Source organism: Nitrospira sp. (genome assembly GCA_029194665.1).
Lineage (GTDB): Bacteria > Nitrospirota > Nitrospiria > Nitrospirales > Nitrospiraceae > Nitrospira_D.
This window is the reverse complement of sequence record JARFXO010000002.1, coordinates 346,029-547,500: the sequence shown is the minus strand read 5'-3', so window position 1 is coordinate 547,500 and position 201,472 is coordinate 346,029. Positions and strand designations below refer to the sequence as shown.

At 56.8% G+C, this 201,472-nt stretch carries 172 protein-coding genes, 1 tRNA gene, 1 rRNA gene, 4 pseudogenes and 1 riboswitch (1 of these 179 running past the window's edge); of the genes and pseudogenes, 93 read left to right on the top strand and 85 right to left on the bottom strand.

All coding sequences use genetic code 11. The features are described from left to right. Positions 1–133: 133 nt before the first annotated feature. The 6 genes from rrf (at position 134) to tnpA (ending at position 3,068) form a co-directional block, all read left to right on the top strand. A 5S ribosomal RNA gene (gene rrf, locus P0119_08175) occupies positions 134–250 on the top strand. Between the two features lie 432 nt (positions 251–682). Then, positions 683–976, top strand: coding sequence for a BrnA antitoxin family protein (locus tag P0119_08170; GenBank protein MDF0666038.1), 294 nt, complete (start codon positions 683–685; stop codon positions 974–976). A 2-nt stretch (positions 977–978) separates the two neighbouring features. Beyond that, a complete protein-coding gene (locus P0119_08165) occupies positions 979–1,233 on the top strand; it encodes a DUF2442 domain-containing protein (protein MDF0666037.1) in 255 nt (84 codons plus the stop codon). A gap of 555 nt (positions 1,234–1,788) precedes the next feature. Continuing rightward, positions 1,789–2,019, top strand: coding sequence for a hypothetical protein (locus P0119_08160; GenBank protein ID MDF0666036.1), 231 nt, complete (start codon positions 1,789–1,791; stop codon positions 2,017–2,019). A 97-nt stretch (positions 2,020–2,116) separates the two neighbouring features. After that, positions 2,117–2,371, top strand: a complete 255-nt coding sequence (locus P0119_08155) for a hypothetical protein (protein MDF0666035.1) — start codon at positions 2,117–2,119, stop codon at positions 2,369–2,371. Between the two features lie 307 nt (positions 2,372–2,678). Beyond that, positions 2,679–3,068 carry an IS200/IS605 family transposase gene (gene tnpA, locus P0119_08150; protein ID MDF0666034.1) on the top strand — a complete coding sequence of 130 codons (390 nt, stop codon included), beginning with the start codon at positions 2,679–2,681 and terminating at the stop codon, positions 3,066–3,068. A gap of 285 nt (positions 3,069–3,353) precedes the next feature. Here the strand turns inward: tnpA and P0119_08145 are convergent, their stop codons facing one another. From P0119_08145 to P0119_08080, 14 genes are all read right to left on the bottom strand, one after another. Continuing rightward, positions 3,354–4,223, bottom strand: coding sequence for a hypothetical protein (locus P0119_08145; protein MDF0666033.1), 870 nt, complete (start codon positions 4,221–4,223; stop codon positions 3,354–3,356). Between the two features lie 502 nt (positions 4,224–4,725). Next, positions 4,726–5,253, bottom strand: a complete 528-nt coding sequence (locus P0119_08140) for a hypothetical protein (GenBank protein MDF0666032.1) — start codon at positions 5,251–5,253, stop codon at positions 4,726–4,728. Positions 5,254–5,740: 487 nt separating this feature from the next. Further along, on the bottom strand, positions 5,741–6,082 hold the full coding sequence (locus P0119_08135) for a hypothetical protein (protein MDF0666031.1): 342 nt from the start codon (positions 6,080–6,082) through the stop codon (positions 5,741–5,743). Positions 6,083–6,191: 109 nt separating this feature from the next. Then, positions 6,192–6,614 carry a hypothetical protein gene (locus tag P0119_08130; protein ID MDF0666030.1) on the bottom strand — a complete coding sequence of 141 codons (423 nt, stop codon included), beginning with the start codon at positions 6,612–6,614 and terminating at the stop codon, positions 6,192–6,194. 97 nt (positions 6,615–6,711) lie between these two features. Continuing rightward, positions 6,712–7,469, bottom strand: a protein-coding gene (locus P0119_08125; GenBank protein ID MDF0666029.1) for an IS5 family transposase whose coding sequence is annotated in 2 segments (ribosomal slippage) — positions 6,712–7,134 and positions 7,137–7,469 — 756 coding nt in all. Because the reading frame shifts where the segments join, the coding sequence is not laid out codon by codon here. A gap of 87 nt (positions 7,470–7,556) precedes the next feature. Beyond that, on the bottom strand, positions 7,557–7,706 hold the full coding sequence (locus P0119_08120) for a hypothetical protein (GenBank protein ID MDF0666028.1): 150 nt from the start codon (positions 7,704–7,706) through the stop codon (positions 7,557–7,559). Positions 7,707–7,980: 274 nt separating this feature from the next. Next, the gene (locus tag P0119_08115) at positions 7,981–10,560 is read right to left on the bottom strand and encodes a sigma 54-interacting transcriptional regulator (protein MDF0666027.1); all 2,580 of its coding nucleotides are present in this window, start codon (positions 10,558–10,560) and stop codon (positions 7,981–7,983) included. Positions 10,561–11,021: 461 nt separating this feature from the next. Beyond that, the gene (locus P0119_08110; protein MDF0666026.1) at positions 11,022–12,206 is read right to left on the bottom strand and encodes a sialidase family protein; all 1,185 of its coding nucleotides are present in this window, start codon (positions 12,204–12,206) and stop codon (positions 11,022–11,024) included. 177 nt (positions 12,207–12,383) lie between these two features. After that, entirely contained in the window at positions 12,384–12,815 is a 432-nt protein-coding gene (locus P0119_08105) for a VOC family protein (GenBank protein MDF0666025.1), read from the bottom strand. Positions 12,816–12,857: 42 nt separating this feature from the next. After that, a complete protein-coding gene (locus P0119_08100) occupies positions 12,858–13,061 on the bottom strand; it encodes a hypothetical protein (GenBank protein MDF0666024.1) in 204 nt (67 codons plus the stop codon). Between the two features lie 616 nt (positions 13,062–13,677). Then, complete coding sequence (locus P0119_08095; GenBank protein MDF0666023.1) at positions 13,678–14,889, bottom strand: sulfotransferase; 1,212 nt, start codon at positions 14,887–14,889, stop codon at positions 13,678–13,680. A 279-nt stretch (positions 14,890–15,168) separates the two neighbouring features. Next, positions 15,169–17,808, bottom strand: coding sequence for an MMPL family transporter (locus P0119_08090; GenBank protein MDF0666022.1), 2,640 nt, complete (start codon positions 17,806–17,808; stop codon positions 15,169–15,171). An 81-nt stretch (positions 17,809–17,889) separates the two neighbouring features. Continuing rightward, positions 17,890–18,513, bottom strand: a complete 624-nt coding sequence (locus tag P0119_08085) for an ABC transporter substrate-binding protein (GenBank protein ID MDF0666021.1) — start codon at positions 18,511–18,513, stop codon at positions 17,890–17,892. A 68-nt stretch (positions 18,514–18,581) separates the two neighbouring features. Continuing rightward, positions 18,582–19,004 (bottom strand): hypothetical protein, encoded by a 423-nt coding sequence (locus P0119_08080; GenBank protein MDF0666020.1) that lies wholly within the window; start codon positions 19,002–19,004, stop codon positions 18,582–18,584. A 648-nt stretch (positions 19,005–19,652) separates the two neighbouring features. Between P0119_08080 and P0119_08075 the strand changes: the two genes are divergently transcribed. The 5 genes from P0119_08075 (at position 19,653) to P0119_08055 (ending at position 25,360) form a co-directional block, all read left to right on the top strand. Further along, complete coding sequence (locus P0119_08075; protein ID MDF0666019.1) at positions 19,653–20,675, top strand: tyrosinase family protein; 1,023 nt, start codon at positions 19,653–19,655, stop codon at positions 20,673–20,675. A 27-nt stretch (positions 20,676–20,702) separates the two neighbouring features. Further along, positions 20,703–21,557: a hypothetical protein gene (locus P0119_08070; GenBank protein ID MDF0666018.1), complete on the top strand. Its 855-nt coding sequence runs from the start codon at positions 20,703–20,705 to the stop codon at positions 21,555–21,557. A gap of 42 nt (positions 21,558–21,599) precedes the next feature. After that, positions 21,600–22,748, top strand: coding sequence for an SCO family protein (locus tag P0119_08065; protein ID MDF0666017.1), 1,149 nt, complete (start codon positions 21,600–21,602; stop codon positions 22,746–22,748). Positions 22,749–23,206: 458 nt separating this feature from the next. After that, positions 23,207–24,439: a tyrosinase family protein gene (locus P0119_08060; GenBank protein ID MDF0666016.1), complete on the top strand. Its 1,233-nt coding sequence runs from the start codon at positions 23,207–23,209 to the stop codon at positions 24,437–24,439. 27 nt (positions 24,440–24,466) lie between these two features. After that, positions 24,467–25,360, top strand: coding sequence for a hypothetical protein (locus P0119_08055; GenBank protein MDF0666015.1), 894 nt, complete (start codon positions 24,467–24,469; stop codon positions 25,358–25,360). A gap of 118 nt (positions 25,361–25,478) precedes the next feature. Here the strand turns inward: P0119_08055 and P0119_08050 are convergent, their stop codons facing one another. Beyond that, positions 25,479–25,856, bottom strand: coding sequence for a YciI family protein (locus P0119_08050; protein ID MDF0666014.1), 378 nt, complete (start codon positions 25,854–25,856; stop codon positions 25,479–25,481). 95 nt (positions 25,857–25,951) lie between these two features. Here P0119_08050 and P0119_08045 point away from each other — a divergent pair, with 95 nt between their 5' ends. The 14 genes from P0119_08045 to glgB all read left to right on the top strand — a co-directional run bounded on the left by P0119_08045 (position 25,952) and on the right by glgB (position 43,490). Next, entirely contained in the window at positions 25,952–26,317 is a 366-nt protein-coding gene (locus P0119_08045) for a glyoxalase superfamily protein (protein MDF0666013.1), read from the top strand. Between the two features lie 75 nt (positions 26,318–26,392). Then, complete coding sequence (gene nhaA, locus P0119_08040; protein MDF0666012.1) at positions 26,393–27,574, top strand: Na+/H+ antiporter NhaA; 1,182 nt, start codon at positions 26,393–26,395, stop codon at positions 27,572–27,574. Positions 27,575–27,645: 71 nt separating this feature from the next. Then, positions 27,646–29,091 (top strand): AlkA N-terminal domain-containing protein, encoded by a 1,446-nt coding sequence (locus P0119_08035; protein MDF0666011.1) that lies wholly within the window; start codon positions 27,646–27,648, stop codon positions 29,089–29,091. Positions 29,092–29,093: 2 nt separating this feature from the next. Then, on the top strand, positions 29,094–29,573 hold the full coding sequence (locus P0119_08030; GenBank protein ID MDF0666010.1) for a methylated-DNA--[protein]-cysteine S-methyltransferase: 480 nt from the start codon (positions 29,094–29,096) through the stop codon (positions 29,571–29,573). A 160-nt stretch (positions 29,574–29,733) separates the two neighbouring features. Beyond that, positions 29,734–30,909 carry an NADH:flavin oxidoreductase/NADH oxidase gene (locus P0119_08025; GenBank protein MDF0666009.1) on the top strand — a complete coding sequence of 392 codons (1,176 nt, stop codon included), beginning with the start codon at positions 29,734–29,736 and terminating at the stop codon, positions 30,907–30,909. 154 nt (positions 30,910–31,063) lie between these two features. Continuing rightward, positions 31,064–31,432 carry a VOC family protein gene (locus tag P0119_08020; GenBank protein ID MDF0666008.1) on the top strand — a complete coding sequence of 123 codons (369 nt, stop codon included), beginning with the start codon at positions 31,064–31,066 and terminating at the stop codon, positions 31,430–31,432. Between the two features lie 558 nt (positions 31,433–31,990). Beyond that, complete coding sequence (locus P0119_08015) at positions 31,991–32,632, top strand: DUF5752 family protein (protein MDF0666007.1); 642 nt, start codon at positions 31,991–31,993, stop codon at positions 32,630–32,632. A gap of 90 nt (positions 32,633–32,722) precedes the next feature. Further along, positions 32,723–34,402 carry a maltose alpha-D-glucosyltransferase gene (gene treS, locus P0119_08010; GenBank protein MDF0666006.1) on the top strand — a complete coding sequence of 560 codons (1,680 nt, stop codon included), beginning with the start codon at positions 32,723–32,725 and terminating at the stop codon, positions 34,400–34,402. Then, on the top strand, positions 34,399–35,643 hold the full coding sequence (locus P0119_08005; GenBank protein MDF0666005.1) for a glycosyltransferase: 1,245 nt from the start codon (positions 34,399–34,401) through the stop codon (positions 35,641–35,643). Before treS ends, P0119_08005 begins: the two co-directional genes overlap by 4 nt. A gap of 109 nt (positions 35,644–35,752) precedes the next feature. After that, positions 35,753–37,021, top strand: coding sequence for a glycosyl transferase family 2 (locus P0119_08000; GenBank protein ID MDF0666004.1), 1,269 nt, complete (start codon positions 35,753–35,755; stop codon positions 37,019–37,021). Beyond that, entirely contained in the window at positions 37,014–37,724 is a 711-nt protein-coding gene (locus P0119_07995; protein MDF0666003.1) for a hypothetical protein, read from the top strand. The genes P0119_08000 and P0119_07995 overlap by 8 nt, the downstream gene beginning before the upstream one ends. A gap of 49 nt (positions 37,725–37,773) precedes the next feature. Continuing rightward, complete coding sequence (locus tag P0119_07990; GenBank protein ID MDF0666002.1) at positions 37,774–39,825, top strand: alpha-1,4-glucan--maltose-1-phosphate maltosyltransferase; 2,052 nt, start codon at positions 37,774–37,776, stop codon at positions 39,823–39,825. 86 nt (positions 39,826–39,911) lie between these two features. Further along, a complete protein-coding gene (locus P0119_07985; GenBank protein MDF0666001.1) occupies positions 39,912–41,480 on the top strand; it encodes a putative maltokinase in 1,569 nt (522 codons plus the stop codon). Positions 41,481–41,564: 84 nt separating this feature from the next. After that, positions 41,565–43,490: a 1,4-alpha-glucan branching protein GlgB gene (glgB, locus tag P0119_07980; protein MDF0666000.1), complete on the top strand. Its 1,926-nt coding sequence runs from the start codon at positions 41,565–41,567 to the stop codon at positions 43,488–43,490. A gap of 190 nt (positions 43,491–43,680) precedes the next feature. On the opposite strand, the gene P0119_07975 is transcribed toward glgB, so the two are convergent. After that, the gene (locus P0119_07975; GenBank protein ID MDF0665999.1) at positions 43,681–44,322 is read right to left on the bottom strand and encodes a hypothetical protein; all 642 of its coding nucleotides are present in this window, start codon (positions 44,320–44,322) and stop codon (positions 43,681–43,683) included. An 86-nt stretch (positions 44,323–44,408) separates the two neighbouring features. Next, positions 44,409–44,966: a hypothetical protein gene (locus P0119_07970; protein ID MDF0665998.1), complete on the bottom strand. Its 558-nt coding sequence runs from the start codon at positions 44,964–44,966 to the stop codon at positions 44,409–44,411. Between the two features lie 613 nt (positions 44,967–45,579). Here P0119_07970 and P0119_07965 point away from each other — a divergent pair. The 5 genes and pseudogenes from P0119_07965 to P0119_07945 all read left to right on the top strand — a co-directional run bounded on the left by P0119_07965 (position 45,580) and on the right by P0119_07945 (position 48,164). Beyond that, complete coding sequence (locus P0119_07965) at positions 45,580–45,789, top strand: hypothetical protein (protein MDF0665997.1); 210 nt, start codon at positions 45,580–45,582, stop codon at positions 45,787–45,789. Between the two features lie 339 nt (positions 45,790–46,128). Then, positions 46,129–46,410 (top strand): type II toxin-antitoxin system RelE/ParE family toxin, encoded by a 282-nt coding sequence (locus tag P0119_07960; GenBank protein ID MDF0665996.1) that lies wholly within the window; start codon positions 46,129–46,131, stop codon positions 46,408–46,410. Positions 46,411–46,418: 8 nt separating this feature from the next. Next, entirely contained in the window at positions 46,419–46,733 is a 315-nt protein-coding gene (locus tag P0119_07955; protein ID MDF0665995.1) for a HigA family addiction module antitoxin, read from the top strand. A 128-nt stretch (positions 46,734–46,861) separates the two neighbouring features. Further along, positions 46,862–47,818 (top strand): IS5 family transposase, encoded by a 957-nt coding sequence (locus tag P0119_07950; protein ID MDF0665994.1) that lies wholly within the window; start codon positions 46,862–46,864, stop codon positions 47,816–47,818. A gap of 196 nt (positions 47,819–48,014) precedes the next feature. Next, positions 48,015–48,164, top strand: a pseudogene (locus P0119_07945) (IS110 family transposase). 99 nt (positions 48,165–48,263) lie between these two features. Here P0119_07945 and P0119_07940 read toward each other — a convergent pair. The 3 genes from P0119_07940 to P0119_07930 are packed head-to-tail and all read right to left on the bottom strand — an operon-like array spanning position 48,264 to position 51,170. Further along, positions 48,264–49,862 carry a protein kinase gene (locus P0119_07940; GenBank protein ID MDF0665993.1) on the bottom strand — a complete coding sequence of 533 codons (1,599 nt, stop codon included), beginning with the start codon at positions 49,860–49,862 and terminating at the stop codon, positions 48,264–48,266. A gap of 7 nt (positions 49,863–49,869) precedes the next feature. Then, on the bottom strand, positions 49,870–50,745 hold the full coding sequence (locus P0119_07935) for a hypothetical protein (GenBank protein ID MDF0665992.1): 876 nt from the start codon (positions 50,743–50,745) through the stop codon (positions 49,870–49,872). A 23-nt stretch (positions 50,746–50,768) separates the two neighbouring features. Further along, complete coding sequence (locus tag P0119_07930; protein MDF0665991.1) at positions 50,769–51,170, bottom strand: hypothetical protein; 402 nt, start codon at positions 51,168–51,170, stop codon at positions 50,769–50,771. Between the two features lie 586 nt (positions 51,171–51,756). Between P0119_07930 and P0119_07925 the strand changes: the two genes are divergently transcribed. After that, on the top strand, positions 51,757–52,233 hold the full coding sequence (locus tag P0119_07925; protein ID MDF0665990.1) for a DUF1284 domain-containing protein: 477 nt from the start codon (positions 51,757–51,759) through the stop codon (positions 52,231–52,233). 395 nt (positions 52,234–52,628) lie between these two features. Here P0119_07925 and P0119_07920 read toward each other — a convergent pair whose 3' ends face one another. Then, on the bottom strand, positions 52,629–55,313 hold the full coding sequence (locus tag P0119_07920; protein ID MDF0665989.1) for an FG-GAP-like repeat-containing protein: 2,685 nt from the start codon (positions 55,311–55,313) through the stop codon (positions 52,629–52,631). Between the two features lie 1,398 nt (positions 55,314–56,711). Here P0119_07920 and P0119_07915 point away from each other — a divergent pair. The 8 genes from P0119_07915 to P0119_07880 all read left to right on the top strand — a co-directional run bounded on the left by P0119_07915 (position 56,712) and on the right by P0119_07880 (position 65,589). After that, complete coding sequence (locus P0119_07915) at positions 56,712–58,010, top strand: cytochrome P450 (GenBank protein ID MDF0665988.1); 1,299 nt, start codon at positions 56,712–56,714, stop codon at positions 58,008–58,010. 151 nt (positions 58,011–58,161) lie between these two features. After that, positions 58,162–59,715 (top strand): hypothetical protein, encoded by a 1,554-nt coding sequence (locus P0119_07910; GenBank protein MDF0665987.1) that lies wholly within the window; start codon positions 58,162–58,164, stop codon positions 59,713–59,715. A gap of 27 nt (positions 59,716–59,742) precedes the next feature. Further along, positions 59,743–61,236 carry a hypothetical protein gene (locus P0119_07905; GenBank protein ID MDF0665986.1) on the top strand — a complete coding sequence of 498 codons (1,494 nt, stop codon included), beginning with the start codon at positions 59,743–59,745 and terminating at the stop codon, positions 61,234–61,236. Positions 61,237–61,333: 97 nt separating this feature from the next. Continuing rightward, the gene (locus tag P0119_07900) at positions 61,334–63,286 is read left to right on the top strand and encodes a tyrosinase family protein (GenBank protein MDF0665985.1); all 1,953 of its coding nucleotides are present in this window, start codon (positions 61,334–61,336) and stop codon (positions 63,284–63,286) included. A gap of 474 nt (positions 63,287–63,760) precedes the next feature. Continuing rightward, complete coding sequence (locus tag P0119_07895) at positions 63,761–64,315, top strand: hypothetical protein (protein MDF0665984.1); 555 nt, start codon at positions 63,761–63,763, stop codon at positions 64,313–64,315. Positions 64,316–64,703: 388 nt separating this feature from the next. Continuing rightward, positions 64,704–64,889: a hypothetical protein gene (locus tag P0119_07890; GenBank protein MDF0665983.1), complete on the top strand. Its 186-nt coding sequence runs from the start codon at positions 64,704–64,706 to the stop codon at positions 64,887–64,889. A 32-nt stretch (positions 64,890–64,921) separates the two neighbouring features. After that, positions 64,922–65,164, top strand: a complete 243-nt coding sequence (locus P0119_07885) for a ribbon-helix-helix domain-containing protein (GenBank protein ID MDF0665982.1) — start codon at positions 64,922–64,924, stop codon at positions 65,162–65,164. Beyond that, entirely contained in the window at positions 65,161–65,589 is a 429-nt protein-coding gene (locus P0119_07880) for a type II toxin-antitoxin system VapC family toxin (GenBank protein MDF0665981.1), read from the top strand. Before P0119_07885 ends, P0119_07880 begins: the two co-directional genes overlap by 4 nt. 70 nt (positions 65,590–65,659) lie before the next feature. On the opposite strand, the pseudogene P0119_07875 reads toward P0119_07880, so the two are convergent. Continuing rightward, positions 65,660–66,229: pseudogene (locus tag P0119_07875) on the bottom strand (IS3 family transposase). Between the two features lie 152 nt (positions 66,230–66,381). Here P0119_07875 and istA point away from each other — a divergent pair. Together istA and istB are read left to right on the top strand one after the other, a co-directional pair. After that, on the top strand, positions 66,382–67,650 hold the full coding sequence (istA, locus tag P0119_07870) for an IS21 family transposase (GenBank protein ID MDF0665980.1): 1,269 nt from the start codon (positions 66,382–66,384) through the stop codon (positions 67,648–67,650). Beyond that, positions 67,647–68,429: an IS21-like element helper ATPase IstB gene (gene istB / locus P0119_07865; protein ID MDF0665979.1), complete on the top strand. Its 783-nt coding sequence runs from the start codon at positions 67,647–67,649 to the stop codon at positions 68,427–68,429. Before istA ends, istB begins: the two co-directional genes overlap by 4 nt. Here the strand turns inward: istB and P0119_07860 are convergent. Beyond that, the gene (locus P0119_07860) at positions 68,383–68,772 is read right to left on the bottom strand and encodes an IS3 family transposase (protein ID MDF0665978.1); all 390 of its coding nucleotides are present in this window, start codon (positions 68,770–68,772) and stop codon (positions 68,383–68,385) included. The two genes, istB and P0119_07860, sit on opposite strands and share 47 nt — an antisense overlap. Next, positions 68,769–69,086 (bottom strand): transposase, encoded by a 318-nt coding sequence (locus tag P0119_07855; protein MDF0665977.1) that lies wholly within the window; start codon positions 69,084–69,086, stop codon positions 68,769–68,771. The genes P0119_07860 and P0119_07855 overlap by 4 nt, the downstream gene beginning before the upstream one ends. A gap of 673 nt (positions 69,087–69,759) precedes the next feature. Between P0119_07855 and P0119_07850 the strand changes: the two genes are divergently transcribed. From P0119_07850 to P0119_07840, 3 genes are all read left to right on the top strand, one after another. Further along, on the top strand, positions 69,760–69,957 hold the full coding sequence (locus P0119_07850) for a type II toxin-antitoxin system HicB family antitoxin (GenBank protein MDF0665976.1): 198 nt from the start codon (positions 69,760–69,762) through the stop codon (positions 69,955–69,957). 30 nt (positions 69,958–69,987) lie between these two features. After that, the gene (locus P0119_07845; protein MDF0665975.1) at positions 69,988–70,170 is read left to right on the top strand and encodes a type II toxin-antitoxin system HicA family toxin; all 183 of its coding nucleotides are present in this window, start codon (positions 69,988–69,990) and stop codon (positions 70,168–70,170) included. A gap of 259 nt (positions 70,171–70,429) precedes the next feature. Continuing rightward, on the top strand, positions 70,430–71,869 hold the full coding sequence (locus tag P0119_07840; GenBank protein MDF0665974.1) for a glutamine synthetase family protein: 1,440 nt from the start codon (positions 70,430–70,432) through the stop codon (positions 71,867–71,869). 235 nt (positions 71,870–72,104) lie between these two features. Here the strand turns inward: P0119_07840 and P0119_07835 are convergent, their stop codons facing one another. From P0119_07835 to P0119_07820, 4 genes are all read right to left on the bottom strand, one after another. Then, a complete protein-coding gene (locus tag P0119_07835) occupies positions 72,105–73,394 on the bottom strand; it encodes a nitrate oxidoreductase subunit beta (GenBank protein MDF0665973.1) in 1,290 nt (429 codons plus the stop codon). Between the two features lie 120 nt (positions 73,395–73,514). After that, positions 73,515–76,952, bottom strand: coding sequence for a molybdopterin-dependent oxidoreductase (locus P0119_07830; GenBank protein ID MDF0665972.1), 3,438 nt, complete (start codon positions 76,950–76,952; stop codon positions 73,515–73,517). A gap of 469 nt (positions 76,953–77,421) precedes the next feature. Further along, positions 77,422–78,066, bottom strand: a complete 645-nt coding sequence (locus P0119_07825; protein ID MDF0665971.1) for a response regulator transcription factor — start codon at positions 78,064–78,066, stop codon at positions 77,422–77,424. Then, positions 78,038–79,558: a PAS domain S-box protein gene (locus tag P0119_07820; protein ID MDF0665970.1), complete on the bottom strand. Its 1,521-nt coding sequence runs from the start codon at positions 79,556–79,558 to the stop codon at positions 78,038–78,040. The genes P0119_07825 and P0119_07820 overlap by 29 nt, the downstream gene beginning before the upstream one ends. Before the next feature lie 306 nt (positions 79,559–79,864). Here P0119_07820 and P0119_07815 point away from each other — a divergent pair, with 306 nt between their 5' ends. Then, a complete protein-coding gene (locus P0119_07815; protein MDF0665969.1) occupies positions 79,865–80,635 on the top strand; it encodes a CBS domain-containing protein in 771 nt (256 codons plus the stop codon). Between the two features lie 99 nt (positions 80,636–80,734). Then, a complete protein-coding gene (locus P0119_07810; GenBank protein ID MDF0665968.1) occupies positions 80,735–81,094 on the top strand; it encodes a hypothetical protein in 360 nt (119 codons plus the stop codon). Between the two features lie 54 nt (positions 81,095–81,148). On the opposite strand, the gene P0119_07805 is transcribed toward P0119_07810, so the two are convergent. From P0119_07805 to P0119_07785, 5 genes are all read right to left on the bottom strand, one after another. Then, positions 81,149–81,778: a class I SAM-dependent methyltransferase gene (locus P0119_07805; protein MDF0665967.1), complete on the bottom strand. Its 630-nt coding sequence runs from the start codon at positions 81,776–81,778 to the stop codon at positions 81,149–81,151. Positions 81,779–81,918: 140 nt separating this feature from the next. Then, positions 81,919–83,046: an efflux RND transporter periplasmic adaptor subunit gene (locus P0119_07800; protein MDF0665966.1), complete on the bottom strand. Its 1,128-nt coding sequence runs from the start codon at positions 83,044–83,046 to the stop codon at positions 81,919–81,921. 164 nt (positions 83,047–83,210) lie between these two features. Continuing rightward, a complete protein-coding gene (locus tag P0119_07795) occupies positions 83,211–84,464 on the bottom strand; it encodes an RNA polymerase sigma factor (protein MDF0665965.1) in 1,254 nt (417 codons plus the stop codon). Positions 84,465–84,475: 11 nt separating this feature from the next. Next, a complete protein-coding gene (locus P0119_07790; protein ID MDF0665964.1) occupies positions 84,476–84,883 on the bottom strand; it encodes a YciI family protein in 408 nt (135 codons plus the stop codon). A 219-nt stretch (positions 84,884–85,102) separates the two neighbouring features. Further along, the gene (locus P0119_07785) at positions 85,103–85,507 is read right to left on the bottom strand and encodes a hypothetical protein (protein ID MDF0665963.1); all 405 of its coding nucleotides are present in this window, start codon (positions 85,505–85,507) and stop codon (positions 85,103–85,105) included. Between the two features lie 125 nt (positions 85,508–85,632). Here P0119_07785 and P0119_07780 point away from each other — a divergent pair, with 125 nt between their 5' ends. The 3 genes from P0119_07780 to P0119_07770 all read left to right on the top strand — a co-directional run bounded on the left by P0119_07780 (position 85,633) and on the right by P0119_07770 (position 88,076). After that, positions 85,633–86,544 carry a DMT family transporter gene (locus tag P0119_07780; GenBank protein MDF0665962.1) on the top strand — a complete coding sequence of 304 codons (912 nt, stop codon included), beginning with the start codon at positions 85,633–85,635 and terminating at the stop codon, positions 86,542–86,544. A 70-nt stretch (positions 86,545–86,614) separates the two neighbouring features. Next, positions 86,615–87,007, top strand: coding sequence for a nuclear transport factor 2 family protein (locus P0119_07775; protein MDF0665961.1), 393 nt, complete (start codon positions 86,615–86,617; stop codon positions 87,005–87,007). A gap of 319 nt (positions 87,008–87,326) precedes the next feature. After that, positions 87,327–88,076 (top strand): alpha/beta fold hydrolase, encoded by a 750-nt coding sequence (locus tag P0119_07770; GenBank protein ID MDF0665960.1) that lies wholly within the window; start codon positions 87,327–87,329, stop codon positions 88,074–88,076. A gap of 365 nt (positions 88,077–88,441) precedes the next feature. Here the strand turns inward: P0119_07770 and P0119_07765 are convergent, their stop codons facing one another. Then, positions 88,442–88,639: a hypothetical protein gene (locus tag P0119_07765; GenBank protein ID MDF0665959.1), complete on the bottom strand. Its 198-nt coding sequence runs from the start codon at positions 88,637–88,639 to the stop codon at positions 88,442–88,444. A gap of 365 nt (positions 88,640–89,004) precedes the next feature. Next, a complete protein-coding gene (locus P0119_07760; protein MDF0665958.1) occupies positions 89,005–91,116 on the bottom strand; it encodes a multicopper oxidase domain-containing protein in 2,112 nt (703 codons plus the stop codon). 952 nt (positions 91,117–92,068) lie between these two features. Between P0119_07760 and P0119_07755 the strand changes: the two genes are divergently transcribed. From P0119_07755 to P0119_07705, 11 genes are all read left to right on the top strand, one after another. Continuing rightward, positions 92,069–92,710, top strand: coding sequence for an IS1595 family transposase (locus P0119_07755; protein ID MDF0665957.1), 642 nt, complete (start codon positions 92,069–92,071; stop codon positions 92,708–92,710). A gap of 308 nt (positions 92,711–93,018) precedes the next feature. Then, positions 93,019–101,994 carry a peroxidase family protein gene (locus P0119_07750; protein MDF0665956.1) on the top strand — a complete coding sequence of 2,992 codons (8,976 nt, stop codon included), beginning with the start codon at positions 93,019–93,021 and terminating at the stop codon, positions 101,992–101,994. A gap of 320 nt (positions 101,995–102,314) precedes the next feature. Further along, positions 102,315–102,644, top strand: a complete 330-nt coding sequence (locus P0119_07745; GenBank protein ID MDF0665955.1) for a hypothetical protein — start codon at positions 102,315–102,317, stop codon at positions 102,642–102,644. Positions 102,645–102,709: 65 nt separating this feature from the next. Further along, the gene (locus P0119_07740) at positions 102,710–104,488 is read left to right on the top strand and encodes a type I secretion system permease/ATPase (protein ID MDF0665954.1); all 1,779 of its coding nucleotides are present in this window, start codon (positions 102,710–102,712) and stop codon (positions 104,486–104,488) included. A 24-nt stretch (positions 104,489–104,512) separates the two neighbouring features. Further along, a complete protein-coding gene (locus tag P0119_07735) occupies positions 104,513–105,853 on the top strand; it encodes an HlyD family type I secretion periplasmic adaptor subunit (GenBank protein MDF0665953.1) in 1,341 nt (446 codons plus the stop codon). Between the two features lie 10 nt (positions 105,854–105,863). Continuing rightward, on the top strand, positions 105,864–107,255 hold the full coding sequence (locus P0119_07730) for a TolC family protein (protein ID MDF0665952.1): 1,392 nt from the start codon (positions 105,864–105,866) through the stop codon (positions 107,253–107,255). A gap of 465 nt (positions 107,256–107,720) precedes the next feature. Further along, the gene (locus P0119_07725) at positions 107,721–109,169 is read left to right on the top strand and encodes a DUF5666 domain-containing protein (GenBank protein MDF0665951.1); all 1,449 of its coding nucleotides are present in this window, start codon (positions 107,721–107,723) and stop codon (positions 109,167–109,169) included. 54 nt (positions 109,170–109,223) lie between these two features. Continuing rightward, positions 109,224–109,469, top strand: coding sequence for a hypothetical protein (locus tag P0119_07720; GenBank protein MDF0665950.1), 246 nt, complete (start codon positions 109,224–109,226; stop codon positions 109,467–109,469). Between the two features lie 97 nt (positions 109,470–109,566). Then, positions 109,567–109,791, top strand: a complete 225-nt coding sequence (locus tag P0119_07715) for an addiction module protein (GenBank protein ID MDF0665949.1) — start codon at positions 109,567–109,569, stop codon at positions 109,789–109,791. Further along, positions 109,792–110,181 (top strand): type II toxin-antitoxin system RelE/ParE family toxin, encoded by a 390-nt coding sequence (locus P0119_07710; GenBank protein ID MDF0665948.1) that lies wholly within the window; start codon positions 109,792–109,794, stop codon positions 110,179–110,181. Between the two features lie 20 nt (positions 110,182–110,201). Continuing rightward, a complete protein-coding gene (locus P0119_07705; GenBank protein MDF0665947.1) occupies positions 110,202–110,648 on the top strand; it encodes a GNAT family N-acetyltransferase in 447 nt (148 codons plus the stop codon). 16 nt (positions 110,649–110,664) lie between these two features. On the opposite strand, the gene P0119_07700 is transcribed toward P0119_07705, so the two are convergent. After that, positions 110,665–110,901: a hypothetical protein gene (locus tag P0119_07700; GenBank protein MDF0665946.1), complete on the bottom strand. Its 237-nt coding sequence runs from the start codon at positions 110,899–110,901 to the stop codon at positions 110,665–110,667. 112 nt (positions 110,902–111,013) lie between these two features. On the opposite strand from P0119_07700, the gene P0119_07695 reads away from it, so the two are divergent. Both P0119_07695 and P0119_07690 read left to right on the top strand, forming a co-directional pair. After that, on the top strand, positions 111,014–112,492 hold the full coding sequence (locus tag P0119_07695) for an alkaline phosphatase D family protein (protein ID MDF0665945.1): 1,479 nt from the start codon (positions 111,014–111,016) through the stop codon (positions 112,490–112,492). A gap of 110 nt (positions 112,493–112,602) precedes the next feature. Then, on the top strand, positions 112,603–113,085 hold the full coding sequence (locus P0119_07690; protein ID MDF0665944.1) for a hypothetical protein: 483 nt from the start codon (positions 112,603–112,605) through the stop codon (positions 113,083–113,085). A gap of 28 nt (positions 113,086–113,113) precedes the next feature. Here P0119_07690 and P0119_07685 read toward each other — a convergent pair whose 3' ends face one another. Together P0119_07685 and P0119_07680 are read right to left on the bottom strand one after the other, a co-directional pair. Further along, entirely contained in the window at positions 113,114–113,725 is a 612-nt protein-coding gene (locus tag P0119_07685) for a hypothetical protein (GenBank protein ID MDF0665943.1), read from the bottom strand. Positions 113,726–113,784: 59 nt separating this feature from the next. Further along, positions 113,785–114,852 carry a hypothetical protein gene (locus tag P0119_07680; GenBank protein ID MDF0665942.1) on the bottom strand — a complete coding sequence of 356 codons (1,068 nt, stop codon included), beginning with the start codon at positions 114,850–114,852 and terminating at the stop codon, positions 113,785–113,787. Between the two features lie 370 nt (positions 114,853–115,222). On the opposite strand from P0119_07680, the gene P0119_07675 reads away from it, so the two are divergent. From P0119_07675 to P0119_07660, 4 genes are all read left to right on the top strand, one after another. Beyond that, the gene (locus P0119_07675; protein MDF0665941.1) at positions 115,223–116,434 is read left to right on the top strand and encodes an efflux RND transporter periplasmic adaptor subunit; all 1,212 of its coding nucleotides are present in this window, start codon (positions 115,223–115,225) and stop codon (positions 116,432–116,434) included. 702 nt (positions 116,435–117,136) lie between these two features. Next, positions 117,137–117,892: a hypothetical protein gene (locus P0119_07670; protein MDF0665940.1), complete on the top strand. Its 756-nt coding sequence runs from the start codon at positions 117,137–117,139 to the stop codon at positions 117,890–117,892. Positions 117,893–117,916: 24 nt separating this feature from the next. Then, entirely contained in the window at positions 117,917–118,687 is a 771-nt protein-coding gene (locus tag P0119_07665; GenBank protein ID MDF0665939.1) for a DUF799 family lipoprotein, read from the top strand. 95 nt (positions 118,688–118,782) lie between these two features. Beyond that, positions 118,783–119,730: a hypothetical protein gene (locus tag P0119_07660; protein MDF0665938.1), complete on the top strand. Its 948-nt coding sequence runs from the start codon at positions 118,783–118,785 to the stop codon at positions 119,728–119,730. 309 nt (positions 119,731–120,039) lie between these two features. Here P0119_07660 and P0119_07655 read toward each other — a convergent pair whose 3' ends face one another. Beyond that, positions 120,040–120,924 carry a hypothetical protein gene (locus P0119_07655; protein ID MDF0665937.1) on the bottom strand — a complete coding sequence of 295 codons (885 nt, stop codon included), beginning with the start codon at positions 120,922–120,924 and terminating at the stop codon, positions 120,040–120,042. Between the two features lie 355 nt (positions 120,925–121,279). Here P0119_07655 and P0119_07650 point away from each other — a divergent pair, with 355 nt between their 5' ends. From P0119_07650 to P0119_07640, 3 genes are all read left to right on the top strand, one after another. Then, positions 121,280–124,465 carry an efflux RND transporter permease subunit gene (locus P0119_07650; protein ID MDF0665936.1) on the top strand — a complete coding sequence of 1,062 codons (3,186 nt, stop codon included), beginning with the start codon at positions 121,280–121,282 and terminating at the stop codon, positions 124,463–124,465. Continuing rightward, positions 124,462–125,661: an efflux RND transporter periplasmic adaptor subunit gene (locus tag P0119_07645; GenBank protein ID MDF0665935.1), complete on the top strand. Its 1,200-nt coding sequence runs from the start codon at positions 124,462–124,464 to the stop codon at positions 125,659–125,661. The genes P0119_07650 and P0119_07645 overlap by 4 nt, the downstream gene beginning before the upstream one ends. A gap of 319 nt (positions 125,662–125,980) precedes the next feature. Beyond that, positions 125,981–127,261 carry an efflux RND transporter periplasmic adaptor subunit gene (locus P0119_07640; protein ID MDF0665934.1) on the top strand — a complete coding sequence of 427 codons (1,281 nt, stop codon included), beginning with the start codon at positions 125,981–125,983 and terminating at the stop codon, positions 127,259–127,261. Positions 127,262–127,309: 48 nt separating this feature from the next. Here the strand turns inward: P0119_07640 and P0119_07635 are convergent. Beyond that, a pseudogene (locus P0119_07635) lies at positions 127,310–127,648 on the bottom strand (IS481 family transposase). Between the two features lie 61 nt (positions 127,649–127,709). Further along, positions 127,710–128,744 (bottom strand): hypothetical protein, encoded by a 1,035-nt coding sequence (locus P0119_07630; GenBank protein ID MDF0665933.1) that lies wholly within the window; start codon positions 128,742–128,744, stop codon positions 127,710–127,712. Positions 128,745–129,430: 686 nt separating this feature from the next. On the opposite strand from P0119_07630, the gene P0119_07625 reads away from it, so the two are divergent. The 4 genes from P0119_07625 to P0119_07610 all read left to right on the top strand — a co-directional run bounded on the left by P0119_07625 (position 129,431) and on the right by P0119_07610 (position 138,307). After that, positions 129,431–129,931: a hypothetical protein gene (locus P0119_07625; GenBank protein ID MDF0665932.1), complete on the top strand. Its 501-nt coding sequence runs from the start codon at positions 129,431–129,433 to the stop codon at positions 129,929–129,931. Positions 129,932–130,603: 672 nt separating this feature from the next. Next, positions 130,604–133,798 carry an efflux RND transporter permease subunit gene (locus P0119_07620; GenBank protein MDF0665931.1) on the top strand — a complete coding sequence of 1,065 codons (3,195 nt, stop codon included), beginning with the start codon at positions 130,604–130,606 and terminating at the stop codon, positions 133,796–133,798. After that, complete coding sequence (locus P0119_07615) at positions 133,795–135,036, top strand: efflux RND transporter periplasmic adaptor subunit (protein MDF0665930.1); 1,242 nt, start codon at positions 133,795–133,797, stop codon at positions 135,034–135,036. The genes P0119_07620 and P0119_07615 overlap by 4 nt, the downstream gene beginning before the upstream one ends. Before the next feature lie 76 nt (positions 135,037–135,112). Then, positions 135,113–138,307 carry an efflux RND transporter permease subunit gene (locus tag P0119_07610; GenBank protein MDF0665929.1) on the top strand — a complete coding sequence of 1,065 codons (3,195 nt, stop codon included), beginning with the start codon at positions 135,113–135,115 and terminating at the stop codon, positions 138,305–138,307. 102 nt (positions 138,308–138,409) lie between these two features. Here P0119_07610 and P0119_07605 read toward each other — a convergent pair whose 3' ends face one another. The 7 genes from P0119_07605 to thiC all read right to left on the bottom strand — a co-directional run bounded on the left by P0119_07605 (position 138,410) and on the right by thiC (position 145,416). After that, complete coding sequence (locus P0119_07605; protein MDF0665928.1) at positions 138,410–139,234, bottom strand: class I SAM-dependent methyltransferase; 825 nt, start codon at positions 139,232–139,234, stop codon at positions 138,410–138,412. Between the two features lie 778 nt (positions 139,235–140,012). Then, on the bottom strand, positions 140,013–140,432 hold the full coding sequence (locus P0119_07600) for a group II truncated hemoglobin (GenBank protein ID MDF0665927.1): 420 nt from the start codon (positions 140,430–140,432) through the stop codon (positions 140,013–140,015). Positions 140,433–140,453: 21 nt separating this feature from the next. Further along, entirely contained in the window at positions 140,454–141,545 is a 1,092-nt protein-coding gene (locus P0119_07595) for an aminomethyltransferase family protein (GenBank protein ID MDF0665926.1), read from the bottom strand. A gap of 17 nt (positions 141,546–141,562) precedes the next feature. After that, positions 141,563–141,955, bottom strand: coding sequence for a histidine kinase (locus P0119_07590; GenBank protein MDF0665925.1), 393 nt, complete (start codon positions 141,953–141,955; stop codon positions 141,563–141,565). Positions 141,956–142,023: 68 nt separating this feature from the next. Continuing rightward, positions 142,024–142,539 (bottom strand): tetratricopeptide repeat protein, encoded by a 516-nt coding sequence (locus tag P0119_07585; protein MDF0665924.1) that lies wholly within the window; start codon positions 142,537–142,539, stop codon positions 142,024–142,026. Positions 142,540–142,629: 90 nt separating this feature from the next. Next, positions 142,630–143,430 carry a sulfide-dependent adenosine diphosphate thiazole synthase gene (locus tag P0119_07580; GenBank protein ID MDF0665923.1) on the bottom strand — a complete coding sequence of 267 codons (801 nt, stop codon included), beginning with the start codon at positions 143,428–143,430 and terminating at the stop codon, positions 142,630–142,632. Positions 143,431–143,511: 81 nt separating this feature from the next. Further along, the gene (thiC, locus tag P0119_07575) at positions 143,512–145,416 is read right to left on the bottom strand and encodes a phosphomethylpyrimidine synthase ThiC (protein MDF0665922.1); all 1,905 of its coding nucleotides are present in this window, start codon (positions 145,414–145,416) and stop codon (positions 143,512–143,514) included. 249 nt (positions 145,417–145,665) lie between these two features. Then, positions 145,666–145,768: riboswitch (TPP riboswitch) on the bottom strand. Between the two features lie 161 nt (positions 145,769–145,929). Between thiC and nadA the strand changes: the two genes are divergently transcribed. The 3 genes from nadA (at position 145,930) to lspA (ending at position 150,458) form a co-directional block, all read left to right on the top strand. Continuing rightward, positions 145,930–147,033, top strand: a complete 1,104-nt coding sequence (gene nadA / locus P0119_07570; protein ID MDF0665921.1) for a quinolinate synthase NadA — start codon at positions 145,930–145,932, stop codon at positions 147,031–147,033. An 81-nt stretch (positions 147,034–147,114) separates the two neighbouring features. After that, positions 147,115–149,928 carry an isoleucine--tRNA ligase gene (ileS, locus tag P0119_07565; GenBank protein ID MDF0665920.1) on the top strand — a complete coding sequence of 938 codons (2,814 nt, stop codon included), beginning with the start codon at positions 147,115–147,117 and terminating at the stop codon, positions 149,926–149,928. Then, positions 149,925–150,458: a signal peptidase II gene (lspA, locus tag P0119_07560; GenBank protein ID MDF0665919.1), complete on the top strand. Its 534-nt coding sequence runs from the start codon at positions 149,925–149,927 to the stop codon at positions 150,456–150,458. The genes ileS and lspA overlap by 4 nt, the downstream gene beginning before the upstream one ends. Before the next feature lie 82 nt (positions 150,459–150,540). Here the strand turns inward: lspA and P0119_07555 are convergent, their stop codons facing one another. Further along, positions 150,541–150,801, bottom strand: a complete 261-nt coding sequence (locus P0119_07555; GenBank protein MDF0665918.1) for a DUF2024 family protein — start codon at positions 150,799–150,801, stop codon at positions 150,541–150,543. Between the two features lie 12 nt (positions 150,802–150,813). After that, entirely contained in the window at positions 150,814–151,689 is an 876-nt protein-coding gene (locus P0119_07550) for an undecaprenyl-diphosphate phosphatase (protein MDF0665917.1), read from the bottom strand. A gap of 286 nt (positions 151,690–151,975) precedes the next feature. Between P0119_07550 and P0119_07545 the strand changes: the two genes are divergently transcribed. Continuing rightward, on the top strand, positions 151,976–152,641 hold the full coding sequence (locus P0119_07545; protein MDF0665916.1) for a hypothetical protein: 666 nt from the start codon (positions 151,976–151,978) through the stop codon (positions 152,639–152,641). 140 nt (positions 152,642–152,781) lie between these two features. On the opposite strand, the gene P0119_07540 is transcribed toward P0119_07545, so the two are convergent. From P0119_07540 to P0119_07530, 3 genes are read right to left on the bottom strand one after another with little or no spacing between them, the layout of a single operon-like run. Continuing rightward, positions 152,782–153,759, bottom strand: a complete 978-nt coding sequence (locus tag P0119_07540; GenBank protein ID MDF0665915.1) for an amidohydrolase family protein — start codon at positions 153,757–153,759, stop codon at positions 152,782–152,784. A gap of 55 nt (positions 153,760–153,814) precedes the next feature. After that, positions 153,815–157,261, bottom strand: coding sequence for an acyl-[ACP]--phospholipid O-acyltransferase (locus tag P0119_07535; GenBank protein MDF0665914.1), 3,447 nt, complete (start codon positions 157,259–157,261; stop codon positions 153,815–153,817). Continuing rightward, a complete protein-coding gene (locus P0119_07530) occupies positions 157,258–159,117 on the bottom strand; it encodes a MutS family DNA mismatch repair protein (protein ID MDF0665913.1) in 1,860 nt (619 codons plus the stop codon). The genes P0119_07535 and P0119_07530 overlap by 4 nt, the downstream gene beginning before the upstream one ends. Before the next feature lie 92 nt (positions 159,118–159,209). On the opposite strand from P0119_07530, the gene P0119_07525 reads away from it, so the two are divergent. From P0119_07525 to P0119_07510, 4 genes are all read left to right on the top strand, one after another. Beyond that, positions 159,210–160,085, top strand: coding sequence for a 50S ribosomal protein L11 methyltransferase (locus P0119_07525; GenBank protein ID MDF0665912.1), 876 nt, complete (start codon positions 159,210–159,212; stop codon positions 160,083–160,085). Positions 160,086–160,174: 89 nt separating this feature from the next. Then, entirely contained in the window at positions 160,175–160,567 is a 393-nt protein-coding gene (locus P0119_07520; GenBank protein MDF0665911.1) for an MOSC domain-containing protein, read from the top strand. Between the two features lie 52 nt (positions 160,568–160,619). Beyond that, positions 160,620–161,279, top strand: coding sequence for a class I SAM-dependent methyltransferase (locus P0119_07515; protein ID MDF0665910.1), 660 nt, complete (start codon positions 160,620–160,622; stop codon positions 161,277–161,279). After that, the gene (locus P0119_07510) at positions 161,242–161,643 is read left to right on the top strand and encodes a hypothetical protein (protein ID MDF0665909.1); all 402 of its coding nucleotides are present in this window, start codon (positions 161,242–161,244) and stop codon (positions 161,641–161,643) included. The genes P0119_07515 and P0119_07510 overlap by 38 nt, the downstream gene beginning before the upstream one ends. A 199-nt stretch (positions 161,644–161,842) precedes the next feature. On the opposite strand, the gene P0119_07505 is transcribed toward P0119_07510, so the two are convergent. Next, positions 161,843–162,181, bottom strand: coding sequence for a type II toxin-antitoxin system PemK/MazF family toxin (locus P0119_07505; protein ID MDF0665908.1), 339 nt, complete (start codon positions 162,179–162,181; stop codon positions 161,843–161,845). Continuing rightward, entirely contained in the window at positions 162,168–162,374 is a 207-nt protein-coding gene (locus P0119_07500; GenBank protein MDF0665907.1) for a hypothetical protein, read from the bottom strand. The genes P0119_07505 and P0119_07500 overlap by 14 nt, the downstream gene beginning before the upstream one ends. A gap of 548 nt (positions 162,375–162,922) precedes the next feature. On the opposite strand from P0119_07500, the gene P0119_07495 reads away from it, so the two are divergent. Then, the gene (locus P0119_07495) at positions 162,923–163,195 is read left to right on the top strand and encodes a hypothetical protein (GenBank protein ID MDF0665906.1); all 273 of its coding nucleotides are present in this window, start codon (positions 162,923–162,925) and stop codon (positions 163,193–163,195) included. A 190-nt stretch (positions 163,196–163,385) separates the two neighbouring features. Continuing rightward, a complete protein-coding gene (locus P0119_07490) occupies positions 163,386–164,261 on the top strand; it encodes a hypothetical protein (protein ID MDF0665905.1) in 876 nt (291 codons plus the stop codon). An 88-nt stretch (positions 164,262–164,349) separates the two neighbouring features. Here P0119_07490 and P0119_07485 read toward each other — a convergent pair. Beyond that, positions 164,350–164,838: pseudogene (locus P0119_07485) on the bottom strand (ATPase, T2SS/T4P/T4SS family). Between the two features lie 311 nt (positions 164,839–165,149). Then, positions 165,150–165,341: an XRE family transcriptional regulator gene (locus tag P0119_07480; GenBank protein MDF0665904.1), complete on the bottom strand. Its 192-nt coding sequence runs from the start codon at positions 165,339–165,341 to the stop codon at positions 165,150–165,152. Between P0119_07480 and P0119_07475 the strand changes: the two genes are divergently transcribed. Next, the gene (locus P0119_07475; protein ID MDF0665903.1) at positions 165,342–165,539 is read left to right on the top strand and encodes a hypothetical protein; all 198 of its coding nucleotides are present in this window, start codon (positions 165,342–165,344) and stop codon (positions 165,537–165,539) included. Here the strand turns inward: P0119_07475 and P0119_07470 are convergent. The 3 genes from P0119_07470 to thiD all read right to left on the bottom strand — a co-directional run bounded on the left by P0119_07470 (position 165,536) and on the right by thiD (position 168,505). Next, on the bottom strand, positions 165,536–166,306 hold the full coding sequence (locus tag P0119_07470; GenBank protein ID MDF0665902.1) for an alpha/beta hydrolase: 771 nt from the start codon (positions 166,304–166,306) through the stop codon (positions 165,536–165,538). The genes P0119_07475 and P0119_07470 overlap by 4 nt on opposite strands. Positions 166,307–166,368: 62 nt before the next feature. Next, the gene (locus P0119_07465; protein ID MDF0665901.1) at positions 166,369–167,766 is read right to left on the bottom strand and encodes a hypothetical protein; all 1,398 of its coding nucleotides are present in this window, start codon (positions 167,764–167,766) and stop codon (positions 166,369–166,371) included. Continuing rightward, positions 167,705–168,505: a bifunctional hydroxymethylpyrimidine kinase/phosphomethylpyrimidine kinase gene (gene thiD, locus P0119_07460; protein MDF0665900.1), complete on the bottom strand. Its 801-nt coding sequence runs from the start codon at positions 168,503–168,505 to the stop codon at positions 167,705–167,707. Before thiD ends, P0119_07465 begins: the two co-directional genes overlap by 62 nt. 488 nt (positions 168,506–168,993) lie before the next feature. Between thiD and P0119_07455 the strand changes: the two genes are divergently transcribed. Further along, positions 168,994–170,301 (top strand): hypothetical protein, encoded by a 1,308-nt coding sequence (locus tag P0119_07455; GenBank protein MDF0665899.1) that lies wholly within the window; start codon positions 168,994–168,996, stop codon positions 170,299–170,301. A gap of 331 nt (positions 170,302–170,632) precedes the next feature. Continuing rightward, the gene (locus tag P0119_07450) at positions 170,633–171,274 is read left to right on the top strand and encodes a response regulator transcription factor (protein MDF0665898.1); all 642 of its coding nucleotides are present in this window, start codon (positions 170,633–170,635) and stop codon (positions 171,272–171,274) included. Between the two features lie 28 nt (positions 171,275–171,302). Here P0119_07450 and P0119_07445 read toward each other — a convergent pair whose 3' ends face one another. The 5 genes from P0119_07445 to P0119_07425 all read right to left on the bottom strand — a co-directional run bounded on the left by P0119_07445 (position 171,303) and on the right by P0119_07425 (position 176,538). Next, a complete protein-coding gene (locus P0119_07445; GenBank protein MDF0665897.1) occupies positions 171,303–171,959 on the bottom strand; it encodes a response regulator transcription factor in 657 nt (218 codons plus the stop codon). Positions 171,960–172,434: 475 nt separating this feature from the next. Beyond that, a complete protein-coding gene (locus tag P0119_07440) occupies positions 172,435–172,962 on the bottom strand; it encodes a hypothetical protein (GenBank protein MDF0665896.1) in 528 nt (175 codons plus the stop codon). A 431-nt stretch (positions 172,963–173,393) separates the two neighbouring features. Continuing rightward, on the bottom strand, positions 173,394–173,786 hold the full coding sequence (locus tag P0119_07435) for a response regulator transcription factor (protein MDF0665895.1): 393 nt from the start codon (positions 173,784–173,786) through the stop codon (positions 173,394–173,396). A gap of 31 nt (positions 173,787–173,817) precedes the next feature. Then, on the bottom strand, positions 173,818–175,827 hold the full coding sequence (locus P0119_07430) for a PAS domain-containing protein (GenBank protein MDF0665894.1): 2,010 nt from the start codon (positions 175,825–175,827) through the stop codon (positions 173,818–173,820). 489 nt (positions 175,828–176,316) lie between these two features. Further along, positions 176,317–176,538 (bottom strand): hypothetical protein, encoded by a 222-nt coding sequence (locus tag P0119_07425; protein MDF0665893.1) that lies wholly within the window; start codon positions 176,536–176,538, stop codon positions 176,317–176,319. Between the two features lie 521 nt (positions 176,539–177,059). Between P0119_07425 and P0119_07420 the strand changes: the two genes are divergently transcribed. The 3 genes from P0119_07420 to P0119_07410 all read left to right on the top strand — a co-directional run bounded on the left by P0119_07420 (position 177,060) and on the right by P0119_07410 (position 178,868). Continuing rightward, a complete protein-coding gene (locus tag P0119_07420) occupies positions 177,060–177,269 on the top strand; it encodes a hypothetical protein (GenBank protein MDF0665892.1) in 210 nt (69 codons plus the stop codon). A 139-nt stretch (positions 177,270–177,408) separates the two neighbouring features. Further along, positions 177,409–177,837 carry a hypothetical protein gene (locus P0119_07415; protein MDF0665891.1) on the top strand — a complete coding sequence of 143 codons (429 nt, stop codon included), beginning with the start codon at positions 177,409–177,411 and terminating at the stop codon, positions 177,835–177,837. Between the two features lie 191 nt (positions 177,838–178,028). Beyond that, entirely contained in the window at positions 178,029–178,868 is an 840-nt protein-coding gene (locus P0119_07410) for a dihydrofolate reductase family protein (GenBank protein ID MDF0665890.1), read from the top strand. A gap of 111 nt (positions 178,869–178,979) precedes the next feature. Here the strand turns inward: P0119_07410 and P0119_07405 are convergent, their stop codons facing one another. The 16 genes from P0119_07405 to P0119_07330 all read right to left on the bottom strand — a co-directional run bounded on the left by P0119_07405 (position 178,980) and on the right by P0119_07330 (position 192,146). Further along, positions 178,980–180,125 (bottom strand): sorbosone dehydrogenase family protein, encoded by a 1,146-nt coding sequence (locus tag P0119_07405; GenBank protein MDF0665889.1) that lies wholly within the window; start codon positions 180,123–180,125, stop codon positions 178,980–178,982. After that, positions 180,122–180,643 carry a permease gene (locus P0119_07400; GenBank protein ID MDF0665888.1) on the bottom strand — a complete coding sequence of 174 codons (522 nt, stop codon included), beginning with the start codon at positions 180,641–180,643 and terminating at the stop codon, positions 180,122–180,124. Before P0119_07400 ends, P0119_07405 begins: the two co-directional genes overlap by 4 nt. After that, positions 180,640–181,743, bottom strand: a complete 1,104-nt coding sequence (pqqE, locus tag P0119_07395) for a pyrroloquinoline quinone biosynthesis protein PqqE (GenBank protein MDF0665887.1) — start codon at positions 181,741–181,743, stop codon at positions 180,640–180,642. Before pqqE ends, P0119_07400 begins: the two co-directional genes overlap by 4 nt. Then, complete coding sequence (pqqD, locus tag P0119_07390) at positions 181,740–182,021, bottom strand: pyrroloquinoline quinone biosynthesis peptide chaperone PqqD (protein ID MDF0665886.1); 282 nt, start codon at positions 182,019–182,021, stop codon at positions 181,740–181,742. Before pqqD ends, pqqE begins: the two co-directional genes overlap by 4 nt. Further along, complete coding sequence (gene pqqC, locus P0119_07385; GenBank protein MDF0665885.1) at positions 181,990–182,760, bottom strand: pyrroloquinoline-quinone synthase PqqC; 771 nt, start codon at positions 182,758–182,760, stop codon at positions 181,990–181,992. Before pqqC ends, pqqD begins: the two co-directional genes overlap by 32 nt. Next, positions 182,757–183,680 (bottom strand): pyrroloquinoline quinone biosynthesis protein PqqB, encoded by a 924-nt coding sequence (pqqB, locus tag P0119_07380; protein ID MDF0665884.1) that lies wholly within the window; start codon positions 183,678–183,680, stop codon positions 182,757–182,759. The genes pqqC and pqqB overlap by 4 nt, the downstream gene beginning before the upstream one ends. A 15-nt stretch (positions 183,681–183,695) precedes the next feature. After that, positions 183,696–183,833 (bottom strand): hypothetical protein, encoded by a 138-nt coding sequence (locus P0119_07375; protein MDF0665883.1) that lies wholly within the window; start codon positions 183,831–183,833, stop codon positions 183,696–183,698. Between the two features lie 488 nt (positions 183,834–184,321). Further along, entirely contained in the window at positions 184,322–184,651 is a 330-nt protein-coding gene (locus P0119_07370; protein ID MDF0665882.1) for a hypothetical protein, read from the bottom strand. Between the two features lie 67 nt (positions 184,652–184,718). Next, positions 184,719–184,937 carry a response regulator gene (locus P0119_07365; GenBank protein MDF0665881.1) on the bottom strand — a complete coding sequence of 73 codons (219 nt, stop codon included), beginning with the start codon at positions 184,935–184,937 and terminating at the stop codon, positions 184,719–184,721. 131 nt (positions 184,938–185,068) lie between these two features. Beyond that, a complete protein-coding gene (locus P0119_07360; protein ID MDF0665880.1) occupies positions 185,069–185,203 on the bottom strand; it encodes a hypothetical protein in 135 nt (44 codons plus the stop codon). A gap of 265 nt (positions 185,204–185,468) precedes the next feature. After that, positions 185,469–185,544, bottom strand: a tRNA-Arg gene (locus P0119_07355). Positions 185,545–186,352: 808 nt separating this feature from the next. Continuing rightward, positions 186,353–186,565 (bottom strand): hypothetical protein, encoded by a 213-nt coding sequence (locus P0119_07350; protein MDF0665879.1) that lies wholly within the window; start codon positions 186,563–186,565, stop codon positions 186,353–186,355. Between the two features lie 503 nt (positions 186,566–187,068). After that, the gene (locus P0119_07345; GenBank protein ID MDF0665878.1) at positions 187,069–187,257 is read right to left on the bottom strand and encodes a MoaD/ThiS family protein; all 189 of its coding nucleotides are present in this window, start codon (positions 187,255–187,257) and stop codon (positions 187,069–187,071) included. Between the two features lie 93 nt (positions 187,258–187,350). Continuing rightward, on the bottom strand, positions 187,351–188,733 hold the full coding sequence (locus P0119_07340) for a hypothetical protein (protein MDF0665877.1): 1,383 nt from the start codon (positions 188,731–188,733) through the stop codon (positions 187,351–187,353). Beyond that, positions 188,734–189,738 carry a galactose-1-phosphate uridylyltransferase gene (gene galT, locus P0119_07335; GenBank protein MDF0665876.1) on the bottom strand — a complete coding sequence of 335 codons (1,005 nt, stop codon included), beginning with the start codon at positions 189,736–189,738 and terminating at the stop codon, positions 188,734–188,736. It abuts the gene before it with no gap. Positions 189,739–189,854: 116 nt separating this feature from the next. Next, positions 189,855–192,146 carry a glycoside hydrolase family 57 protein gene (locus P0119_07330; protein ID MDF0665875.1) on the bottom strand — a complete coding sequence of 764 codons (2,292 nt, stop codon included), beginning with the start codon at positions 192,144–192,146 and terminating at the stop codon, positions 189,855–189,857. 13 nt (positions 192,147–192,159) lie between these two features. On the opposite strand from P0119_07330, the gene P0119_07325 reads away from it, so the two are divergent. The 3 genes from P0119_07325 to P0119_07315 all read left to right on the top strand — a co-directional run bounded on the left by P0119_07325 (position 192,160) and on the right by P0119_07315 (position 194,586). Next, positions 192,160–192,561 carry a VanZ family protein gene (locus P0119_07325; protein MDF0665874.1) on the top strand — a complete coding sequence of 134 codons (402 nt, stop codon included), beginning with the start codon at positions 192,160–192,162 and terminating at the stop codon, positions 192,559–192,561. 61 nt (positions 192,562–192,622) lie between these two features. Beyond that, on the top strand, positions 192,623–193,726 hold the full coding sequence (locus P0119_07320) for a phosphotransferase (GenBank protein MDF0665873.1): 1,104 nt from the start codon (positions 192,623–192,625) through the stop codon (positions 193,724–193,726). Positions 193,727–193,827: 101 nt separating this feature from the next. Continuing rightward, positions 193,828–194,586 (top strand): nucleotidyltransferase family protein, encoded by a 759-nt coding sequence (locus P0119_07315; protein ID MDF0665872.1) that lies wholly within the window; start codon positions 193,828–193,830, stop codon positions 194,584–194,586. A gap of 57 nt (positions 194,587–194,643) precedes the next feature. Here P0119_07315 and P0119_07310 read toward each other — a convergent pair whose 3' ends face one another. From P0119_07310 to P0119_07295, 4 genes are all read right to left on the bottom strand, one after another. Next, positions 194,644–196,008: a sigma-54 dependent transcriptional regulator gene (locus P0119_07310; protein MDF0665871.1), complete on the bottom strand. Its 1,365-nt coding sequence runs from the start codon at positions 196,006–196,008 to the stop codon at positions 194,644–194,646. A gap of 102 nt (positions 196,009–196,110) precedes the next feature. Beyond that, complete coding sequence (locus P0119_07305; GenBank protein MDF0665870.1) at positions 196,111–197,433, bottom strand: DUF1015 domain-containing protein; 1,323 nt, start codon at positions 197,431–197,433, stop codon at positions 196,111–196,113. 125 nt (positions 197,434–197,558) lie between these two features. Further along, entirely contained in the window at positions 197,559–198,563 is a 1,005-nt protein-coding gene (locus P0119_07300; protein ID MDF0665869.1) for a polyprenyl synthetase family protein, read from the bottom strand. Between the two features lie 1,369 nt (positions 198,564–199,932). Further along, complete coding sequence (locus P0119_07295) at positions 199,933–200,196, bottom strand: hypothetical protein (protein ID MDF0665868.1); 264 nt, start codon at positions 200,194–200,196, stop codon at positions 199,933–199,935. Between the two features lie 716 nt (positions 200,197–200,912). Here P0119_07295 and P0119_07290 point away from each other — a divergent pair. Next, a protein-coding gene (locus P0119_07290) for a secretin N-terminal domain-containing protein (protein ID MDF0665867.1) crosses the window boundary here: on the top strand, positions 200,913–201,472 show its start. 1,786 nt of this gene lie beyond the right edge of the window; the window shows 560 of its 2,346 coding nt (coding positions 1–560); it begins with the start codon at positions 200,913–200,915; its stop codon lies off the right edge, out of view.

Here is a 201,472-nt window from a genome sequence, read left to right as displayed (position 1 = left end):
GTTCGCTTGGCGAACCACACGAACCGGAAATTCCAATATCCAAGTATCGAAATTCAAAACTTTAATTTTTGGATTTGGCACTGTCGATTTGTTATTTTGAATTTAGTGTTTGAGATTTGCGCTTCGCGCTGTTCCCGGTGGCCATACCGGAGGGGCCCCACCCGTTCCCATACCGAACACGGAAGTTAAGCCCTCCAAGGCCGATGCTACTGCTGCCGCGAGGCAGTGGGAAAGTAGGACGCTGCCGGGTTACAAACAGAAAGCCTGCTGGTGAAAGCCAGCAGGCTTTCTTATTTTGTGTAACCCGTAGCAGCGTCCGGAAGAAAGTCGATGGGGTTTATCCGGCGACATCAATCACGATAGAACGATAAAGAGTCGCCGGTATGCACGAAGTGCGGTTTGGACCTCTGCCGGGTTACAAGCACGTGGAGTAACCTCGTTGAGGACAAGCCTATTGTAGTATATACATAATGGGTGTTTGAGTGGGATGAGAAGAAAGCAGCGAGCAATGAGGCAAGACATGGTGTCTCGTTTGAGGAAGGTGCGACGGCCTTCTTTGATCGTGCAGGGATCGACGGCGAGGATCTTGAGCATTCGATCACCGAGGCACGGCGATATCGGCTCGCTCGATCGGCAACAGGAAGGCCCCTCGTCATCGTGTATACGGTAAGGAGCCATGGCCATGAAAAGAATATCCGAATCATCAGTGCGCGATTGGCGAATCGGAAAGAAAAAAAGCGTTACCGGGAAGCGCAAGATTGACTATTCAGACATTCCCCCGTTGTCTGACGAGCAATTGGCCACTATGCGCCGTATTGGACGACCGCCGCTGGGCGATGAACCGAGGCAACTGATCGCGATTCGGCTCGACCCCAAAGTGCTTCGCTGGCTCAAGGCGATTGCAGCCAAGCGGCAGGTGCCCTACCAGTCGCTCATTAATGACATGTTGGCGAGTGAGATGAAGAGGGCAGGTTAGGAATGTACTGGGATGTGGTCGAGGTGAAATCCTTGGAGGATGTGAGCCTATTCGTCCGATTTGCCGATGGGCTAACTGGCGAAGTCCGTTTTACTCCAGAGAATCTCACCGGTGTCTTTACGCCGTTGAACGACCCAGCTTTCTTCAAACAAGTGTACCTAGACCACGGCGCTGTTGCCTGGCCGGGGCAGATTGATCTAGCACCGGATGCGATGTATCAAGAGCTCAAAGAAAAGGGGGTAGCGGTTTTGGCATAGTCAGTAACATGAAGAAGGCATGACGGCAAAGAGTAGTCCTGTCGCTATTGCCGGGTTACATCAATGGCTCGTTGATTGAAAGATCAGCGGGCCTTTTCATTTGAAATGCGCCGGTAACGACTACTTTTCACGAAGAAAGTCAGGGGTCCTATCCGGTGATGTTAATCACGATAAAGCGATGGATAGCCGGCGATGTAGATGCTGTAGACATTGGTACGGAACAAGTCTGTTGGCGAGAGAGGAGCAGAGGAGAGGTTCCGGGCGCTGTCTGAGAAATTGCTTCCTGATCTGATTGAACCTACAATAGACTCGTGTATTTCAGGATCGTTGGCGAGATTGAGGATATTGAAACGATTGCCGTCGGTGGTAGAATCAGGGACATCATGCGGCTCCGGCGGCGGTTTGGCCCCGCGCGGTGGAGGAAGCTGAAAGGCAGAGCGCGAATTCGACTAGCAGACGGAATGACCAGACTGGCCGAAGTACACTGGTACGAGGCACACGGTATCGGACGGAAGAAGATGAAGATCAAGCGATTCTTGGATTGAGGGAACTATCTTGCGACGAAAACAAACCGAACGCCGATTTGTCCTCTGTGTGAAGAACGACGATTGTGATGATCTTGAGAAGCGCAAGGTGTATCGCGTGCTTGTGGACCCCAAAGCGGAAAAAGACGGATACCTGCGCGTGATCGATGAATCAGGTGACGATTACCTCTATCCCGCTTCCTACTTTGTCAAACTGGAATTGCCCCACGAAGCAGAACAAGCCATCGCTGCTGCCGGATAGCCCGCGAATCCAGATGGGTCACGCCTGTCAGATTCACAACATCCCGAATTTCGATTGTATCGATTGCAGGAAGACGGCATGTACCTGCCAGGCGTCGATGGGTGGACGCATCGAGCTTGCGCCCACGGTGTTGGTGGAGACATTGGAGCCGTACGTCGAGCGTGTACTGACTGCGCTTGGCCATCCAGAAGCCCTGGTTACCGATCTCAGTACGATCGGTGACTTTGCTGTGGATGACGACGAACGCTCCGCCGCAAGTGTCATGTTAGGGGTGGCGTTGTCCGATGCTGACTACATTCATGAAGTCGCGCAACGCCTTCGCGCTCAGGCGCAAGCGAAATGCGCTCAATGAGTGGACCGACTGGCTGGTGGCCAAGCTCAAGTTCATTTGGTCGGCGGATAAAATGCGCGCTCTACTGGCAGCCGTCCGATCTGAAATGGCACGAGTATCCCGGACAATCGTCGAGCGCTCGTCTCAGTGACCTCGTACAGCAAATCGACGCCTATCCGCTGGCCTGCTTCTTCGTATGAACGGGCTGCTGCCGAGGTCTCTTAAAAAAGACTCCCGATAATCATCTCGAAGGCTCCTCTTGTGGAGTATAGAGTTGGCGGCATGCATGAGTCGCCGGCTCTTCTCCACCTACATCAAGGAGGTTGCCATGGGATGTATTGTGTGGGTGACCAGATACCGCCGCAAGATCCTTGTCGAGGGCGTTGCCAAGTACTTGCGGGTCAAGCTGCTGGAGGTACGGAAGTACTATCTCGACTGGCAGTTCACGGAGATCGGGATCGACAAGGATCATGTGCATGTGCACATGGTGATCCCGCCGAAATACAGCGTGAGTTTTGCGGTGGAAACGATCAAGAAGAACACCAGCCGGGCGTTGCGGGAGAAGTTTCAGTTCTTGGACAAGGTGTACTGGGATCGCGGCGGTATCTGGTCAACCGGCTACTTTGTGTCCACGGTCGGGATTACCGAAGAGATCATCAGGCGGTACGTAGCCCGACAAGGGAAGGAAGACGCGGGACAAGCGCAGCTTGAATTCTGAGAGAACCCCGCCTGTAAAGGCGGGGGAATCTATATTCGTTGCGACTCTCCCAGAGCTCACGCCCAATCCCCAAATGACCTTCTGCAACTTGGCGGATGTCGCTGCGGAGGGATTCGGCGACCACTCAAAAATATCGCTTGATCTCCTCAACCTGCGGGTCGTTCATGGGATGCTGGTATAGCCTGATCGAACAGAAAATGCAATCTGCCGTTCGAACACACGAAAAGAGGAATCTTTGTTCTTGATTGATCAAACTTCAGCTTCCCCTTCTCCAACTGATTGCCGTCATTCCTGATCCTCGACTGTTGGAGGCCACCCGTCGGGGTCGCGGCCGTGCACCCGCTGGTACGCGCGCACCGTGGCGGGTGGTGGCCCATCACAGGCGTTCTGAATGGAGGCGTGGTACGCTTCATCCAGCCTCTGCCGAAACTCGGCTAGCTCCGTCTGGCGTTCCGCAAGCTGCCGTTCACGCCAGAAACTCTCTGTGGGATCGTAGCGGAGGGCTTCGGGAGCATCATCTTCTGCTAGGTCAGGCAGGGAGCTGAGATCGATGGCATACAGACGCGGGTGCGTATACCGCCAGCTCAGTCCGATTTGGCGCATACGCCGGAAAATCAGTTCATACACCGGTGTTAGGTCCGCACGATGTCGGACCATCGTGGTGCCCATATAGAACTCGATGTAATCACCGCGAGTGCCAAAGCCTTCTTGAGTGGAGTTGCGACGGTGACGGAAGTTCGCGATGAAACCGGCGGCGGAGCGAAATGAGCCCAAATCAACGAGCATTCCATCAGCAGTCACAACGTCATGGTTGTCGGCGAACACATCCCACAGACAGCATCCCAGTAAGTCGGCACATTCCTCCACGGGATTGGGCGCACAGTGGATCATATCGCGCCTGACTGCATCCAGGGTGAGCGGCGGTTCCTCTTTGGACGATACAGGTTCCTTCTTGAGAAGGCTCCTGAGATTCTCCCGGATCTTCAACGTTTCCTCATAGACCTGCTCCGCTGTAGGATGGTAGACGAGCAGCAATGGAGACCGATCCCACCCCTCGGGCGCCAGCTCTTCAACTAAGGTGCGATCGGCGAGGCCATTTGGAAACAGGCGCTCGAACAGAGCCCAACAGTGGGCTTCCGTCAGTCTTTCCGCCATAGCTCACCTCCCCGATCAACAAACAAGCGAGCTATGCTACCAATGGTCAGCTTAAGGTCTCAACCAATGCCACGGTTCTTACGTTGGTGGCTGAGAGAAGAAATCCGACCAAGACCCGCCAATCTGGTAGAACCTATTTACCAGTAGAGCAAGTTGCGGATGGAACAATGTCGGATTTTTAGAGCCCTCCGGCTCGGTAGCACGATGGGGTTGTCTTGGTCCCCACTGCGTATATCACGGCGCTGGCCACTACGACTCAGGAAAGACATATCCTGCGGCTCATCGCTGCTTCGGCTGGTGCGTCGCAATTCGAGAATCCGCCGAAGTCCAGCCGGCATCGAACGGATGACTGGACTGTCGATGACCAAGCCATGACTCTGCACTGCGCGCTGCACCAACACCCTGATGGCCAGCGCCCATCCGAGTGGTTCTAAGGTAGAACGTGAGAATTGAACCATTCGTTGGTGGGAACTCAGAAGTGAAGCGGTTTCCTTCGTATTGTTTACCGAAACGATTGGTGGAGATGCACGATCGCGACGGACAACGCATGGTCGAGAGCCGTGCGCATCGCTGGTTGCAATTCGTAGTCGCTGGCGTAATCGCCCCACTCGCCGGATTGGGGAACCGCCATGGCAGAGACGATGTCGTGGTACAGCACTTCGCCGCTTTCCACTGAGATGATCTTACTCGATACCACGAACGGCGGCATCCTCCCGTAAAAGCGCGCGAGCATCCGCTCTCTCATGGTGGGTCCTTCGATCCGGAAGAGCACCAGGCTATCTGCACCAAGCCACTTGCCGATTCGCACCACACTGTCATCTTCGACGCGTCCTGAGAGTTGCCAGCGCTGCTCGTTCGTCAATCGGTCGATGTCGCGCCGTTCGACGATCTTGATCCACGACCGCTGTTTTTTGAGTTGAAATGTCGCTTGCTCGAGCCTGCTGTACCCGTACGTCATCTCTTGCTCGGACGCGCGAGGATACCAGACGGCTAAGCGCCGAACACCCTGCGGCACCCGTTCGCTCATCATGGCCGTATCGATCGGAGTTTGATCGATAACTGCACGAGGCGTAGGACGACATCCTGTTTGTGACCAAATACTGATCACCGCGACGGTGGCAGCGAGGGATACCAACCGCTGTGTGCGAGGTCCGGCAGGCATGGAATCAGAGTATGAAAGAATAGAGGTCAGGAGGCTATGCTACGAATAGGGGAAGATGGCTACTAAGGAATAGAAAGACGTGAGTTGATTTCCCACCGACACAAGAATGAGTTCGCAGCGATTGATGGTCAGCCATCTGGTAGACATCCCGTCTTCCGACCGGCATGCGGGAATCCCGCAGGTCCGGATCCGTGGGGGGCCTGGGTGGGCGACCATCCGGGTCTACCCGGCCTTCACCGGCAAGCTCGATTTCGTCCCATCTGTTGTTGATCTGACCGAACAAGGGTTTCCTGTCGTCGGAGGTAGACTCGATGGCGTGAACGAGAGGACGGTTGCCGGATTGGTGTACGACCGGTCATCCCTGTTCTTTCGGCCAATGATCCCGTTGAAATCCCGTCAAGATCCCGTCAGGGCCGAACGTGAGGTCCTGATTCCAGCTCAGGACGTCGTCGTAGTCACGAAATTCCCATGTCGCGATCCCTCCGCCATCGGGGGTCTGTCGCTTCTGCACCGGTTTTCCCCATTCGCGCACATAGTAGTCCTCCGTCTTCACGCCGATCTCTTGCCGCATCCGGGCGTCAAACGCCTCCCAACGTTGTTCCCCCTCCCAGCGTTGTTCCATGATCATGGAACAGCCGGAAACGAATAGTGTAGCGGCAGCTACCGGAATGGAGAACAGCAAGTTCGCAGTCTTCATGACACACCTCCGTCATCTCATCGCGGGCCTGTCCAGAAATCTGATGCAGAAGTTGTCATGTGATGGACAAGGTGACCGCTGTTTGTCTCACTGAGCTGCCTATCCATTCTCACGCGACTTTCATGTGACTGTCGACTTCGTTCCGATCCTCACACTTCCGGGATGACCGGCCAGGACCGACCTGAATCTCGCCTTGCTGAAGTATGTGAAGAGGCGTTTCCAACTCGGATTTCTCGAAGTGGCTGCTCGTCGATTCAGTGGACGATAACCGGTTCATGTCGAGACTGTTTATCCGCATACGTTTCCACTCGCCCCACCACCGCACGGTGAGGAACAGAAAGCCGATCGTGCACAGGGCAAATGTCCAGAAACCCAAATAGAGCGCCCAGAGCAAAGTGCCCACATCCGTCTGCCCGAACACTTGATGCGCGAGCAACTCCAACCCGACACTGATGAGGAGCAGCCCGCCGATGATGCCGGCAGGCCATCCGATATGTGGTATCCTTCGATCTCTTTGAATCTTGGTCTTCATAAGATCACCGGTTCGGTGATTATTGGGCGAGCTTCCGGTTAGTGAACCATCCTCTCAATGTACTTATTTAGATGATAAAAGATACTAGGGCGTGTCATCAATTAAGCCATGTCATTGAAGCAGCGAGATAGATGGCACCGAGGAAATTGGCGGCGCGTTTGTCGTAGCGGGTGGCGATGGCGCGGAATTGCTTGAGTCTGGCGAAGAAGTTCTCAATCAGATGCCGGGCTCGGTAGAGGTCTTGATCGTATTCGCGGGGGGTGGTTCTGTTGGCTTTGGGGGGAATGACCACGACCTTGCCCGCTCGTTGCAGCGGCTGGATCACCCGTTCATCGGCATCAAAGGCCTTATCGGCAATGATGGTATCCGCGTCAATGCCGGGTAGCAAGACATCGGCGCCCTCCAGGTCATGCGCCTGCCCTGGGGTGAGATGAAACCCCGTTGGGTTACCCAACGCATCACAGGTGGCGTGGATTTTGGTGGTCAGGCCACCCTTGCTGCGTCCGATGGCTTCCTGCGCGTGGTGCCCCCTTTTGCACCAGCGCTGTGCTGGTGGGCACGAACGATGGTGGAATCGATCATCGCGTATTCGTTGTCAGGATCGTCAGCAAGACGTTCAAACACCCGCTTCCAGACGCCGCGTCGACTCCAGCGCGTATGGCGTGTGTGGATCACTCGGAAATCTCCGAACCGCTCCGGCAGATCCCGCCACGGGATCCCCGCGCGATACCGGTACAACACCGCTTCCACAAACAGCCGGTTGTCCTTCGCCGTCACGCCCACCGTCTCTTCACGACCAGGCAGCAGATGCTCGATCTTCTCCCATTGGTCATCACGCAATCCATACCGTCTCACCATCCGCAGACCCCTCCTTTGGTCTGGGACGGAGTAAATCACAACACGATGGCTCTGTGAATCGAGAAAATTAATTGATGACACGCCCTAGCCAAGCCCCTTGACAAACCCCTGCCTGCAGGTCTGATACGTTGGTTCCCATCCCAACTCACGTTTCGCCTTGACGTTCGATTCGCCACGGATCTGCGTCATCATCGACAGGCCGCCCTCTCGAAATGGCGGCGACCGTTCGGCCATCAGACAGTCCAATGAACTCTCTCTGCTGAGTCACGAAATGAGCAGTTACATCCATACCGGCCTCTCAAGATCGCCCAACTGCGTTGCGAGTGTTCTGTGATGTTCTTAAGTCATGGCAATGATTGTTCCAAGGAACAAGCGTTGAGGTCGTGTTTCTCTAAGTGCGGAACAAATATGTGAGTTCAGATAAATTAGGGTGAAGCAGTTGGAGGGAGCGAGCCGCTTGTGACGAAAGACATCTGTCGATATCTCGGCGTTTGCCGAAAGGTCAGCATCAGCGAGGGCGGGCAATCCCGAGCTTCTGCATCCTGGATTGGAGCGTGGTCCGTTTCATGCCGAGCTTGGTGGCTGCGCCTGCAGAACCGCCGATGACCCAGTTGGCCTCGCGCAGGGATCTCAGAATATGCTCGCGCTCGGCCTGTTCGAGAGTGATCGCCACGGAATTCTCCAGGTGGCTCGGTGTCGGTTTCAATTCGGCCAGCGACACGTAGAGATCCGGCCCATGCGTCAGGATGACGGCGCGCTCGACAAAGTTTTCCAGCTCACGTACGTTACCCGGCCAGGAATAATTCTGTAGCGCCTTCATGGCCTCGGTTGGAATCGTCTCGACGCGTTTCTTCATCCGTTGGGCGAATTTCTGCGCGAAGTGTCGGACCAACAACGGAATGTCATCCCGACGCTCCCGAAGCGGCGGGACGGTGACCGGGAAGACTTTGAGTCGGTAGTAGAGATCGCTGCGAAACTTCTGTTCTTCTACCATTTGGGCGAGGTCGCGATTCGTGGCTGCGACGACCCGCACATTCGTGCGAATCGTGCGAGTGCCACCCAGCCGTTCGAATTCCTGCTCCTGGAGTACCCGAAGGAGCTTGACCTGGAGTTCCAGGGGAATTTCTCCCACCTCGTCGAGAAAAAGCGTTCCCCGGTCAGCCAATTCAAACCGGCCGACCTTGGTCGCAATCGCACCGGTAAAGGCCCCTTTTTCATGTCCGAACAATTCGCTTTCGAGCAGGCCCGTCGGGATCGCGGCGCAATTCAGTTTCACGAACGTGCGTTCCCGCCTGGTGCTCAGATTGTGGAGCGCGCGGGCAACGAGCTCTTTCCCGCAGCCTGTTTCACCCAGAATCAAGACCGTGGAATCCGTGGGAGCGACCGTTTGGACTTGCCTGAGAACCTGCTTGAGGGCACGGCTCTCGCCGACAATTTCCTCAAAGTTGTAGTCCGTCTGAATTTCTTCTTCAAGGTACAGTTTTTCTTCCGTCAACTTGTCCTTCAACTGGGCGATTTGTTTATAAGCCAAGGCGTTTTCGACCGCGATGGAAACTTGCTGCGCGACTTGGCTCAGCAATTCGACGTCCTCCGATGTAAAGCCGTCATCCCTTCGTCGCCCCACGTTCAATGCGCCGAGCGTGCGTTTGTGCGCAAGGAGCGGCAGGGAGCAGAACGATTTCACTCCGCGATCGAGCAGGTCTTGCGCGCAAGGTGAAGAGGTCGCCATTTCTTTCAGGTCCGGTTCTCTAAACAACGCGGCTTTGCCCGTGTTAATCGCGAGGCAGGACGGGGATTCCGGACTCTCCTCGATGGTTCCTTCCTCGACGAAACTTTCATTCTTCTGAAAATCCAATACATGAATACGCCATTCGCCGGTCTCCTCGTCGCAAAGCAGCAGGCTGGACCCGTCGTGCTGAATCACTTTTCTCAAGCAGGTACTGACGGCCACGAAGAGGGCGTCGAGGTCCAGATGCGCGACCACGGCATTGTTCACTTCCAACAGCAGGCGTTGCCGGTCGCGTTCATGCTCCAATTGTTGCTGCGAGGACAGGGCACTTTCCTCGTGCAGCACATTGTCTACGGCGACAGCTACCTGGTTTGCCACCTGCTGCATAAAGGTGATCTCGGGTTCTTGGTAGGCTTTCTTCTGCAAGCTTCCAAATCCCATGGCGCCTAGACGCCGCTGTGCCGTCGTGAGTGGTATCACACAAAAGGACTGGACGCCGTTCTCTCGGAACATTGCCATCAACTTCGGGAAACGGTGCTCTTGCGCGATGTCGTCCACTGTTAACGGCTGTTGGGTTTTCCACACCAATCCGCCGGGAGATTCATCGACAGGAATTTCGATCCCGGGGCTGATCGAGCTCGGTATCGAGGTCACCAGAAGCCAGAGGCGCATGATATCGCGCGCGGATTCGTGCAAGACAGCGTTGATAAAATCGAATGGAACGACCTGGGGGAGCCGCTGGGCGAGATCGTGGAACAGTTCTCCGAGGTCGCGATGTGACGCAATGGATTTCGTCACCTCCAGGAGAAGCCGCAACCGGTCTCGTTCCTGGGCCAGTTGCTGCTGAGACGTCTGCGCTTCTTGATAGTTCAAGACATCGTCAACTGCAACCGCGACCAGTTTGGCCACCTGGTTCAAGAATTCAAGTTCTGAGTCCCCGAAGGCGTGCGGGGCCATACTTCCGAATCCGATCGCTCCTAATCTGCGCACCGCCGTCGTCAGCGGCAGAAAACAACCGGATTGTACGTTCAGCCCTTGCAGGAACGCGACGACTTTGGGGAAACGGGTTTCTTCCTCTAGACATGGCATCACCAGATGCTGCTGGTGTTTGAGTACCCAGGCTGAGGCGGATTCTTCCACCGGCAGCTCAAGGCCATCCTGGACCGGCTCGGGCTGGTTCGTTTCGAGAATGTGACTTCTCATCACATTACGCAACGGGTCATGCAGAATGAGTCCAATATATTCGAATGACACCACACGAGGTAGTCGCTGAGCCAGGTCGCGAAAGAGTTCCTTAAGGTCGCGATGCACGGAAATCGCTTCCGCCACCTCAAGCAAGGTGCGATAGCGTTCTTCCATCGTTTCGCATGGCGATACAAATGATGCACCCATGGTTATCTAGTATGGCGTATTGACTAGGACGGCTCAAGGGGGTGGTGCGACGTCACTCTTCACCCGTCAACCATCGCGCCGACGTTTAACAAATGGTGCTGCCTCTGCCACGACCGCCTCGGGGAGGGGAGTATCCGGTAGTTCATGTGATCGGTCTTGTTCACATGCGAAAAAGCGGAGGAATGGTCATCGCCACTTTGTTACGTGGTTGAGGATGGTTCCGCGCAACACCGGATAGCGAGCTTCAAGCGCATCGAGCACCGACCGTTGCGTCACAGGACCGTCGACCTCAAGAGTCACTTCGCCGCTGACACGCGCGAGAGTTGCAAATGTTGAGGAAGGACGATGCGGATCATGTCTTCTCCCGTCTCTCGCAACGCTGTATCGCGGGATTGTCTTGCCACTCAGCACTCAGTCCTCAGTACTTCTTATTCGAGTGTCTGCACTTCTACCGATAGCACCGCCGGCAAGTCGCGCACAATCGGCGCCCAACTGTCGCCGCCGTTGGATGAACCGTAGACTTGCCCCCCGGTCGTCCCAAAATAGATGCCGCAGGGATCGAGCTCATCGACGGCCATCGCGTCCCGGAGAATATTGACATAGCAATGCGCTTGCGGCAGCCCTTTCGTCAGCGCCTCCCACTCATTGCCTCCTGCCCGGCTACGGTACACCCGTAACTTCCCCTCCGGCGGATAATGTTCGGAATCGCTCGTGATCGGCACGACATAGACCGTATCGGGCTCGTGCGCATGGACGGCGATGGGAAACCCGAAATCGCTCGGCAGGTCGCCGCTGATCTCCTGCCACGACTCGCCGGCGTCGTCGCTGCGTAGTACCCCCCAATGTTTTTGCATGAACAGGACCTGTGGCCGCTCAGGATGGAGCGCGATGCTGTGGACACAATGGCCCACCTCCGCATCCGGATCGGGCAGCTCGTACTTCGACCGCAATCCTTTGTTGGTGGGCCGCCACGCCTGCCCCGCGTCGTCGCTGCGGAACGTGCCCGCGGCCGAGATCGCCACAAACATGCGGTCCGGCTGTCCGGTATTCAGCAAGATGGTATGCAGACACATGCCGCCGGCGCCCGGCTGCCAGAGCTGCCCCTTGGCGCTGCGCAGTCCGGCCAGTTCCACCCAGGTCTTGCCGCCGTCCGTGGACTTGAAGAGCGCTGCGTCCTCCACACCGGCATAGACTGTGTCGGGGTCGGTCATGGACGGTTCCAGGTGCCAGACTCGCTTGAATTCCCAGGGACGCTGCGTGCCGTCGTACCATTGGTGCGTGGTGAGCGGCTGCCCGGTTTCTGGAGAGCCGTCATAAAGAAACATATTGCTCTCGCCCTTCGACGTGCCGTCCGCTCCCATGAGGTCCTCTGGTTTGGTGCCGGGCGGGGTCCAGGTCTTGCCGCCGTCGTCCGAGCGTTGAATCACCTGGCCAAACCAACTGCTGGTTTGGGAGGCATAGAGGCGATCCGGATCGGCCGGCGAGGCCTTCAGATGGTACAGCTCCCAGCCGCCGAAGCGGGGGCCGTCAACAGTCCACTGTTTCCGCTTCCCGTCCGATGTCAGAATGAATGCACCCTTGCGGGTGCCGACCAATAGTCGAACCGCGCTCATTGCCTGGCTCCTTTCGTTCGATAACCGTCTTTCGGCGGGCAGCCGTCGGCCGCTTCGTCGTGGGCGCCGATGCCGGCGCCCGCGAACGCCCGGCCCATGTGGTGACTGCCAATTGTTTCAACTGCGTGGTGGCCTTCCGTTGATTTGCTCCCAGTTATCGATTGTGATGATAAACAATTATGTAGTCTTTGTCTTGTCGTCGAATACGCCGATCATCCAGGCTACGCCAAAACGATCCGTGAGCATACCGAATCGAGGGGACCAGAATGTTTCGCTGAGCCGCATATCCACCTTGCCTCCGTCGGCCAAAGCCCTGAAGCATTTCTCAGCCTCCGCGACCGTGCGGACGGATAGAGAGAGCGAAAACCCGTGAAAGCCCAACGGCTCCTGGCTACAACCATCCGAAGCCATCACCTGCGTATCACCGATGCGAACATTGGCATGCATCACTTTGTCGTTCCAGCTTTTCGGAGTCATGTTGGTGGAGGAGCCTTCAGGACTATCCTTGAAGCGCATCAGCGTGGTGACTTCGGTGCCGACCGCCTGGGTATAGAAATGGAGCGCCTCCTCCGCCCGTCCGTTGAAAAACAGATAAGGTTGAATGTGCATGATGTTCTCCTTTATCACGTTGTGCATGCGTCTCTTTTGCCGTCAGGTTGATTCCGGGCGCAAGCGGTTTTCTGGGGAACACACGTGCGCGCACTTCGAACTCGATTGAAGCCCTTCGCCGACGAGCATCGTGCTCGCGTTCACTAATTCTTCGTTGTATTCGCCCATCTCTGTCAAGAACCGCTCACTTGGCATCACCCCGGCTCCCGACTTCTTCGTGGCTTTGACAATGATCATGCATCGCATGGCAGTGTCTCGTCTTGAGCTTATGTAGGTAAGAACCTTAAAAGTGGTCTCTCTATCCGGTAGTCGAACCAGTGGGCCTCAAATCGACAGCGATTCATGAATTGCTCGGCTGATTTGGCGGCAGCCTCAAACAGGCCCAGCACTTGACCGTTCGAGGTTGAGGCTTGACGCTGCCGAAGATGCGGATCTCTTTGACGTCGACCGAACTGGAGTATCCACATAGCATGTTCGTGACGCGATCGTAGATCTGCGATTTCAGTTGGGAGTGGAGGGCGAAATATGAATATGAAAAACCGTCCGGTGATTCGACCTTTACAAACGGTGACCTCGCCTTCCTTGCCGCCGAGCGCGCTCGGCTTTCCCCCCTTTGTCGCTTTCATTCCCCCACGCCGCTCGCCTACCCAGCGGGTTCAAACCACGGGGAACTGCCACTGCGGTCTGAGCGGTATGTGCCGTCGTCGATTGAAGCGATGTGTCGGATTCAATCTCGATCGATGCTCTGGTCTCTGTCCTGTGTCTCGTGCAGCCTAGGCAGATCACCCACGATAGTTTGATGACGCAGTAGTACTAGACGGTCAGCAAAAGCAAACGGCTTCCTAGACAACGCGTGCCGACATCACAAGCGAAAACGTTCCCGGTAGGCGGCATACCTCTTCTCCTCCTCCTGAAGATCCAAACCAAAGTCATGGAGGTTATACCGGTGTGTCCCGAAACGATTCTTCGGGTTCCTGTTGACAGATTCCCGAACCTTGTCCCGAAGTCCGTCGGGCAAGGGCAGGTCAAAATGTCTATAGACTCGTTCCACAGCTGCCACCGGGTCAGCGACTAGGTCGGTGTAGTAGAGATCGAGGAAGCGGTCTGAGGGAACGCAGCCGCGGTCGCGCGAACGCAGAGCCCTGCGGAGACCTTCAGACCACCTTCGAGTACACTCTCGTCCTACTTCAACAGGATCAACCTCGTCGCTGAAGGCAGATTTGAGAGTTGCCGTCAGACTGGCATTGGAGGCGATCACCTCTATGGGGTTGCGGTGTGTCATCACGACACAGGCATCAGGGTAGGTCTCGAACATCGCCTCGAAATCGAACATGTGAGCCGGCGTCTTCAACACCCACCGCTCACCCGGACAACGCCACTGCAAGTGCTGCAAGAATCTACGGTGCGTCTCGTATGAGGGGCGGAGGTCCTGAGATTCAAGCCAGTCAAGATAGGACGGCAGGCGGTGGCTCGCCACGAACAGGTAGCTCATGAACGAATGGCCAAGGAGCACGAGACACTCCTCGGGAAGCCTTGCACCGATGGGATGTACACGGTTGACGTCCTGAACCATTCGATGGAACCAGCGGAGCTGACGATCAACCAGAGCAATGCGCGGGTCAACATGGTACGTCTCCGCCTCTGGCGGCGGGCTGGGATACAGGGTTTCCCAGGTGCGTGGAACCCGGTTGGCTGGGTCAAGGGCAAGCAGGCCATGGAGAAACGTCGTCCCGGTGCGGGGCAGGCCCGTGATGATGATCGGTCGTCGAATTTGCTGCTCGACGATACCAGGATGACGCCTGCGATTTTCCTGCAGCCGCAAGCGGTTGACCAGGAGCATGGTCAGTTCGCGACGAGCGGCCAGTCGCCCCAGAGGGTGAAGATGTGCTTCCGTCTGAAAGGACGAAAGGAGGCGACGGAGGGGTTCTCGAAAGGATGCGTCACCAAAGTCGTCATGGCCGGCCCGGCGGCTTGCCGCCTTTATGAGTTCCTCTTCCTCAAGGCTTGCCCATGTTGCCTGACCGACAGTGCCGCTCAGCGCGTTGATGGCGTGGACGAGGAAGGAGCGTCCCACCCTCCAGCGCTGTCGAGGGGGGGCTGGCCAACCGCCGCCTGTGGGAGGGATGTCGGTGTGTCCCAGAGGATGAACGGTAACTTCTGTTCCCTGAGTTTTATCCATCAATGAGAACTGTTGAGACACCGGACGTTGATCACGGCCCTTTTGTAACACCTTCCCTAGGGAGTTCGCTAGGGCCGGTGTTCCCTAGCGGACAGCTCGGTGAATCAGACCACACAGCTCTTGTGCCCGTTCCTCACCTGCCGGTCCTCGGCTGATCCAGGCGGCTCATGCCAGTTACCCAACCCGGACTTTGAGAAGCACGATCAATGACGGGAGGAACAGCAGCGTCGAAAGAATGAGAAACGCAAGACAGATGCTCAAGAGTATACCGATGCTCGCAATCCCCTGGTGTGGAGAGAAGGCGAGGCTTGCAGTACTGATCATCGTGGCCAAATTGCTGAACAGTGTGGCGCGGGCCATACTGGACTTCAGAAGGTTGTCCTCCCGCTTTGGGTCTTTCCAGTCGCGGACGATGAATATGACGCCGCTGTGGACCCCGATCCCGAGAATGAGAGGCACAACGATGACGTTGGCGAAATTGAGCGGGACTGCGAGCCACACCGATGCGGCGGCCGTGAGAAGGAAGGCGAGCGCCATGGGGGTGAGTATCAGAAGGGTCTTGGACCTGCTTCTGAGACCGACGAGCACAAAGCTGCAGATGATGATCACCGCGTAAAGCGAGGCCTCCCTGAAAGAGGCTGCTATGGCCATGCCTGCTTCGTACACCGCCACAGGTGTATCGGTCGCGGTCGGCGCCACCGACCGGACCGCACGGACAAATCCTTCCAGACTTGCCAAATTTGTGATGTTGTCCCGCGGGAACACCTGAACTCGGAAGCGGTCGTCCCCGGATACGTACTGGCTCCGCAATTCTCGAGGAAGGGAGGATGGTCCCTCTATCAGGCTTGGCTGCAGCGATGACCCAAGTCTTTCGAGGAGCATGGAAAGCCCGGGCGTCAAACTCTCGTCGAGCAGGGCAAGGGCGGACAAGCCGCGCCGGCTGTCTTCAAGAAGGGCCCTAAATCTTTTGATGCTATCGTAAAGCTTCTGGGCCGACTCTCTGGTGGAATGCCCTAGTCCGTTGAGATGGCTCTCGAGAGACCGCTCTAGGCGTGCAAGCGCTTGAATGTTCTGCTCATAGGTGGGGTCCGTGACATGAGGCCGCTCGAGCTCGGGTGACATGAAAAGAGCGATATCGGAAATAAGAAGGATCTTGTCCTGCTGATTGTCCGGGATGAAATCATGTATCGTGACGGCCGTTCTGACTTCTGGAAGGCGCTTCAGCTGCTCGGCGAGACGAAGGGCTTTGTCCTCACTGTCCGCAAGCACCGAAATGGTCCATGGCTGACCTTTAGGGTCATTGAAGAGTTCCTTCATAGTTGCCACAGACTCTGATGACTGGTCGTGGAGGTTGAGGGTGTTGTAGTCGAAGAAGACTCGTGGAACGGCCAAGAGAGAGGCCAACGCCCCCAATGCACCGACGGCGACGATGCCGCGCGGGTACTTGTACGGCAGGTCGACGAGCCACGGCCAGGAGGGCTCCCACTGCCGACACTCCTTCACGGGGAGGACGGTCAGCAAAGCGGGCAAAAGGGTTATGTTTCCGAAGAAGCTGATAAACATACTCGACCCTGAGATGAAGCCCAGTTCAGCCACTCCTGCATAGGCAGTGGGAACGAAGGAGTAGAAGCCGAGTGCCGTGGTGGCAGCGCTGAAGAAGAGACTTCTGCCGACACTGGTGGCTGTCGAAATGATGCTATTCTGCTGATGGCCGCTTTGCAGAAGCAGTTCCCGATATCTGAGACAGAACTGTATGCTGTAGTCGATGCCCAGTCCGATGAAAAGGACGGCGAAGGTGACGGAGATCATGTTGAGACTGCCCACGGTGGCAAGGGCGAATGCCGTGGACCAGATGAGCCCCGTGATCAATGTGACAAGACTGCAAAAGATGAGGCGCCATGAGAAGTAGAGGCCCACAGAAAGGACCAGCGCCACAAGAAGGAGCGACGCGACAGTGGCAATTCCTGTGCTATTGCGGACTTCCAGGAGGTTCTCGTAAGCAAGTGCAAAATCTCCCGTGATCCGCACTCGCGCGGTTCCGGTCTGATTGTAGCCGAACTGCCCGGCAACCCGGCGAACGGTCTCGATGTGGACGCTTCCCGCAGACAGGGATGCATCCGCGACTCGTGGCTTCAGTATGAGGAACTGGCGGCGTTGCCTCGCGGTCTGCTCTGCGCCGAACACCAGGCCCTCCCACGACATCGGGTAGACTGTTCCGTGAACCGCGCTGGCGAAGGCGTTGTTCATCCCATCGAGTAGTAGGGCAAGAGTACGGTCTTGGGCCTCACCGAGATCTCCTTGCTCCAAGGCCTTTTCAGCGACCTGGAAAAGCCCGCGGATGCTGAGGTCCTTGGAGAGAAGCGCCAGAAAAGGTTGGGCTGCCGAGAGTCGGTCTCCGAGTCTCTCCAGTTCTTCGGTGTTCAGGTACAGGAGGCCGTTCTGTTGAAAGAACCCCCCGGCCCCTGGTTCATAGACGTCGGAAAAAAGCGCCTGGTCTTTTCTCAGTTGCTCGGCGATAGCTTTCCGTGCTGCCTCTGCCTGTTCCGAGGTGATGCCATCGATGACAACGACGACGGTGTCGCTCTGTTGTGGAAAGGCCTTGGAGAACTTCTTGTACAATCCGCGGTAGGACAGCTTGTCGGACATCATGGCATGGATGTCGGCGTTCATCTTGAAATTGGCGGCGGAGTAATAGAGAGTCCCAAGCGTCAGCAGGACCGTGCTCACGAGAACGGCGACGGCATGCCGCTGAACGAGGAGAACCCATGCGCTCAGCAGGCGCTGTGTGCGAGTAAGGGTAGGCTCGGTGGACATGGTTGATTCGGGTGGGTGTAAGTCTTGGCCCTTCAGACTGTCTGAGTTATTCAGCTCAACCGTGACGTGGGCCTTGGTTCATTAGCCATCGCTCCGGGAGAACTCCCGAATCTTTCGCTTGAGCGAGGCGACGAGCTCGTCAAAACCATTTTTATCGAGGACGCTCACAAATTGAGCACGCGTATTGGCAAGCTGACTGATGCCCGAAATGCGTATGTCCACAATGTGCCAGGCATCCTCCGTCAGTCGCAGACGGTAATCGAACTCGGTTTCTTTGCCTTGAGAGTTCAGAAGTTTGCTCAGGACTGCAGCGCCGCCCGCCGTCTGGGACTGTTTCGTGATCTCGAAGCGTTCTCCTGCGTATGTGTGAAAGTTCTTCGCGTAGTTCGCAATCAACCATTGAGCATAGATTTCTTCAAACTGCCGCTGCTGCTCCTCCGTGAGGGTTTTCCAGTGTCCGCCCACAGAGACGCTCGCCATGTATGGAGACAAGAAGGCCCCAGTCACGACTGGCTCAAGCAGTCGGTAGCGGCCGCTGAACCCCAATTCCTTGCCGCCCCTCATGGCTTCGATCAGTGCCGCGTTGAAGCGTGATATGACTTGGGCGGGCCCTGGCGTCTCACCCCTGATGTGCATAGGGAGAACCATAACCGTGCAGAACACCAGAAGAGAGAAGCCGGTGATGCCAGGCGACTTGAGCCACATGAACAGACCTCCTTGCGAGACATGCCTCGATACACTCAGTGGACGGGATGTCCCGCTGCTCCATGATATTATCCTGAACCCGCACGGTTGTTGTAAAAGCGCCGGAGGCTGAGCGGACGCAATGGCAGATTCGGGACCAGGATGTGATGGTGATACCTGCCACCCTTGAAGAGCGTCAACTGGGGGGTTGGCACTTCGGACTGCGTCGGGTATGGGAGCGCCGGCATCAGCTGGCCGATACTGTAGCCATTGTTCGGTTGAGTCGCTTGAATCTGAGTAACCAGCGCGGCTTTGAAGCCGATCCGCAATAAGAATCGATGAAGAAGATAGAGGCCCCCGGAATGTGTCGGAGTGGCGGTGCCAAACTTGATCGCAAGCTTCCGAGGTCCGTGAGGCATCGCAGCCAACGCTACCGTATCGGTAACCTTGGCTGCAAGGGTTCGCACTCCCTGGCGCAGGCCCATAGAATTGGCCGTGCGACCATGTTTCATCGCTTACTCACGCAGGATTCAGGCGAGGAGGTATCGGTCTTTGATTTGCGGCCTCCTTGATACGCAAGCGAGAGGTCCTCGTCCCTCTCGTACAGCCGGGTGACTCACGGATTCCGCAGCACTCAGTGAAAAAACGTAGCTCGCAAAATGTATTAATATTCAACGTCTTAAATTGCCGGTCATTCATATTGATTCCTAATTAAGTATTTCGACGGAATATATGTTGACAGGCCCGGGCGATTGGGAGTATTTAAAAAAATAGATCATTCTCCACGCGCGACATCAAGGGTAGCGCAATGTTCCCCATCGGCACGTCAGCAACCTCGTCATGCTTCGCGAAGCGAGATTTTACACGAGATTTTACCGAGATTTTACAATGGGACGACGTTCCACCGTGCTCTGCGGGATTTTGCCGACTGAGGAGAGGAGACGCAGACGATGATCGTTGAGTTCGAGATTAACGATAGCGTGAGTCCTGGAGCGAGATTTGTTTCATGGGCCCCATCTCCCTGCCGAATCCGCGTGACTGATCCGTCGGGTGGCACTACGCCCACTGTCACCGTGCAAATCACCGGAAACTCGGCCCCCGGCGGTGGGGCGGTCGTGTTTCGCAGAGGTACAACGGGATCATTCTCCAGCAGTCTGACGATGGTGGTTCCTATCAACGGAATTTCCGTGGGGTTTTTCACCGCCGGCCGCTTCGGACAACCCAGCGTCAACAACGAAGACGTGACGATCGAAGCTCGCATCGGCACCACCCTGATCGGCTCGGTTCCGGTGATGGTGCGCATCCGAAAGAATGCCAACCGGTTGACGCAGGAAGAGCGCGACCGCTTCGTGGCTGCGTTCGCGCAGCTCAATAACCAGGGACTGGGGCGATTCGCGGACTTCCGCGACATGCACACGGCCGTCAGTGATCCGGAGGCTCACCGAAGACCAGGGTTTCTGCCCTGGCACCGCGCCTATCTGCTCGATCTCGAACGTGAGCTGCAAGCCATCGACCCGAGCGTCGCACTGCCGTACTGGCGCTTCGACCAGCCCGCGCCGAATATCTTTGCGCTCGACTTCCTCGGCGTGTCCGATCCACTCGGCACCGTCCAATTCAGTGCCACCAACCCGCTGCAGTTCTGGACGACCGATGGCGTCCAGGGGATCAATCGTCGCCCCCTCAACGGCTGGAACCCCGCTACTCAACCGGGGCCAGGCGTTCGCACCGAGGCGCAAACACTAGCCCTTGGTACTCAATATCCGGCCTTCCGCACGATGGAAGGCAACCCGCACGGACAAACTCATACGAGGTTCGGCGGTTCTATCTCCAGCATCCCGACCGCGGCGCGCGATCCGTTGTTCTTCCTGCTCCACTGCAATGTCGATCGGCTCTGGGCGAAGTGGCAACGACAGAACAATCGCTTTGATCCGGCGCAGGCGGCCTCCTATGACAGCGCCGCTGCAACCCGCATCGGCCATCGCCTGCCCGACACCATGTGGCCGTGGAATGGGATCACAAGCCCCCCACGTCCTCCGACGGCCTCCGGTGGCGCAATGGCCGCGTCGTCCAGTGTCAGTGCGCCGGGTCCCCAGCCGCGCGTGCAGGATACCCTTGATTACCAAGGCCGCGTCAACTCTGTCGCCCGCATGGGATTCGACTATGATGATGTGCCATTTGTCTGACATGCCTTGTACGAGAAGGTCGGAATCATGACGAAAAAACCTACAGCAAAAAAGAAATCGAAGGCGGCGCGGAAGTCGGTGGGCAGGGCGGGGCAGGCCATCGACGAGCGGGTCGCAGCCCTGGCGGAGGCGCCTGAGAGCCTGGGCCAGAGCGATACGAAGTTGCAGTTGATCCTGAACCTCCTCCGGGATGAAGAGGAAAGCGTGGAGGTGCGGCTTGAGGCGTTGCAAATCCTCCAGGCGGCGACGTTCAGCGCCCCCTCCTTCGAATCGTGGCGCGGTGACTACATTGCAGCATTGCGCAAGGTCGCAGCGGATCAGGACGCGGAGCTGCGGGAGCGTGTGCTTGGCATCCTCGCGCGGGAGAAGGACGGCTTTGCCCAGAAGAAACTCTTGGAAGGGTTGCAGCACCCAGCAAAAGCGTTGGTGGAGCCTGAAAAGGCATTACAACTGCTCAGTTACGACGTGCATGCGGAGGCCTATCCGGTCGCGCGGAGGATCGTCAAACATCCTCCTAACCCCGCCGCCAAGCGAGAGGCCTTGCGCCTGCTCGCCGCGGATGCCGCCGCCGTCCCGATGTTGGAGAAGGTTCTGCGCGACAAAAGCGAAACACCTGAGCTCCGGCAGGTCTCGGCCGCTGCGTTGCAGGCGCTCAAACCGGAGAAACTGCAGGCCTACGCGCGCAAGGCACTGCTTGACCCGTCGGAGCAGGACGACATTCAAACCACCTGCCTCACTGCGCTCACCCAGTTCGGCAAGGCCGAAACAGTTTCTAAAGATAAGGCGCTGCTGAAGCGGGTCGACCGGCTGAGCGGCGCGAGGTCACCGATGCTCAAGCAGAGTGCGCGGCAGTTCCTCAAGAAATATAAGCCGGCTTCGTAAGAACATGAATCGGTAAAGGGGCATTCGATGCAGCAGGGCACGATGACGCGCACGCTGTCCGAATCGCAGTTTGCGGCCCACGTCGACGCGCTCGCCGCCGATCCAGAGAGACACGCGCAGTTGACGGAGCTGCTGCGCGAAGATCATCCGGTCTACAACCAACGTGGGACGGCGACCATCGTCCGCATGCGCGGGTGGATCCTGCTCGCCCTCGGGCGCACCCGCCTGTCGGATTCCGCGCTCCACTTCGTGCTCGAAGAACTCGACACCGGGCTGGATGCCTATCTGGTGGCCGCCGCCGCGCGCGCGTTGCGGTCCTACCCCAGCCCAACCGCGGCGTTGGCCCCCTTCATCCTGTGCGCGATCACCAACATTCGTTATCACGACGAGCCCGTGTCCTTTGAGCAGTACGGTGAGTACGCGGTCTCACCAACCGGCACGAGTCCGGTGCGTGAATTGCTCGCGACGTTGGTGTGGCTCGGCTCGCACGCGCGCAGCGTTCTGCACGAGGTGGAGGCGCTGCGCACGCCACAGGGTGGGCTCCCCAGCAAATTGTGGAGTGAGGTGGGCCAGGCCGTGGAGGCGATCCGCGGCGAGGGACAGGTCGAGCAGCTCGGCCCCAAGACCTGTTGCTCGGGGCAGAGGGACTTCGGCAACGAGGTGTCGTGGCTGCTCGATTCCCGTCGAGGCAGCGAGCCAGTTGAGTCCATCGTCTTTGAAGACCATGCGGGCGTTTCGCTCACGTTCAAGGACTTCTTCCGGGGGCACCCCTCCATCGTCGTCTTTTTCTACACACGTTGCGACAACCCGTTGAAGTGCTCGCTCACGGTCACGAAACTCGCGCGGGTCCAGAAGCTGTTGGAGGAACGGGGGCTCGCCGATCACATCCATACGGCGGCGATTACCTACGATCCCGCGTTTGATCTCCCCCACCGGCTGCGTGGCTATGGGCAGAACCGTGGGGTGCGCCTGGATGCCCGCCATCGCATGTTGCGGACGCCCGACGGGCTCGACGCCCTCCGTGCCCACTTCCAGCTCGGGGTCAACTTCGTGCAGTCGCTGGTGAACCGGCACCGCGTCGAAGCGTACATCCTTGACGCCGAAGGCCGGATCGCTGCTTCCTTCGAACGCACCCGCTGGGATGAGCGGCAAGTGGTGGATCGCACACTCCAGGTCCTGAAGGAGAAGTGAGGAAGCGAAAATCTGAGCTGTCGCTGAATTCAACCGGTCCGGCGAGCCACCCTCCCCGCCGGTATCGATAGCCAGGAATCGACGATAGCAGCCGGCCGTTCAGCGAACATCCAGCCGGACAATGAGCCAAAAGCTGGTGGCTCATTTCTCCAAAAGCTTAGTCAAGTACCAGACCTTCCATCTCATCTCCATAAGGTCCTTCCCGGCGGCAGGCGAAGTGAGGCGATTGACTACCCTGTTCCTACCTTCGTGTCAGACGTTAGCGCTCAGTGGAAAATCCTGGCCTAAGAAACACATTAATATTCAATGTGTTAAATTGCTGGTCATTCATATTGAGTCCTAATTACGTATTTCGACCGAATATGAGTTGACAACAGCGGGCAACTAGGAGTATCAGAAAATTGGTCTGAGTAGATCTAAGTATATGAGTATATCTGAGTATATGGGAGACTCAGAATATGGTTGTTGAATTGCAGATCAACAATAGCCTGGATCCTCGCGCGCGATTCGTTTCATGGGCCCCATCCCCCTGCCGGGTCGGCATGACTGATCCATCGGGCGCCACTACGCCCACCGTCAACGTGCAAATCACGGGGAGATCGATATCCGGTGGTGGTCAAGTCCTGTTCCGCCGGGACACAACAGGATCGTTCTCCAGCAGTCTGACGTTGCCGGTTCCTCGCAACGGCACTCCCGTGCCGTTTTTCACCGCCGGCAGGTTTGGGAGACCCAGTATCAACAACGGAGACGTGACGATCGAAGCCCGTGCCGGCACCACCCTGATTGGTTCGGTTCCGGTGATGGTGCGGATCCGAAAGAACGCCAATAGGTTGACACCGGGAGAGCGCGATCGCCTCGTGGCGGCGTTCGCGGAGCTCAATGATCGGGGAATGGGGCGTTTTGCGGACTTCCGTGACATGCACACAGCGAGAAGTGATGGTGAGGCTCACGAAGGACCAGGGTTTCTGCCCTGGCATCGGACGTACGTGCTCGATCTCGAGCGCGAGTTGCAAGCCATCGACCCTGGCGTCGCACTGCCGTACTGGCGCTTCGACCAGCCCGCGCCGAATATCTTTAGACGCGAGTTCATGGGCCTGTCCGATTCAATCGGCACCGTCTTGTTCAGCCCAACCAACCCGCTACAGTTCTGGGTGACCGACGGCCGCCCGGGGATCGTCCGTCGCCCCAGCTTCAACACCGCCACGCAGCCGGCCCTCGTGATAAGTGAAGCGGCTACACTGGCCTTGGGTCCTCGATACCGGGACTTCCGCGGGAGGATGCAAGACAATCCGCATGGACGGGCGCACACCAGCTTTGGGGGATCCTCAGTAATCAGGGTTATAGGGACAGCGGCGCGAGATCCGCTGTTCTTCTTGCTCCACTGCAATGTCGACCGGCTCTGGGCAAGGTGGCAACGACAGAACAATCGCTTCGATCCCGCCCAGGCGGCTTCGTACGACAGTACCGGCGCAACCAGGGTCGGCCATCGCCTACCCGACACCATGTGGCCATGGAATGGAATCACCGGAGACCCGCGGCCTCCGACGGCTCCTGGCGGCGGGCTGGCCAGCTCGCGGACGGCCGGCGCGCCAGGTCCGCAGCCACGCGTGCGCGACACACTAGACTATCAGGGGCGTCTCAACGTGGCCTCCCGCATGGGGTTCGACTACGACGATGTGCCATTTGCCTGAGGTGCCTTGCACGAGAAGGGCGGAATCATGACGAAGAAAACTACAGCCGCAAGGAAATCGACATCAGCGCGGAAGCCACGGGGCAGGGTGCGGAGGTCGGCGCGCGCCGCCTTGTCAATCGCGACCAACGCACGGAGGGACGTCGAAAAACGAATCGCAGCCCTGGCGGAGGTGCCTCTGGCCGCGAGCGAGATTGAGGATCGGGTATCGGCGGTGCTGAAACTCCTCCGCGATGAGGACGAGCTCGTCGACGTGCGGCTGGCGGCGTTACACACGCTCCAGGCGGCGACGTTCTCCCCCCCCACGGAGTCGTGGCGCGGCGACTACCTTGCGGCCTTGCGCCAGGTCGCGGAAGATGAGGACGCGGAGCTCCGTGAACAGGCGCTCGGCATCCTCGCGCTGGAAAAGGACGGCTTCGCCCAGAAGAAACTCTTGGACGGGTTGCAGCATCCAGAAAAAGCGTTGATTGAGCCTGAAAAGGCATTACAACTCCTCAGTTATGATGTGCATGCCGAGGCCTATCCGGTCGCGCGGAGGATCGTCAAACATCCCCCAAATCCCACCGCCAAGCGAGAGGCCTTGCGCCTGCTCGCCGCGGACGCCGGTGCTGCCCCGATCTTCGAAAAGGTCCTGCGCGACAAACGCGAACCGCCGGAGCTCCGACAGATCTCGGCCGCCGCACTACAGGCGCTCAAGCCAGAGAAGGTGCAGGCTTACGCGCGCAAGGTGCTGCTCGACCCGGGTGAGCAGGAGGAGATGCAAGCCACCAGCCTCACCGCGCTCACCCAGTTCGGCAAGGCGGACAGGGTTTCGAAAGACAAGGCGTTGCTGCAACGTGTCGACCGCCTGAGCGGCGTGAGGTCACCGATGCTCAAGCAGAGTGCACGGCAGTTCCTCAAGAAATATAAGCCGGCGCCTTAAAAATAGACATCGGGAAAGGCCGCGCCGATGCAGCGACCCTTGCGTTCTATGCGGGCTCTCTTGTCGAGCCTGATGAGTCGGGTAGGCGACGTGCAGCTCATGACTAAAGGAAGCCGGCTCATGGTCGTTTCTCTTCTCCCGGCAAGCCGGTGACTTCTCTCAACGGTCGAACCTCCACTGTCCCAATACGAGCTCCAGGCACCAGCTTGGCGATACGAACGGCATCATCACGATCCTGAGCTTCGATGAGAAAGTAGCCGGCGAGCTGCTCCTTAGTCTCGGCGAACGGCCCATCGGTTACCGCTGCCTTTCCGTTGCGTACCCGAACGACAATTCCCGTCGCCTCAGGTTGCAGAGGCGAGGCATGGACGTATTGCCCTTTCCCATCCAGCTGGTGGCAGAGCTGAATTGATTCCGCGAGCATTTCCTTCCGCTCGGCTTCTGGGATCTTGTTAAACGTGTCCTCGTTGTGATGAACCAGCAATAGATATTTCATGAATTACCTCCCGTGACATAAGATAGTCGCTCGGATGAGCTAGATCGACAGCTGATTCCTCAGCTTGATGAGCCTGCTGAATGGAGGTTATCAGTATGAGTTTTGGAAAAACGACACCGATCCTTCGAATATTCGACGAGGGCAAAGCTAAGGAGTTCTATGTCGATTTCTTGGGCTTCCAGGTCGATTGGGAACATCGTTTTGAAGAAGGCCTCCCGCTCTATATGCAAATCTCACAGGATGACTGCGTCCTCCATTTAACAGCGCATCACGGAGACTGTTGTCCAGGCGCCGCGATGAGGATTGAAACGAACGAACTGGAGGCATTCCAAAAGGCTCTCCTCGCAAAGAGCCACCAGTACGCCAGACCCAGAATAGAAGAGATGCCGTGGGGCAGGGATATGGCGGTGACTGATCCCTTCGGGAACAGATTGACGTTTACCAGTGGTGTCAGTGCTTAACGGAACTGCGACAGTTATCGTACATACTGCATCAACAGAATTTTATCACTCCTGATGACAACCTTTGGCTGAGCCTTGATCGATCACCAGCAACACGCAACACGCACGTTCCAACGGTTTTTTGATTCGGAGAAATCCGGCGGAATTCTGCTGATGATCTGCACGGCGATCTCGCTTTTGGCGGCGAATTCTTCAATCGGCGCAGGTTATGTGAATCTGTGGCAGACGGAGCTTGGAGGCCTGAGCCTTGAACATTGGGTGAACGACGCGCTGATGGCGATTTTCTTTTTGCTCATTGGATTGGAGCTCGAACGGGAACTCTACAGCGGGGAACTGTCGAACTTTCAGAACGCCCTTCTTCCGATTGTTGCGGCCGTCGGTGGGATGGCCGCGCCTGCCCTGATTCATTTCTCCCTTAACTGGGGAACGCCGATGCAAGCCGGTATCGGGATCCCGATGGCAACAGACATCGCCTTCGCGCTCGGCGTGCTGGCCATGCTCGGAGACCGCATTTCTCCGTCGCTGAAGGTCTTGGTCGTGGCCTTTGCCGTCATAGACGATCTGGGTGCGATCGTCATCATTGCGACCTTCTACACGACGGAACTTTCCGTTTGGTTTTTGGTGGGCGCTGTCGCCGTGTGGATTCTGCTTTTGATGTTGAATCGTTTCTTCCGGGTCATGTCCCTCGCTCCGTATGTGTGCGGCGGAGTAGTGATGTGGTTTCTCATGCTGAAGTCAGGGATTCACGCGACGATGGCCGGAGTGATGCTGGCCTTTGCCGTCCCATTCTCCGCACAAGACGACGACGAAGTCTCGCCCTCGCACAGGCTTGAAAATATATTGCACAAACCCGTTGCATTCATCATCTTGCCGATTTTCGCGCTCGCCAATACAGGCGTGCTTATGGGCGCGGATTGGATACAAGGCTTGACCAGCCTTAACAGCATCGGCATCGCAACCGGTTTGATTGTAGGAAAACCTTTAGGTGTGACGTTTCTGTGTGTTCTGGCCGTGACAACCGGCCTATGCCGCTTGCCGCTCGGCTTGCATTGGCGGCATATTGTCGGCGCCGGGATGCTTGGCGGTATCGGATTTACCATGTCCATCTTCATTGCCAATCTTGCCTTCGCTGGAAACGCTGAGATCATCAGGGCTTCGAAAATGGCCATTCTTTTGGCTTCGTTGACGGCTGGAGTAATAGGATTTCTGTGGCTGAAGATCTTGAGCAATCCGGAAGTAACGGATACGCCAGCCTAGATGTGTACCTCGAATTATCATGTCCGAAAATGGCGAGCAGGAGTTCATCGACTGTAGCTATAATGGCACCCATGATGCTCGATTCCGCCACCTGCTACCGGGCGCTACGAGCGCGCGATGCTCGCTTCGACGGACGCTTTTTTGTCGCGGTGTCGTCGACGCGTATCTATTGTCGGCCGGTCTGCACAGTGAGGCAGCCCAAGATCGAGAATTGCCGCTTCTACCGGAGCGCCGCTGCGGCCGAAGTATCAGGCTACCGGCCTTGTCTTCGCTGTCGTCCCGAACTTGCGCCGGGCAATGCAAGCGTGAATGCGACCACGCGCGTGGCGCAGGCAGCGGCGGGCCTGATCGAGGATCGTGCGATCGATTCCGACGGATTGGTAGGCGTCGCATCGAGCCTGGGTATCACCGACCGGCATTTGCGCCGGGTGTTTGGCGCCGAATTCGGTGTCTCGCCCGTTGAGTTTGCTCAGACGCAACGCTTGCTTCTCGCTAAACGCCTGCTCACCGATACCAGTTTGCCGATTACTGAAGTGGCGTTCACCAGCGGTTTTGGGAGTCTGCGACGCTTCAACGCACTCTTCAAGCAGCGATATCGCTTGCAACCGGGACAGTTGCGCCGGCTTGTGAATGGCAAGGCAACGCCTGTCACCGATACGCTGAGCTTCGAACTGAGTTTCCGCCCGCCCTACGACTGGCCGGCGATGAGAACGTTTCTCGGCGCACGGACAATTGTCGGTGTCGAGATGCTCGATGACTCTCGTTATCGCCGCACGGTGCGTGTGACAGCAGAAGGCAAGGACTATTTGGGATGGGTCGAGATCGGATTGTCGCTGAAAAATCCGGCGCTCCATCTCCTTGTCTCTTCATCGCTCGCCCGGGTTCTGCCTCCATTGCTTGGACGTATCAAGACGCTCATGGATCTGTCCTGCAATCCGACCGAAGTAGCAGGTGTGTTGGGTGAATTGGCTCAGCGTCGTCCCGGCATTCGCGTTCCCGGCGCCTTTGACGGATTCGAAGTTGCGGTACGTGCGGTTATTGGGCAACAAGTGACTGTTGCAGCGGCACGGACCATCGTCGGCCGCCTTGCCGCCGCTCTCGGAGATCCGATTGAGACTCCGTTTGAGACACTGACGACGATATTCCCATCTGCGGCATGTATGGCCGGCATGGGCGTCGACCGCATCGCACGACTGGGCATGCCGACGGCACGCGCACGCACGGTGATCACGCTTGCGCGTGCCGTAGCCGACGGCGACTTGGTCCTGGCGCCTCACTCAGATCTAGACGCAACGCTGGAGCGACTGCGTACGCTGCCCGGCGTAGGGGAGTGGACAGCGCAGTATATCGCCATGCGGGCGCTGGCATGGCCGGATGCATTTCCTCATACCGATCTCGGCGTCATGAAGGCGCTGAAGGAGAAGAATGCGCGTCGCGTGCTCGAAGCCGGTGAAGCCTGGCGGCCGTGGCGCGCTTACGCCGTGATGCAGCTTTGGCATTCACTGACCAAGGAGTAATCATGCTGTACTACGACTACTATCAAAGTCCTCGTGGGCGCATATTGTTGGTTGCCGATGACCGGGCGTTGACGGGCGTCTATTTCGCCGGGCAGAAATATCACCCTCGCATCGGCAAGCAGTGGAAGCGATCTGACAAGCATGAGCCGCTATGCCGGGCCAAGCGCGAGCTCTCGGAATATTTCGACGGCAAGCGGACCAGGTTTACAATCGAGATCGCGCCGCAGGGCACGCTTTTCCAGTGCGCGGTGTGGAAGGCAATTGCAGGCGTCCGGTTCGGTCAAACCATTGCCTATGGCGAACTGGCAGAGCGTGCCGGTTATCCCGGTAGCGCGCGAGCGGCCGGTGCAGCCACCGGCCGCAACCCGATCAGCATCATCGTGCCCTGCCATCGCATCGTCGGCTCGAACGGTTCGCTCACCGGCTACGCCGGGGGCTTGGCGAAAAAGCGCGCACTTCTGGCGTTGGAAGGGTGTGTCTAGACTTTGTTGCGGATATCTGATTGTCAAGAAACATCGAGCTGACATCGTGAAAATGACTGGAATCCCTCGATGCGACACAGGACATAATCTGTTCGATGACTTCGATGAGGCTGAATAGAGACGCCGCATCCATCCACATTCTTTTCATGGAGATCAGACGATGAATAAGCCCATGTCCGAACGACCCGATCAGCAAGTTTCGCATGTGGCAGCCCATGGCTGTCCAGCCAGCACGGATCATGACCGAGAAGTCCCGGAGATCGATTTGCTCAGCATGCTGACAATCCGGGGGATTACGCTTCGAAACCGGATCGTGATGTCTCCCATGTGTCAGTATGTGGCTAAGGATGGATTAGCAAGCGATTGGCATCTGGTCCACCTCGGCAGCCGTGCCGTCGGCGGGGCGGCGTTGGTGATGGTCGAGGCCACGGCCGTCACCCCGAATGGCAGGATTTCACCGGGAGATGTGGGGATCTGGGGTGATCAGCATATCGAGCCGCTCGCGCGCATTGCGCGATTTGTGCACTCCCAAGGGGCGGTTGCCGGCATTCAGCTGGCCCATGCCGGGCGAAAGGCCAGTTGTGAACCGCCTTGGAAAGGAGGAGCGAGTCTCAAGACGTCTGCGGCTGGTGGCTGGACCGTTCTCGGTCCTAGCCCGATTCCGTTCAATGACGGCGACCCCAAGCCGATGGTCCTCGATGAAGCAGGCATCGATGAAATTGTCGCCGCGTTCGAGGCCGCTGCCCGCCGGGCCGTTATGGCCGGATTCCGGGTGATCGAGATCCACGCGGCCCACGGGTATCTGTTGCACGAGTTCTTGTCACCCTTGAGTAATCACCGAACGGACCGTTACGGTGGAAGCCTGGAAAACCGGATGCGGTTTCTGCTCCGAATCGCCGAGCACCTGCGTCGACTGTTGCCGGCGGAACTTCCTCTCTTTGTACGGATTTCAGCCACTGATTGGGTAGAGGGCGGCTGGGATGCCGAGCAATCGGTGGTGCTCGCCAGACATTTGAAAAACCTCGGTGTTGATCTGATCGACGTCTCTTCCGGGGGGTTGGTTCCCAAGGCACGTATCCCGGTAGCTAAGGGATATCAAGTTTCGTTCGCTCGGAAGATCCGAGACGAGGCCGTAATCATGACCGGTGCGGTTGGGATGATCACCGAGTCTCACTATGCCGATGAGATCGTGACCGGCGGAGATGCCGACGTGGTGTTTATCGCTCGAGAACTGCTCCGGGAGCCCTATTGGGCGCTCAAGGCGCAGCAAGAACTCGGCTCAGAACCGTCATGGCCTACGCCCTATGGGTATGCCGTCAAACGGCGAGCAAAGTAGCAATCGAGACCGACGATGTTCTTGGCGAGCAGGTTGTCTGAGCGATGTCGAGTGCGTTTGCGCCGGACACGGAATAAATAGCTTTGGTATTCGTACGTTGCGCGATCATGTCTGTTGATGGGAGAGTAGAGCAAAACAATAGGAGAAGACCGACATGAACGTTACGGACATCGCATTTACCGTCTATCCCGTCACTGACTTGAAACGTGCCCGCCAATTCTATGAGACGATCTTGGGACTGAAGGAGTCGCGGTTCTTCGGGAACGAAAAGCAAGGCTTTGTCGAATACGATATCGGGCCGGGAACGCTCGCGATCGGTATTGGAGCGCCGGAGTGGAAGCCCTCACGTGGCGGAGGGTCTGTGGCTCTCGAAGTAGACGATTTCGATGGAGCGATGAACCGTCTTCGAGAGGGCGGCTGCACATTTACCCTTGAGCCGATCGAGACTCCCGTCTGTCACATGGCGGTTGTCCTAGATCCCGATGGGAATTCTGTGATGATTCACCGGAGAAAAACGGAATGAACGCCTTGCTTTGTGTGGAGCCAATCACAGGGGAGGAAGTGCTCCAGCTGGAATCGTGAGGCGAAAGATGTAACCTTCTATTCTCGCCGGTGTCATGTAGAGCTTTCCCGAGCTGCACCAATAGAGGTAGAGAGGTAGGTTGATCCGGTCGTCCTCCCGGGAGTGAAGGCGGACCCCAAGCAGATTGTCCTTGTGCTGTATCCAGGAATGATCGCGCTTCCGCAACCACAGCACGCAGTTTCGGGCCGCTTGACAAACGGGGAGCACTACAGGACATTGAGTGGGAACAGGCTAAGAAACACAGCCTAACTGCGCCTCATAGCGCAAACTGTGGAACCGAGATTAAACAGCTTTCCAGCGAGTGAGGGACAACTTGCTGGGAGAATCGCAGCAGCCGTGTTCATGAACAATGCGGGTTAGGGTTGACACATACCGCAGCGTTCCGGTTAGAGTCACTGCGACCAGCTGTGAATCATCAGAACGTGTCTTCAAATCGGCATCGATAACGATTTAGACCTCATTATGAGTCCACAGGCTGCGCATAACATCGCCGATTCCATGTTTGCATTCATTGGATGCAGTGAGGTGCAGGAAATCCTTGGCCGACAGGCGGAGGACGAGAAGGAACTTGCCGAACTCGTCGAAGAGGTCCCGCTCGATTCCATCCATTTCCATACCCATAGCTATTTTCTCAGGCATCGCTTCATCGAACGGGCCTATCCGAATGATTTTTCTCAATGGGTCGTGATGCAGATCGGAGATCATGTGCTGGGCGAACGGCTCGCCGTGGTCGATCCATTCGACTATCCGAACCTGGAGGATCTGCGGGAAGAGATCATTTCGATTATCGACGATCATCTGTCACGAATGTCCATTATTCCCCGCGTGGTGTTCGGCGAACCGTTCCATTTCAAGCGCTCTCGGATTCTGGAAGTGCCGATCGGCCTGGAAGCGAGGTCCTTGGCGGAATTTCGACGGGTGGTGGCCGAAGTCGATGTCAGCGCGATCTACTTCCACATGTTCGAAGCGCATTTCCGGCTGGGGCGAGAGGAAAGCGACTTCTCAGCCTGGATCCGAACGGGCCTCGGCTTACATGAATTGGCTGATCGTATTCGCTCCATCAACCCTTACTTGGGAAGCCTCGAGCGTCTACGGTCGAGTCTCATCACGGTGTGCGATGAGTTTCTGGGGAAATCGTAGTGAAGAATCTCTTGATCTGATGATCTGTCGATCTGTCGAATTGAAGAACGAATTATCTCTCAGGAGATCGACAGATTCGGGAATGTTGCCATGCTGAACCAAGATCCACTCTGGTACAAGGACGCCGTGTTCTATGAGCTGCACGTGCGGGCCTTCTACGACAGCAATGACGACGGCATCGGGGATTTCGCCGGCCTGATCGAGAAGCTCGATTACCTCGAGTGGCTGGGAGTGGACTGTCTCTGGCTACTGCCGTTTTATCCGTCGCCGTTGCGGGACGATGGCTATGATGTGGCGGACTTCACCACCATTGCGCCTTCGTACGGCTCCACCGAGGTGTTCCGGAAGCTGCTGGATGCGGCCCATCAGCGCGGCATGCGCGTCATCGTCGATTTGGTGTTGAATCACACGTCCGATCAGCATGCGTGGTTTCAGGAGGCCCGTCGGTCGCCGCAGGCTCCGAGGCGGGATTACTATGTCTGGAGCGAAACGGATCAGAAATATACAAAGGCGCGCATTATCTTCGTGGATACGGAAAAATCCAATTGGACTTGGGACCCCGAGGCGCAAGCGTACTATTGGCACCGGTTCTTCAGCCATCAACCGGACCTGAACTACGACAATCCCGCGGTCAAGCAAGCCATGCTGGAAGTCATGGAGTTTTGGCTGGATCAGGGGCTTGACGGATTTCGTTGCGACGCAGTGCCTTACCTGTTCGAGCGCGAAGGCACGATCTGCGAGAACTTGCCGGAGACCCATGCGTATCTGAAGGAGATTCGGAAACGGATCGACGACCGGTACAGCACCAGAATTCTCCTGGCGGAGGCCAATCAGTGGCCGAGCGACGTGCGTCCGTACTTCGGGAACGGAGATGAATTTCACATGGCCTTTCATTTCCCGCTCATGCCTCGCCTGTTCATGGGACTGCGCAGCGAGGACCGCCGGCCTATCCTCGATATGTTCAAACACACGCCGCCGATTCCATCGAATTGCCAGTGGTGTCTCTTCCTCAGGAATCACGACGAGTTGACGTTGGAAATGTGCACCGGCGAAGAGCGGGACTATATGTATTATGCCTATGCCCGTGATCCCCAGGCGCGCCGTAACATCGGCATCGCGCGCCGTCTCGCGCCGTTGCTCGAGAACGACCGGCGTAAAATCGAGCTGCTCAATAGTATTGTGTTCACCTTGCCGGGCACACCGATCATCTACTACGGCGATGAGATCGGCATGGGCGACAATATTCATCTGGGAGACCGCAACGGCGTACGGACACCGATGCATTGGACCGCGGATCGGAATGCGGGATTTTCAAAAGCGGATCCCGCGAAGTTGTTCCTCCCGCTCGTCACCGATCCCGTCTACGGCTATCAATCAATCAATGTGGATACGCAAAAACAGACGCCGCATTCACTGCTCCACTGGATGCGCCGCATGATCGCGATCCGCAAACGACACAAGGTCCTCGGACGGGGCACGTTGGAATTCTTGACACCGTCGAACGAGAAGATCCTGGCTTATCTGCGGACTTACGAAGGAGCGACCGTGCTCCTTGTCCATAATTTGGCGGAATCGGCGCAGGCCGTGGAACTGAACCTGACGCGGTTCAAGGGTATCGTTCCGATCGAACTGTTTGGAGATTCGCGATTTCCGCAGATCGGGGACCGTCCCTATGTGCTCAGTCTCGGTCCCTACGGTTCCTATTGGTTCAGCCTTCCAACTGTGCGAGCCTGGGAGAGCACCTATAACCTCGAATGGAGCGCGATTTGACAACAGCGGAACAGCATAAGCCGGAGAAGGAAGACGGCGCTATGACGACGGCGCTCGATGACTATCGGGAAGTGTCGCCGAAGGGAACGGTCGATTTCCTCTACCGGCTGAGTGACTTGGTCAAGGGGCGAAGCGTCGTGCATGTGAGCGCAGTCCGATATGGTGGAGGGGCGGCGGAGCTCTTACGTCGCGTGGTACCGATGCTGACGGCGTTGGGCGTGGAGGCGCGTTGGGAAGTCATTGCGGGGACGCAGGAGTTTTTTGGGGTCGTCAAACGGCTCACCGATGCCTTGCAAGGACGGGACGAGAAGATCACCGAGGACATGTATCAGACCTTCCGAGAGATCAACGAGCGAAACGCGAAAGCGCTGAACCTTGAAGCGGACATGGTCATGATCCACGACCATCAGCCGGCCGGCATGGTTGAGTATCGGCCGAGCGGGGCCTGGCTGTGGCGCTGCCACCTGGATCTGTCCCAACCGCAACGGCGCGCCTGGACGTTTTTGCGGCGGTATGCAGTGAAGTACGACGCGGCCATTTTTTCATTGTCCGGCTTTGCGCAACGGCTCCCGATCCCGAAGTTTCTCATGTATCCCTCGATCGATCCGCTGAGCCCGAAGAATCGAGAGATGAGCAGATCCGAAATCAATCAGGTCGTGGATCGGCTGGGTATTCCCCGAACCAAACCGATCATCCTGCAGGTGGCAAAGTTCGAGCGGTTCAAGGATCCGCTCGGCGCGATCCAGGCCTATCGCATCGTGAAGAAGCACCATGATTGCCGATTGGTCCTTGCGGGGTCCGGGATCATGCACGACCCGGAGGGCGAAGCGGTGTTGGCCGAAGCGCGTGATGCGGCGGGACGGGATCCTGATATTCATCTGGTGCAGCTACCGCCCGAGGCGGATCTGGAGATCAATGCGCTGCAACGGACTGCTACCATCGTGCTCCAGAAGCCGCTTAGGGAAGGGTTCGGGGTGACCGTTTCGGAGGCCATGTGGAAGGGAAAGCCGGTGGTCGGAGGAAACGCCGAAGGAATCGCGGCGCAAATCATCGACGAGGTGACGGGATATGTCGTCCATTCCGCCGAAGGGGCGGGATTCCGCTTGCGGCATTTATTGAATAATCCTGGATTGATCGCTCGCATGGGAGCAGCGGGGCGGGAACACGTGCGCCGAAATTTCTTCATCACCAGGCAATTGGGCGATTTCCTTACGTTGTTGAAGATCATGCCGCTGCAGTGACGAAGGAAATTCTGAGTCATGAGTGCTGAGTGTCGAGGGGCACAGATGCCCGATCAGCGCTACACGCTCGTCTCGCTGAGTCGGCGAAGCGGGCTTCACGGTTATACCGATGACCGACCAGCCAGTCGTGAATGAACCAGCCGAGGATCTCTCCAACCAAGCCGTGACTGCAGATATCGTCGTGGGCCTGTTGACCTTGAACAACGCCGGGACGATCGAACAGGTGGTGAAGAGCATCATCGAAGGGCTGCAGCGATTTTTCGGTGGCACCTCGGCGATGATCGTGAACTATGACGGCGGGTCTCAAGACGGTACGCCGGAGATCGTCGAACGGCTTGCCGCAGGGCAGGTCGCCGCCCGCATTGTTCCCGGTGCGGCGGGACATTATGCAAGTCTTGGGACGGATTCCGGTCTCTCGGGACGAGCCGACGATGTCCGCCGCCTGTGTGAGACGGCGCAGTCGCTCGAAGCAAAAGCGTGTCTCATCATCGAGGGCAATCTGCGCTCGTTGTCTCCCCAGTGGATTGAGCTCCTGGGTCGTCCCGTCCATGACGACGGCATGGATTTCGTCGTTCCGTTGTTCCGGCGGCACCGGTATGAAGGAACATTGGTGAACAATCTACTCTATCCGTTGATGCGGGCGTTGTATGGAAAGCGGGTGCGGTATCCCAGCGGCGGCGGCTACGGCCTTTCCGGCCGCCTCGCGAGGGAGTTGATCAAGAACCCGTTCTGGTCACAGGATGCGCCCCGCATCAGTTTCGACGGATGGATGACCACCGTCGCGCTCGCCGAGGGCTATCAAGTGTGCCATGCGTTTCTCGGCGTCAAGGACCAGGATTCCAAATTGGGAACAGCCGATCTGGCCCATGTGTTGGCGGCCGCCGTCGGAGCGATCTTTCATTCGATGGAGGATTACGAACCGGAATGGGAACGCACCCATGAGTCGACCGATGTGCCGCTGTATGGAGTGGTCGACTATGCGCCGCTCACCGGCCCGATCAATATCGCCCGCATGGTCAGTGGGATGCGACAGGGGGTGCGCGATCTGTTGCCGCTGTGGGAAGTCATCCTCTCGCCGGAGACACTGGGCCAAATCCTCACGCTTGGAATCCAGGAGTCCGACGAATTTCATTTTCCCGAGAACCTCTGGGTGCAGGTCGTCTATGAGTTTGCACTGGCCTATCATGACCAAGTGCTGCACCGGGAACATGTGCTGAAATCGCTGACCCCATTGTATCTCGGGCAGACCGCTTCCTTTGTCCTCGACACGCAGCGGGGCGGCACCGAGCAGGTGGAGGCGTCCGTAGAGTCACTCTGCCGGCGGTTCGAGGCGATGAAGCCTTATCTTACGGATCGATGGAGGTGGCGGGATGAGTGACCTGTGGCGCGACACAATGGTAGCAGGATTTCGTGACGCCGTGATGCAGATCCTGTTGGTATTGCCGAGACTTCTGGCGCTCGTCACGTTCCTTTTAGTGGGATTGGCCATGGCGTGGCTTGTCAGAGCGCTGGCAGTACGAGTCCTCACGGCCTTTCGGTTCGATCGTCTCTGCGAGCGATTCGGGCTCAATCAGCCGCTGGCCCAAGCGGGCATCAAACATCCGGCGTCGGTCGTCCTGAGTCGCATCCTATTTTGGACGGTGTTTCTGCTCTTTGCATTCATGGGCGTAGACGCGGTGAATCTGCCGGCCACAGCCAATCTCATCAGCCAGATCGTGGGCTTTCTGCCCAATGTGCTTGCGGCCGGGTTGGTCTTGCTGATCGGCGTCCTGTCGGCCAATTTCTTCGCGGAGGCGGCGCTGATCGCGGCGGTGAATGCGCAACTGCATGAGGCACGCATCGTGGCGAGCTTGGTTCGGTGGGGGATTCTGTTATTCACATGTGCCATGGTGCTGACACAGCTGGGCATCGCCAAAGAGATCGTCATCTCGGCGTTTTCTATCACGTTCGGCGGCGTCGTCTTCTCGCTCGCACTTGGCGTGGGGCTCGGAATCCGGCATCTGATGCGCGAGGCTATCGAACGGCGCCTGGGAAAGGGAAAGGAAAAGGAGGAGAAGATAGACGAGCTGTCGCATCTGTGAACATGAAGAGCGTAGGGCGCATATGCCATCAGCTCTTGGATTTGAAGAAATGAAACAATCAAAGAAAAAGTCCAACCCTCCGGCGGATGCGACGTCGGAGAAATTGTTGACCAAAGTGCGGCCATCCGGTGACGGCGATGATCTGAATGGCGATGGGCGTCGCCGTGTCGTGATCGAAGGGCTTCGGCCGGAAATCGACGGTGGCCGGTTCCCCATCAAGCGGGTGGTGGGGCAGTCGGTGGTGGTGGAGGCGGACGTCTTCACCGATGGCCATGACGAGCTTGCCTGCGTGCTCCGGTATCGGCATGAGCGAGAGGATGCTTGGACTGAGGTGCCGCTGATCTTTGTGGAGAACGATCGGTGGCGCGCCTCCTTCGAGGTCCGTGAGCAAGGCTTCTACTATTACACTGTCACCGCCTGGATCGATCACTTTCGGTCCTGGCAGCGGGATATGCGTAAACGTGTCATCGCTGATCAAGATGTGACGGTTGAACTCTTGATCGGACGGGATCTGATCAAAGCGGCTGCCATCCGCGCAAACGGGGCGGACGCGGAGCGGCTCAACGAGATCGCAGCAGCGATGGGACATGTCGAGGAGCGTGAGTGTGCGCTGAAGACTATTCTGGAACGAGAGCTGACCGATCTCATGGCACGGTATGTGGACCATCGTTGGCCGACCACCTATGACAAGGAATTGGCGGTCATCGTCGATCGCGACAGGGCGGGATTCGGCGCCTGGTACGAGGCGTTTCCGCGGTCCTGCGCGAAGGAACCTGGCCGCCATGGGACGTTTCAAGATTGCGAAGCTCGCCTTCGTTACATTGCCGGGATGGGGTTCGATGTCTTGTACCTTCCTCCGATTCACCCGATCGGCCGAACTTTCCGAAAGGGCAAGAACAACGATCCGAACGGAAACTCCGATTCGGTGGGAAGTCCTTGGGCCATCGGGGCAGGTGATGGGGGCCACACAGCGATTCACTCAGATCTCGGTACGCCCGAGGATTTCAGGCAACTCATTGGTAAGGCGCGAGAGCAGGGCATGGAGGTCGCGCTCGATCTGGCCTTTCAGTGTTCACCCGACCATCCTTACGTCAAGCACCATCCCGAATGGTTCGTGCAGCGTCCGGACGGCACCATTCAATATGCCGAAAATCCCCCGAAAAAATATCAGGACATCTATCCGCTGAATTTCGAAAGCGACCAGTGGGCTCCGTTATGGCGGGAACTCAAAGAGATCGTGGTTCATTGGATCGATCAGGGAGTCAGAATTTTCCGGGTCGATAATCCTCACACCAAGCCGTTTGTATTCTGGCATTGGCTGATCGCAGAGGTGAAGCGCGAGCACCCCGACGTGCTGTTTCTCTCGGAAGCCTTCACTCGACCAAAAATTATGTACCGGCTGGCGAAGTTGGGCTTCACGCAGTCCTATACCTACTTTGCGTGGCGACAGACCAGGTCGGAATTGACCCAGTATTTCACGGAATTGACCAAGACAGATGTGCGGGAATACTTTCGGCCCAATCTCTGGCCCAACACGCCGGATATTCTGACCGAACAACTCCAGCACGGCGGACGAGCGTCGTTCATGTCCAGGTTTATTTTGGCCGCTACGTTGGGAGCGAATTACGGCATCTATGGGCCGGCCTTCGAGCTGATGGAGCAGCGCCCGCACAAGCAGGGCAGTGAGGAATATCTCGATTCGGAAAAGTATGAAATCCGCGTATGGGATTTGGATCGACGCGACAGCTTGAAAGAATTGATCCGCCTGGTCAATCGCATTCGGCACGAAAATGTCGCATTCCACAACGATCAGAGTCTGATGTTTCATCACGTGGACAACGAGGAGTTGATTGCGTACAGCAAGCGTTCAGCTGATGGTGAGAATGTGACACTGACGGTGGTGAACCTGAGCCCTCACGATGTCCATTCCGGATGGGTGCATCTGGATCTCCAGGGGCTCGGGGTGCGGGCGGATAGGCCGTTCCAGGTTGTGGATCTCCTCACCAAGGCCTCTTACACCTGGGAGGGACCACGGAATTATGTGCAGCTCGATCCGCACTCGATGCCGGCTCATATATTTCTCGTCCGGCGCGAGCTTTGAGCGGAGCACGACTTCGATTACTTCATGTAGACAGACGAGAGCTGATGACAAGAGCCAAAAGCTGACAGCCATCGACGCTTCATTTCATGATGTTGACCGTCAAACACAATTGGGAGCGGCTGTTCGACAAGGACACCGTCGACGAACTTGAAGCTCTGCTGCCGTCGGTCCTCTTGTCCGCTCGATGGTACGGAGGCAAGGCAAGGACGATTGCGACTGTTTGCATCAACGAAACCATTCCTCTTCGCACAGAGACCAATTCAATGGTAATTGTCTTTATCGACGTCTTCTATGAGGACAGTGGCCACGAAATCTATACGATGCTGCTCACCGCTTCGATGGGCGAACGAGCATTGCAAATGCGGCAAGCCCATCCGGGGGCTGTATTGGCGGAGCTGACAATTGTCGGCCGCAGCGGGGACCGTCGCGGATTGTTGCACGACGCCCTTTGGGACCACGACTGCGCCGGCGCGCTGTTGCGCGCTATCTGCCAAGGAAATGGATTTCGGGGTGAGGGCGGAAGGCTTCTTGCTTCATCCACCCCTGCCTTTTCAACGGCTTTGGTGGAGGCGGCATCGGCGGAATCGTCCGTCATGAAGGGAGAGCAAAGCAACACCTCTGTGAGGTTCAGTCGGCATGCAATGCTGAAGCTCTATCGGCGTTTCGAAGCGGGAATCAACCCTGATCTGGAGATCGGACGAGTCCTAACGGCGCGGGGATATGCTCACAGTCCTGCAGTGCTTGGTTCATTGGAATATATAGGACCCAACCAACAGCCCGGCACTGTTGCGATTGTACAGGCGTTTGTCGAAAATCAAGGCGATGCTTGGCAGTACACACTAAGCGAATTGAAATCGGAATTGGCGGACAGCTCAGGCTCAGCCATGTCTGCAAGCGGTACCTATACCGATGCCGCAGCTCTGCTTGGACGCAGGACCGCTGAACTTCACGTTGCCTTGGCGCAAGACAGCGTCGATCCGGCGTTCGCGCCGGAGCCCTGCGATCCAGGCTATTGGCAATCGTTGCGTGATCGAATGGTAGGTTCCGTCGAAGGCTCGTTGGTATTGCTTGGGCGCAGCCTCCAGGCGCTTGATGAGCCGAACCGGCGACTGGCGACTTTCGTGCTCGAATCGAAAGCCAAGTTGCTGTCTCGTCTTGAAGCTCCGGCCAAGCGGAATCCTCAGGCTGCCAGAATTCGATGCCACGGTGATTTTCATTTGGGCCAGGTCTTGTATACCGGGCGAGATTTCGTAATCATTGATTTTGAAGGCGAGCCGGCCAGGCCATTGGCCGAGCGGCGTGCGAAACATGTCCCCATCGTCGATGTGGCGGGGATGATCCGGTCATTCCACTATGCCGCTTCTGCGGTGCTCGATCGGATGGGAAGCCGGCCGGATGCCGATGAACGGCGATCGGAGCTGGAACAGCGGACGAGGCAATGGTATCGGTCGGCGGCGGCGGCATTCTTATCAAGCTATACCGAGACAGCGGGCAAGGCTTCATTCCTCCCGGAGCAGGCCGAAGACCGCGCCCTGCTGCTGGATGCCCATTTGATCGAGAAGGCCAGCTATGAATTGAGTTACGAGTTGAATAACCGGCCTTCGTGGGCAGGGATTCCACTGAGTGGACTCCTTCAGCTCGTCCACCCTCATTGAGTTCTGGTTTGTCGATTGATGCGGAGTAGTACGAGATGTTCATCATGATTCAGGTTTCAGAATTCAGAACTATGGAGCGAACGGATGACACAGGGAGCAATTATGACTGTGGATGAACCGACGAGGCTGACGCGTGACGATCTCTATCTGTTCAATGAAGGGTCATTGGTCAATCTCTACGAGAAACTGGGAGCGCATCCGGGGCGCGTGAACGGGCAGGATGGAACGTTCTTCGCGGTCTGGGCCCCGGATGCCGAGCGGGTGTCCGTGATCGGCTCGTTTAATGACTGGAAGCAGAACAGGCACCCTCTGTCTCCCCGCGGACACAGCGGAATTTGGGAAGGATTCGTGCCCGGCATCGGGAGCGGGATTCTGTACAAGTATCACATCCAGTCCCGCTTTCATGGGTATCACGTGGACAAGACCGATCCGCTCTCGTTTTTCAACGAGATTCCCCCGAAGACGGCGTCGATCGTCTGGGACTTGAGCTACGAGTGGAACGATGGGGATTGGATGAAGCAACGGCGGGACAGGAATGCACTGACGGCGCCGATGGCGATCTACGAAATGCATGTCGGGTCGTGGAGACGGGTGGCCGCGGAAGGCCATCGCTCCCTCAGTTATCGAGAGATGGCCGTTCCGCTGGCGGAATATCTCAAGCAATTGGGTTTCACCCATGTGGAGTTTCTTCCGCTGATGGACCATCCCTTCTTCGGTTCATGGGGCTACCAAACCACCGGGTATTTTGCGCCGTCCGGCAACTACGGCACTCCTCAAGACCTCATGTATTTGATCGACATCCTGCACCAGCACGGCATCGGGGTCATCCTGGACTGGGTGCCGTCGCATTTTCCCACCGATGAACATGGGCTCGGCTACTTCGACGGGACGCACCTGTATGAGCATGCGCACCCGAAGCAAGGCTTTCATCCGGAATGGAATACCTTCATCTTCAACTACGGCCGTAATGAGGTGCGCAGCTTCTTGATCAGCAGCGCGCTGTTCTGGCTCGAGAAGTATCACATCGATGGACTGCGGGTCGATGCGGTCGCGTCGATGTTGTATTTGGATTATTCGCGCAAGGAAGGGGAATGGATTCCAAACCAGTATGGCGGGCGGGAGAACCTGGATGCAATCGCTTTCCTGCGCCGATTCAACGAAGAAGTCTACAAGCGCCATCCGGACGTGCAGACTTCGGCGGAGGAGTCTACGGCCTGGCCGGCTGTCTCGCGCCCAAGCTACGTGGGGGGGCTGGGCTTCGGCCTGAAGTGGGATATGGGCTGGATGCATGACACCTTGAAATATATGCAGACCGATCCAATCTACCGGCATTATCACCATCAGAATCTGACGTTTCGCATGCTCTATGCGTTTCACGAGAATTTCATCTTGCCGCTGTCTCATGACGAAGTGGTGTATGGGAAGCGCTCGCTGCTCGAAAAGATGCCGGGAGACGACTGGCAGAAGTTTGCGAATCTCCGCGTTCTGTTCGGCTACATGTACGCGCAGGCAGCCAAGAAGCTCCTCTTCATGGGTGCAGAGATTGCCCAGCGCGCGGAATGGGCGCACGACGGCCAATTGGAATGGGAGCAACTCCAGCACGCGAGCCATCTGGGTATTCAGCGATGGGTCGCGGATCTCAACCGTGTCTATCGGGCAGAACGGGCCTTGCACGAGGATGATGTGACGCCACATGGATTTGAGTGGATCGACTGCAACGATGCGGAGTCGAGCGTCATCAGCCTGATCCGCAAGGGCCACACGACACAGGACATCATCTTGGTCGTGTGCAATTTCACGCCGGTGCCGCGGCCGAATTATCGGGTGGGGGTACCGCGCGGAGGATGGTGGCAGGAAATTCTCAACAGTGATTCTTCCTGGTATGGAGGAAGCGATTGGGGCAACGGAGGCGGCGTCGAGGCCGTACCGGTGCCGCTGCACGCGAGATCCCATTCATTGACCGTGACCGTCCCCGCCCTGGCGGCGGTGTTCTTCAAGAGCCAGGGATAGTCTTGAACACTGAATATTGAATGGATGCCCTGTTCTTGTTCTGGGCGGAGCAGTGGAAGCGGGTGGGAAGAAGCAGACAGAGGGGTCGGGGTCTTGCCGTACGACAGCGAGGCATAGCCGGCGCATGGCCCGTCAAGGGGCATGATCGAAAGACAATCCCGCTCGATCAAAGCCTCATGATTGGTCGCATCTACGGGACAGGCGGTACCAGATCCGACGATGTCGTCGAAAAGACGAACAGGAATATGTATTCGGTAGAGGAGGCATCGCCCTCGTATGTTGGTGTCGAACTCACAAGCTGCCCGGTTTTCTTATCCAGAAAATCCATCGACAAACGGGCATGCCCTCGCTGCCTGGTCGCCTGGTAGAGAGTCAATTGGGGCAAGGCAAATGGGATCAGCATGCTGGTGAACGCCGGCATACCGAGGAACGTCTGATTATGAACCGTGCCGAACGCGTCCAACGTCACCCTAACCACCAGCGTTTCTTTTCCGTCTTTGTCTTTCGGCACATAAAACCCTTCCCGGCTCAACCATCTCTCAACTAACGCGTTCGCGTACCCCTGATCAGCCGTAAGGCCGATCGTTTCAACCGCGATGGATTGTCCCGAAGGAACGGGAATCACCGCATCGATCAGACTTCTTTGGAACGCCTGGGCCAAGAGCAATTGTTCGGTGGTGGTTCTGGGCGTGTTGGTCGTGCCGTAGGAGACCGAACACCCCGCGATTCCCAGCATCAGGCTCGCTGAACAGAGTATGACCCAGCTCCGCGGTCCGGCAAGCAGCCGCCGCTCTGCGACATTGCACCTCATGTTTCGATCGGTCGCGTTCATGCGAAGACCTCTCACGCGGTTTATCGGAAGATTGATCGACGATCCGCCTCTCTTGCTCCTGCCTCTTATGAATCGTCCGAGCCTACTCATGGCGAGACCGTCGGGAGAGCTCCCTCAACCGCGCACATCTTCTCAGAAGAGAGGAACCACTTTGTTCCTGCGGGACGGAACCCCCATACCGTCGCGAGCGCCTCACATGTCAGCAGAGCAAGGGCATCCTTCGTGGGACGGGCCTCGAACGTTGCGTACCGGGCGCTGCCGCTCCAAGAGATTCGTCCGGCCTGGACATCTACGCCCCGGACACTGATCATCGGAGCCCGAGCGTCGCCTCCGCGATTGATAAATACCACTTCCTGCACTCCCATCTTCTTCGCGGTCTGAAGGATGACCGCTTCATCCTTGAGCGTGTGCATCAGTTCAACGTTCTCCGTCTCCAGGTTTGTGTACAACAGGCTCCGGTCGAGAACAGACAGGCCTCGTTTTTGCAGCCAGGTCGTCGCCATGCCCACAGCGCTCACATCTTCTCCCCAAACGATCGTGAGCGCGTCTTTAGCCGGTAGATCCTGTCGAAACCCGTCGGTCACCGGCACGCATCCGGCGAAGAATACCATCATCAAGCCACAGGCGATTGTGAATGTCCTCATGAAGCCCTCCGTACAACTCTCAGGATCCGGTTGCTCAATTTCTTCAGTTGCCTCGAAAAAAGACCAGACTTCCGATTCCAAGAAAATCGACGTCTCTCTGGCCGATCCTACACATGGCGATGACTAGGTTCAATCAGAATGTGGTGCAGCTGGGGCATGAGGACTAGGATGGGGATTTTGGTTGATAAAACGGGGTCGGGAGTCGTTGATTGGGAAATCCTTTTCTGCCCTTGCTGCCTCAGGCTCAACGTCTGTTGGAGGACTCGCGCACTTCATTTGTTCGCCCGAACTGCCGACAGAAGTCCGCTCGCACGGTATGGATCGAATTGATACTCCACTCACTCTTTGCTCGGAGGCGTACGGTAAATGACTGATCTCTGTATGCGTGGATGAACCGCTTGCTTATTCTCCGCGCATCTCCACACGACTCTCCATCATGGTCCTCACGGTGCACGGTATGACGGTAGGTCCCCAGTTAAACAGGGTCAAGCTCAATGTGTGACGGCAAGCCCGACCCACGTATTGCCTTTTGCGTGATGCTACCGTGAGTCGGTGATTGAAGCGAGCGAAGCAGAAACCCTGTCAATGTTCACCGGTATGTACAGAACAGGACTTGACCACAATTCTCGTTTCGTGTGACTCGCCGGCGCAGATCGCGTTCGCGCGACGCCTCTCCTACGATCCGTGGCACTGCATCGCCGAGCACCGCCCGCTCGGCAATCAAAGCCGGGCCCGGCGCCGCATGTATTTCGAGTTATCGAAGTTGCGACACGACATGAGCGCTGAGCCGCATTACGAGCCGACCGGGGATGAAACGTTGTGATTAGCCCCCATTGTTCATCACGGTTCGGGACGACACCGCCTGTCTGCGTGTCCGCACAGGCAGGCCAAGACGCCAAGCGAGACACCGCGATTGTCCGGACGGTTCATCGTGACGGGTACAGCCAGAAAGAGGTTGCGGATTTTCTAGGATTGCACTGTGCGACAGTGAGCCGAATAGCAAATAGGCCTTGATGCAACAGACAAGACTTGACCCCATCTCTGTGGTATGCACAGCAACAGACTTGACCCTAATTCTCACGGACGTGTTTATAGAACGGCCAGGGCCATCTATTCATTACCATGATTGAAAAGTGTCACGTGGTAGTTTACACTCTTGTCTGTGATCAGGACGTTTGCGGATCGACACACGGCGGAACTGTATGAGACGGGCAGGGCGAAACGGTTTCCGGCTGAGATCTGGAGTAGAGCCTTACGGAGGCTGCAGTATCTCGATTCAGCTGCCTGTACGGATGATTTGAAGATTCCTCCGAGTAATCGGCTGCACAAACTGGACCGAGATCGGGCAGGCCAGTATTCTATTTCAGTGAATATGCAGTGGAGAGTTTGCTTCCGATTTGTTGATGGCGATGTCTATGATGTTGAATTGACCGACTACCATTGAGGTGAGGTATGGCTATTCCCAACAAGGGAGTTCGGAAGGTGCGCCCCATACATCCGGGGGAGATGCTACGAGAAGATTTCCTTCCGGATTACGGGTTGACTGTGTCGGGTTTTGCCAAAGCCATCGAGGTCTCTCGCCAGACGGTGAATGAGGTACTGCGGGAACGACGGGCTGTCAGCCCGGAAATGGCGCTGCGGCTCTCTCGATTGTTCGGCAATACCCCGGAGTTTTGGTTGAACGCCCAGCGAGCGGTTGATTTGTGGGAGGCGGCGAAGCAAGCAAAGCACAGAATCAATCGTATCTCGCCGCTGTCGGCTGCGTGATGGTTTTGTGATAGGCTTTCGGTACCTTCCGAAAGAAGAAATGGCCCTTCCGGATTTAGGGAAGGTCTGATTTATTCTTCTCTCGGAATGTGCTACGGGTAGCGCGGCACTGAACGGGAGGCGCGCCCATGCACCAGCAGACATGTGCCGAGGTTGCGTTTGAACAGTATCGCAAACCCACCCACCGCGAGCAGTTCCTCGACGAAATGAACCGTGTCGTGCCGTGGGCGGACCTGGTGGCTGTGATCGAGCCGGTCTATCCCAAGGCCGAAGGCCCCGGGCGTCCGCCGGTGGGTGTCGAACGTATGCTGCGCCTCCACTGTCTGCAACAGTGGTTCAACCTCTCGGATCCGGCCGTGGAAGAGGCGCTGTACGACTCGCGTGCCATGCTGCAATTCGTGGGCATTGATCTGGGGCGTGAGCCCGTGCCCGATGAGACGACGATCTGCAAGTTTCGGCATCTCGTGGAGGCCCACCAGCTGGGAGAGCCGCTCTTTGCGCGGATCGGCGCGTATCTGGCGACGCAGGGCCTGCAGGTGAGTCGAGGCACCATTGTGGATGCCACCATCATCAGTGCGCCAAGTTCGACGAAGAATCGGACGAAGGAACGGGATCCGGAGATGCATCAGACAAAAAAAGGCAATCAGTGGTATTTCGGCATGAAGGCCCATATCGGGGTGGACAGCCAGACGAAACTGATTCATTCGGTGGCGGCCACGGCGGCAAATGTGCATGACAGCCAGGTGTTACCGGAATTGTTGCATGGCCAGGAGACGCGGGTGTGGGGCGACTCGGCCTATAGTGGACACCGCGAGGTGATCCGGCAGCACGCGCCCCAGGCCCAGAGTTTCGTCCAGGCGAAAGCGCATCGCCATCGGCCGCTGAGTGAGGCGGAGCGGGCCAAGAACCGGACGAAATCGAAAGTGCGGGCCAAAGTCGAGCATGCGTTCTTGGTGATCAAGCAGATCTTTGGGTGGGCCAAAGTCCGCTATCGCGGGCTGGCGAAGAATACCCACTCGCTTCAGATCAGCTGCGGGTTGGCAAATCTGTACATGGCGCGGCGGCGGCTCTTGGTGGGGACGTAGGGAACGTGTGTCCGAGGGCGGGCACCGGGTCATCGAACGGTGGGAGCGCCCCGCAAACAGGCTCCCAGACCAGCCGATGCCCACCAAATTCGCCCGGGTGACCAGCCCAGAATCCGGTTTCTGCGTGAAACCGTGGATTAGTCAGGCCTTCCCTAAATGATCACCTCATGTCAAGAAAAGGTTCCTGACACCTTTTGTATGTCGCGCCTTCTATCAGCGCTTGTGCGCGGCAGGCAAAGGGAAGAAGGTCGCCCTGGTGGCCTGCATGCACAAGCTGTTGACGATTGTGAATGCCATCCTCAAACATCGGGCGCACTGGAACCCCACGCTGGTTTACCATGCTTGATTTTCAAGACAGTTGCTGTCCCCTTTTCCCTCTCGGCAATGGCACGGTGGATCACCTGCAACAGCGGGATCAGGTGTTTGGAAAGACCGTCTTCGCGGATTAAGCCCGATGCAAGGCTTCAAGGCAGAACTTTATTCCTTCTTGAGCGGCGTGGCTGTCGGAATCTAGTTTAAGAGCCGATTGATACGCCTTGCTCGCGGCTTCGTATAGCCCTTGCTCCTTGTAGCAGTAGCCAAGCTCACAGTAGATGTAGGCTCGCTCATCTCCGATGTCTCTTTGCAGACAAGCGCGGAGCTCATCAACTGCATCATCATAGCGATCGGTATCGACGTAGATGCGAGCCAGCATGATGGGCACTTTCACACCATAATCTCGATCGTCTCGACCTATTGCGGTAAATTCCTCTACGGCTTGGTCAATTAGGCCAGCCTCCCTTAACAGGCTCGCTAGCGCGTAGCGCAGATCGCTGCCACCGCTGCAGCGCACCGCTTCCCGATAGGCATCGATCGCACCACTAATATCGCCTCGGCGATCAGCAATACGGGCCCGTACTTGCCATGTCCGCGGCGACACACCTTGCGTCTTCTCAAAATCGTTAAGCATCTGATTGGCTTGCGCAAACTGTTTTGCCTCAGCAAAAAGTCCCGCGATATTGAGAATCCGTCCGGAGTCGTTGGTGCAGAGTTTTGCCGCGAGCAAATGAGAAATGGCGGAGTCGGTTTCATTGCGATGAATGAGAATCTCTGCCAGAAGAATGCGGGCATCCACCATCTTGGGATTGCCGGCGACAATTGCGCGCAATTCTTCAATCGCCGCTTCCTGCAAGCCTGCCGTATATTTTGTCAAAGCGCTATTGAAACGCTGGCGATCGGGAAGTGCATCAGCAATCACCTTTTCGCTCCAGCTCCGACGATCGCCGGTATGAAGCGGAATGGCTGGTGGCATTGGGCTGGTGGAAAGGATGTCCGACAGCTCCGCACCAATTTCACTGAAGGCTATTGGCCGATCCCCTGGGTCGGCGCTACACATGCGATCGGCGAGTTTTCGCGCGCGTTCAACCCCAAATTCACCTGCGGCAAAATCGGTGAGAACTTTACGAAACATGACTCCCGCCGCGTATATATCGGTCAACTCGTTCGGAGACGTGTCTGCAAGCTCAGGAGCCATGTAACCGCGGGTGCCTCCCGCAATACGATTGTCTGCGCTACTGGCAATTCTCGCAAAACCGAAATCGGAGATCTGTGGACTTCTTTGCCATAGCAAAATGTTGCTAGGCTTGAGATCGCCGTGAACGAGATCGAGATTATGAATGTGCGTCATCCCATCTGTAATCTGCCGCAGCACTTCAATAGCGTCGGTTGCCCCTACAAGGGCCGCTAGTTCGGGCTGTTTCGGCCTGAACGTTCCGAGAGCTTGTGCGAGGGTTCCACCGCTCACCCATTCCATCAATACGTATGGCCTGCCTCCGTGTTCGAAGGCTTTTATCGCGCGCACAATATTGGGATAGGTCGGAATCTGAATCCACAGAGCAACTTCGCGACGAAAGGCTTGAAGCACGGCCGAGCCTGGCAAGAATGAATCTTTGAGCGTCTTGAGTGCGAATTCGTCGCCCGAATCGGTGTCAAAGACCTTGTAAACTACGCCGAAGCCGCCAGCGAAGGGGCCTGCGATGATCTTGTATGGGCCGATACGATCCATTGATTGATTATTGAACAACCGGATCAACGATGGCGCGAACAACAATGCACGAGCCATCGGGCATCAGCACCGAATCGCCAATCTGTAAAATCGGATGGCCGTGCCGGTTAGTGCCGGCGTCCTTGGTCCGTCGCTCGATTTGTGAGTCGCCGGCAATGTCGATGTACGAGACATCGCCATTTTCCCAAGCGAAAAGACCTTGCTCGCGATGAACTCGGTTGTCGGGAAGGACGATTTGGTTCTGCTCTGGGTTTCTTCCGACAGCAACGACTAGCCGTTCAAATTTGAGAGTCCGCCGGGTATCTTCCCCGCCTTTGAAGATTTGAAACAGGAGCGTCGGGACTTCCGCGGTCATGCGCGATCCAGTGACTTTCGTGGTGGAATGTCCAGGCGCACGGAAATCGCTGGCTAGATACCGGGTGAGGTGCTCGCAGACGAGCTTTGCTAAATGCTGCGGGTTATCAAAATTCTGGTAAAAGCCTCCGTGTCCAGTGATCTCATTTTTCACATCTATGAAATCAGTCGGGCTGTGCCTCCAGAAATAGCAGAGTATCCATGGCCGCCGGCTACGCTGATAGCGCGCGAAAGCATTGCGCAGCTCCTCCAGTGTTCCTGACGGCGCCACTGGCGTCGCAGTGCCTTTTTTTTCGCGCCAGATACCGACGTAAATATCGTAATCTTCCAGCTGTCGATTGGCGACTGCCTGACCGTAATCAGCGACACCGGGATAGAGGTGTTCCGGACCAAAGGCTTTAACTTCAATCTGCTCCTTGGCCCGCCAAAGCCTGTTTCCATCGGCAATGGCTTGGTTGAGGGTCACGCGTTCCTCCGCGCAATCTCCCGGTGATGAAATAAATAGATGCACAACCGTCAGGCTTTGCACGATATTTTTCCCAGGCGCTGGAGCTAAAAATCAATCCGAAGCTCAGCGGGACGGATCTTGCGCTTCTGTTGCTTCATGGAATCAAAAAATTTCTTGCTGCTTGCTTTTAACGAATTGACGTCGCCGGCCGGTACAGTCCCACCCTTCCCATCCAGCGAGAATGCGTACTGTTGAATGACATTTTCCTCTACGGAGTCGAATGCTCCGATCTGGATCTCACCGTCTTTTTGAATAGTAAATGCGCGGTAGAATGTATTGTCCTGATGGCGATGATATAGCGCATCCTCGTCCGGAAAAAAATACAACTCATCACTAACCGATGAGAACGTCTTTTCACACCGATGGCAGATAAAACTATGTTGAAGAAAATCGCCCCAATCCTGTGGAGGACTTTGGAGGTTGAGCGCATAGTCGACGTACCGCATAAATCGACCTCCTTAACGTGCGCTAAGTCAGTAACTCGGGGTCAGACCTTGTATCATGCATGTTGGTTTCAGATCTCCTCGCTGATCCCTGAGATGAAATGGGATCACATCTTGTTCTGTGTGTACCAATGCTCTCTCCTTCATCTGGATGTTGACCGAATCACGCTGATGCCCGACGCGGTTTTGAGGGGCCTCCCCTAATGCACCCGCCCTACCAATTCGTTGAACAGCAAACGAGATGCCAGCATGGACTTGGAATGCCGATCCATCTGGCAATACGCATTATTAACAATTTCAATGTTCTACGTATGTCGGATCTATCTCCATAAGGGGACGCTTCTCACACAATCCCCCGCGATGTATCGAAATGGATGCAAGAGGTGAATCAAAATAGATTCAAGTTAGGTATAGGATCAGTGGAAATGGAACGAATCCCAATCGGGTCAAGTCTTGTTTCGTGCATCTCTGCGAGCTACACCACAGGCCATGGCACGCCCAATTCCCGTTCCCTCCTGCTGTTCTCGCTGGCATCCTGTATTTGCATCGTCTGGCTAGGTGGTGACACAATGGCGATGGAACTTCCGCGATGGCCGATCTAAAAATATACGCCGGGTCCTCCACTCCAATCCATCTTCGAGGCCATACCCTCCTCTGTCTGCAAGGGTTTCGTGGGCAAGGCTACAGCCCGGGTTTTGTCGCCAATATGGCGGCGATTCATCAGACTCTGTGTCATCAGCCCGAAGTCACTGTCCAAGTCGTGGCATCTCCCGATGCAGTGTGTGCCGCCTGCCCGCATCAACAAGGGTCCTCCGGTTGTACGCTCAACGGCGACCCGTCGGAATCGGACATGATTAATCAGGATCGGGTCGTCCTTGGGAGGCTTGGTCTGAAAGCAGGGGATCATCTTGCTTGGCAAGAGATTCTCGGGCGGATCAGCAGGTCGATGAGCGGCGACGACCTGCCTTCCATCTGCGGCCGTTGCCGGTGGTTGCCGCTCGGCTATTGCCGTGAGGGGATCGATCGGCTGCGCAGTTCCATCCGAGAACGAAAAACCACAGCATAGAACCCAGGTGAGCCGTGGCGGTGTGACTCACATCCGACGGAATCCTGTCTTGCCAAAAGAACCCTTCAGATCTATCCAGCACACATCTCTAGGCGAGCGATGCTGTATCGCAATGGATAGCGGAGTGTATCGTTTTCGATACCTGGTGCAGTGATAAGAGTGCGGTGGGAGAAATAGAACGGGGTCAGAGCCAAGCTCAATGGGGGCTGGCAAGACCGACTCCCTATATTCTCTTTTGGTTTACACTCACCCTGAGTTGCTACTTGAGGCGGTGAAGAAGAAATCCTGTCAATGCTCACCGGTATGCACAGACAAGACTTGATCTCGATTCCTTGACTCCGATCCTTAGAACGATGCCTTGAGCGGCAGGCCGAAGTCTGCCGCTCAAGGCTAGTTTAGACACCGTGGCCGAAGTCGTTATCAATCGTGTTCAACAGCCAACCACCAAAACGCGTGCCATTGGGCGCCATGGTGGGGGCGGCCATTGTTGCTCCAGCCTGCTCGAGGATGCCGACGCCCCACGGACTCGTGACGAGGATCTCGGCGCGAAGATCTGCGTCGTAATCAGCGCAGGTTGCGAGCCGGTTATCCCCAGTGTTCAGCAGCCATCCGCCGAAACGTGTGCCATTTGCCGCCATCATGGGCGCCGTCAGGTTGTTGCCCATCAACTTGAGGATGCCAACGCCCCACGGACTCGTGACCAGGATCTCAGCATGGTGATCACCATCGAAGTCGCCGGCGCGGCCGAATGAGTTGTCTGCTGTGTTGAGTAACCATCCGCCGAACCGCGTACCGTTGGGAGCCATCATCGGAACCGAGAAACTGCCGCCTGACAATTTCAAAATGCCGATACCCCAAGGGCTGGTGACCACGATCTCGATGCGCCCGTCGCCGTCAAAATCGCCGACGGGGCCGAAAGAATTGTCTCCCGTATTGAGCAACCAGCCGCCGAAGCGCGTGCCGTTGGGGGCCATCATTGCCATTGTCATTGTGCTTCCGGATAGCTTCATGACTCCGATCCCCCACGGACTGGTTGCGAGGATCTCGGCCTGGCCGTCGCCGTCAAAATCGCCGACAGGGCCGAAAGAATTATCTCCCGTATTGAGCAACCAGCCGCCGAAGCGCGTGCCGTTGGGGGCCATCATCGGCGCGTTGAGCGTGGTTCCGGCTAGCTTCAGTACTCCAAGGCCCCAGGGACTCGCAATCAGGAGTTCAGCCTTGCCGTCTCCGTCGAAATCCCCTGCTGGACCAAAAGAGTTATCTCCCGTATTGAGCAACCAACCGCCGAAGCGTGTGCCGTTGGGGGCCATCATCGGCGCAGCCATGGTCGCACCAGACTGCTTCAGCACACCAATACCCCAGGGACTCGCCACAAGGATTTCCGCCTGTCCGTCGCCATCATAGTCTCCAGCAGGCCCGAAATGGTTGTCGGCTGTGTTGAGCAGCCAGCCACCGAAGCGCGTCCCATTAGGGGCCATGGTCGGCGCGTTCATCGAAGAGCCTGCCTGTTCCAGGATTCCCATTCCCCATGGACTGGTGATCAGGATCTCGGCCCGACGATCACCATTGTAATCCGCGCTGCGGGACTGATATCGCGCCGCTTCGGGGATCAGTTCACGTAAGTTCGGTCGCATGCCGATGCGCTGGCTCGCCGGCCGGCCGGGCGCATCCTGCTGCGGCGAACCGCATGCACGGACCAGCAACCTGGCACTTGGTGAGTTCAGACGCCGATGCCCTCGTGCCCGAAGTACGCCTTGTGTGGCGGCAAGAGCCCCGACTACCACCGGTGACGCACTGGATGTGCCGTTAAACTGGTTTGTGTACCAAAGATCCTGGTTCGAGCCGCCCTGGAGATCACCATACCCGGTCGTCGTAACCTCCCGGCCCCAGCCCTGGACATCCACGCGAGCGCCGTAATTCGAGAAGTCGAGGCGAGAACGGTCCGGTCCGTGATCACGGCCGTGTGTTCCCGTCGGCGGCGCTCCCGCTCCCACGATAACCGCACCCGACGATGGATTGTTTGTGTTAAATGGGTTTGTCCAACTCGTCGGGAAGCCAGTGGGTCGGGTGTTGTAGATCGGATCGTCGAGATCCTGGAAACCGTTGCCCGCAGCCTCCACGACGATGATGCCCTTCAACACCGCATAACGAATGGCCGCGAAATCGTCCGGCCACCACTCGATGGCGATATATCCCAGTTGCCCCTGCTCGGGGTTCGGCGTTCTGGGGCCGGCGCGGTGGATTTCCAGCAAAATGATGTCGCCTGCTCCCAGCTTGTCGGCGGCGGCCTTAATCGCTTGCGCGCTTGATTGATCGCTGAAAGAGGATGCGCTGATTGTTGCATCCGGGGTAATACCGGTTATCCCGATTGAGTTGCGATCGCCGCTGATGACACCGAGGACGGCGGTCCCGTGGTCGGTATTCCCCATGCTGGTGCCCGCCACTACGCCACCCTGATTCTGCAAGAGATCCTCGTGAGTGAATCGCCATGCCCATTCACAGTCGATTATCTTGACTCCTGAACCGCCTCCACCAGGGATGGTCCCGGCGAATGTCGCATCAATGCCACCTGGCGCAACCGCGAGATAACCCTGGTTGGCAACAAAATCGGGCGTGGCCGGCGGTGCATCGGCCGCATCCGGTTGCATGTCATTCAAACTTTGAATTCGTTGCGCTTCCGCGACAGTCGGCGGCGCCCCGGCCGGTTTTACATATGCGGCTTCAACCAAGTCATGAGCCAGAAGTTGGTCAGCGAGGCGGTCTAGTTTGTCCTCCGCTGCCGCAATTCGGTAGAACATCGGAAGATCGAGAACAGGTTGGGTGTCCGGCGTGGCATCTCCTTGGAGAGATTCCACCAGGGTCTCGACATGAGCACGGGTGCGATCCTCACTGAGGCCGAACATGGGATGCATTACCGCGTCATGGGACGAAAGCAGGGATGAGAGCGCGGTGGTGTCCGCCCCGGTTACCGAAGCGACATCCGCTCCACCCGCACGTAGACCTGCCTCACGCTTGACGAGTACGACCAACTCGGGACTGTCGCCTCTTCCTTGGGACGAGATGCGGATGACTTGTGGCATGTTCGATTCCTCCTTTCGGCTGTTTTATCCAGGTGGTTTACCACGAGGCTTTGCGTAGGCACTGTCAACGCCTTCGCAGGCAAGCAATTGTTCGACAATATTTTCGATCTTTGCCGGATCAACGTGGGCTATGAAATATGTGGCTAATTCTGATTCCGAGGTTGACTGGTGAAGAGGCTTTATCGAAACACCAGCCCGAGTCACGCAGGCTTGAACTGCACGATGTCCAGGGCTTCCCGGCTCCACTGCAGCCGGAGCGAGCTTGACGATAAGTTCGACCGGAGCGTTCATATTGGACACTGAATTGCCCCACGGCAGGTTGTTTGAACAGCCGCTTAGTACAAATGCATAAAATGGAACAATGAGCGGCAGAGCGTCTAGCACAGCGCACTCAGCCGGTTCAGCCCTTGTATCCTGCAAGTCGGTTCAGCACTCTACTCTAATCCCCGGGATGAATTGAGGCCACGGGATGAAATGGGATGACATATTCCTCTGTGCGTACCAATGCTCTCTCCTTCATCTGGATGTTGAAGGAATCAAGCTGATGGCCGACGAATTTTTGAGGGCCCTCCCTTGATGCACCCCGCTGGCAATTGATTGGGCAGCAAACAAGATGCCAGGAGGGACGCGGAATGCCGATTCCATCAGGCAATACGTATTATTAACAATTTCAATGTTCTACATATGTCGGACCTATCTCCATAAAGAGGACGCTTCTCTCACGATCCCCGTGCGATGTATCGAAATGGATTCAAGAGGTGAATCCAAATAGATTCAAATCTATCCGAAAACGAAAAACCAACCCATAGTCCGCATTATTCATGATGGTTCGTGACGAAACCGACAAGACGCCTGGCGAGACGGGCACGCGGAGCCCCGAGAGGCCGAGGCATACTTGAAACAGTATGTTGAGGCCTTGAGGGGCGAGCCTGCCCGCTAGGCCGCAGACAAACCGCGGCCAGGCTCGTCGCAGCCGCGTATCGGCGGTTGCAGTAGAAACACTCATGAATATTGCGGGCTAGAACCCCGGTGAGCGCTGGAGCTGTGACTCAAATCCCACGGAACCCCGTCCTGCCAGAAGATTCCTTCAGCTCTACCCAGTCTACATTTTTAGTCGAGCGACACTGTATCGCAATGGATACGGCACTGTATCGCTTTCGATACCTGTGGGTGTAGGAATAAGAGTGCAGTGGCTCACTACGAAGAACTGCCAATGCGCATCGTCCGCATTCTCCAAGGGTATTGGAACGCCGGCTACTTGTGCAGTCCCTCATCTCGTAACGGTGGCATTCTTGCATAAGTAGAAGGCAACTGCTCGCATTGACCAGGACAGTAAGTTTGTTCCATGGCCTGGTGAGGTCGATCTATCGAGACCTGAAGTCCTGCGGAGTGAATGCTATGACAGAGAGTCCTCTTGTCCGCATGAATCAGAAGCCCCGGCTACCCTCCACCTGGCGCTCCTGCCTCATCCCCCGCAGTGACACCATTCGATCGTGGCTGACCGCGCCGTGGGTGTTTCGCCTGTTCAACGCGATCTTGAGACGATGGGCGCCGGTGCTGGAGCTGGGCAAACTGGTGATTGTCAGTCGGCACGCCGATGTGGTGGACGGGCTGGCGCATGACACAGAGTTCACGATTGCCGAGATCAACGCGGAGCGCACGAATCGCGACAACGGCCCCTTTGTCTTGAGCATGGACCGTTCCCCACAACATGACCGTGAAAAGGACCTCTTGAACGACGTCATGTATCGCACGGATCTCGAGCGCATCCGCGCCATTGTCTCGACCAGGGCCGAGGAATGCATGGAACGCGCGCGCCGACAGGGGTGGCTGGACGTGGTCGGCGGACTGACCCGCATCGTGCCGCTGCGCGTGCTCGGTGAGTATTTTGGCGTGCCCGGGCCGGATGATGCAGTGATGCTGCGCTGGATGCGGACCCTGTTCAACGATTTGTTCCTGAATCCCCTCGACTGTCCAGAGACCGCGCGCCAGGCTGAGGAATCGTTCGAACAACTCCGGCCCTATCTCCTCGGATGGATCGCTCGGCGCAAGGACGAGATCGCCTCCGGCCGTCAGGACGTGCCTGATGACGTGCTCACCCGCATGCTGCGTCGACAGCGCGAACCAGGCATGGAATGGCTGGACGACGACGCGGTGCGCCGGAATATCTCCGGCCTGATTATCGGGGCACTCGACACGACCAGCGCGTCCGCGGTTCGGGCCATCGACGAACTGTTGCGACGTCCCGCCTCATGGGCCGCTGCTCGTGAGGCAGCATTAGCCGGCGACGAGGCGACTGTGGCGCGGTATGTGTTCGAAGCCTTGCGATTCAATCCGCATAATCCGTTCGTGACCCGATACAGCCAGGAAGGAGCCACCGTCGGTCGCGACAGCCCGCGCGAGCGCCGACTACCGAAGGGCAAGATCGTCGTCTTCGGTACGTTCTCCGGGATGTTCGACCCAGCGGTGTTTCACGAACCCGGGGAATTTCGGACCGACAGGAATCCGACAGAGTATCTGCACTTTAGTTCAGGCCTCCATGCCTGCCAGGGTCGCTACATCAACGGCGTGCAGATCCCACTGCTGGCGGCTGCCGTGCTGCGACTTGGCAAGGTATCCCGAGCCTGCGGATGGGACGGACGCATCGCCTGGGATGGCCCATTTCCGGATCGGTTGCTTCTCACGGTGGCGAATTGATCGAGCGTGGCAGGATGCGGAAAAAGCCCGCCAGCGGCGTTCTCGCGTCGCTCAGAGGCTCAACGTACCGAAGCGTACGCCTCGCCGCTTCGCTCGCTGCGGCCTTGCTGGACGGCCTTTTTGCGCATCCTGCTGGAAATTGGTGAATGACATGGTTGAACAACACGCGTTGACGGTGATCGTGCCGGTACCGGATGAGAAGATTGAAGGGCTTCGAGCGCTGTTGAATGCCGTCGGCCAGAACATTATCAATCCGGGTGAGCCAGGAGCCGGCAGCGTCAAACTGGAAAAAGTTCGCGACGATCTCCCTCCATCGCGAGCCATTCAATCTGGCCCCAATTTCATCGAGTTTGGCCGGCTGACGACGGTGCATTTCCTTCGTTGGGTGCTCCTTGAGCCGGCACGCGATGCAGCGGGCGGACCCATTGCGGCCAGCCTGGTCTTCTCGACCGACTATGACGGCCCATTCGAGGAGCACCTGAATGAACTGGTCCTGGTTGCCGAGCCGGCCCTGCGCACGATCTACTCCTTTTGCGACCCTCCGCCTGGGAGTGAGTCGCTGCAAGTCTACTTATCGACGCATATACGACAGGAGGCGGCTTTTTATCGAGGACATCCCGGGCGGTCGACTCAACAGATCCTAACGGTCGACGATCAGAGCGAAGAGGAACTCCGTCTGTGGTTGGAACTGGAGCTCGATCGGATTCATGCCACTGGGTCGGCAGCTCCGGCCACCATCGTTGAGCGATTACGTGAGGCGACAGGCCGAAGCGGGTGGAGATCGGCGCCTTCAAGCGGACTGCCGCCTGATATCGCGACAAGAACGCTTCTCCTGGTTCCCCTCGCAGGACTGATTCTGTTGGGGATTCTGTATGGAATCGGGACGCACTTCTTCGATCAGATTCCGGCTCGCGTGCTCTTCACGTTGTCGACCCCAATCGCGGCATTCGCGCTCTTCGCCGCCCTGGTGAACCTGCTCGATCGGATCGAGCATGGGCGTGAGCAACGAATATTGCAACGGGAAGGGCCTCCGAAGCAGGTGGATGGGTCGATCGACCCCTATGTGGCCGACCGGAGCGACGTCCGTCTCCGGATCGTGACGGAACTCGAAGACCGTGGCCCCTTGGTGCAAAACCAAATGACGCATGTGGCGAACATCAAGCCCGGCATGGTCAGGCTTGCGCTCTTGCGCGGCCTGTTGGCGATCACCAACTTTCTGGCCCGCGCGCTGTTCGTGCGTGGCACCTTGACAGGGCTCTCAACGATCCATTTTGCCCGCTGGGTCTTGATCGACAATAATCGGAGGCTGCTCTTCTTCAGTAATTACGATTTCAGTTGGGAAAGTTATCTGGGCGATTTCATCGACCAGGCGTCGGACGGACTCACCGGTATCTGGTGCAATACGACCTTTTTCCCGCGGGTCCGGTTCCACACGGTGACTGGACTGGTGCGCCTCACGATGCTCGTCCTCCGATTCTTGCCTTGGTTTTCCCGGCTGCCGACGGTGCGGGTATCTGAAGGCGGCGCGCGACGAGAGCAGGAGTTCAAGCGGTGGACCAGAGACCATCAAGTTCCGACTCAGGTGTGGTATAGCGCCTATCCCCGGCTCAGTGTCACCAACGTGAACGGCAATACCGACATTGCGCAGGGGTTGTTCCTGCCGCTGACCGGCGAAGCGCAAGCGGCTTGGTTGCGGTGTCTGTAACGGTGCACATGTGATGAGAGGTCGAAGATGATTCCGTCCAACGAACCTCGGCTGGAGTATCACGACATTCAAGGATTGGTACAGCACGACTATGTGGAGCTGCCGTCGGCGATCTTCGTCCTGTGCCAGGTGACGGACCATGAACGTGCCCGCGCATGGCTCGCCGGTTTGGTCGAACAGATCGAGCAGGTCAGTCGGCCCGACCTCGATCATCCCAGGCGCATGAGCGCGGTGCATGTGGCCTTCACCAGCCAGGGGTTGAGCGTGTTGGGCCTGGCGGCGGAGGTGCTGAATCAATTTCCCCGTGAATTCCGAGAGGGGATGGCCACCCTGCAGCGGGAACGATTGTTGGGTGACCGTGGCGAGAGCCGCGCCGTCAACTGGGAATGGGGGGCCGGACGCGATTCGATGCGGACCGACGACCATCCGCGGCCGGACCCGAGGCTGCACGTGATGCTGATGGTATACGCGCAGGATGCGCACATGCTGCGCGAGCGGATCGAGCAGCTGTTACCTCGTGGAACGGATCAGGGGCTCCGTGAACTCAAACGGCTCGACACGGTATTTCTTGCCGGCCCTGAGCGTGAGGCCGACGGACGAGCAGTCGGGCCGAAGGAACATTTCGGTTTCAGGGACGGAATCGGCCAGCCGCATGTGGCGGGGATGCCTCCGCGCGATCCGCATGTGACTCCGGCGGAGGGGAACCGCATTGCGCCAGGAGAAGTGCTGCTCGGGTACGCCAACTCATACGGCGAAATGCCGGAGGGGCCTACTGATGCCCAGGGCCTGGGTTTCGGGAGGAACGGCACGTTTCTCGTGTTCCGGCAGATGCGGCAGGACGTCAAGCAATTCTGGAACTATGTCGCTGCATGCTCAGACAGTGAAGCAGACGCAGCGATCAAGCTGGCGGCGAAAATGGTCGGGCGCTGGCCTGATGGCACCCCCCTGGTCCTGTCCCCGGATCATCCCAATCCTGAGGCACGGACGCACGATCGATTTCTCTACGCGAGCGACCGAGATCATCCCGATCCCCATGGCATACGTTGTCCCATCGGGGCGCACATCCGCCGAACCAATCCGCGCGACTCACTGGGTGATGATCCAGCACGGGCTTTGGGACTGGCTAATCAGCATCGCATCATCCGGCGTTCCAGGGCCTATGGACCGCCGCTGGTCGAGAATATGGATCCCAAGGGCATCATGCGCGCCGTCGACAATGGGGTGGAGCGCGGACTTCATTTTCTCTGTCTGAACGCCTCCATCGGCCGCCAGTTTGAATTTGTGCAGAGCCTCTGGGCCAACAATCCAAAGTTCGGGAATTTGTACGAAGATCCCGATCCCTTGATCGGCGTCCAGGATGGTCGAACAGGACAGTTCACCGTCCAAGGCGAACCGATCCGCTGCCGCTATGCCGGCATGCACCGGTTCGTACAGGTGCGCGGCGGTGCCTACTTCTTCTTACCCGGCATCGAAGCCATTCGAACGCTCGCGCGGAATTCGACGACAGCGGTGAACCGATGAAACCCTCAGAACATTTCATCCTGCTGAGGAAAGGACAACTATGAGCACACATAACATGAGGTCTAGTTCTTGGACTATGATCGTCTTTCTTCTATTGATGTGCGTGCTAGGAATTTTGAGTGATCCAACGAGTGCGAGAGCCCAATGGGGTGGATGGGAGAATTTGGGAGGAACTATACCGGAAGAACCGAATTGTGTCAGTTGGAGCTCAGACCGCATTGATTGCTTCGCCCGGGGAACGGACAGCGCCATGTACCACCGCTGGTGGGACGGGAGCCAATGGGGCGGCTGGGAAAGCCTGGGCGGTGTCATTTTGGAGGCGCCGGACTGTGTTAGTTGGGGTGCGAATCGTATCGATTGTTTCGCGCGCGGGACCGATCTTGCCATGTACCATCGGTGGTGGGATGGGAGCCAATGGGGCGGCTGGGAAAGCCTGGGCGGTGTCATTCTGGAGGCGCCCGAGTGTGTCAGTTGGGGTGCGAATCGCATCGATTGCTTCGCGCGCGGGACCGATCTTGCCATGCACCATCGCTGGTGGGATGGGAGCCAGTGGGGCGGCTGGGAAAGTCTCGGAGGCACTATTCTGGAGGCACCTGACTGCGTTAGTTGGGGTGCGAATCGCATCGATTGTTTCGCCGGCGGGACCGATCTGGCCATGTACCATCGCTGGTGGCCATGTCCTTCCTGTGGGGTAGCGACCCGACGTAATATCAAGACTTTCACGGATACGGACCTCAACGCTCTGCGCCACGGCATTGAAGTGATGCAGAGCCGGCCGGAGACAGATCCAACCAGCTGGATCTATCAGGCCAACATTCATGGAACCTTCGACGCTCAGACGCTAGAGGCATGGAACTCCTGCCAGCATGGAAGCTGGTATTTCCTCGCGTGGCACCGCATGTATCTCTATTATTTCGAGCGTATCCTGCGGAAGGCCTCTGGTAATCCAGAATTGGCGCTTCCCTACTGGGACTACAGTGACGCAGGCGATCCCAATGCACGCCAAATTCCACTGCCCTATCGAGAGCCGGCAAACTCTTCGAGCAACCATCTGTTCGTGACGGACAGAAGTTCCGTGATGAATGCCGGAGGACTCCTCCCCTCATCAGCGGTGCAACTCTCTGCCTTGTCCCGTATCAACTTCAGCTCTCCGGCCGGTAGTAGTCTGAGTTTTGGCGGCCAGCGATCCGGTCCCGGTCATGGTCTGGGTCCCCATAGTCAATTCGAGAGTACCCCGCACGACGCTGTGCACGTCAACATCGGCGGCTGGATGGGCAGCTTCGAGTTTGCAGCCCGTGATCCGGTGTTCTGGCTCCATCACACCAACATTGATCGTCTATGGGAAGTCTGGCTCGCCCAAGGGAATGGGCGGAGCAATCCCACCCCAGGGCAGGGCGATCCATGGCTGACTGCCTCCTTTACCTTTTTCGATGAAAATGGAACTCAGGTGACATTGACAGGCGCCGACATACTCAATACGGTGACCCAATTGAATTACCGCTATAACGACCCTCCAGAACAACACAAGATTCGTGGGCAGGAGAAAGCATCCAGTCAGGTCGGCCAACCAAGGCTCCTTACCGAAAAGGACACGAGTCATCTCATGCTCAAGGATGAGCCTGTATCGGTCCAATTGAAACTTCCAGAGGAAAAACGGGAGGTGGTCAAGGGCGGACTCGTGCTCCACCTTGAAGACGTCGAGATCGAGGATATCCCTATCGGACATTATGAGGTGTACGTCAACTTGCCTGAAGGTGAAGCGCCTAATTATCAGAGCGCCTACTATGTGGGAAATATCTCCTTCTTTGGCCTGTCACCAAAGAGCGAGACGGAGCGGGCAGGGAAACCAACGCAAGGGTCCTATGCCTTTGACTTGTCCGACGTCGAAGCGAAACTGAAAAATGCCGGGAGATGGACTGGGGACGTGAAGGTGACGTTCGTGAAAACGGGTCCACAAGCACCTCCAGGAAGGGAGAGGAGGGAGATGATTGAGAAGGCCGGCAAACCGGCCAAAGTGAAAATTGGACGTATTAAAGTCACGAGGGAGTAACTGCCCATTGTGGTGGCAAGCGGAGTTGAGCTTCAGCTATGAAGACTCCGTTAGCTGGGAAGCGTGAAGGAATCGGGGTCATTAATGAATTGAGGTCACATCTTGCTGTGTGCATGCCAATAAGCAGAGGGAGACGAGGAATGCACATGGCAAGGTCTGATCCTCGCATAGTGACCACACGGCACGAGAGGTGGAACCGCACTATGGAACAATGGACTTATTCCCTTTTACTTCCTCCGCCTTTGGGGCGTTGATCCCTGGATATACCCAGGAACAATATCTGGATAGACGGCCGTGCTTCGCCGTCTATCTCGGCCCACGACATCCTGACGCAGGCGAACAAGGGACAGAGATTGCGGATGTTTCTGGTAGGTTGCAGAGACGATTCAGCACGAGATATGCCGTGTGCTCATCCCAGGCGGATGAGCGGTTCACTTGATAGTTAGGGCATCAAACTGAAAAAGGAGAACCTCTATGAAAACAATCACAAACTTCGCTGGTCAGAATTGGCTCATCACCCCGGCCGCTCTCGCAGTGGGAGAACGTTCGCCCGCGAGCATACATGATCAGAAATGGTTGCTGGTCCTATCCGGCGTTGTATTGGCCGACCTCAAAGGAAACAGCACTGGGCAGTGGCTCGGAGAAACCCTGTCCTTTCAGCCGGACATGGCGGGACCCAATAATTCGGGCCCCTTGAATTGGGCGATCAGCCGCTTTGGAATCCCGAGACCGCCGGCCTCGATAAACCATTATGTTGGGTTTTCGCTGGAAGAGTGGGCACCGTTTGCCTCCCTCAGTTCGATCTTCAACCAGGGTCACTCGGTAAACTCCGGCTTCGCTGTGGACACGTGGCGTCCTGCCCCGTTCGGGAGTGGGACAGATGCCCTGTCTAACCAACCAGTCACCCAAATTTTCAGCGGTATCCGCGTCGATGTGGCCGTTCGTGACACGGACGCCTGGATCTACCGTGTCAGTTACAACATCACCCTCCTCGGCAAGATTGTTTTCCCGGTCATCGTCATCGAGTGAGCACGGTAGTCGGGTAGGTTGGGCAGCGGCTTTATCGCTGCCCAACCTTTCCACTGAACCCGGACTCCGCAGTAGCAACCGAATCCAAAAAGCCGGTTCCAGAACCATACTGATAATTAATGTCTTGAGTTGCCAGTTCTGAACTGCGCCGCAGTTGAACATAGTGAATGCTGTCTTGGTGGTAGTACAAGAATTCATTTGGATTGACCGTAACTTGTGAATGCGTCTTGGTTTTTAACTGCGGAATCAGGGCTGAATGAAACCACAAAATGAGATCGGGAGTCAGTGTGCTACGAACGTCACCATCACGGACATGATGGTGACGGTGCTTCATCCACGATGAGGGGCTGCCCCTCGAGTGAGATAAAATGAGGTCGGGAGTCATTGTTTGGCAAAGCCAATTCTCAGTCTTTGTCGGTCAGGCTCAACGCCTGTTGGAGGACTCGCGGGCTTTCGGTTGTTTGTCCGAGCCACTGTCAAAGAAGTTCTTGCGGGTGGGACAAGCGGCGGGTATCGGCTCGCGCGGGAACGCCAAGAGCAATATGAGGGTGAATCCATCCTGCCTATCGATTGACATCAATATGCTTGGTCAGTATGATTTGATGCATGCGGACGACGATCAATTTGCCCGATGACCTCATGATCCAGATCAAGAAGCTTGCGACTGCGACCCACTCGACAGTGACCGCTTTCATCGAGGAAACGCTACGCGAGGGACTGGCAAGGCGGCGCCACCACCGCCGCGCATCGCACGCGACGCTGCCTACGTATGGAAAGCAAGGACCGCTTCCCGGAGTGGATCTCGACGATACCGCCTCTCTGCTTGACGTGATGGAATCAAGCCGTTGATCCTGCCCGATGTCAATGTGCTGGTCTATGCGCACCGGCAAGACTCAACCCGCCATTCGGATTACCGCGATTGGTTGAACCAGATCCTCAGATCGGATGCGGCTTTCGGAATTTCCGATCTGGTGCTGAGCGGGTTCCTGCGAGTTGTGACCCATCCGCGAATCTTCGGCGATCCGACTCCGCTTGCCATTGCGATGGAGTTTGTCGCGTCAGTACGTGACCATCCCAACGCGGTGACATTGGCGCCAGGCGAACGGCATTGGGACATCTTCCAACGCTTATGCCGTGAGGTGAACGCGAAGGGCAACCTCGTCGCTGATGCGTACTTGGCTGCTCTTGCCATTGAGACCGGCGCGGAGTGGATTACGACAGACCGCGACTACGCGCGGTTTTCAGCCCTGCGATGGAGACATCCGCTCAACTAATCCGCCGCGGTGGCGCCCTGCATCGCTAAGTGACCCCGGTTGTCAAGAGTGGACGCCATGAGTCGCAGCCTCACGCCGCCGACTGCTGACGGGCCCACTGCTGGGCAAATGCCGCGGGCGAGCAATTCCCGAGTCGAGAATGTCGCCGCTGCCGGTTAGAGAATAGCTCGATATACTCCGTGATCTCGCGCCGAGCCTGCTCACGGGTTTCGTAGCGACGATGATGCACCAGTTCATTCTTCAGCGTCCCCCAGAAACTCTCCATCGGGGCGTTGTCATAGCAGTTCCCCTTCCGACTCATGGACGGGATCAGGCCGAACTGCCGCAGCTGATCCTGATAGTCCTGGGCACAATACTGCGAGCCACGATCGGAGTGGTGGATCAGTCCCGGGCGCGGACGTTTCGCCCCCAGTGCCATGACCAGCGCCTGCCTTACCAAGTCCGTCGTCATGCGGCCCTCCATCGCATGCCCGACTACCTCACAGGTATACAGATCTTTGATCCCCGCCACATACAACCACCCTTCTGCCGTGGGGATATATGTGATATCGGTGACCCAGGTCTCGTTCGGGCGCGTGGCGACAAACGTTTGGGCCAAGACATTCTCCGCCACCGGCAGCGCGTGCTCCGAATCCGTCGTGGTCGTGAATGTCAGCGGTCATGCAATAATCCCCAGATGTGGTCAATGAATTCTCCCCACCCTCTCACCGAAGGAGGGATGTGATGGAACTTGACGATAGCAAGGAGACAACGATCATACCGTCCCAGGTAGACCACACTCGGGAGGTATGTATGGTGGATCAAGAGCGGTGGGCGGAGATTCGACGGTTGCGTCATGAAGAGCGGGGATCCATTTCAGGGATTGCGCGGCGGTTGGACCTGGATCGGAAGACCGTGCGGCGCAGTCTGCAGCAGACGACGTGGCAACCCTATCGCCGAGCGGCGATGACGGAGACGCTGCTGACCGCCCATGCCGACTTTGTGCGGACCCGTGCGTCGCAGGTTAATTATTCGGCGCGGATTCTCTATCAGGAACTGCGAGCGAGCCACGAGTACATCGGCAGTTATGAGACGGTGAAGCGAGGGGTGGCGCCGCTGCGTGAGGGTCAGCTGCAGGCGGAGCGGGCCCTCCTCCGCTTTGAGACACCGCCGGGCCAGCAGAGTCAGATTGATTGGGGCCAAGCCACCGTGCCCTTCCGCGCCGGCCCGACGGTGGTGCACGTGTTCGTGTTGACGTTGGGGTTCAGCCGACGTGGGTTCTATTACGCCTGTGCCGATGAGCGGCTGGCGCAGTTTCTCGAGGCCCATGAACGGGCTTTTGCGCATTTCGGTGGCCACACGCGAGAGCATCTGTATGACCGACCGCGAACCGTCTGTTATGCGGATGAGACGGGGCGGCGGCTCTGGAATCCCACCTTCAAAGCCTTCGCCGACTATTGGGGCTTTGAGCCGCGCGTGTGTCGGCCCTATCGGGCCCAGACCAAGGGTAAGGTCGAATCCGGCGTGAAATATCTGAAACGGAACTTTCTGCCGGGACGAACGTTTGTCGATCTGGTGGACTTTCAAACCCAACTTGACGAATGGACCGCGACAATTGCCGACCGCCGCATCCATGGCACGACGCATGAGGAGCCACTCGTCCGGTTTGCGCGAGAACGCAACCACCTGGTCCCGCTGGCGGACCAGCGCGCCTTCCAGCAGGAGGCGCGCGTCTCACGGATCGTGGCCGAGGACTATTTGGTCAGCCTGGCGACGAACCGCTACTCCGTGCCCTTCCGGCTCATTGGTCAGCGGGTTGAAGTGCAACGACGGGGGGACACGGTCCACATCTTTCACCGTGACCAAGAGATCGCGACGCACCCGGTGCTCCCGGGCCAGCACCAATTCCGAATCCAGCCCGAGCACGGCCCTGGAGCCAGTGCGCGTCTCGCCCGCCACCGTCGGTCCACGGTGAGCGATCGGTCCCCTCGCCCCGATGCCTTGCCGGAGGTCGAAGTGCGGGATCTGGCCTGGTACGAGGCGGTGTGTGAGCGCACGGCGTCGCAGGAGGGGCGGCCATGAACGCGGCGCAACTGGAACGGCTCCGTGACCAACTCACGCGCCTACGGCTCTTGAAGAGTCGGGAGCGGCTGGAGGCCCTCTTACAAGAAGCGGCCGTCAAGGAGCTGCCCTATGCCGACTTCCTCGACCAGGTGCTCGGCGAAGAAGTCGCGTCCAAGACCGCGAAGAACATTGCGATGCGGACGAGTTTGGCGCGATTTCCATTCGTCAAGAGTCTGGAGGTCTTCGACTTCAGCTACCAGCCTTCGTTGGATAAGAAGCAGATTCAGCAGGTGGCGACCTGCCACTTCATCGAGCACGGCGAGAATGTCGTGATCTTGGGGCCGCCCGGTGTGGGCAAAAGCCACCTGGCCATCGGGCTAGGGCTGCAAGCCATTGCCCAGGGCTATCGGGTGTTGTTCACGACAGCCGCCGCCATGATCGCTACGCTGACTCGGGCGCTCACGGAGAATCGGCTGGAGGACAAGCTGAAGCTCTATACCATTCCCCGGTTGCTGATCATTGATGAGATCGGCTATCTGCCCATTGACCGCACCGGGGCCAACTTGTTCTTTCAGCTCATCTCACGCCGCTATGAGAAGGGGCCGATGATTTTGACCAGTAACCAGAGTTTCGGGGCTTGGGGCGAGGTGTTTGGCGACCGGGTGCTGGCGACTGCGATCCTGGATCGGGTGCTCCACCACGCGATCACCATCAACATCCGGGGCCATTCCTACCGGCTGAAGGAGAAACTCAAAGCCGGACTTGTGCGGGTCGAAGAAGCGTCAACGACAACCTAACGGGGTGGGGAATTTTCGATGACCATAACTGGGGCAATTTGGATGACCCTTGACACGTGAACCGGCGCACCTGCTTGCAACGGAGGCTCAGTTTCTTGCGTAGCCGCTTGATGCGCCCAATCCCGGCGGGGAAGCCGTCCGCACGCAATTCCGCCTGGAGGCGCTCCGGGCCATACGTGTGCCGGGTGCGCACATGGGCAGCTTGGATCGCCACTTCTAGCCGCACATTCTCCTGGGCGCGTTTCGACGGCCGCCGATGCTGCCAGGCATAGTAGCCGCTTCGGGATACCTCCAGCACTCGACACAACAGACTCAGCGGGTAGTGGAGACGCAGCGTCCTCATGAGCGCGTACCGGGCAGCTGCGCCTTCGCAACGTACGCGGTGGCTTTTTTTAGGATGTCCCGCTCCATCCGCGCTTCAGCGAGATCGCGCTTGAGCCGAGACACCTCGGCCTCCAGCTCCGTCACGGGCCGTCGGCTCTCGCCCAGCGTCGCGAGCTGGCCCTGCCGAGCTCGACACACCCAGCCCTCGAGCGTCCTGCCCGACATGCTCAGGCGTCTGGCGGCCTCCGGAATCGTCAACGGCTGTTCCAGGACCAGCCGCACTGCCTGCTCCCTGAATTCCTTTGTATACTGCTGTCGCGGCACCTGTTCCATCTCACACCTCCAGACCTCTCATTGTAGGTTGAAGGCGTCCACTTTTTCGAGCCTAGCACAAAGAGCTCGCACCGTCCACCTCACTCAGACAGCTCGGCTAGACACTTCTACGAAAACCGTTCTGGCCCCTGCTGGTTCAGGCGCAACGCCTGTTGGAGGACGCGCGGCCTTCGGTTGTTCGCCCCAGCCGCCGGCAGAGATCGGCTCGCGGGATGGATCGAATGATACTCGGCTCACTCGCCTACGTAGGGAGCCACGGCTGCCTGTCTCTCTGCAGTAGGCTGATATGGAGGATGGATCAAGCCGTGGGGCCCCGCTCGCTGTGCGGAGGCGCTCGGTGGAGGGGTGTGTCCAGGTGCTATGACTCGTTGACATAGCTTGAAAAGCACCGGTACGGTCTGTGGCACTAGGCACGACATGGGGCGCAACAAGAAGCTGCGAATCCGCCTGAATAGTTTGAGGCAGCGGATTACGGATCATCAAATCAAAATTGCGCTCGAACTCCAGCACACAACTCCCAATGTGAGCCTCATTCGCCAAGGAAAGTTCTAGTCTGGACTTTCAATGCTTGGCTACCTACACTGTTTCGAAATGAGCGACAAGCTTGGAACGGTCTGGCCAGACAGAGGGGGGCCAGATACAGAGAGGGGCCAGATACAGTAAAGAGGCAGCAATGAAATATCGAATTGCTTTACACAAATCAGAAGAAGGATTCGCCGTCTCTGTTCCTGGCCTTCCCGGCTGTTGGTCACAGGGCGAGACCGAGCAAGAAGCCATTCAAAATATCCAGGATGCCATCCGCGAGTACTTGGCCGCCGTCGAAGACGAAATCAAGGGACAAGACGTGCGTGAGATAGAAGTCGCGGTGTAGCGTTGCCTAAGCTCCCGGGAGTTCATCACCTTGACGCCAAGCGCGCTCGAGAAAGCCGGCTTTCGGGTCGTCCGTCAGAGCAAGCACCTGGTGATGAGCAATGGCCAGCGAATTCTCACTATCCCTCGGCACAATCCTGTCAACGCCATTACAATGGGCGGCATTATTCGTGATGCTGGTCTGACCATTGATGAGTCCAGGGCCTTGCTATAAGAGATCAACGGTTCAGCGAGAAGCGGCCGCGTCATGGTCCAGTTCGAAAGAACATCGATCCTGCTCATTCCTCAAAATCCACATGTCCTCAAATCCACATTGCATACCTAAGCAAGGTGTGCCAGACTCGTTCCCGTCCGGATGGTCGCTTCGTGGTCTTCTCGGTAGAGATGATCGTGAAGCCAAGGAGCATCCGGACGATGTAAGCTGTGTGCGTATATGTCAACTATTTAAATACTACGAACTGGTGAGGTGAACCATGACTTCAAAGACAGCGGCCGAGCTGAAGAGTTTTCTCGAGATTCCGTATGAGGAACTCGAAGAGATGAATGTCCAGGCGGCGGAGCGCGCCGAGAAGACCGGGGCAAAGGATCTTGAACAGGAATATACGGTCTGGCTAGAAAAGGAAAAGCACATCAAAGCCGTCACCTTGTGCTTCTCAGATATCGAGGGGCGCCTTCACATGCTCGATTACGACAAGAAGTTCCTGCTGGGCTCGTTGGGAAATCTGACGTTCGATGGATCGTCCATCAGGGGATTCACGCCGCAACATGAGTCGGACCTGCGCCTTGCCGTCGACTGGTCGTCTATCCGCTACTTTCCCGCCGATGTGATCGGAGCAGGGAAAGTGATTTTCTTCGCGTCGGTTTTGAACAGCGATCGGACGCCATATCACAGCGACTTTCGTGGCATGTTGAAATCATTCACGGAGCACCTCAAGAAAAAGGAAGGCATGACGGCCTATGCCGCCTGTGAAATCGAAGGCTTTCTGGTGGAAGGGCCGAACGCCGAGCAACGGTACCGCGAACAGGGGTTGAAGCTCATCTCAACCGGCGGGTACTACCACTCGCTCCCGATGGATCCGCTTCGCCAGTTCATCGACAAGTCGGCGGAAGCCCAGCGGGCGTTGGGCTTCAAGAACGAGAAAGATCATCCGGAAGTCGCGCCCTCGCAGTTTGAAATGAACTTTTCCTATGCTGATGCGGTGCGCGCAGCCGATCAGGTGCAACTGTACAAGCTGATCTGTCGTCAAGTGGCCCGCTCCATGGGACACACCGCGACGTTCCTCCCGAAGCCGTTCGTCGGGATCAACGGGTCCGGCATGCACACCAACTTCTCCTTGAGCAAGAACGGCAAGAATATGTTCTACGATGCGAAGGGGAAAGACGGCCTCTCCGATCTGGCGTGGGACTTCATCCTCAAGCTGCTGAATCATGCGCCTGAGATCTGTCTTGTGTTCAATCCCTCGGTAAATGCCTATCGCCGGCTCGATCCGCACTTTGAAGCACCGAACCAGATCAAGGTCTCGGCGATCGATCGCGGCTCCATGATCCGCATCCCGATGGCCAACGAGAAAACGGCGCGCATCGAATTGCGTTCGGTCGCTCCCGATGCGAACCCGTACCTCGTGCTGTACACCATGCTCAAGACCGGTTTGGAAGGGGAGCGTTTGGAACAGGACCAGACAACCGGCGTGCGCGGTGGATTCCTTCCAGGCAACATCAATGATGCGATTGCGCTGTTCAACGAGTCGAAATTTATCGCCACAATTCTCGGCGACGACAGTAAGAAGAAGTATGCGAGCTTCAAGCAATTGGTGGCGGATCGAACTTCGAAGGAGCTCGGGACGATCGTGAAGGCTTCGGAAGTCCTCTTCCATCACGAAGTCACAAATCAGATGCTCTGGAATCAGTTCTAGCAGGCTGCGGAAAACCCCTCCGTTCATCCTTCGAGAGCCTCAGGACGAACGGAGCGGTCATTGAATATGCTGAGGGTTTCCGTTCGCGCTGAGCTCGTCGAAGCACACGAACCGACTTTTCCCAGAGCCGGATGGAAGCCCAGGCGACTACAAGCAAGTGAAGTCAGTTAGGAACAGCAGGGGGCGACGCCCTTGACGGACGTCGCCCCCTGTGAGCCTTGCGCCTGAGGTCGCGCTACAGCCAGGTCACCCGTTCGGCCGGCCGGATATAGATGGGCTCTTCGACTTGAATGCGGGCCACTTCTTTCCCCGACTTATTGAAGCCCAACACCGTATCGTTGTACATCTCGAACCGCTTCCCGTGAATCTGGGTTTCGAAGACTTTCGGCCCCGGAATGACATCGTACCGGAAGATGATCTGCTGGCTGGCGCGCCAGAGCTGGAGTACAGCCAACAGTTCCCGACTCGGCACCAGATACTTTTCAATGGCATTGTCCACACCAGGCCCAAACATCTGCCGGGCATAGCCACGGGGGGAATGCCGGGGCGGGATGTAGTACCCATTGGGCTCGGTCCCCCACTGCGGATACAGCGGCAAAGCCACTTGCTCGACCCGGATGGCATAGTAGAGCGGATGCCACCGGTCTTCGGCCCAGAGCCCATCCTCGCCGATCCGCACCAGGCTCTGCATCCGGATCTTGCCCACGCAGGCCGCCATGCAGCGCGTTTCCATCGGTTCGCCGCCGGTGAGCGGATCCTTCCCTTCGATTCGAGGATAACAGGCGATACACTTCTCGCTGACCCGCGTCGTCCCCCGATACATAGGTTTTTTATAGGGACATTGCTCGACACATTTCTTATATCCCCGGCAGCGATTCTGGTCGATCAGGACGATCCCGTCTTCCGGCCGCTTGTAGATCGCCTTGCGCGGGCAGGCCGCCAAGCAACCGGGATAGGTGCAGTGATTGCAAATGCGTTGGAGATAGAAGAAGAAGGTCTCATGTTCCGGGAGGCTGCTGCCGGTCATTTTCCAGGGTTCATCCCGAGAGAAGCCGGTCTTGTCGATGCCCTCGACCAGGGCGCGCATCGAGGTGGCCGTGTCTTCATAGATATTGACGAACCGCCATTCCTGGTCCGTCGGAATATAGCCGATCGCGGCCTGGCCCACCTTGGCCCCGGCATCGAAAATCGTCATCCCTTCGAACACGCCGTAGGGGGCATGGTGTTTCCGTCCGACCCGGACGTTCCAGACCTGCCCACCCGGATTGACCTGTTCGATCAGCTGCGTGATCTTCACGTCGTAGAACTGGGGATACCCGCCGTAGGGTTTGGTCTCCACGTTGTTCCACCACATGTATTCCTGGCCTTTGGAGAAGAGCCAGGTCGATTTATCGGCCATGCTACAGGTTTGACAGGCCAAACAGCGATTGATGTTGAACACAAAGGCAAACTGCCACTTCGGATGCCGTTCCTCGTAGGGATACAACATCTTGCGTCCCAGCTGCCAATTATAGACTTCAGGCATGGTTTCCTCCGTTGGACGTCATGAGGTCAATAATCATCACTCATTCCTGAGAGCAACCGTCAATGGCCAACCAGACTCTTTCTCCGATTGACCATTGACGATTGGACCATTGGCCTCCGGTTACACCTTGATTTTAATATGCTCGCCTTTGAGCCACTTGAGCATAAACTCGTTTTCTTGACCCGGCGTGAAGCCGGTCCGCACCGGTTCCCACGGCCCCCGACCCCCGATGCCGCCGTCTTCCGCCTTGGTGATGCGGATGAGACATTCCTTCGGCACGGTATTGACCGCATGGTGGTCGATTTCGAACCCCCATTTCATCCGGAGCCCGTTCGAATATTTGCCGGGGAGCGAGTCGGTTTGATGCATCGGCATGAGCCAACTGCGCGTAAAGGACTGTTGCGCGCCGTACCGGAAGTTGGACTGGTAGCCGGTATCGATCGCGATGGCACGCCCGTCCGGTCTCGTTTCATGACCCTTGACCGACTTCGGCGTCGAGACGAAGGGTGCATGCTTGGCCATCGTGACATGGTACGGATAGGACGGATTGTATTTCGCGCGAATCATCAACCGCGCGACCTTGTAGTAGGGATCGCTCGGCTTCCAGCCGCGGTAGGGACGGTCGACAGGATTACCGTCGATGTACACATAGTCGCCGTCGTTGATGCCGCGGTCTTTGGCCGCTTGCGGATTGATGTGCACTTGATGTTCGCCGACACCCGGCGTCCGCTTGTCCATGCGGTAGGGATCGCCGAAGTTCGACTCGTAAATCTGTACCCAGTCGTTCACCGACCACTGACTGTGGACCCGATGCCTGGTCTTGGGGGTCACGCAGTAGAACTGGTACCCCTTCTCCCACAGGGGGTTGCTATGACGCTTGATCTCAGCCCAGGACAGCTTAATGTTCCGAATTGTCTTGTCGTCGTGGTGCTGGGCCGTGATGGGAATGCCATAGTCGTCCGGCCGCACATAGGGGTTCGTCGTGAAGATGGCGTTCGGCAAGTAGGGGGTCGCCTCCGGCCCTTCGCGATGCACGACGAAGTTTTCGCCGTACTCGATGGCTTCCGGTTCGACACGATAGGTCTCGATGCGCCCGGACCTGGTCCACATCGGTTTCGACTCGTTGGTCTCTTCCCAGAGAGGATGTCGCGGATAGGTGCGAGTCATCACCATCCAGCCCTTTTCCGACTTCAACAGCACATCGGCACTGTAGCCGTAGAAGGTGCTGGACGCATCGAGGAGCCGTTGCGCATACACATCCACGCGATTCAGATAGACGAAATGGAAGACGTCGCGCATGCGGCCGTCCCCCGTCATCTCGGCCAACTTGGCCGCCACGCCGGCAAACGTATCCGCATCGTTCCGCGTGTCGTACAATGGTCGGATGCCTCCCTTCCAAATCTGAATCCAGGGATTCGATACCGTGGCCGTCATCTCCGGGTAGGTGAACTCCATCCAGGAGTTGGCGGCGAAGGCGATATCGTTGTGGTTGACGTCGGACGTCATTTCGATGTCCTGCGTCATCAGACATTCGATGTTCGGATCGACGTTCCGCACCATGTCGTAATGGTGCTTGGCGTTGTTTAAGATGTTGACGTTCACGACCCACCGGATCTTACTGGGGGTCGGCATATGGGTCTTGCCGGTAAACACCTTGCGCCCATACTTTGGGGTATTGACGATCAAGGCGGTGTCGCCGTGGTTCCAGTACCCCGGCTCCTCGCCATAATAGTAATTCCGGTATTTGATTTCCTTCCCATGGGCATTGGCATCCAGATTGAGCCGCCAGGGATCTTCCGAGAGATGCACACCGGAGCCGACCCCGGACCAGGGCGTGGCATTCCAAATCCCCACTTTGTAATTGCCGGACCAGGTATGGCAGCCCGTGCCGAATTTGCCGATATTGCCGGTCAAGGTCGTGACGAGGGCCGCCGCCCGGCCCGTTTCCGTCATATGGAAATAGTGACAGACGCCCTCGCCGTTGTGGATGGCCATCGGCTTAATCGTGCCGGAGTCGCGCGCCCAGCGAACAATGAGGTCCTTGGGCGAGCGGGTGATCTGATGGACGGTATCCAGATCGTAGTCTTGGAGGTGGATCAGATACATCTGGTAGATCGGCAGGGCGTCGATTTCGCGGCCGTTCAGCAACTTGACCCGATAGGTGCCGGTCAGGGCCGGATCGATCCCGCTCTTGTCGAAATGCCAGCCGACCTGCTCCCGATGGAGCGGCACCGCCTGTTTCTTGGCCAAGTCCCACACCATGAAGCCCCCGAGCCGCTCGATCTGATCCGATTTCAACGATTGGATCCGGCCCGAATAGCTGTGGGAAAAGTCGGGAAATTTGTAGTTGGGCACGACATCCCGCGGATCCAAATACTGCAAAGTATCCGTACGGACTAACAGCGGCATATCGGTAAACTGCTTGATGTAGTCGATGTCCTGCATGTTCTCATCGAGAATGATCTTGCAGGCCCCGAGGAACAGAGCCCCGTCCGATTGCGGTCGCAGAGGAATCCAGTAGTCGGCGCGCGTCGCCGTCGGATTGTACTCCGGGGTGATGACCACGATGCGGCAGCCGCGCTCGATCGATTCGAGCTTCCAGTGCGCTTCCGGCATCTTATTTTCCACGAAGTTCTTGCCCCAGCTCGTGTTCATCTTGGAGAACCGCATGTCGCTCAAATCGACATCGCAGTTTTGGGTGCCGTTCCACCAGGGCTGCGAGGGGTCCTGGTCTCCGTGCCAGGTGTAATTGTTCCAATAGCGCCCCCCTTGCGCCTGATCCGGACCGACCTTCCGGATCCAGGTGTCCAGCAACGGCAGGACGCTGTTGTTCATACGGGTATTGGAGTGTTTGCCAAGAAATCCGAGAATGGGCATGCCGGCGCGGTGTTTGAAACAACGCACCCCCGCCCCCTTCATCATCTCGATCATCTCCGGCGCATAGCCCTGCTCGCGCAGCCGCCGGGCCCCGGCTTCCCCGCTGTACCGTGTGCCGATGACGATCATCGCCTTCGCCGCATAGGTAAAGGCGGTGTCCCACGAGACCCGCAGCATGTCGTCCAAGAAACGGCTGTCGAACTTGTACTTGCGTTTGGATTCCGGGGTCAGCTCCGGCGAGCCGTCATCCATCCACTGTTTCCACCCCTTTCGCATCAAGGGCCCCTTCAAGCGATAGGGCCCATAGACCCGGCGATGGAAGGTGAACCCCTTCAGGCACATCCGTGGGTTATGGGCAAACGTCCCACGATTGCCGTACAGGTCTTCATACGTTTGGTGGTCGTAGTTCTGTTCCACCCGCATGACGACGCCGTTCCGCACAAAGGCCCGGATGCGGCAAGCATGGGTGTCGTTCGGGGAGCAGACCCACGTAAAGGAGGAATCATACCGGTATTGGTCATGATAGACCCGCTCCCACGAGCGGTCCGGATAATCCCCCAAGGGATTGCCCACTTCGATTACGGGCTGCAGGGCCGTCAGGGCCAGGACCTTGTCCGCCACGGCGGCAGCCGCGACGGTGCCTGCTGAGGCTTTCAAGAACTGTCTACGCGAGATAATCATGTGCGCTACCTCCCTTCAGTTCGGTAAAGATCAGCATTCTTGTCTTTTGGTGACGTAATTTCATTATCCTGAGTTCAACGCTGGATCAATGAACATGCATTGAACATGCATTCACGCTTCTAACTGTCGCCTGTGCGATGAAGAGTTGGGGACGGGCATAAGCCTTGAGCGTATTCAGACACCATGTCTTCTCCGGCGATCATTAACGGACCCGGCCATCGTACCCTCTCCGGTCTCACACGGGCACCAGGCAAAACCCCAGTCATCTTGTCGTAACTCAGGAAATTCGTAGACCGAAAAATAGGTCAAAAAACCATCCGCCTAATTCATCAGAGTTGTTACGATGCGACTTTCGCGATGATGTAGTTTAGCGGAGTGGTAGTGGGAGGAGAGAGGGAAAGATTACCGGCCGTGCTTACAGAAACTACGAGGTTTCAGCGAGACAACTACCGTATTGCAAACAGAGGAATCACGCTGTTGTGACTAAGCCATGCGCCATGGCGAATTTGACCAACTCCGTCGTTGTGTGGACGTTGAGTTGTTCCATGATCTTGGTCTTGTGGAATTCCACGGTACGGTGAGAAATCTTCAACTGATCGGCGATTTCTTTCGCGGACAACCCTTCGGCGACCAACTGCAGAATCTCGTGCTGCCTTGTCGTCAAGTCCTCAATCGTGGCTGAACGGGGCTGTGTCGGTTTCAGGAAAGACGCCATGACTTCTTTCGTAATGAGCGGAGTCACATAGAACTTGTCGTTCATCGCAGACTGAACCGCCTGCATCAACTCAGTGGCCGCCGATCGTTTCAGTAAGTAACCTGATGCTCCTGCTCTGAACGCTGCGTTGATATAAGCCAGGTCAGCATGCATCGTGACGAAAATCAGTTTCACTTCGGGGATCTGCTTCTTGAGCTTCTTTGCCGCCTCGATGCCGTTCAACCGGGGCATTGAAATGTCCAGTACCACGATGTCGGGCCGGAGATTGAGAGTATCTTCGATCAAGGCGCGACCGTCTTCTACGGCGCCTACCACGTCGCAATGGTCTTCCAGCAATTTCTTGAATCCCTCGAGCACAAAGGTATGGTCGTCAGCTATAAGAACCCGTGGTTTCTTCATGGAGCGCTCCAGAAAATGGAATATGCACGATGATGTGTGTGCCTCGGCCTAGTTGGGACTGGATGTCTAATCGGCCTCGCACGGACCGCACCCGCTCTCGCATATTGACGAGACCCAACCCGGGATGGCGGGCCCGAATGTCCTTGAGATCGAAGCCGACACCGGTATCATAAATCGACAGCGTAATCTCTTGGTCGTCACAGGTCAATTCGAGCTCCACGCGTGCGGCGCGGGCATGTTTCATGATGTTGGTAAGACTCTCCTGCGCCACTCGATAGAGACAACTGGCAATATCCCGCGGCAAAGGATCGGTTACCTCTTGCTGCACGATGACGATTTTAATCCCCGTCTTCTCCGACCATTCATCGGCCATGTGTTTGAGCGCCGCAGTCAGACCAAGGTCGTCCAGGATGGAGGGATGAAATTGATAGGCCATGCGGCGGACATCATCGGAAATCCTCACCAATCGTTGATTGAGGGATTGGATCGTCTCCTTCGCTTGGACGGTCAGCGTCGATGGGGCGGACAACATATTTGTCATCTCGATTGCCAGCAGAGCCAGCCGCTGATTCACATCGTCGTGAAGTTCGCGTGCGATGCGCCGACGTTCCTCTTCTTGCACCGCCATCAGTTCGGTGGTGAGCGACTGGAGCTGCCGTTCAGTTCTCAATCGGTCCGTGATGTCTCGCACGATCACTGTAAACGTCGTCCGCTCGCCGAGGCTCAATTTTGAGATGCTCGCTTCCGCAGGAAACTCACTTCCATCCTTCTTCAAGCCGACCATTTCACGCCGCTGTGCCATCCGATGCGCCGATTCAGAGTCATGGGCGAGCGCGTTGATGTAGGAAGGATGATCAATCCGAAACCGTTCGGGTAGCAGCAGGTCGATCCGGTTCCCCAGCACCTCCTCCGGGTCGTAGCCGAACAGTTTTACCGCCCCTTGATTAAAGAGCGTGATCGATCGATCGTCTGCGGTGACGATGATGGCGTCTTCGGCGATATCTAGGATGTCGGCAAGCCGCCCTTGCGAGAGACGCAGCGCCTGTTCAGTCTGAGCACGTTCAGTGATTTGCGTGACCAAGGTCCGATTCACGGTGGCGAGTTCCTGAGTCCTTTCTGTGACCTTTTGTTCGAGATCTTCCTTTGCCTTCTGCAGTGCCGTTTCCGCTTGGCGCCGTTTCCAGGCAAACCAGACCAGGACCCACAAAGCCACAATCGTGATGGCTCGGTTTCCTATCTGGACCCATCGCGGCAAATCGACAAACCACGGAGTCCCAAGTCCTCCCACCATAGTGAGGATCGTTCCGGTTCCGGCGGCTAGGGACGGAAGCCATGAAAAACGTGACGCCGTAGCGATCAAAACAACAATGACATAAAGCGCATGGTCGGCGAAGGCCGTCGGCGTGTAGATGTCGAAGATGAATAACCCAATGAAGAGCAGGATCGTGGAGGCGATCAGGAGAGTTTCTCTGAATTGAATAAGGATGCGCATGCTATCGCCATGAGCGATTGAAACGATGGCTTGTTCGGTTCTCAGGTGGGTTGCGGTTGTCGCTAAGGTTATCGAGGATGGTTGCCTCGCGTCAATATGGGTTGGGTCGATAGGCTGGACAGTCACAATCGCGACAGTCCAAGAGCCGTGAGCGGCCCTCAGTCGCCAGACTTCGCAAAACCTGGAAATGCCTGCGGGCGATGAGATCGTAATCGGCTACAGTTCGGTCGGCTTGCTTCGCATATTCCGATGGAGGTATCATCCACCTGTATCTCGCCTTTACCCCGCCTGTCTAGAGGAGGTGTTATGTCCACGCGCACCGCTTCCGCAAAACAACGGATTTCACTCGATCGTAGTATCGAACGCATGCGCAAACAGCTGGCTGAACTGGCTACGTTCCTGGGCAAGGGCACACCGACCCGTAACTTGGAAGAGTTCGATCTGGACACGGAGCGATTGATCGGCGATCTCCTTGGGCAGACCTCCGATCTCCTCCATGCCTATGAATATGCTGAACTGGGTGAAGCGTCCGGCCTTGTGAACATGACGGACGAAGCGCCGGAAAGCGCCGGTATGGACGGTCAACGGTACAGCTTGCTCCAGCGAAGCCGGGTGTTGGAAAGCTGCATCTCGGAGTTGGAAGCCCGCCGCGCGACCGAACCCAAAGGAGGGAAGGCCAGTCGGCAGACCCTGATCGGTCCTCAAGTGGCGGAGCACATGACTCCCGAGATTCAGAGTGTCTCGCAAGAAACCAGCCTGCGGGAGGCGGGGCAGATGATGCAGAAATGGAAACTAGGCTCGCTGCTTCTGACCGACAATCAATCGTACGTGGGGTTCATCACGGATTCGATTCTGGCGCGAGCCGTGGTCGCCAACGGCGTCGACGCGAATACTACGCCGGCCAAAGCCTGCATGCGCAAACCGGTGGTGGCCATTGCAGGTGATCGTCCGATTATCGACGCCGTGCGGCTCATGAAGGAGCAGGCCACCCGACACGTCGCCGTCACGCAAGACGGACAGATTATCGGCGTCATCTCGGTCTCCAATATTCTGCGGTATTACTCCGGCGTCGTCTAGCGATGGAACTTGCTGTGGCTGAAATGTCATGAGCTCGGAAAACGCAGGGGGTTGTTGGTGCCTCTGTACAGGTGATGATTTTTGCGAGGAGGTGAACCGATGGGGCCGACCAAAGTGATCGTAAAAGACGGCGGGCTGTACCATGCTGTATCCGACAAACTGGTCAAAGACGGTTTTGCGACTCGCCGCGAGATGGAGGACTATGTGAACCATCATTACCTCGTCTTGCCGGTCATCGACAATGCAGGACGACCATGGCAGCTTGACGGAAAACCGGTGTACTGTCTTCACGGTGTGCAATACGAGACGGTGGATGATCAGAAAGTTCACCTTGCCCGCTGCCCGGATTGCGGCGGGATGGGGATACGTTCCGATGAATTTACGGTGGAGTCGGACTGTATCCGATGCACAGTCTGCGGAAACGAGTTCGATACCCGGCTCGAAATGATGGAGACGTGAGCAAGAATTGCTTGGCTCCAATCTCTGTTCTTGAAACCCAAGAATGACCGGATCTCAACTCTCCGCCCTCGCGAAAATCTGGAAATGTTGGCGATCGATGAGATCGTAGTCACCGACCAGAAGATAGCCGGCGTCCTTCATTTCTCGCCGGACCGCTTCTTTCTTGATTTTGTGACCGAATAGGCCAGAAACCAATCCACGAGGATGAGCATCGAGAATCGCGATGCGACCGCCGGGCCGTAGCGATGAGGCAAGAGACCGAAAATAGGCGACGCGGTCATTTATCAGGTGGTAGGTATTGCAACTGAACACCAGGTCGACGGGTTCTGGAAGTCTTGGATCGTGCCGCTCGGCCAGGATGGGTCGGACATTCGGAGTCCCTCGGGCGACCATTTCTTTGAAGATCATATCAATGGCTTTCTCCTCGATATCAACCGCATAGACCGTTCCTCTCGGCCCGACCGCCTTGGCTAGATGCCAGGTAAAGTACCCTCCACCGGCACCCAAGTCTGCAACGCGCGATCCCGGCACGATGGCCAGCTTTTCAACGACTCCTTGTGGTTTCTGCCAGACGTCCCGCGAGGGATCGTTCATACGCTGATAGGTCAGCTCGGCACAACCGGTGAGAGAGAGCACGATAACCAAAAGTGTGCTATGAAACTTGCGTGGCAACCTGTAGTGCATAGTCTTTTCCGTTCTCGATACCGTTGTTTCTGGTCGGTCAAATAGAATGACCGGGATGACGACGACCTCCAAATAAGGGATATTTGGTGAACCGGTCGCCGAACGCTGTTCGTGCGCTGTCCTGTGGCATCAGGATCGGTTCAGGGTTTCCCGGTCTCGTGAGACCCTTTCGAGTTATTCTCGGCAGCCTCCGCGACCGCGACGAGGACACCGTCGCGGAGCTTAAAGGAACCCACCGCGGCGATCTGCTCGCCGGCCTTCAGGCCGGTATGGATCACGATCTCATCGCCGACCATGGCGCCGCTTTCAACCTGGCGGGTATGGACTCGGTTGCGTCCGTCTTTGTCCGGCAGGATGACGAATACTTGGTCGCCTCCCGGCCCCTTACGGAGCGCGCTGACCGGAATCGCGACGACTGTACGTTGAGGGCCGACCGGGACCCGGACGCGAACTGAAGCTCCGGGTGCCGGTACATTGTGGGTACCTTCGATTCTGGCACGTATCATGGCATTCCGGGTCGTCGGATCGATGCGGGCGTCGAGAGCCACGATCCTGGCCATGACAGCAGGGGAATCACCGGCCGCGAGCACTTCGACGGCTTCGCCGCCCTGCAAGCCGGCGGCGATCTGCTGCGCGACCGTGAAGTCCACATGCACAGCTTCGCCGACGCCCTGGAGCGTCGTGAGCAACGTTCCCTCTTCCAGGTACTGGCCTGGATGGACATCGGCAATGCCGACGCGTGCACGGAACGGGGCCCGGATGGTCTTCTTGGCGATGATGGCCTTCGTGCGGGCGATCTGAGCTCGTACCACATCCAAGTCGGCGCGGGCGCGATCCACTTCTTCCTGCGTGGTCGCCAACTCTTGATTCAGGCTCCTCCTGCGATTGAGGACGGTTGTAGCCAGGGCGGCCTGGGCTTCTTGGGCCTTGAGCTCCGCTTCTTCCACCGACACATCAAGCGCAACCAGTAATGTTCCCGGTTCCACGATCTGCCCCGGGATGAGCCGGACGTCCCGGACCGTCCCGGCGAGTTCGTTCTTCAGCGTGATGGAACGTAAGGCCAACACGGTGCCGATAGAGGTAGTCGTCTGGCGGTGGTCGATTGCTCGTGCGACGGCAAGGGTGACCGACTCCATCGGCTCCGGCTGATTGGCCGAAGCGGCCTGCTCGCTCTGGAACGATTCGTACTTCCATGACGCGAGGCCGATGCCCAGCAGGAGGACAAACAAGACAAGTAAGGTCGATCCGATCCAATTCTCACGCTTCATGGGTAGGCTCGCCGGACCATGTTACCAAATTCTGAGCCTTCATGGCTCTGGGTCTCTGTTTGTCATGGTCTGCCGTTGCGGAGCCATGGATGGGTCAGTCAGGGGGTTGCAGGGAAGGATAGCGGACAATTATCAGGGAGGATGGCTGATCATCAAGGCCACACTCAGTCCGCCAACTCCGCCAGGCGCTTTTCCAGAAACCGCCGTTCCGGTTCTTGCTTGGTGAGAGCAAGTGCCTTCTTGTATGAAGCGCGGGCCTCTGCGTGCTTTCCAAGTCGTCGGCAGAGATCAGCCTGTGCAGCGTGCGCGAGGTGATAGTTCGTCAACTCACCGTTTGCCAGGAGTGCATCGACCAATTCCAGCCCTTTGGCCGGTCCATCACGCATGGCAACCGCCACTGCCCGGTTGAGCGCGATGATCGGTGATGGATCGGCTCGCAAGAGCAGATCGTACCATGCGACGATTTGGGACCAATCGGTCTCAAGGGTGCTTGAAGCCTCGGCGTGGACTGCGGCGATGGCCGCCTGCAAGGTGTAGGGACCGAAACGTCGTGAAGCCAGCGCTCGTTCGATCAACCCCACGCCTTCCCTGATGAGGGTCTGATTCCACAGCGAGCGGTCTTGATGTTCCAACAATACGAGTTCCTTCGTTTCAGACGTGCGTGCTCCACGCCGTGATTCGTGGAGCAACATCAAGGCAAGAAGCCCCATGACCTCCGGTTCAGGCAAGAGCTGTAAGAGGAGTCGGCCGAGGCGAATCGCTTCGCCGGAAAGATCGGCCCTGGTGAGCGAGGTGCCGAACGAAGCCGAATAGCCCTCGTTGAACAGAAGATAGACGACGTGCAACACCGTATCCAATCGGTCCGGCAACTCGCTTGGAGGCGGCACTTCGTAAGGGATCCGCGCATCGCGGATCTTCGATTTCGCACGCACAATCCGTTGTGCAATCGTGGCAGGTTTGGTGAGAAACGCATGTGCGATTTCTTCCGTGGTGAGATTGCAGACCTCTCGCAGAGTCATGGGCACTTGTGCCTCCGGTGAAAGGGCCGGATGGCAACAGGTGAAAATCAGTCGCAATCGATCATCCTCGATGGACTGATCCTCCTGCTCCGCCGGATCGCTCGTCGCTGTTTCGATCTCCTTGGCGAACTCTCCCAAGGACGCATCGTAACGGGCACGTCGTCTCATGCCGTCGATGGCTTTGAAACGGCCGGTGGAGACAAGCCAGGCGAGCGGGTTGCCCGGTACGCCGTCGCGTGGCCATTGCTCCGTCGCCGCGACGAAAGCTTCGTGCAACGCTTCTTCGGCTGCGTCGAAATCGCCAAGCAGACGAATCAACGTGGCCAGCACGTGACGCGACTCGGAACGATAGACTTCTTCCACCCTCTCGCGCGCCTGTGTCGGCGAGTCGTCGCTCATGGTGCATTCCGTCACGCGCAACCGTGCTCCTTCAAGGGGCGGACTTCCACCGCGCCGAAGCGGGCGGCGGGAAAATGAGCCGCCACACGGATGGCGTCGTTCAGGTCCGGCACGTCGATCATGAGAAACCCGCCGAGTTGCTCCTTGGTCTCGGCGAATGGTCCATCGGTGGTCGACGTCTTGCCCGCTCGGACCCGCACCGTGGTCGCGGTTTCCACCGGATGGAGAGGGGAGGCGGCGAGCAATCGGCCGGCTTTCTGCAATGTGTCACAGTAGGCCATCGCTTCATCGGAGATCGCGAGACGTTCGTGACTTGGAAAAGCATTGAGCACTTTTTCTTCGACATAGACCAGGCAGAGATATTTCATGGTGTACTCCTCGTTATGGTGATGGCTAATCCATGCAGCGTATTCGGTCATTCGTTGTCACCTCCTCATAGGTCCTCCTTTTCCCCTGGGGAGATGAATGCCTACTTGCTAGTCGTCGGAGTAGCCTGAAATCGACAACGGCCTTCCGCCGAAGCAGGATGAGTCTCAATTGGTGATAGAGGCGGTTCAGGTATTCATCGACATGCGATAGGGGGGCCGTGGGGATTGGTCTTGAATGGCATGCGCATAGTCTCGAACACGACCGTGCGCCTATCTCTCTATCCATGACAGCTTGACATCCGCTTCCCACGACACGCTGGCGGGGCACCATTGCCAGATCCCGAGGGTGATGATGCGAGTCAATCCGGCTGGAATACAAGCGGTGCGGTTGACCTCGACCTTCCGGTTGATCAAGGTGGTCGGATTGCCGCAGCGCTTCAGATAGTCATCGGCCTTGATCTCGTGAAGGTTCGCGTGAGGAACGACGAAGGCGACCACTGGGACCGGCAGTACCGCGATGGAGGAATCGTCGACCGCCTCGGAGCCTGAGCAATGGGCGCCGGTGTTCGTGTACTTGACGTCATCACGGACAAGAGCCGTGGTGCAGCCTCCTAAGAGGACAGACGCACCCATTACCATTGCCACACACACTCGGAGACGCAGCTGCTGGATCATGAAATGCCTCCCTTTTTGACCGGCGTTATCTCTTAGACGGAGGTTACCCACAAAGGCAAATACCGTCAACAAAATGCATTGAGCGAGGAATACTGCTTGACGGCGAGCCGGAACGACGGTATCCAATGACAATGAGTCAATCGGACAATACGCTGGCCTACGGATCTGTCGTGTTCGCGGCGGTCCTGTGGGGCGGTTCCATTGTGGCGCAGAAGATGGCCCTCGGCTCGTTTTCCGCCGTCGAAGCGTCGGTCCTGCGCGATCTGGGAGGACTGGCGATCCTCCTCGCAACCTGGTGGTCGCAAGAAGCCGGCACGATCAAAATCAGTCGCGCCGACGTGGGGTTGCTGGGGCTACTTGGGCTCGGCGTGCTGGGGAACCACCTGCTCATCCTTATGGGACTCAACTATGTGAGCGGAGCGGTCGGCGGGGTGATCATCGGATCGAGCCCGGTCGTCACGGCCCTGCTCTCGGCCATGTTGATTCGAGATGTGCCGTTGCGCGCAGTGTGGGCCGGAGCAGTACTTTCCTTCGCGGGCGTCGGGCTGGTCTCCGTAGGGGGCTTTCAAGCGGCCGGCGAGCAGCCGCTACTGGGAAGCACGTTGGTCTTTCTCGGCGTCGTGAGTTGGGCGCTCTACAGTATCGGCAGCCGCACCATCATGGAGCGAGTTTCGGCGCTAACCGTGAACTGGACAACAGTGATGGTCGCGACGGTCCTACAGATTCCGCTCCTATGGACAGATCAAAAAATGATGGCCGCCGGTGTCGCCTCGGTGACCACCTCTGATTGGCTCGCACTGGGCTATCTCATCATCTTTGCCACGGCTGTGGCCCAACAGGCATGGCTTTTTGGCGTGAAAGGTATCGGACCATCACGGGCCTCAGTCTTGGGGAACCTGACACCGGTTGCGGCGATCGGGTTATCCGCCTTGATTTTGGGGGAATCTGTCGGGGTGATCGAACTCATCGGCATCGGGCTCATCCTGGCCGGAGTTTGGGCCGTCAATCGTCAAACGGCTAAGCTCGATCAAGGCTAGCCTGATTCCCTGCTCGCCTGTTCCTGATGATTCCAGTATGATACGGCTCCGCTGACTGGGAGGCGCAGCCTTGTTGAAACAGCGTATCGAAGCCGTTACAAAAGCCAACCAGAAATTCTACGATGCCTTTGAGAGTCTCGACATCGCCAAAATGGACGAGATCTGGGTCCATCAGGAATTCGTCACCTGCATTCATCCGGGATGGACGATTCGTTCCGGGTGGCCCGCAGTCCGCGATTCCTGGGTGTTGATCTTCAATAACACCTTCTCGATGAAGTTCGAACTCACCGACGTGATGGTCCAGGTGGCGGGCGATCTGGCCTGGATCATTTGTGTCGAAAATCTCACTACCCAACAGTCCGACGAACCGCAACAAGCCAAGGTCCTCGCCACGAATCTCTACGAACTCATCGGCGACGAGTGGTTGATGATTCACCATCACGGCTCGCCTGTGATGGGGTGAGAGCGGGGGCAGCCGAGTGGTCTCCCGTGCTCGCCCAACGCGCGGCCTGGGAAGGCCCTCGTTGGATGCGCGCAGTTAGGAGACCACTCGACTGCCCCCTTAAAGAGTAAGAGAGGGTTAGGCAAAGAGGATTGACGGTGCTCGCTCAATGCGCGCAGGAGAAAACCACACAACCCCTGCCTCGCTCTTGGCAATGAGGGTCAGGTCGGAGTAACGTATGTCCCATGTTCGCTACACTCCATAGCGGCACGGCGAACATCACCATGCATCTAGTGAGCATTTCAATCACCTTGTTGTCCTTCAAGCCAATCGCCAGAAAATGAGCGACCTTTTTGTAGACTCCTGGGGAACCGGCACGCCTGTGGTGCTCGTGCATGGCTCGCTCGCGACCGGTGCCGAGGAGTGGCAGGCGCAGCGGCCGCTCGCCGATGAGGGTTTTCGACTGTTGGTGCTGGACCGGCGCGGCTACGGACAAAGCCCTGTGGCGAAAGGCGAGGATTTCTTACGCGATGCCGACGACATCGTCGAGCTCATGGGTGATGGCGCGCACCTCGTCGGGCACTCTTATGGGGGCCTCGGAGTCCTGTTTGCAGCCGCCCGCCGTCCTGATGCGACCCTATCCCTGACGCTGCTGGAGCCACCTGCATTCGCTTTGGGTGGCCACGATCCAGCCGCGCGGGCCCTTGTGGACAAGGTTCGAGCCCTCTGGGATCAGGATCTCTCTGATGAAGACTGGGTCAACCGCTTTCTGCAAGCAGTGGGGAGTGACACCGACAAGCTGCCGCCCGAAGTGATTGCCGCCGTCGTGCCGCTGACTCCCGTGCTCCGCCGCGGGCGACCGGTCTGGTACAGCGAGCTGCCGATGATGGAGCTGGCTGCGGTCACCTTTCCGAAGCTTGTCGTATCAGGTGGACATAGCGCGGGGTTCGACGCGATATGCGACGACCTCGCTGAACGCATCGGCGCGTCTCGAGCGGTGGCCGCCGGCGCCGGCCATGAGCTCCAGTTCACCGGACAGCCTCTAAACGAGCTGCTGCTCGCGCTGTGGCGCGGAACAAATCCACGTTGATCTGAACAAGCAGACCTCCGAGTTCTTCTGCCGAATAACCATCATCTGCATGAAGACATTCCCACGAGCTCCGGTTCGTGAATCCACAGCTCCGGATGTTGAGGTTTGGCCTTCGATTCTGTCCTACGGTGACCGTGGTCACCGTAGGACAGCCAGAACGGTGCAGAATCGATTCGTCTAGCCGGCTTCAGCAGACGCGGGCGATCGTGCAGTCTTCGTTGCTGAACGCGCAATGAAGCGCACAGCAGATGCGCTGGGCTCACCACCGTGCATCGCTGTGATCATTGGTATGCTTCAGGCCTTCGGCTTGTTGAATCGCGGCGGTGTTGGCCAAGTGCACCGAGTAGCCGGCTTCCATGAGCCCATCAATCAGCCGATACCAATTTATAGGTGGATTCCACGAGGAGGCCGTGAATGCGTGGTTGAAAAGGACAGAGTTGAGAAAGAATGTTCGACAAGTCATTGGGCGTTCGCTTTTCGTACACGACCTGCTCCTGATCATCATCCAGGATGATCCCGCTGTTGTTGGCATGGAGGTCAATCCCGCCGTACGATTTCGTCATGGCTCCTCTTTGGGTTGGAAAGGCTGAAAGCTTCTTGACCGGTCTCCCAACTGGATTGCCCAGGTGAGGAGCCTTCTAGATGATTATCAGATCTTGATTCGTGCGCCGCCGCAGCCTTCTGAGTGCCGATCGCGTTTATGACAGCATTGCCGTCAGTGATTACCGATGCCCGGAAGTCTCTAAAATGGGGATCTTCCGAAGTTTCCTTCGCGTCCTGCTGATTATTCTCCATGTGCCGGCTCTACCGAAGGCTTTTTCCAGGACGTGCGCTGATTGTGAGACTCGCACAGAATTTAGTTACGGCCGGTGTAGTTGCCAGTCCCCGGCACTTCCGTGCCGGGGACTGGAGCTCGCCGCAATGACGGTTACGGCTTGATCTCCCAGCCGAACATCATGGCATGGTCTTCGTGGGACAGGTTATGGCAATGGACCACATACTTGCCGGTAAAGGTCCGGAAGTTTCGGTAGATCGTCACGGACTCACCGCCTTCCAGTGCGACGACGTCCTCCCGGGAGCGATCATCCGGATGGGCTGTATCAGGCACCGGCTTCCCATTGCGGGAGACGACCTGGTGTTCCTCCTGGTGGTTATGGATCGGATGGGTCCAGCCGCCGCCCTCGTTCACAAAGGTCCAGAGTTCAGGTTGGCCTCGTTTGACAGAGGCTTCCATTCGAGTGTGATCAAACGCTCTTCCATTGATCGTCCACAGCATCTCCCCGCCCAACTCCAGTTTATCGAACCTGAAGACTCTTTTGGGGAGTTTCGTGAGGTCCGGCAGCGGCGGTAACGGGCGCAACCGTTGAGTCACGGCCGGCATGACACTGTTATCCTGCGCGTCCCCGTCAATGACGAACTTGAGGACCGGCACGCAGTAGTTCGGATCGAACTCTTTTTCATCCTTCTCGGTGCGTTTCCGCCCGTCCAGCATTTGGGCAATGTTCGCCAGGTAGATCGCCTCTCCGTTGGCAGTCGGACTTCCGTCCATGTATCGGCTGAAGTCGATGATCACCTCCCGGCGCTTGGCCGGCCAGATCTCGATGGAGTTGCGGTCGATGGGGAAGGGAAGCAGTCCGCCATCGGCGGCGATCTGCCGAAATTTCATGACCTGCTCGCCGAGGGTGTTCTTGCCGTTGCCGTCGATGAAATTATATTGCCCTTGTTGACCGGGACGGGCTCCCACGTTTCCTTGCATCAGCTTGAACTCATATTGCCGTGCGATCGACGTATCCAGGAATCGGAATCGATACTTCCGCCGCTTGACATGCAATACCGGACAGGCCACCCCGTTGACCGTGAAGACGTCTCCGTTGAAACCCTTATTCGGGAAATGTTTGAAGAAGGTCTTTCCCCACCATTCCGGGTGGGTTTCGTCACAGCCGGCATGGAAATCCCGATGGCGCGTGACGCCATCGTCTAACCGGCAGTCGTAAAATGCCAGCGGAATATCGTACTGGACATTGAACGAGCCATCTCCATTCTCGCTCCGGACGCCCGGCAGCCGAAGCCCGTCTAGTTCGTTGCCGTTGTCTTTGATGGGATCATAGATAGGATAGAGGCCGACCAGGCCCTTGTAGACATTGGCTCCCGTGTGGTCCATGCGGTGGTCGTGGAACCACAAGAAGGACTGTTTTTCCGCATCCTCGCCGATCGCCCAGTTCAGGTACAGATTCTCCACCCATTGCCCTGGCCCATAGGGGCAAGGCTTATGGAAGGGGTTGCCGTCGCTCTCCGGCGCCGTATGGGCATTATGGAGATGGGTCAAGAACGCCCGGTCAGGGGCGCCGAAGTTCTGGGAATCGAGGCCGTGATCATTGTTCAGCCAGTTCTCAAAGCGCACCAGACAGGGCTTGCCGTACTCGGCGTTGATCATCGGCCCGGGGAATTGCCCGTTGAATCCCCAGATCGTGCTGCCCGGCAAGGACAGACGGCCGACCTTGCTTTGCTTGGGGGCTCGGACCACCTTCCCTGCGGCATTGATGGGGACGACTTTTTCCTCGGTAAAATTATGGGAGGCCACCTCCAAGTTGATCCTGTAATACCGACAGTCAGCAATCGCGGCATCGTAGTTGGGCACAGAGCTATCGTCCGCTCTTTTGCCGTTCACTCCAACCTGATGGACCTCTCCATCGCAGTCCTGTGTGGTTCCTGCGTACGGGCTTGCATACGGCTGCACGGGCCTTAAGGCGGTGGGAATCGGCAGCTCTTGCGAAAACGCATCAAAATCTCCGACTGCCAGTGACACAGAATTCACCGTCTTGCCGTTGACTGTGGTTTGTACGATCTTTCCGCCGATCAGCGGACTGGTCGGAAAGTCCTCCCTCGCGTCTCCGCACGAGGTGTTCATCGAACTGTCGTAACAGGACATGGCAAAGGCGTCCAAGATCCGGCCTGGGCCGATGATGGCCGCGCCTCCGGTCACGAGGCCCAATTTCAGCATGGCTCTCCGGCTCACATCATGTGTGTTGTCGTCACTCATGGTTGTTCAAACTCCTTCTTCCTGAAGATGAACAGGGTCATGGATAAGCAAGTCCGCAAGCCTCAGGCTCTCACCTAGTACTGGTCGAAATCCTTTGTTTGACAACGCACCTCCTCCTTCAAAGAAAGTTGGCCATCTCGGCTCATAAACCATGCACGGCTGGTTGGATTCGGTCTATCTGATCTTCCAGGGCGGCACCAAAATGGTTCTTCAATCGTTTCCATGCGCATGGGTTGAGGGCTGCTCGAGAACAGCATGCGGAATTCATGAGGCGGGAGTGTATGCTCATCCCTGAGGCAGACTACAATCCCACTTAAGTGTTATTAGTAGAATAATGCAAGCGTTGATAACGGCTGTCGGCCTTGGGTTTGTCGCGCGAGGACGTCTGTGGTATCGGTATTCGAGAATACTTGCATATGCTAACTGTTCGTAGCTGTATGTATTCGGAGGATCGGCGCCCGTAGGGGCATGATAACTTAGCTATTATGAATTACGTTATGCCTACATTATATATCCTAGTGAATTATGTGGTGTATTCTTCTCTTGGAATGTGCTGCTGGTTGGTCAATCTGTCGGCGTCTGTTGGCGGGGCTGTAGGAAACGTGTGTCCGGAGGCTGGCATCGAGCCATCGGATGGCGGCTATCCATCACGAAAACGCTCACGGATCAGCGGATGCACGCCGAATGGTCCCCGGCGATTACCCCAGGAACAGATTCCAAATGGAAACGCGAATGAATCAAACTATCCCTAGCCCTCCGGGTTCCTGCTGCTCTCCTAATCTAGCGCCGCCGTCGCAACAAGACCTTTTTAAACCCATTCCTTGCAGCCAATAGAAAATACGGCCTAGTAAACATCCCCAACCTTCGTGTGGTTGTCTGTACTTCGGCTGAATAGCGAAGCGAGCTTGGCAGGCAATACATCTAGCGAATGATCTTTCCCAGAAAGAGCCGGATGCCTGTCCGAGTCCAGCAGCAGTTGCTGAACCATTTCGTGGCTGGCACGACGGCGCGCGCCGCTGCAAAGGCGGTTGGGGTGCAGGGACGAACTGCGGTGGTCTTTTTTCAGCGGCTCCGTCAATTAATCGCCAGTAAGCGAGAAAGTGTTGTTCTCCCCAGCGAGATAGAATCTCATGAAAGCTGTTGGGGGAGGGGACGAAAAGAACGTCGCGGGCGAGAGGCAGCAAGAGAAGTATTTGTCGTTGGATTGGTAATGCGAGGCGACAAGGTATATACGGCAATCATCCCGGATGCCAAGACCAAGCCCGTAGTCCCCGTCATTCAAGAGAACGTGACCCCGCACAGCATCATCTACGTGAATAGCTCTCAGGTGTGTGATGTGCTGGATGTCTCTGAGTTCCAGTACAAGTGTGTCAAACCCAGCAAGACCGTGTTATCGAGACGCGGCTACCATATCGATGGGATTGAGAACTTTTGGAACGAATCGAAGCGATATCTGCGACGCTTCAACGGCATCCCGAAAAAAAGTTTTCACTGTTTCCTAAAAGAATGTGAGTGGCGGTTCAATGAATCCGATCATCACGCATTGTCTGAGCAGTTGAAATACTGGTATCAGGAAAGAATCAACAAGTCGTAGCTACATCAGTCCCTAATGCTTCAGTGGGGCCGTTCAATCGATCCGATCGTTCCATTGTCTAAGCAGCTGAAATACTGGCCTTAGTCAGGACTCCACAAGCCGTAGCTACATCAGCCTCTAATGCTTCAGTAGCATTGGAAGAATGCTGGTGTTGCATCTATACATACCCCACTACGCCTGAGAACCTTTAGCACGTGCCTTCATATGAAGCAGCTTTCAAAGTGCATCTATTCCTTTCCCTCAATAGGCCACCCACATCATCCTGAAATGTATTGAGTATCACCTTAACCAATATTCGGAGATGCCAGATGTCCACCAGTTTTAACGTGAACAAAGCCGACCTGGAATTCATCCTGAAGCAAATCCAACTCGCCGAGTCGACGTCGAAGGCGTATACCGCCACGCCGCTGACCATCCTGCAGGCGATTCAGAATGCCTTCAACGTGTCGGCGTCCGACGCGGCGATACTGCCCTTTGGCCTACGCACCGTCGACGGTTCGGACAACAACTTGCTGCCGGGCGGGAGCGAATTCGGCGCGGCCGATACGCTGTTCCCGCGGCTGACCGATCCGGTGTTCCGCAACGACCAGGACGGGGATCAGATGCCGCTCGGCCCTCCCGGATCGGGCGCACCGACCATCACTAACAACGACTATGGCTTGCAGACCAGCGTCGCCGACGCCGACCCGCGCATCATTTCCAACTTAGTCGTGGATATGACGCCGGCGAACCCTGCAGCGGTCGAAGCGGCACTGCGTGGGGCGGGCTATAGCGGCAATATCGCCGCGGCACGCACCGCGATCGTCAACGCCTACAACAATATCGCCCTGACGGCCCAGGCCGCCCACGCCGCACAGCTCGCGGAAAATGCCGGACAAGCCACGCTCGACACCGAGACCTTGGAGCAGGCCGCCGCCGCCGCCGCGAACACCGCCGCGCAGGGGACGTTAGCCGCCTACAACGCGGCGCTGGCGCAAGACGTGGAGGTTAAATTGGCCGCGGCGCAGGACTCCGTCGACGCCATGGTGACGGAACTCGGCGCGGTTGGCAGCACCGTGACCGCGGCTGATGTCGCGGCCATCGACGCCGCAGTCCTTGCCGCGTCAACTGCTGCCAACGCCGCACTGGCTGCCTACAATGCGCTGCTGGCGGATCCGGGTGTCGCGCCGGCCGATGTCGCTGCCGCGCTGGCCGTTTCGGACCATGCCGCGCTGCTGCTCACGCAAGTGACGGCGCTGCAACTGTCTCTGGATGCCAGCACCCCGAACTTGGACGTAGCTGAATTCAACGCGGCTGCCGATGCCAATACCGCCGCCGCCGCCAACGTCACTGCCGCCAACGCGCACACGGCTCAGCTAGAAGCTTCGCAAGTTACAGCGGCCGCTAATGCTGTCGCAACTCTGGCGGCACTTACCGCCGCAAACGCGGCGGTCGCACAAGACAGTGCCGACCTCGCCGCCGCAACTGCGGCTAGTGACGCTGCGGATACCGCCCTTGCCAGCGCCATAGCCGCCGAAGCGGCCGCGCAAACGAACGTCGACAATGCGCAAATTATCTACGACTTCTTCCTGGCCGCCAATCAGCCGTTCGCGCAAGCGCTCGCCGCGTACAACAACACGCTTGCGGAGAACTTGGACATCCATACCGCCGCCGCAAATACGGCGGTGGCCGATCTGGTGACGTCACTGGGCCCTGACGGTTCCCTTCTCGACGTAGGCGATCTCGTTGCCGCCGATGCTGCTGTTGCAGCCGCGCAGACTGCCTCTGATGCCGCGGCCGATGCCGTCGCGGCGCTGCAGGGCGGCGGCGCGAATGTCGTCGCCGATGATTTGGCGGATGCCCAAGCGCTTGCAGCCGACGCGCTGGCACTCCTGACACAGCTACAGGGCCTGCGGACTAACTTGGATACCGACCTGACAAGCAGCGATCAGTTGTTAGATACAGCTGATTTCAACACCGCGGGTTCGGCAAGTACGGCAGCGGGGGACAATGCGACGGCGGCAACCACACTGGTGTCGCAGCTCACTGCTTCGCAAATCGCCGCAGAGGCCACCAACGCACCCAGCGCGGCTAACCTCGCTGCCGCTCTCACCATCCTCAACACATTCACTGGCATTCACGACGCAGCAGTACAAGCCGTGAGCGATGCAACAACCCACGCAGACAACATGCAACTGGCGGAAAATAACGCCATTGCCGATCTCGCTGCCTCCGAGCTCGCGCAAGACGCTGCCGAGACAGCGAATACGGCTGCTCAGGCGATCCTGACCGCCTACGACGCGGCGCTGGCACTCGATGTGGAAGTCGCCGTCGCCGCCACACAATCCGAAGCAGCCGACCTCGTCGCGTCACTCGGCGCGGTGGGATCGATCGTCAACGCCGCCGATCATACGGCCGCCACTGATGCGGTCGCCGCGGCCAATGCGGCCGCCACCGCCGCACAGAATGCCGCTGATGCGCTGCTTGCAGCGCTCGGCGCCGCGCACGCCGACGTGATCGCCGCGCAGGACGTCGCCGTCAACGCCGTGGCACTGCGAGACGACCTCACGGCGCTGCAATCCGCGTTGCTGTCAGCCAGTCCGCTATTAGATCAAAGCGAATACGACGCGGCGCAAGCTGCGTTGACGCAAGCTAACACCACCGAGTCGGCGGCCAATAGCGCCGACACGCAGTTGGACGCGGCGCAAGCCGCTGCCGACAGCGCCGCAACCACGGCCTTCAACGCGCTGCAGACAGCGAACCAGGAACTGGCGGATGCGACGACTGCGTACAACAATGCCGTAGGCGCCAGCGATTTGGCCGACGCCGCGCGCGACGCCGCCCGACCGAACTTCGAAGCCGTCTTCGCTGAGCCGCAGCCCGGCATCGAGTCCGGCCTCGAGATCGAGCCGCTCGACAGCTTGGTCATCCCCAACGTCGCGCCGGACGCCGGACTGACGGCGCCGTTCAACTCGTGGATGACGTTCTTCGGCCAGTTCTTCGACCACGGTCTCGATTTGGTCACCAAGGGCAACGCGGGTACCGTCTACATCCCGCTGGCTGCCGACGATCCGCTGATTGCCGGCGCCGACGGCGTATTCGGTACCGAGGACGATTTGCCCGAACACTTGCGCTTCATGGCGCTCACGCGCGCCACCGTCACGCTCGATGCCAACGGCGTGCCGCAGCATGAGAACACCACCACGTCCTTCGTCGACCAGAACCAGACCTACACGTCGCACCCGTCGCACCAAGTGTTCTTGCGCGAGTACGTGCGCGAGGGCAACCAAACGTTCGCCACCGGCCGCTTGATCGACGGCTCCATCGCGAGCGGCTCGTTCGACGGTGCGCCCGGCAACTGGGCCGAGGTCAAGGCCCAGGCGCTCGAAATGCTGGGTATCAAGCTCAGTGACTTCGATGTCCACAATGTGCCGCTGTTATTGACCGATCAGTATGGCAAATTCATTCCCGGTGCGAATGGCTATGCGCAGATGGTCATGGCGCCGGACGCCACCCACTCCACCAATTGGCTGAAGGAAGGCACGGCGGCCGGTATCACCACCGAGGGTTCCATCGGCACCAACCACGCATTCCTCAACGACATCGCGCACCATGCCGCGCCGAGCCTGGTCGATCATGACCACGATGGTGGAGTCGTCACGCCGAAGATCCAGCAGGTCGCCGACGCAGACATCGACGCCAATGGCAACGGCATCTATGACGCCGGCGATACCCTCACCGACGTCAACGGCGACGGTTCAATCACCACGGCGGATTTCTTCGCAGCTGACAAGAATCCGGACGGCTCGCTGAATGAGATCACCTATGACGATGAAATGCTCAACGCGCACTTCGCCACCGGCGACGGGCGCGGCAACGAGAACATCGCGCTGTCCGCCGTACACTCGGTGTTCCACTCCGAACACAACCGCATCGTCGATGTCAACAAGGCGACAATCCTGAACACCGGCGATCTTGCGTTCATCAACGAGTGGCTGCGTACGGACATCGCGAGTCTCGCCGACATCGACACTCAGGCGCAAAAGGATGCGCTGATCGGCAACGACGCCGCGTGGGACGGTGAGCGCCTGTTCCAGGCCGCGCGCTTCTCCACTGAAATGCAGTACCAGCACCTGGTGTTCGAAGAGTTCGCGCGACGCATCCAGCCGGATGTAGACGCGTTTGTCTTCAACACGGACTCGACCATCGATCCATCGATCCTCGCCGAGTTCGCCCATACCGTGTACCGCTTCGGCCACTCGATGCTGACCGGCACCGTCGATCGCCTCGAAAACGATCTGACGACCGTCAATGGCGAAGCCGACCAGGCGACGCTGCTCGCGGCCTTCTTGAATCCGACGATGTACCTCGCGAGCGGCGCCTCGCAGGAGGAGGTGCTGGCCAACTTGGTGCGCGGCACGACACGCGACGTCGGCAACCAGATCGACGAGTTCATCGTGCAGGACGTGCGCAGCAACCTGCTCGGCTTGCCGCTCGACTTGGCCGTACTCAATATCTCACGCGGCCGCGACACCGGCATTCCGTCGTTGAACGAAACGCGCCAGCAATTGCACGACGCCGGCCTGTTGAGCCTCACCCCGTACACGAACTGGCTCGACTTCGAGAACAACATCAACAACAAGCTGTCGGTCATCAACTTCATGGCGGCGTACGGCACGCACACGGCCATCACGTCGGCTGCCACCGCCGCGGAAGCGCGCGACGCCGCGTTCCTGCTCAGGTTCGATGACGGCGGCGCTGCCAACGAGGTCACGATTCGGGGCGTCAGCTACACCGATCGCCAAGCGTTCTTGAACGGCACCGGTGCCTACGGCGCCGCCAACGGCAGGGGCGGCGTGGACGCGATCGATCTGTGGATCGGCGGCTTGGCCGAGAAGCGGCCGGAGTTCGGCAGCGCGATGCTCGGCTCGACGTTCAACTACGTGTTCGAGTTCCAGATGGAGCAGTTGCAGTTCGGCGACCGCTTCTATTACCTGTCGCGCACGCAGGGTACGAACTTCCTCAACCAGTTGGAGCCCAACACCTTCTCCGATTTGGTGATGCGCAACAGCGAGTTGAGCGGCCAGTACGCGACGCACTTGAGCAGCGCGCTGTTCCTGACGCCGGACATTATCCTGGAGCTCGATCGGGGCATCGCGCAGGAAGACTACAACGGCAGCGAGGACGGCCTTGACCCGGACTGGGAAACGCCGCCGAGCGTGCCGGTCGAGAAGGTCTCGCGCGACTACAGCAACAGCACGACCGTCGATGGGACTCACGATTTCGGCGGCTCGATCACCTTCAGAGGTACCGAACACGCCGTGATCGGCGGCACCGAGGGCGACGACTTTATCCGCAGCGATGAAGGCGACGATACCCTTTGGGGTGACGGCGGCAACGACCACCTCATCTCCGGCGAGGGCGTCGATAACGTGTTCGGCGGCGACGGCGACGATATCATCGAAGACAACGAAGGCGTCGGCGACTTCCTGCGCGGCGAGCGCGGCAACGACGTCATCGTCTCGGCGCGCGGGCTCGACGTGTTGTTCGGCGGCGAGGGCCAAGACTTCGTCCAAGTCGGGCTGGATGCGATGGAGGTGTTCGCCGGGGAAGGCAACGACTTCGTGATCGGCGGCGTGGGCATCGACTTTCTGCTCGGCAACGAGGGCGACGACTGGATGGAAGGCGGCGGCAGTTTAGACACCCTCGCCGGCGACAACTCCGAACTCTTCTTCAACTCGCCGCTCATCGGCCACGACGTGCTCTTCGGCCAGGGCGACGAAAACGACATCGACGCGGAATCCGGCGATGACATCATGGGCTCGGCCCCGAGCGCGTTCCGCAACGAAGGCATGTTCGGTTTCGACTGGGGCATCGCCAAATACGATCCGTCGCAGATCGACTTCGACCTGAAGGTTCCGATCTTCACGACCGACCAGGCCGACATCCTCCGCGACCGCTGGGACCAGGTGGAAGCGCTGTCTGGTTGGAACGGCAACGACGAGTTGAAGGGTGACGACCGCGGCGCCGTCGCGGGTGCGACCGCTCCGAGCGCAACCACAACAGGCCTGTTCCTTAACAACGAGCTGACCCAGGAAGGCGTGAACCGCATCGACGGCTTCAGCGAGCTGCTGGACGGCGCGCGCGCCACCTTCGGTCTCGGCACGACGTTCCGAGAGGGCAACATCTTGATCGGAGGCGACGGCAGCGACGAGATCCAGGGACGCGGCGGCTACGATATTCTCGATGGCGATGCGTGGTTGAACGTGCGCATCAAGATCGACATGGGCGGCGGCGTGGTCTATTCGGCTGAGTCACTCAGCACCAACACCGCTCTGTCCGGCCCGTTCGCCGGCAAGGTGTACGCGACCGACGCCAACGGCGATCCGGTGTTCACGGATGTGCAATTCGGCGGACGTTCGCTGCAATCGCTGCTGCTCGACCGGACCATCAATCCGGGCCAAATGAGCATCGTGCGCGAGATCAAATACGACGACACCCCGAACGACAACAACGATACGGCGGTGTTCCAAGGCACCTCAGCGGAGTACGACATCGAAGGCGCCGGCATTGAGGTCGAGGGCGTCATCCAGCGTGCTTTCGACTTAAACGGCGACGGTTTTATCTCCGTCACCGACCGTGACAACGGAGCGGTCGGCGCCACCGTCAACGGTGTGGTGCTGCAAACGCGCGGAATACTGACCGACGACACCGACCTCTTGAAGAACATCGAGCTGTTGCGTTTCGCGGACGCCACCATCGCGATCGCCGGCAACAACTCGGCTGCGACCGGCACCGTGACACTGAACGATCCGACGCCGTTCGCCGGTGTGGTGACGCCGTTTGTCGGCCAGGTGCTGACGCCCACACTGTCGGCCTTCGCCGATGCCGACGGCATCCCGCTCGACGCCAACAATCTGCCTGTCGGCCTGAGCTATGAGTGGCAAATCCAACAACTCGGCGAAACCTCTTGGACGACGGTGCAGGAGAGCAGCAGCTATACGGTGCGCGAAGAGGACATCGGTCACGTGATCCGCGCGGTCGCGATGTTCAAAGACAGCACCGGCGTGACCGAGCGTGTCTACTCCGCGCCGACCGCGGAGCCGACCGTCGCGTTTACGCTCGACGAGAACAGCCCGGCCGGCACGGTCGTCGGTCTCATTCCGTTGCCGGAAGCGGAGAACGAGGGTGTGACGTTCGCGATCAATGCCGCCTCGGTGCCGGGCCTCTTCAGCTTGAACGTGACGGGTCTGGATGCCAACGGCAGCGAGATCGCGGAGTTGGTGGTCGCCAACAGCGCGCCCCTCGACTACGAGGCGGTGCAGGCTCCCGCCGACAATCAGTTCCAGGTCGTTATCGACAGCTTTGATGTCGATGGCCTACTGATCGATCAGCGTGAGTTCACCATCCTGCTGAGGGACGTGGTGAACGAAGGGATGCCGACCAATATCAATTGGAGCGGCACCACGCCGAACGGCAACACATTGCCGACCGGCGTGATCGCGCAGCTTTCCACCGTGGATCCGAACGTCGGCGCGACCCACCAGTACCAGCTGCTCGCGGGTAGCGCTGCCGGCTTCGCGGTGAGTCCCGAGGGTGTAGTCACGCGAACCGGTGCGATGGCGCCGAACTCGACCTATCTGCTGAACGTGCGCACTACGGACAACACCGGGTTGACGTTCGACGAGACCTTCACCATTCGCACGCAGGCGAACAACGTGGCGAACGTCTTTGCCGGCACAGCCGGCGACGAGATCGTCTACGGCCTCAGCGGCGGGGACAGGGCTGCGCTCAACCCAGACAGTGGTCTGAACGGCGGTGCAGGCGATGACAACCTGTTCGGCCAAAACGGCGCCGACACGCTCGTGGGCGAAGCGGGCAACGATACCTTGGTCGGCGGCCCGGGTGTTGACAGAGTCTTCGGCGGTCTCGGCAATGACACGATTCGCTGGGTGTTCGGCGACGGTGTCGACGCGGTGATCGATGGCGGCGCTGACACCGACACGGTAGAAATACTCGCCAATGGCGGCAATCAAGCATTGGACGTCACCTATAACGGCACCGCTATTACCAACTTCGAGGGCAACGGCGCGCTCAACTCCATCGAGCGCTTCACTGCGAACCTCGGCGCCGGTACCGACACCTTGGTCTACACCAGTGCCGCGAGCGTCGCGGTGGATCTCAGCGCCGGAACCGCTTCGGGCTTTGCCTCTCTCGCGGGAGTGGAAAACGTCACCGGTGGTGCAGGTAGCGACGTGCTCACCGGCGGCGCCAACGCCAACACCTTGTCTGGCGGCGGTGGCAACGACCAAATATTCGGCGATGCCGGCGACGACATTATCAACTACGTTATCGGCGGCGGCGCCGACACAGTGGATGGTGGCGCCGACAACGACACGCTGAACATTACCGATGGCGGTGCCAACAACCAGCTCGATGTCCTCTACGATGGCACGGTCATCACTTTGATCGAGGGCGGCGCCATCACCAACATCGAGCTCGTGAACACCAATATGGGCGGCGCGGCCGACACGCTGTCCTATGCCGGGTCGAGTGCCCGCGTGACCGTCGATCTGGCAGACGGGGCCGGCATCGGCAATGCCTCGGGCTTTAACCAGGTGATCAGTGTTTTGCACGTGACGGGTACCGCCCATGACGACAACCTGTCCGGCAACAGCGGCGCCAACATTCTCACCGGCGGCGATGGCATCGATACGCTGAATGGCGAGGCGGGTGGCGATACTTTGATCGGTGGAGACGGCGCTGACACGATCGATACGGGTGCGGCCAACGACAACGTGGCGGATCTGATTCGGTTCAGCGGGACGGGCGACTTTGGCGACACGATCAACAACTTCGACGCCAACGGCACTGTCGACCGGCTTGAATTTGGTGGGGCGCTCAACGCGGCGTACGATGACGGCAACAACAACAACAACTTCCTGTTCGCCACCGGCAACGGCGGTGCAGGCACCGTTACTGTCACAGTAGGGCAGGCGAACGCCAATGCCGAGGCATTGTACCTCTCCGGAGCAAACGGAGAAGGTGTCACCAACGCAGACCTCACCAACGCGGCATTAGTCGCGGCGGCGTTCAATGCGGAGTTCAATATTACCGCGGCGAACAACGAGGACGCGCTGCTGGTCATCAACGACACCAACGGTAACAGTGCCTCCGCCTGGCAGTGGATTCAGAACACGGCCGGTGTCGGCAACACCGCGGAAGTCGATGCGAGCGAGTTGACGTTGATCGGCGCTCTCAACGCTAATGCTACAGTAGGCACGGCCAGCTTCGATTTCTTCTAGGCTGCGAACGGAGAACAGGGGAGGGGTACTGTCGGCGACGCCAGTGCCCCCCTTCGCCGTTCTTACGGCGCGTAGCTACTCTGGTTCACATCAAGGTACATTCGATGGTTTTTCGCGATCCGGCAGTGGCTGGAATGAGATCAATACGTACATAGTCGACAGGCTGGTCGTGCTTCACCATGCCGTACAGCCTGCAGGGTACGTGGTCGAGCACTCACACGATCAAACTTCTGCAAAAGCTGGCGTTGTACGCGAGATCGTTAGACAATGTCCCGTCAAGCAACGGCTTTTGCTTATCCATCACAAAGGAGTGTCGGCACATGAGCGAACCCAACGATCCCGCCATCGCGTTGCATGTCCGGTTGAACCCATCTGATTCCTCAGCGCACCCGCGTGTGACGAACTACAGCAATGCTGGCATGGCGCAAGGGATTGCCTATCTCGATTTCGGCTTCATCGAACCGGCGTTGCTTGCCTCTGTCGCAAAAACGGCCAAGGGCGGCCAAGCGGCCCCGAAGCGTTTGACCGGTCACCTGGTTACCCGTGTCGCGATGGACGTCATTGCGCTCGCGCGTCTGCACCAGCAGATTCAGCAGGTGCTCGTCGGTGTGCGAGACGCACGGAAACCGAAGGCGAAAGAATCGGAATAGGGGCGTGGGCGGGGAGGGATAGCGGCATAACGAAGACGCCACGGTCCAATCCCACCATATCCAGGATGTCCACTCCAACAACCAATTTCACGAACGAGCCGTCCGATCTTCGCCAAGCCCTGGGTGCCTGTCGCCGCTCCTTTCTGAGCACCGCGTTCTTTAGCCTCTTTGTGAATGTGCTGATGCTCGTGCCGGCGATCTACATGATGGCCGTCTATGATCGAGTGTTGATGAGCGGGAGCGAATCGACACTGATGATGCTCTCTCTCATTACCGTATTTCTGTTTTTCGTGCTCGGGGGGCTTGAATGGGTCCGGGCCCGGGTGTTGGTGGCAACGAGTGCGCGGCTCGACGAACAGCTGGGCGACCGGGTATTCGATGCCATCTTTGCCAAGTCTCTCACGAGCAGCGGGGCAGCCGCGACGGCCCAGCCGTTGAATGACCTAGTGCAGATCCGGCAATTTCTGACTGGGCAGGGGTTACTGGCCTTTTTTGATGCGCCGTGGATCCCGATCTATGTCGGGCTCATGTTTCTCTTTCATCTGTATTTCGGGGCTGTGGCCGTCCTATCGATGTTGCTGTTGGCGGGGCTCGCGATCTGGAACGAGGTGGCGACACGCACCGACCTGGCGGAGGCCAACCGAGAGTCGATCGAGGCCACCCAGTTCGCGCAGCGTAATTTGCGCAATGCCGAGGTGGTCGAGGCCATGGGCATGTTGCCCCGCCTGCGTGCGCGCTGGCAGGTTCGGCAAATGAAGGTGTTGGTGCTACAAAGTCAAGCCAGCACCAAAGCGAGTTTGATCAACGCATTGTCGCGGACATTCCGTCTCACGGTTCAATCGGCCGTGTTGGGCCTTGGGGCCTATCTGGCCATCCATAAGGAGATCACGCCAGGGCTGGTCATCTCCGGATCGATTCTCTTGGGGCGGGCGTTGGCCCCGCTCGATCAAATGATCGGCGGGTGGCGCGGGTTTCTCGGGGCGCGGGAGGCCTATCGGCGGCTCGATCACCTCCTCCGCACCATCCCGGTCCGCGAGTCCCGGATGGCGCTGCCGGCGCTCCGGGGGAAAATCACATTGGAGGGGCTCGTGATTGCGGTTCCAGGGCGGACGGAACCGATTCTAAACGGGATTACTCTCACCATCGAGCCAGGGACCGCGGTGGCGCTCATTGGGCCGAGCGCTGCGGGAAAATCTACGTTGGCCCGGGCGATGCTCGGGCTGTATCCACCGACGCACGGACGGGCGTGCCTCGATGGAGCGGACATCCTCAATTGGGATCGGATCCAGCTCGGGGAGTCCATCGGGTACCTTCCCCAAGACGTCGAATTGCTCGATGGCACTGTGGCGGAGAATATCGCCCGCTTTGGCGCAGTCGATGCCAAACGAGTTGTGGAGGCCGCGCAGTGGACGGGGATCCATGAAATGGTGCTGACCTTGCCGCAGGCCTACGATACGCCGCTGATCGGCGGGGGCGTTGCCCTCTCGGCCGGACAACAGCAACGCATTGGAATTGCCAGAGCGATCTATGGGCGCCCGCGCGTCGTGGTCCTCGATGAACCCAATGCGAACCTCGACATGGCGGGGGAGACCGCCCTCATGGCGACGGTCCAACACCTCCAACGGGACGGCTGTACCGTCGTGGTGGTTACCCATCGCACGAATGTGCTCCAGGTAGTTCATAAGGTCGCGTTGATCATCGGCGGCAAAGTCGCCCACTACGGGCCGCGTGTCGAGGTCCTGGCGGCGATGGCCAAACCGCCGCAGCCCCCAGGTCCGGCAAGGCCGACCGGGTTGGGTTCGAGAGGACCCGGCATGCCGGAACCACAAGAAGTCACCTCGTGAGAAGGCGCAGGGACATGGTGTGCGGTGGCTGACCAGTTGCTCGAAGGCCCACGTCCGGTGTTGAGCGACGATCGTGCGATCCGCCGACAGGGGCTGGCGCTCGTGCTGGTGGTCTTCGGGGGATTCGGAGCCTGGGCCTCGCTGGCCCCCCTGACGAGTGCCGCCTTAGCTCCTGGCATCATCACCGTCGAGCACTATCGCAAAACCGTCCAGCATCTTGAGGGCGGCATCATTCGCACGCTGGATGTGCATGACGGGGACTCCGTGCAGCAAGACCAGGTGCTCGCCACCCTGGACGATACCCAATCCCGTGCCCAGCTCGAAGTCTTTCGGGGTCAGCTCTATTTTCGGATCGCACAGGAAGCTCGCCTGGCTGCGCAGCGCGACGGACTCCGATCCGTGAACTATCCCGAGGAATTACTTAGGCACCATAGCGATTCGCGGGTGCAGGAAGCCATCCAGTTGCAGAATCAAACGTTCCGGGTGCGCCAGGCGGCGTACGACGGCGAGAGTGCCGTGTATCGCCGACAGATCGAGCAACTGGGTGCCAAAGTGGAGGGGCTTCGGGCGCAAAAGCATAGTAAAGATCGCCTCGTGGACTCCTACCGCGGCGACGTGGCCGACTTCAAGAGTCTGCTGCAGGAAGGGTACACCGAAAAGCAAAAGGTCCAGGAACTGGACCGGGCCTTGGCCCAGAGCGAGGGGCAGCGTGGAGAGTTGGTGTCCGATATTGCGGCGAGCGAGTTGCAAATCGCCGAGATTGAACTGAAGATTCTGCAGCTGCAGAAAGATTTACAACGGGAAGTGGCCAAGGAACTGAGCGAAGTCCAAGCTGAATCGTTCGAACTCCGAGAGAAAGTGCAGTCGCTTGAAAGTACGGTGAACCGCACCGTGATCAAGGCCCCGGTCGCCGGAATGGTGCTGGGGCTGTCTGTGCATACCATCGGGGCGGTTATTCCCCCGGGAGGCCGCCTGCTCGACGTCGTGCCCAAGGATCAGAAGCTGATCATCGAAGCCCAAGTTGCTCCCATCGACATTGATCGGGTCAAGGTGGGGCAGGTGGCTGAGGTGCGGTTCAGCGCGTTCAAGACCCGCGATGTGCCCACGATCGAAGGGACACTGATCAGTGTCTCGGCGGATCGGATTGTCGGGGACAACAAAGAGAGCACAAGCGGCGAGGTCGCTTACTATTTGGCCCGGGTCGCAGTCTCTGCAGACGGACTCGAAGCCCTAAGCGCGGCCGACCTCGCACTGGTGCCGGGGATGCCTGCGGAGGTGCTCATCAACACCGGGGCACGGACCCTGGTCCAGTATTTGATGAAGCCTCTCACCGACACCTTCAAACGCGCCTTCATCGAGGATTGAGCGAACACCCATGGCTACCACGGACAACACGATACTGCACTCCCGAGCCCTCTTGCTGTTCTTGCTCACCCTCCTCAGCCCGGCGATGCCGGTGGCGGCCGCCGCTGAGGGCCAACCCGCTCTCCAAGGGGCCTCGGCCAATTTGCTCCAGCTCTACGATCTCGCCCTAGCCACCAATCCGGTCGTGGAGGGCCGGAAGTATTCCGTCGTGCAGGCGGAAGCCCAGCATGATCAGGCTCGCAGCAAGCTCTTGCCCCAAGTGTCGGCCACCGGCAACATCACATGGAACGAACTCACTCAAGAAACCAGCAACCTCTTCACTCTGCAGACAACGGATGTCACCTCACGATATCAGGGGTTGCGCGGTGTTGTGCAGGCCCGGCAGGCGCTGTTTGACCTGGCCTCCTATCGCGCCTATGAAGGAGCCGGCTTTACCGTCAAGCAGGCTGAGCAGGACTTGGAGGATGCGCGCATGGGGCTTGCCACCGAGTTAGTCGATCGCTACTTGGAGTTCTTGGAAGCACAGGATGAGGCCAGTTACTTGCAGGGCGAGCTCGAATTGACCGACGGGGATATGCAGCGGATACGCCGTATGCACGAGCGCGCCATGGCGAAGGTCACCGATCTCTACGAGGTGGAGGCCTACTACCAGACGCTCAAAACGCGCGAACTCGAAATCCACAATGCGAAGGCGGTTGCACTGGAAAAGGTGCGCGAGGTGGTCGGGGTGCCGGTGGCCGATCTGGCTCGGCTCACGAAAGAGGAGTTGCCGCCTGTGCCCGGGCAGTCCGATCAGTGGGTCGTCGACGCGGTCGAGCATCATCCGGCGATCCGTGCGTTGCAACACGCGATGGACGCGGCCGCCAAGGTCATTGCCAGTCGGTGGGCCAACCATCTCCCACAGTTGTCCCTGCAGATGTCAGGCCTTTACGCCAAGAATGCCGGGTTCGACAACCTCCCGCTTGACTACACGGTCGGTAGCTTGGGCTTGCAGCTCAATGTGCCCTTGTTTTCCGGTGGAAGCACGAAAGCCGAGGAACACGAAGCCGTTGCCCGCTTCGCAATCGTGAAACACAAGCGCGTGGAAAAGCAACGTGAGGTCGAGCGGGAGACGAGGACGGCGTATCTGAGTGCCCAAACCGGCCACTCGCGTATTGCCTCGACCGCGCGCGAGGTGGAGGCCCGGGTCAAGGCCCGGGATGGACAGCAACGGGGCTACGAGTTGGGAGTCTCCACGATTGTGGCCCTACTGGAAGCAAAAAAGAATCTCTTGAAATCCCGGTTTGGCTACGCCAAGGCCCGCTATGACTATATCCGATCGCTCGTGGCCCTGCGGGTATGGGGCGGGACCCTCACGCGGACGGATATGCAGGAACTCAACAGTTGGTTAGCGCGGAACTGACCACTCTCGAAAGAAGCCAACTGATACGAACGATCTCATTAACACCTGATCTACCTATAGAGCCTCTTAGCACGTCACTCACCTAGCACCCTCCAATGCCTCTATGTGGACACATCTTTCTCTGTGAAAGTACTAGCTGACTCCGTCACAGCGCAATCCGATCCAGTAATAACATATATTGACCAGTCCAGCCTGAGTTTCGCTCAGGCAGGCTTGCCATCCCCCTCCTTCGCAGGATTGAAGCTTCCCTAAACCTCCGTTTACCTTTCCCTCCACCCTCTGTCTAACCGATCAGACAAGGCCGGAAGGAGGATTATCAGGTTGGGTGTCTGGCAATGGTCTCCGGGACGCGTCACGTGGTCAGCGAATGTCCGGGCCGATATGCCACGACCTACAAGTGTTTCACTCGATGACCAGTGAAACCGGAAATCGCAACAACAACTTGTATCTACCAAGGAACACACCATGAATACTTCACGATGGCTCTTCAGACTGGTTGGCATGATGAGCATAACAGGAGTCCTTACTGCTTGCGGCAGCGACGGAGCTCCGTCTGTGTCGGCAAGTGCATCCGGAAGCGGTTCCGCGTCGGCATCCGGAACAGCCACGGATTTCGGGAGCCTGTTCGTCAACGGCAAGAAGTTCGAGACGGAAAATGTAGAGATACGGCGTGACGGCGTCACGGAGCGGTGCACGATCAGTCCTGTTACGACGTGCGGGCTTAAGAAGGGAATGATCGTCACAGTGAACGGCTCGTTCAGCGGCAATCAACATACGGCCAGTTCGGTTCAGCAGAAGGACGCGGTAGAAGGATTGGTGCAATCGATAGCGGCGGATGGCTTGAGCCTCGTGGTGATGGGACAGACTGTGTTGGTGGATAACACCACCATCATCGACAACAACATTCCTGGGAAAAACATCCTGAATCTTGTGGCTGGGACAGACAACGTTGAAGTCAACGGTCATATTCGTCCTAATGGGATCATCCAGGCGACATTCATCGAAAAGAAGTTGGCCAATGTCACCCTGGAGGTGCGCGGATTCGTGAACAGTCATGCGTCTGGATCTGCAACATTTCGGATCGGCAATCTCACGGTGACCTACAGTGGGGCGGATATCAGCGACATGCCGACACCCAATGGCAACAACTGGGACGGTCGATTCGTTGAGGTCAAAGGGACGAACTTTGTCAGTGTGACGACGACCCTCAGCGCAACGAAGGTCGAGCTAGAGCGCCAGGGCAGAAATGTGATTGATGAATTCGAGGTCGAGGGGTTTGTGACGCAGGCTGGTACGCCGAACGGCAATGTCGTCGATTTCACCATTGGGACTACTCCGGTGAGGACGACGGCGACCACGGAATTCAGGGGTGGGACCGTCGATGAGATCGTGGTTGGGGCCAAGATGTCCGCCGAAGGCCGGTTCGACGGCAGCACACTCATTTCGAAGCATGTGAAGTTCCATGAGAGTGTACGGTTGGAGGGAAATGCAACGGTCGCCGGCAACACGCTGACACTTGCAGGCCTGCCTGGCGTGACGATAGCCGTGAATAGTCAGACCGAGCTGAAGGACGGTGGGAATACAATAGCCGTGAATGATCTGCAGGGCGATCATGTCACGGTGCGGGGGCGGGTGACGGGTCCGAATACCGTGGTTGCGACCCGTATCCAGCTGCGGTCACCGGATGATGATGTGGATCTCCAGGGACCGGTGCAGTCGATCAACGGCGACGTCATCGTGATCTTGGGTGTGTCAGTCGATACAGACGGCATAAATCAGTTCGAGAGTGTGAGCGGCGCATCAATGAGTCGTGCAGGATTTTTAGCTGAAGTGAGAGTCAACTCACTGGTGAAAGTGAATGGTAAGTTGACCGGTACGACGGTGACATGGGAAGAGGCAGAATTGGAAGATTGATTAGGCGTATACAAGTAGGTTATTATGCTGGAACAGTGTGGCGTAGAAAAGGAGATGACTGATGAACCGTATCAGTTGGAAAGGAATCATCGTGGGGACTCTTGCGGACTCTCAGCCATGACCCCACCGGCTGTGGGGCAGATGAGCAGCTCTACTGAAGAGTCAACGGTGCGCGTGGACGTGGACTTCTTCTCCAATCCCGATGGTCCGACAGGCACCTACTACGAGCCGTCAGTGGCTCTCCGCGCTGCCAAGGAGCACTTCGGTTCGAGCCCTCGCGCCCGCTGGTTCGGGCTGTAGCGATGAAAGCGGCAAACCAGACCACGAGAGCGGGAGCGGACGGCCACCCGCTGCAGTATTGGTTGGTTCAAGAATCTGGTTGGTGTAGAATGCTTCCATGAGTATTAATGAACTTGAAGCTGAGGTATTGAGACTCGATCCAAAGGCGCGAGCGCGTTTGGCGGGGAAACTTTTGGAGAGTTTGGAGAATCTTTCCGAAGCGGAAAATGCCAGGATTTGGGCTGAGGAAGCTCAGCGCAGAGATGCGGAGATGGATACCGATCCTGGTGTTGACATGCCGGCCGAGAAGGTGTTCCGCGATGCACGGGCCAAGCTGAAATGAATGGAGCAAGTTTCCTATGATCGGTTGGCCCGCCGTGAATTGAACGAAGCCGCACAGTACTACGAGTCAGAAAATCCCGGGCTGGGAGCGGCGCTCCTTGACGAGGTTGAGCGCTGTACTCAAGCCATCCTGAACTTCCCCGAAGCTGGTTCGTTGATCACGAAGACGATCCATCGGCGACTCGTTTTCCGATTTCCCTACGCGCTTTTCTATTTCCATGAAGCCGGACAAGGTCCGAGTGTTGGCGGTCATGAACCTGAAACGCCGACCGATGTATTGGGTCGGTCGGGAGTGAATAGCGAAGACCAAGCTATCCGAAGCCGTTCGTTAGGGCTCTGGCGCAGTGGAGGGATCTCGATCCTGATTTTTCTGATCCATCCGACGGTGTAATCGCTACACGCGGCCCTATCATGACCGACACCGTACGCCAAGCCAGCATTCATGACCTTGAGCAACTCGTTCCACTCTTCGATGCCTACCGCCAGTTCTACAGGCAACAGCCGGATCTAGTTGTTGCCAGGCAGTTTTTGAGTGATCGTATTGTCCGTAATGAATCGGTGGTGCTGATGGCTGAAGATCGTGCTGGGAGTGCGGTCGGCTTTGTGCAACTCTTTCCGACGTTCTCCTCGATCCTTGCCGCACCACTGTATCTGCTCAGCGACTTGTTTGTCCTACCTGAAGCCAGGCGGCGCGGTGTTGGAACTCGATTGCTCGCTTCTGCGGCCGAGACCGCCCGTGCAGCTGGTGCTGCTCGTTTGGAATTAGCGACGGCGATTACGAACAGGTCGGCACAACGGCTCTATAAAGCGATGGAGTGGCAGCGGGACGAGTTCTATCTGTATGGCTTGTCGTTGTAGCGCAGACGATGGTTGGTCAGATTTTCGATGGGGTAGCTGGTACTTCGTCGAGTCGCATTGATTTCATCCATTCACCGACGACGGCATCGCGCCGCTCCATCGTCATGCCGGCATAGGCATGGAACATCTGAATGCCACGGCGGCGGCGCCAGGTGAGAAAGTTGAGGAAATGGTCTTTGCAAACGGATCGAGTCCCGGCCGGGGCATAGGGGCTCGCCAGGCAATCAGGCACACAGCAATTTGCATCCAACATCTGGGTTCTCCTACGGACTTGTTCAGTATGCCGGTCCTCCGTGCCGACTTTCAACCCCGAGGCCTCGCGGAGCTGCTTGACCTCAACCGCCGCATAGGGTAGGGATGTTCTGATGCAAGTGCCCGCTCTCGTCGCCTTATCCCTCGTCCTCGCAGCGCTCCCCACCAGTTGCAGCTCTTGGGCGGAAAGGGACCCAGGAGGCAGTTCACCGGGAAATTCATCTGCCTTGAGAACGGACTTCTTACCGCAAGGTGTCGCCGTCGGTGATATCAGTTCAGACAGCGCATTGCTCTGGCTGCGCACCGAGGGGCCGGCCATCGTCCAGGTCGAATGGGCATCGCTTTCGGCTTGGGAACAGGCATCGAAGCTGGCGACGGTCAGGGAACCGGTGTCTCGCACGGCGAAATTGACGACGACGGCAGAGACGGATTATACGGTGACGATCCCTCTTGAAAGGCTCAGTCCCGCGACAAGCTATCGCTACCACATTCTGATTGAGCAGAGAGAGCAGGGCAAGCAACAGGCTCCAACGAAGGTTGCGGCAAGGGGAGAGTTCACCACCCTGCCGGATCACACAACGTCCGCACCGGTGACATTTGCTTGGAGCGGAGATCTCGGAGGTGGGGGACAATGCCGCCAGGCGATCAACGGCTATCCCATCTTTGATGTGATGCAGCAACATCATCCCGACTTCTTCTTGTTTCTCGGCGATACGATCTATAGCGATCATATTTGCCCCTCGCCGCCGAACGAACCTGGTGCCGATTTCAAAGCATCCACGCTGGAACTGTATCGGCTACGTCACCGCTATCAGCGTGGTGCGGAAGGTCTGCGTCGATTTTTGGAGACAACGCCGGTCTATGTGATATGGGATGATCACGACGTGAGGAACAATTTTGCCGGACCGTATGACGAACAGATGCCGACAGGCCGACAGGCATTGCGAGAGTACTGGCCCATCGCTTCTCCCGAGCAGGATCTACATCGTCTCTATCGGCTGGTACGGTATGGTGCCGACCTCGAACTCTTCATTCTGGATACGAGGCAATATCGGAGTCGTAATGCTGATCCAGATGGTCCTGCCAAGACTATGCTCGGCGCAACACAATTGGCTTGGTTGCTCGATGGGCTGCGCGCTTCAACCGCGACATGGAAAGTGATCGTGACCTCCGTTCCCCTCTCGATTCCAAAAGGTGGCAATGTCAATGTTCCCGGCTATGATGGCTGGGCAGGAGGGCCGGACGGCACTGGTTTCGAGCGCGAGCGACAGGTGGTTGTAGACGCGGTTCTCAATCACAAAATCAAGAACGTCGTGTTCATTGCCGGTGACGTGCATTGGGCACAGGCAAACGCCTATGATCCCGATCAGGACGGCGTCATCGATTTTCACGAATACATCGCAGGGCCGCTCTCTGCACCCCCGGGAAGGTTCGCGCCGACTCGCGAGGAACTGCATCCGAGGCAGATCTTTTACGAGTCCGGATACCATAATTTCGGTCTGGTTCGGGTCACCAGAGATGCGTTCGAGGTGACGGTGATGGACGAGGCCGGTACGAAGCGATTTTCTCATGTTGTGTCGGCGAGGCGATAGGCCGGTCTTGCCTGCTCAAGCCCCTTGCAATTACGTCGGATGGCCGGTTACGGTACGGGTCCCGAGGTCATTGCTAGATCTACTTCAACGATAACAAGGGAGCATACGTCATGTCAGGATTGATGTCCGCCGATGATATTTTCTCGAAAGCGGAAGCGGCGGCCGTAGTGGCGACCGGGCCGGATGAAAAGGCCCTGCAAATCGATTATGACGCATTGAAAGAAAATGTTCGCAAGGCGCTAGGCGACCGCAAGGTTGCGCTCTGCCACATCAATAAATTCTTGCCGGAAGGGTACGAGGATCAAGGCCGGTTCAACATGATACTCATGACGGTGGGCAATGTGGTATTCGACATTGTCATCGGCGATTCCTATTTCCGGTACGATGTCGTATCGGTCGGTCAATTGGACAAAGTGCAGCTGATCGACGCGATGTGGGAGAACCGAGAAAAGCGTCGAGAAGAGCCCTTCTTAAGCCTGCGCTTAATGCATGGTGAGGAAGCCCATCTCCTGTTGGCGCTTGACGACAGCGAACGGGCGAGCCTGCTGAAGTTTGCCTCGGCGGTCACCGCGGCACGCAATCCGGAACGCTGAGCGTACACACGAAGTCAATGCTGGTGTATTAATTTGCCTCATTCCATTGCTCGCAGCGGCTCAGGTGTTGAGTAGTGGTATCTCGCCAGATGAGGCATAGTTTCGTTTCGTGCGGGTTGCGGAACAGATCATCGTACGACACGACTCCAAGTATTACGATGAACCAATCCTTACGCTCCAGATGCATGCCCTGCACGTCGGTGAGCGGCGCTATCAAAGAGACGGTCTGAGGCACGACAGATCCAGGAACGATCTTTCCAATGGGTTCGGCATCGGTCGTCAGTTTTAGCGGCATCTCCCAGTCGGGAAATGTGTTTGAGGTCCAGACGGTCATCACGAGGCGAGCTTGAGTCGCCAGTGCAGGGGAATGCCCGGTATTTTTGAGGAGGACCTTGGCTGTTGGGATGTTGTGTTGGACGAGTGGGCCGACAATCGTCGCTTCCTGAACTGTCACCGTTGGACGGTCAGCCGGCTGAGGCGGCTTCCCTCGTATCGACACGATGCTGGAAACCGTGACTAGGACTATAGCTGAACCGACCAAAAGGTACCGGTGCTTTTTCAGGAAGCCCTTCGATCTCAATCGCTCGAAGGGTGCTTTTTCAGGATCGGCGCCGGACTCCGGCCCAAAAGAGCTGGTCATTCAGTCTGGACAAGCCTCTGAGTGAAAAAACCGTCCTTCCTTAGAGGGTCACACCGCGATCACTTTGTTGCCCCATCCTTGACCCTGCTGGTAACGAGTAAATTGGGTGGTGGCCCGATCGGCTCGAAGTTCTTCAGCAAGGGAACACTGTCTTTATGAACCCACATGATGTCGTGATTGTACGAGTCTCGTGGTCCAGAACCACCTGAGAATATCTTGCCGTCCGGTGTAAAGGTCCAGCACATGTCTTCGCCGGCTGTGTTGATGGTGTCTCCAAGGTTCAATGGCTCTTGCCACTCGCCTTTCGGATTCTGGTAGGAGATCCACTCGTCATGTCCGCCACGCGAGCCCATGTCCGGACGTGTGCTGGTGAGAATGAGGCTCTTGCCATCCTTTGAAAGCCCGGTCCAGTGCATATGGTCACGGTAGGGTGAATTGATGCGTGGCCCCAGGCTCTCAGGTTTCTGCCAGATACCGTCTTTCTTCTCAACTTTCCAGATGTCGCTGTCTTGAGTAATCCCCGGCTGCTGATAGTTGAAATAAATCAGGCTGTCGGAGGCAATGATCGGGCAGTGCTCCTCGCCGGTGGGTGTATTGATGTGGGGAAGTTCCGGAACATCGTTCCAATTTCTGGCCGGTTGCCAAACACCGTTGATTTTCTGGGTCACGTAGAGATCCCCGGTCGAGAGATTGCCGGGCTCGTACCTCGTGAAATAGATGACGCTGCCGTCATCCGAGAGGCTCGGTTCCAGTTCCCATGCCGACGTATTGATATTGGGTCCCATCGTCGGATCGATGTCCGGCCCCAGATGAATCGGGGCTTGCCACTCGCCGTTCACCTTGTGGGACATCCAGATGTCGAAATTGTAGGGAACCCCAGGGGAGGGGATGCTCCCGTGCCGCCCTGAGACGAAGACGACGGTCTTCCCGTCGGCGCTGTAGGTCATCTCGATCTCTGATTCAGCGGAGTTAATCGGCTCTCCCATACTTTTCGAAAGTGAGGAAGTTGTGTTCGCGTGGCCACTGTGTGGCATCTCCATGCCCGACATCGCGAACGTCACGGTAGGTGTTATGAGGAGGGCGAGCACTGCTAAACCGTACTGAGGATGAAAGACCTGTGCGTTCATACAATTCCTTCCTGTTTCTGGATGTGCATCAATTATATGCGATCGCATCTCATAAGGTACAGGTCTGGCTCCCCAACATGTTGGTTTCTATTGGTCCGTGGGAAGCTCGGCTTGGAGTCGCCTTGTCATGTTCAAGCCCATCGCGGAGGCTGTCATGATGATGTTCCTTCACCGCGCTTTATTCTGTCGCGTATGTGATGCCGAGCATGGCAAAATATAAGAGAAAAATATTGAAGAAGCCTCTTTCATGTCGCAAGAGGCGCATAAGCATGACGAGCAGGCCGGAGCGATACCATCGTGGAACATGCTCGTCCGATTTCAGCGCCACCTCCGTGAGTGCTGGAGGTCCTGCACTGTACCGCTCGAACCGATGATCGCCAGTCGCCGTGGAAAAGTCATTGTCTCTCTAGCGATTCTGCTGTGCTTGCTGTATCTCGGCTACCGCCTTTATGGCAGCAAAAACGACGCCGCGGAGCCTCACCCCGAGACACTTGAAGAAACCGCCCCTGCCGTGACCGTCACCCTTCCCACGGCGGTGCCGCCGACCGAGACGATTACTCTTCCCGGCAACATTGTGGGATGGTACGAAGCGCCGATCTACGCGCGCGTTACGGGTTATGTGAACATGTGGTACAAGGACTACGGAGACCACGTGAAGCCCGGTGACATTCTCGCCGAAATCAGCACGCCGGATCTCGATGCCGACTATCGGCGGGCGAAGGCCGATCTGAAATCGGTGCGCGCCAAGTATAAACTCGCCGAAGTGACGGCGAAACGCTTGATCGCGCTGCGCTCAACCTATGCAGTCTCCGAACAGTCGATCACGGTGGAAGAACAACACATGAAAACCCAGGCGGCTCTGGTCAAGGCAGCCGAGCAAAAGGTCAAGAACATCGAAGCGTTCATCGGGTTCAAGAAGATCCTAGCCCCCTTTGACGGCGTGGTCGTGCAGCGCAACATCAACGTCGGGGATTTGGTCAGTAAGGAAGGCAATCTCAGCTCCCCCAACGGGATCACCAACCTCTATACAGTAGCCGTCGTCGATAAATTGCGCCTCTTTGTCAATGTGCCGTCGCGGTTCGGCCCGTTCCTTCATCCGGGCCTGACGGTCGACGTGACGGTGCCGCAATTGCCCGATCGCCGTTTCACCTTCAACTTCCTGACCATCGCCCGTCACTTCGAGCCGGGCACACGCACCGCGATCACGATCTTCACGATCGACAATGAAGACCGCACGCTTTGGCCCGGCTCTTACGCGCAGGTCCACATTACGGCGCCGGTCAATCGGCAAGCCTTCACGATGCCGTACACCGCCCTGGTGTTTCAGGAGCGCAACGCGCAGGTGGCCGTCGTGACCGAGGACGACCGCGTCCACTTCAAACGCATCACGATCAGCAAGCTCACGAACCAAATTATCGAAGTGGAAGAGGGGCTTTCCGCAAGCGACCGCATTATCAACAATCCGAGCAACGCATTGCTCGAAGGCGACAAGGTGCGTGTCGTCACGCCGGCACCCGGTGAAGACCTTCTCAACACACAAGGGTCTGCGCCATCTCCAACAGAGCAATCATCTACACAGTGATGACGGCTTTCAAAAGATCCTGCGCTCCTGGCCGAGTCTTAGTCCATAGTATTTATTCATGACGATTCGAGACGAAGCCGCCAAGCAGGCAGGCGAGCCTGCCCGGCCGCGACCAAGTAGTCGCGTCATGCCGAGAGCGTGGCCGTCGTGATGTGACATCTCGAGAAATCAGGCCCAGATCCTCATCTCGTAGCACCCACAGGACCGCATTGCTCTTCTTATGTGAGAAGAGCCGGCTGGGCTTCATTATTTGTTTCGCCCTGGACACCTCGGTGATGGAGAACCCTTGTGTCTCAAATTACTATCCCAAGAAATTGTGGGGTTGGGAACTGGTCGTATAAGTTAGCACGCCGTCTTCGCACGCCGTATGCGGATGGTGTACAGCAGTGAGTCATTACTCGACAGGCGGTCGACTTCTGATTCCATTTCCCACTTACTTCCTAAGATCGTGAGCACGCGCATCTACGTATCTAATTGACACGTGCTGTGTCTTTTTGACCTAGTTCTGCTCTCCGAGCTTCCGATCGAACTACGACGAAGCGATCGAGGATTTAAGAGATTCCTTGAAAAATCTTTGTTTCTGAATTTGTCTCCGAATAGGTGTGTGGGGCACGCACTTTGCTTGCCCGCATGCAACACCCGCGCACCAGGAGGACAAGAGAGCCCTCAATGTGCGGTACAGGCTGGAGAAAGACCAAGACTATGCGCAAACGGGTAAGCGCATTCAGCGTCCTCGTCATCGTTTTTCTCTGTCTCGGAGTACCGGCTCGAGGTAATGAAATCGTGGAGAAGGACAGCCGTCCTGGGGAATCAGAAAACCAGGCCTTTCCCAGCGTCCTATTTATGATATCGGAACAAAATATCGGGCAGGAGTTGGCCATGTTTTGGTGGAGCTGGTTTGGCCAGGGCGGTTCTCAATTTGTGGGGCAAACGGTCGACATGGCGGTCAGTGAATCGGTGCTGAAGGATGCGTTCTTGGGTCAGGGATTTAAGGTCATCGATATTTCGACCAAGACGGGCACGATAGAAATCTCCAACGCTTACCGCGTCGCTGACCTGACGAATGCGGCCGTCCGATCTTATGGCAACAAGTTTGAGGCGGACATTGTGATCACAGGGAAAGCCTTAGCGAAAGAAGGTCCTCGAACGCCAGGAAGCAGTGTGGGGTCGTATCTTGCGGACATCACACTGTCGGCCGTCCGTGTGGACACCGGCCAGGTGATGGCTTCCGCTCGTGGGCATGGGGTTGCTCGTCATGTGGCACAACATAGTGGTGGTAATGAAGCGCTTGCTCGTGCCGCCCAGAGCGTGACCGACAAGTTCACGACTCAGATATTGTCGAGATGGTCCGCTCCCTCCGCCCAAAAGGCGGTGAAAAGCGTGCCGTCGGGTCAGAAGGAAAAAGTGCCTATGGGAGACAATGCATCTCCGCAAGATGTACCACCTGTCCCTCGTTGATGACTCTCATAGGGAGGTTGGCTGATGCGTGTTCGAACGTGGATTGGTGAGATGAGGTTGATGTCAACGCCCGGAGTTCTTTTCGTGTGTCTGGCACTGACTGCCTGCATGAGTGTTCCGACAACCGTGACCCCCAACACGTCGAACCCGATCCGGCATGTGGCAATTTTACCGCTTCTCAACAATACCAACGATGTTGAGGGCGCAAGTTATGTGCGAACTCGGCTAGCGGAGGAGGTCGGGCGACTTGCCTACGACGTCAAGCCCATCCCTGATACAGATGAGCTCCTCAGAGATCAAATGGGCATTACCATAGGCACCCAGCTGGACATGCCTACGGCCCAGCAACTGGGTGAAGTGTTGGGCGTGGATGGCGTGATGTATTCGTCACTCGAAGACTTCAGTCACGATGTGTACGGTGTCACTAATATTAAGACCGTACGGGTTCGGGCGAAGCTCGTGAATTGTAAGAATGGTGAAGTGGTCTGGTCTGACGGATTCGGCGTGAAGAGCTCATCGGGCGCCGTCGGAGGCAGTGCGAGTGCGCTTGGCGGTGAGGAAGACGATCTCCCGCCGCTCTTCGGCACGGCAGTCCGCACGAAATGGGAGCGACAGGATGGTTTCTCTACGGGCCTTAGTGAAGGAGGCATCATTGCCGGTGCCGTTATGGGATTAACGGAGAAGGTGGTCACGAAGGCCGCCAAAGCGCCTCTTTCTAGGGAAACCACTGTTGCGGTGAGAGGTGTGCTTCGTGACATTCCCGTCGGTCCAGGCTCTGGTGGATCGTTCAATTGAGGGCCCATTCTAGTACTCAACAACCACACAGCCCCGTGATTCGTTCGCAAGGCAGAATTCATAATAAACTCTATCTTCGCTGAAGGAGATACGCTGTGAAAAGTTCAAGGTTATCACCGCTTACTCTGGGAGTCGTTGCCGCCCTTGTCGGATGCCAGGCTCAGATGACCGGTCAAGTCAAGGATGATGTTAGTGTGACCGGACAGACACAAAAACTCGAAGCCGCCGGACAAAACTACACCGGCCCCCAATACACAATCGGTCTTGTGAGTTTCGCGAATAAGACTCCCTCGAAAGTGTTGGGCGTTGGCGAAGCCGCAACGGACATTCTGCGGACAATGCTGAAGAGCGCGGGGTTGGAACCTATCGATGTTAGTACCTCAGCCATGCAGCAACAGGAGGAATTGATAAAGCTGCAGCAGACGGGGGCTGTGAAAATGGGGAAGAAAGACGCGGCGGAAGGATTTGATTCTATCGACTACAGGATTCAAGGGGCCATTACCGGCTATTCAGAAGCCCAAGAAGGAACGGATTTGCTCCTTTATCAGAAAAAAGCTCAGATCGCCAGGGTGCAGGTTGACTATTCTCTCATCGACGTGGCCACAGGGCGAAGTCTGGTTGCGGAATCGGGTATGGGTGAATATCGAAAGGAGACCGGTGGTGCGCTGGGCATGGGGTCAAGATCCTCCGCTGACGCCGGTCTCCGTGATGGTGCCCTGAGAGACGCCTTCTCCAAGGCCATGGAGAAGATGATTGCAAAACTCAGCGCCCAACCCTTCCAGACCCGGATTATGTCTGTGGAAGGTTCCGAGGTGCTCATCCGTGCCGGTGAAAAATCGAAACTTTCTCCAGGGGCCAAATTGGCCGTTTATCGGGCCGGAAAGGATTTGATTGATCCGGAAACGGGGCATTCGCTGGGTAAGAGAGAAAAACAGATCGGGGAGATTGTCCTGGTGAATCACCAAAATGAACGCGTCTCAGAAGCCAAAGGTGACCCGACCGTGGGTTTCCAAGTCGGGGATGTCGTTCGTGTGACGAAATAGACTGTTGCGTATGATTCCATCAAGAGCAGGTAATAAAGAGTCGAACGTTATGGCGGTCAATAGTTGCCCCTTTGAGAGAGTTCTGAGTCGGGACAGACGACGACATTCAACTGCGACGCAGTTCAGAATTGATAACTCAAGGCGTTGATGATCAAGATGTTCCGTGACCTGATTTGTGGGATGCATTGGCTACTGCGGAATCCGAGATGAAGAAGATGGGTTGGGTCGAGTCGGCAGCAAGTTAATGTCGATCGGAATCCGCTCAGGAATAAGGGTGACCATGATAACCGTGCTTCAGCATGCTCGGGCTTACCCCTTGTCTTCAAGGAGAAATCGCCGCTTTGGCTCACGGTTCAACGGCCTCGGTAGCAGCTCAACAAACGTATAACCCCAGACTTCGCGCATCGCCGATCTGAGGACGAGCCACCGTTCAGTCGATCGTCCCGCGAACAGTTCCATGATGCCGGAGATCGGGCCGACAGGTTCCAAAGACCCGCTGTTCTGTAGCCCATACGCATCACTGGTGTTGGACGCCAGGACGCGACAGGAGTCTTCAGACTCGACCATGCCGACGATCTCTTTCATCGATATCCCGGAATGTTCGTCTTCGTCGATCATCATGTCGGATGAGGATTGCCGGATCTCTTCCTGCAGATAATAGACCTTCGCGTTCAACTCTTCAGAAATGAGGACCTGAAGCCCCGTGATGACGAAGCCCTTATCCGGGGTCATACAAGAACTGGCCGACTGATGGCTGCTCATCGCGTCGGACGCTTTCCACTTGAGGAGTGAGGTGATGTCCTTCCCCACGGCCACCAGAAACTGCGCTTGTGGATCCGATAGTCGGCCCTCCGTGAGACCGTACACATAGTGAGGCAGCGGGTGGGCCATTGACTTCGGCATGATCGTCTCGTTTTGAAGACGGTTGAGGTGAAAGAGATCGGTCTGATGATGGAGCAGGAGAACCTCTTCGTTGTGCGCAGGCGGCTGAGAAAATGGAATGAGAATGCGATCACCCTCCCGCTGAGCCGGATAGAACCGGATTCGGCCGTCGAGAAAGCTCAAAGTTTCTGCATCTGCCGTTGGCACAGCTAGAAGCAACGAGATCGTCCAGAGGAGTAGGATCGAAACCACCTGTCTGAGATTGCCCGTAGGATCCGTTCCGTCATCATGAGAGTCCCGTTTGGCTTGCATTGATTTTGTCGGTTCAGTCAGATTGCTCGAAATCGTAACGCAGACTCTTTTGTTCTGCCTCGGTTGTGTCGAGGTCACGATCCGCGTCGAAGGGCATGATTGTACTGTTCACCGTCATACTTCGTCACATCACTGTGACTTGCAGAAGTCAGCGCTTCACGAGGAATACTCCTAGTCAAATAGCTAGTTTCCGACCGAAGGTGAAGGCTGTATACTGCCGCAGGGATCGCTCTGACCTTCTCTCGTAATATTGCTTGAAAACGTTTGGTCGGACAAGACCATTCTGCGCGATCAAAGAATTCGTCGTCGGTGAGGGGGCGACACCCCTCACGCCCTCGGTCGGTGGACTTTATCTATGAACCAGCTTGTCCTCATAGCCCTCCGACGGCCGTACACATTCGTCGTGCTCGCCATTCTGATCCTGCTGTTCGGGACTCTGACGATCCAAGACATGCCGACCGATGTCTTCCCATACATCAATATTCCCGTCACATCCGTGGTCTGGATCTACAGCGGAATGTTGCCGCAGCAGGTGGAAGGGCGCATCACATATATGTTCGAGCGCTTCGTGACCTCGACGGTGGAAGGGATCAAATATCTTCATAGTCACTCCTACTATGGTATCAGCATCACCAATATTTTTCTCCAGGACGGCGTGGATGTGGGTCGGGCTGAAGCGGATATCACGGCGATCGCACAGAACGTGGTCAAAGCGCTCCCGCCCGATATTTCCCCTCCCATGATCATGCGTCTGGCTCCATCCTCGATTCCGGTGGCGATGCTGCAAGTAGGCTCTGATACGATGACGCCGGCGGAGCTCTATAACCTCGCCTACATGCGAATCCGCCCCCTGCTCGTGACGGTACCCGGCGTGATCGTGCCGCATCCATACGGGGGCCAGCCCATGCAGGTCATGGTCAACCTCGATCAGCAACAATTGCTCGCTCGTCATATCGCTCCGGCCGATGTCCACGAGGTGCTCCGGCAACAATACCTCATCCTGCCGTCCGGAGACGTCAAGATTAAGGAGACAGACTGGATCGTCCAGACCAATGCCTCACCGATGAAAATCGAGGACTTCGAGAATATTCCGATCAAACGCGAAGGCAACGCGTTTGTCTACCTGCGCGACCTCGGCACAGTCCGTCTCATGGGACAGGTGCAACAGAACGCGGTGCTGGTGGAGGGTAAACAGACGGTCATCATCGTCGTGATGAAGAGCACGGAGGCGTCCACCTTGGACGTGGTGGACGGGATCAAAAAGATGATCCCGCGCATCCAGAAGATCGTCCCAAAAGGCGTGAAGATCAGACTCCTCGATGACGCGTCGGAGTTCGTCAAGGATGCGATCAGGGACGTGCTCCACGAAATGTTGTCCGCCGGCGCGCTGGTCGGCTTCATCGTGTTGGTGCTCTTGGGCTCCTGGAGACCAACGGTCATCATTGCCACGTCGATTCCGCTCTCCATCCTGACCTCCATCATCGGCCTCCATTGGCTCGGTGAGACGATCAATGTGATGACCTTGGGAGGCCTGGCGCTGGCCGTCGGCATCCTGGTCGATGATGCCACCGTGATGATCGAGAATATCGATCGCCATATGGAAATGGAGAAGCCCCTGGAGCAGGCGATCGTCGATGCCGCCAATGAGATCGTCGTCCCGACGCTCGTCGCCACCCTGGCCATCGCGATTGTCTGGTTGCCGCTCTTCAGGCTCAGCGGCGTGTCCGGCTGGCTGTTCATGCCTATGGCAGAGGCGGTCATCATTGCCATGCTCGCTTCCTTCATCCTGTCACGCACGCTTGTGCCGACCATGGCGAAATACTTGCTCGTCAAGGGTCACCAGGCTCCACTGGAGCATCCGGTCGGCCGGCATACCAACGTGGCGGGACTGATCAGCTTCTTCACCAACTTTCAAGCCGGCTTCGACCGCCGCTTTAATCGATTTCGCGAAGGCTACGGAAAGCTGCTCGAAGGGGCCGTGGCTCGCCGTCGCATCTTTGTCGCCATTTCGCTGGCCATCGCGGTGGGCTCCTTTTCTCTCTTTCATTTCCTGGGACGCGACTACTTCCCCGAGATTCGGTCGGGGGTCATTCAGATGCATCTGCGCGCGCCACTCGGCACGCGTATCGAAGTCTCGGCACGTATCGCCTCGCTTGTCTCCAAAGATATCTCGTCGTTGCTGCCCGGTCAGGTGGAAAAGGTCGTCAGTAATTGCGGGCTGCCGGCCGGACCGCATAATCTCGCCTTCATTCCGACACCCACGATCGGCTCTCAGGATTGCGATCTGACGATCCTCTTGAAGGACGGCAAGTCGCCGGTGTGGGAGTACCGGCGTATTCTCCGCAAGGGCTTGAAAGAGCTCTATCCGGGGACTGCATTCACCTTTCAGCCTTCCGATCTGACGGCAAAAATCCTCAACTTCGGCGAGCCCGCGCCGATCGATGTCCAGATCAACGGTCCGGATTACTATCCGAACTACGAGTTCGCCCGCAAATTGGTGGGCCGGCTGCGCCAGATCCCCGGCTCTGCGGATGTGGTGATCCAGCAGACGATGCGCACGCCGACCATCATGGTCGAAGGCCATCGAACGTTCGGACTCGACGTGAAGAAGACCGAGAAGGACATTGCCGACAATCTGCTTATGACGACCGCCGGGAGCCAACAGGTCGACCAGCTCTATTGGCTCGATCCCGCAACCGGGTTTTCGTATCAGATCAACGTCTACATCCCACAGCCGCAGATCAATAGCATCGATAGTCTCAAGACCATCCCGGTCGGTTCCGCCAGCCATCAGTCAGATACAAGGGTGGAGCTGCTCGGCAATTTGGCTAGCTTGTCTCCGATGGGAACCCCGGGCGTGGTGACCCACGGGAACATTATGCCGTTGTTCGACGTCTACATTTCCGCAGAAGGGCGTGACCTCGGCGCGGTGCTGGAGGACGTCGAGCAGATCACTCATGACATGGAGAACGAGTTGCCCGACAGCGCGGAGATCCAAATCCATGGCCAAGCCTCCCTCATGCAGGATGCCTATGCTGAACTTGTCTTCGGCCTGCTCGCCGCGATCGTGCTGGTCTATCTGCTCATCGTCGTCAACTTCCAGTCCTGGCTCGATCCCTTCATCATCATCACGGCTTTGCCCGGCGCACTGGCGGGCATTGCCTGGTCGTTGTTCCTGACCCATACGCGGCTGTCGGAACCGGCCCTCACGGGCGCCATCATGTGCATGGGCACGGCGACCGCCAATTCCATCCTGGTCGTCTCCTATGCGCGTGACCAGCTCAAAGAGCACGGCGACGCATTGCGGGCCGCGATCGAAGCAGGGAAAACGCGCTTTCGTCCCGTGCTCATGACAGCTTCGGCCATGATCCTGGGCATGGTTCCCATGGCGACCGGGTATTCGCAGAATGCGCCGCTGGGTCGGGCCGTCATCGGTGGCTTGCTCATGGCGACTGTCTTCACCCTGTTCTTCGTGCCCTGCGTGTACGCGATTATCTACAGCCGTCGAATGGCTCGACAAAAGGCATCGACCCTGCGATGAAGAGACGTAGCAGAATACACGTTGTCGTGTTGGCAATTTTGTTCTGCCTGCTCTATCTCGGCCATCGGATTCATGAGAGCAGCAACTATGACGCCGAACTCCGCGAAGCAACGCTCGAAGGCGCCATTGCCACGGTGGCCGTTATCTCTCCCAAACCGATGTCGGCGACCGAGAGCATCACGCTTCCCAGCACGATTGAGGGCTGGTATGAAGCGCCGATCTACGCGCGAGTCACCGGTTATGTGAAGATGTGGCATAAGCGCTATGGAGACTGGGTGAAGAAGGGCGACGTCCTCGCCGACATCAGCACACCGGATCTCGACGCCGAATATCGGCAGGCCATCAAGGATTTGGATGCGGAACGCGCCAAGTTTCGGCTCGCCTCTGTGACTGCGAAACGGTGGGTTGCCCTCCGCCCAAATCATGCGGTCTCTGAACAGTCGATTACGGTGAAGGAGCAAGAACTGAGAGCCCAGGCTGCGGTCGTCGAGGCCGCAGAGCACCAGGTCAAGAACATCGAGGCGTTCATTGGGTTCAAAACAATCATCGCCCCCTTTGACGGGGTGGTGATCCAGCGCAACATCAACGTCGGTGATTTGGTCAGTAAGGAAGGCAATCTCAGCACCCCCAATGCAAAAAGTAACCTGTTTACGGTGGCCGTTGTCGATAAATTGCGTCTCTTTGTCAATGTGCCGGAGTTCTTCGGGCCATTCCTTCACCCAGGCTTGACCGCCGATGTCACCGTGCCGCAATTGCCCAATCGCCGTTGGACCGCCAAGTTCCTCACGGTCGCCCGTGGATTCGAGGTTTCGACGCGGACAGCGACGACGGTCTTCACGATCGACAATGAAGACCATGCGCTCTGGCCCGGTTCCTACGCTGAAGTCCACCTCACGGCCTCAGTTGATCGGCCGGCCTTAGTCATTCCGACCAGTGCCTTGGTATACCAGGAGCAGGGCATGCAAGTGGTCGTGGTGACGGAGGACAACCACGTGCATTTCAAACCGATCACGGTGACCCAACTCATGGACAACGCGATCGAGGTGGCAGAGGGGCTTTCCTCGAGCGACCGCGTCATCAACAATCCCACCGCCACGTTGCTCGAAGGGGACGTCGTGCGCATCGTCACGCCGAGGCCGGGGTATGACATCGGCACGACCGCAGAGTCCAAGGCAAAGCCACCATCGTCGCTGTGACCACGGCCGACTGACGGCGTTCAGCACGCTGGAGCCGAGGAAACGACAGTGTCTTGATGTGTTTGGTTTGATGGTGGACTCTTTCCAGATCGTGCGCCGGTCCGGCTACCGATTCACACCCATCGCACATCGCAGAGGCCATCATGATGGCGCTGCTCCTTCGCCTGCTTCATCCTGTCGTGGGTACTGGTAAAGTGTGAATGTTTTCTGCATCACAGTTCACAACGAGTAAGACAAATTTTACCAGTGCCCTGTCGTGCGCTTGATATCGAACAGGGTAGGAGAGTAAGGGAAGATATAAACGAAGGACGCCTTGTTCATGACGCTACAGCAGATGGATGATCACAACGAACAAGGGGGTGGGGCATCGTCAGGTGACGACCCCGTTCGAGGCTACAGACTGTTGCTCGAGCAGATCGCCCGGTACCGAAGAGTACTCACTGCTGCTTCCATAGTGATTCTGTCGTGCGCGTTCTATCTTGCCTACCACATTCATGGCAGTGGAAACGACGCAGCGGCGCTGCATCCCGGCCCGCCTGAAGCAACCCTCCACACCGTATCCGTTGTTCCAGCCGTCGCGACGCCGCTGACCGAGACGGTTACCTTCCCCGGCAATATTATGGGCTGGTACGAAGCGTCGATCTACGCACGGGTCACGGGCTATGTGAAAATGTGGTACAAGCGCTACGGAGACGCAGTGAAAACAGGCGAGGTCCTTGCCGAAATCAGCACGCCGGATCTCGATGCCGAATATGAACAGGCGAAGGCCGCTCTGAAATCGCAACGTGCGTGGTATAAACTCACCGACGTCACGGCGAAACGTTTGATCGGGTTACGCCCAACCTATGCCGTCTCCGAACAGTCGGTCACCGTGCAAGCACAGCATATGAAAACCCAGGCGGCCGTGGTCAGGGCAGCCGAGCAAAAGGTTAAGAACATCGAGGCGTTCATTGGGTTCAAAACGCTCCGCGCCCCCTTTGACGGCGTGGTCATTCAACGCAACATCAACGTCGGTGATTTGGTCAGCAAGGAGGGTAATCTCAGCAACCCCAATGGGATCACCAACCTCTATACAGTGGCCGTTATCGATAAATTGCGCCTCTTTGTCAATGTGCCGGAACGGTTCGCCCCGTTCCTCCATCCGGGCCTGACGGTCGATGTGACGGTGCCGCAATTGCCCGATCGCCATTTTACCTTCAACTTTCTCACCATCGCCCGTCACTTCCAGGCAGGGACGCGTACTGTGACCTCGGTTTTCACGATCGACAATAAAGACCATGCGCTCTGGCCAGGCTCTTACGCCCAGGTCCGGATCACTGCCCCGGTCAATCGACAAGCCTTCACAATGCCGCTCACCGCGCTGGTGTTTCAGGAGGCGGGCGCGCAGGTCGCCGTGCTGACGCAGGATGATCGCGTCCACTACAAGCGCATCGCTATCGGCCGACTCACGGCCCATACGATCGATGTGGCAGAGGGGCTTTCCGCAAACGATCGCATCATCAACAATCCAAGCAACGCGTTACTCGAAGGCGAGAAGGTGCGCGTCGTCACGGCAGCGTCCGGCGAAGACCAAGAACCTGCGTCACCTCCATCAGGGTAATCCTCTGCACAGTGACGATGCTTCGCATCTAAAATTATCCTGCTCGCCATCATGTCGCAGCCGGATGCAGCGGACACCGGCTGGTGACACGGTCAGGGTTGCTTGCGCAGCTCGTTCGCTACCCGGGCTTGCTCCTCTGCCGGTTGGTCGAGCGCCATCCGCACGATGGGCTGCTCCCTCTCTGAGGACACTCGATTATTAAGGAGAGGTTTCTGTCGGGAGATCTCTTGCCGCGCAGCCTCGCCCCCGGTCTCGACAGCCCTTGAAGCGAGAAAAGCTATCTTGACTCTAGCCCATCAGCCGACATGTTTTGGAGACGCGGTCCAGTTGCTTGACGAGTTCCAAGACCCCCACCTTGGTCCTGATGATCTTCTGTTTTGTCGTCACCGTCCTCACTCCTTTCGTGGAGGAGAGGACGCTACCTGACTGTCAGATGAAGTTCTCGCTTCTACACCTTATCTTCACGGAGAAATCGTCGTTTAGGTTCACGGTTCAACGGCATCGACAGATCAATAAATGTATAACCCCAGACTGCAGCCATCGATGACTTGAGGACGAGCCATTTTGCAATAGATCGTCCCGTAGAGAGTGCAATGATGCCGGAGATCGGGCCAACAGGCATCAAAGACCCGTTGGTATATAGCCCATAGCCGTCACTGGTGGCAGACGCCAGTATGCGACATGAGCCTCCAGGCTCGACTATGCCGACAACCTCTTTCATTGATGGCCCGCCATAGTTGTTTCCGCCGAATATCTTGTCGGGTGTAGATTGCAGAAGCGCTCCCTGCAGAAGCAGCTCTTGCTGCAGGTAAAAGACCGTCGCCATCGAGTCTTGCGCAGTCAGGATTTGACGCCCTGTGATTTCGAAACCTTTGTCCGGTTTCACGCAGGAGCTGGCGGCCAGCTGTTTGGCGCTGTCAGACGACATCAGGCCAGTCGAGATTGCGATGTCTTCCAAAGAAAGAGAGGTGTCTGCGTTGTCCTGCATCGAGGACATCGGTCCACTTGAGAGCCTGGCCAACAGTTGATCGGTCACCTCGCGGTCCATACTCCCTTGGCGTTTACCGCTCATCGAGTCGTCCGCATTCCATTTGAGGAGCGGGGTGATCTCCTTTCCCACAGCCACTAAGAACTGCTCTCTTGTACTCAATAGGCGACCTGTCGCGAGACCGTACACATAGTGCGGCCGAGGGTGAGTCATTGACTGCGGCTTAATCGGCTCTTGTTGAAGGCGTTTGAGGGGAATGAGATCCGTATGGTGTCCGAGAAGGAGAACCTCCTCGTTGTCCGCAGGCGGCTGATCAAATGGAATGAGAATACGGTCACCCTCTCGTTGAGCAGGGTAGAACCGGATTTGGTCATCAAGGAAGCTCAAGGATTCTGCGGCTGCAATTGCGACCGCGAGGGTCAACGAGAACGCCCAAAGGAGCAGGATAGCAACAATCCGTCCGAGTCTATTCGTATGGTGCATTCCTCCATGCATAATGAAAGTCTCCTTTTGGTTTGCAGTGATATCACCGGTCTAGAATTGTGGTCAGATTGCTCTGAGTCGCAGCACAAGCATGGTTGCGTCTTGCCTAGGTAGCGCAGAGTCCTCAGGTCCCGCGCCATTAGCCAGCCGGCGATGCATTCGTCACCATTTGTTGTCTGTCATGGCGACCGCCCTGCGAGAGGTCACCTGAGTATCGGATATGCGATGCCAGACACATACACGGTCCTCATGATCTCCGATTCCGCAGTCGCCATGGCCGCCAAACAGCCGGCACCGGACACAATCGTATATGCAATACTTGAAGTGCCAAGATTCAACTGCCCAGCAGTTGAATCTTGTGGAACCTGCCCGTGCCGGCTGCGGGAGAAGTCTTTCGGAGGGACCATAGTATTTAGCATTTGGACATGCCCTACCATGGTAACTGTGGAATGCTGACTCGATGTGGAAATCCTATTGCTCGATCATGAAGTTTTGATGAAGATTTCATGAAGAAAGCGTCATGGTTCATCGACCTGGCTTCTATATTGTTGTCGACTGTGGGAGAATTTTTTCGATTGATCCATAAGTATTTAACATTTCGGCATCCCCTACCATGTGCAACTATAGGAATTCGAGGTCATATCAACTGCATACACCTGAGGCGCACGGCAAGACGTAGGTGAAAGGAGATGGCACCCATGACTCAAGTCATAATCTTTCTCGGTCTCCTGACTCTGGCCGCCTATCCCGGAGAGGTCCAAGCCTGGCCTCATTACAACGGCGACAAGTACCAAGGTCAATTTCGTGAACCAGACTCCTGTGAACTTCCATTGAATTCCTACGATCGTCAGCGAGGGATAGAGGGACGGTATTGGACTGTCGGTGGCGGAAACGACCCTTTGCCCACAACCCTGATGGACCAGCTACAGATGGAAGGCATGGCCGGTGAACATGTCGGACCACGGTCCGGAGGTAACTCCGGGGGGTACGGCGAGGGATACGCCGGAGGTTACACCGAGGGTTACGGTTACGACGAGGGGTATGGCGGGGGATACTCGGATGGTTACGTCGAGGGGTATGGAGGAGGTTCCAGCAGGGGGGCCGGCAGGGGGTCCCGTGCGGGGTACGACAGTGAAATCACGCAATCACCGAACGCGGACGCGGTCATTCGACTCGGACTGCCAGGAGTGGGGCGGTAGATCAATGGCGATGGTCTCCGGAGGGGTCGTCCGGGCGATATCAGACCGATGGTTGTCTCCGGAGATGGGCGCGGGGTACCAGGCCGTTTTCTAATCTTCCTTCAGAACCGACCGTCCTAAGTCCCCATCTTTCTTCACGCCGCCGCAGGCTAATCTCTACGTAGGAATAGAAAAGCAGAGCGCAGGCCAAACCTCAGCCGTCGACAAGAGAATTGGGCCGCTCAACCTATCGCAAGCCCAATCAACGGCGGGATCCTTGATAATATATTACTGGTATTCCTCGTTCTGCATGATCAGGCAGATTGAGTCGAGCCACCGGAAAACGAGTGGCCTATCCTTGGAGTGCGCATGAAGGCTCACGCTTGTACAGCGACACCACCGTAACCGGAAGTTCTCTGTAGACGCTCTTGCCTTCGGGCGTGGCATTCAACGAATTCATGCTGCGCTGGCCCAACAACGAGGGTTGCACCCTGCTCTCGACCCTCATCCTATCAGCTTCTACCAGCCAAAGATCCTCTCGCGTGTTTCGCTGCCTCATGCGATGAAGACGCATATGTTGAGCACTGGGATTTATTCGAGGCTCCTGCACCCGACAATATTCCGAGTTCCCTGCGCACGACCATATATGCCAGTATATGAGCCAGAAAAGATGACGACCAACGGACTTCACGTATGAAGCAACTTGTCAGCATAGCCCTTCGCCGGCCGTACACCTTCGTTGTGCTGGCGATCTTGCTCGTGCTGTTCGGGACGCTGACCATCCAAGAGATGCCGACCGACGTGTTTCCCTCCATCCGGATTCCCGTTACGTCCATCGTCTGGCCCTACCTCGGCATGTTGCCGCCGAGGCTGGACGGACGCATCACGTATATGTTCGAGCGCTTCGTCACCTCGACTGTCGAAGGGATCAAGTACCTGCACAGTCATTCCTACTACGGCATCAGCATCACCAATATTTTTCTTCAAGACGGCATCGACGTCGGCCGGGCGGAAGCGGATATCACCGCCATTGCACAGACCGTCATCAAAGTCTTGCCGCCCGATATTTCGCCGGCCATGATCATGCGGCTCGCGCCGTCCTCGCTGCCGGTCGCGATGCTGGAAGTCAGCTCCGACACCATGACGCCGGCCGAGCTCTTTAACATCTCCTACATGCAAATCCGCCCCTTGCTGGTCACCGTCAACGGCGTGATCGTCCCATTTCCCTACGGCGGGTCTCCGCTACAAGTGATGATCAACCTCGACCAGCAAGCCTTGCTCGCTCGTCACATCACAGTGGCGGATGTCCACGCCGTGCTCCGGCAACAGTACCTCATCCTGCCGGCCGGGGACGTCAAGATCAAGCAGACTGACTGGATGCTCCTGACCAATGCCTCCCCGATGCAGATCAAGGACTTTGAAAACATTCCGATCAAGCGCGAAGGGAACGCGTTCGTCTACCTGCACGACATCGGTACGGCCGAACTCATGGGACGGGTGCAACAGAATGCAGTAATCGTGAATGGGAAACAATCCGTCATCATCGTCGCGATGAAGAGCACGGAGGCGTCCACCTTGGACGTGGTGGACGGGATCAAAGAGATGGTCCCGCGCATTCAGAAGATTGTCCCGAAGGGTATGCAAATCAGGCTCCTCAACGACACGTCGACGTTCGTCAAGGAGTCGATCGTGGACGTGCTGCATGAAATGCTCACCGCCGGTCTGCTGGTCGGCTTCATCGTGCTGGTGCTCTTGGGGTCTTGGCGACCGACGGTGATTATCGCCACCTCGATCCCGCTCTCCATTCTAAGCGCCATCATCGGGCTCCATTGGCTCGGGGAGACGATCAATGTGATGACCTTGGGCGGGTTGGCGCTGGCCGTCGGCATCCTGGTCGATAATGCAATCGTGATGATCGAGAATATCGATCGCCATCTCGAAATGAGCAAGCCGCTGGAGACCGCGATCATCGATGCCGCCAATGAGATCGTCGTCCCGACGGTAGTCTCCACGTTAGCCATCGCGATCGTCTGGTTGCCGCTCTTCAAGCTCACCGGCACCTCCGGCTATCTGTTTAAGCCCATGGCGGAGGCGGTCGTCATTGCCATGATTGCCTCCTTTATCCTGTCGTTCACGCTGGTGCCGACCATGGCGAAATACATGCTCGTCGTGGAGCACCACGAGGCGGCATCCGGACATCAGGAACATCGGGTCGGCTGGCGCGCCAACCTAGCGGGCCTGCTGGGCCTCTTCACCCGCTTTCAAGCCGGCTTTGAGCGCCGCTTTAATCGATTTCGCCAAGGCTATGGTGCGTTGCTCGAACAGGCGGTGGCTCGTCGTCGCAGCTTCGTCATCATGGCGCTGACCCTCGCGGTGAGCTCGCTCTCCCTCTATTACTTCCTGGGACGCGACTACTTCCCCGAGATTCGGTCGGATGTCATTCAGATGCATTTTCGCGCGCCGCTCGGCACGCGCATCGAGGTGTCCGCGCGCATCGTGTCGCTGGTCGCCGAAGACATCGAGACGTTGTTGCCGGGGCAGGTGGAGAACGTCATCGGTAATTGCGGGCTCCCGATCGGACCGCATAACCTCGCCTTCATTCCGACACCCACGATCGGTTCTCAGGATTGTGATGTGACGGTCCTCTTGAAGGATGAAAAGTCGCCGGTGTGGGAGTACCGGCGCATTCTCCGCAAGGGCTTGACGGAGCGCTATCCCGGGACCGAATTCACCTTTCAACCGTCCGATCTGACGGCCAAGATCCTCAACTTCGGCGCGCCTGCGCCGATCGATGTGCAGGTCAACGGACCGGACCAGGACGAGAACTATGAGTTCGCCCGCAAATTGATCGGCCGGCTGCGCCAGATTCCCGGCGCCTCGGACGTGGTGCTCCAGCAACCGATGCGCCAGCCGACCCTCCTGGCCGAAGGCCGCCGCACGTACGGACTTGACGCGAACAAGACCGAGGGCGACATCACCGTCAATCTTCAAATGGTGGCGGCGGGGAGCCAACAGGTCGACCAGATCTTTTGGCTCGATCCCGCCACCGGATTTTCGTATCAGATCAATGTCTATATTCCGCAACCGCAGGTCAACGGCATGACGGCGCTCAAGACCGTCCCGGTCGGGTCCCTTGACCGCAATGCGGCGAGTGAGATGGAGTTGCTCGGCAATATGGCCGGCTTCAAACCAGTGGGCACACCGAGCATCGTCACGCACGGGAATATCATGCCGCTCTTCGACCTCTATGTCTCCCCCGAAGGGCGCGACCTGGGCGGGTTACTGGAGGACGTCGAGGAGGCGGTGCATGAGCTGAAGGATGAGTTGCCCGACAGCGCGGAGATCCAAATCCATGGGCAAGCCGCCCTGATGCACGACGCGTACGCGGAACTGATTTTCGGCTTATTCGCCGCGATGGTGCTGGTCTATCTGCTGATCGTCGTCAACTTCCAGTCCTGGCTCGATCCCTTCATCATCGTCACCGCCTTGCCGGGCGCCCTGGCGGGCATTGCCTGGGCGTTGTTCGTGACCCGGACGCCGCTGTCGGAACCAGCCTTGACGGGCGCGATCATGTGCATGGGCACGGCGACCGCCAATTCGATCCTCGTCGTCTCCTTTGCACGCGACCGGCTCCGAGAGCACGGCGACGCGGTGCGGGCCGCGATCGAAGCCGGCACCGCCCGCTTTCGCGCGGTGCTCATGACCGCGTCGGCCATGGTCCTCGGGATGGTCCCCATGGCGACCGGGTATTCGCAGAATGCGCCGCTGGGGCGAGCCGTCATCGGCGGCTTGCTCGTGGCGACCGTCTTTACCCTGTCCTTCGTGCCCTGTGTCTATGCGATGATTTACAGCCGGCGGACGGCTGAGCAAAAAGGACTTGCCTCATGATGAAGAAAGTCAGCGGACGATCTATGGCGTGGTTCGCGTTCCTGCTCGTGCTGCTCTATCTCGGCTATCGGATGTATGACAGCCGAAACTACGCCGCCATGCTTCGCGAGACGACGCTCAACGCCATCGCTCCCCCCGTAGCCATCATCTCTCCCAAGCCGGTGTCCGCGACCGAGAGCATCACGCTTCCCGGTACGTTTCAAGGCTGGTATGAGGCGACAAGCTACGCGCGGGTCACGGGCTACGTGAAGATGTGGCATAAGAAATACGGAGACTGGGTGAAAAAAGGCGACATTCTGGCCGATATCAGCACGCCGGACCTCGACGCTCAATATCAGCAGGCCATCAAGGATCTGGATGCGGAACGCGCCAAATATCGGCTCGCCGCGGTGACCGCGCAGCGTTGGATTGCCCTCCGCCACAATCATGCGGTCACTGAGCAGTCGATCACGGTGAAGGAACAAGAACTGAGAGCTCAGGCGGCAGTCGTCGAGGCCGCGCATCAACAGGTCAGGAACATCGAGGCGTTCATCGGGTTCAAAAAGATCATTGCTCCCTTTGACGGCGTGGTCCTCCAGCGCAACATCAACGTCGGGGATTTGGTCAGTAAGCAGGGGACGCTCCACAGCCCCAATGCGAAAACCAATCTCTATACAGTGGCCGTCATCGATCGATTGCGTCTTTTTATTAAGGTGCCGGCGTACTTCGGGCCCTTCCTGCGCCCCAGCTTGACGGCCGACGTCACCGTGCCGCAATTGCCCAATCGACATTGGACCGCCAAGTTCCTCACGGTCTCCCGTGGATTCGACGTCGCGACGCGGACCGCGACCGTGGTCTTCACGATCGAGAATGAAGATCACGCGCTCTGGCCCGGTTCCTACGCCATTGTCCACCTTACGGCACCGGTGGATCGGCCCACCTTTGTCATCCCGACCAGCGCACTGGTCTACGAAAAAGATGATGCCGTACAAGCAGCTGTGCTGACGGAGGACAACCGCGTGCACCTGAAGCCGATCACCGTGAACAATCTCATGGACAGCGCGGTCGAGGTGTCGGCGGGGCTTTCCGCGAGCGACCGCCTCATCAACAATCCCCTCCACACGTTACTCGAAGGCGATGCGGTACGCATCGTCACGCCGAGACCAGGGTATGATCTCGTCACGCCAGAAGAGCCCGAGGTGAGGCCGGGACATGATCTCGCTACGACGGAAGCACCTGAGTCAAAGCCATCATCATAACGGTGACCATGGCACACCAACGACCCTCAGCACGCCGGAGCCGACGAAGTGACAGGGGCCCTGTCGAGCTTCGCCTATGAACCAACTTGTCATCATAGCCCTTCGCCGGCCATACACCTTCGTTGTGCTGGCGATCTTGCTCGTGCTGTTCGGGACGCTGACCATCCAAGAGATGCCGACCGACGTGTTTCCCTCCATCCGGATTCCCGTTACGTCCATCGTCTGGCCCTACCTCGGCATGTTGCCGCCGAGGCTGGACGGACGCATCACGTATATGTTCGAGCGCTTCGTCACCTCGACTGTCGAAGGGATCAAGTACCTGCACAGTCATTCCTACTACGGCATCAGCATCACCAATATTTTTCTTCAGGACGGCATCGACGTCGGCCGGGCGGAAGCGGATATCACCGCCATCGCACAGACCGTCATCAAAGTCTTGCCGCCCGATATTTCGCCGGCCATGATCATGCGGCTCGCGCCGTCCTCGCTGCCGGTCGCGATGCTGGAAGTCAGCTCCGACACCATGACGCCGGCCGAGCTCTTTAACATCTCCTACATGCAAATCCGCCCCCTGCTGGTCACCGTCAACGGCGTGATCGTCCCATTTCCCTACGGCGGGTCTCCGCTACAAGTGATGATCAACCTCGACCAGCAAGCCTTGCTCGCTCGTCACATCACAGTGGCGGATGTCCACGCCGTGTTCCGGCAACAGTACCTCATCCTGCCGGCCGGGGACGTCAAGATCGAGCAGAGCGACTGGATGCTCCTGACCAATGCCTCCCCGATGCAGATCAAGGACTTTGAAAACATTCCGATCAAGCGCGAAGGGAACGCGTTCGTCTACCTGCACGACATCGGTACGGCCGAACTCATGGGACGGGTGCAACAGAATGCAGTAATCGTGAATGGGAAACAATCCGTCATCATCGTCGCGATGAAGAGCACGGAGGCGTCCACCTTGGACGTGGTGGACGGGATCAAAGAGATGGTCCCGCGCATTCAGAAGATTGTCCCGAAGGGTATGCAAATCAGGCTCCTCAACGACACGTCGACGTTCGTCAAGGAGTCGATCGTGGACGTGCTGCATGAAATGCTCACCGCCGGTCTGCTGGTCGGCTTCATCGTGCTGGTGCTCTTGGGGTCTTGGCGACCGACGGTGATTATCGCCACCTCGATCCCGCTCTCCATTCTAAGCGCCATCATCGGGCTCCATTGGCTCGGGGAGACGATCAATGTGATGACCTTGGGCGGGTTGGCGCTGGCCGTCGGCATCCTGGTCGATGATGCGACCGTGATGATCGAGAATATCGATCGCCATCTCGAAATGAGCAAGCCGCTGGAGACCGCGATCATCGATGCCGCCAATGAGATCGTCGTCCCGACGTTGGTCTCCACGTTAGCCATCGCGATCGTCTGGTTGCCGCTCTTCAAGCTCACCGGCACCTCCGGCTATCTGTTTAAGCCCATGGCGGAGGCGGTCGTCATTGCCATGATTGCCTCCTTTATCCTGTCGCGGACGCTGGTGCCGACCATGGCGAAATACATGCTCGTCGTGGAGCACCACGAGGCGGCATCCGGACATCAGGAACATCGGGTCGGCTGGCGCGCCAACCTAGCGGGCCTGCTGGGCCTCTTCACCCGCTTTCAAGCCGGCTTTGAGCGCCGCTTTAATCGATTTCGCCAAGGCTATGGTGCGTTGCTCGAACAGGCGGTGGCTCGTCGTCGCAGCTTCGTCATCATGGCGCTGACCCTCGCGGTGAGCTCGCTCTCCCTCTATTACTTCCTGGGACGCGACTACTTCCCCGAGATTCGGTCGGATGTCATTCAGATGCATTTTCGCGCGCCGCTCGGCACGCGCGTCGAGGTGTCCGCGCGCATCGTGTCGCTGGTCGCCGAAGACATCGAGACGTTGTTGCCGGGGCAGGTGGAGAACGTCGTCGGTAATTGCGGGCTCCCGATCGGACCGCATAACCTCGCCTTCATTCCGACACCCACGATCGGTTCTCAGGATTGTGATGTGACGGTCCTCTTGAAGGATGAAAAGTCGCCGGTGTGGGAGTACCGGCGCATTCTCCGCAAGGGCTTGACGGAGCGCTATCCCGGGACCGAATTCACCTTTCAACCGTCCGATCTGACGGCCAAGATCCTCAACTTCGGCGCGCCTGCGCCGATCGATGTGCAGGTCAACGGACCGGACCAGGACGAGAACTATGAGTTCGCCCGCAAATTGATCGGCCGGCTGCGCCAGATTCCCGGCGCCTCGGACGTGGTGCTCCAGCAACCGATGCGCCAGCCGACCCTCCTGGCCGAAGGCCGCCGCACGTACGGACTTGACGCGAACAAGACCGAGGGCGACATCGCCGTCAATCTTCAAATGGTGGCGGCGGGGAGCCAACAGGTCGACCAGATCTTTTGGCTCGATCCCGCCACCGGATTTTCGTATCAGATCAATGTCTATATTCCGCAACCGCAGGTCAACGGCATGACGGCGCTCAAGACCGTCCCGGTCGGGTCCCTTGACCGCAATGCGGCGAGTGAGATGGAGTTGCTCGGCAATATGGCCGGCTTCAAACCAGTGGGCACACCGAGCATCGTCACGCACGGGAATATCATGCCGCTCTTCGACCTCTATGTCTCCCCCGAAGGGCGCGACCTGGGCGGGTTACTGGAGGACGTCGAGGAGGCGGTGCATGAGCTGAAGGATGAGTTGCCCGACAGCGCGGAGATCCAAATCCATGGGCAAGCCGCCCTGATGCACGACGCGTACGCGGAACTGATTTTCGGCTTATTCGCCGCGATGGTGCTGGTCTATCTGCTGATCGTCGTCAACTTCCAGTCCTGGCTCGATCCCTTCATCATCGTCACCGCCTTGCCGGGCGCCCTGGCGGGCATTGCCTGGGCGTTGTTCGTGACCCGGACGCCGCTGTCGGAACCAGCCTTGACGGGCGCGATCATGTGCATGGGCACGGCGACCGCCAATTCGATCCTCGTCGTCTCCTTTGCACGCGACCGGCTCCGAGAGCACGGCGACGCGGTGCGGGCCGCGATCGAAGCCGGCACCGCCCGCTTTCGCGCGGTGCTCATGACCGCGTCGGCCATGGTCCTCGGGATGGTCCCCATGGCGACCGGGTATTCGCAGAATGCGCCGCTGGGGCGAGCCGTCATCGGCGGCTTGCTCGTGGCGACCGTCTTTACCCTGTCCTTCGTGCCCTGTGTCTATGCGATGATTTACAGCCGGCGAACGGCTGAGCAAAAAGGACTCCCCTCATGATGAAGAGAGTCAGCGGAAGATACAAGGCGTTGTTCGCGCTCCTGCTCTGCTTGCTCTATCTCGGCTATCGGATGTATGACAGCCGAAACTACGCCGCCATGTCTATAGGTTCACGTGATCCTTCACTCGCGCCGTTACCACAATGGCTTGCATCGTTGAGCGGCATGGGTTGGCTCCCCCAACTCGGGCTAAGGCTGTCGCCACTGCATCGACGATCGGTTCGGACGAACCACCACGTTCTTGAATTTCGGCGAGGACCGGCGCGCCTTCGATCAGCCCGATCGCCAGTGATTGAGCTGTGCCACTGTAGCATTCCTTCCGGACTGTTTGAATGTTGATGCGATCAAATCCGCTCGCCGTCAACAAACTGCGCATGACGTCGACATCATAAAAACTACAAGGCGCTTTGAAAAACTGCGGTGGATTTTCAGGGAAAAATCCTCCGACGGTCTCGTGGGCAATGATGCCCCAGGAGTTATTCTCCATCCGATCCCACACACTGAAGGTGAGCAAACCATCTGGAACCAGGACTCGGCACATTTCGCGAAACGCGCGGTCTTTATCCGGCACGAACATCAGTCCGAACTGACACACGGCCACATTGAACGAAGCGTCGGGAAAAGGCAGGTCCGCGATGTCCGCCTGTTTCCAGGCGATTCCCTCCAAGGCGTTCAGCTTCTTTTGCGAGTAGTCAAGCATGCCGAGATTGATATCGGTTGCAGTAAGGGCCACGGCCGGCGTCAGATAGGTACGGAGTTGTCGAGTGACAATACCGGTCCCGCAGGCCATTTCAAGAACGGAGCCCTTTGCACAGTCACCAGCTACGTGACGCGCAAGATCGATCGCATAGGGCTCAAACAAAGCCGATCCGAGATGTCGCTCATACAGGTCGCAGATCGGAGCATAGTCATGTTCGATGGTGCTCATCGCGATTCTCCATAGCGTCTGATAATTGGCAGAGCGGGGTCATCGAATACTACTCTCCTGGTAGCTGTATGTGCAATTGAACGGACCAATATCCATGGTTGGGCCACAATACTGACATATGATGGGCCATTCGAATCCGGCGTTACTTTTTTTAACTTGTCCGATTACGTGCGACTAACGACTGCGGTTTGCATGGCCTAAGATGGGCAGGCCACGCCTTTGAAACTGCCCAGCTCGTCGCTCTACCAATGAACCGGATGATGTTGCGGGAGTAGTTAGTCGAGACCTTCGTTGGAACCACGCCGAAACTTCCTACATAGGAGGGCAAACGATTTCGTCAGAGAACTGTCGGCAAGATCTGAACGCGGATGGTCTGCAGGCACTTTGAGATCTCTAACAGCCTGAGGCTCGAACTTCTCTCCGGGAGAAAACCGGCTCACGTCGATCCAAGCTTCGCATCCGATCGGGATCGGTTCAGTCTGGAGTGAACGGGAGAGGTGACGATCTTGAGAGTGATTGAAGAGAGAAGCCATTTTGTTGTTCATGAATTTCGGTCCACCGCGACTCCTTCCCATTTCCGACGAGCAAGGAGAATGCCACACAATTGGTTGAATGGAGTCGGGCGAGTTGTTCGTTCATCACGTTGATTTTGAAGGGTACCGGTTCATCGAGAGAATCTTGAAAGATGGAGGTTCTGTATCCTCGAGGATGCAGAGATGTACCCAACGTGCGAGTCTGTACTTCAATCGGAACTGATCAGTCTGTGCAGGGGAGGGGGCTAGAATTCTCCTGCGTTCACTTCTCGCACTCGTTCCGCTGGGATGCTGAGTGCCGCTAGGAGGTAGTCTTTGAATTGGCCGCTGTAGGGTTGGACAGCGATGGCTCGTTGCATGCAGAGCAACCAGGCATCGCGCTCTTCGTATCCGATAGGAAACTTCTTGTGGAATCCCGGAATGCTGATCGGCCCATACTGTTGCTGAAACAGCTTGGGACCACCAAGCCAGCCGCACAGGAAATAGGTCAGTTTCTTGCGTGATTCGGTCAGATCAGATGGATGCATGCTTCTAATGGTTTCAGCCTCAGGCAGCGTATCCATATTGACGTAGAACTCGTCCACCAAGCGAGTGATTCCCGCAAGTTCACCGGCTTCCTGATACGGAGTGGTTTGTGTATTGTCTTCCTGGTCATCAAGAGACATAGGTCATCGTGGGGGCTGTGATTATTGCTTGGTGTAGAAGGGCAGGGTCTGAACGGTGGCCGGATGTCTGCCACTCTCAAATTCCACGGCCAGTTCCGTGCCGGGCTTACTGAAGTCGCGCAGAGGAAATCCGAAGGCAATGACCTTATTGAGCTGGGGTGAATGGACGGCGCTGCTGATCCAGCCTACTTCGCGATCACCACTGTATAGTTTGGCTCCATGCGACGGGACGACTGTATCTTTTAGGACCAGGCCGACGAGCTTGCGGCGTACGTTACCGTAGGTATCCATGCGTGCCACGACTTCTTGTCCCGGATAACACCCTTTGTTCAGGCTGAAAGCCTTTTCCTCAAGATTAGCTTCTGGCGGCACAATCTCTTCGTTCAAATCAGCTCCGGCCTTCGGGAGGCCTGCTTCCAGGCGCAAGGCTTCTCGCGCGTGGCTTCCGATTGCCCTCATGCCGAACTTGTCTCCGGCCTGCATGGCGCTGGTCCAAGCGGCTGGGAGGCCGTCAGTAGGGAGCAGCACTTCTATATCAATTTCTCCGGTTTCTTCGGTGCGTAACACCAGGGCGTGATGTCCGCCGATCTGTGCCGCGACAAAATCGACCGGCTTTAAGTCCGTGACGTCCACACCGAACGCGGATTGCACCACATGCAAGGCCTTCGGTCCGCTGATCAACAGCAGCCCCCAGCTCTCGGCACAGTTTTCCAACTTGGCTTTGGTCCCGTAGAGAAGGAATTTGCGGAGGGCCTGGAACGTGGCGTCCCCGATCTCGCCGATGTCCTCCAGCATGACGGCTTCTGTCTGCATGTACAGGCGGAAGTATGTGAGCATCTTGCCCTTGTGGGTCAAAAAACTGGAATAGCGGCCTTGCCCTGGTTGAAGGGGAAGGATGTCGTTGCTGATGACGCTTTGCAGCCACTTCACGCGATCCTCACCCGTGACCCGGAGCTTGCCGCGATGAGAGAGATCGGCTATCCCCACTGTCCGGCGGACGGCACGATGTTCGGCCGCAACATCGCCATAGTGAGCCGGTATTTCCCAGCCGGTGATGTTCTCAAACGTCGCTCCGAGTTGAGCATGTTGCTGGTGGATGCGCGATTGTCTCATCGAAAATCTTTCACCCCTTACCCCTTCACGTCTGACGTGAACAATTCTTCCACTAGTTCTCTCGTACGGGCAGAGAACTCATTGCGGGAGACAACCTTCGTCACTCCCAGCGCTTTGGCGCGGTTCCAGGTATCCACTTCTTCATGATTGGCAAAGGCCAGCGTCGGAATGCTCTTCAACCGTGGATCCGCTTTCAGTTTCTCCAACGCTTGAAAAGCATCAAGAGTGAGGTCGTTCATATTGAAGAGGATTACCCTTGGGTTGGCCGATACGGCTTTCTCGACAATATCCTGTTGCGTGCGTGCTTTTTCAAGCCGGTATTCCGGTTGACGCAATGCGTCTCTGACTTTGGTGTAGAAGAAAAGATCTGTAATGGCGACCAAGATGGTGGTGTGGTTTGTCTGGTTCATGCTGTTTTTTTGTTTACAGATTAGGGTTCGGCATCACGAGATGAATCGAAGAAACCAACCCAACCGTTTCAGTTCAGCGAGCTGACCAACCGTCCGAGCGCCTTCCTGGCTAAGACGTAGTTTGGATCCAGGGTAAGCGCTTTCTTATACGAATCGATGGCTTCGGTCCAGTCGCCTTTGCGCTCATACACGCGGCCAAGATTGAGGTGCGGATAGGCCGGACTTTCGTAACGCTTGGCCTGAATCGCCCTCTGAAACCAGGGAATGGCCTCGTCAAATTCACCCTTTTCGATCAGGTAGGCGCCGATGTCATTGTAAGGGTTGCCGAAGTCAGGGTCCTGCACGATGGCCTTGTGACATTCTTCAATGGCCTCGTCAATCCGTCCCATCCAGCTATAGGTCCATCCCAAGAACGTGTAGGCTTCGGCAGTGGGATGAGTCGCAAGCGATTTTTTGTACAGGTTGACGGCCTCCTCCAGTTCACGCTTCATCTGTTGCTCATAAGCCTGCTGGAAGAGATCCCATGCCTGGCGCTTGTCTTCTTCGCGGCCTTCGCCTTGGACCAAAAAGTCTTGAATATCCATGTGAATCACTGAACGGTCGATAGTTGATGGTTAACGAGCATCGGCTCCTCATCATCCACCAAGAGCCCATCATCCATCAACCACATTTCCTCACTCCTGTTTCAGCTTCTTCTTAATTAACTCCGCTCCATATCGCCCGGACAGCAGCATCGAGCCGAAGGCTGGGCCCATTCTTGGGGTGCCATACACGGCGGCGACGGCCAATCCGATGACGAAGCAATTTGGAGACACTTCTCCGGTACGATCCATGATTTCTTCTTCGGATCGTGCGACCCACATGGCGCCGTTTCCCGGGACCTCATGATACAGGTTCCGCTTGTGAAGGAGTTCGACCAGAACGGCATCGTGACCGGTGGCATCAACCACGATCTTGCTTTCAAGGGCGATGGGATCGACGTGGATGGTATCATGACCGGCCATCTCAGCGGTGGTGCTGTTGACGACGACTCCTTCCAATAGGCCGTCATTGCGCAGGATCAAATCCACCACTCGCGTCAGATTCATGATCTTGGCGCCGGCATTGTACGCCGCGGCAATCAAGGCTCCTGTGGCGTGCGGTGGGTCGACGATATACATCCCCTCGCACTCTTTGATCTTCTTGCAAGGCACGCCGATTTCTTCAAGGATTTCATTCGCCGGCTCGCAGATGGTGGCCTTGTTCATGAGATACCCGCCGGACCAGAATCCACCACCGAGAGCCAGGCTTTGCTCGATGAGGAGCGTGCGAAATCCCATCGCGGCCAAGTCGTGCGCGCAAATAAGCCCGGATGGTCCCGCGCCGACGATAATGACGTCACTCTCGATGAGCTGATCAAACTCTTTATAGTATTCCCGGGCGATCTGCCGGGTGATGTCTCTTTCCCGTAACGGGGCGGGTTTAGGTTTAGCCATTGCAACCTCGTTAATCGTGAACCGTGAATCGTTAATCGATGCGCTGGGAGTCCGATATTGAATGCGTCTAACCAATAACGGTTAACGGTAGATTTCAGAGCCAGTCTTTTTGAACTCTTCTGCTTTTTCCTTCATGCCGATCTGAATCGCTTGTTGTTCGTCGACGTGGAGCTGCGCGGCGTACTCTCGAACGTCTTGCGTGATTTTCATGGAGCAGAAGTGTGGCCCGCACATCGAGCAGAAATGCGAGACCTTGGCGGCATTGTCGGGAAGCGTTTCGTCGTGGAACTGCTGGGCAGTCTCCGGATCGAGAGAGAGGTTGAATTGGTCTTCCCAGCGGAACTCGAATCGAGCCTTCGACAGAGCGTTATCACGCGCTTGGGCGCCAGGGTGGCCTTTGGCCAGATCGGCCGCATGGGCGGCAATCTTATACGTGATGACGCCGGTCTTGACGTCCTCGCGAGTCGGCAAGCCCAAATGTTCCTTAGGAGTCACGTAGCACAACATGGCGCAGCCGTACCAGCCGATCATGGCGGCGCCGATACCTGATGTAATGTGGTCGTAGCCGGGCGCAATATCGGTCGTCAGCGGTCCTAAAGTATAAAATGGAGCCTCATGGCAGGCTTCGAGCTGCTTTTCCATGTTGGTCTGGATCATGTGCATGGGCACATGGCCTGGGCCTTCGATCATGACCTGTACATCATGCCGCCATGCGATCTTGGTCAGCTCACCCAAAGTCTCGAGCTCGGCAAACTGCGCCTCGTCGTTGGCATCGGCGATCGATCCAGGTCGGAGTCCGTCACCGAGACTGAAAGCGACGTCGTAGGCCTTCATGATTTCGCAGATTTCTTCGAAGTGCGTATAGGCGAAGTTTTCTTGGTGGTGGGCCAGACACCATTTCGCGTGGATCGATCCGCCGCGCGAAACAATCCCCGTCATGCGCGTTGCGGTCATCGGCACATAGGCCAGGCGCACGCCCGCGTGAATGGTGAAGTAGTCGACGCCCTGTTCCGCCTGTTCGATCAGGGTGTCGCGAAAAACCTCCCATGTGAGGTCTTCCGCCTTGCCGTTCACTTTTTCGAGCGCTTGATAGATCGGCACCGTTCCGATCGGCACCGGGGAATTGCGGATGATCCACTCGCGTGTTTCGTGAATGTTTTTGCCCGTCGACAGGTCCATCACGGTATCGGCACCCCAACGGGTGGACCAAATCATCTTCTCGACTTCTTCTTCGATCGAGGAGGCGACGGCGGAATTGCCGATGTTGGAATTGATCTTCACGAGAAAGTTCCGTCCGATGATCATGGGTTCGCTTTCCGGATGGTTGATGTTCGATGGGATGATCGCGCGGCCACGGGCAACCTCGTCGCGCACGAACTCCGGCGTGATGACTCGCGGAATGGCGGCACCCCAGGCAAATCCGGGATGCTGCGTCACCCCACCACCATGGCCGTTCTTGGATGCAACCTCGGGTTCGGTTGGGTGCGATTGGTTCTCACGGATGGCGATAAATTCCATCTCCGGTGTGATGATGCCTTTTCGCGCATAGTGCAGCTGGGTTACGTTGCGACCAGGTTTGGCCCGCAACGATCTACGGATATGCTGAAAACGAAGTTCTGCCAAGTTTGGATCGACCGCACGGATGCGACCGTAGTTCGAGCTTACTTGTGGAAGCTCTTCAACATCCTGTCGGCTGAGTACCCAGGGCCGCCGCAACGGCGTAAGTCCCTTGCGGACGTCGATCGTGACGGCGGGATCAGTATAAGGGCCAGAGGTATCATAGAGGATCACGGGAGCATTGTTGGATCTCGTCCCATTCGTCTCTTTCGTCTGGGTCAAACTGATTTCTCGCATCGGGACACGGACCCCTGGCTGCGTTCCGTCCACATAAACTTTGCCCGATGCCGGAAAGGGCGTCGTGGTCAATGAGGAAGTCGGGATCCCATTCCCGTTAACGGATCCGTTTGTATTCGCCTGGATGCTCATAAAGAGATCCTTTCATGGTTGATCGACGTGCAGGGTCCACATCTGCCAGCGGCCTTCGTGCAACGAAGCTCTCCGCAGCAAGCTGCGGAGCATCTTGCGAAGTTCTCCGAAGCCACGACCCTCCTTCGCCAAGGCTATGGAGGGTTCTCCACGCCTTCATCCCCGTAGCGGGCTACGGGGTATTCGGCGAAGGAGAATAAAAAAGCCGCCTTCCCACAAGCCGGGAATGCGGCTGAATTCCTCACAAGCTCCGATGTCGTCCGGCTTCCCTACGCTGGTATTATCCAGGTCAGGTTGTGAGGGTCGTCCGATCATTCGGACTCTCAGCCTCTAGGCTCCCCTAGCTATAGCGGCTAATCGTATTCTTCCGAGACGACGAAGTCAATCGGCCATTAGGCCCATTCCACGTCTTCTCCTTTGGGCGGGTGACTAGTGCTTTTCCTCGATGGGCGATTCGTTGATTGTGGAGGGGGGCTATCGTAGAATAAATTCCCTTACGTTTGGAGGAATATTGTGACGGCTGCTGCAACGCTACCGAGGCCAATCACCGAGTACCAGACGCAGTCGACGGAGGAATTATATCGCCGGACGACAGCGGCGAAGAGTGCGCTAGGTGAACGGGTCATGATCCTGGGCCATAATTACCAGCGGGACGAAGTCATTCAGCATGCCGATTTTCGCGGCGACTCGCTTATGTTGTCGAAATTAGCTGCCGAACGATCCGAGCGCCCCTACATCGTCTTCTGTGGTGTGCACTTTATGGCCGAGACGGCGGACATTCTCAGCCGTTCTCAACAAACAGTGATCCTGCCGGACATGGCTGCTGGTTGCTCGATGGCCGATATGGCGGCGATCGAACAGGTTGATCAGTGCTGGGAAGAATTGGGACGAGTGGTTCCCGTGGAAGACAGGGTGATTCCGGCGGTCTATGTAAACTCCGCGGCGGTACTCAAAGCCTTTTGCGGAGAACATGGAGGCATCACCTGCACCTCTTCCAATGCCAAAGCGGTGATTGAATGGTGCTGGGCCAGGCGAGAAAAAATCCTCTTCTTTCCTGATGAACACTTGGGCCGTAATACGGCGAACCAAATGGGCATTCCCCGTGAACAGATGATCGTGTGGGACCCCTACCAACCGCACGGCGGGAATACGAAGGAAGCCATCAAGCGAGCCAGATTGATCTTATGGAAAGGTCATTGCAGCGTCCATCAAATGTTTCAACCGGTTCATGTGGATCACTTCCGCAAGCAGTATCCGAACGGCAACGTCATCGTGCATCCAGAATGCCACGAAAATGTAGTCAATAAGGCTGATCTCATCGGATCGACCGAGTTCATCATTCGCACGGTGACCGCCGCCCCGGCCGGCACGACCTGGGCGGTTGGGACGGAATTGAATCTTGTCAATCGATTGAAACACGAACTCGCCGACAAAAAGGTGTTTTTCCTGTCATCTACAGTCTGTCAGTGTGCCACCATGTTTCGAATCGATGCGGCACACCTCTGCTGGGCGATGGAGAATCTGGCCGAGGGGCATGTCGTGAACCACATCATGGTGTCCGAGGACGACAAGCGTTGGGCGAAGGTTGCGCTGGACCGCATGATGGCAATCAGTTAGGGCTGGTGCCTCCCCCCTTCCTTCCGGTATAGTCCATCGATTCCACATGTTCATGCGGTGAATGCGCGGATCCCATTGTTTATGGATTACAAGTCAACACTCAACCTTCCGAAAACCGAGTTCCCGATGAAGGCCAATCTGCCGCAGCGCGAGCCTGAAATGTTGGCCTGGTGGGAACAGGAGAAACTCTACGAGCAGATCCAGGCAATGGGGCAGGGACGGCCTCGGTATGTGCTCCACGATGGCCCTCCCTATGCCAATGGCCGTATCCACATCGGTCATGCTCTGAATAAGATTTTGAAAGACATCATCGTCAAGTCGAAAACCATGGCAGGCTTTCATGCGCCCTATGTGCCGGGGTGGGATTGTCATGGGTTGCCGATCGAACACCAAGTCATGAAGGAGCTTGGCGAGAAGAACAAAGACTTGGATGTCTCAGGGATCCGCAAACTCTGTCGTGCCTATGCTGAGAAATATGTCGATATTCAGCGTGACGAATTCAAACGACTCGGAGTATTGGGAGAGTGGGAACATCCGTACCTCACCATGACGCCGAGCTTTGAATCCACGATCATTCGTGAGTTTGGAAAATTTGTCGAGCGTGGCGGAGTCTACAAGGGTCTCAAGCCGGTACTCTGGTGTACACACGATCAAACGGCGCTGGCGGAAGCAGAAGTCGAATATGATGACCACACGTCGCCATCGATCTATGTGAAGTTCCCGGTCGTCACCTCACCGCCGGTTTTCGGTCAGACCTTCCCCGGCATTTCCTTTCCCGAAGGCCTGAAGCTGGTCTCCGTCATCATCTGGACGACGACACCTTGGACCTTGCCGGCCAATCAAGCGGTCTGTCTTCATCGCGACATCGACTACGCATTTGTGCAGATGGGAGATGAACTTCTCGTTATGGCCGAGAAGTTGATCGAGAGCGTGGCCAAGGCTTGCAAGTTCGAAGACTATCGGGTGTTGGGGGTGAAGAAGGGCGGAGAGGGGTTCGAGGGGTTGGAGACGCAACGTCCATTGTCCACCGGGTTGTCGCCGATTCTGCTCGGTGATTTTGTGACGCTTGACCAAGGGACCGGCTGCGTGCATATCGCACCGGGTCACGGGATGGAAGACTACATCCTCGTGCTTGAGCACAATGCCAAGGCTTCACCAGGTGAACGACTTGAAATCCTGGCACCGGTCGACAATGCCGGGCGGTTCACATCGGTCGTGCCGGAGTTCGCCGGCCAACATGTCTTGAAGGCGAATCCGAAAATCGTCGATTATCTCCAGGCGAATGGACGCTTGCTGGGGCATGGCTCGCTGAGCCATTCGTATCCTCACTGCTGGCGGTGCAAGAGCCCGGTAATCTTTCGTGCAACCGAACAGTGGTTTGTGTCCATGGAGACAAACGATTTGCGCAGAGAGGCGCTTGCGGAGATCGAACGGGTCCGATGGATTCCCAGCTATGGCCGCGATCGAATCAATGGCATGATCGAAAACCGTCCGGATTGGTGTCTGTCGCGTCAGCGTGTGTGGGGTGTGCCAATCCCAGGCTTTACTTGTAGTACCTGTCATCATGTCCTTGCTGACCCTGTCGTGATCGAGCATATCGCGGCCTTGATGGGATCCAACGGTGCTGATATCTGGTTTGAACAATCCGCCGGCGAACTGCTGCCTGCGGGAACAACCTGTCCCAAATGTGGTGGAACACAGTTCGAGAAAGAGCGTGACATTCTCGACGTCTGGTTTGAATCAGGTGTGAGCTATGCGGCTGTGCTCAAACCACGGAAGTGGTGGCCGTCTGACTTGTACCTTGAAGGATCAGACCAACATCGCGGCTGGTTCCACAGTGCTCTGCTGGCCGGTGTCACAACCGATCATAGGGCGCCCTATCAGGCGGTATTGACCCATGGCTTTGTCGTGGACGGGCAGGGCAAGAAGATGTCCAAGTCCGCTGGAAATGTGGTGGCGCCGCAAGATGTCATCAAACAGTCGGGGGCGGAAATCCTTCGTCTGTGGGTAGCGTCGCAAGATTATAAAGACGACCTTAGAGTCTCACCGGCTATTCTGAACCAACAAGTCGAGGTTTACCGCAAAGTCAGAAATACCTGCCGCTTTATCCTAAGTAACCTCTACGATTTTGATCCGGCGCTCAATCGTGTGAGTTTCGACCAGTTGTCGGAACTGGATCGTTGGGCGTTGTTCAAGCTTCATAATCTCGTCGATGTAGTAAGGAAGAATTATGAGAAGTTTGATTTTCGCCAAATCATCCACGAGCTAGATTACTTCTGCACGGTGAATATGAGTGCCATCTATTTAGACATCCTGAAAGATCGGTTGTATACCTTTCATAAGGATTCTCGAGCTCGTCGAAGTTCTCAGACGGTATTGTGTGATGTTCTTGTGACGTTCGCTAAGCTCATTGCGCCGATTCTAAGCTTCACCGCTGATGAAATCTGGCGCATGTTGCCGGAGGGGGTACGGAAAGAAGCTGCCACGACGAGCGTGCATCTCGCCTCCTTTCCCGAGTTCGATCCGGCTTGGGCCGATGGGAAGCTGGCCGAGCGGTGGGAGCGATTGTTGAAGTATCGTACGCAGGTGCAAGGGGTGCTGGAAGAGAGCCGCCGGGAGAAGACGATCGGCTCTTCTTTGGAAGCTCATGTGCACATCGAAGCCAATACCGATAATTTCCATTTTTTGAAACCGTACGAACAGGACCTCAGTGCCCTATTCATCGTCTCGAAAGTGACGGTAACACAAAGTCCGGAGGGTGGAGAACCACTTCGTGTGATGGTGTCGAAATCGCAAGCGGGGAAGTGCGAACGTTGCTGGAATTACCGGGAAGCGGTCGGCAAGGATACCGCCCATCCGACATTGTGCGATCGATGTGTGGAGGCGATCCGTTGAGTGTATCAAGCCTTCGCAATCTGGCCCTCGCATCAGTGACAGGCAGCATCATTTTTCTGGATCAGCTGACCAAGCAGCAGATCATGCAAACTATGCGGCTCCATGAATCGATCTCCGTCATCCCCAATCTCTTCAGTCTGACCTATATCAGAAATCCCGGGGCGGCATTCGGTCTACTGGCGGGGAGCAGCAACGCGTTTCGGATGGTCTTCTTTGGGTTGACGTCGATTTTTGCCCTTGGGCTGCTGGGCACGATTCTGTTGCGGATGCCGGAACAGGATTGGATGGGGCGTGTCAGTGTTGCGGGAATTCTCGGCGGCGCAATCGGGAATCTCATCGATCGGTTGCGGTTCGGAGAAGTGATCGACTTTTTGGATGTCTATGTCGAAAACTATCACTGGCCGGCGTTCAATGTCGCGGATTCTGCGATCACCGTCGGAGTGATCTTCCTGATCATTCACTTTGCCTTTGAAAAACGCACCGATCCTCCTCCTGCTTCGGAAACTTCTTCCGTCCCGTCAGACCAGTAGCATGCTCCCTGTGTGAGGAGCCGGTATTTCTAAATAGCTCGTGTTGAACTCTCATTCAACACGAACTATTACCCCCTCATGGTTATGCCGGCATTCGGACGATAAATCCGCCGGTTTCCTTGGCTTGCTTCTGCTGCTCCGCAGAGAACATGAAGAGCGGTTCGCTGTGACAGAATTGACATTCTTTCGTCGTCACTGTCGCAGTCGGCTCCCCGATGCTGACGAGGTATTCCTTGGCGAGCTTGAGGGCGGTGGCTTCATCCGTCGTCATCACATCGAAGTGAATGCGACCGCTCTTACCGTTGACCCACGTATCATAGACATGAATCGTATCCGAAGCCATGAACAACTCCTTTCAGCGGACGATCAATATGACCAACAGTCCGAGAATAATACGATAGTAGGCAAAGACGCGCAAGGTGTGCCGTTGGACATAGGTCAAGAAGACGGCGATGACGGCCCAGGCCACCAAGAATGAGACGAGCATGCCGAGGCCGAGGGCCAGAAAATCCTGGTCGGTAAACGTCCCTCGTGCCTTCCACGTTTCATACACCGTGGCCGCGATGATGGTTGGGAGGGCGAGGAAAAATGAATATTCCGTAGCAACTTTTCGATCCAATCCCGCGAGCAGACCTCCGATGATGGTTGAGCCGGAGCGAGACATACCGGGAATCAGGGAGACGCATTGTGCCAGCCCGATCCAGAAGGCATGCAGTACCGACACCTGATCCAGATTCTTGGCAGAGCTGGTCCGTTCCGTGGCTTCAACAATGAGGATGATGATACCCCCGAGGATCGATGTTGCCGCCACGGTTTGGGGAGTGAATAAATACGACTTGATCCATCCGTGAGCCAACAGACCGAGTGTGGCTGCCGGCAGGAAGGCGATTCCCAGTCCCAGCAAGAACCATAAGTTGGGGTGACTGCACATGGAGACCTTGATGCGGTTGGACCATGGTGCTGAAAATTGGTTTGCCGAGGCAGCACGCACGGTCTTCTGTTCCTGCCAGGCACCGGACAGCAATCGTCCGATTTTGTGCCGTTCAAAGACGATGACAGCCAGAATTGCGCCCAACTGAATAGAGATTTCAGCGTTGGCAGCTACGTCTCCGGTGAAGCCGAGGGCATGGCCGACCAGAATAAGATGTCCCGTGGATGAGACAGGCAGAAACTCCGTGAGTCCTTCGACGACTCCGAGAATCACGGCGAGCGCTGGACCCCATTCGTTCATGCGTGCACTGCTTGGAATAGTGCGAGGGAGGTTTCAATCCCCATGACCATGTCTGATAGAATGTGAGCGATAATCACAGAGTGACCCTGATCCGTCAAGCGCCGGATGGTTTACCGGCAATCTCTGTCGGTGGGAGGCTCTCAGGCGAAACCAATTATGTTGACAATGCCAGAATGTTGGCATACACACAAAGAACGTATCCGGAAGGGCGACTGTAACAGCCGGTGGAAGCGAACATCCACATGAAGGATGGTTAAGCCCTGAAATTCGATGGAGGGAGGATCGCATGAGAGGTGAGTGGACGGCGATAGTGTTGGTTGGAGCGGTGTTGACCACGGGTTGCGTATCCAACAAGAAATACCAGGAGGCGCTGACGGAAGCAGACACTGTCAAGATGGAACTGGAGAAGACCCGTCAACAGAAAAACGCCATGGAGCAACAGGTCCGAACCCTCAAAGAACTGAACGTGAAGTTCAGCAATGAGGGACAAGCGGCTCGCGATGAACTGCAGCGCATTGAGCATGCACGTGATGCGGAGCGAGGCACGATCGAAGGACGAACCAAGGAGCTTGAGGACAAAGTCAAAGCGTTAACGGCTCAGAATAAGAATGTGCGACAGGAATATCAGGATGTCAAACGCCATAACGACACCCTGAAAGCGCTGGTTGCCCGTTACCAAAAGGAGCTCAAGGATCGTTCCAATCCTCAAACAGCGATACTGACCCCGAGCCAGGCTCCATCCGGAACCGCTCCGGCAGCTGCTTCGGCGGCGATGAACATTAATAAGGTTTCAGCGAACGACATGGTTCTCTTTTTAGGCCTGAAGCAGGACGAGGCAGATCGGATCGTGAGCAACCGCCCGTATCGCGTGAAGGGCGAATTGGTGGCGAGAAACGTCGTTCCGAAAGAGACGTTCGACTTGATCAAGGATCGGATCTCAGTCAGTCCCTAGATAATCTCGGTCAGATTTAGGGCGATAGGAAGGGCCGTTCTCCCTACAGGAGTGCGGCTCTTTTGTTTGGATCGACAAACCGCATTCCAGCCTCCCGATTGACCCTGAGGAATAACGATCCAGCGCAGAGCCGTGGGACATCAGGTGTACGAGGTCCGGCCAGAAACAAGTTCGCCGAAGGATCGAAAATTCAGATTCAAACCTTTACAGACCTCGACTTGTCGATCGAAGCGGTTCTTTGTACGAATCATGTTCCACAACCTGCCAAAGCCCACGCGGCCCCAAGCGGCGAGATGGAACACCGACAGGGGATAATCGGTGCCGAAGAGGAGATGGTCCTGCAACTCCGGATGCTTCCGCAGATGAAGCAGCATGCGAAACCGGTTGGGTAGCGTGAGTGCGGAGATGTCGGCGTAAAAGTTCGGATAGCTCCGCGCAAAATCATGCAGCGTGGGTATGAATTTTTCGTACAGGATGAGGCCGTAGCTGCAGGCATGGGCGGCAATGACGGTCACGCCTTCATCCAGCGCCAGGCGGAGCCGATCGGGGTCTCCAACTGATTGGTCCTTGCCGATCAGGCTGAATTCATAGCCGACATGGCTGAGGAACGGCAGTTTCCGATCGACGAGGGTGCGGTAGAACGGTTTGTACCTGGGATCTGCCGGATTGAACTGCTGCGCATTCGGCAAGACCTTCACAAGGGTTGCCCCGGCCTCGGCGCAGCGGTGGATTTCCTCGACGGCGTCCTGCCGTTGCGGATTGATCGAGACGCCGGACAGCAGTTCATCGGGATAGGCTTTTGTCGTGTTCAAGACGTAGTCGTTGTTGATAAGGAAGTCCGTATGTTCTTTGAGCAACCGACCATTCCCGTCATAGACGCCGTCCATGCCGAGGATAACGGCTTTCTGTATATATCGGGACGCGCGCAATTCCTCCAGAAGGTCGTTGAGATACTTGTGATTGGCCTCGCGCGGCTTGTCAGGGGACAGTCGATGTTTCCAGAGTAAGAAGCGGAACAGCGGGCTCTTGAGCATCTTTGGCGAGATATAGCAGCCGTTGTCACCGTCAGGCAATGCGGCTAGATGCACGTGGCAATCGATCAATGATTTTTCGGTCATTCGTCACTGGTCATTGGCCATGCTTGCTGAACCATTAGCGCTAAGCACTCAGGAATCATGACTCAGCAGTTCCTTGCAGTCGTTCCATGGCGATTCGCTTTAGACCCCGCAAATCGAGCTTACCGGTCCCAAGGACCGGTAACGTCTCGACCTTGATGAACTGGTGCTTTCCCGGAATAAATAAATTTGGTAGGCCGGTCGCCGAGAGCTTTTCCAGGATGGAAGGAATGCGGGATTCCTCCAACGTATGGAGGACTGCGAGACGCTCTCCCTTTTTTTCATCCGGTAAGCCGGTCACGGCAAAGACTTGCGTATCGGTTTCAGCAGCCAGTTGCAGGGCTTCTTCGACTTTGCCGTGAGGGACCATCTCCCCACCGATTTTTGAGAAACGTGACAGCCGATCGGTAATCGTCAAAAACCCGTCCTCATCAAGGGAGGCGATGTCACCGGTGATGTACCAGCCGCCCCGCATGACCTGGGCCGTGAGGTCTTCGCGACCCAGATACCCTTTCATCACGTTCGGCCCCTTCACAAGCAACATTCCCGGTGCGCCGGCCTGCAGTGGTGTGTAACTATCAGGATCGACAATCTGCACGGATACACCGGGGAGCGGTTGGCCGACGGTCCCACGGCGCGAGGCCGGTTGATAGTAGCCCGCCGCGCGGAAGTCAGGGCAATTAACGGCGATGACAGGGGCGCATTCCGTGACTCCATAGCCCTCGATCGGACCCACTCCGAACTTATCCTCGATCGCCTGGGCGAGTCGTGGTTGCAGTTTTTCTGCACCGGTGAGGATGACCCGCACCGAGCTGAATTGTTCCGGCGTGCAGCGGCGGGAATAGAGTTGCAAGAATGTCGGTGTGGTGACGAGGAAGGTGATGCGATAGTTTCGGATGAGCTCGCCGATCGCCGCCGCGTCAAGCGGCGACGGATGAAAGATCATGGGGGCGTTATTGGACATCACGAACCAGAACACCATGTATCCGAAGGAGTGAAAGAACGGGAGGATACCGAGGACCCGTTCGTCCTGATAGAGGTGCAGTACCTGCGTGGCGCCTTGACTGTTCGTGTCGATGTTGAAGTGCGTGAGCATGACGCCTTTGGGCTCTCCGGTGCTACCGCTGCTGAAGATGATCGTGGCCAGGCTGTCTGGGGTAAGAGGGGTCTTCTGTCCGCAGGCTCGTTCGATGAAGCGGCAGGGAGCGAACAGGGCTAGCAGGGCAGCCATCACCTTTTGACCGAAATCGATTGTCTTGGCCACATCTTCGAGCCAGATCACCAACGGTCCGTCGGGTAGTTCGAGCTTGGCTTTCTCGACGAAGGTATGACTGGTCACGATCGTGCGCAGACCGGCAAGATGCACTGCGGCCTCTAAACCAGATTTCCCGACCGTGTAGTTCAAGTTCACGATGGTCTTCCCACAGAGGGGCGCCGCGACATTTACCAAGGCGGTGGCGACTGTAGGCGGCAACAAGACGCCCACTCGTTGTTGGTCCTTCCAATACGGCTGAAGCGCCCTCGCAAGGACGATTGATCCGATCAGGGCTTGTAGGGATGTGACGTGAGGGCGATTCTGGTCGGCCATGGCTAAACGCAAAGGAGCACGACGCATCGACGAAATAAATTGACGATGGAGCGGCCGACGAGTCGATTTCCTGAGCTGCCAGGCAGCCTCACCGAGCTCTCGAATCTTCCTGCGCAGCTCGTGCGCCGAGGTATCCGTCGGCAGCGGTGCGCCGAACGAAACCGTCACAGGATAGGGAAGCCGCTCCGGCACTTTCCAGAGAAAGCGGCCCCGATTGAAGCTGAAGATGCTGCCCCACACACGGTCCAGGTGGACTGGGATGATGGGGGCTGTCCGTTCTTTTACGATCCGTTCAAATCCCCTGCGGAACGGCAAGAGCGTTCCGGTACGAGTGATCTGGCCTTCAGGAAAAATGCACACGAGATTTCCATCGTCGATGGCAGAACCGGCTTCGCGGAGTGCCCGCAGAATCACTCGCAAACCTTCATGCGAGGAAATGGGAATGACTCTGAGCGCCTTCATGAAGGGCTTGAAGATCGGCTGCTCAGCATATTGCGAGTCAACGACAAACCGGACGGGACGATCCAGACTGGCGATCAGCAGAAACCCGTCGATAAAAGAGACGTGATTTGGAATGACGAGCGCGCCGCCGGATTGTGGAACATGAGACTGGCCGACGATGCGGAGGCGATAGAGTGTGTTTGTGAGAATGACCAGCATCAGCCGAATAAACGTATCCGGCAAAAACCACAGTGCCCAACCGATGCCGCCTAGAGTCATGACAGCTGCAGCCAAGAAAATGCCGGTTGTCGAGATACCGACATTGGCCAGAGAGCCACCCGCGAGCGATCCCAGCAAAATACCGGTGAAGACGCACGTGTTGGAGAACGAAATGACTGCACCGCGCCGATCGGACGGGGATTTCCATTGCAGGATGGCGTTCAACGGAACAAAGATGAATGAACTACAAATTCCCAGTGCTCCCATCATGAGGAACGTTCCTGTCAACGGGGGTGCTAGGATGCCGAGCAACAGCAATGTTAAGAACACGCCGATGGCGCCCAAAGGAATCAATCCGTATTCCACACGGTTCTTCGAAATTCGCCCGACCAGCATTGCGCCGATTCCGATGCCTACAGACAGAATGGTGAGTGGAAGGCCCGACATCGCGTCGGACAGATGCAAGACAGCTTTGGCATAGACGATGATGTTCTGTCCGAACAGGCTCGCAATCGTCCAGAACATGATTTCCATGGGAATGGCCATGCGCAATATCCGTTCGGATTGAATCGCCGCCCATGCGCCTTGGACTGTGGACCCCACCCCTCCGGCAGCACGGGCGGGCGATACTCGTGGAATCCCAAAGGCGGTTGTGAGACCGACGACCGACAGTCCGGTCAATACAAGCGGAGCCAGCCAGGTGTGGGCTCCGGACATCTGTAATAGAAAACCTCCGGCAGCGGTGCCGGTCAGAATGGCTGCAAAGGTCCACATCTCCAACAGACCGTTACCGGCGGCAAGTCGCTCATGCGGGATCAATTCAGGAAGAATGCCATACTTCGATGGACTGAAGAGGGCGCTATGCACGCCCATGCCGCATAAGACGATCAAGGGGAGAATGCCACCGGCGGGATTAAGCCAGAGCGCGACGGTGCCGGCGGACATCAGACACACCTCGACAATCTTGATGGCGATGATCACCGTCCGCTTGCTCACGCGATCGGCCAATGTGCCTCCGACGAGAGAGAGGAACACCAACGGCAGCGTAAAAATGACAAATGCCATCGCCGTCTGGGTCTGGGCGACTGTCTCCAGTTGGGGGCCCGGTGCCATACCTGCCGTGGCCTGCCGAATGGCGAGTAAGGCGACCATCAGTTTCCACGCGTTATCGTTGAATGCGCCGCAGAATTGGGCGATCAAGAGACCGCGGAGGGAATGCAATAGAGGTTGAGTTTCAGAACCGGCCGAGGTGGTCATCCGTGCGGGTTATTGTGCCTGATTTGAGAGGTTGGGGAAATAGGCAGACCTTCCAGTTCCATGATTCTCAGCGCATTCGTCGTGGGGCAAGGGCCTGGTCTGAGCCTATAGTCGAATTCCAGGGCGCCGGCCGAGACAGTTTCTTGAAAGTGCGCGTTGGTCAAACCCGGTACTGCTGATTCCAGATCCGCCAACTCCAAATCGTGGGTGCTCACGAGGCCGAAGCCCTGTCCTTGCGACAACGCGGTGATGTAGGCACGGCTGCCGATAAGCCTCTCTCGATTGTTGGTGCCCTTGAAGATCTCATCGATCAGGAACAGTATGGGCGGTAAGGTACGTTCCTGAGTCGCATCGAGGATCGTTTTGAGTCGTTTGACCTCCGCATAGAAGAAGGACAGACCGGCATCGAGAGAATCGTCGACACGGATGCAACAGGCCAACCTGCTCCATGTCCATTCAAATGAATCGGCGCAGACAGGGGCCCCGGCTTGCGCTAGGCAGAGATTGATACCGATCGTCCGTAGGAAGGTGCTCTTGCCGGACATGTTGGAACCGGTAATCAGGTGAATGGAGCCGAGTCCCTTCAGATGAACGTCGTTGGTCATACGGGTCTTGGCCGGCAGTAGCGGATGGCCGAGTCGGTCGGCGTTGAGAGCAGGAGGGGTGCCGTTTTGTTCGCCGGCTGCGATGAAGGGAGTCGGCCATGTGTAATCAGGATGGAGATAGGCAAAGGTAGCCAGAGCCGATGCCGCTTCGACTTCTGCCAAACAGTCCAACCACAGAGGGAGTGCATGCTTGATGTCGCGCTGGGTGTGAATGAGTTGTCGAGTGAACCACAGATCCCAGGGGCACAACGCGTTGACGGCAAGATGGACGAGTGGATGGGCTTTGATGCTGATCGCATGAAGCGTCCGTGCAGCGCGGTTAAGGTGCAACGTGGGACTGGCCTCACCGATCAGATTTGTCCAGACGCAAGCGAGCGCCGAGTCTCGTCGTCTTACATGCCGCTCAATGTAACCGAGGACTGTGGCAAGCCGCTCAGTTTCATGGTGAAGTCCGACGGCATGCTCCAGCAACTCTTCCCCTTGATCAGTCATGAAGTAAATCAACACATAGGCCGCGAACGAAAACATCCAATAACCGGGAAGCAAGCCGAGCATCGAAGCCGAGGCAAGGCCGATCGTGGCAAGAGCAAGGACGCTCTGAACGGCAAGTATGGCGTCTAAGCGAGGCAAGCCGATCGAATGTTCCAGCACGGCAGCCAATCGCCTACCGTTGATTTCTTGGTCTCCCGTCAGCTTGGCTTCGAGCGCAAGCCGGTCGCGAAATAAGGAACGAGGCGCCAGTTCTTTCACCAAAGACTGCCGTGCGTGCCAATGAGCGGGAGAAGGGGGTTGCTCCAGCAGCCAGCTCTGCAAGCGCTCTCTGCCATGGTCGGATACGGTGGTGTCGAGAAGATGTGTCAGCGAATGCGTGCCGAAGAGATCCAGGTCAGCGGCATATGGATGAGACTTCGGACCTTCACCGGGTCTTGGCGCAATCCCGGCCCAATCCAACGCCATTCGAGCCAGATGAGCCAGCTTGATCTGCTTCCATTGGCGCAGCCGGTGAATCCTGGTTTCCACCCTGTTATGATACGTTGCCACGGTGACGAAAATGGTAAGGAATGCTCCAAGGGCCAGGTTGCCGCTGTGATACCAGTCGAGCTTATAGAGGGTCACGGTGCCGACGAGGCCGCTGAGGAAAATAGCCAACCGCCATCGTGTGAACGTTGCGCTGGTCTTCGTTCCTTGAGTAATGAGGCGGTCGGTGCGCCGGATAACCGCCTCGATCTGGGAGTTGCGTGAGCCTGCCATATCCCGCGACCTTACTGGGAACAGGTGGTGGACGTCAAATCAGGCCTCATCTCCTGCACGGCACGATGGAAGTAGCCGATCACGAGTGAGCAATGATGATGCCGCATGACTGGGTGGATGTGTGTATTCGCGGTTCTCTGGATGCGGGGGAATTGCTGAGTCGGCTTGATGATCCGACGGTCCAGGGAGCCTGGGAAGATGTGGACGAGATTCATCTCTATTGGGCGCAAGACCACTGGAACGGAGAGCGGTTAGCTTCGGTTTGTGAAGTCCTTTCAGAGACGGCGAGTAGTGAACATTCTTTTTCAGTCACACTCGTGCCGGTTCAAGACTGGAACGACGCGTGGGCACGCTCGGTGAAGCCGCTTCGAATCGGTCGGCTGGTTATTCGTCCGACTTGGGAGTCGGTCCTGCTCGGCCTGAATGATATCGAGATCGCGCTTGATCCCAAGCAAGCGTTCGGCACCGGCCACCATGCGACGACTCGCATGCTTCTGGAGTGGCTGCAGGAAGAGATTCATGGCGGAGAACAGGTTGTAGATGTGGGGACGGGCAGCGCAATCTTGGCCATAACAGCGGTAAAACTAGGTGCGGCATCGGCCATTGGAGTCGAAATTGATTCTGTTGCCGTAGATTGTGCGAGAGAGGCTGTCGTGCTGAATGGATTGAAGGAACGGATTGAAATCCTGTGTGGGACCTTGAAGGATCTGGCACAACGAGGTTCGTTTGCCGCCGATCTTCTGCTGGCCAATCTTGATCGGCACACCATTTTAGCTCTCTCGAAGGATTTGGCTAGCCGCGCATGCTCCGGGGCGCGTCTACTGCTCTCCGGCATTCTCATCGAGCAAGAAGCGGAGATCACCGAACAGTTGTCCGATCTAAGCCTTGTCTGCGTCGGCCGACGTGAGGAAGAAGGTTGGGTGGCGATGAAATTCCTCAGACCGGAATCCTGCGACGGAGAGGCCTAACGATGTCCAGCAGGCCATCCTATCCACATGTGCATCAGATTAGCATCTCCGATGGAGGAGTTCCGAAGCTGCCGGTTTGGGAGGCTAAGGTGAGCGAACGGGGTTTGGATGGCGATCGCCAGCGGAACCTCAAGTTCCATGGGGGACCTGGCCGTGCGGTCTGTTTGTATTCGCTTGAGCTCATCGAGCAACTTCAAGAAGAAGGCCACCCCATCGATGCCGGATCATCCGGTGAAAATCTGACCGTAGCGGGATTAGATTGGGGACTAGTTCAGCCCGGCATTCGATTGGCAATCGGACCAGAAGTTGAACTCGAAGTGACCAGTTATACGACACCCTGCAGCCACAATGGGCGCTGGTTTCGAGACGATGACTTCACGCGCATTTCGCAAAAGGTCAATCCAGGCTGGAGTCGTGTCTATGCGAAAGTGCTGCAAGGCGGAGTCGTACGGCCTGGAGATGCAGTACATGTTGAGGTGTAAAAAATGTTAAACGGCGGTTAACGGTTAACGAGGAACGATTAACGGAGACATAATGGACCGTGTTCTAGAACCAGAACTGATGGACGATTCGAAGCAGGCCGACGCCTACGCGCGTGCCGATTTCGCGGAGGAGAATCAAGGATTCGTAGATCGATTTAAAGAATACTTCCCGGAGTTTACAACCGGCAAGGTGCTGGATCTCGGGTGTGGGCCGGCCGACATTCCAATTCGGTTTGCCAAACTCTATTCAACCTGCCAGGTCATCGGGGTCGATGCTTCGGCGCCAATGATTCACTTAGGAGAGCAAGCAGTAAAGCAAGCAGGGCTGACTGATCGGATCACATTACGATGCGAACGGTTTGAAGATGTGGCCGGTGCGAGAATAGTCGATGCCGTCATCTCCAACAGCCTGCTTCATCATCTCCCGAATCCGCTGCAGTTCTGGCAGAAGCTTCGTCAGCTCGTGAAACCGGGGGCGCCGGTGCTGGTGATGGACCTGCTGCGTCCCGAATCGCCGGAAGCGGCACAGGCCATCGTCGATCACTACGCTGCTCATGAGCCGGACATTCTACGCCGTGACTTTTACAACTCCCTGCTCGCCGCTTTTACGGAAGATGAAATCGGCTCACAATTGGCCCGCATGAATCTGACACGATTATTAATCGACATTCCTGATGATCGGCATTGGGTGGTTGGAGGGATCATCTATTGATGAGGAGAACACGAAAAATATGTGGCCCTGTACAGTCGAAAGACATTTTGGTGAGCACCTTGCCCTGCTGGTTCTACTAATTGTGGGTGTCTCAGTCCAACTGGGATGCGAGAGCCCCGAGACCATCCTCCTGATCGAAAAGCCGACGGAAGTTCACAGCATAGATCAGGCGCCTGCTTCTTCTGAATCTTCGGGCGCCAGTGTTCAACCGGGGAAAGTCATTGCGGTTCTGAAGGTGGGTGAGAAGACAAAAGCCATCGGTGTGTATCACGGCCAGGATTATGACGGCTTCAAGGTCAAGCTCGCTGATGGCACTGAGGGACTCATCATTGCTGGCGATACATTCAAAATCGTGACTCATTGAGACACGTGATCTGAAGATACTTCGATCCGTCTTTCTTCTCCACAGCTTGTCCGAGATCGGTCGAGCCGTGGGGGTACACGGTTCGACAATTTGACTCACTATAACATCCCATGGGCTTGAAGAGGTGTATGGCAGGATCCGACCTCAATTTCTTTGACCTTAACCAGTCTTCGTATGGTGCGCCCCGTTGTCGAAGGGACTAGCCGAGAATTTGTGCAAGTGCCTGTCGCAGGTGCACTTGATCCGATACGGTGAGTCGTCCGAGCTTCTTCAGAATTAGCGCCGGAGCAATCGTCGTCAGGACTGGTTTGAGCACGGACGGCTTGAGCAGTCCGGCTCCCCGCCAGTCTTCGACCACCACCTCCCCGAGAGCGTCTGCGGTTGGCTGCTGACTCGTGACCGCCATGATGATCAGGTCGGGGCGCGCCCGATGATAGGCGGTACTGCTGATGACAACCGCTGGGCGGTGCTTCGTGGCGGATTGATCGGTGAAGGGAAATGGGACGAGGACGATTTCCCCGAACTCATAGCCGGTCATAGTCGGCGTCGTCGGGATTGTCCCAAATACGGGCGAAGGCGGGTTCCGCGACTTGGCTGGCAGCCTGGGTCAATCGATGTTCTTCGGCTCGACGCTGGACCAGGAAGTCGACAAAATGCTCCACTTCCACCACCTGTTCAGGGGGAAGATGGCGAAGCTTTTCGAGGAACGCTTGTTCGTGTACGCTCGTCATGATCGTTTGTCCTGCTGGCGGCTACCTTACAACGAGCGCCGCCAAAGATCAATTACTGACGTGCAATCCTTATGGTCAGGCGTTGATCACGTTCTGGACGAGCTGCCTTTACGGAGGAACGAGGTCGGCTCGCAGCTGGCCCGCATGAATCTCACGAGATTGTTGATCGACATCCCGGATGATCGGCATTGGGTGGTCGGTGGGATTATTTATTAAGCAAGAGGCGAAACGCACCGGTCAAACCATCCCCGGGTTCGCCTAGGGTTGTTGAAACATGCTATTCTAGCGGGTGACGTATGAGTGGGATCCAAAGAAGGCCGAAGCAAACCGACGGAAGCACGGCGTGTCCTTTGAGGAGGGGGCTACGGTATTTCAAGATATCAACGCAATGACCCTTGAAGACCCGGACCATTCAGATGAAGAGCCCCGGGAAATTACTGTTGGTCTATCGAGATCGGGTCGTGTATTGTTCCTTTCGCATTGTGATCGTGGAAAGTGAATTCGAATCATAAGTGCGAGAAAAGCAACTTCAAAAGAAAGGCAACAGTATGCGGAAGGCATCCTCTAAAGCAGAGAAAGACGATCTTCGACCGGAGTACGATTTGACCAAGCTGAAAAAAGCCGTGCGCGGAAAATACTATAAGCACGCTATGGCGGGAACAAATCTTGTGCTTGTCGATCCAGACTTGGCAAAAGTATTTCCCGATTCGGCTTCCGTAAACCGAGCCTTGCGGGTCCTGTGTAACGCCGCCGGCAAGTCAACTCAGCCATCCAGACGTTCAAGCAAAGGCTCGATCCATCGTAAGCGATCGGCTGCATAGCTCGCACAGGGGTCGCGAGCTTCCTCATCGCTGATACATTCAAAGTTTAACCATAAATTTGAGGGGGAGGGTCGTCCGGGGTAGGTGTAGCGCGGCCCAGCGCGACTGGATATGCCGCTCAGGTTAACGAAAACGACAATATTTTGCCCAAAACTCAATACACGCTTTGACACGGAACGATGACCAGCCAATGAGACCTGATGGAGAACAAAAGCTACTACATACACCTGGCCCACGAAGAACCAAGCTCAAGAATTCAACTCGCAGATTTCTAAGAAGAGTCCAGAACTTTGTTATTGACTATGTCGCAATCGCGTTTGTCATGTTGATAGTCACGGCGGTGTTCGAGCCGGTATTTAGACATGCTCTTTCAGACAAGGTGCCTGATCTTCTCAATTTCCAGTCCCGCTTATATGAAGCAGTTGGGCATCTCAACCCACTAAATTTAACGGAGTATTTATTCGGGGAGTCTGTGGGTTTTCTTTGGAAGCCCATTGGCGCTTTTTTCGACGGTATCCACAACTTTATTTATCGGTTATCGGCCTGGGCAGAAACCACGCATAACATTCCCCACACCCTCACTCTTTTCGTATCTGCTCCAATTGTTTTCATTGTCCTTATAGTGCAGGTTGCTCTTTTGTGGGCCACTTTCTTTCTAGTTGTAGTAAGTTCGCCCGTCTTACTCCCGATCATTGTAATTTCGAAGGGAAATGCGCTGGAAACCACGTTAGTCGTTGTAATTCTCATTCCTTTGTCGGTGTTTATGGCAAGGGTCGTGATTTTCGACAGGAGCTTGGAGTTCTGGGACTGGGAGTTCGGGGAGAAGGTAGGGTTTTGGGGTCTGGCTTCGTTCACGGCGCTCGCTATCACCTCGCTCTTCTATTTGCTTATGCAATTGGCGATGGTGGGTTCACTTTGGGCCTTTGGCCAATTGCTGGGCTTGGCAGCGACAGAGGCCGCTGCCTCAGGCTTTGTTAGCTTTGTTTTGGTGTGCGCCGGGAAAACAGCCGAGCATTCATTGACGGAGCGAGTGGTTCGTGTAATTAAGAGCTGGCTCCTAAGATGACTCTCAAATTGTCTTCTTGCCCGCGCTCATCGTAAGACCCCTGCCTGTCGAAGGCCCGGGCGTACTTTGCCGCGTCACAGTCTCTGGGCTACTGCAGCACATCCGGCGGGGTTTTGAGGAGTTTGGCGAATCGATTCTTGTCGATGGATTTTTCGTACGCCTCCTCGGCCGAAATCCATTTCTTTGTCAGTAGATCCTGAATCGCGTCATCTAAGGTCTGCATGCCGACGTTTTTCCCGGTCTGCATCAGCGAAGCGATCTGAAACGTTTTGGCGTCCCGGATGAGATTGCTGACGGCCGGGGTACAGACCAAAATCTCCGGTGCTGCACATCGCCCCTTCTTGTCAATTCGCTTGAAGAGATTCTGTGCGACCACGACGTGCAGCGCCGTGGAGAGGGTGTTGCGAATTTGCGGCTGCTCCGAGGAGGGAAAGACTTCGATGATGCGGTCGACGGACTTGGCGGCATTCTCCGTGTGCAGTGTCCCGAACGCCAAATGCCCGGTTGCCGCGGCCTCCACCGCCAACGCGATGGTCTCCAGATCCCGCATCTCGCCGACAAGAATGATGTCCGGATCCTCTCGGAGGGCTCCTCATAAGGCCGAACCGAAGGTGATGGTGTGGAGCCGAAATTAAGGGGGCACATCTTGTTCTGTGCATGCCAGTGAGCAGCGCTCAGGGCAACACTAGGCCGCGGTTTTCTTAGCTCGAATGTCGGCACGGTGGCCTGTTGCGGCAAGTACTCGAATCAACACGTCTGTAGAGACACCCCGCATTTTCTCATTGGCAATGGCCATCACTCTGGTTTTCGATGGTCTGGCCCGCTTTGTGATGTCCGCGTGGATGAGCTGTTCGGATCGGATGATCTGAGCGAGTAAGTTGGCATTTCCTAGGTTGCATCCCGGATTCTTACCTGGAGCCGCACCACAGCCCCCAAGCGGGCTAAGAGATCAATCAGCGCGTCCGTACTGAAGAGGTCGAGCCGTCCCCGAAGGAGATCGGTCACGCGGGGCTGTGTCACACCGCGAATCTTGGCCGCGGCCTTCTGCTTGAGGCGTCTGGACGCGATGAGCTTCTGCACATGGATGATGATGTCCGCGTGGACCAACAGATGTCGGCTTCTTCGCGCGGAAAGCCGATATCCCGGAAAACATTGCCGCTGGATTTTATCAGCTTGAGTGTCATGGCTCTTCTCTCCCTGTGTTCATCACCACTCAATGTTGGGGGAGGAGGACTTGATGCTGTTTTCTGGAGACAAGGATATTGTGCTTATGACTAGGCGACTGACAGATGTTTTATTAGCCAATCGGCAATGATCTGGGTCATCCGTAGGAAATCTGGACCCTTCGTAAATTGATGGTCCGCTCCTGGTAGCATCTCAAGGTGTTTCTTGACTCGAAGCGCTTCATAAAGCTGTTGACTTTGATGAAGCGGAACATGCTCGTCCTTGTCGCCTTGTACGATGATGGTTGGAGCCGTGATTGATTGCGCGGGGGCATAAGCGATCTGCCGGAGAGCATCTTCATAAAAGCCATAGTGAAGCGGGATTCGGTCGGGGCCACCCATGATGTTCGGAATCTTGTCGGTTGCCTTCCATTGAGCCATTCCATCATTTCCGAATTCGAGCCGTAGCTCTTCGGCGAAGTCGACGACCGGACATTTCAGGGCGAGACAGGTTAAGTCCGTCCGTTGCGAAGCAGTCAAGATCGAGACCAGACCACCGAAACTTGATCCCATCAGACCGATGTATCGATACCCGCGATCCGTCATGAGATCGACTGCTCTCTGTGCCTGTTCAACTGCCAGGCTGACGGTAATCTGATCGAACGGACCCTCGCTTTCCCCCTGTCCGAAGAAGTCGAAGCGGAACGTGGCGATGTTTTGGCCGATCAGCATGCGGGTCAGCGCATTGTTCGTCGAGCTGGTCTTCGATGAAAGAAACCCGTGACAGAGGATGGAGACCTTATCCGTCCCTCCATTAGGGGTAGTCAAAATTGCGGCTACCCGATGGCCGTGAGGATCTAGAAATGAGAACCGTTTTTCCACGGAAGGGATTGTATCAGAATCGATGTCCGGGGTCAGGAAGAGAGAGCCTGGCTGGAGGACCTTCAGGCAGTGAGCTTAAGTTCGTCGGTGGAGATCTGTCCTGTCCGAAGCTGGTCCGGTTTCTTGGCGATAATCGAAGTGAGCTTCACTGAAAAGATAATCAAGCCGGTCATCAAGAGGGTTAGGCTGGTCCAGCTTGCAACGCGGATGTAGAGGGATGTCAAGGGCACATTCCAGGTCAGTGCTGCCAAGATGCCGAGTCCCATGGTTCCTAGGTTGAAGGTGACGATTTGAACGGTACTCCATCGGTTCATCATGGTCGTGAGTTGATCAAGATAGGGCCCTCGCCTCTTATGACTCGAAATGCGATCGGTCGCAAGGGCGATTGGAATCAGGTAAGAGAACGCGCCCATGATGGCGTTTATGATGAAGCCGACGAATACCATGTGCGTGTAGGCCACAAGGTGTAGTTTGCCATAGAGTAACACTGGTGGACTGGAGAGGTTATTTGCTCCTACAAGCACGCCAAGAATGATGGTAAAGATGAGAAAGAACGCGCTGACGAAGAGATGGTCCGAGGCGGCGCTTCCGGGTTGGGATGAGGAGAGCCACGATCGGAACAGACTGCCGGTCCAGAGTATCCCGCCCAGGAAAAGAATCGCGCCGGCGGCTAGTTCAATCAAGACCGATGAGTTCAAGAATCCACCGATCAAAACGGCCATGCCTATCGGCATCACGATCGTTCCTATCCGGGCAAGCATAGGGCTCAAGAGCGGTCTGTTCCAAACCGTCGGCAGGAGATGGTGCACCATCCCGACGATGGCCAAGACCACAAAGCCAAACACCACCAGATGGATGTGCGCGAGCCGCATGTAGCCATGCGATTCCTGAACGAACCCGAGCGCCATGATTTCTCCGCAGGCCGACCCGCCAACCAGGCAGAGGAGGGAGACCGTGTAATACCAGGACCCTTTGATTGAGGACGTCCAGGCCCGGCTCACACGCCTCCAAACGGAGTGGATGACAGAAAGAAACGCAGCGATCACCACGAAGCCGCCTCCAACCACGATCACGTCCCGATGCAGCCAGAACCCCACGAGCATTCCGATCAGGCCACCGTTCATCGCCCAGAATGTGAGGGGATGTGAGTCTGCTTCTTTTCGGTCTGCCGAGTTCGGGGGAGGGATGAGTAGGAGAAATCCGCCGAGAATGGACTGAGTTATACCGCCGACCAGGACTGCATGGACATGGAGCGTTCTGACCCACGCCGGCAACGGGGTGCCATGAATCAGCCCGACCAGGGTTGTCATGCCGACAATCGACGCCAGCACCAGCCAACCGAAACTCGTGATGCAAAACGTGAGAGGAGGAATCGTTCGTGCGAACATCGGCCTGTGGTTATCGCTCCAGGAAATAAAAATGGTCTGTCGGGCCTTGTCCATGGCCGATGGCCAACCCATGCCGGATTGTTTCCGTCACGTAGGACTTGGCGGCTTGGGCAGAATCCAAGACGGATCTCCCTCGTGCAAGATGAGCCGCCAATGCGGAGGCGAACGTACAGCCGGTGCCATGAGTGTGGCGTGTCTCGATGAACTCTCCCTTCAAAACGTTGAAAAACCGCCCATCATAGAGCAGGTCGGTCGCCCGTTCATTGAGCAGGTGACCGCCTTTGATCAGGACATGCCTGCATCCGAAGCCATGAATCACTTTGGCTGCCCGTCGAGCGTCGGCCAACGAGGCAATTGCGATTCCCGAAAGCTGCTGCGCCTCATGCACGTTCGGGGTCACGACCAAGGCGAGAGGGAGTAACTTCGACTTGACGGCCTCGATGGCGTCCGGCCGCAAGAGGGAATGACCGCTCTTGGAGATCATCACCGGGTCCACAACCAGATTCACGACATTTTGAGGTTTCAGCATCTTTACGACCACTTCTATGATGGCAGCGGAAGACAACATCCCGGTCTTCACCGCCGCAACGTCGAAATCATCGAAGACTGCGTCGAGCTGCGATGCAATGATGGCCGGCGGCAATTCAAAGACATCCGTCACTTCTTCGGTATTTTGAGCCGTGATGGCCGTGATGACGGACATGGCGAACACACCGTTGGCTGACATGGCCTTGATGTCCGCCTGGATGCCTGCGCCTCCGCCGGAATCCGAGCCCGCAATTGTGAGCACCTGTTTCAACGTATTCGACATGACTGATCCTTTACGGAGTTGTCAGCACGGACGAGCACTCTCAGAAGTCCGGTCAGACGCATGAACTGAATGCCATTATACTCAGCGAAGGTCTGCTGTCTAGCGGGCCGTAAATAAATGGTCTGGTTGAACGCAAAAAGCGGTGAACGGTTTGGACGGTGGTCGTTTACGTGGTACGAGCGTAACCAGACGCGTCCCAAGGTGGGACAGGCGACTACCTGCCTTTGTTAATAACGAATGACACACGGTCGCTCACCCGTTGCTTGCACGCCGCAGCGTTCAGCTGTGAAGCCGGTACTTTGTCTGGTTTATCGCCTACTTCGCCGTCGTTCTCTAGCTCCCTGCTGACTCATTGAGGCCGCTAGGTTGGTTGCCGCCCCTGTGAGTAAGCCTTAGGTGGGGTTTGACAAGGGCGCTTGCTAGTGGAGTACACTGCCACCCCTATAGCTGTAGCTCCTCATTCACTCCTACTGTCCAAGGAGGACTCAATGCAGAACAGCTTCTGGTTGAAGATACTCAGCGCAGCAAGTCTGTTTCTCTTGTGCGTCACGAGTTGGGTTGGTGCCGAAGAACCGGCGGGTGCCGTCAATGAGGCACGCTTGGTCGCACAATACAATTACTCAATTCACATCTTGGCCATGTTGCTGGTCGGCTTCGGATTTCTCATGGTGTTTGTCCGGCGGTATGGTTTCGGGGCAACGACCGGTACCTATCTCCTCGTCGCAACCGGATTGCCTCTCTACATATTTTTGCGCGCCAACGGGATGGTGGGGCATACGATACAGGCCCATTCGGTCGAGACACTGATGCTGGCCGAATTTTCGGTGGCGACTGCGTTGATCGCGATGGGAGCGGTGCTCGGGCGATTACGCGTGTTTCAATACGCGTTACTCACGCTGGTATTGGTACCACTCTATGCGTTGAACGAATACTTGGTGTTGGACAATGGCTCGGGGCTCACGAAAGGGTTTCAGGACTCAGCGGGATCGATCATCATCCACGCGTTCGGGGCTTATTTCGGATTGGCCGCGTCGCTGGTTCTGACGACTGCGGAGCAACGGAGTCAACCGATCGAGTCCGATCCAACGTCTGATCGGTTCGCGATGCTCGGTTCCATGGTCCTGTGGCTGTTTTGGCCGAGTTTTGCAACCGCAATTGTCCCCTTTGAACAAATGCCCCAAACCATCGTGAATACAATCCTTGCTCTGAGCGGCGCCACGCTTGCCACCTATTTTCTCAGCGCATATTTTCATCATGGGAAGGCCTCGATGGTGGATATGGCCAACGCGACGTTGGCGGGTGGTGTCTCCATCGGCTCGACCTGTAACCTCGTGAGTCCCGCAGGCGCGTTTGGTATCGGATTGCTGGCCGGTGCGCTCTCGGTGATCGGGTTCGTCTTTATCCAGCCCATGCTGGAATCGAAAATCAAACTGATCGATACCTGTGGCGTGCACAATCTGCATGGAATGCCGGGGCTCCTAGGCGGACTCACTGCGATCGTCGTCGTTCCGAGTGTTGTCGGCGTCCAACTCGTGGGCATCGCGATGACGCTTGGCATTGCCCTTGTCGGTGGGGTGATTGCCGGTATGATGATCAGAGCCACGGGTACGACGGAACAGGCGTACGAAGACAGCCATGAGTTTTCCCATGTGCCGGGGCCTGAGAGCGAACGTAAGGTTGAGGAGCTCGCGTTAGGCGCAAAGGCCGATATCGAAGCCTTGCAAAATGAACTGCTTGCTCGCACAGGGGTGCGCATCTCTCCTCCTGTGCGAGAGGAGTCGAGACCGATCGCATGACCCATCTACAGGGAGGGCCGACGCGCTCATAATGTGGGCTAGTCGGCTGAGGAAGAACCCGACTTGTATGCTGCGACAGGGCTGTTATCAGCCGAAGAACTCAGCCTGAGCGGGGAAACTCAATATATTCAATGCCACTCCGTTCGTCCTGAGGCTCTCGAAGGATGAACGGAGTGTTTCTCATCAGCCTGCTAGGGATACCCCTAGTCGAATGTTGCTGTCGCAGCTGCCATGATGAACGAAGCGGCTAAACTCTCATCAATGTTTGGAATGATCGCACGAACGAGATGTTGAGCAGAAACAGGTCGGAAGCATGATGCAAGGATCTGTCATGTCGAGTGCGAGAATTTTGCTTGCCGACGATCACCCGTTAGTCTTAGAGAGTGTGAAGCAATTACTCGAGCCGGACTTTTTGGTGATAGGGACCGCACAGACCGGGCAACAAGTGCTGGAGCAAGCCGTGAAGTTGCAGCCGGATATCGTGCTGCTTGACGCCAGCATGCCGGGGATGAACGGATTTGAAGCGGCTCGACAACTCAAGAAGATCTTGCCCACGGTTAGAATTATCTTTCTCACGATGCTGACCGAAGCCATTGCAGTCAGCGAGGGATTCCGTGCGGGAGCAATGGGCTATGTGTTGAAGCAAGATGCCTCGGACGAACTCCATGCGGCGCTCAAGAGCGTCATGGCGAATCGAAGATTTGTGTCCTTCAAACTCGACGTGGAAGTTCGCGAAGCGATGGAATGTCAATGGTCGCGACCGGAAGGCTATACGACGAACTTGACCGACCGACAGCGCCAAATCCTTGCGATGCTTGCCGACGGGATTTCCACCAAAGATATCGCAAAGGAACTCAACATTTCGATGAAGACCGTGGAATTCCACAAAGGCAACATTACCCGCAAGCTCGGTGTTCGTACCACTTCCGATTTGATTCGCGTTGCACTCGCTTCAGGCATGACCGCCTTGTAAACGGACATTGATCGACCGATCTATCATGCTAGTGAAGGGCGATGAGTCCGTTCGCGATCGCATACTTCGTCAGCTGAGCCGCCGATCGCATGCCGAGCTGCCTCATAATCCGTGTCTTGTGAAACTCGACGGTCTTGATCGAGAGGTTCAAGACGGCCGCCACTTCTTTGATGGATTTTCCTTCAGCCACGAGCTGCAGCACCTCCCGCTGTCGTAAACTGAGCGTGTGAGCAAACCCCCCTTCCGGTGTTTCTTCAGTGTCTTCCTCGGCCTGAGAATGGTTCCCCCGGTCGGCGACGATCGGAGAAACGAACGTCTTGCCGTTCAAGACTGCTCTGAGCGCCTGCACCAATTCTGATCCGACCGACTGCTTCAACACATACCCAGAGACTCCTATACGGAACGCTTCCGTCACAAAGTTTTGCTCCGAATGCATCGTCAGGATAAGGACTTTGACGGAGGGGTTGTGCTTCAAAATTTGACGGGATGCATCCAATCCGTTGAGGAGCGGGAGAGAAATATCGACGATGACCACGTCCGGCTGACATTCTTCGACGGCTTTGAGCAACGCGCGGCCGTCCGGAACAATCCTCTGCAGTTCGAATTCCGGTTCCAACAGTTTTTGAATGCCCTGGGCCACAAGGACATGATCATCGGCCAGCAAGATGGAAGGTTTGGTATTCATGGACGATCTCCTTCTCTGCCTGTCACGGACATATCATCTTACACCGTGATCGATGTCTTGTGAATCGTGCGCGCTCAGCCCCTGCTACCCTCTGCATTACAAAATCCAGTGCGGGTGGCTCTCAAGGAAGCCTCCTAGCCAGCGGAGCAAGGATCCGTTGGTATGCGGCCACCATGATGAGGGTTGATTGTCTGAGGAGAAGCTAGGGGTAATGCCATCAGTGTAGTTGCCACATCATGCAAGAGCGTGCATTCCATGAATTTGCTTCCAAAGCAGAGCTTCGAAGTTCCGCTCTGAAAGGAAGTCAACCGGAATTGATCGAAGCGGGGTGAGGCCCTCAACATCCTGCCTTGTCGGTGACAGAACGTCCCATGGCTCAGCGTCCGTGAAATCAATTCTGAGCGAGGCTCTACCGGTTCTAATTGGTTGCGGTCAAGCAGGAATCCCGCGGACTAGCTTACAGGAGGAGCGTAGGTCATGAATTAAGAGCAGCGGCATGCCACGTAGATGTGTATCGAGCAATGGCGGCAACCGTGAGGCCGATCAAGAAAATCCAAAAGAGGAAGCTAAAACCGGTCACGCTCGTGGAACTGTCCTGTTCCTGTTGAGTCGAGACATCCGTCTGGGCATGAGTTTGTCTTGAAGAAGAGGAAGCGCTCACCACCCAGAATAAGGCCAGAATAATGGCTATAGCTAGAGACGAAAGCCAGTAATGCCCCACAGCGTCAGCCTGAAATGGGATCAGCCAGAGGCCGCCGGCCCATATCAAGAGCGTCGGCAGGCCTGCACCTTCTTCCATAGTATGATCCGCTGCCACCGCCATAATCGAGAGGACGACTAACGTCAAAAGACTCGCGACCATAATTTCCAAACGCTTGCTCCGTCCCAGAGTTGGCAACGATTGAGCAAGAGTCTTGATAGGAACGGCGAGTTTATCTGTGATCCCCCATGCGATGGCGATTACGATCAAACCCAATATCCACAAGATGAAAATCTCTGCCATGGAAAGCCTCTCGATCTTGGTCAGTTATGATACTGTGCAAAGCACTCGCCATGCCATCATGGCATAGCGGCAACTCTCCGCCTAGTTTTTGCTGAGATTCATCATTCAAAAAAATGCGGCCCACCGGCGCACGGCTCGGCGTATCGTTCTCTCGCCGGCGCGGGATGAAACCGAGGTCTCGTTGGTTGCCCGATGACTACAACATGGCAACACGTATCGCCGGCAGCTTACTACCGGGGATCAGCATCGTGCGGCTGTACTTCCTTGGGGGGTTCAAATTCTCCGCCCTCGGCCTACGGTACGTCGGGCTGTGTTGTTAGGCCTCGTACCTCTTACTGTCGCTGTTAATGCTGACGTTCTGGTATGACGGGAGCGAACCTCCTGCTGAGGGATATGAGCAGCCCTCAACGCAGCGTAAGCCTCAGTGACGATCACTGTGGAGGAGTGAGCTTGTCGGGGGCAACGCGGGTCTGCTGAACGATCACAGCATAGAGCTGGTCGCCCACGGTTTCTTTCGGAAGGACGGCGACCGCGCCGGCTCGCCTCATCGCGGCACTGTTCTCGTCGCCGGTATTGACCGAGATCCCGATCACGATCGTCTCCGGCCAGTGCGTCTTGATCTGTGTCGTGGCATCGATTCCGTTCATTCTCGGCATGTTGATGTCCATCACCACCACATGTGGACGTAAGCCTCCAGCGAGCTTGACCGCCTCCACACCATCCCGAGCTTCCGCAATCACGTGAAGAGCGTCATAGGCTTCCAACACGAAACGAAGCCCCTGCCGTACCAGCGCGTGATCATCTACAAGCAAGACTTCCACCATGGACCTTCCTTTTGGAGGAGAACCTGGTTCCTCAACGCTCGCTGCTCTGACGGGCAACAGACGCTTCGGGAAACTCAGGACTGAGTAGAGTGTCATCAGGTTTCCTTGCCAGAGGCAAGGTCAGCGTCGCAGTAACCCCCTGTCCCAAGACTGATCGGATGATACATGATCCACCCAAGACCCGCATTCGATCCTGGATACTAAATAAACCAAACTTGGAGGATATCTCACCACTAGGAATTCCCGCAGTAGCAGCAGGATCAAAGCCTGCCCCGTCATCACTCACGGTGATGCGCAGATTCTTTTCACCCTGTTCCATGGTGACCGTCGCTTGGCCGGTGCCGGCATGTTTTGAGGAGTTGACTAGGAGTTCGCGCACTGATTGAAACAGCAAGCTGACGTGGTCCTCTGGCAGTGGCATCTCCTTCCCTTTCGGGACCTTCACCGTCACGGTTTGGTTGTACTTCTTCATGTGTGCGCCGAGCCATTCAAGTCCCGCAGCAAGGCCATGGTCGCGCAGCACCGCCGGGCTGAGATCAGTGACGAGTGTGCGGCTGTAGCTCAACGCTTCCGATAAGATGTCATCCACACGGTTGAGCGCAGTTTCGCATCCGGGACTACCGACGGCGGATCGCTTGCTTTGCCCGATGGTCAGCTTGCCGAGCACCAGCAGTTGTTGCAGATGGTCATGTAGCTCGGTTGCAAGCCGTTTGCGTTCGCGCTGCTCGGCCAGACTCAACTCGCTGGCGAGCCCTCGCAGGCGTCCCTGCGATTGCATCAGCTCCGCGGTTTTCTCGTTCATCGCCTTTTCAAGTTCAACGGCCCAGCGGTGCAAATGCTCTTTCGACTGGTGCAATTCATGCTCAGCCTTGCGCCGCTCAGTGATGTCTGTGACCAAGGCCACAACGAACGTGGGTCGTCCTTCATCATCGCGCAAGAGGGAAATAAACTTGCGAACCCAGACCGGCTCGCCATTCTTGTGCATGTACCGATTTTCGATTTCGAAATATGGCAGTACCTCCGTGAGGAGCAGTCTGATCGCCGCAAGATTGGTATCACGATCCTCCACATGAACCACCTCCGAAAAGTGAACATCCAGGAGTTCGGCTTCGGTATGGCCGAGCATCGCGTGGTAGGCGGGATTGCATTGCACGAAGGTGCCATCGAGGTTGACGATGGCGATCCCCGTCCCAGCATGCTCGAACACGTTGCGGAACCGGGCTTCGCTCTCACGCAGCTTCCCTTCCGCCTCCTTACGTTCGGTGATGTCGAAATTCACTCCCACCATGCGAATCGATCGTCCGGCTCTGTTGCGCCGCGTCGTCACGTTCGCCTGAATCCAGCGAACCGTTCCATCGGGTCGAATAATGCGGTGCTCATACTTGTAAGAGATTTCGGGATTCCCCAACGAACGGCGAATGATTCGTTCGGCCTCCTCCATATCGTCCGGATGAATCTGTCGCCGCCAGTGCTGGTAGGTTCCTCCGAACCCACCGACAGGAAGGCCCCAAATTCGTTCCATCTCCCGCGACCAGACGATCGTTTGTGCCTGAATGTTCCAATCAAAAGAGCCGATATTCGCAGCAGACTGTGCCAGACTCAGCCGCTCCTCATTTTCTAAAAGTCTCGCTTCAGTCTGCTTCCGCTCGGTAATGTCCTGTGCGACACCGGTCATTCGGACGGCTTTTCCGGCATCATCGTAATAGAAGCGCCCCATGGCGCTTATCCATCGCACGCTCCCGTCGGGTAGGATGAACCGATATTCGTCGCCGTACGGTATCTGTCGTCGAGCCATAAGGCTGTTCAGGGTCTGCCACACGCGCGTGCGATCATCCGGATGCAGATTGTCCGTGAAGACTTGGATATTGCGGTTGCCCGGCTCGGACAACGAGCCGAACAACCACTCGGAGATACCGAACCATTGCACATCCCCGCTGACGATGTCCCATTCCCATGCGCCATAGCCAGTGAAGGTCTCTGATGAGAGACTTGGGTGGTTGACGGAAGGCTGATTCGAATCACTTGCGAGAAGCTTATCCATAACAGGCTCCTGTTGACCGCGACCCTTTGCCAGGCCGTCCACTATGGAGCCAGCAAACGGATCAGAATTGCTTTGGTGTGCGAAACTGTTGAGATCCTACGCTTTGACTTTCCACGGCACACCCGTAGAGCTAGGGATCTTCCTGGAAGCAACGTAACCAATACGTATGAACCAAGGATGAACCCGCGATGAAGATCTCTTCACTCGAACTATTCGAAGGGTTTTAGTACGCAGACGTTATCGCACTCGGGGACAGTTCCGGTGCATGCTGTGATTCCTTTCGAAGTATGGTGAGTTCGGTATTTGAAATAACGTGGTGACGTCATGGTGAAGGTATCGCCGGCAGCTTGCTACCAGGGAACATCATCATGATGCTGTATTCATGTGGACGTCCAAATCCTCAACCCTCAGCTTCCCGTACGTCGGGCTGTGCCGTTAGGCCTTGTACCTCGTCACGCGCGGGTACGATGGTGTGATGGAGTGCGATTGTCATGAATGCCTCCCATGGGTATCGAAGGTTCCACGTTCTATGAACGTGGCCAGTTCCCGCATGCTCTGGTCAAAGCGTGCTTTCCAGTCAGCCTGTGATGCGAAATGTTCTGGATTCCGCACAGCCTGCCGATAAAGCTGGAGCGTCGCCCGCGCCCACTCGTTGGCCACAGCTAGGCTGTCTCGATCGCACAGCATTGTTAACCGCACCCGTTCACTCATGGTGTTGTCATGAGTAGGACAAAGTCGGTTTGGTTCCCAGCCATGCTGTTCTCCAGTCAAACAAGCTCATTCCTCGATTCAACTCGCAGATTCACGTGGCGTTCTGCATTTCCTATAAACCCAGGCGAAATCCGCGAAACTTTAACAAATCCTTGCGCACGATCATTCCCACGAACCGGTCCCCGTCGAGAACCGATAACCAGCTTGATCTCGTCTTGCTTTATTGTGCGCCAAAATCGTCTACGAACGTAGCCCAGCAGGAGATGCCGGATACATGCACAACTACGTCTATGTGCTCAGTTCTCGGGAATCTGCTAGTTCTCATCCGCCTTCAAGGACAGTAAAATACAGACGATGTGAGTGTCACAGCATGTCGTGACGCTGTCGTGGGTCGAGGTGGAGCCGGCGCGAACTCGAACAAACGAAGGTTTTTGACGAATAGCCGGACGGCAGGTGTGAGAAAATGGAAAGGAAACGACTTGATCGTTCAGCATCGGTACCCAACTGTAGAGGAGAACGGTATGTTGAGCTTTCTCTCCTTCATGCCTGTGACCGTGGCATATGGCTCATATTCTAGAAGCTCCGAAGCCACGGTGGATGAGTTTCAGCGACGTGTGAAGACCATGCAGGATCAGGACACCAAGCAGTGGATCGTCTCGACTCTTCCGGATCTACAGACGCCTAGAAAAAAGATGCGCCAAGTGAACTACTCGTTGCAGACGAACCCGTAACGGATGCGAGTGTCGAATGGAGACTTGAGGCGATCCAAAGATTTCATCGAGTCACCGGGCCAACAATCCAAGGTCTGACGAAAAACCGGCAAGTAAAAGCAGATTGCGCCTTTCGTCGTATTGACCAGGGGGGTGAAAAGTGAATCATCGAATAAACACAGATCGATGGATCATTGATGGATGCGTGGGGCTTTGTCTCGGGATCGGCTTGTCCGCTGCATGGATGGCCGTTCCAGCATGGGGAGCCGAGGGACCATCAGTTGTCCGTGACGGCCTGGCTGGCGGCGTGCGATCAGGCGAAATGGGATTCAGGGGACCTGAGGTGGCTGGATTGGACAATACGCCCGAAGGTGGCACCTTGCCGGGAGGCACAGTGCCCGGCGGAACGTTGCGGGGTGGTACTCCATCTGGCGGCACGATACCAGGCGGCACAGTGCCTGGCGGAACACTGCCGGGTGGGACATTTCCAAATGAGACGGTGCCGGGCGGTACGCTTCCCGGTGGAACGGTGCCGGGCGGCACAGTGCCCAGCAAGAGACTCCCCGGCGAAGATCAGCCGAACTTGTGAGTCTGTGTGAACCCATCATTCATCGTTATCGCTCGTGCCTTTGCCGTTTAGTGCTGGAGCGGCTTTACACTTCCGCTTGTTTGCTGATGGCAACGAACCCATCCAGAACCAAAATCAGCCAACCTGCTGCAGCCGCATCACAATCAAAACCGATGTAGACATCTGCAGCCTGGCCTCACTCTGGAGAGATATTGGAAATTAGAACGCTATACGATGGAACCGAAGCCGCCCCCTCTCCCTGCCTGACGAAGATTCTGCGCGAGGCTTATGACGGCGAATTGTTCTTCAGCAATTCATTGAGCAGGCCGCTGATCATCGCCAACTTTGTTCAGACATTGGACGGCATTGTGTCCCTGAAGATTCCCGGCCAATCGGGAGGTGCGGAGATCAGCGGTAGGAATGAAGAAGACACGTTTATTATGGGTCTGTTACGAGCCTGGGCCGACGCAGTCGTGATTGGAGAAGACACGTTTCGGAACGCGCCCGGGCATGTGTGGACCGCGGGCTTCGTGTACCCTCAATTCAAGAAGGAATTTCACGCCTTTCGCAAACGCGTAGGTAAGCGTTCGCTTCATCCTTTGAACGTCGTGGTGAGCGGCAGGGGTCACGTTGACCTGGACCAACCATTATTTAGGCACGAAGAGATCCGCAGCCTGGTACTGACAACTCAACAAGGCGCCGCGCGTTTGCATCAAAGATACGGAGCAACGTTGCCGGCCACTGTCCGCCTCCTTCCCGGCGAAGAGAGGATCGATCCATCCAATATGGTTGCGCTGCTCCATGCCGAGTATCGAGTGAATCTACTTCTCCATGAAGGGGGACCGGCGTTGTTTTCGTCTTTCCTGAAGCGATCGCTGGTTGACGAACTATTTCTCACCATGTCCCCTCAAATCGTCGGGCGTGGTCGGACCGGAGAACGTCCGGCCTTTTCTGATCCGATCGAGTTAGCTCCCGAACAGGCTATCTGGGGAGCGCTGCAGTCCGTGAAATGGGCCAAGCGGGGGCATCTTTTTCTACGTTATCGAGTCTGAACGTAGGCAAGGCGCGACGAATGGTCTGAACCGGCGACCAAGTCGAGCACTGCCGACTCTCAAGAAACCTTTTATCAAAGAGCCTATTTTGCGGACGTTCTCAGCGTCCTGCTAGGGTTCGCTGTAGGTGATTCGATAGATCACGCCTGCCGAATCGTCTGAGACCAGCAGGGCACCATCCGGCATGACGAGGATGTCGGCAGGACGGCCCCATGCCTTTTCGCCTTGAAGCCATCCTTTTGCAAAGACCGAATATCGTGTTCGCCCTTGCTCATCTCGTGACACAAGAGTGATCCGATATCCGATTTTCTCGCTCCGATTCCACGACCCATGTTCGGCGATAAAAATCTGATGCCGATACTCCTTGGGGAACATGGTGCCGGTGTAAAAACGCATGCCCAGGGGTGCGACGTGAGGACCCAGAGCGGCCGCAGGCGCCGTGAATTCTCGGCAAGCATGTTTGCGGCCGTACTGAGGATCCGGGATCGTTCCCCCATGGCAATAGGGATAGCCGAAGTGCAGCCCCGACTTCGTCGCACGGTTGAGTTCATCCGGCGGTTGATTGTCGCCGAGATGATCCCGTCCATTGTCGGTGAACCATAAGTCATGGGTGTTCGGGTCCCAATCAAAACCGACCGAGTTTCGGACACCACGGGCCACTATCTCGTATCCGCTCCCATCCGGATTGAGACTGCTGATGAGAGCATAGCGATCGGGATCGGGCTCACAGATATTGCACGGTGCTCCCACCGGCACATAGAGTTTTCCATCGGGACCGAAGGCGATAAACTTCCATCCGTGACTGGTCTCTTTGGGGAAGTGGTCCGCGATGACCACCGGTGGTGGCACGTGTTTCAATTGTGTGTCGATATCATCGAACCGCAGGATGCGATCGACGGCGGAAACATAGAGCGAGCCGTTTCGATAGGCCACGCCCACCGGCATATGCAACCCGCGAGCGATCGTCAACACTTCGTCTGCACGCTGATCACCGTTCTTGTCCGACACAGCATAGACATCCCCTTTGTCTCTTGTGCCGACAAAGAGGGTGCCGTCTTGTCCTAGCGCCATACCCCGCGCATTCGGAACATTATCCGCGTAGACGGCGATGGTAAAGCCAGGGGGAAGTTTGATTGTCTCGAGGGGAAGAGAGCGGGCTTCGATCCGGCTCCCGGAGAAGACCAGCATCAGCGAAGCGCAGACCGACCCGATAATACGATTCATGGCTCTGCTCTTTCTCACGCGGTTTGTGTTCATGATGCCTTCCTCGCGAATAGATTAAAGATCCACTGTCCCAGTATCCCCATCATCGGAGGAACCAAGAGAGCGGGCAAACACCGAGCGATGGTCAAACGCCACCCCAACAGAGGAGCTTCATAAGTCAGCATTCTGATGGGACTGACCAAGGTTTTGGCGGTAATCAGAGCGATCAAGGCGCCGGGGGATACCCCGGTTTTCCAGAGACTCGCCGCCAGGGGAAACAAAAGATAGGGTCCTCCGGGAATCACCAAGCCAGCCATCCACGCCATAAGGATTCCGCGTATCGAGGATGCAGTTCCCAACCACGCGGTGATCTGAGCCGGGGAAATAAGCACCTCGACAAACCCGGCGATAAGGAAGCCCAACAGCAATTCGACCCAAACGCTTTCGAAGAGTCGGCCGCTCGCATAGAGTCCCTGCAGCGGCAAAGAAGGATCTCTTGCCAAAGCGAACACACCGATGGACAGGGTCAGCACAAGCAAAATGATCAGACTGGCATTCATACGTCGGGTCATCGCGAAGAGCATCCTCGACCGGTCCGATAATTGAACAGGACGGGGATTTCAGTCGTGCGATTGGCCTGAGCCCTTGCCGACTCAATGCGGTCATGGCCAGGAGCGAGAGAGCAGACAGGATCGGTCAGGCCGGCATCCCCCATGACATGAAAAGCCTGACAGCGACAGCCTCCGAAGTCTATGGCACGGCGTTCACAGGCCTTACAAGAATCGGGTAGCCAATCCTCGCCACGGAATCGGTTGAATCCCGCTGAATGATGCCAGATCTCAGCGAGCCGGCGCCGCGTGACATGCTCAAAATGCAATCCTGCTATCGTATGCGCCAGATGACAGGGCAACGCGAGCCCTTCCGGATTGATCACGATGAACCGGCGCCCCCACCCTTCCATGCAGGATTTGGGGTGTTCGGAGTAATAGTCCGGCGTGATAAAGAGCACCTCCATTCTCCCACGAAGGCGTGCTTTGGCCTCAGCCGCTACGGTTCGCGCTCGCTCGATCTGCTCCCGAGTGGGTAGGAGCCCCACGCGATTCTTCAATGCCCATCCAAGATACTGCGTATTCGCCAATTCGAGCCGATCGGCGGAAACGCGTTCGGCTAGAGCGATGATCTCTTCGACTTCAGAGATGTTCTCTCGATGGAGCACGACGTTCATGGTCAATGGAAGTCCGAGCGATGTAACCCACTGCATGGCGTCGAGTTTGCGGTTGAACGACGGCGCTCCGGCGATTCGGTCCGATACGGAGGATGTCGGACTTTGGATGGATACTTGCACGCCATTCAGTCCCAATGTGCGAAGTCGCGAGAGCCGCTCGAACGTGAGCGGAATTCCACTCGTGATGAGGTTCGTATACAGTTCGAGCTTGCGGGCCTCCTCGATGAGTAGTTCCAGATCATCCCTCAGCAACGGCTCGCCGCCTGTGAGGTTGAGTTGAACTATGCCAAGTTCTTCGGCTTCATGAAAGACCCGAAGCCAGGTGTCGGTGTCGATTTCATCCCCATGTTCTGCAAGGTCCGACGGATTCGAGCAGTAGGGGCAGCGAAGCGGACACCGATAGGTGAGTTCAGCAATCAATGTATAGGGGCGATACTCGTTGCTCATGACACGTGCTGAAGCAGGCCGCGATCGGCAAGGACATCCAGAAATCCGCACACATCTCGCCTCATTTCGTCAGGAGCTACGTCAACATAGACTTGGGTGAGATGATCCACCATGTCATCGACCGTCCATTCGCCCGTGCACAGACGTGCAATTGCCATGGCCGTGTCGTTCAGTTCGAGTCCCCTTTCGGGGTACAGGAGCAGGTACCGACCGGTACGCCGATCGAATTTAAGGCGAACTTTTGGACTAAGCCGAGGTCTGACTGTGGTGAGAATCATGAGCAGTTCGCTTTCGTTCTGATCTCGTTTCGACATAGGCCATAGAGAGGTGATCGAGCATGGTCCACAAAATGTCGGCCTTCTTGACCAGGGCCCTCACACATCCCTCTTGATGAGCATAGTTGGTCGCGTGCTGAACCACGAATTCAACAGCTTGGTTCGAATCGAGCGTTGCACGAGCGATGCGCAACTGAAAATATTCCAGAGACTCCGAGCGTACCCAGGGATAATGTTGTTTCCATGCTTCGAGGCGCCGCGTCATGAGGGAAGGCGCAAACAATTCCGTGAGCGAGGAGGCTACAGCCTCGAGAAGCGGAGCCTCCCGGACGAACCGGACATAGTCGTCGCACGCGAGCCTGATTCCCGGGAGTACGTATCGGAAATTCCTCACTTCATCGACGTCGAGGCCGACGCCTCGAGCCAACTCAAGCCATAGGGCGAGTCCTCCTTCTCCTTCCTGTTCGCCGTCATGGTCCCGGATGCGACGGAGCCACATCCGTCGAAAAGCCGGATCCTCGGATTTCGAAACAATGAGGGCATCCTTGATGGGGATGCGCGTTTGATAGTAGTAGCGGTTCAGTACCCACTGCTGGAGCTGGGTCTTCGTCAAACTTCCGTTGTGCATCAGCTCATGGAACGGATGGTGATCATGGTAGTGACGAGAACCTTCCCGCTTGAGCCACTCGATGAAAGCATCCTGTGTGAGCCGATCCCGATGGTGGTCATTCTCCATCGTCATAATAGGAGCTCCATTCCGTCCCATGCGACTTCCCACCGTGCCGCCTCAACGAGTTTTCGTTCGTGAGAATCCTCTCTTAACATGGGATTGGTGTTGTTGATGTGGATGAACACCCGGCGAGGAGCGGCAATGTTCGAAAGGCTCGAAAGACTTCCCTCCGATCCACCCACAGGGCAATGTGCGAGATCTTCCGCCGATTTTGCAAGGAAGCCCGGCGCGGATAGTTCATCGCTCGACCAAAAGGTCCCGTCGAACATGACGCAACCGGCTCCTTCGAGCGCATTGAGAACCGAGGACGTGACCCGGCCGACGGCGGGGAAATAGGCCAGCATTCTCCCGTTGGTTGATTGGCGAAAGCGAAGGCCCACATTCATGTCCGCTTCGCTGGATGAGACGAGGCCTTCCAGATGAATTGGAAGTTTGCCTGGAACGGCCACAGCTGTCACCGTCAGCTCCGACGGCCTTCCGTCCGCAAGCAGCACCGGTTCCTCAACATCGAGCTTCAGCGTCCGCCACGTGACCTGTTCGGTGAAACGCTGAAGCGTCCGATACAAGACATTGCCTTCGGTGAATCCGCGACGCACAGAATCGGTCGCATACAGGACGAGCCGGTGATTCTCCCGGAGCGAGAGGAGTCCCAAACAGTGGTCCAGATCTCCGTTGGTCAAAAAAATGGCTTGGATCGGCGTAGAACGTGATCGACGTGGATGGAGGGCGCCGAAGTTTTCGATCTGAGCGCGAACGTCCGGAGAGGCGTTGACGAGAAACCAGTTACCATCGTCCGCGCTGAGGCAGACAGATTCTTGCGTCCGAGGGCTCGCAGCAATCAGCCCTTTCCGCATGCCTCCGCAATTCACACAGGCGCAGTTCCACTGTGGAAATCCGCCTCCGGCGGCCGACCCTAGAACACGAAGGAGCATCGCATCCACTCATTACTATGCTTGACGAGTGGTGGTGATCGGCGTCTCCGTCGGTGGTTCCTTCTCGTCAGGGATGTCTCGAAAATCATCTTGGTACGAGTTGATCTCGGCGTCCATTTTTATCTCGACAAATGAAGGCGCTTCCCAATTCATGACAGTTCCTCCTTCTGTTCTCGGCAATGTGTCGATCATCGCCGGAACTGGGTTTGCATTTCAATGTTCTCTTTTCCGCTCGACGGCTGTGAGCCCTGAATGCACATCGGAGGAGCGATAGCCCTTGTCGATCAAACTTTGCGCCGCGGCGCGATGAAGATTCTTTGGCCTAACGAGAGCTTGTCGAGTTTGAGACCAACCCCGATGAGCGGGCATGAGCGAGACGCAAGGCCCGCCCACGTGACAGACCAGGACGTGCTGCTGCTATTCAATGCTCACCACGAACAGTTTCTCTTGGTCCTTTCCACGCATCAGCATGGAGTTTGATGGGAAATATTCCTCTATACCAGCGATGTCGAAGAACAGGAAGATCGCACACAGCTGCGGGGCGGAGAAGCGGTTGACCTCAAAGCCCGCTCGATTGCTGTGCTTCAGTTACCCAAAATCCGCTAAAGACCTGCTGTATCCCGGAGAAGTCCCGGCCACGGCTATTCGCCGGGAAGTTTCTTACTTTGCACTGTACCACCTGGCACTGTGCCTCCTGGTAGCGTGCCGCCGGGCACCATGCCGCCAGGCACCGTTCCTCCTGGCAAGGTCTTATTGGGAAATGTTCCTCCCGGGACGGTTCCACCAGAAAGAGTCCCACCAGGCAACGTGCCACCCGGCACTGTCCCTCCGGGCAATGTGCCACCAGCCGGCGTATTGTCAAGGCCGGAGCGTCCTGTTCGTTCACCGGTCTTTCCCGAACGTAGGCTATCGGTTGTTCTGCCGGACGGGTTGAGCGAATCCCCAGTCCCTGCGGGGCAATCCGAGGACATCAACAACGTGGACAATCCAAAAGCGAAGAAAACTGGTGTTATCCCTTTCATCGCAGCGAGGGCGACTTCACACGAACGAGTTCTGGTATGCCGTGGCATCGATTCCGTTCATTCTCGGCATGTTGATGTCCATCACCGCCACCTGTGGACGTAGGTCTCCGGCGAGCTTGACCGCCTCGGCACCATTTCGATCTTCCGTAATGGCCTGAAGAGCGTTATAGGCCGCCATCACGGAGGGAAGACCTCGCCGTACCAGCGCGTGATTATCGTCAAACAAGACTTCCACTCTGGGTCTTCCCTTTGTGAAGAGAACCAGGGTTCCTCAGCACTGCTTGCGAGGCGGACTCTGTCCTTCACATTGAGCTGATGACAAAACCCTCCTCGTTCGTCTTACTCCAAACATGTGAATTCACACTACTAGGTATTACCCTCGCATTCATGCAGCCACAACTCCCCCACGCTGTATCGATTGTTGCGCTGACCGACGGCGACGTCCTTTGCCAGCGCGACCTTGACCTCAATGCTGGTCCGGAGATCGTTCTCCGACAGCATGGTCGTTGTGAATCATGCAGGAGACGGAATACTTGACAGAAGTACATACAAGGAGGTGCCGAGTGAAAATAAGGCAAGCCGGAGGTCTTGGTAACCAAGGAGAAGCCAGTAGGTTTGGTGCGCCCGACAGGACTGAATCAGGTATGCCCAGATCCGTCAGCGAGACATGAAAAGAAGCGCCGGCGAGGTTTGGTGCGCCCGACAGGACTGAATCAGGTATGCCCAGATCCGTCAGCGAGACATGAAAAGAAGCGCCGGCGAGGTTTGGTGCGCCCGACAGGACTTGAACCTGTAACCCCCAGATCCGTAGTCTGGTGCTCTATCCATTGAGCTACGGGCGCATCTCTGAGATACGAGGCAATTGACGACGATGGTTAAGGATGGACTCCTGCCTCAGCACGTTGATCTCAGCACGTACCAGAGTCAGTGGTTATACAGTTCTCGGAGAGTGAGGGTCAAGGGACGAACACCGGAAAAGTCTGGATTCGAGGTTCGGCGACGGTTGATCAGCGGATAGTCTTGCTCACTTCGTTTGAGAAAGAACTTTCGGCCCCATCCGAATTGTACGCGGTGACTGCGAAGAAATAGGTAGTGCCGGCGTCCAGAGTAGTTACGGTGTAACTCGTGAAGTCCATGGTCACGGTAGCAATCGGTGCACCATACCCCCCTGAGGCTGTTGCCTGATAGACCTTGTATCCTTCAAGGTCCGGTCCTCCGCTCGCATTCCACGAAAGCGTGGCCGTTCCACTGGTTGGCGCGGAATCAGACGAGGCGCACGCTATGATAACGAACGGAAGCAAACAGAACAGAAGCCAACGAGACTTGCTGGTCATCGATCTCGGTAGCTCCATGTCGAACTCCTTGGTTGTGGCAGTCCGTTCGGAAGTCTACCGGCAAAGTTTGTACCGCTGTCAGCGTGGAAATATTCCCACCGAACTACGTGGATCTACAAGAGATGACAGGGGGTTGCCAGGACGATCAGCGGGATGAGGCTCGCCTGGTCGCAGTCAGAATCGTACGACTTGGCTAGAATTTGTTACTCTTGGAGGGACTGCCTTTGGGGAGCGAGGCGCTGCTCCGTGAGACGAACCGTAAGGGGGCTTCCTACTGTGTAGAAAGCCCCCCATCCCAGCTCTACGAAGTTGAGTCTTACTTGCCGCTCTTTTCGTCCTTCTTTTCGCCGAAGGTGTCGGCATGGCCGCCCTTCTTCTCTTCCTTCTTCTCACTGTAGGTCTCGTCTGCCTTGCCGCCCTTGTCCTTCTTCTCGTCGCCGTACACCACTACGTGCCCGCTCTTCTTCTCCTCCTTCTTTTCACTGGCGAAGGTTGGTGCGCTAAAAGTCACTGCCACTGCCACTGCCATAACTGCCATCAACATGCTCTTCATTATGAGATACCCCCCTGTAAGAAAGTTATAAGAATGTGTGCCATTCACTTGGCACTTACCCGAATGGTCAGCAAAGGTAGTGCCGTTCTGCTCTATTCGCAAGATGAAACGCAGACCATTTAGGAATCAGCAAGTTAGGAAATTCCTCTCATGAAGCCGCGAATGATTAATCCTACATGGCGATGTAGCAGAATGGTATCGGTACGACTAAACTGCCTCATTTCTATAGCGAGCCTGGTGATCGGCAGACCCTTTGCGATCACCTTCTTCCTTTAATCGGTTGCAAATCCGTTCGAGGAGATCAACGTATGGCTTCGAGAAAGAGGCTAGATCTGGCCAGCCATGGAGCGGGATAGTTTGGGGTGTTCAGGTAGAAATCGGATATATTCGTGTTCCTATTTCTACGTTCAGTATTTCGGCGGCGCCATCCTCGATCGGGCCGTAGCAGGGTGTTCGTTATGACAAAATTTGAACGATCCTTACCCTCCCGAAATCACCGGACGGATTTCGATCTGGTCTTTGTCGGAAAGCATCTCGTCTTCAGTCACTAATTCGTCGCCTCGAATCACCAGGTGTGCTTCAGCTAGAAGATTCAATTCGCGCAGTAGATCTTTGGCTCGCTTCGGCCCTTTGATTTCGATCGACCGTGATGGGTGATTCAACTGCACCTGCATGGGAGGATGATACGCGCTCCAGCCACCAAGGGGCAAGCCTGTCAGGAACTACGAGTGAGCGTTTGAAAGGTGGGAGGAAGGAGCTGATCAGCACCGAGCGGACAGTCGATTCTTTACGTAGGTGAGGCCTTCATCCAGCGTTTCAAAGTCTCCATCAAGTTGCGCCTCATAACAGTCCTCAAGGAGTCGGCCCATGTCAGGACCTGGCCGGATTCCCAATTCCAACAGGTGACGGCCCATGACAAGGGGAAGGGGAGCCCGACGGTCCACCGCCAGCTGCTGTGCCCGGGCCAACAGCCACTCGCCGGCGGGAAATCCATCAAACTGTTTCGGCGGCCGCCCTGCGTGGTCCGCCCGAGCCACGCGCACCAATCGGTCGATACGGTGGACTTGCTTCGCCAAGCGACGGATGGCGCTGTCCGAAGCGTTGGCGTTATGGAGTGCACGGGGACGAAGATGGCAACACACCAGAGCGACCACCTCATCGATGAGGTCCTGCCGATTGGTCAGTCGTTCAAGAAAACGTGTCGTTGGGCCTTCTCCTTCCGATTCATGTCCTCGTGAGGTTACCTGCCCACATTCCTCTCTGGTCGTGGCCGGTTTGCCGAAGTCATGGCAGAGTATGCCCAATCCGACGGCAAGATCGTCCGGTTCATCTCCGGTTCGCTCCGTTGCGAACCAGTCCAAGCAGTGGAGTGTGTGAATCCAGACGTCGCCTTCGGGGTGCCAGAGGGGATCTTGCGGGCAGCCTCCAAGCGCCGCGAGCTCTGGATAGAAACGGAGCCAGCCGCAGTGACGTAAGAACTGCAAACCCAGCGATGGCTTGCGTCCTTGAAGGAGCAGCTTCTTCCATTCTTCCCACAGACGCTCGCTCGGTTGAGCCTCCTGGGACAATGTTCGGCACAGGGCCACTGTTTCCGGCGCAACCGTGAGATCAAAGCGGGCAGACAGCTGCATGCCGCGCAAGACGCGCAGCGGATCTTCGGCGAATCGGTTGGACGTGTGACGCAATGTTCGCAACTCAAGATCCTCGCGACCGTTGAAGGGATCGCGAAGCTCCATGGTGTCCGGATCCCAGGCCATCGCATTGATGGTGAAGTCTCGCCGCGCCAACGCCTCATCGATGAGCATGTCGGGCGCGCTTTGCCTGAGCAAGCCAGGGAGGGAGGTATCGTCGGTGAGCATGCGGGAAGGAATGGAAAGATCGACCGGCAGACCTTGCAGTTTGAAGACCTGGAACGCTTTTCCGACGAATTGCACGGGGAAGTGGTCGGCCAGCAGTGCGTAGGCTTGACCAGGCGAGAGCCCAAGGACTTCGAGGTCCAGATCCCGAGGCTGTCGACCGAGCGCGAGATCGCGGACTGAGCCGCCAACCAGCCAGACCCTCCCGCCCCCACGACGAATGATCTGTTCAATGCGGCGAAGGATCTCTCTGAGAATGGGATCTTCAAGACGAAAGCGGGTCGGCACTTAGATCACCGCTTCGCGGAGAAACGTCGCGGCTTCTTCCGGTGACACCGGATTAATGTAGAAGCCGGTGCCCCATTCGAAGCCTGCAACTTGCGTCAGTTTGGGGATGATCTCCAGGTGCCAATGGTAGTAATCGCCGGTCTTCTCGTGAAGGGGAGAGCTATGCAGGATGAAGTTGTATGGGGGGCGAGACAACACTTTGTCCATGCGGCGCAGCGATTCCGAGAGGATGGGAGCCAGAAATTCGAACTGCGACTTCTGACTTTCCTCAAAATACGCCGCGTGACGCTTGGGAAGAATCCACATTTCGAATGGAAACCGCGGCGCGAACGGCGTCATACAGAGAAACTCCGGATTCTCGGCGACGATCCGATTTCCATCCGAGAGATCCTGCCTGAGGATGTCGCAGTAGATGCAACGCTCCTTCTGCTGAAAATGATTGCGGCATCCGTCAAGCTCCTCTTGAACGCTGGTCGGGACGATCGGTAGGGCGATGAGCTGAGAATGGCTGTGTTCCAGTGTCGCACCGGCGGATACACCGTGGTTTTTGAAAATGAGAATGTAGCGGAACCGCAGATCCTTTCTGAGATCGATCATTCGGTCTCGATAGGCCCACAGCATGTCCTCGATCTTCTTGCTCGGGAGATCTACGAGGCCTTCGACATGGTTGGGTGTTTCGATGATGACCTCGTGAGCGCCCACGCCGTTCATGCGGTCGTACAGACCCACCCCCTCGCGCCCCATGTCACCTTCGACTTGCAACGCGGGAAATTTATTCGGGACGACACGCACGGTCCAGTTGGGAGAATTGGGTCCGCCCGACTGCGGTCGATAGGCCATGATTTCTTTCGGTGTGAGCCGTTCCTGTCCCGGGCAAAAGGGACAGAGGGCGGTGGAAACAGGTCGGGTCTGTTGGGGTTTGACGAAGTCATGTGGACGGCCCCTTCGTTCTGTGGAAATGATTACCCAGCGGCCCACAACGGGATCACGTCTTAAATCAGGCATGTGCTCTCCACTCTCTTTGAAAAGTTCTACGTGCTCAGTCCTGAGTGGTCAGTGTCCCGGACACAGACCGATTTCACAACTCAAAACCCAGCACGCAATCCACAGCACTGTTTCTCCTAAACTCTCCACAGTCCGGCCTCAAATTCCGGCCCGGGGACGGTAAGGATGGCCGAGCCATGGCCGGGATAGCGGGCCACTTCAAGACCCTGTTCTCGGACGATGATCGAGACCTGGACCGCATTTCCTTGTTCCAAGCACAACTCTTTCCAAGGGACCGCTAACTCTAAAATAGCGTGGGCTTTGATCGAGCCATAAGAACCGATTTCCTGCCAGGCATCGGTCTGGGTTCGGCGAGACAAGAGAAATGCCTTCGGGCCCGGCGAGGAAGAAAGCGGAAACAGAAGCCGAAACGTGAATTGAGGCCCTTGCAGAGTAATGTCGACATCGAGGCCCTGTCGGGTGCGGCTCGTTTCGTCGGGGTCGAATCTCATCACGAGGTGATCCATGTTCCAGCCGAATCGGATCGCGGTAAAGAGCCCGTCGGCTTTCCACATGGCGCCAAGCGGGGGTCGCGTACCGATGTTTCCCGCGCCGCGCCATTCGAAAAAATCGGTCACCATGCCGTCGATCGTGGGATTCAGCAGGGCGAGCGGCTGTTGAATCGAATCGGACCAGGAGGCGATGTCCCTGGTGCAGATGGGATTGTTCAGTTGGTCTGGAGGCGGAATGCCCATATAGGTCCAGACATTGCGGAGATGAGTTCGAAAGAGCCGGTCGAATTCAGGCTTAAAATCGGTATCGAAATCATCACCGTACCACCAGAACCAGTCACTGCCCTCGGCGGCGTACAGTTCTTGCCAGGCCGCCCGCGCGCGGTCAGGCGGAAGACTTGGCGCGAGATTCATGAGCTGTGTGCGGGTATGACCGAGGAGATCCCATCCACGATTGTCTTCATGGTGCCCAATCCAGATCTTGTAGTCGGAATTGATCCAGGAGCCTGAATGGAGACAGGGCAGCTGCTGCATGGGCTGAGCGGAAGCGATCGCATCGGAAATCGTCGATGTTTGGACCACGATCTGTCCCGGTTGATCCAGTCTATGGTTCGTGAACGCCTCGTACAGGAGCGAAAGGAATCGTTCACCGCCGTCGTGATAGTGTTCCCACGGGTTTTCGCCGTCCAACACGATGGCGATGACGATCGTATCTTGTGAGACATCATGGAGGATGCCTCGCACACGCCGCAGGACATCCTCGGCTGCGGATTCGGGAGTTGTCTTGTGATAGACGAATCCGAACGCGTCGGAGATCTCGCGGTCGCGAAACAGTGCGGTCAAGGAATGCTCGGCTTCACCGATGCGATAAGGTTGATAGAGCGCGGACTGTCGATGCCATGGACGGCCACACATTCCCAGAGAGCGTGCAAGGATGCCTTCGTCCGTGGCAAACCAGCGAAGGCGGGCCTGATGGATAAGAGGAAGCATTTCGGGACACACCGATCCCTCTGATGGCCACAAACCGACAGGAGGCCGGCCGAATGTTTGATGATGAAAATCGACGGCCTGTTGAAGTTGAGCTGCGGCATCATCTGGGGCGTGGAAACGAGCGGGCAGGGGGAGATCCGGCCTGGCCCGCCGGTTGATATCAGTGTCGATGACCAGCGGCAGAATCGGATGATAGAACGGAGTCGTGGTCAGTTCGATTTGTTCCCGCTCCATAAGCCGTCGGTACAGGGGGAGAATTTCTCGCACGGCCATCCGTTGCAGTTCCAATACTTCCTGCTTGTCGTCCTCGGTGAAGCCGCGATTTTTCTGGCGCAGCGCGGCCAGACGAGGATATTGTTGAACGGTGCCGTACCCGAACCAGGCGAGATTGTGCCAAACTTGCAGATCCAGCAGCTCTTGTGTGGAAAATTGATGGGCGAGACGGTGGAGATCATGCCCCTGTATGTCCAATCCCCGTTTCACCAGCAACTCATGGTATCGTGGATAGGGTCGTACCATCGTCGCCCAATTGGCCGAAAAGAAATGACGGACCAGGAAGGCCTTTTCTTCAAGAGTGAGACCAGCCGCTCGGCGTTGTGCATGTTCCAGAAAAAGGTCGAGGATCTTGCCGGTGCCGATTTCCTGTAACTGTAAGAGAAGAGATGGGGTAAAATTGAATGTGGCGCGAACAGCAGGAAATTTTTCCAACAAAGCAGCCATGTCATAATAGGCCTTGGTCGCATGCAGACGTACCCACGGCATGCTGGCCGATCCAGCTACGGGATCGGTGTAATAGGGTTGGTGCATATGCCACAGGAAACACACGTGGACATGCTTCATCAGTGTCGCGTTCCCCTTTCTTTCGGCGAGTATGTCATAGGGGGTATGAGCATGCAATCCGCTGGTGAATTTGTGATCGACCGTCATGTGAGGAGTTGATATGGCGACATTCTTTCGGTATTGGGGGCCGGTGTGCGGATATGCCGGGCTTATTTTCTATCTATCCGCACAGTCTCATCCTGAAACCCATGTACCGTTCGTCACGTATTTCAGTGATAAGGTCTTGCATGCCGTCGAATATGCGGTATTGGGCGCGTTGTGCTACAGGGCGATTCGTGGAAGTGGGTCTGATTCATGGAGTCGGCAAGCGATTCCGGCAGCCATTCTACTGACCTCGTTGTATGGGCTGAGCGACGAGGTTCACCAAGCGTTCGTTCCGTTTCGAGAATCAAGTTGGCTCGATTGGCTGGCGGATACGATCGGAGCCGCGGTCGGAGCGGTCGCCATGCATCGGGTAGTGAATCTCAGACCGGTGAGTTCGATTCCGGAAGCGCTGCCGTAGGGCCGATCGGATAGGTGGTGTTCGTGACAAGTCGCGGGACGCTCGCTATAATTCGCTGAGTATGTTGCCGGCCAACCCAATCTCTGCCAAGGCACCACTCTCTCCTCCCGATCAAACACTTATCGCTCAGGTCGTCGAGACTCGTCTTCCCCCTGGCCTCTTGTTGAGGACTCTGACGCCATTGGCAGGAGATGCCTCCAATCGGCGCTACTATCGAGCCGCCGTTGCTGGTGGACCACCGCATTCCCTGATCGTAATGCAACTGGCTGAGCCGGAAGGATTCAAACAATCGGAAGAGGCGGTGAGCGGGGGAATACACCAGATCTCCGAACTGCCGTTTGTCAACATCATGTCGCATTTGGCCAAGGTGAACGTGCCGGTGCCTAGACTCCACTACCATGATCAATCGGCAGGGCTGCTCTATCTGGAGGATTTTGGAGATGTGACGTTGGCGGAGGCCGTCGGTCAGGCGGATGGCACGAGCTTGGAGGCGAGGTACAAGCAGGCGATCAACGTCCTCGTCCAGATACAGATCAATGCCACGACACCGGCGGATCCCGGATGCTTGGCGTTTCACCGTAGCTTCGACGTACCATTGTTGATGTGGGAATTCGATCATTTTCTGGAGTATGGAATCGTGGCGCGCAACGGCAGACCGTTGCCCGATGAGGACGCCACGACGATAAGACGCGAGTTCGAGAAGATTGCGGAGCTGCTGGCCGGGCAGTCACGCGTCTTCACCCATCGTGATTACCACTCTCGCAATTTGATGGTCGATGGTTTGCGGCTCGGCGTCATCGACTTTCAGGATGCCTTGATGGGACCGGCGACCTACGATCTTGCCTCACTGCTGCGGGATGCCTACATTCAGCTCGACGAAGCCCTCGTTGACGATTTAGTGGGGTACTACCTCGACCAGCTGGCCGAACGACGTTTCGTCTGGGCTAATCGTGCCGAGTTCCGACGACTGTTTGATTTGACGAGTATTCAACGAAATTTGAAGGCTGCTGGCCGGTTTGTATACATTGATCTGGTGAAAGGCAACCCAAAATTCTTAACCGATATCCCTCGCGTCTTGAGCTACGTCAAACACAATCTTAAAAAATATCCGGAACTGGATACCCTTCGGAAGCACCTCAGCCCACACGTGCCGGAATTACAGTAAGACGTGAAACGTGAAACGTTAAACGTGAGACGAAGATCCAGTATGGGTCCGTCCTCTACCCCCTCCAACCTCTCACCTTTCACCTCTCACGTTTTACGCATATGAAAGCGATGATTCTTGCGGCTGGCCTCGGCACCCGCCTGAGACCGCTGACGAACACCATTCCTAAACCGTTGCTGCCGGTCGGAGGAGTGCCGCTCATCGTCTGGAACTTACTGCTGCTGAATCGGCATGGGTTCCGCCAAGTCGTCATCAACCTGCATCACCTGGGTTCGATGATCGAACAGGCGTTGGGAGCCGGGTCGAAATTCGGGATTCGGATTATTTACTCCCATGAGCCGGTCATCCTCGGAACCGGCGGTGGGATTAAACAGGCCGAGCCTCATTTTTCGGGAGAGCCGGTTCTGATTCTCAACGGGGATACGCTGGTGGAACTGGATCTTGAGGCGCTCTGCGATTTTCACCGCTCGCGCAATGCAGCAGCAACGTTGGTGCTCCGGGAAGATCCAGACGCTGCCCGTTGGGGGCTGGTGGAAGTGGGAGACATGGGGCAGATCTTACGCATAACTGGACAAGGGCTTGTGGATTCCGTCCCGACGACGCCGCGCATGTTCGCCGGGATTCATATCTTACATCCCCGGTTGCTCCAGGAGGTACCCAAAGGGGCGGCATCTTCGATCATCGATCCCTATGTGAAGGCCATCGAGCGAGGAGAACCGGTGCTTGGGTATGACCTGCAGGGATACTGGTCAGACATCGGCACGGCCGAGCGCTACGCGCAGGCGGAACGGGATGTCCGAGCGGGGCTGATTCGTTTAGAAGACCGGCAGTCTCTCGAACCGCGCGTCCCGCTCAAGTAAGTAGAGTTGATCTCGACCACGATCGCGCCCCTTCACTCGCTGGCCACTCCATCGTGCCTATTCTTTTTGTTGTTTGAGTAACCGAGCCAGGTAGGTTCGTTGAAGCCCGAGCGAATCGGCGGCTTTCGTCTGATTGCCTTCAGCCTGTTCCATCGCGCGCGCGATGATGTAGCGGCTGTGTTGCTCCATCGATTCATGGTAGGGCAGGTTCAGATACGGCGGTGGAGCATTGTCGCTTCGACGGAGGATGCTGTCCTCCGCCAGTAGGGCCAACATCTCCGGTTCGATGATGTCTTTCGGGCTCAAGACGACCGCGCGCGCGATCACATTATCCAATTCTCGAATGTTTCCCGGCCAGGGATAGCGGATCAAGGCATTGAGCGCAGCTGTGCTCAGAGTCATGCCTGGTCGTTTCGCATCTCTCGTATGTCGATCCAAAAAAAACTGGGCTAGGGCTGCGACATCCTCCGATCGTTCGCGAAGCGGGGGCAGGGTCAGGCTCACGACATTCAGTCGAAAATAGAGATCTTCGCGGAAGTGGCCTGCTCGCACGGCCTGCCGAAGATCCTTGTTCGTGGCTGCAATGATGCGGATGTTCACCGAGACGATCTTGGAGCCGCCGACGCGGTGAAACTCACGGTCCTGCAGGACGCGTAAGAGCTTAGCCTGCAACGGAAGAGACATGTCTCCAATCTCGTCGAGGAAGACGGTCCCACCGTTGGCCATTTCCAGTTTGCCTTTTTGCTGCCGGTCCGCCCCGGTGAACGCGCCACGTTCGTGGCCGAACAGTTCGTTCTCCAGCAGAGTCTCTGTCAAGGCCACGCAGTTGATGACGACAAGCGGCATCGAACAGCGATGACTCCACTGATGGATCGAACGCGCAAAGAGTTCTTTCCCGGTGCCGCTTTCGCCCAGCAGCAATACGCCCGCGTCGGACTTGGCGGCTCGCTGCGCTGCTTCCACGACGGACCGGACCGATGGACTGTTGCCGACGATGTTGGCGTAACGGCTGTGGACCTCGGAACGAAGATAGGCGACTTGCCGTCGGAGCGAATCTCGCTCCAACGCTTTGCGGATCACGATGAGCAGATAGTCTTTGTCGAGAGGCTTGGTCAGAAAGTCGTAGGCTCCTTGTTTCATAGCGTCCACTGCGGCTTCAATGGATGCGTATGCGGTCATCACAATGACAGGAGGACCATCCGATGGTTTCAACTGAGACAGCCGTTTGAGGACCTCAAGTCCCGACACCTTGGGCAGTGTGAGGTCCAGTAGGATAAGGTGCGGAGATTCATCAACGATTTTGTCAAGCGCCTGCTGCCCCTCAGCGGCCACGATAGTCTCGTACCCGGAGGCTTGGAGCCGGTCCTCGAGCATCATGACGATGTCGGGATCGTCGTCAACAATAAGAATTTTGGCGTTCATCGGAATAACCCTCTGCCTCGGGTCATCTGTCGGTCGTTATGGACGAATCGGCCAGGAAGTCGTGTTGCGATCGGCGAGCGACGACTTGAAAAATGTCTCCACTTAACCGTTCATCACATTGATGACGAGTCCCGTCAACGGCTTCGGATAAAAATAGGTTGACTTGTGCGGCATCCGTTCTCCCGCTGCCGCGACGGCTTGAACTTCACTGACCTTCGTGGCATTGAGCAGGAATGCGCCTGTCCCCGTTCCGTTGGCCACCCAGTCCAGGGCTTCGTGATCATCTTTGGTGTAGAGAATCGCTTCTTGTTCCTGTTGCGTGGGACAGAGTCTGGTCACGATCAATTGTTGCAGCAGAGAGACGTCGAGTTTGGCTCGAGGTGATGCCTGGGTGGAAGGTCGATGGGCGGGCTTCAGCGTGAGCATGACATATCGGTCGTCGCCTTGTCGTGTCAGACCGAACACCGGAACGGTCTTTCCTTCCGTCCGCAAGCTGGCCAAGAACTGTGACCGCGCCTGCTGTCGTGTGGATGCACTGAAGAGGAACTCCCGAAACTCGAACGTGTCTCCCAGTACCGTCTTGATCTGGCCCGAAGAGGGTAAAGCGGTGGTCGCAACTCGGTGTGTCGGTAATACCGTCAGCCCTGGATCTTCAAGCGGGGTGAGCAGCATTAACACGGAGTCGTAGGGGTGCAGCCCCGTCGGAGACCCCGCCTGCTGTCGGCGGAGATTTTGATAGTTCAACGCCGTTTCATAGCGATGGTGACCGTCCGCGATGAACAGCGGCTTGCTCTGCATCGCGTCGGTCACTTGTTGAAGGACGGTCTTATCGGTTACGGCCCACAGGCATTCGCGACAGCCTGCATCGTCTTGAAAGTCGTAGCGCGCCGGCTTGTCTTTTACAGCAGTTTCCAAAAGTTGGATGATGGCACCAAGCGGATCTGAGTAGAGGGACCAGATCGGGCTGAAGTTTGAGCGACAGGCCTCGATCAGATTCAGACGATCAGTTTTAGCCGCCGCGCGTGTATTCTCGTGAGGATAAATGTGTCCGGAGTCGAGCGTCTCCAGCTTTGCCAGCGCCAAAAATCCCCGAAGCACTTTCTTGGGAGCGTTGGGCGCTGAGTAGGGAGGAGTGTATTCAATCGTGTGAAAGTAGACGGCCGGCTGTGTGTCGCGCTTGAGAATACCCTGGTTGAGCCAGGTCTGCAGCGTCGCGGCAGCGCGGCTATATCGGTTGTTGGCAGCGCTGTCACCGGTCTGGTCGAGCCCCAGTTCCATTCGGATAATGTTGTGAGGATGACGGTCGTGAAGCCGTTTCTGTCCCTCCACATCGATGATATCGTACGGCGGGGCGACCACGTCCTTGATGGAGCTCACGAGCATCTGGTCGTACAGCATGCCCTGAAACGGAATGATCTGTGACATGAACAACCTCTTGGCAGTGTCGTGGCAGCGACACGGTTTGATGGTTATAGGAGAGAGTGGAATCCTTTCGCCATACGCCGTGCCGTTCCTACGGTCCAGCGTCTTTCCAGCCGGTGGGACGACCGCTACCTGTCGCGGGTAATCATATAATCAGCGGCGACCGAGAGGGCGCGCCGTGCAGTACTGTCGTCAAAGTGTTCGAGCTCATGCTTGGCAGCGGCGATATAGGCACTCGCGCGATCCATCGCATAGGTGATCGAACCGAAATCAGCCATCAACAATAAGATTCGTTCAAGGTCGGCGGTGCTGAGCGTCCGGGTTTCCATTCGATCCTTGATCATCTGGCGATCCTGTTCCGAACAATGCTGTAACAGATGGAGAAGGGGCAGCGTCGCTTTTCCCTGCCGGAGATCCTGCCCGATCGTTTTTCCGAGCGATTCGCCGTTTGCGATGTAATCCAAGGTGTCGTCTGCCACTTGAAAGGCGATCCCGAGGTATTGGCCGAAGCGGAACAACGCTTTCTGTTGTGTCTCGGGAGCGTCGGCAAGAATGGCACCCATGCGACAGGCAGCCGCAATCAAACCGGCGGTTTTGTGTTCGACGATCTTGATGTAATCGATTTCTGGCATGGCGGGATTGCCGTTGTAATACAACTGGAGGACTTCACCCTCGGCCATTTTTTTACAAGCCTCGGCGAGGACTTCATTGATCCCCTGGCTCTGAAACTCAACGACTTTACACATGGCTTTGGTGTAGAGATAATCCCCCACGAGGATGCTGATCTGGTTTCCCCAAACCTTGCGCGCGGTTCTTCTGCCCCTCCGGAGATCGGCGTCATCCACGACATCGTCGTGTAACAGGGTGGCGGTATGGATGAATTCCACGATGCTGCCGAGCTGATGATGCTCGGTTCCAGGATAGCCGCAAAGGCGAGCAGATAAGAGGAGGAGCAGTGGTCTGATGCGTTTGCCACCCCCGCTCAAGATGTGGGCGGCGACCGTATTGACCAGGGTCACGCTGGAGTCGAGGTTCTTCCTGACTCGATTCTCCACTCCGTCCAGTTCATCACGGTAGGCGTCCCACACATCCGACATGCTGTGCAGGGCTGCGATCGCTGGACCTTGTGCCATGCGGCGGATGGTATGGCAGCCGAGGAAATAAAGTCAAGCAAATGAATGAGGGCTATGCCTTGCTGACCTGGATTGTGTATTGAACTACGACGTGCCATTAACTGTATATTTGAGTCGCCGCTGTACCACCGTTCCAAAACTGCCAGCCTGACGCCGGGTAAGCGTATTGCCATAGCTGGCGCAGCGCCTCGTTGATGACCTACGTTCGGACGACCTTAGGCTCCCCACGAATCAGGGTGGCAAGACCACCACTTCCCGGTGCTCGGCACATACATTCAGGCGCTCCCTCACGCGCTCGTCATTGGGGTCTAGGTTCACGCGGTTTACGGTCTACGACGAATGCTGGCTCAACCAAATAGGGTCCACAGATACTGATAGAACACGGTGTCCTTGCATAGTCAGCTTGCGCTTGGCAGACCATGTTTTCTCTAACCGAGAATGCCAAAGATAGATATCGAAGAGAGCTCGATGCGCATGTGCATGTCAAATACCGACAATGCGAGCAGTTCTAGCAGCGACAAGCATAAACATAAACCATCACTTCATGTGTACATCTACGAGGTATGAGTTCTCCCTATGGATCCCTTTCTCTGAAACCGGGGCGGGGGCACGAATTTCAGTAAAACCCATAGAAACATCTGCGTTTGAGCGCCCACTAGTCAAAATTGTTTCTCCATTCGCAAAGGGCACCTAACTTGCTCATAGCTTCCTGGCCTTGTGCGCATCCTCAGTTCGCAATGTGCTTTCCATGGAGGACTCTGATAATGCGCCAGAAAACTCAGCGATTGTTGTTGCTTGTGTCCAGTATGGCCACGCTCTTGTTTGTTGGTGATCAGATAATTCCATTGATACAGCCGGCCTTGGCGGCGACCGATCGAGATACCATCTCGACGGCGGCACCGCTGCCCGGTTCCATGCAAAGCCGACCGTCATCAGTCCCCACGCACAGACTCATGTCTGAAGGGTCGGGACCGATACCACTTGCTGCGCCGCCCGTCCCGCTTACGGCTCCACCAGCACCAAGACCCGTTATTGGAGTGAGTTCCTCAAGCTTTTCTTTCAGTGCTCAGCAAGGGAACAGCAGTCCGACAACGCAAACTCTCACTGTTACAAACAGAGGCGGGGGAACATTGAACTGGAATGCAGCTGCTACAGCCGCATGGCTGACACTCAGCCCGGCGTCTGGCAAGAATACTGGCCCAATCACATTAACCGCCACTGCCGGCTCGTTGGCAGTAGGGACTTACAGTACCCTGGTTACTGTCAGCGCAGGCAACGTAGCTTCTGTTTCCATCCCCATCACCCTCACAGTCACCCCCCCCTCGGCGACTGTTTCGCTCAGCCCGTCATCGTTGACGTTCTCAGGAGTTCAGGGAGGGGGCAATCCGGCGAGCCAAACCGTGACGGTCAATTCTAGTGGCAATTGGACAGCCAGTAGCAACGCATCTTGGCTCACGCTGAGTCCATCGTCAGGCAACGGCGACGGATCCATCGTAGCTAGCGTTGCCATATCAGCTGCTGCGGTAGACACGAACAACGCTATGATCACCGTTACGAACGCTGGCGTGACGAGCACTAGTTCCGTCACATTCACCGTATCAGCCGCCTCATTGACGGCTTCCCCCAACAGCATGACTTACACGGCTACGCAGGGAAGGGCAAACCCTTCCGCCCAGAGCATCGCCATTAGTGCGAATGGAACGTGGAGCGTCAGCGAAGGTGCCCCTTGGTTATCGCTTAGTCCCACGTCAGGCTCTAACAATGGAATCATTACGGCAAGCGTCAATACGGCTAACGCGACCCAGGGAGATCATGCAACCACCATCACTGTGAAGAGTGGTGGAATAACCAAAACAGTCAGCGTCACCCTGAGGCTGGATCCTTCATCGAGTTCATCCGTCACGCTGTCTTGGAATGCGAATGTCGAAAGCGACCTAGCCGGATATAGAGTGTATCGCGCGACTTCATCAGGAACCTACGGGGCCCCCATTGCGACGATTCAGGGTAATACGCCCAGGTACATTGCGACAGGACTCCAATTCAACACGACATATTTCTTTGTCGTGACTGCCTATGACATCGCGGGGAATGAAAGTGCTTACTCAAACGAGGTCAGCAAGAGTATCTTCTGACCCACGCGAGCAGAGACTTGGGTTGCTGATGGGTCGAAACAGTCTCTCGACACTTGATCGTGCTCCACCATAATTTGTTGATTTTTTCTTGTGGGATATCGCTCTCAGCTCTTCCAGGCTTTTCCTTCGAGCCTGTCCTGATCCGTAGTATAAAAATTGATGGCTGGGCATGGGAAATGCTTTCATGCCATAGGGAATGTCCATAGGAAACATAAGTGTGGCTTGCAAATTGAAGCCGTGGCCTCATAACCGAACGCTGGAAATCACCCAGCTTCTGACAATCCTCGGGATGTTTGGATGTGCTCTGTTGGTGTCTCCGGAAGTCAAGCGTGGAGATCAGCATTTGGCAGGGGAGCGTTGGGAAGACGCCATCCTTGCTTACAAACAGGCGCTGAAGGACGATCCTTTTGATCCTTCTCTACAACGCAAGTACGCGTTGGCCCGCGAACGCGCGGCAGCGACGCATGCGGAGCACGGCCGTGCCTATCTGAAGGAAAGGGAATTCGATCTTGCCCTTGACGAATTCAAGCGGGCTCTGACCATCGACCCCTCCAATGCCGACCATCAAGCGGGATTCATGGAAACCACTCGCGTAAAAGAATCCCGGTCTCATTACCGCGAGGCGGAACGGCTGGTTCAACATGGACGAATAGAGGAGGCGATGAGTAGTTTTGGGCGGGCTGTTGAGCTCGATCCAACATACCAAGAGGCCCTGGAAGGCATTACCAAACTTAGCGAAGAGCAACAAGGACTCACAAGAGGTGAGCGTTCGAGGCA

Excerpts from the sequence above, each read along its gene's own strand:
- P0119_07580 (MDF0665923.1), bottom strand. The coding sequence starts at position 143,430 with ATGGCTAAACCTAAACCCGCCCCGTTACGGGAAAGAGACATCACCCGG.
- P0119_07910 (MDF0665987.1), top strand. The coding sequence starts at position 58,162 with ATGGTTGAACAACACGCGTTGACGGTGATCGTGCCGGTACCGGATGAG.
- P0119_08070 (MDF0666018.1), top strand. The coding sequence starts at position 20,703 with ATGACGAAAAAACCTACAGCAAAAAAGAAATCGAAGGCGGCGCGGAAG.
- P0119_07930 (MDF0665991.1), bottom strand. The coding sequence starts at position 51,170 with ATGCGGTACGTCGACTATGCGCTCAACCTCCAAAGTCCTCCACAGGAT.
- P0119_07370 (MDF0665882.1), bottom strand. The coding sequence starts at position 184,651 with ATGTCCTCGGATTGCCCCGCAGGGACTGGGGATTCGCTCAACCCGTCC.
- tnpA (MDF0666034.1), top strand. The coding sequence starts at position 2,679 with ATGGGATGTATTGTGTGGGTGACCAGATACCGCCGCAAGATCCTTGTC.
- P0119_07525 (MDF0665912.1), top strand. The coding sequence starts at position 159,210 with ATGATGATGCCGCATGACTGGGTGGATGTGTGTATTCGCGGTTCTCTG.
- P0119_08155 (MDF0666035.1), top strand. The coding sequence starts at position 2,117 with ATGGGTGGACGCATCGAGCTTGCGCCCACGGTGTTGGTGGAGACATTG.
- P0119_07680 (MDF0665942.1), bottom strand. The coding sequence starts at position 114,852 with ATGAACGCACAGGTCTTTCATCCTCAGTACGGTTTAGCAGTGCTCGCC.
- P0119_07850 (MDF0665976.1), top strand. The coding sequence starts at position 69,760 with ATGAAATATCGAATTGCTTTACACAAATCAGAAGAAGGATTCGCCGTC.
- P0119_07760 (MDF0665958.1), bottom strand. The coding sequence starts at position 91,116 with ATGAGTGACGACAACACACATGATGTGAGCCGGAGAGCCATGCTGAAA.
- P0119_07620 (MDF0665931.1), top strand. The coding sequence starts at position 130,604 with ATGAAGCAACTTGTCAGCATAGCCCTTCGCCGGCCGTACACCTTCGTT.
- P0119_07645 (MDF0665935.1), top strand. The coding sequence starts at position 124,462 with ATGAAGAGACGTAGCAGAATACACGTTGTCGTGTTGGCAATTTTGTTC.
- P0119_08105 (MDF0666025.1), bottom strand. The coding sequence starts at position 12,815 with ATGCACATTCAACCTTATCTGTTTTTCAACGGACGGGCGGAGGAGGCG.
- P0119_07310 (MDF0665871.1), bottom strand. The coding sequence starts at position 196,008 with ATGAACGCCAAAATTCTTATTGTTGACGACGATCCCGACATCGTCATG.
- P0119_07950 (MDF0665994.1), top strand. The coding sequence starts at position 46,862 with ATGCACCAGCAGACATGTGCCGAGGTTGCGTTTGAACAGTATCGCAAA.
- P0119_08085 (MDF0666021.1), bottom strand. The coding sequence starts at position 18,513 with ATGTGGCTCAAGTCGCCTGGCATCACCGGCTTCTCTCTTCTGGTGTTC.
- P0119_07535 (MDF0665914.1), bottom strand. The coding sequence starts at position 157,261 with ATGACCACCTCGGCCGGTTCTGAAACTCAACCTCTATTGCATTCCCTC.
- P0119_07905 (MDF0665986.1), top strand. The coding sequence starts at position 59,743 with ATGATTCCGTCCAACGAACCTCGGCTGGAGTATCACGACATTCAAGGA.
- P0119_07450 (MDF0665898.1), top strand. The coding sequence starts at position 170,633 with ATGTCGAGTGCGAGAATTTTGCTTGCCGACGATCACCCGTTAGTCTTA.
- P0119_07805 (MDF0665967.1), bottom strand. The coding sequence starts at position 81,778 with ATGCACTACAGGTTGCCACGCAAGTTTCATAGCACACTTTTGGTTATC.
- pqqC (MDF0665885.1), bottom strand. The coding sequence starts at position 182,760 with ATGACGATGGAGAATGACCACCATCGGGATCGGCTCACACAGGATGCT.
- P0119_07920 (MDF0665989.1), bottom strand. The coding sequence starts at position 55,313 with ATGCCACAAGTCATCCGCATCTCGTCCCAAGGAAGAGGCGACAGTCCC.
- P0119_07790 (MDF0665964.1), bottom strand. The coding sequence starts at position 84,883 with ATGACCGAATACGCTGCATGGATTAGCCATCACCATAACGAGGAGTAC.
- P0119_08130 (MDF0666030.1), bottom strand. The coding sequence starts at position 6,614 with ATGAAGACCAAGATTCAAAGAGATCGAAGGATACCACATATCGGATGG.
- P0119_07585 (MDF0665924.1), bottom strand. The coding sequence starts at position 142,539 with ATGGATATTCAAGACTTTTTGGTCCAAGGCGAAGGCCGCGAAGAAGAC.
- P0119_07615 (MDF0665930.1), top strand. The coding sequence starts at position 133,795 with ATGATGAAGAAAGTCAGCGGACGATCTATGGCGTGGTTCGCGTTCCTG.
- P0119_07860 (MDF0665978.1), bottom strand. The coding sequence starts at position 68,772 with ATGAGGACGCTGCGTCTCCACTACCCGCTGAGTCTGTTGTGTCGAGTG.
- P0119_07720 (MDF0665950.1), top strand. The coding sequence starts at position 109,224 with ATGACTGATGAACCGTATCAGTTGGAAAGGAATCATCGTGGGGACTCT.
- P0119_08020 (MDF0666008.1), top strand. The coding sequence starts at position 31,064 with ATGAACGTTACGGACATCGCATTTACCGTCTATCCCGTCACTGACTTG.
- P0119_08100 (MDF0666024.1), bottom strand. The coding sequence starts at position 13,061 with ATGCGATGCATGATCATTGTCAAAGCCACGAAGAAGTCGGGAGCCGGG.
- P0119_07510 (MDF0665909.1), top strand. The coding sequence starts at position 161,242 with ATGATCGGCATTGGGTGGTTGGAGGGATCATCTATTGATGAGGAGAAC.
- P0119_07605 (MDF0665928.1), bottom strand. The coding sequence starts at position 139,234 with ATGAGCACCATCGAACATGACTATGCTCCGATCTGCGACCTGTATGAG.
- P0119_07435 (MDF0665895.1), bottom strand. The coding sequence starts at position 173,786 with ATGGTGGAAGTCTTGCTTGTAGATGATCACGCGCTGGTACGGCAGGGG.
- P0119_08145 (MDF0666033.1), bottom strand. The coding sequence starts at position 4,223 with ATGGCGGAAAGACTGACGGAAGCCCACTGTTGGGCTCTGTTCGAGCGC.
- P0119_07885 (MDF0665982.1), top strand. The coding sequence starts at position 64,922 with ATGCGGACGACGATCAATTTGCCCGATGACCTCATGATCCAGATCAAG.
- P0119_07530 (MDF0665913.1), bottom strand. The coding sequence starts at position 159,117 with ATGGCAGGCTCACGCAACTCCCAGATCGAGGCGGTTATCCGGCGCACC.
- P0119_07730 (MDF0665952.1), top strand. The coding sequence starts at position 105,864 with ATGGCTACCACGGACAACACGATACTGCACTCCCGAGCCCTCTTGCTG.
- P0119_07465 (MDF0665901.1), bottom strand. The coding sequence starts at position 167,766 with ATGGGTTGGCCATCGGCCATGGACAAGGCCCGACAGACCATTTTTATT.
- P0119_07490 (MDF0665905.1), top strand. The coding sequence starts at position 163,386 with ATGAGACCTGATGGAGAACAAAAGCTACTACATACACCTGGCCCACGA.
- P0119_07550 (MDF0665917.1), bottom strand. The coding sequence starts at position 151,689 with ATGAACGAATGGGGTCCAGCGCTCGCCGTGATTCTCGGAGTCGTCGAA.
- P0119_07595 (MDF0665926.1), bottom strand. The coding sequence starts at position 141,545 with ATGAGACAATCGCGCATCCACCAGCAACATGCTCAACTCGGAGCGACG.
- P0119_07800 (MDF0665966.1), bottom strand. The coding sequence starts at position 83,046 with ATGAAGCGTGAGAATTGGATCGGATCGACCTTACTTGTCTTGTTTGTC.
- P0119_07830 (MDF0665972.1), bottom strand. The coding sequence starts at position 76,952 with ATGATTATCTCGCGTAGACAGTTCTTGAAAGCCTCAGCAGGCACCGTC.
- P0119_07440 (MDF0665896.1), bottom strand. The coding sequence starts at position 172,962 with ATGGCAGAGATTTTCATCTTGTGGATATTGGGTTTGATCGTAATCGCC.
- P0119_07705 (MDF0665947.1), top strand. The coding sequence starts at position 110,202 with ATGACCGACACCGTACGCCAAGCCAGCATTCATGACCTTGAGCAACTC.
- P0119_07690 (MDF0665944.1), top strand. The coding sequence starts at position 112,603 with ATGTCAGGATTGATGTCCGCCGATGATATTTTCTCGAAAGCGGAAGCG.
- P0119_07755 (MDF0665957.1), top strand. The coding sequence starts at position 92,069 with ATGCCTGTCCGAGTCCAGCAGCAGTTGCTGAACCATTTCGTGGCTGGC.
- P0119_08115 (MDF0666027.1), bottom strand. The coding sequence starts at position 10,560 with ATGGAAGAACGCTATCGCACCTTGCTTGAGGTGGCGGAAGCGATTTCC.
- P0119_07780 (MDF0665962.1), top strand. The coding sequence starts at position 85,633 with ATGACAATGAGTCAATCGGACAATACGCTGGCCTACGGATCTGTCGTG.
- glgB (MDF0666000.1), top strand. The coding sequence starts at position 41,565 with ATGACACAGGGAGCAATTATGACTGTGGATGAACCGACGAGGCTGACG.
- P0119_07685 (MDF0665943.1), bottom strand. The coding sequence starts at position 113,725 with ATGACCAGCTCTTTTGGGCCGGAGTCCGGCGCCGATCCTGAAAAAGCA.
- P0119_07405 (MDF0665889.1), bottom strand. The coding sequence starts at position 180,125 with ATGAACACAAACCGCGTGAGAAAGAGCAGAGCCATGAATCGTATTATC.
- P0119_08065 (MDF0666017.1), top strand. The coding sequence starts at position 21,600 with ATGACGCGCACGCTGTCCGAATCGCAGTTTGCGGCCCACGTCGACGCG.
- P0119_08050 (MDF0666014.1), bottom strand. The coding sequence starts at position 25,856 with ATGAAATATCTATTGCTGGTTCATCACAACGAGGACACGTTTAACAAG.
- P0119_07445 (MDF0665897.1), bottom strand. The coding sequence starts at position 171,959 with ATGAATACCAAACCTTCCATCTTGCTGGCCGATGATCATGTCCTTGTG.
- P0119_08055 (MDF0666015.1), top strand. The coding sequence starts at position 24,467 with ATGACGAAGAAAACTACAGCCGCAAGGAAATCGACATCAGCGCGGAAG.
- P0119_07300 (MDF0665869.1), bottom strand. The coding sequence starts at position 198,563 with ATGGCACAAGGTCCAGCGATCGCAGCCCTGCACAGCATGTCGGATGTG.
- P0119_07640 (MDF0665934.1), top strand. The coding sequence starts at position 125,981 with ATGACGCTACAGCAGATGGATGATCACAACGAACAAGGGGGTGGGGCA.
- P0119_07430 (MDF0665894.1), bottom strand. The coding sequence starts at position 175,827 with ATGGATAAGCTTCTCGCAAGTGATTCGAATCAGCCTTCCGTCAACCAC.
- P0119_08135 (MDF0666031.1), bottom strand. The coding sequence starts at position 6,082 with ATGAAGACTGCGAACTTGCTGTTCTCCATTCCGGTAGCTGCCGCTACA.
- P0119_07670 (MDF0665940.1), top strand. The coding sequence starts at position 117,137 with ATGCGCAAACGGGTAAGCGCATTCAGCGTCCTCGTCATCGTTTTTCTC.
- P0119_07815 (MDF0665969.1), top strand. The coding sequence starts at position 79,865 with ATGTCCACGCGCACCGCTTCCGCAAAACAACGGATTTCACTCGATCGT.
- P0119_08110 (MDF0666026.1), bottom strand. The coding sequence starts at position 12,206 with ATGAGCGCGGTTCGACTATTGGTCGGCACCCGCAAGGGTGCATTCATT.
- P0119_07835 (MDF0665973.1), bottom strand. The coding sequence starts at position 73,394 with ATGCCTGAAGTCTATAATTGGCAGCTGGGACGCAAGATGTTGTATCCC.
- ileS (MDF0665920.1), top strand. The coding sequence starts at position 147,115 with ATGGATTACAAGTCAACACTCAACCTTCCGAAAACCGAGTTCCCGATG.
- P0119_07455 (MDF0665899.1), top strand. The coding sequence starts at position 168,994 with ATGCAGAACAGCTTCTGGTTGAAGATACTCAGCGCAGCAAGTCTGTTT.
- P0119_07320 (MDF0665873.1), top strand. The coding sequence starts at position 192,623 with ATGTTGCCGGCCAACCCAATCTCTGCCAAGGCACCACTCTCTCCTCCC.
- P0119_07985 (MDF0666001.1), top strand. The coding sequence starts at position 39,912 with ATGATGTTGACCGTCAAACACAATTGGGAGCGGCTGTTCGACAAGGAC.
- P0119_07975 (MDF0665999.1), bottom strand. The coding sequence starts at position 44,322 with ATGAACGCGACCGATCGAAACATGAGGTGCAATGTCGCAGAGCGGCGG.
- P0119_08080 (MDF0666020.1), bottom strand. The coding sequence starts at position 19,004 with ATGAAACATGGTCGCACGGCCAATTCTATGGGCCTGCGCCAGGGAGTG.
- P0119_07995 (MDF0666003.1), top strand. The coding sequence starts at position 37,014 with ATGAGTGACCTGTGGCGCGACACAATGGTAGCAGGATTTCGTGACGCC.
- thiD (MDF0665900.1), bottom strand. The coding sequence starts at position 168,505 with ATGTCGAATACGTTGAAACAGGTGCTCACAATTGCGGGCTCGGATTCC.
- pqqD (MDF0665886.1), bottom strand. The coding sequence starts at position 182,021 with ATGATTCTCACCACAGTCAGACCTCGGCTTAGTCCAAAAGTTCGCCTT.
- P0119_07675 (MDF0665941.1), top strand. The coding sequence starts at position 115,223 with ATGATCGCCAGTCGCCGTGGAAAAGTCATTGTCTCTCTAGCGATTCTG.
- P0119_07750 (MDF0665956.1), top strand. The coding sequence starts at position 93,019 with ATGTCCACCAGTTTTAACGTGAACAAAGCCGACCTGGAATTCATCCTG.
- P0119_07375 (MDF0665883.1), bottom strand. The coding sequence starts at position 183,833 with ATGAATTGGGAAGCGCCTTCATTTGTCGAGATAAAAATGGACGCCGAG.
- P0119_07795 (MDF0665965.1), bottom strand. The coding sequence starts at position 84,464 with ATGAGCGACGACTCGCCGACACAGGCGCGCGAGAGGGTGGAAGAAGTC.
- P0119_08165 (MDF0666037.1), top strand. The coding sequence starts at position 979 with ATGTACTGGGATGTGGTCGAGGTGAAATCCTTGGAGGATGTGAGCCTA.
- P0119_08015 (MDF0666007.1), top strand. The coding sequence starts at position 31,991 with ATGTTTGCATTCATTGGATGCAGTGAGGTGCAGGAAATCCTTGGCCGA.
- P0119_08060 (MDF0666016.1), top strand. The coding sequence starts at position 23,207 with ATGGTTGTTGAATTGCAGATCAACAATAGCCTGGATCCTCGCGCGCGA.
- galT (MDF0665876.1), bottom strand. The coding sequence starts at position 189,738 with ATGCCTGATTTAAGACGTGATCCCGTTGTGGGCCGCTGGGTAATCATT.
- P0119_07305 (MDF0665870.1), bottom strand. The coding sequence starts at position 197,433 with ATGTCACAGATCATTCCGTTTCAGGGCATGCTGTACGACCAGATGCTC.
- P0119_07740 (MDF0665954.1), top strand. The coding sequence starts at position 102,710 with ATGTCCACTCCAACAACCAATTTCACGAACGAGCCGTCCGATCTTCGC.
- P0119_07915 (MDF0665988.1), top strand. The coding sequence starts at position 56,712 with ATGACAGAGAGTCCTCTTGTCCGCATGAATCAGAAGCCCCGGCTACCC.
- P0119_08000 (MDF0666004.1), top strand. The coding sequence starts at position 35,753 with ATGACCGACCAGCCAGTCGTGAATGAACCAGCCGAGGATCTCTCCAAC.
- P0119_07600 (MDF0665927.1), bottom strand. The coding sequence starts at position 140,432 with ATGTCTCTTGATGACCAGGAAGACAATACACAAACCACTCCGTATCAG.
- P0119_07785 (MDF0665963.1), bottom strand. The coding sequence starts at position 85,507 with ATGATCCAGCAGCTGCGTCTCCGAGTGTGTGTGGCAATGGTAATGGGT.
- P0119_07500 (MDF0665907.1), bottom strand. The coding sequence starts at position 162,374 with ATGACGAGCGTACACGAACAAGCGTTCCTCGAAAAGCTTCGCCATCTT.
- P0119_07610 (MDF0665929.1), top strand. The coding sequence starts at position 135,113 with ATGAACCAACTTGTCATCATAGCCCTTCGCCGGCCATACACCTTCGTT.
- P0119_07515 (MDF0665910.1), top strand. The coding sequence starts at position 160,620 with ATGGACCGTGTTCTAGAACCAGAACTGATGGACGATTCGAAGCAGGCC.
- P0119_07745 (MDF0665955.1), top strand. The coding sequence starts at position 102,315 with ATGAGCGAACCCAACGATCCCGCCATCGCGTTGCATGTCCGGTTGAAC.
- P0119_07695 (MDF0665945.1), top strand. The coding sequence starts at position 111,014 with ATGCAAGTGCCCGCTCTCGTCGCCTTATCCCTCGTCCTCGCAGCGCTC.
- P0119_08045 (MDF0666013.1), top strand. The coding sequence starts at position 25,952 with ATGAGTTTTGGAAAAACGACACCGATCCTTCGAATATTCGACGAGGGC.
- P0119_07655 (MDF0665937.1), bottom strand. The coding sequence starts at position 120,924 with ATGCAAGCCAAACGGGACTCTCATGATGACGGAACGGATCCTACGGGC.
- P0119_07970 (MDF0665998.1), bottom strand. The coding sequence starts at position 44,966 with ATGAGGACATTCACAATCGCCTGTGGCTTGATGATGGTATTCTTCGCC.
- P0119_07360 (MDF0665880.1), bottom strand. The coding sequence starts at position 185,203 with ATGCTGTCGGAGAACGATCTCCGGACCAGCATTGAGGTCAAGGTCGCG.
- P0119_07350 (MDF0665879.1), bottom strand. The coding sequence starts at position 186,565 with ATGGCAGTGGCAGTGGCAGTGACTTTTAGCGCACCAACCTTCGCCAGT.
- P0119_07710 (MDF0665948.1), top strand. The coding sequence starts at position 109,792 with ATGGAGCAAGTTTCCTATGATCGGTTGGCCCGCCGTGAATTGAACGAA.
- pqqB (MDF0665884.1), bottom strand. The coding sequence starts at position 183,680 with ATGCTCCTTCGTGTTCTAGGGTCGGCCGCCGGAGGCGGATTTCCACAG.
- P0119_07810 (MDF0665968.1), top strand. The coding sequence starts at position 80,735 with ATGGGGCCGACCAAAGTGATCGTAAAAGACGGCGGGCTGTACCATGCT.
- P0119_07545 (MDF0665916.1), top strand. The coding sequence starts at position 151,976 with ATGAGAGGTGAGTGGACGGCGATAGTGTTGGTTGGAGCGGTGTTGACC.
- P0119_07715 (MDF0665949.1), top strand. The coding sequence starts at position 109,567 with ATGAGTATTAATGAACTTGAAGCTGAGGTATTGAGACTCGATCCAAAG.
- P0119_08120 (MDF0666028.1), bottom strand. The coding sequence starts at position 7,706 with ATGGCCGAACGGTCGCCGCCATTTCGAGAGGGCGGCCTGTCGATGATG.
- P0119_08075 (MDF0666019.1), top strand. The coding sequence starts at position 19,653 with ATGGTGGTTCCTATCAACGGAATTTCCGTGGGGTTTTTCACCGCCGGC.
- P0119_07495 (MDF0665906.1), top strand. The coding sequence starts at position 162,923 with ATGCGGAAGGCATCCTCTAAAGCAGAGAAAGACGATCTTCGACCGGAG.
- P0119_07630 (MDF0665933.1), bottom strand. The coding sequence starts at position 128,744 with ATGCATGGAGGAATGCACCATACGAATAGACTCGGACGGATTGTTGCT.
- P0119_07330 (MDF0665875.1), bottom strand. The coding sequence starts at position 192,146 with ATGACGGTCGATCACAAATTCACCAGCGGATTGCATGCTCATACCCCC.
- P0119_07625 (MDF0665932.1), top strand. The coding sequence starts at position 129,431 with ATGACTCAAGTCATAATCTTTCTCGGTCTCCTGACTCTGGCCGCCTAT.
- P0119_08030 (MDF0666010.1), top strand. The coding sequence starts at position 29,094 with ATGCTGTACTACGACTACTATCAAAGTCCTCGTGGGCGCATATTGTTG.
- P0119_07325 (MDF0665874.1), top strand. The coding sequence starts at position 192,160 with ATGGCGACATTCTTTCGGTATTGGGGGCCGGTGTGCGGATATGCCGGG.
- istB (MDF0665979.1), top strand. The coding sequence starts at position 67,647 with ATGAACGCGGCGCAACTGGAACGGCTCCGTGACCAACTCACGCGCCTA.
- P0119_07900 (MDF0665985.1), top strand. The coding sequence starts at position 61,334 with ATGTGCGTGCTAGGAATTTTGAGTGATCCAACGAGTGCGAGAGCCCAA.
- P0119_07505 (MDF0665908.1), bottom strand. The coding sequence starts at position 162,181 with ATGACCGGCTATGAGTTCGGGGAAATCGTCCTCGTCCCATTTCCCTTC.
- thiC (MDF0665922.1), bottom strand. The coding sequence starts at position 145,416 with ATGAGCATCCAGGCGAATACAAACGGATCCGTTAACGGGAATGGGATC.
- P0119_07650 (MDF0665936.1), top strand. The coding sequence starts at position 121,280 with ATGAACCAGCTTGTCCTCATAGCCCTCCGACGGCCGTACACATTCGTC.
- P0119_07940 (MDF0665993.1), bottom strand. The coding sequence starts at position 49,862 with ATGGATCGTATCGGCCCATACAAGATCATCGCAGGCCCCTTCGCTGGC.
- P0119_07925 (MDF0665990.1), top strand. The coding sequence starts at position 51,757 with ATGGCCGATCTAAAAATATACGCCGGGTCCTCCACTCCAATCCATCTT.
- P0119_07855 (MDF0665977.1), bottom strand. The coding sequence starts at position 69,086 with ATGGAACAGGTGCCGCGACAGCAGTATACAAAGGAATTCAGGGAGCAG.
- P0119_07990 (MDF0666002.1), top strand. The coding sequence starts at position 37,774 with ATGAAACAATCAAAGAAAAAGTCCAACCCTCCGGCGGATGCGACGTCG.
- P0119_07765 (MDF0665959.1), bottom strand. The coding sequence starts at position 88,639 with ATGACGAAATCGTACGGCGGGATTGACCTCCATGCCAACAACAGCGGG.
- treS (MDF0666006.1), top strand. The coding sequence starts at position 32,723 with ATGCTGAACCAAGATCCACTCTGGTACAAGGACGCCGTGTTCTATGAG.
- P0119_07665 (MDF0665939.1), top strand. The coding sequence starts at position 117,917 with ATGCGTGTTCGAACGTGGATTGGTGAGATGAGGTTGATGTCAACGCCC.
- P0119_07400 (MDF0665888.1), bottom strand. The coding sequence starts at position 180,643 with ATGACCCGACGTATGAATGCCAGTCTGATCATTTTGCTTGTGCTGACC.
- P0119_08090 (MDF0666022.1), bottom strand. The coding sequence starts at position 17,808 with ATGTCCACCGAGCCTACCCTTACTCGCACACAGCGCCTGCTGAGCGCA.
- P0119_07590 (MDF0665925.1), bottom strand. The coding sequence starts at position 141,955 with ATGAACCAGACAAACCACACCACCATCTTGGTCGCCATTACAGATCTT.
- P0119_07825 (MDF0665971.1), bottom strand. The coding sequence starts at position 78,066 with ATGAAGAAACCACGGGTTCTTATAGCTGACGACCATACCTTTGTGCTC.
- P0119_08140 (MDF0666032.1), bottom strand. The coding sequence starts at position 5,253 with ATGATGAGCGAACGGGTGCCGCAGGGTGTTCGGCGCTTAGCCGTCTGG.
- P0119_08170 (MDF0666038.1), top strand. The coding sequence starts at position 683 with ATGAAAAGAATATCCGAATCATCAGTGCGCGATTGGCGAATCGGAAAG.
- P0119_07420 (MDF0665892.1), top strand. The coding sequence starts at position 177,060 with ATGTTGAGCTTTCTCTCCTTCATGCCTGTGACCGTGGCATATGGCTCA.
- P0119_07555 (MDF0665918.1), bottom strand. The coding sequence starts at position 150,801 with ATGGCTTCGGATACGATTCATGTCTATGATACGTGGGTCAACGGTAAG.
- P0119_07425 (MDF0665893.1), bottom strand. The coding sequence starts at position 176,538 with ATGAGTGAACGGGTGCGGTTAACAATGCTGTGCGATCGAGACAGCCTA.
- P0119_07540 (MDF0665915.1), bottom strand. The coding sequence starts at position 153,759 with ATGACCGAAAAATCATTGATCGATTGCCACGTGCATCTAGCCGCATTG.
- P0119_07475 (MDF0665903.1), top strand. The coding sequence starts at position 165,342 with ATGGATGATGATGTCCGCGTGGACCAACAGATGTCGGCTTCTTCGCGC.
- P0119_07700 (MDF0665946.1), bottom strand. The coding sequence starts at position 110,901 with ATGTTGGATGCAAATTGCTGTGTGCCTGATTGCCTGGCGAGCCCCTAT.
- P0119_07770 (MDF0665960.1), top strand. The coding sequence starts at position 87,327 with ATGAGCGACCTTTTTGTAGACTCCTGGGGAACCGGCACGCCTGTGGTG.
- pqqE (MDF0665887.1), bottom strand. The coding sequence starts at position 181,743 with ATGAGCAACGAGTATCGCCCCTATACATTGATTGCTGAACTCACCTAT.
- P0119_08035 (MDF0666011.1), top strand. The coding sequence starts at position 27,646 with ATGATGCTCGATTCCGCCACCTGCTACCGGGCGCTACGAGCGCGCGAT.
- P0119_07820 (MDF0665970.1), bottom strand. The coding sequence starts at position 79,558 with ATGCGCATCCTTATTCAATTCAGAGAAACTCTCCTGATCGCCTCCACG.
- P0119_07895 (MDF0665984.1), top strand. The coding sequence starts at position 63,761 with ATGAAAACAATCACAAACTTCGCTGGTCAGAATTGGCTCATCACCCCG.
- istA (MDF0665980.1), top strand. The coding sequence starts at position 66,382 with ATGGTGGATCAAGAGCGGTGGGCGGAGATTCGACGGTTGCGTCATGAA.
- P0119_07840 (MDF0665974.1), top strand. The coding sequence starts at position 70,430 with ATGACTTCAAAGACAGCGGCCGAGCTGAAGAGTTTTCTCGAGATTCCG.
- P0119_08025 (MDF0666009.1), top strand. The coding sequence starts at position 29,734 with ATGAATAAGCCCATGTCCGAACGACCCGATCAGCAAGTTTCGCATGTG.
- P0119_07315 (MDF0665872.1), top strand. The coding sequence starts at position 193,828 with ATGAAAGCGATGATTCTTGCGGCTGGCCTCGGCACCCGCCTGAGACCG.
- P0119_07955 (MDF0665995.1), top strand. The coding sequence starts at position 46,419 with ATGGCTATTCCCAACAAGGGAGTTCGGAAGGTGCGCCCCATACATCCG.
- P0119_07725 (MDF0665951.1), top strand. The coding sequence starts at position 107,721 with ATGAATACTTCACGATGGCTCTTCAGACTGGTTGGCATGATGAGCATA.
- P0119_07295 (MDF0665868.1), bottom strand. The coding sequence starts at position 200,196 with ATGCTGTTGGGGGAAGCCGTCAATGAGGCGGCTGATACGGTGAATGTG.